At 59.7% G+C, this 170,578-nt stretch carries 117 protein-coding genes (1 of these 117 cut by a window edge); 41 read left to right on the top strand and 76 right to left on the bottom strand.

Features of this window, described 5'->3' with window-relative positions:
- The 3 genes from ACI5FR_RS07050 to ACI5FR_RS07040 form a co-directional block, all read left to right on the top strand.
- The coding region (locus ACI5FR_RS07050) for an iron-containing alcohol dehydrogenase (protein WP_405452211.1) at positions 1-689 on the top strand (689 nt) is incomplete at its 5' end.
- Positions 690-722: 33 nt separating this feature from the next.
- A complete protein-coding gene (locus ACI5FR_RS07045) occupies positions 723-1,952 on the top strand; it encodes an aminopeptidase (RefSeq protein WP_405452208.1) in 1,230 nt (409 codons plus the stop codon).
- Positions 1,953-2,486, top strand: a complete 534-nt coding sequence (locus ACI5FR_RS07040; protein WP_405452205.1) for a hypothetical protein — start codon at positions 1,953-1,955, stop codon at positions 2,484-2,486.
- A gap of 9 nt (positions 2,487-2,495) precedes the next feature.
- Here the strand turns inward: ACI5FR_RS07040 and ACI5FR_RS07035 are convergent, their stop codons facing one another.
- On the bottom strand, positions 2,496-3,494 hold the full coding sequence (locus tag ACI5FR_RS07035; RefSeq protein ID WP_405452202.1) for a P-loop NTPase family protein: 999 nt from the start codon (positions 3,492-3,494) through the stop codon (positions 2,496-2,498).
- A gap of 279 nt (positions 3,495-3,773) precedes the next feature.
- Here ACI5FR_RS07035 and ACI5FR_RS07030 point away from each other — a divergent pair, with 279 nt between their 5' ends.
- The 5 genes from ACI5FR_RS07030 (at position 3,774) to ACI5FR_RS07010 (ending at position 10,107) form a co-directional block, all read left to right on the top strand.
- Complete coding sequence (locus ACI5FR_RS07030; RefSeq protein WP_405452199.1) at positions 3,774-5,357, top strand: extracellular solute-binding protein; 1,584 nt, start codon at positions 3,774-3,776, stop codon at positions 5,355-5,357.
- Positions 5,358-5,465: 108 nt separating this feature from the next.
- Positions 5,466-6,365, top strand: a complete 900-nt coding sequence (locus ACI5FR_RS07025) for an ABC transporter permease (protein ID WP_405452196.1) — start codon at positions 5,466-5,468, stop codon at positions 6,363-6,365.
- Between the two features lie 24 nt (positions 6,366-6,389).
- Positions 6,390-7,253 carry a carbohydrate ABC transporter permease gene (locus ACI5FR_RS07020; RefSeq protein ID WP_405452193.1) on the top strand — a complete coding sequence of 288 codons (864 nt, stop codon included), beginning with the start codon at positions 6,390-6,392 and terminating at the stop codon, positions 7,251-7,253.
- A 73-nt stretch (positions 7,254-7,326) separates the two neighbouring features.
- Positions 7,327-9,132, top strand: a complete 1,806-nt coding sequence (locus ACI5FR_RS07015) for a sensor histidine kinase (RefSeq protein ID WP_405452190.1) — start codon at positions 7,327-7,329, stop codon at positions 9,130-9,132.
- A 36-nt stretch (positions 9,133-9,168) separates the two neighbouring features.
- Complete coding sequence (locus ACI5FR_RS07010) at positions 9,169-10,107, top strand: response regulator transcription factor (RefSeq protein ID WP_405452187.1); 939 nt, start codon at positions 9,169-9,171, stop codon at positions 10,105-10,107.
- Positions 10,108-10,498: 391 nt separating this feature from the next.
- On the opposite strand, the gene ACI5FR_RS07005 is transcribed toward ACI5FR_RS07010, so the two are convergent.
- From ACI5FR_RS07005 to ACI5FR_RS06990, 4 genes are all read right to left on the bottom strand, one after another.
- Entirely contained in the window at positions 10,499-11,329 is an 831-nt protein-coding gene (locus ACI5FR_RS07005) for a sugar phosphate isomerase/epimerase family protein (protein ID WP_405452185.1), read from the bottom strand.
- Between the two features lie 49 nt (positions 11,330-11,378).
- Entirely contained in the window at positions 11,379-12,539 is a 1,161-nt protein-coding gene (locus tag ACI5FR_RS07000) for a dihydrodipicolinate synthase family protein (RefSeq protein WP_405452182.1), read from the bottom strand.
- A gap of 17 nt (positions 12,540-12,556) precedes the next feature.
- Positions 12,557-13,708, bottom strand: coding sequence for a Gfo/Idh/MocA family protein (locus ACI5FR_RS06995; RefSeq protein ID WP_405452179.1), 1,152 nt, complete (start codon positions 13,706-13,708; stop codon positions 12,557-12,559).
- Between the two features lie 112 nt (positions 13,709-13,820).
- Positions 13,821-14,723 (bottom strand): LysR family transcriptional regulator, encoded by a 903-nt coding sequence (locus ACI5FR_RS06990; protein ID WP_405452177.1) that lies wholly within the window; start codon positions 14,721-14,723, stop codon positions 13,821-13,823.
- Between the two features lie 111 nt (positions 14,724-14,834).
- Here ACI5FR_RS06990 and ACI5FR_RS06985 point away from each other — a divergent pair, with 111 nt between their 5' ends.
- The 3 genes from ACI5FR_RS06985 (at position 14,835) to ACI5FR_RS06975 (ending at position 18,283) form a co-directional block, all read left to right on the top strand.
- A complete protein-coding gene (locus tag ACI5FR_RS06985; protein ID WP_405452174.1) occupies positions 14,835-15,437 on the top strand; it encodes an ankyrin repeat domain-containing protein in 603 nt (200 codons plus the stop codon).
- Between the two features lie 108 nt (positions 15,438-15,545).
- Positions 15,546-16,892 (top strand): amidohydrolase, encoded by a 1,347-nt coding sequence (locus ACI5FR_RS06980; RefSeq protein ID WP_405452171.1) that lies wholly within the window; start codon positions 15,546-15,548, stop codon positions 16,890-16,892.
- Positions 16,892-18,283 (top strand): purine/pyrimidine permease, encoded by a 1,392-nt coding sequence (locus tag ACI5FR_RS06975; RefSeq protein WP_405452168.1) that lies wholly within the window; start codon positions 16,892-16,894, stop codon positions 18,281-18,283. Before ACI5FR_RS06980 ends, ACI5FR_RS06975 begins: the two co-directional genes overlap by 1 nt.
- A gap of 26 nt (positions 18,284-18,309) precedes the next feature.
- Here the strand turns inward: ACI5FR_RS06975 and ACI5FR_RS06970 are convergent, their stop codons facing one another.
- The 3 genes from ACI5FR_RS06970 to ACI5FR_RS06960 all read right to left on the bottom strand — a co-directional run bounded on the left by ACI5FR_RS06970 (position 18,310) and on the right by ACI5FR_RS06960 (position 22,332).
- Positions 18,310-20,100, bottom strand: a complete 1,791-nt coding sequence (locus ACI5FR_RS06970; RefSeq protein ID WP_405452165.1) for a glycerol-3-phosphate dehydrogenase/oxidase — start codon at positions 20,098-20,100, stop codon at positions 18,310-18,312.
- A gap of 150 nt (positions 20,101-20,250) precedes the next feature.
- Complete coding sequence (gene glpK, locus ACI5FR_RS06965) at positions 20,251-21,756, bottom strand: glycerol kinase GlpK (RefSeq protein ID WP_405452163.1); 1,506 nt, start codon at positions 21,754-21,756, stop codon at positions 20,251-20,253.
- Between the two features lie 27 nt (positions 21,757-21,783).
- On the bottom strand, positions 21,784-22,332 hold the full coding sequence (locus ACI5FR_RS06960; protein WP_405452161.1) for a glycerol-3-phosphate responsive antiterminator: 549 nt from the start codon (positions 22,330-22,332) through the stop codon (positions 21,784-21,786).
- Positions 22,333-22,590: 258 nt separating this feature from the next.
- On the opposite strand from ACI5FR_RS06960, the gene ACI5FR_RS06955 reads away from it, so the two are divergent.
- On the top strand, positions 22,591-23,214 hold the full coding sequence (locus ACI5FR_RS06955; protein ID WP_405452158.1) for a DUF3298 and DUF4163 domain-containing protein: 624 nt from the start codon (positions 22,591-22,593) through the stop codon (positions 23,212-23,214).
- Positions 23,215-23,288: 74 nt separating this feature from the next.
- Positions 23,289-24,716, top strand: a complete 1,428-nt coding sequence (locus ACI5FR_RS06950) for a PASTA domain-containing protein (protein WP_405452155.1) — start codon at positions 23,289-23,291, stop codon at positions 24,714-24,716.
- Between the two features lie 230 nt (positions 24,717-24,946).
- On the opposite strand, the gene ACI5FR_RS06945 is transcribed toward ACI5FR_RS06950, so the two are convergent.
- From ACI5FR_RS06945 to ACI5FR_RS06880, 14 genes are all read right to left on the bottom strand, one after another.
- Positions 24,947-25,198: an HPr family phosphocarrier protein gene (locus ACI5FR_RS06945; protein WP_405452152.1), complete on the bottom strand. Its 252-nt coding sequence runs from the start codon at positions 25,196-25,198 to the stop codon at positions 24,947-24,949.
- Between the two features lie 639 nt (positions 25,199-25,837).
- Complete coding sequence (locus ACI5FR_RS06940; RefSeq protein ID WP_405452149.1) at positions 25,838-26,716, bottom strand: TetR/AcrR family transcriptional regulator; 879 nt, start codon at positions 26,714-26,716, stop codon at positions 25,838-25,840.
- 36 nt (positions 26,717-26,752) lie between these two features.
- On the bottom strand, positions 26,753-29,983 hold the full coding sequence (locus ACI5FR_RS06935; RefSeq protein WP_405452146.1) for an efflux RND transporter permease subunit: 3,231 nt from the start codon (positions 29,981-29,983) through the stop codon (positions 26,753-26,755).
- A gap of 210 nt (positions 29,984-30,193) precedes the next feature.
- A complete protein-coding gene (locus tag ACI5FR_RS06930; RefSeq protein ID WP_405452240.1) occupies positions 30,194-31,045 on the bottom strand; it encodes a GGDEF domain-containing protein in 852 nt (283 codons plus the stop codon).
- Entirely contained in the window at positions 31,045-33,138 is a 2,094-nt protein-coding gene (locus tag ACI5FR_RS06925; protein ID WP_405452143.1) for a cellulose biosynthesis cyclic di-GMP-binding regulatory protein BcsB, read from the bottom strand. Before ACI5FR_RS06925 ends, ACI5FR_RS06930 begins: the two co-directional genes overlap by 1 nt.
- Positions 33,139-33,153: 15 nt before the next feature.
- On the bottom strand, positions 33,154-34,404 hold the full coding sequence (locus ACI5FR_RS06920; protein WP_405452141.1) for a glycosyltransferase family 2 protein: 1,251 nt from the start codon (positions 34,402-34,404) through the stop codon (positions 33,154-33,156).
- Positions 34,401-35,963: a hypothetical protein gene (locus tag ACI5FR_RS06915; protein WP_405452138.1), complete on the bottom strand. Its 1,563-nt coding sequence runs from the start codon at positions 35,961-35,963 to the stop codon at positions 34,401-34,403. The genes ACI5FR_RS06920 and ACI5FR_RS06915 overlap by 4 nt, the downstream gene beginning before the upstream one ends.
- Positions 35,956-37,515 carry a glycan biosynthesis hexose transferase WsfD gene (wsfD, locus tag ACI5FR_RS06910; RefSeq protein WP_405452135.1) on the bottom strand — a complete coding sequence of 520 codons (1,560 nt, stop codon included), beginning with the start codon at positions 37,513-37,515 and terminating at the stop codon, positions 35,956-35,958. Before wsfD ends, ACI5FR_RS06915 begins: the two co-directional genes overlap by 8 nt.
- Positions 37,516-37,539: 24 nt before the next feature.
- Complete coding sequence (locus tag ACI5FR_RS06905; protein WP_405452132.1) at positions 37,540-38,676, bottom strand: hypothetical protein; 1,137 nt, start codon at positions 38,674-38,676, stop codon at positions 37,540-37,542.
- Positions 38,677-38,790: 114 nt separating this feature from the next.
- The gene (locus ACI5FR_RS06900; RefSeq protein ID WP_405452129.1) at positions 38,791-40,929 is read right to left on the bottom strand and encodes an alkaline phosphatase PhoX; all 2,139 of its coding nucleotides are present in this window, start codon (positions 40,927-40,929) and stop codon (positions 38,791-38,793) included.
- Positions 40,930-41,135: 206 nt separating this feature from the next.
- On the bottom strand, positions 41,136-41,492 hold the full coding sequence (locus tag ACI5FR_RS06895) for a response regulator (protein ID WP_405452126.1): 357 nt from the start codon (positions 41,490-41,492) through the stop codon (positions 41,136-41,138).
- 77 nt (positions 41,493-41,569) lie between these two features.
- The gene (locus ACI5FR_RS06890; RefSeq protein WP_405452123.1) at positions 41,570-43,030 is read right to left on the bottom strand and encodes an ArnT family glycosyltransferase; all 1,461 of its coding nucleotides are present in this window, start codon (positions 43,028-43,030) and stop codon (positions 41,570-41,572) included.
- Positions 43,031-43,044: 14 nt separating this feature from the next.
- Positions 43,045-44,442, bottom strand: coding sequence for an ATP-binding protein (locus tag ACI5FR_RS06885; protein ID WP_405452120.1), 1,398 nt, complete (start codon positions 44,440-44,442; stop codon positions 43,045-43,047).
- Positions 44,439-45,113, bottom strand: a complete 675-nt coding sequence (locus ACI5FR_RS06880; protein WP_405452117.1) for a response regulator transcription factor — start codon at positions 45,111-45,113, stop codon at positions 44,439-44,441. The genes ACI5FR_RS06885 and ACI5FR_RS06880 overlap by 4 nt, the downstream gene beginning before the upstream one ends.
- A gap of 184 nt (positions 45,114-45,297) precedes the next feature.
- Here ACI5FR_RS06880 and ACI5FR_RS06875 point away from each other — a divergent pair, with 184 nt between their 5' ends.
- Entirely contained in the window at positions 45,298-46,461 is a 1,164-nt protein-coding gene (locus ACI5FR_RS06875) for a peptidylprolyl isomerase (protein WP_405452115.1), read from the top strand.
- A gap of 162 nt (positions 46,462-46,623) precedes the next feature.
- Complete coding sequence (locus tag ACI5FR_RS06870) at positions 46,624-47,460, top strand: cupin domain-containing protein (protein ID WP_405452237.1); 837 nt, start codon at positions 46,624-46,626, stop codon at positions 47,458-47,460.
- A gap of 72 nt (positions 47,461-47,532) precedes the next feature.
- On the opposite strand, the gene ACI5FR_RS06865 is transcribed toward ACI5FR_RS06870, so the two are convergent.
- From ACI5FR_RS06865 to qoxA, 13 genes are all read right to left on the bottom strand, one after another.
- A complete protein-coding gene (locus tag ACI5FR_RS06865) occupies positions 47,533-48,084 on the bottom strand; it encodes a chloramphenicol phosphotransferase CPT family protein (protein WP_405452113.1) in 552 nt (183 codons plus the stop codon).
- A gap of 204 nt (positions 48,085-48,288) precedes the next feature.
- Complete coding sequence (locus ACI5FR_RS06860; RefSeq protein WP_405452110.1) at positions 48,289-48,783, bottom strand: hypothetical protein; 495 nt, start codon at positions 48,781-48,783, stop codon at positions 48,289-48,291.
- Between the two features lie 661 nt (positions 48,784-49,444).
- Entirely contained in the window at positions 49,445-50,752 is a 1,308-nt protein-coding gene (locus tag ACI5FR_RS06855; RefSeq protein ID WP_405452107.1) for an FAD-dependent oxidoreductase, read from the bottom strand.
- Positions 50,753-50,870: 118 nt separating this feature from the next.
- Entirely contained in the window at positions 50,871-52,424 is a 1,554-nt protein-coding gene (locus tag ACI5FR_RS06850) for an extracellular solute-binding protein (RefSeq protein ID WP_405452104.1), read from the bottom strand.
- Between the two features lie 101 nt (positions 52,425-52,525).
- Positions 52,526-53,386 carry a carbohydrate ABC transporter permease gene (locus ACI5FR_RS06845; RefSeq protein ID WP_405452101.1) on the bottom strand — a complete coding sequence of 287 codons (861 nt, stop codon included), beginning with the start codon at positions 53,384-53,386 and terminating at the stop codon, positions 52,526-52,528.
- Positions 53,380-54,288, bottom strand: a complete 909-nt coding sequence (locus ACI5FR_RS06840) for an ABC transporter permease (RefSeq protein ID WP_405452098.1) — start codon at positions 54,286-54,288, stop codon at positions 53,380-53,382. The genes ACI5FR_RS06845 and ACI5FR_RS06840 overlap by 7 nt, the downstream gene beginning before the upstream one ends.
- A gap of 72 nt (positions 54,289-54,360) precedes the next feature.
- Entirely contained in the window at positions 54,361-56,307 is a 1,947-nt protein-coding gene (locus ACI5FR_RS06835) for an FAD-dependent oxidoreductase (RefSeq protein WP_405452091.1), read from the bottom strand.
- Positions 56,308-56,438: 131 nt separating this feature from the next.
- Positions 56,439-58,016, bottom strand: coding sequence for a response regulator (locus ACI5FR_RS06830; protein WP_405452088.1), 1,578 nt, complete (start codon positions 58,014-58,016; stop codon positions 56,439-56,441).
- Positions 57,988-59,793, bottom strand: coding sequence for a cache domain-containing sensor histidine kinase (locus tag ACI5FR_RS06825; protein ID WP_405452085.1), 1,806 nt, complete (start codon positions 59,791-59,793; stop codon positions 57,988-57,990). The genes ACI5FR_RS06830 and ACI5FR_RS06825 overlap by 29 nt, the downstream gene beginning before the upstream one ends.
- A 147-nt stretch (positions 59,794-59,940) precedes the next feature.
- Positions 59,941-60,288: a cytochrome o ubiquinol oxidase subunit IV gene (locus ACI5FR_RS06820; protein ID WP_405452083.1), complete on the bottom strand. Its 348-nt coding sequence runs from the start codon at positions 60,286-60,288 to the stop codon at positions 59,941-59,943.
- 1 nt (position 60,289) lies between these two features.
- The gene (cyoC, locus tag ACI5FR_RS06815) at positions 60,290-60,940 is read right to left on the bottom strand and encodes a cytochrome o ubiquinol oxidase subunit III (RefSeq protein WP_405452080.1); all 651 of its coding nucleotides are present in this window, start codon (positions 60,938-60,940) and stop codon (positions 60,290-60,292) included.
- Positions 60,937-62,919: a cbb3-type cytochrome c oxidase subunit I gene (locus tag ACI5FR_RS06810; RefSeq protein ID WP_405452077.1), complete on the bottom strand. Its 1,983-nt coding sequence runs from the start codon at positions 62,917-62,919 to the stop codon at positions 60,937-60,939. The genes cyoC and ACI5FR_RS06810 overlap by 4 nt, the downstream gene beginning before the upstream one ends.
- Before the next feature lie 18 nt (positions 62,920-62,937).
- Complete coding sequence (gene qoxA / locus ACI5FR_RS06805; RefSeq protein WP_405452074.1) at positions 62,938-63,900, bottom strand: cytochrome aa3 quinol oxidase subunit II; 963 nt, start codon at positions 63,898-63,900, stop codon at positions 62,938-62,940.
- A 914-nt stretch (positions 63,901-64,814) separates the two neighbouring features.
- Here qoxA and ACI5FR_RS06800 point away from each other — a divergent pair.
- From ACI5FR_RS06800 to ACI5FR_RS06775, 6 genes are all read left to right on the top strand, one after another.
- Positions 64,815-66,164: an ABC transporter substrate-binding protein gene (locus ACI5FR_RS06800; protein WP_405452071.1), complete on the top strand. Its 1,350-nt coding sequence runs from the start codon at positions 64,815-64,817 to the stop codon at positions 66,162-66,164.
- A gap of 122 nt (positions 66,165-66,286) precedes the next feature.
- A complete protein-coding gene (locus ACI5FR_RS06795; protein WP_405452068.1) occupies positions 66,287-67,147 on the top strand; it encodes a carbohydrate ABC transporter permease in 861 nt (286 codons plus the stop codon).
- A gap of 18 nt (positions 67,148-67,165) precedes the next feature.
- Entirely contained in the window at positions 67,166-67,987 is an 822-nt protein-coding gene (locus ACI5FR_RS06790; protein ID WP_405452065.1) for a carbohydrate ABC transporter permease, read from the top strand.
- 26 nt (positions 67,988-68,013) lie between these two features.
- Positions 68,014-68,727: a FadR/GntR family transcriptional regulator gene (locus tag ACI5FR_RS06785; protein WP_405452062.1), complete on the top strand. Its 714-nt coding sequence runs from the start codon at positions 68,014-68,016 to the stop codon at positions 68,725-68,727.
- Between the two features lie 106 nt (positions 68,728-68,833).
- A complete protein-coding gene (locus ACI5FR_RS06780; RefSeq protein WP_405452059.1) occupies positions 68,834-69,760 on the top strand; it encodes a dihydrodipicolinate synthase family protein in 927 nt (308 codons plus the stop codon).
- A gap of 12 nt (positions 69,761-69,772) precedes the next feature.
- Entirely contained in the window at positions 69,773-70,870 is a 1,098-nt protein-coding gene (locus ACI5FR_RS06775) for a Gfo/Idh/MocA family protein (protein ID WP_405452057.1), read from the top strand.
- 79 nt (positions 70,871-70,949) lie between these two features.
- Here the strand turns inward: ACI5FR_RS06775 and ACI5FR_RS06770 are convergent, their stop codons facing one another.
- Complete coding sequence (locus ACI5FR_RS06770) at positions 70,950-71,171, bottom strand: hypothetical protein (RefSeq protein ID WP_405452055.1); 222 nt, start codon at positions 71,169-71,171, stop codon at positions 70,950-70,952.
- A gap of 224 nt (positions 71,172-71,395) precedes the next feature.
- On the opposite strand from ACI5FR_RS06770, the gene ACI5FR_RS06765 reads away from it, so the two are divergent.
- Positions 71,396-72,004, top strand: a complete 609-nt coding sequence (locus ACI5FR_RS06765) for an SET domain-containing protein (RefSeq protein WP_405452052.1) — start codon at positions 71,396-71,398, stop codon at positions 72,002-72,004.
- On the opposite strand, the gene ACI5FR_RS06760 is transcribed toward ACI5FR_RS06765, so the two are convergent.
- Positions 71,968-74,109, bottom strand: a complete 2,142-nt coding sequence (locus tag ACI5FR_RS06760; RefSeq protein WP_405452049.1) for an ATP-binding cassette domain-containing protein — start codon at positions 74,107-74,109, stop codon at positions 71,968-71,970. The genes ACI5FR_RS06765 and ACI5FR_RS06760 overlap by 37 nt on opposite strands.
- 161 nt (positions 74,110-74,270) lie before the next feature.
- Between ACI5FR_RS06760 and ACI5FR_RS06755 the strand changes: the two genes are divergently transcribed.
- Positions 74,271-75,014, top strand: coding sequence for an MBL fold metallo-hydrolase (locus ACI5FR_RS06755; RefSeq protein WP_405452046.1), 744 nt, complete (start codon positions 74,271-74,273; stop codon positions 75,012-75,014).
- Between the two features lie 74 nt (positions 75,015-75,088).
- On the opposite strand, the gene ACI5FR_RS06750 is transcribed toward ACI5FR_RS06755, so the two are convergent.
- A complete protein-coding gene (locus tag ACI5FR_RS06750) occupies positions 75,089-76,840 on the bottom strand; it encodes a sensor domain-containing diguanylate cyclase (RefSeq protein WP_405452044.1) in 1,752 nt (583 codons plus the stop codon).
- A 240-nt stretch (positions 76,841-77,080) separates the two neighbouring features.
- Between ACI5FR_RS06750 and ACI5FR_RS06745 the strand changes: the two genes are divergently transcribed.
- The 3 genes from ACI5FR_RS06745 to ACI5FR_RS06735 all read left to right on the top strand — a co-directional run bounded on the left by ACI5FR_RS06745 (position 77,081) and on the right by ACI5FR_RS06735 (position 81,291).
- Positions 77,081-78,949 carry an LTA synthase family protein gene (locus ACI5FR_RS06745; protein WP_405452041.1) on the top strand — a complete coding sequence of 623 codons (1,869 nt, stop codon included), beginning with the start codon at positions 77,081-77,083 and terminating at the stop codon, positions 78,947-78,949.
- Between the two features lie 193 nt (positions 78,950-79,142).
- Positions 79,143-80,072 carry a lysylphosphatidylglycerol synthase domain-containing protein gene (locus ACI5FR_RS06740; protein WP_405452038.1) on the top strand — a complete coding sequence of 310 codons (930 nt, stop codon included), beginning with the start codon at positions 79,143-79,145 and terminating at the stop codon, positions 80,070-80,072.
- Positions 80,062-81,291: a glycosyltransferase family 4 protein gene (locus tag ACI5FR_RS06735; RefSeq protein ID WP_405452036.1), complete on the top strand. Its 1,230-nt coding sequence runs from the start codon at positions 80,062-80,064 to the stop codon at positions 81,289-81,291. Before ACI5FR_RS06740 ends, ACI5FR_RS06735 begins: the two co-directional genes overlap by 11 nt.
- Before the next feature lie 37 nt (positions 81,292-81,328).
- Here the strand turns inward: ACI5FR_RS06735 and ACI5FR_RS06730 are convergent, their stop codons facing one another.
- From ACI5FR_RS06730 to ACI5FR_RS06715, 4 genes are all read right to left on the bottom strand, one after another.
- Positions 81,329-82,486: an FAD-dependent monooxygenase gene (locus ACI5FR_RS06730; protein ID WP_405452033.1), complete on the bottom strand. Its 1,158-nt coding sequence runs from the start codon at positions 82,484-82,486 to the stop codon at positions 81,329-81,331.
- A 480-nt stretch (positions 82,487-82,966) separates the two neighbouring features.
- Positions 82,967-84,514, bottom strand: coding sequence for a DHA2 family efflux MFS transporter permease subunit (locus tag ACI5FR_RS06725; RefSeq protein WP_405452030.1), 1,548 nt, complete (start codon positions 84,512-84,514; stop codon positions 82,967-82,969).
- 60 nt (positions 84,515-84,574) lie between these two features.
- Entirely contained in the window at positions 84,575-86,482 is a 1,908-nt protein-coding gene (locus ACI5FR_RS06720; protein ID WP_405452027.1) for an ABC transporter ATP-binding protein, read from the bottom strand.
- The gene (locus ACI5FR_RS06715; RefSeq protein WP_405452024.1) at positions 86,479-88,209 is read right to left on the bottom strand and encodes an ABC transporter ATP-binding protein; all 1,731 of its coding nucleotides are present in this window, start codon (positions 88,207-88,209) and stop codon (positions 86,479-86,481) included. Before ACI5FR_RS06715 ends, ACI5FR_RS06720 begins: the two co-directional genes overlap by 4 nt.
- Before the next feature lie 176 nt (positions 88,210-88,385).
- On the opposite strand from ACI5FR_RS06715, the gene ACI5FR_RS06710 reads away from it, so the two are divergent.
- Positions 88,386-89,747 (top strand): FAD-dependent oxidoreductase, encoded by a 1,362-nt coding sequence (locus ACI5FR_RS06710; protein WP_405452021.1) that lies wholly within the window; start codon positions 88,386-88,388, stop codon positions 89,745-89,747.
- Positions 89,748-89,911: 164 nt separating this feature from the next.
- Here the strand turns inward: ACI5FR_RS06710 and ACI5FR_RS06705 are convergent, their stop codons facing one another.
- From ACI5FR_RS06705 to ACI5FR_RS06645, 13 genes are all read right to left on the bottom strand, one after another.
- The gene (locus ACI5FR_RS06705; protein WP_405452018.1) at positions 89,912-91,516 is read right to left on the bottom strand and encodes a DUF6528 family protein; all 1,605 of its coding nucleotides are present in this window, start codon (positions 91,514-91,516) and stop codon (positions 89,912-89,914) included.
- A gap of 214 nt (positions 91,517-91,730) precedes the next feature.
- A complete protein-coding gene (locus ACI5FR_RS06700; RefSeq protein WP_405452015.1) occupies positions 91,731-93,476 on the bottom strand; it encodes a DUF6528 family protein in 1,746 nt (581 codons plus the stop codon).
- Positions 93,477-93,518: 42 nt separating this feature from the next.
- Positions 93,519-94,556: a DUF6528 family protein gene (locus ACI5FR_RS06695; protein ID WP_405452012.1), complete on the bottom strand. Its 1,038-nt coding sequence runs from the start codon at positions 94,554-94,556 to the stop codon at positions 93,519-93,521.
- 85 nt (positions 94,557-94,641) lie between these two features.
- On the bottom strand, positions 94,642-96,291 hold the full coding sequence (locus tag ACI5FR_RS06690) for a type 2 periplasmic-binding domain-containing protein (RefSeq protein WP_405452010.1): 1,650 nt from the start codon (positions 96,289-96,291) through the stop codon (positions 94,642-94,644).
- Between the two features lie 65 nt (positions 96,292-96,356).
- A complete protein-coding gene (locus ACI5FR_RS06685; RefSeq protein ID WP_405452007.1) occupies positions 96,357-97,241 on the bottom strand; it encodes a carbohydrate ABC transporter permease in 885 nt (294 codons plus the stop codon).
- Positions 97,241-98,170: an ABC transporter permease gene (locus ACI5FR_RS06680; RefSeq protein WP_405452004.1), complete on the bottom strand. Its 930-nt coding sequence runs from the start codon at positions 98,168-98,170 to the stop codon at positions 97,241-97,243. The genes ACI5FR_RS06685 and ACI5FR_RS06680 overlap by 1 nt, the downstream gene beginning before the upstream one ends.
- A 191-nt stretch (positions 98,171-98,361) precedes the next feature.
- Entirely contained in the window at positions 98,362-99,822 is a 1,461-nt protein-coding gene (locus ACI5FR_RS06675) for a response regulator transcription factor (protein WP_405452001.1), read from the bottom strand.
- Complete coding sequence (locus ACI5FR_RS06670) at positions 99,815-101,620, bottom strand: sensor histidine kinase (RefSeq protein WP_405451998.1); 1,806 nt, start codon at positions 101,618-101,620, stop codon at positions 99,815-99,817. Before ACI5FR_RS06670 ends, ACI5FR_RS06675 begins: the two co-directional genes overlap by 8 nt.
- Positions 101,621-101,723: 103 nt before the next feature.
- Positions 101,724-102,698 carry a DUF6528 family protein gene (locus ACI5FR_RS06665; protein WP_405451996.1) on the bottom strand — a complete coding sequence of 325 codons (975 nt, stop codon included), beginning with the start codon at positions 102,696-102,698 and terminating at the stop codon, positions 101,724-101,726.
- A gap of 18 nt (positions 102,699-102,716) precedes the next feature.
- Complete coding sequence (locus tag ACI5FR_RS06660; RefSeq protein WP_405451993.1) at positions 102,717-103,727, bottom strand: DUF6528 family protein; 1,011 nt, start codon at positions 103,725-103,727, stop codon at positions 102,717-102,719.
- Between the two features lie 132 nt (positions 103,728-103,859).
- Positions 103,860-104,552 (bottom strand): class I SAM-dependent methyltransferase, encoded by a 693-nt coding sequence (locus ACI5FR_RS06655; RefSeq protein ID WP_405451991.1) that lies wholly within the window; start codon positions 104,550-104,552, stop codon positions 103,860-103,862.
- A 127-nt stretch (positions 104,553-104,679) separates the two neighbouring features.
- The gene (locus ACI5FR_RS06650; protein WP_405451988.1) at positions 104,680-105,978 is read right to left on the bottom strand and encodes an MFS transporter; all 1,299 of its coding nucleotides are present in this window, start codon (positions 105,976-105,978) and stop codon (positions 104,680-104,682) included.
- A gap of 12 nt (positions 105,979-105,990) precedes the next feature.
- Positions 105,991-108,078 (bottom strand): helix-turn-helix transcriptional regulator, encoded by a 2,088-nt coding sequence (locus ACI5FR_RS06645; protein WP_405451985.1) that lies wholly within the window; start codon positions 108,076-108,078, stop codon positions 105,991-105,993.
- Between the two features lie 124 nt (positions 108,079-108,202).
- On the opposite strand from ACI5FR_RS06645, the gene ilvB reads away from it, so the two are divergent.
- A complete protein-coding gene (gene ilvB, locus ACI5FR_RS06640; protein ID WP_405451983.1) occupies positions 108,203-109,969 on the top strand; it encodes a biosynthetic-type acetolactate synthase large subunit in 1,767 nt (588 codons plus the stop codon).
- On the top strand, positions 109,966-110,466 hold the full coding sequence (ilvN, locus tag ACI5FR_RS06635) for an acetolactate synthase small subunit (protein WP_405451980.1): 501 nt from the start codon (positions 109,966-109,968) through the stop codon (positions 110,464-110,466). The genes ilvB and ilvN overlap by 4 nt, the downstream gene beginning before the upstream one ends.
- Here the strand turns inward: ilvN and pyrH are convergent.
- The 8 genes from pyrH to ACI5FR_RS06595 form a co-directional block, all read right to left on the bottom strand.
- Positions 110,463-111,206 (bottom strand): UMP kinase, encoded by a 744-nt coding sequence (gene pyrH, locus ACI5FR_RS06630; RefSeq protein ID WP_405451977.1) that lies wholly within the window; start codon positions 111,204-111,206, stop codon positions 110,463-110,465. The genes ilvN and pyrH overlap by 4 nt on opposite strands.
- Positions 111,207-111,465: 259 nt before the next feature.
- Positions 111,466-114,585, bottom strand: coding sequence for a glycosyl hydrolase (locus ACI5FR_RS06625; protein ID WP_405451974.1), 3,120 nt, complete (start codon positions 114,583-114,585; stop codon positions 111,466-111,468).
- 14 nt (positions 114,586-114,599) lie between these two features.
- On the bottom strand, positions 114,600-115,478 hold the full coding sequence (locus ACI5FR_RS06620; protein ID WP_405451972.1) for a carbohydrate ABC transporter permease: 879 nt from the start codon (positions 115,476-115,478) through the stop codon (positions 114,600-114,602).
- Complete coding sequence (locus ACI5FR_RS06615) at positions 115,472-116,380, bottom strand: ABC transporter permease (RefSeq protein ID WP_405451969.1); 909 nt, start codon at positions 116,378-116,380, stop codon at positions 115,472-115,474. The genes ACI5FR_RS06620 and ACI5FR_RS06615 overlap by 7 nt, the downstream gene beginning before the upstream one ends.
- Before the next feature lie 78 nt (positions 116,381-116,458).
- Positions 116,459-117,997 carry an extracellular solute-binding protein gene (locus tag ACI5FR_RS06610; protein WP_405451966.1) on the bottom strand — a complete coding sequence of 513 codons (1,539 nt, stop codon included), beginning with the start codon at positions 117,995-117,997 and terminating at the stop codon, positions 116,459-116,461.
- 285 nt (positions 117,998-118,282) lie between these two features.
- Entirely contained in the window at positions 118,283-120,493 is a 2,211-nt protein-coding gene (locus ACI5FR_RS06605; protein ID WP_405451963.1) for a helix-turn-helix domain-containing protein, read from the bottom strand.
- 191 nt (positions 120,494-120,684) lie between these two features.
- On the bottom strand, positions 120,685-126,345 hold the full coding sequence (locus ACI5FR_RS06600; protein ID WP_405451960.1) for a DUF4962 domain-containing protein: 5,661 nt from the start codon (positions 126,343-126,345) through the stop codon (positions 120,685-120,687).
- Between the two features lie 416 nt (positions 126,346-126,761).
- Positions 126,762-130,427, bottom strand: coding sequence for a glycoside hydrolase family 44 protein (locus ACI5FR_RS06595; protein WP_405451957.1), 3,666 nt, complete (start codon positions 130,425-130,427; stop codon positions 126,762-126,764).
- Between the two features lie 218 nt (positions 130,428-130,645).
- On the opposite strand from ACI5FR_RS06595, the gene ACI5FR_RS06590 reads away from it, so the two are divergent.
- Together ACI5FR_RS06590 and ACI5FR_RS06585 are read left to right on the top strand one after the other, a co-directional pair.
- Positions 130,646-131,317: a response regulator gene (locus tag ACI5FR_RS06590; RefSeq protein WP_405451955.1), complete on the top strand. Its 672-nt coding sequence runs from the start codon at positions 130,646-130,648 to the stop codon at positions 131,315-131,317.
- The gene (locus tag ACI5FR_RS06585) at positions 131,307-133,313 is read left to right on the top strand and encodes a sensor histidine kinase (protein WP_405451952.1); all 2,007 of its coding nucleotides are present in this window, start codon (positions 131,307-131,309) and stop codon (positions 133,311-133,313) included. The genes ACI5FR_RS06590 and ACI5FR_RS06585 overlap by 11 nt, the downstream gene beginning before the upstream one ends.
- A gap of 7 nt (positions 133,314-133,320) precedes the next feature.
- Here ACI5FR_RS06585 and ACI5FR_RS06580 read toward each other — a convergent pair whose 3' ends face one another.
- The 6 genes from ACI5FR_RS06580 to ACI5FR_RS06555 all read right to left on the bottom strand — a co-directional run bounded on the left by ACI5FR_RS06580 (position 133,321) and on the right by ACI5FR_RS06555 (position 143,564).
- A complete protein-coding gene (locus ACI5FR_RS06580; protein WP_405451950.1) occupies positions 133,321-135,657 on the bottom strand; it encodes a helix-turn-helix domain-containing protein in 2,337 nt (778 codons plus the stop codon).
- Positions 135,658-135,787: 130 nt separating this feature from the next.
- Positions 135,788-137,470 (bottom strand): ABC transporter substrate-binding protein, encoded by a 1,683-nt coding sequence (locus ACI5FR_RS06575; RefSeq protein WP_405451947.1) that lies wholly within the window; start codon positions 137,468-137,470, stop codon positions 135,788-135,790.
- A 30-nt stretch (positions 137,471-137,500) separates the two neighbouring features.
- Positions 137,501-138,394: a carbohydrate ABC transporter permease gene (locus ACI5FR_RS06570; RefSeq protein ID WP_405451944.1), complete on the bottom strand. Its 894-nt coding sequence runs from the start codon at positions 138,392-138,394 to the stop codon at positions 137,501-137,503.
- Positions 138,395-138,407: 13 nt separating this feature from the next.
- Positions 138,408-139,268 (bottom strand): ABC transporter permease, encoded by an 861-nt coding sequence (locus tag ACI5FR_RS06565; RefSeq protein WP_405451941.1) that lies wholly within the window; start codon positions 139,266-139,268, stop codon positions 138,408-138,410.
- 982 nt (positions 139,269-140,250) lie between these two features.
- A complete protein-coding gene (locus ACI5FR_RS06560) occupies positions 140,251-142,473 on the bottom strand; it encodes a family 78 glycoside hydrolase catalytic domain (RefSeq protein ID WP_405451939.1) in 2,223 nt (740 codons plus the stop codon).
- Between the two features lie 50 nt (positions 142,474-142,523).
- Complete coding sequence (locus tag ACI5FR_RS06555) at positions 142,524-143,564, bottom strand: LacI family DNA-binding transcriptional regulator (protein ID WP_405451936.1); 1,041 nt, start codon at positions 143,562-143,564, stop codon at positions 142,524-142,526.
- Between the two features lie 215 nt (positions 143,565-143,779).
- Here ACI5FR_RS06555 and bioB point away from each other — a divergent pair, with 215 nt between their 5' ends.
- From bioB to ACI5FR_RS06520, 7 genes are all read left to right on the top strand, one after another.
- The gene (gene bioB, locus ACI5FR_RS06550; protein WP_405452234.1) at positions 143,780-144,772 is read left to right on the top strand and encodes a biotin synthase BioB; all 993 of its coding nucleotides are present in this window, start codon (positions 143,780-143,782) and stop codon (positions 144,770-144,772) included.
- 56 nt (positions 144,773-144,828) lie between these two features.
- Entirely contained in the window at positions 144,829-144,984 is a 156-nt protein-coding gene (locus tag ACI5FR_RS06545; protein WP_405451933.1) for a DUF1540 domain-containing protein, read from the top strand.
- A 209-nt stretch (positions 144,985-145,193) separates the two neighbouring features.
- Positions 145,194-147,575, top strand: a complete 2,382-nt coding sequence (locus ACI5FR_RS06540) for an S-layer homology domain-containing protein (RefSeq protein ID WP_405451930.1) — start codon at positions 145,194-145,196, stop codon at positions 147,573-147,575.
- A gap of 427 nt (positions 147,576-148,002) precedes the next feature.
- Positions 148,003-149,313: an ABC transporter substrate-binding protein gene (locus tag ACI5FR_RS06535; protein WP_405451927.1), complete on the top strand. Its 1,311-nt coding sequence runs from the start codon at positions 148,003-148,005 to the stop codon at positions 149,311-149,313.
- A gap of 62 nt (positions 149,314-149,375) precedes the next feature.
- Positions 149,376-150,365, top strand: a complete 990-nt coding sequence (locus ACI5FR_RS06530) for a hydroxyacid dehydrogenase (RefSeq protein ID WP_405451924.1) — start codon at positions 149,376-149,378, stop codon at positions 150,363-150,365.
- Between the two features lie 70 nt (positions 150,366-150,435).
- Positions 150,436-155,121, top strand: a complete 4,686-nt coding sequence (locus ACI5FR_RS06525; RefSeq protein WP_405451921.1) for a hypothetical protein — start codon at positions 150,436-150,438, stop codon at positions 155,119-155,121.
- A 180-nt stretch (positions 155,122-155,301) separates the two neighbouring features.
- On the top strand, positions 155,302-156,711 hold the full coding sequence (locus tag ACI5FR_RS06520; RefSeq protein WP_405451918.1) for an extracellular solute-binding protein: 1,410 nt from the start codon (positions 155,302-155,304) through the stop codon (positions 156,709-156,711).
- Here the strand turns inward: ACI5FR_RS06520 and ACI5FR_RS06515 are convergent.
- Both ACI5FR_RS06515 and ACI5FR_RS06510 read right to left on the bottom strand, forming a co-directional pair.
- Positions 156,708-158,294, bottom strand: coding sequence for a PLP-dependent aminotransferase family protein (locus ACI5FR_RS06515; protein WP_405451916.1), 1,587 nt, complete (start codon positions 158,292-158,294; stop codon positions 156,708-156,710). The genes ACI5FR_RS06520 and ACI5FR_RS06515 overlap by 4 nt on opposite strands.
- Positions 158,295-158,358: 64 nt before the next feature.
- On the bottom strand, positions 158,359-158,658 hold the full coding sequence (locus tag ACI5FR_RS06510; protein WP_405451914.1) for a hypothetical protein: 300 nt from the start codon (positions 158,656-158,658) through the stop codon (positions 158,359-158,361).
- 615 nt (positions 158,659-159,273) lie between these two features.
- On the opposite strand from ACI5FR_RS06510, the gene ACI5FR_RS06505 reads away from it, so the two are divergent.
- The 3 genes from ACI5FR_RS06505 to ACI5FR_RS06495 all read left to right on the top strand — a co-directional run bounded on the left by ACI5FR_RS06505 (position 159,274) and on the right by ACI5FR_RS06495 (position 164,429).
- Positions 159,274-159,834, top strand: a complete 561-nt coding sequence (locus ACI5FR_RS06505) for a hypothetical protein (protein WP_405451911.1) — start codon at positions 159,274-159,276, stop codon at positions 159,832-159,834.
- 115 nt (positions 159,835-159,949) lie between these two features.
- Entirely contained in the window at positions 159,950-162,013 is a 2,064-nt protein-coding gene (locus ACI5FR_RS06500; protein ID WP_405452232.1) for a multicopper oxidase family protein, read from the top strand.
- Between the two features lie 118 nt (positions 162,014-162,131).
- The gene (locus ACI5FR_RS06495) at positions 162,132-164,429 is read left to right on the top strand and encodes an ATP-binding protein (protein ID WP_405451909.1); all 2,298 of its coding nucleotides are present in this window, start codon (positions 162,132-162,134) and stop codon (positions 164,427-164,429) included.
- On the opposite strand, the gene ACI5FR_RS06490 is transcribed toward ACI5FR_RS06495, so the two are convergent.
- The 5 genes from ACI5FR_RS06490 to ACI5FR_RS06470 form a co-directional block, all read right to left on the bottom strand.
- A complete protein-coding gene (locus ACI5FR_RS06490; RefSeq protein ID WP_405451906.1) occupies positions 164,389-165,342 on the bottom strand; it encodes an ABC transporter permease in 954 nt (317 codons plus the stop codon). The genes ACI5FR_RS06495 and ACI5FR_RS06490 overlap by 41 nt on opposite strands.
- 3 nt (positions 165,343-165,345) lie before the next feature.
- Positions 165,346-166,401, bottom strand: coding sequence for an ABC transporter permease (locus ACI5FR_RS06485; RefSeq protein WP_405451903.1), 1,056 nt, complete (start codon positions 166,399-166,401; stop codon positions 165,346-165,348).
- Positions 166,398-167,921: an ABC transporter ATP-binding protein gene (locus ACI5FR_RS06480; protein ID WP_405451901.1), complete on the bottom strand. Its 1,524-nt coding sequence runs from the start codon at positions 167,919-167,921 to the stop codon at positions 166,398-166,400. The genes ACI5FR_RS06485 and ACI5FR_RS06480 overlap by 4 nt, the downstream gene beginning before the upstream one ends.
- Positions 167,922-168,002: 81 nt before the next feature.
- Entirely contained in the window at positions 168,003-169,091 is a 1,089-nt protein-coding gene (locus ACI5FR_RS06475) for a BMP family lipoprotein (RefSeq protein ID WP_405451899.1), read from the bottom strand.
- A gap of 180 nt (positions 169,092-169,271) precedes the next feature.
- On the bottom strand, positions 169,272-170,578 hold the final stretch of the coding sequence (locus ACI5FR_RS06470) for a polysaccharide lyase family 8 super-sandwich domain-containing protein (protein ID WP_405451896.1). The gene runs 1,876 nt beyond the window's last position; 1,307 of the gene's 3,183 nt are visible here — the last part of the coding sequence; its start codon lies off the right edge, out of view; its stop codon occupies positions 169,272-169,274.

Here is a 170,578-nt window from a genome sequence, read left to right as displayed (position 1 = left end):
AGCTCGGCTGGGGATCGCCGCTCGTCGCTCCGAAGTTCTCGATCCTCGATCCCGCCTATACGGTTACGGTCCCGAGAGACCAGACGGTTTATGGGATGGTCGATATTATGTCGCATGTTTTTGAAAGTTATTTTCACGCCCCCTTCACCCCCACCCCGATCCAAGACGGCTGGGCGGAGACGCTGCTGCGTACCGTCATCGACACGGCTCCGAAGCTGCTGGAGCGCCTGGACGACGTATCCGCCCGGGAGACGATCCTGCTGGCGGGGACGCTGGCACTGAACGGCACGATCAGCCCGGGCTTCCGCGGCGATTGGGCGACGCACAACATCGAGCATGCCGTATCGGCCGTGTACGATATTCCGCATGGGGGCGGCCTCGCCATTCTGTTCCCGAACTGGATGAAGCACGTCCTGGAGACGAATGTAGGCCGGTTCAAGCAAATGGCGGTGAACGTCTTCGGCATCGACGCGGCCGGCAAGTCCGATCGCGCCGTGGCGGAGGAAGGCATCGAAGCGCTGCGGGCGTTCTGGAACTCGATCGGCGCACCGGCCCGGCTCGCCGATTATGACATCGATGACAGCCAACTGGAAGTCATGGCCGAGAAGGCGATGAAGTACGGACCGTTCGGCAACTTCCGGCAATTGAACCGCGAGGACGTCCTGGCGATCTATCGATTGTCTCTGTAACTATCTTAGATGTGGAAGAGGAGCTGGAATGCGATGAAATCGTTCGAAGAAAAACAGAAGCAATACGCCGAGCTGCTGGTCCGGATCGGAGTGAATATTCAACCCGGGCAGACGCTGATCGTCAAATCCAGCCTGGACACGGCGGCGTTCGCCCGCCTGCTCGCGAAGACGGCCTACGAGGCCGGAGCTCGAGAAGTCCTCGTCGATTGGGACGATGACGACCTGAGGCGCATCCGGCTGCTGCATGCCCCGGATGAAGCGATGGACGACTTCCCGCAGTGGATCGCCAAGGGCTATGAGCAGATGGCGGAGGAAGGCGCCGCCCTGCTGCAGATCTATGCGCCTAACCCGGATCTGCTGAAGGACGCCGACCCGGTGCGCGTAGGCCGCGTGACCAAAGCGAGAGCGCTCGCGTTCCAGACGTTCAATACGTATACTCGAACCGCGAAGATCAGCTGGCTGATCGCCTCCGTGCCGACGCCCGACTGGGCGGCCAAGCTGTTCCCGGAGCTCGGGACCGAGGCGGCGATCGCCAAGCTGTGGGAGGCAATCTTCCAGATGAACCGGGTGAACGAGGCCGATCCGGTGGAAGCATGGAAACGGCACATCGCCCATCTGAACGAGCGGCGCGTCGCCCTGAACGAGCAAGCTTTCGCGAAGCTGCACCTGAGGGCGCCGGGCACCGACTTGACCGTCGCTCTGCCGGCAGAGCATCAATGGGTGTGCGCCGAGCAGCTGAACGCCAAGGGCGTGACGTTCGTGCCGAACTTGCCGACGGAAGAGCTGTTCTCCATGCCGGCCAAGCTCGGCGTGGAAGGCACGGTCAGCAGCACGAAGCCGCTGAACCATGGAGGCCGCGTCATTGACGGATTCTCGCTGACCTTCCGCGAGGGGCGGATCGTGGACTACAAGGCGGAGACGGGCTATGACACATTACAGCAGCTCATCGAGACGGACGAAGGCTCCCACTATCTGGGCGAGATCGCCCTCGTGCCGGACGAGTCGCCGATCTCGCAGTCGAACATCGTGTTCTTCAACACGCTGTATGACGAGAACGCCTCCTGCCACCTCGCAATCGGCTCGGCGCTTCCTTTCTGCCTGAAGGGCGGCACCGAAATGAGCCAGGAAGAGTTAGCCGAGCGCGGGGCGAACAAGAGCTTGATTCACGTCGACTTCATGATCGGCTCGGCCGAGATGGACATCGACGGCGTGAAGACGGACGGCACGCGGGTGCCCCTTTTCCGTCAAGGGAGCTGGGTGTAGGTGATCGCAGGGTTCATAGTAGGCTGCGAAATCGCCTTCTGGCTGTTCGTCCTGGCGGGCTTGTTCGCCCGCTATATCCTGCGGCGGCGGCAGCTGGGCACCGTCCTGCTGCTCTGCACGCCGCTCGTGGACGTGGCGCTGCTCGTCGCCACAGTGGTAGAGCTTCGCGGCGGCGGCATCGCCAGCTTCGTGCACGGACTGGCCGCCGTCTATATCGGCGTGTCGGTGGCCTTCGGCCACGCGATGATTCGCTGGGCGGACGCTCGGTTCGCCCACCGGTTCGCCGGGGGCCCCGCTCCGGTGAAGCCGCCCAAGGGCGGTCCGGAGCATGCCCGGCGGGAGCGCACGCTGTGGCTGCGCCACCTGGTCGCGTATGGGATCGGGTGCGCGATCCTTTGGGCGATCGTCCTGCTCGTGGGCGACGCTGCGCGGACGGAGAGCCTGCGGGGTACGATGCAGCTGTGGAGCCTCGTGGTGGCGATCGATTTCGTCTGGAGCTTCAGCTATACCTTTTGGCCGAAGAAAGTGAGATGAGGGCGGGAACTACCGTTTCACGTATGCATGATGGACCGCTCCGCCTAATAAGTTCGGCCCGGTCAGATACATACGAACGTCGGAATCCATCTCCTCGAACCGGACTTGGAAGGGGAGCGATTGAACATCGAACACCTTGTCCTCGAAGGGAAGGAGTGTCGACTGCGGCCATGTTTGTGGCAATCCGTCGGCGATTAACAGTCCGTTCACGCAGCGAATTTGGACTAGTGGTTTTGCCGGGTCGGAATCTTCGATAGAATGATAGAAGCCCTCGAGCTGGGACAAGGTTGTAGAATCAAGCCGGGGTGCGGGTTCGGTTAGCGGGTGATTCAGGAAATCCGCTACCAAGCGACCATAAGCTTGCCAGTCGAGCGCAGAATTATCAATCGACAGTTTTTTGAGCTTGAGACTCCGGAAGAATTCATCCGTCATGGCACGGTAATCTTGCCAATATTGCACCATCCCTTCGAACCCGTGCAAAGCACGGGTTTTCCCGTATGCACACTCGGTGGCCGCCCGTATGAAGCGACTCTCCGTCTCTCCGCCCCGTCGGGTAACGATAGTTCTCAGTGCTTTCCCGATATCCTTCTGATAGGTGTAGATGAGGGCGGGCTTACAGGGCTCCAGGATTCGTTCGACTTCCAGCACGTAATCCTTAATCGTATGTACCGGGACATTGTAGGGAAAGAGGCTCCAAGTTAAATAACCGAAGAGACAGCTGTCGATGAGGATCACTTCCGAGGACGCCTGTAGGGCCGAGCTGAACGATCTCCAGCGGTGCAGCGCCTTCTCGATTACGGATAAATAATGGCCTGCCGCCAGCTCATCGACTACTCGGAGCATCGATTCGGGGTCATCGAATATGTACACCGGATGGCCTTGCTCTTCCTCGTACCACCACTTGTGCGGAATCCCCAACCGGTGCAGCTGGCGAGCCAGGAACTGCGCGGTTGTGGACTTGCCGGATCCGGGAATCCCTTCTAAAAGAATCAATTTGGTGTCTAGCATCAGTTTGCACGGCCACCTTTCGTACGTTTAGCACTCTCGACACGAGAGTGCTAAACCATTTATACTCAGATTAGCCCAACCAGCCGGAAAAGTACAGATCCTTTTCCAGCTGTACGTATCACCCAATTTCCCCTAACAAGCACCCGGGCCATTTAAAAAATCTCATACCCTCGCTGGAAAATCACATAGGAAACAGCCTGGGCCGAAGCTATACTGAAACTAAATCGAAGGGCCCTCGATTGAAAGCGCATTCACCGATCACGAGAAAGGGGTATTCGTTTGCACAAGAAACTAACCGCATGGTCCCTGATCGCCACGCTCACCGCTACGGCGGCGCTAGCCGGCTGCGGGAAGACCGAGGACAATAAACCGGCAGACAGCTCGGCACAACCGGCCGCGAACAAGAAAATCAACATCCTGCTCTCCCACTCCGAAGCCGCTTATGCCAAGCAGGCCAAGGCGGACGACCCTTACATCAAGGAACTCAGCCGCCTGTCCGGGTACGACCTGAAGTTCGAGTTCCTCGGCCACGCCGATTACGCCCAGCAGCTGTCGCTGCGCTTCGCGTCCGGCGAGCTGGGCGATCTGATCCGCACCCCGGAGATCAACTCCACTATCCATACGGGGGCCGTCGACCAAGGCGTGTTCCTCGACCTGAAACCGTTGATAGACAAATACGGCCCGAACTTGAAGAAGAAGATTCCCGAGACCGCCTGGAATTCCCCCCGCGTGTCGAAGGACGGCAAAATCTACGGCATCCCCGTCTTGACCGGCGTCCCGGCCGACCGCGTCGTGTTCGTGCGCCAGGATTGGCTGGATAAGCTGAAGCTGCCGGCGCCCAAGACGATCGACGACTACCTGAAATATTTCGAAGGCGTCAAGAAGGAAGACATGAACGGCAACGGCGATCCGAACGACGAATACGGCATCGGCATGTTCGACGGGCTCGGCTGGACCGATATTTTCAGCTCCGCCTTCGGCGTCTCGCCGGGCCTGTACAACCTGCGGAACGGCCAGCTGACGCCGGACATGATCGATCCGAAGATGAAGGACGTCATCTCGTTCTACAAGAAGCTGTACGACAACGGCTACGTGAATCCGAACCTGTTCACCCGCAAGGAAGCCGAGCATAACGCCGCGATCGCGAAAGGCGAGATCGGCTCCTGGGGCGCCGCGGTGTACCAGTACACGGCCGGCTACAACGCGGAGGGCGCGAAGAAGACGTTCCTCAACCAGCCGGGCGCGTCAGTCAGCATGAATGCGGCGCCGAAAGGCGCGGACGGCAAGGGCGGCCTCGGTGCCCAGGGCGACGACATCTACTTCGTCTGGGTCATCCCGAGCAAGACGAAGAACCCGGAGGAAATCATCAAGTTCCTCGACTGGGCGTGGAGCGATCCGGCGGCAGATCAGTTTTTTGCCTACGGCATCAAGGGCACGAACTACACCGAGGAGGGCGGCAAAATCAAATACGACATGGCCGCCAGCGTGAACGCGGACAAGAATACGTTCCAGATGTACCAGCTGTCGCTGAACCTACGCGAGATCGGCTTCGCCTCTCCGCTAGTACTCAAAGCGATGCCGGATGCCGACGTGATGACCAAGGGCTACGACCTCGCCAAGACGAACCTGATCAAGCACGACGGGCTCTACATGCCCCGGCTGAAATCGCTCGACGGCAAGCCGGAGCTGGCCATCGGCTTCGCTACCGGCAACCTGTTCACCGACATGTTCGCCAAGGTCGTAACGGGTACCGAACCGATCGATACCGCCTTCGACAAGTTCGTGTCCGAATGGAAGAAACGCGGCGGCGACGCCGTAATCAAGGAAGCGACGGATTGGTACAATTCGTTCCACAAGAAGTAGGCCATAGCTGGACCGGGGAAGCGGCGCTACCGGCGCCGTTTTTCCATCCATGCATCCATCTCTTCCATCCGACTGACAAGTCTCAACCAACTAGGGAGGCGTGAGCCCTTGCGCAAATCGAGCTACTCCAAAGACGCCCTGCAGGTGCTGCTGATCGCCCTTCCGGGTCTGATCGCCCTGTTCCTGTTCAAATACGTGCCGCTCGCCGGCAATGTGATCGCGTTCAAAAACTACAACCTGTTCCAGGGCATTTGGCAAAGCGACTGGGTTGGCCTGGACCATTTTCGCCGCATGTTCGCGTTTGAGGATTTCTCTAAAATTTTTTGGAACTCCGTCCGTCTCGGCTTTTATTCGATCCTGTTCGGCTTCCCCGCCCCTCTCGTCCTGGCGCTGCTGCTAAACGAGATGCGGGTCGCCTGGTTCAAGCGCTCGGTCCAGACGCTGCTCTACTTGCCTCACTTCCTGTCCTGGGTCATCGTGGGCGGCATCTTCTTCAACCTGCTGGATGTCAAAGGCTTCGCCAACAAGCTGCTCGGAAGCTGGGGTGTCGCACCGATCGACTTCATCGGCAACCCCGATACGTTCCTCGGGACGATTATCACGATCGGGATCTGGAAGGAAGTCGGCTGGGGGATGATCATCTACCTCGCGGCCTTGGCCGGGGTGAACCCGAACCTGTACGAAGCGGCCATGGTGGACGGGGCGAGCCGGTGGAGACAAATGTGGCACATCTCGCTGCCCTCGATCATGCCCGCGATCGTCGTGCTGCTCCTGTTGCGTATCGGCAATTTGCTGGACGCCAACATCGAGCAGATGCTCATCTTCCTGAATCCGCTCGTCCGGGACGTCGGCGAGGTGTTCGACACCTACATTTACCGCGTCGGCCTGCTCGGCAGCCAGTTCAGCTATACGACCGCCATCGGCATTTTCAAATCCGTCATCGGGCTGCTGCTCATAGTCGGCGTCAATACGCTCAGCAAACGGACCACCGGCGAAAGCATCTACTGAATTTACTGAAGAAAGGAGCCTCCCATGCGCCAAACCCGCTTGTTCCCGATCGTGAACGGCACGCTATTGACCGTCGTCTGCTTCCTCATGGTCGCGCCGATGCTGCATCTGCTGGCCGTCTCGCTCAGCGCGCCGCAATACGCCAACGCCCGGATCGTGGGCCTGTGGCCCCGAGGGTTCCAGACCGACGTCTACGCGGAGATCCTCCGCTCGCCCTGGCTGTGGCGCTCGATGGCTGTTAGCGTGTACATCACCGTTCTGGGCACCCTGATCGCGCTGCTGCTGAACTCCTCGCTCGCCTACTCGCTCTCCCGGGCGTTCATGCCGGGCCGGAAGTGGTTCCTGAAGCTGATCCTGCTGACGTTCATCTTCCCGGTCCCGCTCATCCCGAGCTACTTGCTTGTAAAAGAGCTGGGCATGCTCGATACGTTATGGTCGCTGATGGTGCCCGGGGCGATCGGGGCGTTCTATATTTTCATCATCAAAGCGTTCTTCCAGGGCATCTCGAGCGAGCTGTTCGACGCCGCCAAGATCGACGGCAGCAGCGAAGCCGGCATCTACGCCAAGCTGGTGCTCCCGCTGTCGATGCCGGTACTGGCGACGATCGCCCTGTTCCACGCCGTCGGGCAGTGGAATTCGTACTTCTCGGCGATCATTTTTTTGCGGACCAAATCGCTGTACCCGCTCCAAGTGCTGCTGCGCAACATGATCGTCGAGGACGGGTCGAACTCGGGGATCGACAATAATTTTCAACTGAACATGCAGTTCACCCCGGAAATGATGAAGGCGGGCATCGTCCTGTTCGCGACCGTCCCGATCTTGATCGTCTACCCGTTCCTGCAAAAATATTTCGTCCAAGGCGCCATGCTCGGCTCGCTCAAGGAATAGCCCGTTCCCAGCCCGTCCGCAAATGCGGTATGATAAGCGTAAAATCCGGCCCGCCCGGAGCTCGAGTCCGGAGGTGAGTCCGATCTGGAAGATCAACTTGGCGAAGCGAATACCGACCCCCCTGTTCACGATCCGCGCCAAGCTGGCGGGCTTGTTCCTGCTCCTGTTCCTGCTGCCCTTCTCCGTGTCGGCGATGCTCTGGTACGAGAAATCGACGGCCTCGATCGAGGAGAACGCGGTGCAGACGACCGAGCAGCTGCTCATGCAGATGAACCGGAATCTGGATTACTACCTCTCGGATGTGAAAAAAGCGACCGTACCGCTGCTGACGAATCCGATCGTGCAGCAGTTCATTCGGCTGGAGCCGTCGGAAGTCTACAAGCAGTTCATCGTCAGCGAGCAAGTGAAGCTGGAGCTGTATCCGAACTATGTGTACGGGCGGAAGGACGTGTATGGCTTCACGCTGCTGTCCTCCAAAGGCGTCTATCACAGCAATGTCGATATCAGCGACCGGATCCGCTCCTATCTCGATCTGGATGCAGGCGAAGACAACTACCGCTATCTCGGCATCAGCCTGGTGCAATCGACGCCGGTGCTGACCATCTATCGCAAAATCTACGACAACACAACCTACCGGGCCGGCGGCGCTCTCGTGATCGATCTGCTGCTGGACCCGATTCTTGAGACGATCGACAACGTCCGCCTGGGACAAACCGGCGTTATCTCTATCGCCGGGGCCGACGGCGCGTACCTGTACCATCCGGACCGGCAGCTCTGGGGTGCGCCGATCCCGGCTCGCTATAAGGAACGGCTGGGTAGTCAGGGGCAGGTCCACTTCGTGAGCGACGGACCGGACGGGGATCAGCTCGTCATTGCCTTTCGCTCCGAGTTCACGGGGCTGACTCTGATCTCCGAGGTCCCGCTTCGCGAGCTGATGGAGAAGCTGGTGTTCATGCGCAATCTGACGGTCGTGCTCGGCGCCGCGATGCTGCTGTTCGCCGTCATCATGATCGTGGGCTTCTCCCTCTCGATCACGAAGCCGCTGTCGCTGCTCATGCGGCTCATGAAGAAGGTGGAGCTCGGGAATCTGCAGATCCGCGCCCCGGGGCGCAGGGATGAGATCGGCCGGTTGAACGAGGGCTTCAATCGGATGCTGGACGAGATCCAGCGGCTGATCGAGATCGTGCATACGGCCGAGATCCGGGAGAAGGAGATGGCGATCAAGCAGCGGGAGTCGCACCTGCAGTCGCTGCAGCTGCGCATCAATCCCCACTTCCTGTACAACACGTTGGAAGCGATCAATGCGTACGCGATTGTCGCCAAGGTGAAGCCGATCAGCCAGATGACCGTCTGGCTGTCGCAGATTCTGCGGTACAGCATCAGCCACCCCGAGAAGGTCGTGCCGCTCGCCGAAGAGATGAACCAGGCGTTCACATACTTCAACATCCAGAAGGAGCGGTTCCAGGACCTGCGGCTCGAGGTCGAGCTCGACCCGGACTGGCTGGACCGGGTCCGCATCCTGCCGCTCACGATCCAGCCGATCGTGGAGAATGCCTTCATGCACGGGTACGAGAAGCGGAAACGCAAGGCTGAGTATATCGGCCTGTTCGGTCGGGCCGACCCGGAAGGGTACGTGCTGCGGATCGAGGATCGCGGCCTCGGGATGCCGCCCGAGCTGGCCGCGGCCTATAACGAGGCGTTCCGGGAGGTCACGGAGCAGGACATGCTGAAGCCGGACTTCCAGCGCTTCCCCCGGCTCGGCCTGTGGAACGTACACAGCCGGTTGCGGTTGGCGTTCGGCATCCCGTACGGGCTCACGATCGTCCGGTCCGACGAGCGCGGCACCGTCATCGAGATCCGGCTGCCTTACGCAGTGTGAGAGTTGCCGCTTAACGAGGAGAAGGAGGTTGCACGCATGTACAAGGTCATCATCGCGGACGACGAGCATCTGGTGAAGCTCGGGCTGCGCACGCTGCTGCACGACGAGACGACCGACTTCCGGGTCATCGGGGAGGCGGAGGACGGCGCCGAAGCGCTGGCGCTCATCGAGCGGCTGCAGCCGGACCTGCTGCTCACCGACATCCGAATGCCGGTGATGGACGGGCTGGAGCTGCTGCGCGAGGTGCACGGCCGCGAGCTGCGCACCGAGACCGTGCTCGTCTCCGGCTACGGCGAGTTCGCCTATGCGCAGGAGGCGCTCCGGTACGGCGCGGCCGACTACTTGCTGAAGCCGATCCAGGCGGACGCCCTGCTCGCTCTGCTCGGGCGGCTGCGCGAGAAGTGGCGCGCGGAGCGGGGTGGCGATGGGGCGGACACGGCGGCAGGTGGGAGTGAGCGCGGCGGCAGGGCTGGCGGTCGCGATGCCGCGGAAGGCGACGGCGAGACGGAGCGCGGCGGCGATGCGGTGGCCGGCTGGGCGGGTCCGGAGGCGGTCGTCGAGGTGGACGACGCGCGCCTCGTCCGGGCGGTCTCGCCAGCCGCCTCCTTCCTGCGCGCGGAGGCGGAGGCCGGGCATTCCGGCTACAAACCCTTGGTGGCCGAGGCGCTCGCTTATATGGAATCGCGCTTCGACGATCCGCAGTTCTCCCTGAGCGAGGTGGCCGGGCATCTCCACATCTCCCCCGCGTATTTCAGCTTCATGTTCAAGAAGATCGAGGGCGTGCCGTTCATTCAGTACTTGACGCGGATGCGGATGGAACGGGCGAAGGCTATGCTGCAGGACGGAAACAACAAAATCTACGTAGTGGGTCACGCCGTCGGCTACCCGGAATATACGCATTTCACCAAGGCGTTCAAAAAGTACGCGGGCTGCAGTCCAACGGAGTACCGTCAGCAGTTGGAGGAGGGGGGATAGTCGTGTGACCGGCCGGGTTCCGGCCTTGCAGCGATGCGGTCGCGCTCGACGCGCATTTTAAGGCCGGTTTCCGGCCTTGCAGCAGTGCGGGCGCGCTCGACGCGCATTTTAAGGCCGGGTTCCGGCCTTGCAGCGGTGCGGGCGACCTCGCGCCGCGTTCTAAGGCCGGGTTCCGGCCTTGCAGCGGTGCAGGCGCGCTCGACGCGCATTTTAAGGCCGGGTTCCGGCCTTGCAGCAGTGCCGGCGCGCTCGACGCGCAGTCTAAGGCCGGGTTCCGGCCTTGCAGCGCTGCGCGCGACCTCGCGCCGCGTTCTAAGGCCGGGTTCCGGCCTTGCAGCGAAAAGGGACCCGGCCATCTGAACGGCCGGGTCCTTTCTATTCACAACTCCAATTAGCAATGCTCCAAGTAACGCTGCTTCATCGTAGCGACCACTTCGTCCCCCGGCGTATCCCAGATCGCCTGGTTGAAGATCTCCACCTCGATCGGGCCGGTGTACCCGGCCTGCTCGACGGCTTCGCGCATGCGGCGCAGCTCGATCAAGCCGTCGCCCATCATGCCGCGCCCGAGCAGCATATCCGGCATCGGCACGATCCAGTCGGACACATGGAAGCCGAGGATGCGGCCGTCTTCGCCCGCGCGGGCGATCTCGCGGTACAGGTTCGGGTCCCACCAGACGTGGAACACGTCGACCACGACACCGACTTCATGCGCGGCATGCCGCCGCGCCATCGTCGTCGCTTGCTCCAGCGTGACGATGACCGAGCGCTGCCCCGCGTACATCGGATGCAGCGGCTCGATGCCGAGCTTCACGCCGCATTGCTGCGCGTACGGCACGATCTCGGCGATGCCGTCGGCCACCTGAGCGCGCGCGCCGTCGATGTCGCGGTCCGCCGCCGGCCCGCACACGAGCACGAGCACCTCCGCGCCCAGCTCCGCCGCCTCTTCAATCGCGCGGCGATTGTCGTCGATGCGCTCCCGGCGCTCGGCGGCCGTGGCCGCGGGGAAGTACCCCCCGCGGCACAGGCTCGAGACGCGCAGGCCGGCGTCCTGCGCCAAGCGCTTGCTCGCCGCGAGTCCCGCGTCGGCGACCTTGTCGCGCCACATGGCGATCCATGGCACGCCCGCCCGCGCGCAGCCGTCGACCGCTTCCTTCATGTTCCAGCGGTTCGTCGTGATTTGGTTCAAGCTAAGCCGATCTATATTCTGAAACGGTTGTGCCATTGCAAATCCTCTCCTTCCCAAGTACGCCTCCGTTACGCTTCCGTTACGCTTACGCGCCGGCCAGCTTGAGCACGAGGCTCATCCGCTCGGCGGCCAGATCCGGGTTAACGAGCAGGCCCGCCTGATCCGCCATGACGAACAGGTCGGACAGGTGCACGATCGACCGCGCCCCCTCCGCTCCGCCGATCATGCGGAAGTGGTTCTGATGGCCGTTCAAGTACGCCATGAACACGATGCCGGTCTTGTACGCATACGTCGGCTTCTGGAAAATATGGCGCGACAGCGGCACCGTCTTCTCCAGCAGTGCGTCATACCGCTTCACGTCGCCGTTGTCCAGCGCGTGGATGGCGGCCGCCGCAGCCGGCGCGATCGCGTCGAAGATCCCAAGCAGCGCATGGCTGTAGCCCTGTTCGTCGCCCTTGATCAGCTCCGGATAGTTGAAGTCGTCGCCGGTGTACATCTTAACACTCGCCGGCAGCTGACGGCGCATGACGATTTCCTTCTCGGCGTCGAGCAAGGAAATCTTGATGCCGTCGACCTTGGATTCGTTCGCGCGGATGACACGCAGGCAGACGTCCATGGCGGCGTTCAGGTCCTTGTGCCCCCAGTAGCCGGTCAGCTGCGGATCGAACATGTCGCCCAGCCAATGAAGGATAACCGGCTCCTTCACTTGGCTCAAAATCTTGCCGTAGACGCGCTCGTAGTCTTCCGGGCTCTTGGCGCAGGCGGCGAGAGCGCGCGACGCCATCAGGATGATGCGGCCGCCCTGCGCCTCGACGAAGCTGCACTGCTCCTCGTAGGCCGCTTCCACCTGCTCCAGCGTCACGTTCGGGCCGGGCGCCAGGTGGTCGGTGCCGGCGCCGGAAGCGATCCGGCCGCCGACGGCACGCGCTTCCGCCGTGGAGCGGCTGATCAGCTCCTTGGCGCGCTCCCAGTTCAAGCCCATGCCCCGCTGGGCGGTGTCCATCGCTTCCGCGACAGCCAGGCCGAGCGACCACAGGTGGCGGCGGTACGCGAGCGTGCCGTCCCAATCGATCTGCCCGTTGTTCAGCGGATCGGCGTCCGCGAACGGATCGCACACGACGTGTGCGGCCGAATAAGCGATACGGCTCGTGAGCGGAGCCTTGGGCGGCTCGATGACGGCCGCCTGCCCCGGTGTATACGAAAGACGCTTGCCGCCGGATTGCGGCAGCAACAACGTGTTAGCCATGGAATAGCTCCCCCTTTTTACAAGCTCAGCTTAGGTACGTCCAGCCAGCGGCGCTCTTCCCAAGATTGCAGGCCGAGGTCGGCGAGCTGCGTGCCCTTCGCCCCTTCGAGCAAGTCCCAAGGGAACGGAGTATCGATGACGACGTGCTTCAGGAACAGCTCCCATTGGACCTTGAAGCCATTGTCATACACGGTGTTGCCCGGCACTTCATCCCATTGCTCGATGAATTTGAACGGATTCTCGATGTCCGGGTTCCAGACCGGCTTCGGCGTGTGCACGCGGTGTTGGGCTTTGCAATCGCGCAAGCCGGCCACGGCGCTGCCTTCGGTCCCGTCCACATGAATCGTCAGCAGGTCGTCGCGGTTCACGCGGGTCGTCCAAGAGGAGTTCGCTTGCACCACGATGCCGCCTTCCAGCTCGAATGTAGCGTACGCCGCGTCATCCGCTGTAGCCGTATAACGCTCGCCCTTCTCGTCCCAACGCTCCGGAATGTGCGTGACACCGATACAGGAAACGGCCTTCACTTCGCCGAACAAATTGTCCAGGACATAACGCCAATGCGCGAACATGTCGACGATGATGCCGCCCCCGTCTTCCTTGCGATAGTTCCAGGAAGGACGTTGAGCCGGCTGCCAGTCGCCTTCGAACACCCAGTAGCCGAACTCCATCCGGACGGACAAGATGCGGCCGAAGAAGCCGGAATCCACGAGACGCTTCAGCTTGAGCAATCCCGGCAGGAACAGCTTGTCTTGCACGACGCCGTTCTTCACGCCCGCTTCTCTAGCCAGACGAGCCAGCTCCATGGAGGAAGCCAAGTCGGTCGCGGTAGGCTTTTCGCAATAAATGTGTTTGCCTGCGGCGATCGCTTTCTTCACGTCAGCGGCGCGCCGAACGGTCGTTTGCGAGTCGAAGTAGATCACGTTGTACGGATCGGCTAATGCCGCGTCCAGATCGGTGCTGATCCGGGTCAAGCCGTGCTTGTCGGCCAAGTCCTGCAGCTTGCTTTCCTGACGTCCTACGAGGATCGGGTCCGGCATGATTTTGTCCCCGTTCGGCAGCTCTACGCCGCCTTGCTTGCGAATGGCGACGATGGAGCGGATCAAGTGCTGGTTCGTGCCCATCCGGCCGGTAACGCCGTTCATGATAATGCCGATTTGATGAATAGCCATGAGTTCAGGTCTCCCTTTTCTAATTTAGTTGGAATCGCTGTAATGCTTGCGGATATGCCCTCATTGTATCGTTCTCGGCCAAGCGCGTCTTACGAATCCCAGAACCGGATTCTCAATTTCGGAAATGATCCTCGCCCAATTTTTCCCGCATCAGCTCTATGAAGTGCTGGGCCGTCTGGGACAAATAATGCTGCTTGAGCCAAATCAAAGCGGACGACGCTTCGAGTGCCGCGCCTTCGAGTCGGCAGGATCGCACCTCATACCCGCGATGCAGCTTCACCACGCTCTCCGGCACCAACGTAGTCCCGAATCCCGAGGCGACGAGCTCCAGCAGCACATGAATATCCGAGCATTCGCACACAATATGGGGAACAAGCCCACGCCGGGTAAAAGCATCCATAATCATTTGATACAACCCCAGCCCTTCCGTGCTCGGGACGATCAAAGGTTCATTCACGAGCTGTTCGAGCGCTGCTGGAGCTTCCAAGGGCTTCGTGGCGTGTCTAGCCGATGTGACAAAGCAGAACGGCTCCCGGGTCAGAGGCAGGACGTGAAAATCTTGCAAATCCAGCGGCACCCGAATGATCGCCAGCTCCACTTCCCTCTCCCGAACCAGCTTGCACAGTTGAGCGGATTCATTTTGCTGAATGCGGTACGTGATGTTCGGATAGCGCGCCTGAAACAGGCTCAGCAGCTCCGGCAGCCACTCGTTCGACAACGTGTTGACCCCGATGCTCAGCTTTCCCCTGTGTCCGCTGCCCTGCTCCCGCACCTCGATTTGCGACTCTTCCAATAATTTCACGATATTCAACGCATGCTTATAGAAAAGCTCTCCCGCCCCCGTCATCTGCAGCTGCTTGCCTGTTCGCTCCACCAGCTTGACTCCGAGTTCCTGCTCCATAGCCTTGAGCTGCTGGCTGAGCGGGGGTTGTGCCATATGCAAGCGGCGGGCGGCCGCCGTAATTTGTCCCTCTTCCGCAATCGCGATGAAGTACCGCAGCTGTCGGATATCCATTACCGGCCTCCTCTATATGCTTAAAGTATGAAAATGCAATTTAACAAATATTTTTCGTATGCCTCCTCCCATGATACCATATTAATCAGTTGCTAAGGAGGGGATGCACGCATGCGGAAGCAAGAGGACTTGATGAAAGCCGCCGAACGCGGCGAAACGGCGACAGTGCTGCGATTGCTGGAGGAAGGCGCGGACATCAACGGAACGGATGCGCAAGGACGGACACCCGTCATGGCCGCGACGTACCACAATCGGGTCGATACGGTACGGGCGCTCATCGAAGCCGGCGCCGATCTGAATGTGCGCGACCACCGCCAGGACAACCCGCTCTTGTACGCGGGTGCTGCCGGACTGCTGGACATCGTCAGGCTTGTCGTGCAGGCTGGAGCGGATACGAGGCTGACGAATCGCTTCGGCGGGACGGCGCTGATCCCCGCGTGCGAGCGAGGGCATTTGGACGTAGTCGAGGCGCTGCTGACGTTGTCGGACGTCGATGTGAACCATGTGAACCGGCTGGGCTGGACGGCGTTATTGGAAGCGGTGCTGCTGAGCGACGGAGGCCCGGTCCATCAGCGCATCGTGAAGCTGCTGCTCGAACACGGCGCGGATGTGCATATTCCGGACAAGGACGGCGTTACCGCTTTGCAGCATGCGGAGCGGCTGGGGTATACGGAGATGGTCCGGCTAATGGAGCTTAACGAGAGTTCTAGCTAAGGTATAGATAGGATTCAGGAGACAGGGCAAAGTTGGGAGAACTGCTGCGGGACTATGATGCACTCATCGCGTTTATCATTTTTACGGATAGAAAGAAGGTGCTTCTAAATGTTGGCACGACATGGGGACGCGGTATCTGCTGGAGCTGCGGGGTTGAGGGAACTCCCGGCCTACTGGCTGCGCAATGTTCGGCTGGAAGGCAGATTCCGCTACGAGGAAGGCCGGATCTCCGGCACGGAGACGGAGCTGTGCGATCTGCGGATTGAGGACGGCTCGATCCAAGCGATTCAGCCGGCAGGGGTTGGTACTGCGGCTAGAGCTGGCGGGGCTGCTGGTGACGCGGGTGACGCAGGTGACGATGGAGCTGCAGGCAGCGCAATGCCGGCCGATGCGCTTCCGGAGCTGGATGCTAGAGGGCTGCTCATGCTGCCCGCTTTTCGCGAGATGCACATCCATCTCGACAAAACGTACTACAGCGGCGAATGGAAGGCGGTGAAGCCGAGCTCGAGCATCTTCGACCGCATCCGCGAGGAAGAGGAACTGCTGCCGAAGCAGCTGCCTTATGTGGAGTCCCGCGCGAAGGCCTTGCTGTCGCTGATCCTCCGCTTCGGCTCCACCCATGTGCGGACGCACGTCAATGTGGACCCGGTCATTGGGCTCTGCAATCTGGAGGCGACGATGCAGGCTTTGGACGCCTTCGTCGGGCGGATGACGCACGAGGTCGTGGCGTTCCCGCAGCACGGGCTGCTGCGCTCCGGGGTGGAGCGCGAGGTGCGCGAGGCGATGCGGCGCGGGGCAACGCTTGTCGGCGGCGTCGATCCCGGCACGGTCGACGGGGACGTCGAGCGGTCGCTGCAGACGCTGATGGACATCGCGGTCGAGGCCGATGCCGGCATCGACCTGCACCTGCACGACCGTGGCGAGATCGGCCTCGCCACGATGCACCGGCTCGCCGACCTGACGGAGCAGGCCGGCTGGCAAGGGCGCGTGACCGTCAGCCATGCGTTCGCGCTGACGGGCGATCCCGGCGAGGCGGCCGCACTCGCCGACCGAATGGCGGCGTTCGGCATGGCCGTCACCTCGACCGTGCCGATCGGCACGATGCAGATGCCGCTGCCGATGCTGCGCGACCGCGGGGTGGCGGTCGGCCTCGGCAACGACAGCATCACCGACCACTGGTCGCCGTTCGGCACCGGCGACTGCCTGGAGAAGGCGACGCGGCTCGCGGAGCTGTACCGCTTTACGGCGGAGCGGCCGCTCGCCCGAGCGCTCGGGTTCATCACCGGCGGCGTGCTGCCGCTGGATGAGGACGGCCGCCGCGTCTGGCCGGCGGTCGGCGATGCGGCCGACGCCGTGTTCGTCGCGGCGAGCTGCTCGGCCGAGACGGTCGCGCGGCGCCCGAAGCGCGAGGCCGTCTTGGCTCGAGGGCGCCTAGTGGCGGGGACGTTCGGCTGATGCGCCCGGCCTCATCCTCTACACCGAACCCGAACTCGAACCAGAACCCGGATGCGAAGCCGGCCAACCGGAATTCGTCCGGGCTCGTACTGGGGCTCAATACCGTCCAGTGGTTCATCTTCCTGCTGGCGAACTCCGTCGCCATGCCGATCGTCATCGGCAGCGTATTCCACCTGCCGCTTGAAGAAGTAGCGTCGCTCATGCAGCGCACCTTCTTCATCGTCGGCGTCAGTTCGCTGCTGCAGGGAGCGCTCGGCCATCGGTATCCGATCGCCGACGGTCCGGCCGGCTCCTGGGTGAGCGTCTTCGTCATCATGGCCGACATGGCGCTGCAGCGGGGGGAGAATCTGCACGATACGCTGCAGATTATCGAAGGCGGCCTGCTCGTGACAGGCGCGCTGCTATTCCTCCTGGGCGTGAGCGGGCTGTTCTATCGCATGCTGAGCCTTTTCACGCCGCTCGTGACCGGCTCATTCCTGCTGCTCCTCGCCATCCAGCTGAGCGGTGTGTTCCTGAAGGGCATGCTGGGCCTCTCCGGCGAAGCGGTCCGCATGGACACTGGTACAGCCGCCGTCGCCATCGGGGTATTCGCGATCGTCATCGTGCTCTCCGTGAAAGGCAAAGGCTGGCTTCGCAACTACGCCGTCCTGATCGGCATCGGCCTCGGTTGGGCCGCATACGCTGCCTTCGGGCTTGGCAGGAGCGGCGCGACGGATGCCGCCAGTCCGTCCGACTCCACGGCTTCAGCCCCATGGTTCGAGCTGCCCGAGCTGTTCGCCTGGGGCCCGCCGCATTGGAATGCCGGCATCGTCATCACCGGCGCGCTGTTCACGCTGATTCTCGTGTCCAACACGATTGCGGCGATCAGCGCGGTTAGCCAAGTCGCACCGGCGAGCCCCAAGGCGACGCCGAAGAGCATCTACAACCGCGGCAGCATCGCCGGCGGCGTCACGCACTTCCTGACCGCGTCGTTCTCGACGATGGGGCTCGTCCCGCTGCCGGTCTCGGCCGGGTTCATTCAGCTGACCGGCGAGAAGCGGCGGTCGCCGTTCCTCGCCGCTTGCGTGCTGCTGGCCCTGGTGGCGCTGTTCCCGGGACTCGTGCATGTGCTGGCGCTGCTCCCCGGGCCGGTCGCCAACGCGGCGCTGTTCGCTACTTTCGTGCAGATGGTCGGCATCTCGGTGCAGTCTATCCTGCGGGACCCGCTCGACCAGCGCCGGCTGACGATCCTCGGGATCACACTCGTGTTCGGCGCCGGCTTGATGTTCCAACCGTCGACCGCGTTCCAAGCGCTGCCCCCCAGCGTGCAGTACATCTGCGGCAACGGGCTGCTAATCGGCACGATGCTCGCCATCGTGCTCGAGCAATTATGGAAGAAGCGGCCCGCCTAACGGGCCGCTTCTTCCCTATCCATCCTCTAGAAATGATCCCGCTCGGCGGGCACGGTCGCTTCCCGCAACCGGTTCTCCAGCTCCGTCGCATATTCGGCCGTTCGTTCGTCCGACCAGCCGAAGTCCTTCTGCATCCACGCGATAACCGGCTCCTTCCACTGCCGCACCCAGGCGATGTCGAAGAACAGCGCTCCGGTCCGGCGGATGAAGAAGTCGACGGGCTTGACGGTCATCTCTTGATCGACCGAATACGCCAGCTCCGCGCGCAAGTAGGCAGGCAAGTCCGCTGCCGCCGTCTCGGCTCCTCGGCCGACACTCGCCACCGCCGTCTTCACCGCCGGGCTTGCGCCGTCGACGCCCACGCCTGCCGCACCTCCCTGCGCCTCCAGCGCCGGCGCCGCCTCCGCCCCGGCGGCCGCCTCCTCCACGCGGATTAACGCGAACACGGCGTCGACGTTCGAGCCGTACCGGCGTACGATCCGCTCGGCCTCGGCGTCACCGAGCCCCAGGCGGCGCGCTTCGTCGCGCTTCGCGGCGACGAACGCCGCGAGCCGCGCTGAGCCGCCGACGTCGCCGCCGGAGATCGGCAGCCGCTTCGTCCGGCTCGCCGGAATCGCAGCCGCGCCCTCCGCCTGCAGCTGGCCGGCGGCCAGATCGACCACGGCCTCGGCCATCTTGCGGTAGCCGGTCAGCTTGCCCCCGGCGATAGAGATGAGGCCGGACGCCGACACGAGCACCTCGTCCCGCCGAGAAATCTCCGACGGGTCCCGGCCTTCCTGATGGATCAGCGGCCGCAGCCCCGTCCAGCTGGACTCGACGTCCTGCTCGGTCAGCTTCACGTCCGGGAACAAGCTGTTCACCGCATTGATCAGGTACTGCCGGTCATGCACGGTCAGGAGCGGGTTCACCCGGTCCCCGTTGTAGTTCGTATCCGTCGTCCCTACGTACGTCTTGCCGTCACGCGGAATGGCGAACACCATGCGGCGGTCCGGCGTATCGAAGTACACCGCCTGCCCGAGCGGGAACCGCGACTGATCGAACACCAGGTGGACGCCTTTGGTCAGGTGGAGCGTCTTGCCTTTCTTGGATTTGTCTAACTCCCGCAAAGTATCGACCCACGGGCCGGTGGCGTTGACGATCTTTTTCGCCCGAAGCCGATAGACCTCGCCGCTCAGCCGATCGATAACCCGCACGCCGACGATTCGCCCTTCCTCATACAGCAGCTCCTCGACGGCCGTGTAATTCACCGCGCGGGCGCCTAGCTCGATCGCCTTCTTCATCACCTCGATCGTAAGCCGCGCATCGTCGGTCCGGTACTCCACATAATAGCCGCCGCCCTTCAGACCGCTGCGCTGCAGCAAGGGCTCTCGCTTCAGCGTCTCCTCCCGGCCGAGCATCTTCCTCCGCTCGTTCCGCTTCACACCGGCGAGATAATCGTACAGCCGCAGGCCAAGCGATGTGGACCAGCGTCCGAAGGTACCTCCCGTATAGATCGGCAGCAGCATCCATTCCGGCGTCGTCACGTGCGGGCCGTTCTCATAGACGATCGCGCGCTCCTTACCGACTTCCGCCACGAGCTTTATCTCCAGCTGTTTCAGATACCGCAGGCCGCCATGGACGAGCTTCGTCGAACGGCTGGACGTACCCGCCGCGTAGTCTTGCATCTCCACTAGCCCTGTTCGGAGCCCTCGACTGGCGGCATCAAGCGCGATCCCCGCCCCCGTAATGCCTCCGCCGATCACCAGCAGATCCAGCACCTCTTCCGACATGGCCTGAAGCCAGGCCGATCTAATCTTTCCCGAAAATTGTACACTCATTCTGTCTCTCCTCCTCTATTTACGCGAAAATAAGCAAAAAACCACAAGCAAGCGGGCTGCATTCGCCTTAGCAAACGCAGTCGCTGTTGTGGTTTCTCCTCGAACTCCAACCGTTATGAACTTATAAAGGTATCATAGCACAACCATGCTTTATTTGAAAGCGATAGCCGCCCGGACCGCTTTCGCCCAACCCGCGTACAGCTCCTCGCGCGCTTCGGGCGCCATCTGCGGCCGGAAGGTGCCGTCCACCTGCCCGGCCCCAGCCTGCGCGAGCTCCTGCTGGCTCGACCAGTAGCCGACCGCGAGTCCGGCCAAGTACGCGGCGCCTAACGCCGTCGTCTCTTGCGTCACCGGCCGTTCGACCGGAACCCCGAGCATGTCGCTCTGGAACTGCATCAGGAAGCTGTTCGCGACCGCGCCGCCGTCGACGCGCAGCTTTTGCAGCCGGATGCCGGAATCCTCCTCCATCGCATCGAGGACGTCTCGCGTCTGGTAGGCGAGCGACTCCAGCGTGGCGCGGATGAAGTGCGCCTTGGTCGTCCCGCGCGTCACCCCGAATACGGCGCCCCGCACATCGCTGTCCCAGTACGGCGTCCCGAGTCCGACGAAGGCCGGCACGACATACACGCCGTCGGACGACTCCACCTGCAGCGCATATGCTTCGCTGTCGGAAGCCCGCTCCAGCAGCTGCAGCCCGTCCCGCAGCCATTGGATGGCGGACCCCGCGACGAAAATGCTGCCCTCCAGCGCATATTCGACCTTGCCGTTCAGCCCCCAAGCGATCGTCGTCAGCAGCCCGTGCTGGGAGGGGATCGCTTCGGCTCCCGTATTCATCAGCATGAAGCAGCCGGTGCCGTATGTGTTCTTGGCCATGCCGGGCTCGAAGCACAGCTGTCCGAACAAAGCGGCCTGCTGGTCGCCCGCCACGCCTGCGATCGGAACCGGCGCTCCTCCGAAGCACTCGGCGGAAGCAGCCGTGTGGCCGTAGATGTCCGAGGAAGGCCGCACCTCCGGCAGCATCGAGGCCGGGATGTTCAAGATGCCGAGCAGCTCCTCATCCCACTTCAGCTCATGAATGTTGTACAGCAGCGTTCGCGAGGCGTTGGAGTAATCCGTCACGTGCACGGCACCGCCGGTCAGCTTCCAGATGAGCCACGTGTCGATCGTGCCGAACCGCAGATGCCCGGCCTCCGCCAACTCGCGTGCGCCCTCGACGTGATCGAGGAGCCACTTGATTTTCGTCCCGGAGAAGTAGGCGTCAATCAGCAGCCCGGTCCGCTCGCGGAACAGCGGCTCCCGTCCCTCCGCTTTCAGCTCGTCGCAGATCGGAGCGGATTGCCGGGACTGCCAGACGATGGCATTGTACACTGGGGTGCCGGTGCGGCTATCCCACACAACTGTCGTCTCCCGCTGATTCGTAATCCCGATCCCGGCCAAGTCCGAAGGGGAGATGCCGCTCTCCGCCAGCACCCGGCGAATGACGCTCTGCACGGAACGCCAAATCTCCTCGGCGTCATGCTCCACCCAGCCCGGATGAGGGAAATGCTGGGTAAACTCCTGCTGCGCTAGATGCGCCGGCCGGCCCTGCCGATCGAACAGCAACGCCCTGGAGCTCGTCGTCCCCTGATCAATCGCTAATATATACGATGAGTTCACGCTGTACTCCTCCCTTTTCCTACCGACTCATTTCCGCCACAGCTCCCGGTGTGATGTCGTCACCGCCGATGCACCCGCTTTCAAAGCATTCTCCACATCGTCCCTCGTCCGGATGAGCCCTCCCGCGAAGATCGGAATGCCCGTTCGCTCTCTGACCTCGGTGATGAGCTGCGGAATGACGCCCGGCAGCACTTCGATCACATCCGGCTTCGTCCGTTCGAGCAGCGAGTAGCTTTTCTCCAGCGCACCGGAATCGAGCAGGAACAACCGCTGAATGGCAAGCAGCCCGTTCTGCTTCGCCTTGGCGATCACTCCGCTTCGGGTTGAGATCAGCCCGGCGGGCCGTATGCTCTGGCAGACGAATTCCGCGGCATACTCGTCGTTTTTCAGCCCTTCTACCAAGTCGACGTGCAGGAGCAGCTTCTTCCCATGGGTCTTCCCCAGATCCACGAGCGACTTCAACTGACCGATGTGGCTGTCCAGGAGCACGATATACGTGAACGAGGTCGGCAGCAGCTTCTCCAGATCCTTGACTTTCCGTACCGCCGGCAGAATCGTTTGGTTGTGAAATGGCATCCTTGCTTCTCCGTTCCCGCTAAAGTGATGTAGAGCCTTGGGCGAAAATAAAAAAACACATAAAAATTGCTTTGTCCCGAAATATGCAAACAAAACAACCTATGTGAATCTCCCGATCTCCATCACGCGTATCAACTTGACCTCATTGTAAGCCGCTCCGCCTCCAAATGTCAATGCATCTTGCACGGTCCAGTATTAGAGCCGGCACCGGCCGAATAGGCTAGTATATCCGAACCATACGGAAAGGAAGGACCCTCCATGCCTCTCTATCAGTTGCCCGTCGCGGTGCAGACCCGCCTGTTGACCGCCCCGGGGGTTCGCATTGAATACCCGAGCGTGACCGGACTGGCCAGCCAAGCGTCCGAAGATTCGATCAACCGGACGATCTACAAAGCCGTCCACACGCTCCAGCAGCAGCAGCAGAAGGTGCAGACCGGCTCCAACATGCAGATGACCGGGCATTACGAGATCAAGACGAACGAGCGCGGCCTCCTGAGCCTCCTCCTGAGCAACTATGCGTATTCGTATCCGATGGCGCACGGCAACACCTTCGCCCGATCGTTTACTTTTGACGTGAACACCGGGAAGCTCTACTCGCTCGCCGATCTGTTCAAGCCCGGGGCGAATTACGTCGAGACGCTGTCGCGGGACATCGCCGGCCAGCTCCGCCAGCGCAATCTTCCGCTGCTGCACGGCTTTCACGCCATCAAGCCGGATCAAGATTATTACTTGGCCGATAAAGCGTTGGTCCTTTATTTCCAACTCTACGAGATTACACCCTATTATGTCGGGATGCCGATGTTCCCGATCTCGGTCTACGACTTGCTCGCGCTGGCTCCGGACTCCAGCCCGCTGTCCAAGCTGGCCGTCGATGTGGTATAAAACCCCTGGAGGAGAGGTGACCGAAAATCGGAACTCATTTCGAATGCTATTAGGAATGAAGTGAGGTGACCCGCATGAAGCAGCAAGCCCCCCGGTACATTCAGCGGAATAAGCTGATGCCGATTCATAACGATTATCTGAGCTTGGGGGAGGACTTGACGCTTCGGCGACCGGTGCTGATCTATACGATCTCCAGACGGGATGGGCTCCCCATCGACACGTATCGTCGAACGATCGAGCAAGCCGCGCCGGAGCTGACCAATCCTCCTTGCTTGCATTTGTTGGATATGGAAGTCCATATGGACCGTTTGCATATTATTCTGCACTACAAGCCGGGCCAGCCGCTCGGTGCCTATATGAGATCGACCCGCTCTACCCTTGCTCAGAAGCTGAGCCTGGTCCTGCAATTCGGCCGGATGTGGCTCGAGGCGGAGAAGGAGCTCGGGGCTCCTTTGCCGTCCGTGTCCCTCGATCTGCACAACCTTTGGCTTACCGAAGAGGGTCAGCTGTACGCGATCAACTCCTGGGACCGGCCGGATGCGAACCGCAGCCGCAGCGTGGCACAGTCGCTCAGCCGTTTGCTCGTTCAATTGATTGTACGTGTTGAAACGCCGCCGGCTACACTGGACTCGGTGGTGACGGAGCTGCGCTATGCGTTGTCCGCCAACTCGGCCTCCCCCATCCAAGCGGACGACTTGCTTGCTGTGCTGCGGCATGGTTGGGCCGGGCAGCTGACGCTATCGGCGTTCGTCACGAGTCTCCTTACGATCGAAGGAGGAGGCAGCTATGCCGCGGACACACGTGTCCTGCCGCCGCGGTCGGGACGTGCCGTGTCGTCTGACGTGCAACCGGTGAAACGAGAAGGTGTTAACGAAGCGGCTGCCGGGAAGGAAGCGCAAAAACGAGAGCAGGAGCATGAGCAGGAGGAAGTGCTGGAGGAAGTGCTGGAGGACTGGCACGAGGATGGGCAAGTTGATGAGCAAGAGGACATGCAGGAGGACGTTCAGGAGGAAAAACCATGGTTCGTCCGAATCGGCAAAAGAGCCGCCTGGAGCCTTTCCATCGCCGTGGTCAGCCTGCTCGTGTTCACCGGGGTCCTGACGTTGCTCATCCAACTCATCGACCTGACCCCGGAGGGCAAGTCCGCTGCGCCCTCCTCCACCGGGCCCAAGGGGACTTCGACTGCCTCGCCCTCTCCGACGGCATCTGCGTCCGGTTCGGCATCCGGTTCGGCGTCGCCTTCTTCGACCTCGTCGGCGACCCCGACGCCAACGCCCAAGCCTGCCGGCACCCCCATCCCGGACATCGTGTCCGTCCCGAACCTCGTGGGCATGACACGGGAAGCGGCGGAGCAGAAGGCAAAGGATAGCGGGCTGCGGTATGCGTACAACTTGGAACCGAGCGATCAACCGGCGGGGACTGTGTTTAAGCAAGATCTGCCCGCGAATCAGCAAGTGCCCAAGGGGGAGCGCGTTACGTTTTGGGTTAGCAAGGGGCGGTAGCCCCCTAGGCCCGTAGACGTTTTAAAGTAGGCTCGAATCCTGCAAAAGTACAGCATTTCCACACGACATGGCATAGCTCACGTGAAATCATGTATTTTTGCAGGATTTAATCCTTGCATCGTTTATAAGGACTCGGACGAAGCTCGAACCACATGACGTATTATCCATTTGGCTCTACTATCGCAGATGCCTCCAACCCGCATGCCCTACTGCATGGCGGTTCTTTCTGTTCAATTCTCGAATAACACGCACATCGCTTCCATCGCTTCGAGATCATCCGTCCCGATTGTCCGCAGGGACACGGTGGCCCCTTTCGGGATTCTTTGAAACAAAAGCCCGAGTAGGCTTTTGACGTCGATCTGCGTCTCGTTGCCATTCAAGTAAGCGTATACTTGGGACTTGTAGCGACCGGCCTCGGTCGAGATCATCTTCAGCTTTTGGATATCCAGATCGTTTTTCACTACAACGTCGTGTACGCGCATCTGTATCGACTCCTCGTGGTTGTGGGGATCCTTAAGGTCTACAGTACATGAGACGGGAATCCGATTCAATCCTAAAACGTGACTTATTCGAATTTTCGGTCAAATGATCGTCATGGCGCCCGCTTACGTTCTTCCTGCCACTAATGGGTTAAGCACAGAACCTACTACCCGCAGCCTCCCCACCGAGTAAACACGATTTCTGGCTTACTCCCGCCTTCTGTCCGCTCCCCGCCCAGTAACACGATTTTTCCGGCTTACTCCCGCCTTTTTTACGCTTTCCTTCTAGTAACACGTTTTTATCGGCTTCCTTCGTTCCATTGGAGCACACCCCACCCAGTAACATGGATACTTTGTGCCAGAACGCGGCGGGCGGCTATGCTGTAGAGTAGAAATGTTACTTTGGAGGTCGGAAATCGACGGTTGGCCGGGCTGTAAAGTAACTAAGTTACTCTACAGCTCTGAAGTTGGGTGTCGGCGGGACTGTAAAGTAAATAAATTACTTTGCAGCTCAGAAGTTAGCCGGCGACAGGGCTGTAGAGTAGAAAAGTTACCTTGCACGGACCAAGCCACCTTCACACACAAAAAAAGCCCCGCCGTCCACCGCAACATGTACGACGCGGGGACAGCGGGGGCGAACCCTTACAAATACGCTTCAATATTGGCGATCGGCTTTTTCAGCTTCGGCTGCTTCAGGCCCTTGAGCAGAGCCAGCATGCCCTTAACCAGCACGACCTGCGGCTCGGGCTTCTCGAACTCCGCCTCCAGCACCTGGAGGGTGGAGTTCAACTCCTCCAGCTTGCCCGGCTTCAGGTCGAGCGTATCCGCCAAGTCGCGGATGGCCTGGATCTCTTCGGCCACGCCGACCTTCAGCTTGTAGCCGCAAGGCCCGTTCTGCGCCTCGAACTGCCGGATCTCGTCCGCCTTCATGATCGGCTCCGTCTGGCGGCTCACCATCCCGCGCACCACGTCCTCGAGCCGGTCCACCATGAACAAGGCCAGCTTCTCGAAGTCCAGCTTCAGCTGCTCCTTGACCAAATATCCCATGTACCCGCCGATCAAGGCGTTGAAAATCGTAGCCGCGTCGAACGCATAAGGCGCGACCTCCTCCCCGTACAGCTCGACGATGCACTTCTGGTTCTCGATTAGTGAATAGCTGCGCAGGGTGAACATCGTTTGGTGGATCTCGTCGTTGAACTCGAACCTTTCCTGCAGCAGCATTTTCAGAAAATCGCCGTAACGGACGAAATGGGTGTAGTGCAGGACGATTTGCCGGACGAGCTTATCCCGGGGCGAAATGCCAGGGTCCTCCATAATGGCCCGGAAATCCTTGAACATCCGCTCGAAATGCAGCTTGCAAATCGACACGAGCAGGTCTTCCTTGGACTTGAAGTAAAAATACAGCGAGCCTTTCGCGATCCCCAGGGCATCGGCGATATCCTGAATGGATGTCCCCCGATACCCTCGTTCGGCAAAGCATTTCATCGCAGCCTCAATGATCTGACGCTTCTTCTCAACCAATAGTTCTTCACCGCCTTCCCCGTCCGGAGTGTGCGGTCAAGCTTCCTCTACTCGCTTCTTCCGGAAACGGGACAAAAATTCGTATACGATCGGCACGATGATGAGCGTGAGCAGCGTGGAGCTGATCAAACCGCCGATAACGGTCACGCCGAGACCTTTCGAAATGATGCTGCCGCCCGTCTTCTCGAACCCGAGCGCCAGCGGGAGCAAGGCGCCTACGGTAGCGAACGCCGTCATCAGGATCGGGCGAAGCCGGGTGCCCGCCGCCTCCAGCAGCGCTTCTCGCGTGCTGAGCCCTTCCATCTCCTTGTGCCGCACACGGTCGAGCAGCACGATCGCGTTCGTGACGACGATCCCGATCAGCATGAGCGCGCCCATCATAGCCGAAGCGCTAAGCGTCTCGCCGGCGATGTAAAGCCCGAGCAGCCCGCCGATAACCGTGAACGGCAGCGAGAACAGAATCGCGAACGGCGTAAGCGCCCCGCCGAACGTAATGACGAGCAGCAGGTACACGATCGCGACAGCCGCCGCAATGGCGATCCCTAGCTGGGTGAACGTCTCCTGGATTTGCTCCGTGACTCCGCCGAAATCCACATTGACGCCGGCCGGCAGCGACAACGTCTCGATCTTATCCTGGGCGGCGTTCGACGCCTTGCCCACGTCCTTGACCGTGATATTCGCGGTGACGTCCACGTACAGCTTGCCGTTCTTATGCGTAATGGAGTTGGTGGACGTGCCTTTCTCCACCTTCACGACATCCTTCAGCGGCACTTCGAATCCGAGCGGCGACTTGAGCTTCGTGTTCTCGATATCGGTGATGCTGCCGTACTGCCGAGTGTCTATATTAACATACACTTTGTACATCTTGCCGTCCACCTTGACTTCCGTGAGCTCCGGACGCTGGCGCACCGGGCTGAGCGCCATGGCGATCTGGCCGGCGGTGAGGCCCGTCTGGCTCAGCTTTTGCTGATCGGCCACCAGGGTGTACTGCTCGTAAGTCTTGGACAAGCTGGAATCGATCTTCTCGAAGGAGCTGTCTTCCTTCAGCACACCCTGGATTTGATCGACCGCTTTCTTGATGTCGTCGATATTTTCCCCGTAGACGGACATGCTAAGCTTGCTGCCGCCGAGGCCGCCGCCCCCGAAGTCCATAAACGCCCAATTGCCGGCCGGTTGGATCTTCTTCAGGTCTTCGAGCAGGTTGTCCTTCTCCTTCTTAAAATCCTGCAAATCGCTTTGGTACATCACGAAGAACAGAGCCGATTTCGACGGTCCCGGACTCAAAGGGTTTTCTCCACCCACGGAATACTGCAAGTCGGTTACGCCCGGACGATTCAGAATCATCTTCTCCGCTTCCATCGCGGTCTTCTCGGAGTCGGCCAGCAAGCTCCCCGGAGCAGGGTTGTATGTGACCATGGCGAACTTCTGCTCTTCCTCCGGCAGGAAGCTGACACCCACGACGTTTACGAGCCCCAGGCTCGCGACGAGCAGAACGACCGCAATCAGGAAGGTCACGAGCTTGTGCTTCAACGTCCAGTTGAGCAGACGGCGGTAGCCGCGCCCGAGCGCCCCCGGATTGTCTTCGTCATGCGCCTTCGTATGAGGCTTCACCTTGACCCCCCGGCGGAAGAACGAATGCGTCAGCATCGGCACGATCGTGATCGCCACGAGCAGCGACGCCAGCAGGGCGAACACCATCGTCCATGCGAACGGCAGGAACAATTGCCCGATCGGCCCGCTCACGGTGGCGAGCGGCAAGAACACGGCGATCGTCACGAGCGTCGAGGACATGATCGGCAAGAACATCTCGCGCGTCGCGTCGAGGATGAGCGCCTTGCCCTTCAGCTTCTCCGATTTAAGCATCATGCGGCGATAGTTGTTCTCGATGACGACGATCGAGTCGTCCACGACCCGTCCAATGGCTACGGTCATCGCGCCAAGCGTCATCGTGTTGAGCGTGATGTCCATCTGATTCAGGACGACGAGTGCAATGAGCAGCGACAGAGGAATCGAGACGACTGAGATCAGCGTCGTCCGGATGTTCCGCAGGAAGATCAGAATAACGATAATGGCGAACAGCGCGCCGAACAGCGCTTTGTTCAGCATCGTCTTGACCGATTCCTCGATCGGCTGCCCTTGATCGAACATCACGAGCATCTCGACGCCCGGATGGTCGGCCTTGACTTTGTCGGCAACCTCCTTGACCGCGTTCACGACCGACACGGTATTGGCATCGTTCGTCTTGGTCACATTAATGCCGATGGACGGGCTGCCGTTCGTGCGGGAGATCGACTCCTGCTTCGTGACGAGCTTCACATCCGCAACGTCCTTCAGCTTGACTGTCGGTAGACCTGCGGCTGCTCCAGCACCGACCTGGGCTCCGGTTCCTGCCGGTGCTCCAGTTCCCGTCGGCGTGCCAGCGCCGGTTCCCGCACCTGTCGCCGGCAAGCCTGCACCTGCACCACCCGCTCCAGCACCAGCGCCTGCACCGCCTGCCCCCGCTTGCGCCCCGGCGCCCGCACCTGGGATAGCCGGAATCGCCAAATTGTTCAAGTCATCCAGCGTCGTAACGTTGCCGTCCACGACGATCGCCTTCTCCGACTTCTCCATCTCGAACAATCCGAGCGGCACCTTCAAGGCCGAGCCCTGAATAATGCCCTTGACCGTATCCTCGGTCAGGCCGTACTGGGCCAGCTTCTCCTTGTTGAACGTCAGCTGCACTTCCTTCAGCTGCTGCCCGGAGATCGCCACGGTGCCGACCCCTTCGATGCCCTCCAGCGAGGATTTCACCTCGTTCGTCACGAGCGCCGTAATTTCCTCCAGCGACTGATCCTTGCCGGATACACTCAGCGAGACGACCGGGAACGCGTTGAAGTTGATCCGGGAGGCTTGTACCTCCTGCGCGCCCTCCGGACGCTGGAACGTGCGAATCGCTTCCCGCAGCTCGCTCTCGGCCTTATCGAGGTCTTTGCTGTATTGATAGCTTACGATAATGGTCGACACATTCTCCGAGGAGGTCGAGCTAACCTCGTCCACCCCGTTCAAGTTCTTGATGCGCTGCTCCAAGGGGATCGTAACTTTGTCCGCCACTTCCTGCGGCGCGGCCCCTGGGTAGACGGTATTCACCGTCAAGATCGGGATCTCGATGTTCGGGATCGTCTCCTGCTTCATGTTCAGGCCCGCATACAACCCGGCGACCGTCACTATGATCGTGAGGATCCACAGCGCGAACTTGTTGTTTAAAGAAAAATTGATGATTCCTTTCACAACACCACTCCGTTCTCTGTTTAGAAAAACTTGAACTCTGTTCAAACATAGATACATTTTAGTCGAACCGAGTTCAATAATCAAATGGATAAAGCTTGCTTCTAACGATTGCCAATCCGTCGTAGTATGGGGCTCCGCCCTCTTTACTATACGGGTTGCCGTAACGTCAGTCGCAAGATCTTGTTGCAATTTTGTGTCCATCTACCCGTGCTACACATCGTATTCCAGCTGCCGCTTCGCCTGCGCCACGAACTCCAGCGGGTTCGAGACCGTCTCGGGGTCATATTGGAACGCGCCCATTCTCAGCACGATCCCGACCCGGTACTTCTCGGCGAACTCGCTGCGGTTTAAGTCCGCAACCCGCTCCTTCAGCCGCTCCATGACGAGGTTCGCCCCGTCCCGGTCTGTGAACAGCAGGATGCCCCATGTCGGATTGTCCCGGTTCAGAATATACAGCGAATCGTTCGTCCGGATGCTCGTCTGACCGAGCTTGGACAGCTGCGCCACGGCGTCGAGCAGCTGCTGCTCGCCGATCATCCGCTTGATCTCGTCCCAATACTTCACGCCGATCACGAGCAGGGTGAGCGGAATGCCGTAGCGGACCGAGAGGGCCATGAACACCGGCGCGTCATATTGGAACGACAGCGTGTTCTTCAAGCTCGTGCGCTCGTCCATCGTCGCAAGCGTCGTATTGGACTGTCGCAGCCGCTCGTTCTCCTGCTGCAGCTGCTTCGTGCCGTACGTCAAGAGCCACGTCACGAGAGTGAACGCCGGCGTCATCACGAGCCAGAAGTAAGTGTGAACGCCGATGCCGTCTCCCTGCACGATCGTCTGGTACAACGTATACGTCCCGTAGCCGAAGATGAACAGAATGTTCAGAATCAGCCCGGCGGTCACATTCGTGAAGTACGTCACGATCGCGATGAGAAACGCCACGTTCAGGAAAATGACATTCTGCAAGTAACGATTCGGATCGCCGGCCGTAAACACAATGCAGATGAAACAGCTAAGGATGAGGAGCAAATACGCGCCGTCCGAGACGAGACTGCCGCGAAAACGCATCACCGTTCCCCTCCTCTCCGCTTCCGGTATTTTCGGATCAGCAAAAGGAGAGACACAAGCACGAGCAGGACGATCATCATGGCAATCGTCATAAAGCCGACGACGTCCTTGCGTGCGGCAACATCGCGCCATAAGCCCGACGGCTCGGCGGCCGCTTCCTTCTTGAACCGGAAGGCGCGAATCTGGCCGTCCCGGTCCGTGAGCGCGGCATCGCCGACCAACCGCCACAGCATGGCGTCCGTCGCGATTAATTTGGAAGCCATATAGGCGTAATCGCTGCCGCTGCCGGTCACCGCGAGGAGGCCGTGTCCGCCCTCATACGGCGAATCGATCAGCTGGAGGGTCCCGATCCGCTTGCCGTATTCCGATTCGAGGCTGATTTTCTCGTTGGAGACAAACCCGCTTCCGGACGGATCGTATCGAAAATACAGCTTCTCGTTATTCTCGCGAATAATCCGGTTGTTGCGATAAGTACCGATGGCGATAATCTCCTTACCCTCCAGTTCCCCGGCGCTGACCGTGTCGTCGTAGAAACGGACCGTCCCCGTATTCGTCTGCGCATACTGACCGAGCAGATGGAACACATTCGCGAGCGACTGGATCGTGTATGGGTCCCGTTCCTTAGGCAGGACGACCGCTACCTGATTGTAGCTCCCGTCGCGAAGGAACGGATACGGATAGCTGCTCAGGAGCAGCTCGGCCCGCTCCGTCATATTGAGCTGCAGCTTCGAGTGCGGGTCGATGAACGCCCAGGGCATCTGGTCCTGGTTCGCGGCGCAGCTCTGCTCCTTCAGCTCCAGGTCGAACGCTAGCTTCACGGTGAAGCTGCCGCTGACGTTCAACGTCTTCGGGATGAGCATCTCGAGACGGTCCCCGTCGGCCAGCTCCGACGAGAGCCTTTTGCTGCCTATAGGGCTGTCGTTGATCAACACGGTTACCAAGGAACGGTCAAAATCGACGTTCCGGGAATAGCGATACTCGAAGCTGACTTTGCTTGCGTCAGAAAGGGAGCGGTTGCCGGGCAAGGCGACGAAGTACGGTTGCTCCCGGTGATGGATGCCGGTCAGCCGGTCCCCGGTCTCCGTAAGTGTGATAGTCCGGCTGAGGCTGAAGGGCGGCGTCTCGACCTCCGTGCCGGCCTCAATGAACTTGCGGTCCGCGTCGAGCTGACCGAGCAGCGACTGGTTCGCGGCGAATCGCCCCGCGCGGGTCAAGAGGCCCGGATCGCTCGAAGTCAGGACGAGAATCGCGCGACCGTTCGTCTGGACCAGCTGGATCAGCGCCTTGTCCTTGAGCTCCGTCGGATCTACGAGCGCGCGGATATCAGCCGGCAGCCGCTCGTAGAGGGCCACCAGGATGACCGCGCGCTTCGCCCGGGCGTCGTCCATGCCTTCCTCCAGAAGAGGGATCGTCTTGTCCTTCACTTGGCTCGCTTGGGCATAGCCAGATAAGACGTAGGTGGCGGCCTCCAATTCGGAGGCCGCGCTATTCGCGGGCACGACGATCGCGTGCATCTCCTCATCGAACGTATCGAGCCCCTTGAATTGCTCGTTGAACTCCCGGATGCTGCCCTTCATTGATTGCACCGCATACTTCACGCTCACGCGCGACGTTTTGAAAATTTGCAGCCAGTTGTTGCGGTCCGCCGGGACGCAGGCTTGGTTCACATTGGTATCCGGTACAGTTGTCTCCAGTCGCCCTTGAACGGTCAAGACATTGCTGCCCGGCACGAGCAGCGAGACGGGGACGCTCACCGTGATCTGCTCCCGCTCGGCAGGGCTGATGACCGGACGAAAGGAATGGAACGGCGTCCCATTCAAGAGCAAGGTCACCCCGGATCTCTCGCTCTGCGTCAAGGGCGACGCCTTATACTCGAGGCGAACCTCGACGGACTCTACCGTCCAATAGTTCTCGATCCGGAAAAAGTGCTGGGTAGAGGTGATCCCTCCGGACAAGGACGTATCCGTCCAAAAGGTCGCATTCGTCTTGGCAGCGGCCGGATCGAGCGCGGCGGCAGCGGGGAGATGGGGCTGGAGGAGCAGAGCCATCACCAGGATGCCTAAAAGGAAACCCTTTTTTGTATGTTGGCTCATGGTCCTCACCTCCTTTTAGTACCGTTCGGTTTTGTACCACTCGGTCTCCCGCTTGAACGCGAGATCCTTCAGATACGCATAAAGCCCGTTCGCCGCCACCACCAGCCACAGTTGGCAATACGACACGTACATCAGCATAATGACCCAGACGTTCGACAAGCGCATTTCTCCCTTTTCCGTGACCACCGTGATGAACGTGCCCAGGACGAACAGCAGGAACGCTAGCATCCATAGGAACGAGCTGAAGCCGGCCAGGGTCGTCATAACGAAGCCCAGGGCGTTCAACACGAGCAGCAAGTCGGACACAACCAGAGAGGTGACGAGCAGAAAATAGATGGACAGAAAATAAATAATATCGAAGCGAACGGAGCCGGCCGACCGGTCGAAGAGCAGGGGCAAATTTTTGATGATCACATAAATGTTGCCCTTCGCCCAACGGGTACGCTGCTTGAACCAAACCTTTACGGTCTGCGGTTCTTGCTCCCACGTCACCGCTTTAGGCTGGAATTTGATCCGGAAGCCCATCCGATAAATGCGGAAGCTGATCTCCGTGTCCTCCGCGACTGCCCTCACATCCCAGCCCCCGATCCGCTCGACGATCTCGCGCCGCATGATATAGTTGGTGCCCGGGATCGTGCACAGCCGGAACAGCTTCCACCGCCCCGCCTGCGCCATCCACTGGAACGACAGCGTCTCGATGTTGATGAACCGGGTCAAGAGGCCCGCGTCCCGATTGCGGGTGCGGAACTTGCCGATAACCGCTCCGAGGGACGGGTCGTTCGTCAGCTCTGACACGAGGTACAAGAGCGCCTTCTTCTCCGGCGTATTGTCCGCATCATAGATGGCGATCAGCTCGCCGCGCGCTTGCCGGAAGCCGACGTTCAAGGCGTTCGACTTGCCCTTGCCTCCCGTCTCGGCATCCGTATGAAGGAAGATCAGATTGCGGCCCGGGTGCTTCTCCTGCAATGCGCTCAGCAGGTCGCGGCTATTGTCTGACGAATGATCGTTGATGACGACGATCTCATAGCGGTCCCGCGGATATTCCAGCGCCAGCAGGGCTTGGACTGTCTGGACAATCACCTTGCCCTCATTGTGCGCCGGCACCAGGATCGAGACGAAGGGGACTTCCCCTTGGAGCTGAGGGGGAGCCTCGTTCTCAATCTGCATGTAGTACAGGAATCCGGCCACGATTAGCACTACATTCACGAGGAGCAACGACCAGATGCAGATAACCGCGATGAGCATCAGAATGTCGGCGACGGTCATAATTCCATCCCCGAGCCCGTGCCGGTATATTTGCGCTTGTACATCCGGCGGCCTATGACGAACAACCCGGAGAATACGACCAGCGTCAACCCTATCAGGACGATGAAAATGCGGTTCTGCACCGTGAACAGAGCGTCCAAGCTCTTCTTGCCCGTCTGCACATACACATGCTCCGAGCTAATCTCCTGCATAGCACTGTTGACCGCGAGACCTCGTCCGTCGATCTCCAGCTGCCCGTGCTGCGCCAGCACGACGTGGGCGTCCGTCCGTACGGCATGCGGCGCATTTTTGTAGTCCGCGAACGGCGTCCACTCCGACAGCAGTCGATGGAGCGTGTCCTCCAGCCGCTTCTCGTCCTCGAGAAAATCGTACACGATGGCCGTATCCATCGGAGGCGGAGCGGCAGCTCCCGCTGGGGGAATCATCCTCCGGAACTCCTCCGCCTTCAAGGTGTAGACCGTGGATGAGAGTGCGACCGAGGTATTCGTCTTCTCCCGGTACACCGCCCGTTCATTAGGGAACAGGACGATTGAATCGAAAAAGGCAAGCCCCCTCGACATATAGTGGCGATCGTAGGTCCAATACATCTCGGCCCCGATCCCGAGCGGCGCGATTCCGTATTCGGCCATCGCATCCAGGAAGGCGCCCATCTGCGCCTTCAGCGTCGTCACGTCCTGACTGAGGGTGGACGTGACTATCGGCGTGCTCACGACGAGACTTCCGTTGCGGGCTTGCACGTGCTTGAGCGTCTCCATGTACCGCTTCATGGCCGGATAGTCGGCGTTGCTCAAGACGGGACGGACGCTCGCGATGAACGGAATGCCCGCTTCATACAGGCGATCGGCCATCCGATTCACCAGGTCCAGATTGGAGAACGGGTAGATGTCCCGGATCAGCGCATAATACTGGCCGGAGCCCGGCATCGCCAGCCAATCCCGGAGGAGGTAGCCGATCGCCAGCTCGCTCAAGCTGCCGCGCTCGAAATAGGGCACGTAGGCGTACCGTCCGTTCATGACTCCGTAGGGGAACGTCATCTGCCGCAAGTCCGACGTCATCGTGCCGTATCGGGTCCCTTCCGCCTGAGTGATATATGAGATTCCGTTCACCGGCATGGACGTCTCTGTGAAGGAACCGATCTGGAAGCGAACCGCATCCTTCCCGACGCGCGTCTCTTCCAGCGCCAAACCCTCGCTAACCTGATCCGGAAGCCTCGTGCCGATATGCAAGTATCGGCCTTCGTAAGTTTCGAAGTCTTGCTTATAACGCTCCGGCAGCTCCAGGTAATCGTCCGCATTGCGAACGACGATCACATGATTATAGTGCGCTAGAGTGCCCGGCTCATACGTGTCGAAGCTCTCGAGCGTCACCTCGGTCCCGAATGAAGCGAGCACGCGCTGCAGCGCTTCTACGTTCCCTTCCTTCGACGTTCCGATCGCCATACTGTCCGTGAGCAGCAGCACCGGGCGTGCCTCGGCCTGAACGGCGGCGCTCGGATGGGCGAGCGGGATTCCCAGCAGCAGCAAGGTGATTAGGGCCATGGTGCAGATTCGTCTATGCATGCAGCGTTCGTTCTCCCTGTGTCATTCTAGTTGTCGATGGCTTGCCCTGGACTCGTTCTGTGCCGGCCCACCCCAATTGGCGTCCGATCAGGTCGGCCAGGGTAATGAATGTAATCAAGTCGAAGACGATGGTGAAGAGGAACTCGTGTTTGGCCAAATCCGCATCCCCTGCGCCAACAATGGAGACGACGATGCCGGACAAGCCGATGAGCATCATCGTCAAGAGGAGCGGCAGGCGGACGAGCTCCCGCATATCGCGCCGGGACCAGCCTGCGAGGAAGGACCGCGCGTACAGCCCCAGCACCAGCAAGCCCCACAGGACGATGAAGCCGAACGTCCTGGGGGCGAGCGACTCCTTCAGCATGCTGTACCCGGAGAAGAACGTTGTCTGGGCCCCGAACGGTTTCCCCGCCGACAGCTCATAATTGCCCATCGCCGAAGGCCGGATCGTGAATCCATGCTGCGCGGCGAGATCCAGCATCTGCTTCGCTTGGTCGGGATGAGTGAGGTAGTAGGCCAGGATGGACCCGAAGCCGTAGCGGCTGTAGAACTGACTCTCCAGCAGCTCGGAATCGACGTCCACCGTCGTATACGGCGAGTAATAGAGGCTCTGATTCAGAATCGCGAATTGCGGATTAATCCCGAACGATTTGAGGGTCGCTTCCGGATCGGCGGCATGCAACAGGACCCCTCGGGTCATCGCATGGTATTTGTTGATATTCACGAATTGCTGCGGAATCAACACATACGAGCCGATGCTCGCCGCGAGCAGCGTCAGGCTGAGCACCCCGGCCACAACCCGGAACAACCGCTCTTTCCGAATGAAGAGGAGTAGAACGGCCAGCATCGCCACCAGTACGCCTACCGGCGCATTTTGCTGCTTGCTCGTCGTCAAGAGCAAGGCGCTGATGCCGAAGATCCCCAAATTCACGTAATCGTTGAACTTCCGATGATAGAGCAGCAGTCCGGATGCGAACAGGAGCATGACCATAATTAGCACCACGCTCTCACCGTAGAACGAGTTGAAATAAGCGGTATATGCCGTATCGCCGAAGACGAACACGGCCAGGGCAGCAACAAGATAGCCTTTGGTTCGCGGCATTTTCCATGTGACGCTCTTCACAAGCATGAATACGGCTCCCGTATACAGCACCGTATAGAGGGCCGCCTGATACCGAATATCGAATTGGTGCGGATGATACAGCAGCTGATTCAGGACAATCGCGGCTCGAATGAATAAGGACTGTGAGGAGAACACGGCGCTTCCGCTCTCATTGTGATACTGGAATATCCCGTACTCTCTCACGAAATAGCCCAAGTAGCGGCTGTCGTAATCAGGCAAATCATAGAAAAGGCCGTTGCCGTACGCGACCCGAAAAAAATCTCCGTTATCCGCCATTCCGATATAGGGGGGGACGAACAACGCGATGCAAGTGATGAGGAAGACGGCTGCGGCGGCCGCTTCGGCCGGCGCAGGCAATCGCAGCTTCGTCAGCAGGATGTAGAACCAGGTGTGGTGCGATTTGTAGCGGGAAGCACGTGTGTGGCGCATGCTGTTCCTCCTTCTTCCCGTCAATCAGTATTCAAAAGCGAGCAACGCCGTCAAATTGTCGAAGGAGTACGCCTGTCCCGACCGCGCATCGGCGAATCCCCCGTACAGCGGGCTGTTCTTGTCCATGATTTGAAATTCATTCATCCGGCGAATGCTCGACTCGTAGAGATCGGCATCGTGAGCTACGGAGCCGATCATCGCCGCAATCGCGTAGATGGCGGTCGAGCGCACCGTGCTCGCAGGCCGGCCCTCCCTCGTGTACTGCCCATAGAGGGTGCCGGCCGCTACATGCTCCTTCACGTAACGAATGCTCGCCGACTCGTGCTGCCCGACTTCCACTAGCGCAAGGATCGTCAGCAGCGACTCTACCGTCTGGATGGTATCGGAACGGTAGGTCTTCGACTCATAGTCGTACCGGCTCTCGAAGAACGGAAACGTATCGGAAATGTACCCATCCCGGGCGATCCGGAGCATATTCGCGGTCAAAGTGTCCCTCTTCGCCGTGGCGAGGGGGAGCAGCTGCAGCGTCCTCAGATCGATGTAGGCTAATGTTATAAATGAGTTCGTCCGCTTGACCGACTCGTCATAGAAATCATACATATACCCATCCAGGATATTGTTCCGAATGAACCGGTCGCCGTATGCATTCGCCTCCTCCATATAAGGGCCGGAGGGGAAGGCCTCTGCCGCTTCATGGAGCGACCGGATGATCCGCAGATCGTCTACGGCCGCATTCAGCGGATACCGCTTGTTGTGCAGCGGGCTATACCGATAGCTGAGGCCGGAGCCGAGCTCGAAGGTCCGCTTGGCGAGCGTCCACTCGGCGTCATAACGGTCCCTCTGCCCGGACCGGGCATAATAGCGCAGCAGGAGGCCCGCCGATTCGCTCAGCACCTCGTGGCCGGAAGCGGCCTCCCGGGTTTGATCGGTCTCCTGCAAATTCGTATAGACTCCGTACATACCCGTCAACCGGTTGCGAATAAAGGATTCGAGCGCTTCCCGGTGAGGTTCGGTCTGTAAACGCTCCCCATACGAAGCGTGCAAAAGCGAGGCTTGTTCCGGTTCGACCGGCAAGCCAACTTCTATTCGAAGCTTTACTCCCGCCGCGAGAGCGAGCAAGAGCAAGGCCGCACATATCCCGATCCCAACTCGTTTCCTCATCCTCCGCAACTCCTGTCCAAAAAGCTATTATAGCAGAAGCTCCGGAACGATTTCCCGAACCAAATAAACCCTGCGAATCCTATTCGCAGGGTTTATCACTTTATAGCATGAGGATTAGTTGTTCAAGAAGTCGTCGAGGATGTCAGCCTGGAACATCGCTCTTTCATTTTCGATTTCCACTTTGCTGCCCAGGTCAGTCGGTTTGCCGTTAATCAGCGCCGAAGAGTCGCCGATCTTCACATACAACGTTTTGCCGTTCAGTTTGATTGTGATGCTGCGCTCGTTATCGTTCCACTCGACTTTCGCTCCGACCGCTTCGGCAATGTCACGCAGGATCACTTTGCCCTTCTTGATCTCTTTGATATGAGCCAGGGAAGGAAGTCCGCTGAGATACCCGACCGATCCCGCACGCTTGTTATCCCAATATTGGTTGATGAAAGGCTCGACTTGGGCTTTCAAAGCTTCCGGCAAAATCATTTCGTCGCCCGGGTGCTGGAGATTGCTCATGATGTAGCCGAATCCGTTCAAATCATCCACCACTTGCAAGCCGGTAGCCTCCGCGCCGGCCGGTACGGACATGATCCGCGACAATTGCTGTGTATCGACATTGTAAGCCCAGAGGAAGTTGTTCGCGTGCATTCCGCTGTCTTCGCCGATGAACAGTGTTCTCAAGCTTTCGGAGAACGACAGGTTGTCCGGGTTCGCCACCTTGTTCACGGCCGCCGTGTTGCCTTTCTCGTCGGCCTTCGCCAAATCTTCCCCGATGACCAAGCCCTTCATCGCTGCGGGGACATATTCACTGTTAATCGCGCTATTCGCGGAATCCGTCTGTTTGCCCTGAAGCGCAATCTCATAGGTGACACCGGACTTGAGCTTGTTCAATTGAATATGGTCCGTAGGCTCCTCGTCTTTGGCATCCTTCTCCATCGCCTTCTCTACCGAAGACATGGCGACATACATTTTCTTATCCTTTTCGTTGACCGTAACGCCTTCCATCTTGTTAAATTCCGCAGTTGCGCCCAAAATCGCTCCGTAACGGCGGGATTCCAAGAAAGCCGCCGCCTTCTCCATCCCCGGCTTCACTTTCAGCCATTCGATTTTGCCGGACGGGTACGTTTTGACTTTGGTGAATCCCGCGGTGTCTTGATCTGCGGTCTCGAAAATGTCGCTGAATTTGATCGCTTGGTCGATATAGGCTTTCACTTCGCTGTCCGTCGCATGGCCGAGCGGAATCCACTGCAAGTTAGCGGATCCGCCGTCCTTGGCGCTCGTCTGAATCCACTTGGCCGCATAGAGTGTCCCGGCAGACAGATCTTCCGCTTTATCCGCCACATACATGAACATCATCGTATTCGCGCCGTCGTCCCCGAACAGGACCGTTTTGCGGTCCGGAGCCACTTTGCCCAATTCGTGGGAGAATCGGCCCAAGCTGTAGTGTTTGACTACGGTGGTAGTGTTGTCCGCGTTGACCGTTACTTCGGGAATATAGCCGTACGCGTAAGGATTACCCGCCTTCGTGTCATCCTGGAAATAGTTTTGCGTGAAGGAGGCTACATAAGTCTGAGTCGGATCTTTCTCGAACGCTCGTGCGTCCGCTTCGTACTCTTCGCTGCTGAGATGCGTATTCCATGGAGTGAGCGAGCCGTTGCAAGGAATCCACAACCCGCCTACCGCCGAGAAGTCGACTTTCTTCAAATCCGTTACTTTCAGCTCGCCGGTCTTCTTGTTCTGGTCCAGGGTGGTCAGGGAGATCGACGCCGGGATGATCCCATAAGCCGATTTACCCGCATTGTTCGATGTGATGTACTCATAGTGCGTCAAGAGCGAAAGCGCGTTGCCGCCCAATGGGCCGGACTTCATCCCCTTGACGCTCATCAGGCTGTTGGCGTCGGGAGCGTCGGAGACGAACGGAACGGGCTTGTCCGGCACGCTGGTGTCCATAATCGGATTGCCATTCACATCGATGGCCAATCCGGACGGAGTTCCGTTCACCTGGTCGGTGGATTTGAACAGCGTTTTATAAGTGAGCGGATAAGATTGCACGTTTCCGTCCTGGAAGGTTACTTTGAGCGAAGCGGCCGAATAAGCCTTGGCCATGTCTTCGGGTGTGGCAGGGGCTTCCATCCCTACGAATTCCACCGATTTAATTTTCTTGTCGGCTTCTGCATATGCGGACACCGGCAATACGGCAGGGGCTAATACGGCGATCCCCAAGAGCGGCGCTAACCATTTCTTTGCTTTTTTCTTGCTCATGAACATTCAGCCCTCTCTCTAAGAAGTATTTACCCCCTAACTGTACGCCTGTTTTGTTAACGGAAAGCCCGGATCATGTAATGGTTTTGAAAAGATCGGTGAAAGTTGTTGAAAATGCCAAAAAACGCACCCTGGCGGCTGCTGGATTTCTCCATGCAAGCAGGCTGCGTTGATTAGGACAGAGGCCGGTTCGCTCGGCCGACGGATTAATTCGCCATCTTCGACACGGCTTCCTGAATCCGGTCTTTTTGAAACGGCTTGACTACAAAATCTCTCGCTCCGCAGCTGATGGCGTCCAGCACCATATCCCGTTGTCCCATCGCCGAGCACATGATGACCTTGGCCTTCGGATCGAGGCGGCGGATCTCCCGGAGCGCCTCCACCCCATCCATCTCGGGCATCGTAATGTCCATCGTGACGATATCGGGCCGTCGCTTCGTATACTCGTCCACGGCTTCCTTTCCATTCTTGGCCTCCGCTATGACCTCATAGCCCAGCTCTTCGAGAATCGTCCGCATCATAATGCGCATAAATGCTGTGTCGTCCACTACCATGACTCTCATTGGTTCAGCGCCTCGCTCTCTGTTGTGCTACTTCTTTCATTGTAGCAGGCGATCCTGAACAAAATCTGAACAAGCGGTTACGGGGTAGAATTTGTCGGTTTATGGCCCCCCGTTAATCTAGCGCCTAGCCAATACACCCCGTAGCTTTGCAAAATAAACAAGCCGGGCATCATGTCCATCCGGTAGCGGGTCTGGATCTCGATCGCAATATGGATCGCGGCGTAGCCGAGCAGCAGGATCAGGAGCAGGGGGAACAGGGACTCATCCTCCGGATCGCGCCGCCTCGCGAACAGCCGAGCCGCCATCGCGATGAAGCCGAAGCCGGCGGCGAGCAGGTATCCGACGCGCTCGCCCTGGATAGCGAGCCGCTGCAGCCGGGGGCGGTCCTGCTGCCACAGGCTCCACATGAACGCCGAGTCCTCGGCGCCCCACATGACCTCGAGCTTGCGCAGCAGTAGACGGGCAAGGGCGGGCTTGTCCTCGAGCCGCTCCAGGAAGAGGCGGCGCTCCGCCTCGTCGCGCGCCTCGCCGAGCGGATACTGCAGGACGTAGTCCGTATCCGCCTGCGACCAGCCGCCCGTCGTCTCCGGGTTGACCCCCACCATGAACTTCCAATACGGCTCCGGATTGGACAGCGGATACGGCGTCACCCCCGTCGCCTGCAGCGCCCAGCTCGTGCTCTGTAGAAGAGCGAAGTAGACCGCGACAACTCCGACCGCGGCGGCGAGGCGACGCCATACCGGACCGGCGTCGGCCCGTCGGGCCCACAGCCCGTACAGCACGACGAAGGCCAAGTACCCGGCCACGAACACGCTCCCGAGCGGGCGCATCAGGTTCCCGAGCGCGAAGCAGCCGCCGATCAGCGCCCACCGATAGGCGCTCGGCCGGTTATGCTCCACCACGCACAAGTACGCGCCGAGGAAAAAGAAGAATGTCGAGATATGCTGATTCGTCAACACCGAACACATCATGATCTGCGGCACATAGAGGGCGAACGACAAGCCCGCCGCGCGGCCGCACCACTCCCCGAACACCTTGGCCGCAATGGCGTAGACCAACAGGACAATGCCGGTGTTGAAGATTACATTGAACAGCTTGAGCACGAGGAGATGATCCCCGAACAGGCGGAGCACGAAGCCTTCATAAAGCGTGAAGCCCAGCTGATACACCCAACGGGTGAAATAATCGGACGTGCCGAACGAGAAGTCGCCCCGCGCCGCCTGCCGAGCGGCCGTATACATATCGAGAAAGTCCGAGACCGGCTGCGTATCGACGTAGGCGATCCACCATAGCCGCACGCCCGCCGCGAGCACGACGAGCACCGCCACCGCCTGAACCCGCGAGAGATAGCGGTTGACGGCGAAGCCGAGCAGGAGCAGGACCGCCGCCGCAAGCAGCAGCAAACCGGCCGTTGCTCCAGGCGAGCCTGTCCACTGGGCGGTCGTGTTCCTCCAAGCCTGGATCGCCGTCCAGGCGAAGAAGGCCGCCCCTAGCGCGAGCAGGACGCGGGTCACACCGGTTGTGAGCTTGCCTTGCACTTCACGATCGCCTCCTAGTCCTGCACTAGCGGAAGCACGACGGTGAATTGCGCTCCCTGCCCGGGCGTGCTGTCTACGCAGACCGAGCCCTTGTGCATCTGCACGATTTTCTTGACGATGGACAAGCCGAGCCCGCTGCCGCTAGATCCGGACCGGTTCCGCGACTTGTCGGCCTTGTAGAACCGCTCGAAGATGTGTGCCTGATCCTCGTCGGCGATGCCAGGCCCCGTATCCCAGATGCGTACGACCGCCTCGAAGCCGCGCTTCGTCAGCGCGATGCCGATCGTCCCGCCGACGGGCGTGAACTTGATGCTGTTGTTGATCAGATTGATCCACACTTGGCTGAGCAGCTCCTCGTCCGCGATGAGGTCGATCTCCTCCAGGGAGACATCCATCTCGATCGACTTCTCGACCCACTGCGGCTCGCAGGCGAGCACGATGTTGCGAATTTGCTTGTGCAGGCGGAACCGCTTCGCTTCGAACGGATGGTGCTGCGACTCGAGCGACGTCAGCTTGAGCAGGTTGTCGCTCAGCTTCGACAGCCGCCGGCTCTCCGTCTCAATAATGCTCAGGTACCGCTTGCGCTCCTCGAGCTGCAGCTGATCGTTATGCAGCGCGCGCGTGAATCCGCTGATCGACGTGAGCGGAGACTGGATCTCGTGCGAGACGTTGGAGATGAACTCCTGCCGCATCCGCTCCATCTCGTTCAGTCCGATCGCCATGTCGTTCAGGCTCTCGACGATCGGGCCGAACGGGCCGTTTGTATGCGGCTTTGCATCCAGATTCACATTGAAGTCGCCCTTTGCCATCCGTCGCATCGCCTCGACGATCGGCTGGAGCGGACTCATCGACCGCCGATGCCGCCTGACACCCCACATGCCGAAGAGGATCATCATGACGAACGACAGCAGGATCGTAAAAAGCTGCTTGCCGTAGTCGTGGAACAAGCTCGGGGTCACGGTTTGGATGAACAGCGCCTGCCGTTCCCCCGCTACCTCGATCGGCTGCCCGGTCGTAGCGACGCCGGAGCGGAACGGATTGTGCCGCGGCAGCTTACGCACCGTCCCGCCGGCGAGCACCTCCTGCACATCGGCCGCCGACACGGTGTCCGCCTCGAAGCCCGGCTCCGGGCCGAACGCCCGCCGGTTCCCGCTCGCGTCGACAAGCAGGAGGCGGTCATCCCGCAAGCTCGCGAGCTGCCTTACCGTCTCCTCCAGATCCCCGTTACGTTCCGCGGCATACAAGGCCGCGATCGTGCTGCCGCGCGCCAACATTTCCTCCCAATGCTTCGGCTTCGCCCCATAATCGTAGAGGAACGAGATCAATAAGAACGCCAACGACCAGCAGATCGAGAGCGTCGTAATGATCTGCAGGAGCCGCAGCACAAACGGCCACTTCTTCACCATACTCATCCCTGCACCTCTAACCGATACCCGAGCCCGCGAATCGTGCTGATCCGGAAGGAGCAGCGTTCCTCCGGGAACCGCTCGCGCAGCCGGTTAATATGCACGTCGACCGTTCGTTCGTTGCCTTCGAAGTCGTAGCCCCAGATCTGCTCGATCAGCTGTTCCCGGGAGAATGTCTTGCCCGGATAGCTGGCCAGCTTGAACAGCAGCTCGAACTCCTTCAGCGGCAGCGTCATGTTCTTCCCGTCCAGCGACACCTCGTATGTCTTGCGGTTCAGCTCGAGCATCCCCGCCTGGACGGTCTGGGACGTGGCGATCCGGTACCGCTTCAACAGCGCCTTCACCCGGACGACGAGCTCCAACGGCTCGAACGGCTTGACGAGATAATCGTCGGCGCCGAGCTCGAAGCCCCGTATTTTGTTCGAGGTCTCCCCGACCGCCGTTAGCATGAGCACGGGGAAGTCATAATGCTCCCGAAGCTCGCGCGCGAGCTGCCAGCCATCCATATTCGGCATCATTATATCCAGAATGACCAGATCCGGCGCGGCCGACTCGAGCACCTCGAGCGCTTCCACTCCGTCGCCCGCCTCCAGCACCTCGAAGCCTTCCTTGCTCAGGAACACCCGCACGAGCTCGCGAATATGCGGATCGTCATCCACCAACAGCAGCTTCGTCATACGCTTAACGTGTCCATCCTTCCTTGTACCCCTGATGGTGCTATTATCTCATACTGTCCTTCCGGAAGCACCTGCCACACCTTCGATTCTCCTGTCGAATGGTGGAGAACCGGAGCAGGAAATCGGCCCTCGATGCGGAATACATAGGATAGATTTTCCCATATTTCACATTCGGGGAGAGAGGATGAGATTGATGAAGGACAAGCTGAAGGGTTTGGTCGTGGGCCTGGCGCTCGGCACGATGATGACCGGGTCGCTTACATATGCGGCGACTAGCACGGATATCGGGGTGTATTTTCGCGAGCTCAAATTCGTGTTCGACGGCATGGAGAAGGCTCCGCCGGAAGGGCAGCAAGGCTTTATCTACAACGACACGACGTATGTGCCGCTGCGCTTCGTCTCGGAATCGCTGGGCAAGGATGTCAACTTCGACAACGACACGGGGACGATCTGGATCGGCAAAAATTACGGCGGCGAAGCTGCGGCAGCCGTAGCTACATACCAAGGCGGACAAGTGTCCAAGGTCGAGCTCGACACGTTCATCTCCGCCACGGCGTTCTATAACCCGCAAGCGGGCGGCTCCTCCGCCAACCCGGCGTATCGCCAGTCGATGCTGCAGCAGTTGATCGCCTTCAAGCTGCTCGCCGCCCGTGCGAGCGATACGACTCAAGCGTCGGCAACCACCGCCGCGGATTTGGAATATGCCGGCATCGTACAGTACTTCGGCTCCGAGGCGGGGCTTGAGACGAACCTGAAACCGCTCCAATTGACGCTTTCTGAGATCAAGCAGTACATCTCGCAGCGCAACCTGGTTACACAAGTGCTGCTCACCATGGTCGACGACGCTTCGGTGCAAGCCGAGTACGACCGGCAGAAGAAAGCCGATTCGGCCGCCTTCGTCACCGCCACCGTCCGCCACATCCTGATCGGGCTCACCGATCCGAACACCGGCACCGCGCTGCGTACGGACGCGGAAGCATTGGCCCGCGCCAAAGAAGTGAAGGACAAGCTCGCCAAAGGAGGCGACTTCGCCGAGCTCGCCAAGACATACTCCGACGACGCCGGCTCCAAGAACAACGGCGGCCGTTATACGGACGCGGACATCAGCGGCTTCGTCGAGGCGTTCAAGAAAGCGTCCGCCGAGCAGCCGCTTCACCAGGTAGGCGATCCGGTCAAGACCGAGTATGGCTACCATCTGGTCGAGGTCGAGTCGCGGAAGACGAAATCGCTCGATGAGGTGAAGGATCAGCTGAAATCCCAGCTGATCGGGCCGGTCTTCCAAAAGTTCCTGACCCAAGAAGTGCCGGGTCTGATCCTCTCGAATTCGCTCGCCGGGCCGCAAAAGTAATCGGTTGACCCTACGGGTGGACCCCCTCCTACCATCGCGGCTGGAGGGGGTCCTTTTTTGCGTGTTGGGCGGTTCAAATCTAGACTCCTGTCACGGTTTCCCCTCTCCCGCATATCATGAAGGCATATCGATACCTTGATGATTGGAGTGTACCGCTTGACAATGATGAATCCCTATGAATTTTATAAGAGACCGGATCTGCAGTATTTCTTCGATTTGAGCAACAATCGGATTGCTACCCGTAACGCCGACAACTATATCAATCAATTGGGACGGGATAATCTCAATACGCTGGGCAATGTGTCTATGCTCGACATATACCTGAGCCAGGGGCGTGTCGTGGAGCCGCACTATCATCAGAACGCGGCCGAGCTGGTCTACTGCATCTCCGGATCGGCGAGGGTGTCTCTGATCAATCCGTTCACCAATCAAATCTCGAATATTGAGATTAAGCCTGGACAAGTGGCGAATATTCCGCAAGGCTGGTGGCATTGGGAAATCGCTCTGGAGGATAAGACCCACTTGCTCGCCATCTTCGACGCGCCGTATCCCAATTATATATTCGGCTCCGATATTCTGACCAAGACGCCGACTGAAGTGTTCGCTCATACGTATTGCCTGGATCCCGAGCTCTGGAAGAAAACCATTGAACCGCTTCACAACGAAACGATCATCATCGGGCCTACCGATGAATGCGTGATCCAAGCGCACCAGAAGCAAATGCAACAACAGCAACAACAACAGCAGCAACAGCAACAACAACAGGAGCAACAGCAACAACAACAGGAGCAACAGCAACAACAACAGGAGCAACAGCAACAGCAGGAGCAACGACAGGAGCAACAGCGCCAGCTGCAGCAAGAGCAGCTGCTCTACCAGCAGTATCAGCCGTATCCGCAATACCAGCCGTACCAACTGCATGCGGATCCGTATACCTCGGCCCGGCAACCCCAAGCCGCGCCTGCCTATTCCTATTTCCCGCAGCACCATTACCGCTGATTGAATACGCATCCCAGGCCGACGCACAGCCTGGGATGCGTTATGAGCGGCCTATCCAAGACTACCAACGCTTTATCCGATCGTCTTGATATAAGTCATTACGTGTTCGGCACACTGCTGAGGGTCCATCTCGTATGTACTCACCTGATAGTCGTATTCGACACTTTCATGGACGATCTCGTATTGCGATTTTGCCAATCCGATCTTCCGGTCCCCGCGTTCCTTCTCCCGCCTCTCCAGCTCGTGCAGCGGACAATAGACCCCCACCCAGATGACCGGGTATCCTTCCAGTATTCGTTTGCATTCTTCCTGTAGAGCTTTGCTGAACAGCACATGATCCACGATGACCTGGTGCCCCATGGCCGAAAGCGCTTTAATCGTCGTGTGCAGTAAAGTGATCTGCGGCGCGGCAACGATGCCTAGACCGATATTAATCGTTTCAGCCGACGTATTCTCCAAGAACGGAAACATACGCAAGTAGGCTTGCTGGATTTGTTGCCTGAACTCGTCCAGAGACAAGTAGCAATAGGCGTCCCCTGCTTGGGCCATTAAGGCTTTCGCCAGACTTGTTTTCCCCGCACTCGAAGTCCCGTTCAATACAATGATTCTCCCCTTGGTTTGCATCACTCGGTCCCCCGTCTATGCACGATCGTCAGGCTCATTTCTTCATCTCCTGGTCCGATATTCCCCAGCTACCCACCCATGACAGGTCCCCTAATTATAACCCAGATGGAAAATTACGGATACAGGGAAAGCGCTCAGACCCAATAAAAAGACGCTCCCTTAGACAGGAGCGCTATAATAGCGGGAGGCTAGCAAAAAGTCGGATCATACGTCTACATTCGATCGGCCGGCGGTTTGTCGGCCCCGCTCAGGGAGGAGCAACGCGAGCAGCGGGCGGCTGTACGCCACCGAATAGTGGAGCGCCCCGACAAGCAACAACAACCCGCTGAGCGAGCCGAGCACGGACACCGGCACGACCCACCACTCGATTGGTTGGATAAAGAATGGAATCAACGACACCGCCAAAATCGGTGGGGCGTTCCAATGGAACTTGCGGATCATCCACGTGACCAGCAGGGTATTCAGCAGGAAGGCGGGTACTCCTGGATACATCGCGTTCAGCAACGAGCCTAAGCAGGAGGCGATCACGGCGCCGAGTGTTATGCGGGACAAGTCCCTTAGCTCGAACGCGCGGGTGACGAACAAGTACGAGAATGCGCCTAACGTGGGATAGAACACCGTCTTCAAGGACGGGATATGTAAGGAGATCCAATATAGGATCATGAGGTACAAACAAATGGTGACGGTCTTGAAGTTCACGTTTCGAAAAGCCTCCAACGGGTGTCAGGTCTGAGCACAGCTTTTGTTAGTGTACTATGCGGGGACGGAGCGGTCAACGGTCATGTTTGGGAAAGGCGTGACAATAAGGCGCTGGAGTAGTGTGCGGCGGGGGCGATTCAGATGGTTGATTCCTTGTTACTTGGCAAGGGCGCGTTCAGTTGGGGGAAAAAGCCGGAAATTTCGTGTTACTGGGCGGGGCGCGTTCAGTCGGGGGGGAATAAGCAGGATTTTCCGTGTTACTGGGCGGGGTGGCGGTCATTTGGTGGGAATAAGCCGGAAATTCCTTGTTACTTGGCGAGGGCGCGTTCAGATGGCGCGAATAAGCCGGAAATTCCTTGTTACTTGGCGAGGGCGCGTTCAGTTGGAGGGAATTAGATGATAGGTCAGCTTTACTCGACGGGGATGGGAGCTGGACAAGAGGGAAATCCTCCCTCTCCTTATGCGATATATGGCGAATTTCAAAGTAAAAGAGGGAAAACCTCCCTCTCATTTGACCGAAACGGGCCAAATCGGGCCGATTTCGGAGAAAATGAGGGAGGTTTTCCCTTTCGTATGCGGGAAGCCGACTGAATCGGCTCAAAGAGAGGGAGGAATTCCCTCTGTTGTGCGGTGTGGCGGGAGGACTGCCGTTGCTAGCGCGCTACTCGGCCACGCCGGTCGCTTCGCTTGGCTGGCCGAGCACCGCGCCTTGCGCGGTCAGCGCCGCCTGCACGCGGCGGACGTCGAGCTCGCGCGGCAGCACGCCCTCCTGCGCGCACAACGCCGCCGCCGTACCCGCCGCCTGCCCGATCGCCATGGCGATCGGCTGCACGCGGATGGCGGAGTGCGCCTCGTGCGTGGCCGAGATCGGGCGCCCGCCGATCAGCAGGTTCTCGATCTTCCGCGGCACGAGCGTCCGGTACGGAATATCGTACCACTCGCCAGGCGGCAGCGACTGAATAATGGTGCCGGTGCCGGCCGGGTTGTGAATGTCGACGGGATACGCCCCGCGGGCGATGACGTCGTCGAACTTGCAGCAGGCGAGCAGCTCCTCCGCCGTGAGCACATAGTCGCCCATCACCCGGCGTGATTCGCGCACCCCGATCTGCGGCGCCGTCGTCTGCAGGTAGGCGTCCTCGAACGCCGGCACATGCGTCTTCAGGAAGTGAACGAGCTGCTGCACTTGGCGCCGCCCCTCGATCTCGGCCTCCGTGAGCGCCCACGGGTCGGTCGCGTCCTTGAACAGCACGCGGGTCGTATTGAAGTGGATGACGCCCGGCTGATTCGCGTAGAACCACAGCACGTTCTCGCGCGGGCAGTCGATCTCGCCCCGAGCCTTCGCCTCCAAGTACAGATCGGTAATCTCCTGCCGTGTCAGCATCCGGTCCATGTCGACGCCCGCCATCCGGAAGTTCAGCGTCATCGGCTGGCTCAGGCTATCGACCGCCCTGCCCTTCTCGACGACCGCCCCCGCCAGGGCGGCCAGGTCGCCGTCGCCGGTGGCGTCAACGTAGATGCTCGCCCGCATGTCGACCAGGCCGGCTTTATTGGCGAGGCGCACCGCTTCGATGCGCTTGCCGGCCTCATCCATCCTCGCTTCGCCGAGGAAGGAATGGTACAGCAGCTGCACGCCCGCTTCCTGGCACAGCTCCTCGGCCGCCACCTTCAGCGCCTCCGGATCGAAGGCGGTCTTCTGCTTCGGATGCCCGTACATGCCCATTGCCGTCATCCGGTCGATCAGCTCCTGCAGCACCCCGAAGATCAACTGCACGTTGCCTCCGCCCGAGGACCAATAGCTCATCCACGGGTTCACCATCATGGCCGTGCCCGCGCCTCCTAGGAATCCGTACCGTTCCACCAGAAGCGTGCGGGCGCCTTCCCGCGCCGCCGCCACGGCGGCGGCGATCCCGGCAGGACCGCCCCCCGCGACTAGCACATCATACGTAGACTTGGATTGTGATTGGCTCATGCTCATGCTTCTCCACTCCTCTCTTCACCGGGCTAGGAACCCGGGCTAGGAGCCGGGCTGGAAGCCCGAGCCCCTGGCCCAGAGCCCGGCACCCGAGCCCGGCGTCCCATAACCGGTTTTATTTAACGAACCCTTGCTCCTTGATCTGCTTCGCACCAGCATCTACATAAGCTTTATACTTAAACGTCGTCTCCAGCGTCTTGAGGAAGTCCGCGTATTCCGCGATCGGCCGCTTGCCCGAGATGAACTTGATCATCTCTTCCTCCGCATACCGGTCCGCATCGGCCTTGTTGAAGTCCGAAGGCGGAATGACCGAGCTGTCGAAGGAGCGGATACGCGGCGTCTTGATCGCGAATTCCGTCGAAGCCGCCTGATTCGGGAACTTGATGGCGAGGTACTCTTTGTTCGGCCGGCCGGTAATCTGATACACGTTGAAGTAGTTGCCTTCCTTCGCCATCAGATCGGTCGGGACGACCTTGCCGTCCTTCATGTTGTAGTGCTTGCCCTCCAGGCCGTACATGACGAGCGTATTGCCTTCCTTGCCGGACACGTAATTGATCAGCTCGATCACCTTTTGCAGCTTCGCCTTGTCTTTCTCCAGCGCCTTCGGGATGACCCAGTAGCGGGAAGGACGATCGTAGTCGTACGATCCGTCGTACTGGCCGCCCGGCCCTTTGACAGGCACCATCTGTACCCATTGGGCGTTCGGGTTGATCGCTTTGTACTGCGCAACGAACTCATCCTTGTCGATTTCCGTCCAGCCCTTGAAGATAAGGCCCGCCTTGCCTTGGAAAGCCTTCTGCACCTCGAGATTCGCCTTGTTCGTCATAATCTCGGGGTCCACGACGCCGACGTCAATCAGAGACTTGATATACTTGAGCGCTTCCGGCATCGCGGGATCGTAGTAGGCGTTGATCACCTTGCCGTCCTTCTCGTAGAACGAGCCCGGGAGGCCGACGCCATGTGCGCCGAAGATGGTCGCGAACCCGTCCAGCTTCGCCCCGGTTATGCCGTACGTGTCTTTTTTGCCATTGCCGTCGGGATCTTGCTCGGTAAACGCCTTGGCCACCGCCATGAACTCATCGAGATTCGTAGGCGCCTTCAGGTTCAGCTTCGTCAGCCAGTCCTGGCGCACCCACATCGAGCTGAATGGGACGTCGCCGACCCGAGGAACCGCATAGATTTTGCCGTTAATCGTCACCTTTTTCATAATGTCCGGCGTCTGCCCGGTAACGAAGTCCTTGGCCGGCTTCAAATCTTTGTCGAAGTAGGGGGTCAAGTCGAGCAGCAGACCTTTGTCGGAAAATTCCTTCACATCGGCGAAATCGACCGAGAACAGATCCGGGTAATTGCCTCCGGACAGCCGGACCCGGATTTGGTTCTTGTAATCGTCGCCCGAGGCGATGGCCGTCAGCTGCAAGTCGATCCCCAGCTTCTTGTCGAGCGTCTTCTTGATGTCGTCGGCATCCGGCGCCGGCAGCCCGGACGCGGCCATCGCCATCTGGATTTTGACCGGCGCTGCCGGAGCGGACGTCCCGGCCGGGGTCGCCCCCGCATTGCCGCCCGTACCCGGCGTCGAGGAGGAATTGTTCGTGCTCGAGCCGCAGCCGGCCAACAACGTTCCGGTTAATACAGTGGCAAGACCAAGCGGCACCCATTTGCTCTTGTTCATCCCAATACCCCTTCCTTCTGATCGAAGCGTTTGTTTTGTATTGATGCCGGACTCGAAGTCCGGTCGATCAACCCACCAATCAACCAACCTGCAAACTGGGGCTACCCTTTGATCGAACCGAGCAGCATGCCCTTCGTAAAATGCTTTTGCAAAAACGGATACACAACCAGAATCGGTGCGCTGGCGAACACGACGGCGGCCATCTGCATCGTCACCGTCGGCACTTGGTCTTCCGCATTCTCGAGCGGCTGCTGGGACAGCATCAGGATTTCGCGGACGACGACCTGCAGCGGATACAGCGAGCGGTCGGTCATATACATGATGGCGCTGAAGAACGAATTCCAATGCCCGACGGCGTAGAACAGGCCGACCGTGATCATGACCGGCAGCGACAACGGCACCGCCAGCTGGAACAAGATCCGGAACTCCCGCGCCCCGTCGATGCGCGCCGATTCGAACAGTTCTTCGGGCAGCTGCTCGAAAAAGCTTTTCATAATCAGCACGTTGAAGCTGGACACGGCCGTCGGCAGGATGAGCGACCAGAGGCTGTCGATCAGCCCCGTAGCCTTGACGATCAAGTACGTCGGGATAATGCCCCCGCTGAACAGCAGCGTCAGCACGACCATCATCAGGAACATGTTGCGCCCGGGCAGTTGCTTGCGGCTCAGCGGATAGGCGAGCAGCGTCGTCAGCATGAGATTGATCAAGGTCCCGACGACAGTGATATAGATGGTCACGAGCAGTGACCTCGGGATGGCCGAATTGCCCATCAGCTTCTCGTATGCATTGAACGTCAGCTCTTTCGGGAAGAGCACGTACCCCCCATGCTTCAGCACGACCGCGAACGGAGTGAGCGATACGGCGAGCACGTACAGGAGCGGCACGACCGCTGCCAGGCCGACCAGCGTCAGCAGCACATAGACGGCGATCTGGAACCCTCTGTCCCCGATATTCCTCACCATATGCCTTCCCCCCATCGCTTGGACAACGTATTCGAGATGTAGACGAGGATGAGCCCGATAACCGACTTGAACAAGCCGACCGCCGACGCGAGGCTGTAGTTCCACTGCTCGAGCCCCGTCCGGAACACCCACGTGTCGAGAATATCCGCGACGGGATACACTTGCACGTTGTACAAAATGTAGATCTGCTCAAAGCCAGCATCCAGCATATGGCCGAGCCTTAGAATGAGCAGCAGGATAATCACGTGGCGGATGCCGGGCAGCGTAATGTGCCACACCATCTTCAGCCGGCTCGCTCCGTCCACCCGCCCCGCCTCATACAGCGTCGGATCGATGCCCGCGATTGCGGCCAGGTAGATGATCGCGCCCCAGCCGAGGTTCTGCCAAATCTCCGAGCCGACCAGCACGCTGCGGAACCATTCGGTAGAGGTCAGGAACGGGATCGAGTCCCCGCCCGCATCGACGATCCACCGGTTCAGGATCCCGGAGTCCTGGGACAGGAACATGATGAGGATCCCGTAGATGATCACCCAGGACAGAAAATGGGGCATGTAGCTCAGCGTCTGGACCAGCGACTTGAACCAGCGGACCTTCGTCTCATTGAGCAGGATGGCCAGGATGATCGGCGGCACCATGCCGAAGATGAGCTTGTAGATGCTGATCAGGAACGTGTTCGTGAGCAGCTGGGTAAAATACGGCGATTCGTAAAATTGCTGAAAGTATTTGTACCACGGATCGGCCCAGGAGCTGCCTAGAATACCCTCCATCATGTTGAAATCCTTGAAGGCGATTATAACTCCGTACATTGGAACGTACTTGTAGACCAAGTAGTACACCACACCGGGCAGCAGCATGAGGTAAAATTCCTTGAACGCCCAGATGTGCTTCATACGCTTCGGCATCGGCTCACATCCTTTCTCTGGCTGCATTAGCTGCTCTCGCTGCTCTCGCTGCGCGGGCGGCACTCGCCGCGATTAGCGGCCCCCGCGCCTCTCGCGCAGCAGCGCGTACAAGCTCGCGGCGAACTCGCCGCGCGTGACGGCGCGGTCCGCGCTCGCCGCGGGCACGCCGCCCGCGACCGGCGCCGCCGCGCGGTGGCCGCGCGCCGCGGCGAGCCAGCGCTGCGCCAGCACGAGCGGCAGCTCGGGCTGCGCCGCCCACCGCTCGCGCGGCGACGGCTCTTGCCGCGGCAGGCGCGGGCCCATGTCCGCGCCGGCGGGCAAGAGCTGCGCGGACGCGGGCAGCGCCGGCAGCGACCGGCCGCCCTCGAGCGCCCGCGCGAGGGCGACCCAGCGCGAGGCATCGGCGGCCGCGAGCGGCTCGTCCGGGCGGGCCGGGACGCCGGCGGGCAGCAGGCCTTTGGCGCGCAAGTACTGCACCGCCGCCGCCGCGTCGTGGCCCAGCTCCTCCGGCGCAAGCGGCGTCAGGAGCTGGCCGCTCGCGAGCAGCCGGTCCTGCAGCCGGTCGACGGAGACGTCGCGCACGGCGACGCCGGTCTCCAGGCTCAGGTCGGCGGCTACTCCGGCGGCGAACCCGAGCTGCATCCAGCACGGCTCCATCCGGATCGTGCCGAAGCCCATATGCGAGGCGGACACCGCCACCGGGACGAGCAGGCCGTCGACCGCCTGGGGGACGATGACGCCGTACGGGATCTGGTAGACCTCGGTGATCCACCCAAGCCCGAGGAAGCCCTCCAGCGCCTTGTTCCGCCCGGCAGGCTCCCGCTTGCGGGTGGCGTGCGAGTCGATCGGGTAGTGGCCGACCGCGATGCTGTCGAACTTCACCGGCGCGGCCTCGAGACCGGGCGCGAGGCGCGCGTCGTTCTCGGTGAAGACGTATTCGCCCCGGATGCGTCTCGCCTCCCGCACATAGATCTGCGGCGGGAAGTGGCCCGTCTCGCGGAACTCATCCGAGGCGTACCCCCACTCCCGCGCCTCGAGCTTGAACGGCTCCGGCAGCTCCTCGTCGTGCTGCAAGAACCACAGCAGCCCTTGGACGTACGTGCGGTGCCGGTCCACGATCGCCTCCCGCGTCTTCGCGTCCGCGGTCGGGTAGTCCAGGTTCTCCTCAGGATAGTCCGTCGAGCACATGCAGTAATGGTGGTTGTTGCAGTCCGTCTTGCCATTAGGCACAGGCAGCATGTTCATCACCCCGCGGATCGAGGTGACCCGGCCTTCCCGCACGTCCTCAAGCAGGCTGACGTACTTTGTCCGGTCATAGCCCTCAGGCTGATGGAACGGGATGCGATTGTCCGGCACCTTCGTGAGGCACAGCCGGAAGTTATACGCCTGGATCAGGTCGTCGCCCTCCCCGGTACTGCCGGGGAACACTTCCTTCGACGAGTCGAAGTTCATGTACAGCTTGCCGGCGTATTCCTCGTTCCATACGTCCCGCGATTCGCGGCCGAGATCGAAGGGCACGCCCGCCATGGCGGCGAGATCGCCTTCGTACGTGCCGTCAATGAACGTGTCCGCCTCTATTGTGATAGCGCTTTCTTTATTGACGTCGCGAACCGTCAGCCCAACCAGCTTGCCGTTCTCCACACGCACCGCCGTCAGCTCGCAGCCGCTTCTCACTTCGAGCCGTTCGGCTTCCGCGTCCAGCATGTCCTTCAGAATCCCGTACGCAACCGAAGGCTCGAACCAGAGTCCGTTGTTGCACGCCTTCACTTGTTCCGAATCCGGTCCGTAAGTCTGCGTGTAATGCTCCACCACCCGGGCGGCGAATTCACGAAAAATAGAGCCTGCCGAACCCAGCGAGATGATGTCGGTCCGGCCCAACCCCCCGGTCATCATCCCGCCGATATGCGAGGAAGGCTCCAGCAGCAGCGTACGCCGGCCGCACCGGGCGGCTGCGAGAGCAGCCCCGATCCCGCCAGGTGTCGCGCCGTATACAGCAACTTCGCATCGTATCTCTGTCATGCCCGATCCCTCGCTCCCTGTTCGATTTCGCTTGATGTCTTAACGATAGCATGGGGAAAAGTACGGGCAGAAGGAACATTTTTCAGCCGTTCATAGAACAAAATTCATTTCTTTCGATCCACACATTCGCGTTACGTCCGCTCCGCGCTCCTAAATTCGCTCGGCGTCTGTCCCGTCCACCGCTTGAAAATCTTGATGAAATAGTTGGCGTTCGGGAACCCGACCCGTTCTCCGATCTCCGTAGCGGGCAGCTCCGACTGCGCTAGCAGCTGCTTGGCATGGTCCACCCGCACCTGCTGAAGGTAATGGATGAGCGTGACGCCGGTCTTCTTCTTGAACAGCCCGCTGAAGTACGCCTCGTCCATCGCCACCATCGCGGCCACCGCCTTCAGCGTCACGTCCGAGCTGTAATGCCGGTGGATGTAGTCCAGCGCTTTGTCGATCTCCCGGTGCCCGGTCACGAGCTGCGCGGTCGCGCGGTCGCGGTCCGCGTAGCGCTCGGCGCTCGCCAGCAGCCGGTCGCGGAGCTCCGCGTGGCTCACGGCGTGGAGCAGCTCCTCCTCGGCCGTGGCGCTCCGCCCCGCGATCCGGGAGAGCAGCCGGTCGAGACGCACCGCCAGCTCCTTCACCGCTGCCATCGGCAGACAGCGCTCCCGGGCTTCCTTCCAGCCGGCGTCCAGCAGAAGCCGGAACTCGTCCAGGTTGCGCTGCTCGAAGCTGCGGATCCATTCCCGCTCCGTCTTCCACGTCAGCATCTCGGCTGCGGCCGGCCGCGGCCGGCCTTCAGCCGCCGCCCCCGCTCCGCCCCTTTCGCCGGGAGCTACAAGCATGAGCCCGGTGCGGCCCTCATACCAGGCGTGGTCCACGTGGCGCAGCACACGGCTCCAGGCCGCCGTCACCTCCTCGCCTCCCACCACGGCCGAGCACGCGGCGGGCCATGGGCAGGCCCCCTTCTCTACCGGCCAAGGCCGGACCGCTACGGGGTTCCAGACGAAGACGGTCGTCTGCCCGGAGTGCACGAACGTATGCGCGACCGAGCGGCTGCCCGACGTCACGAGGCCGAGCCGGTGGAAGTCGTCCAGCGTGAACGGGTCCGCCCCGTGCAGGAACGACCCGATCCAGACGGTGTCCGCCTTCCCTTCCGGCCGGTACCTCATCTGTTCCGCCGCGGTCCCTGCACCCGCACCTCCACCAGCACCCGTGCCTGCTCCGGCACCCGCTCCGGCACCGGCACCATGACGAGCCCCGCCCGTCTGGTGGATCGTCTGCCAAGCATCGCGGTACAACCGCTGATACGGATCGGCGACCGCCTGCGACCGGACGTTCAGGTTGCGGGCCAGCTCCCGCTTCACCTTGGCCAGCGTGTCGCCAAGCGACTGCTCGTTCATCGACAGCTTGAGCAAGTACGCCGATGCGCCGTAGTCAAGCGCCTGCCGGGCATACTCGAATTCGTTCATACACGTCAGCATGACGAACGACGCCTCGAGCCCCTCCTCCCGCGCCCGCTTCAGCAGCTCGATCCCGTCCATTCCCGGCATGACGATGTCCGACACGACGAGGTCCGGCGGATCGGCGCGCATCATCTCGAGCGCTTCCTGCCCGTCCGCGGCTTCGCGGGCGATCGTGAACCCCATGTCCTCCCAGCGGATCAGCTGCTTGAGCGACCGCCGGACGAACGCTTCATCCTCCACGAGCAATACGTTCCACATCGTCTGTCCCTCCTTCGGAATATGGAGCCGAGATAAGCAGCGGGAACACCAGCTGCACGCGGGTCCCCGTCGGCAGGGGCTCTATCTCAAGCCGTCCCTCTTTCTTGAAAAGGAGCTCCAGCCGCTCCCTGATGTTTTTCAGCCCGATACTCTTGCGCTTGCGGCCCGCGTTCGCCATCGTCTCCGTTTTCCAACCGCTTCCGTTGTCCTCCACCTCGAGGCGGCAGCGGCCCTGATCCGCGTAGGCGCGTATCCAGATAACGCCTTCCCGCTCCTTCAGCGACATGCCATGGAAGATCGCGTTCTCCACGAGCGGCTGGAGGCTCAGCTTCGGCACGAGCGCGTAGTCGATGCTCTCGTCGATCTCCCAGCGGATCTCGAAGCTCTTCTCATACCGGAAAGACAAGATGGACACATACGCCTCCGTAAGCTCCCGCTCCTGACGCAGGTGGATCAGATCCGCCTCCTCGTTCAGGCTCGTCTCGAGCAGCTTGCCCAGCGCCATGCAGATGTTAGCGGTTTCATGATCGCCTTTGCTCATCACATTCCATTTCACCACATTCAGCGTGTTCAGGAGAAAATGCGGATTCATCTGGGACAGCAGCATCTGGAACCGGACCGCCTCCTTCTGCCGTTCTTCCTCCTTCAGCCGGCGCATAAGCGCCTGCAGGTCGTGCACCATCTTGTTGAACGCCTTCGCGAGCGCGAGCACCTCACCCTTATACTTGTTCGTGGGCAGCAGCGTCAAAAAGACGTTGTCCGTAATCTCCGACATTTTCTTCTGGAGCAGCCGGAGCGGCCGGGTAATCTTGGAAAGGATGAAAAAGGTGATGACGACGAACACCAGCGTGAAGAGCAGGAACGTAGTGACCATTTGCTGCTTCATCTGATCGATATTGCCGAAGAACAGCTGGAGCGGGAACCGGCTGACGAGCGTCCATTGCATCGCGGGGAGCGGCATCCGGTTGTACAGGTAGTTGCCTTCGATCCGATGGGAAGGGCTCGACTGGCCGGACTCGGCCAGAACGAAGTCGGTCAGCGCCGATGTGGACGCGACGCCCGTCCCGCCTATGATGTCGTTGTTCTCGCCCAGCAGATAGAAATCCTGGGTGATGGGGAAGCTTCTCGCCATCGAAGAGAGCCAGGCCTGGAAGTCGATGCTGATGCGCAGCAGCCCGATGTCGCGGCCCTGCCCGTCACGCAGCAGCGAATACAGGGTTACGAGACGCGGGTTCTTGCTGTCTTCGGGCCGCAGATCGGATTCCTGGTCGGACACCCAGAGCAGCGAGACTTTCCCATTCTTCAGTTCGTCGAGCCCCTGTTGGTTCAGGGAGGCTTCATAAGACAGCGAGCGTGCCGGAGCCGGCGTATACGAGGCGTATTGCACGTCCCGCCGATCGGTTAGGGAATAATACACATAAGGGGAGGTGAGCGACTTGCTCTGGATATCGACCCACAAGGCGTCCATCATGCGCCGGTTCTCGTCGGCCGCCTGCTCCGTAGCCGGGGCGTTGGCCAAGAGCGCCGTGATCGCCGGGTCTTTCTCGAGCCGGATCGCGATGCGGAAGATCGCGCTGCGCAGCTCCTCGAACGTGAACTTGAGCTGGTTCAACTGTTCGGTGTTTTGCACGATGATTTGCTGTTCGATGGAGCTTTCGATTTTTCCGATGTTGTGGTACTGGAGGAACGAATAAGGCAATAGAATGACCAGGATAAACGCTAGAAACAGACGATTCTTAAGTGAAGTGGGAGCGAACATGCCGAGAACCTTCCTCATCGCACACCTCCGCGTCGTGGTTTGAACACAACTGTACCTGAATCCCGGCCAAAAGGGAAGACTGCAGAATCACCCAGACGCGCGAAAGCGGCCGTTCTCCGGTTCGCGGAAACCGAAGAACGACCGCTGCTAGGGTCCACTCATGCTCTATTGCACGGTAGCATTAAACGACATGATCCAAATGGACGCCGCGACGACCGTGAAGGCGATGACGAGTCCGAGAATCAGAGCCATTACGTTATATCTTGGCGCTTCGCCCGACCGAATATGCATGAAGAAGAACAATTGGACGATGAACTGCAGCACCGCGAAAATCAGGATGACGAAGATAAGCTCCCCTCCGGCGAGCGTCTCGTTCACCACCAGATAGAGCGGAATCAGCGTAAGCACGATGGAAAGCACGAAGCCGATCGTATACGATTTGAACGAGCCGTGCTCCTCATGCTCCTCATGGCCATGCTCCGGGTGAGGTCCGTGCGTATGCTCTTGAGCCATCTTACATCACCCCCATCAGATAGACGATCGTGAACAGGAAGATCCAGATCACGTCGAGGAAGTGCCAGTACAGCGTAACGTTGAACAGCTTGCGCTCGGTCACCGGCGTGAGTCCCCGCGAGCCGACCTGAATCATTATCGCGGTCATCCAGATGATGCCGAGCGAGACGTGCAGCCCGTGCGTCCCCACTAGCGTGAAGAAGGCGGTCCAGTAAGCGCTGGTCGAGATCGTGACCCCTTCGTGGACGAGTGTCATGAATTCTTTCACTTCCAGTCCGAGGAACGCGAGGCCGAGCACGGCCGTCACGACGAGCCAGCCGATGAGCTGAGTGACTTTCTTCTTGTGCTGGGCGAGCACCGCGAGACCGCTCGTATACGAGCTCGTCAGCAGGATGAACGTCTCTGCGACGAAGAGCGGGATCTCGAACAGCTCCTTGCCCTCGGGCCCGCCGGCAGTATGAAGGCGAAGCACCGCGAATGTAGCGAATATGGTAGCGAACAGGACGCAGTCCGTGACGAGGAAGATCCAGAAGCCCAGCTTCTTGATCGATTCCTGCGCCCGAAGATGATGGTCGTGACCGCCATGGCCGTGAGCGTCCGCGTGCGGAGGCACATGTCCTGCGGCGGCTGCGTTTGCCTGTGAATGTGTCATGAGATCACCCTCCCCATCGCCGCTTCGGTGCTTTTAATTTCCTCTACCGGGATATAATAATCGGTATCGTACTGGAACGAGCGCACTAGCATCGTGACGCCTACGCCGACGAGTCCGGCCACGGCCATCCACACCCAGCCGAACGTGAACCCGAATCCGGCGACGAACCAGAAGCCCGACATGATGATCGGAACGCCGGAGTTCTTCGGCATGTGGATTGGCTCGAGCGGCCCGGACGGCGGCTGGTAGGTCGGGTCTTGCTCCCGGCGGCGCTTCGTCTCCCACCAGTCGTCCATGCCGCCCACGTGAGGCTCGACGGCGAAGTTATAATGCGGCGCCGGCGAAGGCATCGACCATTCGAGCGTACGGCCGTTCCATGGATCGCCCGTTGTATCCTTTAACTTGTCGCGATGCTTCATGCTGTAGGCGATCTGCCATGCCTGGAACAGGAACCCGATCCCCATCAGGAATGCGCCGACGGTCGAGATGAAGTTGGCCGGAGCCCAGCCGGTATCCCAACCGTAGGTGTAGACGCGGCGGGTCATGCCCATGAAGCCCAGCGCGTATTGCGGCATGAAGCAGACGTAGAACCCGATGTTCCAGAGCCAGAACGCCCATTTCCCCAGCTTCTCATTGAGGCTGAAGCCGAACATCTTGGGCCACCAGTAGTAAATCCCGGCCAAGTAGCCGAATACGACGCCCCCGATCAGCACCTGGTGGAAGTGCGCGATCAGGAAGTAGCTGTTGTGGTACTGGTAGTCCGCCGGGGCGACCGCCAGCATGACGCCGGTCGCGCCCCCCACGACGAAGCAGGGGATGAAAGCGAGCGTCCACAGCATCGGCTGCTTGAGCGAGATGCGGCCCCGGAACATCGTGAACAGCCAGTTGAAAATTTTCACCCCGGTCGGAATCCCGATCATCATCGTCGTGATGGCGAAGAACGCATTCACGTCCGCCCCCGCGCCCATTGTGAAGAAGTGATGCACCCAGGTGAAGAACGACAGCACGCTGATCAGCATGATCGAGAATACCATCGATTTGTAGCCGAACACTTTTTTACGCGAGAACGTGGCGACAATTTCCGAGAAAATCCCGAACGCCGGGATAACGACGATGTATACTTCCGGGTGACCCCACATCCAGATGAGGTTCACGTACATCATCGGGTTGCCGCCCAGATCCATCGTGAAGAAGTGGCCGCCGGCGAACCGGTCGACGAAGAGCAGCGCCAGCGTCACGGTCAGGATCGGGAAGGCGAAAATAATCATGATGCAGCTGGACAGGACGGACCAGGAGAACAGCGGCATCTGCATCAGTTTCATGCCCGGGGCCCGCATCTTCAGGATCGTGATCAGGAAGTTGATGCCCGTCGCCAAGCTCCCGATCCCGGAGATCTGAATGCCCCAGATGTAGAAGTTCTGCCCGACTCCCGGGCTATGCGAATTCTCGGAGAGCGGCGGATACGACAGCCAGCCGGCGTCCGGCGAGCCTCCGATGACGAACGACAGGTTGAACAGCATCGCGCCGGCGAAGAACAGCCAGAAGCTGAGCGCGTTCAGGAACGGGTACGCGACATCGCGCGCCCCGAGCTGGAGCGGCACGATGATGTTGAACAGCCCGAACATCATCGGCATCGCCATGAACAGGATCATGATCGTGCCGTGCGTGGTGAAGACGGCGTTGTAATGCTCCGAGTGCAGGAACTGCACGTCGGGCAGCGCGAGCTGCAGCCGCATCAGGAGCGCGTCCACGCCTCCGCGGAACAGCATGAGCAGCGACGCGATCAAGTACATGATCCCGATACGTTTATGATCGACGGTCGTCAGCCATTCCCGCCACAGCCAGCCCCACTTCTTGAAGTAGGTCAGCACGAACACGATGGCCACCATCGTAAGGCCGATGCTGACGTCCGCTCCATAGATCAGGGGATCGCCGGTGACGAAGAAGGTCGACGCGAATTGTTTAATTGAGTCTAGCATACGTGGTCCCTCCTCTTCCTACTTGTGCCCGGAGATGGTGGACGGCTTGTTCCACTCGGCGCCGTTCTTGCCTTCGGTCTCCGTCGTGTGGCCGTGCTCCGTGCCGCCGTTTTTGTTCACGATCGCTTCGAACAAGCCTTCCGGGAAGGACGAGTACGTCGCTTGGTCCGATCGGCTGGGCTTGGCGAGCTCATCATAGCCCGCTTGGGTCAGCGCCGGGGCGTTCAGCTTCACTTCCTGCACCCACTGCTCGAATTCCTTCTGCGGCTTGGCGATCACCTTGAACTGCATATGGGCGAATTCCTTGCCTGTGAAGTTCGCGCCTTTGCCGTCATACTCGCCGGGCTCATCGGCTTGGAGCCACATCTGCATCGCCATGCCGGGCATCGAATATTCTTGGCCGGCCAGCTGCGGCACCCAGAACGAGTTCATCGGCGCGTCCGATGTCAGTTCGAAGATAATCGGGACCCCGGCCGGTATCTCTGCATAGTTGACGGTCGCGATCTTCTGATCCGGATACGTGAACAGCCATTTCCAGTCCAGAGACGTCACTTGGATCTTCACCGGTGTCGCATCATGTACCGGCACCTTCTCGAGCGCGTAAGTGTCCCGCACCGTGAAGTACCCCAGGATGCCGATGATCACGATCGGGATCCCCCACCAGATCGTCTCGAGCGTCTTGCTGTCGTGCCATTCCGGCTCGTACGGCGCCTTGTTGCCCGGCTTGTCCCGGTACCGGTAGACGATGAAGATCATCAGGGCGATTACCGGGATCACGACAATCGCGCACAGGACGATCGAGAGAATGATCAAGCGGTATTGCGTCTCGGCGACCGGCCCCTTCGGGTCGAATACGATGTATTTGCTGCCGTCGCACCCTGCCAGGAGCAGCGTGATCGAGGCGGCGGCGATAAGCAGCCCAATGCGGGCTCTAAGCTTCGTCCAGTTTGGTTTCATCCCGTTCTTCCCGTTCTGTTTCATCCGTATTCCACTCCTCTCACCCGTAGCATACTCCTTCGAAATGCCGATTTCTCCCCCGTTTCGCAATGTTCGCCATTTCGTTTCAATCTCGTCATAAGTTGGTCATCAGTTAGTCAACGTTTGAACACGATTTTGTAAAAATTTTTCAGTTAAGGAAATGAAAATGTCTACGCGCCAATAGAAAGGCGTCCGGAGAAGATCCTTACAGAGGTCGTTGGAAGAGTTGGGATGCAGGGGCGGCGGGGGAGTTGAGTTCTGCTGTAATTCGATTTTGCCTACTTACACTAGTCAGCTTTTTACGAAACTATGCTGCAAGTAGATTTTGTCTAATTGCAGAGTTGTTTTTGTGCAACTGAACCTGCAAACCCTCCTCGAATTCGGCAAAATGAAACTAAAGCTTGAATTTGCGAAAAATCCAACCCTGCAATTCGACGATTTCGAACTAGAGCAAAAGTAGGGAACCGTGCCGAGATGCGGCAGAAAATTACTCCACTTCGCAGCCATACTCTCCAAGCACTCCCAGCCTTTGGCCTGCTGTCCACTCGCACCCGGGCAAATCAATTTCTGATTGACAGCGGTTCCAAGAACCGATATTCTAAAATTGATCATATGGTCTAACCATATTCTCTATTTTGCGGAGGCTAGTGGGCAAAAGCGCAGCACCCACCAATTAGGCTGAGAGCACGGCTCACCGACTTTGGCGAAAAACAAGCTCCCCGAGCTTAGTCCCTGCCGCAAGGCTTTCCGGCTTTAGCAGAGAATAAGGGCTATCCACACCTCTTAGTGGTCAGACCATAATACTGATTCGCCAAAGGAGGAGTTCCTTTCATCTCATCGCGCTGCAAGCACCACTCCGGCAACAGAAGCAGGAAAAAGAGACTGTCACGCTTAAGTACTTATTGGGAGGTCCGACTATGAAAAAAACAGTTTGGATAATGGCAGCAATTCTGATGTTTGCCGGGCTGCTGGCAGCCTGCTCAAGCGACAACAAGGGAGACACCAAGGGAACAGGCGCATCCGCCAGCCCGACGCCGCCGGCATTGATCGGTCTGCCACAGGGCAATTTCGAATTGACCTGGTGGGTCGACACTCGCGAAGACGTCCAAAAGATCTACGAAGACTACAAGACCGAATTCGAGAAGCTGCACAGCAACGTCAAGATCAACATCGTCAAGACGCCGGACGACAAAGTCCAAGAGCGCATCAGCGTAGCCGCCAATACCGCGCAGCTGCCCGACGTGCAGCAAGGCTCCATTCTCTGGCCCCTTACGTACGCGAAAAAGAATTTGCTCGTCCCGCTTGACGATATTATCGACAAGGACGATTTTGAAGAAGGCGCTTTGAAATCGCTTGCAGTCGACAACAAAATGTACATTTTCCCCAACAACTCGACCGCTACCGGATTGCTGGTCAATCGTGACCTCTTTAAGGCGAAGAACGCGAACGACCTCCTGCCGGCGAATGGCGCGACATGGTCTTACGATCAATTCCTGAAGGCCGCGAAGGCGGTCAACGACCCGGCGAAGCAAATCTACGGCTTCGGCACGTATGCCGGCGACATCGGCGGCGACCAAGGCCATCATATGTTCCTCTGGGGCTTCGGGGCGAAGACCTGGTCCGACGACAACACCAAAGCGATCCTCAACTCGCCGCAAGCCGTCGAAGGCCTCGAATTCCTGCTGAAGACGATCGACGAAGGCGTAGTGCCTCCGGGAGCGGCAGGCCTCAAAGCCGGCGCCGTCATCAACGAAATGTTCCTGCAAGGCAAAATCGGCATGACATTCGGCAGCATCGGCAACCTGGGCGCGTTCGACAAGGCATTCAACGAAGGCTCCGCTAAGAAGTTCGAGTACGATCTGATCCCTTATCCGTCCAAGGACGGCAAGACGTCCTCCTCCGTTCTGTTCGGTCACGGCACCTGGGTGTGGAACACGAAGAACGAGAACAAGATGAAGTGGGCCAAGGAATTCGCCAAATTCATCAACAACAAGGACAACATGACCAAAATGTCCAAAGCCACATCCGTCATCATCACCCGCAAATCGCTGGCCAAATCGTACGAGCCGAACTCGATGCAAGGAAAGACGATCCAACTGACCAAATATGCCGGCAACATCGGCGCGGCGATCCCGGGCTACACGGAAACGCGGAACGCCTTCTTCCCCGAGCTGCAAGCCGTGTTCCTGAAAAAGAAAACGCCGAAGCAGGCGCTGGACGACTGGGTGGCGAAGGCCAATGAGATTGTAACGGCTGCGTCCAAGTAAAGGTCCATCCTTCGAACTCGTCGATCACCGGTTCCCCGCCGCCCCATGGAGGACGTCCGTACGGAGGCGGGGGATCTCCCTAAATCACACCATAGATTGGGGTCGTTAGAATGCCTACCGGATTGAGAAAGGAATTGTGGGGCCTCTTCTTTATCGCCCCGTTCCTGCTGGTTTTCCTGCTGTTCGAGATTTATCCGTTCCTCGATGCCCTCTACTTGAGCTTGTTCGATTACGGCATCGGCACGAAGCGTTTCATCGGGCTGGACAACTACGCGCACTTGATGCAGGACCGCGTGTTCCTGCGCTCCCTATTGAACACATTCGGGTTCGTGATCGGCGTCGTGCCGCTATCCGTGCTGTTCGCGATCTTCGTAGCGAATACCGTCATTCATAAGTCCGCGGCGGTAGCTTCGTTCTTCCGGGCGAGCTTCTACCTGCCGATCGTCACGTCCCAGGTCGTCATGTCGATCGCCTGGCTGTGGATTTACAACCCGGTCACAGGGGTAGCGAACTATGGCCTGTCCCTCTTCGGAGCCGGACCGGTCTTGTGGCTGTCGGACTCGAGTACCGCCTTGCCGGCGCTCATCGTCGTGGTGATCACTTGGATCGTCGGTCAGCCGGTCATCCTGTATTTGGCCGCGCTCGGCAATATCCCGCCGACTTACTTCGAGGCGGCCTCCATCGACGGGGCTTCCCCCTGGCGGCAGTTCTGGAGCATTACCCTGCCCTTGCTGAAGCCCACCACGCTGTATGTCATCGTGACGTCGACGATCGGGGCGTTCCAGACGTTCGTGGCGGTGCAGATGCTGACGGGCGGCGGGCCGAATTATGCCACGACGACGATCATGTACCTGCTGTACGATACGGCTTTCAAGTACGGCAAGCTCGGGCTCGCCTCCGCCATGGGCGTCATTCTGGCGATCGTGATCTCGATCTTTTCCGTCATTCAATTCAAATTTTTCAAAACCGACGTCGAGTACTGAGAGGAGGAACGACCGATCATGGCAGCTAAGCTTTGGAAATGGAGTGCCGATGTTCTGCTGTACGCCTTGGCCGCGTTCTTCCTGTTCCCTCTGTACTGGATGATAACCGGTTCGTTCAAAGATCAATCCACCACGATTAAAATTCCGCCGGAATTTATCCCGCTCAGTCCGAAGCTCGTCAATTATACGCGGCTGCTGAAGGACGGGGACATTTTCCACTGGCTGTACAACAGCATCTTCGTAGGCGTCGTGGCGACCGCGGCCTCCTGCCTGATCGCCACGATGGCGGGCTATGCGCTGACGAAGCATCGATTCAAGGGCCGGGATCTGCTCTTCGGCGCGGTCATCACCACGATGCTGATCCCGAGGCAGCTCGGGCTCGTGCCGATGTTCACGATGATGCGGGAACTCAACCTGGTCAATACGCTCTGGAGCGTCATCCTGCCGATTCTCGCGCTCCCGTTCGGCGTGTTCCTGATGAAGCAGTTCAGCCAGACAATCCCGACCGAGCTGATCGAGGCCGGCAAAATCGACGGCTGCAGCGAAATCGGGCTGTTCACCCGGATTTTCCTGCCGGTCGTCAAGCCGGGGGTTGGAGCGCTCGCGATCTTCGTGTTCTCGTTTTCCTGGAACGACTATTTGTGGCAGCTCGTCATGCTGAGCGACAACGCCAAGATGACGGTCAACGTGGGCATCTCCACGCTGGTCAGCGAATTCGTGGCGAACTACGGCGCCCAGATGGCGGCCGCGACGCTGGGCTTTATCCCGATTTTCATCGTGTTCCTGTCGTTCCAGCAATATTTTGTCAAAGGCATCACCGTCGGCAGCGTGAAGGGCTAACTATACAGATAGGGAGAACGCATACGGTGGACATTCCGGAAAAAGTAAATCTGTCGCATATCGTCGGAGAGCGCATCAAGAGCTATATCCTCGAACACAACATGGTCGCGGGCGACCGGCTGCCGACCGAGAAGCAGCTCATCGAGTCGCTTGGCGTGAGCCGCACCGTCGTCCGGGAAGCGCTCAAGCTGCTGGAGCTGCTCGGGATCATCCGCATCCGCGCGGGCGACGGGATCTACGTGGACTCGGTGTCGCTCAAGCCGCTGCTCGAGCACGTCAGCTTCCGCTGGAGGCAGAACAAGCAAAAGATGAAAGAGCTGCTCGCCACCCGGCGCATCCTCGAGCTAGGCGCGGTGGAGATGGCGGTGCAGCGTTACGATCTCGAGGCGATCTCCGAGATGGAAGGGTGGACCGAGGCGATGGCGGACACGATCCGGAAGGGCAAGCCGCCTTACGAGGAAGACCTGCAGTTCCACCGCGTGCTGTTCCAGGCGACGGGGAACGTGACGTACTACGAGCTGAGCGAGGTGCTAACCGACTTCTTCGCGACCGTGCGAGAGCTCCACTTCGGAAGTCCGGAGGACTCCCTCATCTCGCTCGTCGAGCATCGGAACATCGTGCTGGGCATCCGGGAGCGGAATATGGAGATGGCAAAGCGCGAGATGGAGCTGCATCTGCTGCCGCTGCACAGATTCCTCGACGAAGAGGCCGAGGCGGAAGCCGGCCCTTGTAAGGAGTAGGCTGGAGGCGCCAGGCATGGAGTTGAACTAGTTTGAACTAGCTTGACTGCTTCGAATTTGGTTGGTCCAACCATAATAGAGATAAACATGAGGAGGAGAGCAAACAATGACAAACGAGAAGAAGTTTCACGGGGTAATCGTCGCGTTCAATTCATGCTACAACGACGAGGGAGAGGTCGACCCGCAAAGGGCGAAGGCATACACCCGCTTCCTGCTCGACCGGGGCGTGAACGGCCTCTACGTCGGCGGAAGCACCGGGGAAGGCATGCTGCAGTCGGCCGACGAGCGCAAACGCGTGCTGGAAGCCGTCCTGGAGGAGAACGCCGGCCAAGGGACGGTTATCGCCCACATCGGCGCGATCACGACCAAGGAGAGCGTCGAGCTGGCGCGCCACGCGGAATTGGCGGGTGCGGACGCCATCTCCTCCGTCCCTCCTTACTACTATCGCGTAAGCGAGCAAGGGGCGGCGAAGCATTGGAACGCCATTCTGGCGGCCACCAGCTTGCCGTTCATCATCTATCACATCCCGGCGACGACGGGGTTCGCCCTCACGCCATCGCTGCTGCGCCAGATGGTGCAGAACGACCAGGTGATCGGGGTGAAGATCACGTCCCCGAGCCCTTACGAGCTCCAGCAGTTCAAGGCGATCGGCGGCGAGCGGTTCCACATGTTCAACGGGCCGGATGAGCAGTACTTGGCCGGCCGCGTCATGGGGGCGAGCGCCGGGATCGGCGGCACGTACGGCGCCATGCCCGAGCTGTTCGTCCAGCTCGAGCGCAGCTATGTCGCCGGCGACCTCGCCCAGGCGCAGAAGGTGCAGTTCCAGATCAACGACATTATCGCCGATCTGCTGGCCTTGCCCGTCTACTCGGCGATGAAGGAGCTGCTGAAGCGGCGCGGCGTGCATTGCGGCTCGGTCCGTGCGCCGCTGGAGGAAGTGAACGACAGCCACAAGCCGCAATTGGACGCTCTCTATCGCAAGCTGATGGGTTATATCGCCGAGTATGCCCCCGACACGGCCGCGCAAGCCTAAGGAGACGATACAATGAAAAAGCCTCTTCAGATAGGCTTGGTCGGTAGCGGATACTTCGGCGGACAGCTGGCTCGCGCCCTGCATGCCCTGGAGGACACGACGGTCACCGCCGTGCACGGCGGCAGCCGGGCCGCCGCCCTGGCCGAAGAGCTGGGCTGTGCGTTGGAAGAGCGTCTGGAGGCGCTTATGGAGCGGAGCGACGTCGACGCGGTCGTCGTTGCCAGCCCGAACCACGCGCATGAAGCCCCCGTGCTGCTGGCGGCGCGGCATGGCAAGCACGTCTTCTGCGAGAAGCCGGTCGCCCTGTCGCTGGACGACTGCGAGCGGATGCTCGCCGCCTGCCGGGAAGCCGGTGTGCTCTTCATGGCTGGGCACATCATGCACTTCATGAACGGCGTCGGCCAGGCGAAGCAATGGATCGAAGACGGAGCGATCGGCCGGCCGATCGTCTGCAGCTCGGAGCGAACCGGCTGGGAGGACCAGCAGCCTTCGGTCAGCTGGAAGAAGAACAATGCTACGTCCGGCGGCCACTTGTTCCACCATATCCACGAGCTCGATCTGATGCAAGCGGTCATGGGGCCGGCGAGGAGCGTCAGCATGGCCGGCGGGAATCTCGCACACCACGGCGAGGGATATGGCGACGAGGAGGACGTGCTGCTGCTCACGCTCGAGTTCGAACGCGGCGGGCTCGGCACGATGCAGCTAGGCTCCGGCTTCCGCCTGGGCGAGCACTTCGTCAAGATCAACGGCACCGAAGGCGCCATCCTGATCGACCTCAAGCGCTCGACCGTCGAGCTGAGGCGCGGCGGGCGCGTGGAGGGCCATCTCCTCCACGACACGCCGGAGCAGGACGAAGCGCGGGCCGCCTGGTACCGGCAAGCCGATCGCGGCATCGCCTACGGGCGGAACGCGACGGAGATGCCGGACTGGCTCACTGCGCTCATCCGCAAGGAAATGACCGCCTTCCGCGACGCCGTCCTGGGCCGGCCGATCCCGGCGCCGATGCAGGCGCTGTTCGACGGGTCGGCCGCCCGCTCGTCGATCGCCACGGCGGAAGCGTCCATGCGGGCGCTGCGCGAGCAGCGATGGGTCGAGGTCGCCGGCGGCTAACCCGCGCTTGGCCGCATACCAAAACCGCCCCGCACCTGGAAGAACTCCAGGATGCGGGGCGGTTACTTGTGTAAAACCTCTATTGAGGCGTACGGTCCGTTCGAACGAGCATCAAATGGAACACGGTGCTCAGCAAGTAAATGTTGCCGGCCGCGATCAAAAAGCCAATCCCCACCATAAGCGCCAAGTTCTCTGAACTGAAATCGGTTACATTGAGCAGCACCAGCAGCAAGCCGACAATCGCAGCCATCCAGGAGAAACGGTGCAGCACCTTAATCGCGGTATGGTCTCGGTTGTTCATGGGTCGTAACCCCCTTCATCCCTATTCGTCTGTTTCCGATTCTCTCATTATACCACGTCCGTTCGCAAAATGTTCAAATTTTATTCAACAAACCGACAAAATTTCTCGAGGCTCGCCCAAAAAGGAATATTCCGGAAACCGTCGAACTACTATTTCATCACAACACGATCCAGGCAGAACCACAAAGATCCAGGCAATCAAATCGGAAACAGGGAGTGTTTCGCATGATGCACCCGCATACGGAGCTTCGCTACATTGACGAAGCGATCGGGTTCGGCGTATTCGCCACGCAATTCATACCAAAGGGCACCATCACATGGGCATTGGACGACCTGGATCAAATTCTGGAGCCCGACCAAGTGGATGCCTTGGACGATGATCGCCAGAAGCTCGTGCGCAAATACTCGTACCGCAACCAGCACGGCAAGTACGTCCTATGCTGGGACACCGGCAAATATGTCAACCACAGCTTCCACGCCAACTGCATCGGCACCGCCTACGAGATCGAGATCGCCGTCCGCGATATTCACCCCGGCGAACAATTAACCGACGACTACGGCACGCTGAACATTGACGAGCCGTTCGATTGCTTGCCTGAGCCGGGCACCGACCGCCGCCGGGTGATGCCCGACGACCTGATCCGGCTCGCGGACCATTGGGACGCCCAGGCGCTGGACGCGTTCCGCACCTACAACGACGTCGCGCAGCCGCTCGCGCACTTGATCCGGCCCGAATTCCGGGAGAAGGTGCGCCTCGCCGCCGATCACCAGGTGCTGGTGGATTCCATCCGCCACATTTACTTCAACCGAACCTCCAGCTTCTCGACGAGATGAGGCGCCTTCTGCAGCAGCGACTGGAAGAAGTCCCGCTGCAGGGCGATGAGCACGACCGGTGTCAGCGTACGGATGCTCGCGGTACGGGGAATGTTGCGCAGGAGCGCCATCTCCCCGAAGAAATCGCCGTCGACGAACACCGCGACCCGGTTGTGCTCCCCCGCCTCGTCCCGCTTCAGCACCTCGACCTTCCCCCGTACGATCACGTAGAATTTGTCTCCCGGATCGCCCTCGTGCATGATGTACCGCTCCCGATTGTGCGACTCCGTGGCGAAATACGGCGCGATCTCCTCCAGGAACGTATCGTCGAGCTCCGAGAAGATCGGGAACAGCTTCAGCCGGCTCGCCTGCACCTCGGCATGGTAGCCGTCCTCACTCAGCTGGAAGCCGCTTTGCTTGCTCCAGGACTGCTGATACAGCCCGCCCTGCTGCGCCAGCAGCTCCTCGTGCGTGCCGGCCTCGGCGATCTCGCCCCCGCGCAGCACGTAGATGCGGTCCGCCGACACCGCCGAAGCGAGCCGGTGCGTGACCGAGATCACCGTGCGCGACGCGGTGATCCGCTTCAAAGTGGCGTTGATCGCCGCCTCCGTACCTGGGTCGAGCGCGGACGTAGCCTCGTCGAGCACGAGAATCGCCGGATCGCGGAGGATGGCCCGGGCGATCGCCACGCGCTGGCGCTGCCCGCCGGACAGCCGCCCGCCCCGCTCGCCCACATCCGTCTCGTACCCGCCCGGCAGCGTCAGGATGAAGTCGTGGATCTCCGCGGCGCGGGCCGCGGCCTCGACTTCCGCATCGCTCGCGCCGGCCTTCCCGAGACGGATGTTCTCGCGGATCGATCCGCGGAACAAGAAGCTCTCCTGGAACACGATCCCGATCTGCGCCCGCAGCGAGAGGCGGGCGACGTCGCGGATGTCGACGCCGTCGATCTCCACCGCCCCCTCCTGCGGGTCGTAAAACCGCAGCAGCAGGTTGATGATCGTGCTCTTGCCCGACCCGCTCGCTCCGACCACGGCGACGTAGGCGCCCTTCGGGATCGTCAGTGTGACGCGGTTCAAGCTGACTTGATCCGGCCCGTAGCGGAAGGTGACGTCCCGGAACGCGATCTCGCGCTCGAGCGGGTCGAGCGCCGGCGCGTTCGGACGATCGGCCACGCTCGGCTCCTCCCGGAGCAGCTCCTCCACGCGCGCCATGCCGGCCGTCGCCTGCAGCAGCTGCGGCGCGAGCCACGTGATGGCCGCGACCAAGTAGCTGAGCGCGATCAGAATCGCGCTGAACGCGAGCAGCGAGCCGATGGACAGCCGGCCGAAGTAAGCGAGCAGCGAGCCGGTGCAGATCGTCATCAGATTCAGCAGCATCGTGCCCATGTTCGTCGTCCGGTCGATGAGGAAATTATAGAAGTTGGACCGGGTCGAGGTCAGGCGGTACTGGTGCAGCAATTGGCCGAATCGCCCGATGAAGTGGCTCTGCAGCCCGAACGCCTGAACGACCGGCTGCGCCCCCACATTCTCCTGCACCGCCGTCGCGAGGCTGGACTGGTCCTCCTTCAGCCGATAGCTGGCATCGAAGGCTCGGCTGCCGAACAGCCTCGGCCCGACGAGACACAAAGGCAGGCCGATGACGGCGAGCAGCGCGAGCTGCCACTGTAGCGCGAACAGCACCGCCACGTTCAGCACCAGGCCTAGAATAGACAGCACGGCATACGGGATCAGCATAATAAAGCTGTCGATGGCGATCAGATCGATATTGAACCGGGAGACGATATCGCCTCCGTTCACCCGGTGGTAATAGTCCGCCGAGAGCCGCTGCAGCTTCTCGAACATACGGGCGTATAGATTCGTCACAATCTCGGTCCCCAGCCGGGCGAACATCCGATCGCGAAATATGCCGATCACGGCGGACGTGAGCGCTGCGGTAACGAGAAGGGTCAAGATGAGGAGCAGCAGGTGGTATCGCTGTGGAACGACCGCCAGGTCGATAATGAATTTGAAGCTGAGCGGCATGAACGTCTCATAGGCGAGCTCCACCAACAGAGCCAGGAACAGCACGGCGGTGCGTCCCTTGTACCGGCCGAACGCCGCCGCAAGAAAGCGAAAGAAAGCGAGCATACTTCCTCCTATAGGCATAAGTGAAGCTAATTTACGACTCAACCTACTAAATTATACCATGTGCTATAATGAAAGAGCTTAGAAGTTCGATCGAATATTCCAAAGGAGGTGCAGCCTGCTCTTGAGACAGGTCGGAGGCCGCCCCGAGAACAGGTACACGTATGCGAATCGCTGAAGGACTGGAAGCTCTGGACATCCCGATGAACGTGAACAATCCGGCCAACCTGATCTACCCTGCCCTGCTGTGGGACGAGAAGCATGCCATTCTGGTCGATACCGGACTGCCCGGAACCGCGCCCCGAATCCGCGAAGCCATGGAAAGCGCCGGTGTACCGCTGCAGAAGCTGACGCATGTGATTCTGACCCACCAGGACGTCGATCACATCGGAGGCTTGATGGGGCTTTTGGAGCTGCTCGACCACCCGATCGAGGTGCTGGCGCATGAAATAGAGCGTCCCTACATCGAGGGGGAGAAGCCGCTCATCAAATGGAAGCCGGAACGGCTCGACGCCATGTTCGAAGCGCTGCCGGAGCCGCAGCGCGAAGAGGCGAAAGCCCGGTTCTCGGCCGCGCTGAAGGCGAAGGTGGACCGCACGGTCGTCGATGGTGAGGTGCTCCCTTACTGCGGCGGCATCCAGATCGTGTACACGCCCGGCCATACCCCAGGGCATATGAGCTTGTACATCCGGAGCAGCAAGACGCTGCTCGCCGGCGACGCGATGGTCGCCCCGGGCGGTCAGCTCCAAGGCCCGAACCCGACGGTCACGCCGGACATGGACACTGCGATGAAGTCCATCGGCAAGCTCGCCTCGCTCGACATCGAGGCGATCCTCTGCTATCACGGCGGTCTCGTCCGCGGCGGGATCCGGGAGCGTCTGGCGAAGCTGACCGTGTCCACCCACTAACGCGAGAGCAAAAAAAGAACCTCTACTCCTCGCACACAACAGGAGTAGAGGTTCTTTTCGATATCATGCCCGCTTCAGGCCTCGAGCGGCCACGCCTCCCGGCTGACGCACACTCGATTGCGCCCGCTGCGCTTGGCCTCGTACAGCGCCTGGTCCGCCCGCCGCAGCAGGTGCTCGAACGGCTCCCGCTCCGTCTCGTTCCACTGCGCGAGACCGAGACTCGCCGTGCAGCCGAGCGTCTGGTCCTTCACCTTGAACCGATGCTCGCGGATGGATTTCAGCACGTACTCCGCCGCGCTCCGGGCCTGCTCGGCGTTCGTATGCGTCAGCAGCACCATGAATTCCTCGCCTCCGAATCGGCCGATAATATCGGTAGGGCGGAAGCAGTGCTCCAGGATGGAGGCGAATTTCTTCAGCACCAGGTCTCCGGCATCGTGGCCGAGCGTGTCGTTCACCTGCTTGAAGTGATCGAGATCCAGCATCAGCAGGGTGATCGGCATGCTCTCCGGCTTCTTCGCGGCCTCCTCGAACGCCCGAATGACATAGCGCCGGTTATACAGGCCGGTCAAATCGTCGCTGTCCGCCAGCCGGCGGGATTCCTTCATCTGGGCCACCGCGAACTCTTTTTCCTTACGCATCACTTGGATCTGGTAGGCGAGTCCCCAGGACAGCACGACCGCCTCGAAGGTCGATCCGATCTGCGACGCGTATGTCGTCCACCACAGCATCGGGACGTAACCCGCGTCGGACAGCGTGCTCAGAATGGCGCCGATCAGGAACACGCCCCAGCCGATCATGAAATACCGCGCCGGCCGGAACTTCGCCTTCAGACCGAGCACCCCGGCTGCGATGAGCACGACCTGAATGATCGGCACCGAGTACGTCACGAGCAGCAGCCCCGCCTTGTAGCTCACGAACAACACCGCTATATTAACGGCTTCCAAGAGGATGAATCCTCGAAACACCTTGTACAGGCGGGGGTGACGGCACTGCACGTCAAGGAACTGGCTGGTGAACAGCAAAGCGGCCAGATGGCTCACGCACATGAAGAACACAATCGCCCGATTGTTCCACCAGACCGCTTCCGGCCAGAAGTATTGGAACGCGATCCCGTTCAGCGAGGAGTAGAGCAGCAAATTGGACAAGTTGATGACCACATATGTAAAGAAGACGCGCGAGCGGAACGAGAAAGCCATAATGCTGTTGTAGATCACCATGATGAGCAGAATGCCGTAATAGCCCCCAAGCAGCAAATAGTTCAATTGTTCGTGCTGCGCGAATTCTACCGGATGGATCAGCTTGATCGGCAGCGCCATAGCGCCTTCCGTCTCCACGCGCACATACAAGGTCGCCGCGTACCCCGGGTCCAGCATCAGCTCGAACGAAATGTTGCGGTTCTTCACGTCCCGATTCGAGAACGGAATACTGTCCCCGGACCACATGTGGCTAATATCCCCGCTCTCGCTGACAATATACAGCTCCACCCGATCGAGAGGCGGATAATCGAGCTGCAGGAGCCATCCGCGTTCCTCCGATGCATTGCTGACCGAGAACCTCAGCCAATGGACGGGCGCCGCATACCCGTAGTTAGGGACCTCATCGCGATTCCGTACGAACTTGACATCCCACTCGGGCTTTCGAATGTCCTCGAACTTCAGCTGGCCGCCAGGGTCGGTCAATACCTCCATTTCCGCGTAAGGACTATAAATTTTGGTCGCTTCCCGCAGAACCACCGTCTCGGGCTCCGCTTCCGCCTTCCCCGGATTTCCCCATAATCCCGTCAAGAGACTTATTCCAGCCAGTATACACGCGATGATTGCCCTCATCTCTCTCAACTCCGCCCACAATCTCTTTCCTGCTCTCGATTTTTTCGTAAGCTTGTCTACTATTTATCGTATCTGAATAAGCTGTGGAATAGGAAGAATGACACATTTTCCGAAAAAAAATTATGCCATTTCCTGTCCAGGCCTGCCATAGCCCTCCTTTGACAGAAGCTCGTCCAGCGCTCATAATAAAGAGAATGTAAAGGTTCACTAACTAAATAACTTAGTAAAGTAGGCGTTCAAATGAAAGCATGGTTGTCATCCGACCGGCTGCTGCATTTCCGTCCTTTTCTTTTTTTCTCGGTCATGCTGCTGCTCAAAAGCTACGTGGCTTGGATCATTCTGTTCGACGAAGGTCTAACCTGGCAGACGATGCTGAAAGAGCTGCCCTTCATCTGGATGTTGTTCTGCTTGATCGAATGGTTTGCCTCCAAACGTAAGCTCGCGGTGTATTTGTGGGTGAATTTGCTCATCACGCTCTTATTCTTCTCTCTTATTATGTATTACAAGTACTATGGGGTCATCCCGACCTATCATACGCTAAGGCAAGTCAACCAAGTAACGGCTGTGAAAAAGAGCGTGTTCAAGCTGGTCGATCCTTACTACTTGCCCGTGTTCATGGACATTCTGGTGTTCGGGTTCCTCATGTTCCGCCGTAAGCAGCAGAAGCTGTGGAAGCGAATCAGTACCGCCCGGATCAGCAAGGGCGTTGTCGCCTTGGTGTTCGCGGTTTCGCTCATGATCTGCCTATCCGACGTACTGCCGAACCGAGCGAGCTTAAACGAGCATGTGAAGGCCGAGCAGATGGGCATCCTCAACTATGAGGTGTACACGCTGCTATCGAAAGATAAGGTAGATCTGGCCGACCCGACGGAGCTCACGCAGGAGCATATCGACGAGCTGAAGGAGCTGACTCCGGTCGACCAGCCCGCTTATTGGGGCGCGGCCAAGGGACGCAATCTGATTATCATTCAGCTGGAATCGTTCCAGAACTTCCTGATCAACTACAAGCTCGACGGCCGGGAGGTCACCCCGAACCTGAATCGGCTCGCCTCCGGGAACTACTACTTCCCGAACTTCTATCAGCAGGTCGGGCAAGGCAATACGTCGGACGCGGAGTTCATCACGAATACGTCGTATTACATTCCGCCTCGCGGTCCGGCTTCCCAGGAATACGTCGGCAAGGTGCTGCCGAGCCTCCCACGGCTCATGCAAGCGGCCGGCTACTCGACCTCCACGTTCCACACGAACGTCGTCGAGTTCTGGAACCGCGGTGAGCTGTACGCCGCACTCGGGTTCGAGAAGTATTACGATCAGGCGTTCTTCGGCTCGGACGATCCGATCGCCTTCGGGTCGTCGGACGAAATTCTGTACAAGAAGACGGCGGCCGAGCTGAAGAAGAAGCAGCAGAGCGGCCAGCCGTTCTACGCGCACATCATCTCGCAGTCGGCGCATCACCCGTTCGACTTGCCGGAAGAGAAAGACCGCATTACGCTACCGGAGCGGTTCGAGCGAACGATGGTCGGCGACTATCTCCGTTCGCAGGCGTATGCGGACTACGCTCTCGGTCAATTCATCGACGAGCTGAAGAAGAGCGGGCTGTGGGACACGAGCCTCGTCGTGTTGTACGGCGATCACCGCGGCATTCCGATGAATCAGCTGACGCACGGCGAGAAAAAGCTGATGGCGGAGATCTTTGGCGTTGAATACGGCTATAAGGACATGATCAACATTCCGCTCATCATCGCCGGCGGCGGCTTGACTACCCCTCAGACGTTCCCAGCGCTCGGCGGACAGGTCGATACGCTGCCTACAGTGGCGAATCTGATGGGCATCTCGCTCGATCAGTACGTGCACTTCGGGCAGGACTTGCTGAATCAGTCCAGCAATTTGCTGCCGCAGCGCTATTACTTGCCGTCCGGCTCCTTCATGAGCGACGATGCGCTGTTCCTCTCGGGCAGCGGCTTCGCGGACGGGAAGGAATACCCGCTCGTCAGCAGCCAATCGGGCCGCATGGCGACGGAGGAAGAGTTCTCGCGGGCGCTCAAGCTGCTGAACCTCTCCGACAGCTACGTGCTGCAGCTTCCGGACCGCGAGGACGCCGACAAGTAGATTAGCCCTATAAAAGGATTTGCTCCACCTGGTTAGCAGGTGGAGTTTTTTGTATTGGGGCGTTAAGGGCTCACCGGATAGGGAATCGTATTTATGTAGAAATTGTAAAAGAATGGTTCAACTTCCGGGGGGAAGCTATAATGATACTAATAAGGAGCGGCAGGTGAGAGGGTTGTCCTGGAGAAAAGCACTCATGGTCACGTTGCGCTTCGGACTTGTTGCGCTGATGCTCTATTTCGCGTACCGCACCATTCCGATGAACCCGCGGGAGATCGTTTACTACCTGCTGCATACGGGCGTTTTCTTTTATGTCTCCTTATCGCTGTTCACGTTATTCCTGGCGGTCCAAGCGTCGATCTGGCTGCAGATTCTGAACGATCCGGTCCGTCAGCTGTCTCTGCGCAAGGGGCTCCTCATCTACACCAGCTCGCAGTTCGCCAAGTACATCCCGGGCGGCATCTGGAATTTGGCGGGACGGGTCGTCATGGCCAGTCGGGAAGGTGTTCCGGTGAACGCTCAAATCGCGGCGATTGTGTACGAAAATGTGCTGCTTGTCGTAGCGGCTGCCGTCTACGCGCTCATCCTGTTGGTCGACTTGCATGCGATTCCTGTCTACGTTTGCTTCTTGTTCGCCGCGCTCCTCGCGCTCACGTACTTGTATTTCCCCAAGGTGTCGGAATGGACCGAGGCGATCTGCGGCCGCTTGCTGAGCAAATTCAAACCCGGAGCGCTCTCGAAGCGGTTAGCCGGTCCCCTTGCGCCCTTATCCCGCAACCGATTTTTCCGCTATCTAGGCTACTATTTGGCCAGTCATCTGATTATGGGGATCTCGTTCTGGCTGCTCCTTCGCAGCTTTCATATTCTCGATGTCAGCGTGCTGTACGCGTCCGGGACTTTCGCGGCGTCCTGGCTGCTTGGGCTGCTCAGTCCGTTGCCTGGCGGTATCGGCGTGCGGGAAGGCTTCCTCGTTTATTTTCTCTCGTTCCGGATGGATACGTCGACGGCTCTGCAGATCTCGATCATTGCCCGGATCTGGAATATCCTGAGCGAGGTGCTTTTGTATGTCGCGGTGCAAACGGTGCAATTCACAAGAAAGAAGAGGATGAATCCTTATGAAACGTAAAAACGTCGTGTTAGTAGCCGGCGTATTCCCTCCCGGGATCGGCGGCATGCAAAAGTATTACTACAACCTAAGCAAGCACACGAAGCATCATATAACCGTCCTGGCCCCCCGATACGGCGATGAGGAAGCGTTCGACGCCGCGCAGCCGTTCCGGATTGTCCGAGGCCCTTTCCTGAAGAACGAGAGCGTCCACCTGTCCAGTTGGCCTACGCTGTTCCGGTATGTGAAGCGAACGGTCCGAGAAGCCGGGGCGGACGTGACGATCTACGGCTATATTCTGATCGGACTGATCGGCCTTCTGTTGAATCTGATGTCCGGCCATCGCTACATCATCTCCACCCACGGGATGGATATGCTGCAATTTCGCAAAATCTGGGGGCTGAACAAGCTTGTCTCTCTAATCCTGCGGCGTGCAGAGGGCGTGCTCACGAATAGTGAATTCACGAAAAAGCTCGTGGTGGGTTATGGAGTCGATCCGAACCGAATCGAGCTGGTGTATCCCGGGGTCGAAGACGTCTACCAGATGCAGCCTCGGGACGAAGCGTTCATCCGCCGACATCAGTTCGAGGGCCGCTACGTTCTGCTCACGGTCGGCCGCCTCGTGAAGCGCAAAGGGCATGACAAGGTCATCGAAGCGATGCCGGAAGTGCTGAAGGCGATCCCGAACGCCGTATACTTGATCGTAGGCGACGGCCCCGAGCGGCCGCGGCTGGAACAGCTCGCCCGGGATTGCGGGGTCGCGGACCAGGTCCGGTTCGCCGGGTATGCGTCCGACTCCGAGACGCTGAACGCTTATTACAACACATGCGACCAGTTCATCATGGTGTCGCGGGAGCTGAAGCGGGGCGATGCGGAAGGGTTCGGCATCGTCTATCTGGAAGCGGCGATGACCGGCATTCCCGTCATTGCCGGCCGGTCCGGCGGCGCCGGCGAAGCCGTGCTCGACGGGGAGACGGGCTTGCTCGTCGACCCGGAGTCGCCCGCGGACATCGCAGATGCGGTCGTACGGCTCCAACACGACGCCGAGCTGCGCAACGCACTCGTGCGATGCGGAGCCGAGCGGGCACGCGCGCAGTTCCGGTACGAGCGGCTCGCCGAGCGCTTCGACATCGCGATTCGCCGGCTCTGCGCGCCGCAGACGGCGTCCCGCCGGGCTTCCGCCGCCGCGGGCGGCAAGGTCGCGGCTAGCACCGGCGACGGCAAGGGCGCGGCCCAATAAGACGCGGACCGCTGTGCGCTCAACCTCGAGGGCGTCGTCAGAAGGGCACATCCCGCAAAAATTGCAATTGGCGGCCGGCCAAGCGGGCCGGCATCGCACGAAGCAACCGATTCCTCAAGCTGCACATCAGCTGGGATTCCAGCTGTGCCATGCGCCCAAGCCTTCTCGATAATGCCACTACTCGGCGCGTACGAGCAAGACGCAGCTGCTCGAATCTGCGGAACGCCTCCTGAACCGTCGGCTGCCCGTCTGCGAGACACCGGGCCAGCACGACGGCGTCCTCCATGGCCTGAGCGGCCCCTTGCGCCAAGTTCGGGGTGGTGGCGTGCGCCGCATCGCCTACTAGGACGACAGCGCCGTAGGCGAACCTGGAGAGGGGCTTCAAGTCGTAAATATCGTTATGCAGCACGACGGAATTCTCGGTACGTTCAAGCAACTCTCCTACAGGGGCCGGATAACCCGCGAACCGCAGGCCAAGGTCGCGGGTATCGAAATACATGTAGGCGGGATTGGATGGCATGGAATTGAGGACGGCAAACCAGTATACCCGGTTGCCGGGCAAAGGAGCGTAGCCGAACCGCCCTCGGCTGCCCCAGATCGCCATGAAGACGGGGTCGATCCCTCCCTGCGGCCCCTCTACGACCGCTCTCCAGCAAGTATAGCCGGCATAGCGGGGAACCGCATTCGGTTGTACGCGCAGACGGATGCCGGAATGGATGCCGTCCGCCGCGATGAGTCCGTCCGCCTCCGCGGTCGATCCGTCCTCGAAACGGACCGCGACTCCTCCGTGATCCAGCTCGGCGAACCCCAGGCACTTTTTATTCGTCTTTATCGCTTCGGGCGGGAGTGCATCGGCGAGCAGATGCAGCAGCTCCGTCCGATGAATGATGACATTATCCGGGTCGAGCCCACCGTCCGCCGGAGCGGAATCGGTTCGTGTAATTAAGTGTCCCTTATCATCTATGAAGGTTGCGCTTGATAGAATCAAACTCCGCTCAAGCAGCTTTTCCTCCAGTCCGAGTACCCTCATCGCTTTAAGCGCATTCGAACCTACACCTAGCCCAGCCCCCGCCTCCTTCAGCTCCGGGGCAGCCTCGTATACTTCCGCCTCGAATCCCTGTTGGCGCAGCGCGATCGCTGTGGTCAGACCTGCGATGCCGCCTCCAATTATGAGGAATCTTTTCCGTTGATCCATACCTCGCCTCCTTGTTGCAGCCATTATAGTTACACCTAGTCGGGAATGTCAATTGGGTCGCTACAACGAAACCGCGTCTCTCTCGGAACGGCTCCCCGCCTGGCTGCACACCACAGTCGGTTTCGCACTCCAATCCGTAAAAGAGACTTTCGATGGAATCCAAGTGCTATTTTCGAGCTTAAGAAGCCTGATCGTAGATACGAATGACGTGTAGTTCGATTTTGCCAAACTGGAGTCGGTGCCTAAGGGAAGTCCACTCTATGCAGTTCGATTTTGCCTAACTAAATGGCGACATTGCAGAGTCCGTGTTCTAAACGTGCGCTCCAATTCGGCGAAATCGAACTAGAGCTCTTCCAAATGAAATCTAGCCTTCTTTAAGTTGATGAAATCGAACTAGAGCGCGTTTGTATCGGTTCGAAATAACAAAGGGCAGTTCCCGGATTGAGTGCTCAACCCGGGAACTGCCCTTTGTTATAATGCTTATCCGTGCATCAGCACCGCGTCTTCACCCTGGCCCGGCTTCGCGCCTTGAGCGGCGGTGCCGGCTTTTTTGCCGCGCCGCAGCACGAGGCCGAGCAGCGCGCCGACGATGGCGATGTAGATCATCACGTGGAACGTGTCGTCGAACCCGCCCACCATCGCCTGCATGAGCGCTGCTTTCGCGTCCGGCGCCTGCTGGCCCGCCGTACCCGCCCCGGCAGCTCCCCCGGCGGCCTGCATCTCGGTCAGCTTCGTCGTAGTCTTCGACGTCAGGATCGTGACCAGCGTCGCGACGGCGAGAGAATTAATGACCATCTGCATCGCGTTGGTCAGCGACGTCACGCGGCTCACGAGCTCGCGCGGCGCCTTGCTGATGAGATGCGAATTCATCGGCATCATCATCATGCCCATCCCCGCGCCGCACATGATGAGCGGCAGGATCAGATCGCGGCTCTCCGTCGTCATGTCGACGTGCGAATATTGGTACAACGCGCCGGATACGAGCCCGAGGCCGGCGACGACGAGCCAGCGCACGCCGATCTTGTCGAACAGCATGCCCGCGATCGGCATCATGAGCCCGGAGGCGAGCGCCTGCGGCAGCAAGGTCAGCCCGGTGTCGAACGGAGCGAACCCGCGCGCCTGCTGCAGGAACTGCGGCATGAGGAACAGCGCGCCGTACAGCCCGAACTGGGCGATCCACTGGACGAGGATGCCGACCGAGAAGTCGCCCGAACGGAACACGCGCAGCTCGAGCAGCGGCGTCTTCGCGCGCAGCTCGGCGATCACGAACAGGAGGAGGGCGATGCCGCCGACGATGAGGCCGGTCAGCGTCTTTGCCGACGTCCAGCCGTGCGCGCCTTCGCTGACGCCGTAGGACAACGCCGCGAACGCCAGCGGGCCGAGTATGATGCCCGGTACATCGATCGCGGAGCCCTTGCTCCGTTCACCGCTCGGCAGACGGCGCAGACCGATCAGCAGGCAGATGAGCCCCACCGGGATGTTGATGAGGAAGATCCAGCGCCAAGAGTGATACTCCACGAGCCACCCGGAGAGCACCGGGCCGATCGCCGGCGCGAACAGAATCGGCACGCCCATCATGCCCATGATCGCCCCGACCTTACTGGGCGGGCTGAGCTTGTAGACGTACGCCATGGCGACCGGAAGCACGCAGCCTCCGCCTAATCCCTGGATGACGCGAAAGACGATCAGCCACTCCGCGCTGTTCGGCGTCGCGCACAGAATCGAGCCGAGCGTGAACAGACAGACGGAGATGAGGAAAATATTCTTCGCCCCGAACCGGTCGGACAGCCAGCCCGACAGCGGAATGACCGCCGCCTGGGCCAGCATGTAGCCGGTGACCGCCCACTGGAGCGTGGACAGAGGGGAATCGAAATCGTGAACGAGGCTCGACAGGGCCACGTTCATAGCGGTCGCGTCCAGAATGACCATGAACACGCCCGCGATGATGGCGAGCAAGGGGATGATAATGCTGCTGATACGAAACTCCGAGTTGGGTGTTGCCTGGCCGCTCACGGCGGATGGACTCATACAGTTGGCTCCTTTTCTCTCATTTCTTCTATCGGCTCTACTCCTATCGGCTATGCTCGATCAGCCGGCTACGGGACTAACGCCCTTTCCCGTGAACTGGCTGTTGTACAGATCGGCGTAGAACCCTCCCAAATTCAGCAGCTCCTGATGAGTCCCCTTCTCGATGACGCTGCCTTTGTTCATAACCAAGATCAGATCCGCATCGCGAATCGTAGACAATCGGTGGGCGATCACGAAGCTCGTGCGGCCCTCCATCAAACGGTTCATAGCCCGTTGAATGATAATTTCCGTACGCGTATCGACGCTGCTCGTCGCTTCGTCGAGGATGAGAATGGCCGGATCTGCCAGAATGGCGCGCGCGATCGTCAAGAGCTGCTTTTGCCCCTGCGAGATATTCGACGCTTCCTCGTTCAGAATCGTGTCGTAGCCGTCCGGCAGCGTGCGGATGAAGTGATCGGCATGCGCGGCCACCGCCGCCTCGACGATCTCCTCCTCGGTCGCCCCTGCACGCCCGTAGCCGATGTTGTCGCGAATCGTGCCGTTGAACAGCCACGTATCCTGCAGCACCATGCCGAACATGCCGTACAGGCTGTGCCGCTTCAGATCCGTGATGTTCACGCCGTCGACGGTGATGGCTCCGCCATTCAGCTCATAGAACCGCATGAGCAGGTTGATGAGCGTCGTCTTACCCGCGCCGGTCGGCCCAACGATCGCTACCGTCTGTCCGGAGCGGACATCGATGTTCATATCCTCGATCAGCATAGCGTCCGCTTTATACCCGAACTGCACGCCGCGGAACTCCACGTCGCCGTGCGGATGCGGCAGTCCCTTGGCACCCACGGCTTCCGGCACTTGCTCCGGCTCATCCAGCAGCTCGAACACCCGCTCCGCGGAGGCGATCGTCGATTGAATGACATTCGCAATGTTGGCCGTCTGTGCGATCGGCATCGAGAACTGGCGTGCGTACTGGATGAACGCCTGGATATCTCCGATCTGGATCGACTGCCGCGTGACGAGCACGCCCCCGACGACGCAGATCGCCACGTACCCGATGTTGTTCACGAACGAGATGAGCGGCATCATAATGCCGGAGATGAACTGCGCCTTGCGGCCCGACTCGTACAGCCGGTCGTTGATCTGATCGAACTTGGCGATCGACTTCGCTTCATGGCCGAACGCCTTCACGATCCGGTGCCCGGTATACATTTCCTCGACGTGCCCATTCAGCTCGCCGAGCTCCTTTTGCTGCCCCATGAAATGCTTCTGCGAGCGCTTGGCGATCCGGCTCACAACTACGAAGCTGAGCGGGATCGTCAGGATCAGAATGCCGGTCAACAGCGGACTGATGGTCAGCATCATCACGATTACGCCGAGAATGGTCACTACGGAGGTGATCAGCTGCGTCAAGCTCTGCTGGAGCGTGCCGCTGATGTTGTCGACGTCGTTCACCGCACGGCTCATGATCTCCCCGTGCGTGCGGGAATCGAAGTACGAGATCGGCAGCCGAGCCAGCTTCAGATTCACATCCCGGCGGAGCGTATACACAGTCTTCTGGGCGACGCCGGCCATCAAGTATTGCATGGCATAGCTAAACAGGGAACTCAAGGCATATAAACCGGCCAAGAGGAGCACAATTTGAAGAATATAGTCAAAATCGATCTCCGCTCCCGGGATATGATTCACTTTGCCCATAATGCCTTCGAACAACTTGGTCGTCGCCTTCCCCATGAGCTTCGGACTGACGATGCTGAAGACGGTGCTCAAGATCGCGGTCGCCAGCACCGTAATCAGCCGGCCCCGATAGGGCTTCAAATACCCGAGCAGCCGGCGGAAGGTGCCTTTGAAGTTTTTCGCCTTCTGCGGAGGCATACCGAAGCCCATCCCCGGAGGCCCGCCGCCGGGGCCTCGGAAGCCGCCGGGACCGCCCGTGCCCGGGCTGCCGCCCGGCGCTCTGCGCGTCTCACTCATGCGATCTCCTCCTCTGACAATTGGGAATACACGATCTCCTGGTACACCTGGCACGTATCCATCAGCTCGCGGTGTTTGCCGATGCCGGCAATCTTGCCGTCTTCCAGTACGATAATCCGGTCGGCGTCCATCACGGTGCTCACCCGCTGCGCGACGATCAGCACGGTGGCATCGGCGGTCTCCCCTTTCAGTGCCGCCCGCAGGCGCGCATCGGTCTTGAAGTCCAGCGCCGAGAAGCTGTCGTCGAAGATATAGATCTCCGGCCGGCGCACGAGCGCACGGGCGATCGAGAGTCGCTGCTTCTGCCCGCCCGATACGTTCTTCCCGCCCTGGGCGAGCACGGATTCATACCCTTTTTCCATCTCGGAGATAAAATCGGCCGCCTGCGCTACCTTGGCCGCATGCTGTACTTCCTCGTCCGTCGCCGTCTCCTTGCCGAAGCGGATGTTCTCCGCAACCGTGCCGGTGAAGAGCACCGCCTTTTGCGGTACGAACCCGATCTTGCTCCGCAGCTCTTCCTGGCTCAGCTCTCGAACGTCGACATCGTCGACGTACAGCTTGCCGCCGCTCAGGTCGTAGAAGCGCGGGATCAGGCTGACTAGCGTAGACTTGCCGGAGCCGGTACCGCCGATAATCGCCGTCACTTCTCCAGGTCCGGCCTCGAAGGAAACCCCATCGACCGCAGGTGCTTCCGCTCCCGGATAGCTGAAGGAGACGTTCTCGAAGCGGATATAGCCCTTCCTCGCAGGCGAAGGCTGGCGCGTGCGCTCGGCGTCCTTGATCTCCGGCACCATGTCCAGCACTTCGTTGATCCGCACAGCGGATGCCGAGGCGCGCGGGACCATGACGAACATCATGGACACCATGATGAGCGAGAACATAATCTGCATCGCGTATTGGATGAATGCCATCAGATCGCCGACCTGCATCCCGCCGCCCTCGATGCGCAAGCCGCCGAACCAGATGATCGCGATCGAGGAGAAGTTCAGGATGAGCATCATCGCCGGCATCATCGCCGCCATGATCTGATTGGCGCGAATCGCCGTATTGGTCACGTCGCCGTTCGCCTCCGCGAACCGGTCTTGTTCATACTCGACGCGGTTAAACGAACGGATGACGCGAATGCCGGTGAGCGATTCGCGCAGCACCAGGTTCAGCTTATCGAGCTTCGTCTGCATAACGCGGAAGAGCGGAATGCCCTTGCGCGCGATCAGGAAGATCGTCCCGACCAGAATCGGGATGATCGCGATAATGACAAGCGACAGCTGGGCGTCCTTCGACACCGCCATAATAATGCCCCCGATGCACATCATGGGAGCCATGACCATCATCCGCAGGATCATGACCAGCACCTGCTGCACCTGCGTGACGTCATTCGTCGTACGGGTGATGAGCGAGGCGGTGCCGATCTTGTCGAACTCCTGCAGTGAGAAATGTTCGACTTGGCTGAACAGCTTGCCGCGTACGATTTTGCCTAATCCCGAAGAGATCCGCGCCGACAGCGAGCTCGCCCAGATCGATACCACTACCCCGCCTGCCGCCACGAGCAGCATGAAGCCGCCGACCTTCCAGATGTAGCCGGTGTCGCCCTTCACAATGCCGGTATCGACGATATCCGCCATGAGCGTAGGCAGATACAGCTCGGACAGCGACTGCAGCAGCACGAGGAACAAGACACCGGCAATGATCATCCGAAAAGGCCTTAAAAAACGAAACAATTTAATCAAAGGGAAGTCACTCCTTTCGCAAACCTTTTCCCACGTAGACCACCTTACACTACTTTTTTAAACTGAATATTAACAACCTCGCCTCCGGTATTCATTTACACTAAAGTTAAACTTCAGGACGGGCCGCATTCGCCCTATAATGAAAGGTGACATAGAAATACGGGGAGGCGTTTCGATTGGTACAACTGGCACCAGCATCATTATCGGCGGACGTGGTCGTCGTCGGAGGCGGTCCCGCCGGCATCAATGCGGCGATCGCCGCCGGGCGGGGAGGAGCGAAGACCGTGCTCGTCGAGCGGTACGGATTCCTCGGCGGGATGTCGACCGCGGCCCTCGTCTACCCTTGGATGACGTTCCATACGGCCGACGGCAAACAGGTCATCAAGGGGATCGCGCAGGAGATCATTGACCGATTGATGGCGATGAACGCCTCGCCCGGGCACATGCGCGATACGGTGGGCTTTACCTCGACCATCACACCTTACCACCCGGAAGTGTATAAGGTGCTCGTGTCCAAAATGCTGAAGGAGGCGGGCGTCCAGCTGCTGCTGCACAGCTTCGTCGATTCCGTCACGATGAATGGTGCCGGTGACACTATCGAGTCCGTACAGTTGACATCGAAGTCCGGGCGGATCGAGCTGAGGGGCCGGGTGTTCATCGACACGAGCGGGGACGCGGACATCGCCTACTTGTCCGGCGCGACGTGTCTGAAGGGGCGCGAGGGGGACCATCGTACCCAGCCGATGACAATGAAGTTCCGCATGCGCGGCGTCGACCTGGCTGCGGTGAAGCAGTACATGATCGACCATCCCGACGAATTCTACCGCAAGACGCCGCACGCCGAGCTGCCCGATCTGCCGCTCTCCGGCATCTGCGGCTTCTATAAGCATTGGAAGGAAGCGAACCTGCCGATCAACCGCGACCAGGTGCTGTTCTTCACCGGCCCGAACGAAGACGAGGTGTTGGTGAACACGACGCGCGTCCAGGGGCTCGACGGCACGCGCGTGGAGGACTTGACCGAAGCCGAGGAGCTCGGGCGGGAGCAGGTGCTGCTCGTCGCCGACTTCATGACGCGGAACTTGCCCGGCTTCGAGAAGGCGTCGATCTCGCAGGTCGGCGCGCAGATCGGCATCCGCGAGTCGCGCCGCATCGACGGGCAGTATGCGCTGACCGGCGAGGACGTCATCGCCGGCCGCCGCTTCGCGGACGCGATCGCGCGCAGCGGCTACCCGATCGACATCCACGATCCGTCCGGCAAGGGCGTGACGTCCGCCGACGTGCAGGGGGATGGCGCCTACGACATCCCTTACCGCTGTCTGCTGCCGAAGCAGGTCGGCAACCTGCTCGCGGCGGGCCGCTGCATCTCGACGACGCACGAGGCGCTCGCGACGACGCGGCTCACGCCGAGCTGCATGGCGACCGGCCAAGCGGCCGGCAGCGCCGCGGCGATCGCCGTGCGTCAGGGCATCGGCCCGCAGGCGGTCGACGTCTCTGAGCTGCAGACCACGCTGCGGCGGGATGGCGTCGTGCTGGATTGAGGGGGAAGCTGGGGCGCTTGTGGCCGCGTTAGATTGGTATAAGTGGGTGGCGGAGCTAAAAAATCGTTTTGTTAAGTAAACAAAAAGGAGCCTGATACGCATGTTCGGCTCCTTTTTTATATAAGGGTTTTTACCCGTGCAGTCGGCTTCGTCGTGATCCCATTTTAGTTCATGGCGCCACCCGCCTCGTTCAGGACATATTCCAGCTTCACCGGATCGGAAGCATTCCCGCTTGTATCCCAGGCAGTCAGAATGATCTCATACTTCCCGAGTTTTAAAGCATCCGTGGTGATCGATGCTGTCCCGGAAACTTCCGCCTGATACGCTACGACTTCCTTGTCGTCCTGGTGCCCATTTCGTTGAACAACCGCCTGGATACCGGCGTAATCCCGGTCGCCCGGAGGTTGGAAAGTGATGATTAACCGGTTTTTCACGGTTTCCGATACTTTTACGTTCGTCGGTTTTCCGGGTGCGATGAGATCTTTTCCTGTTCGGATATCGACTGGGCTGCTTCTTGAAGTGTTGCCTGCCTTATCCGCTGCTTCAATCTCGAACCGGTAAGAGGTGTTGCCGATCAGGTTGGAAACCGCAAAGGAAGGCCGCTCCTGGGCGCCGTCCACGGTACCGATTACTTCCCCATCCCGCACAATGTGGTACTCCTGGACTCCGACGTTATCGGCTGCGGGAAGCCATGCCAAATTCATGGAAGAATCGGTGATAGAATCTGCCTGTACTCCGGCTCCCTCTGGCCAATAAGGAGCTTCTGTATCCGTAAACTGATATTCGGGGTTCAAAATACGCGCTTTGTAGAAAGCCGCTCCCGTTCTTTTGCGGGTCATGTTCGGAAAGAAGAAATCCACCGTATCGGTACACCAGGAGTTCAACGTACAGGTGCCTACCGGATTTTTGGCGATATCCGCGACCGTTTCAATCACTTGACCGGATAATTGGTTTCCGACAGCCTTGATACCAACGCGGCTCGTTTGGCTGGCTTCCGGATAAGTCAGATCCAGGGTGTTGGTGGATTTGACGTATTGATACAATTTCCCGCCAGATGCCACCCAAAGACGGTTGTTGTCTCCATATACAGGTTGCACATCATGGGCGTTAAGGCTCTTGACATCGAGTCTGCGGTATTCCGTCAGCGTCGGCTGATCCGCCGTCCCGCCTATTTTGAGACCGGCGACGCCACTGGAACCCGCCGTCCAGAGAATCTCATTATCAGGATCCCAGAGAGCGGCATGGGCTCCCGGCTGGTTATACTGCGCATACGTTGAAGAGGCCGGTCCTTGGGACGAAGTATAGACCCGCACCCAGCCGCCGGTACTTGCCGCGATGGCGACGTTCCCGTTGGGAAGCAACTCGATGGCATGCGGATTGCCGCCGACGTTCAAGGCCCACTTCTTGCTGTCGCCGGCCGGGTAAGGGACGATTGCCGCCAAACCGCGCGAATCCGTCATCAGCATCCACTGACCGCCCCACGCGATGCCTTTTCGCAGCCTAACTTCCGTCGGAAGCCCCCAAGCGCCGGTCAGATCGCCAAAGCCGTTCGACGCGCTAGGAGACCAGGACCACTTGATCGCACTATCGCTGTTCCAATCACTCACCGCCGGATCGAGCACCAAAACTTTCTGGGACGCTTGATCGCTTACGCCAATGTAATAATCCGAAGCAGCGGCGTGGGCGTGCCGGACAGGCTGGTTGGGCAATACGCCGGTAAGCATAAACGTTGATAAGAGTAAGAGCAAGACAACTTTTCTTACTACCATTCCATTTCCTCCCTTCAGAATATGTACTTTTGAAAAAACAACTACATATTACCTCACTCCGGTTAGCAGTTTAACCCATATCATGGGTCAGTCATATGAACGTTTGTAAGCAATTCTATGTCTTTTTCTAATTTAAAAAGCCGCTGCCAGCAGAGATCCGACGATCTGGGCTGGAGCGGCTTTGACGTAGTGCGATTAAAGAATGACTTTCGCTTTATAATCGACCCTGACCTTCGTACTGCTGCAGCAGCCGCTGCCAGCAGGCCATCAGCGGCGCGATCTGGCGCGCCTCGAACAAGAACGGGCCCGGATACCCGGCGTCGGCCAGCGCATCCATAACCGCCGGCCAGTCGATCACCCCGTCGCCTGGCAGCCAGTGCCGCTCATCCAGTCCGTCGTTATCGGACATGTGCACGGTTATGATCCGCGCGCCCAGCCGGCGGATGAACGCCTCGGGCCGCTCGCGCACGAGATGGTTCACGTCGCAGCAGATGCCGAGCCGCTCGTCCGCCGCGACGAGCGCCGCCATCTCGTCCGCGCTGTGCCCGAGGCACGTGCGCGGCAGGCACTCGACGGCGACGCGAATGCCGGCGCGCTCCGCATCGTCCGCGAGACGCGGCAGGCTCTCGCGGCAGGCGGCGAGCCGGGCGGCGCGCTCCGCGTCCTCGATCGGCTCCCAGCTCGGATGGAGCACGACGGTGCGGATCGCCCAGCGCTCTGCCAGCTGCAGCAAGTGGCGGTGCCGCTGCAGCGCCGCCTCCCGCCCGTCCGGGTCGAGCTGCGAGACGTCCCACTCGGTGCCGTACGGGAGGTGCATCGTCCACACCTCCAGGCCGAGCGCCCGCGCATGCTGGACGACGGACTCGCACAGCCGCTCGCAGGCGGGGTCGAGCATGTCGAACGTGCTCTGCCGCCACGCCAGCTCGATGCAGGCGATGCCCGCCGCGTGCGCCAGCTCCAGCTCGCGGTGCATGTCCTTCTGCGCGTCCAGCGGGAACGAGGTGCCGACCCGCCACGCGGCCGGCTCCACCCGCCCCTCGCGCGCAGCACCCATGTAGGCCCGCCGCAGCAGGCGGGCCTTGTAGAAGCCCGCGCCCTCGCGAGAGCGGGTCGCGCGCGGCTCGTACATGTCGACGGTGTCCGTCGTCCATTCGTACGGCCCGCCGGGCTTCGGCACGGTCACGACGACTTGGCCGGACGGCTGGCTGCCGACCGTCTTGACGCCGACGCGGCTGATAGCCGCGGCCCCGGCATAGAAGGTGTCGAAGGCACCCGTCGACACCTCGAATTGGTACACCTGCGTGCCGGAGCTCACCCACAGCCGATCGGGGTCACCCTCGACCGGCTGGAGGTCGTGGCCGTGCGAGGTCGGCAGCGCGACGGCACGCGCCACCTCCAGCGAGGGCGCAGCGGCCGTGCCGGCCACCCGGAGGGCGACGAGCTCTTCGTCGCCGACCGCCCACAGCAGGGAGCGGTCCGCATCCCACACGAGTTCATGCGCTCCGGACATCGCGTACTCGGCGTAAGCGGCGCACGACTCCCCTTGCGAGGAGGCGTACACTCGCACCCAACCGCCCGTGCTGGCGGCGACCGCCAAGTTGCCGTCCGGCAGCAGCTCCGCGGAGTGGGGGTTGCCCCCGACGTGCAGGCCCCACTTCTTGGCGTCCCCAGCCGGATAAGGGGTAATAGCCGCGAGCCCCCGGGAGTCGGTGACGATCAGCCACTCGCCGCCCCACACCCGATTGCGGCGAACCTTGGCATCCGTAGGGAGACCCCACGACGACAGCAGCTCCCCGAACCCGTTCGCCGCCGTAGGCGCCCACGACCAGACGACTGCCCGCTCCTCGTTCCAATCCTCCACCGCCGGATCCATCACCAGTATGCGATGGGTCGCCTGATCGGTTGCGGCAATGAGATACTCGCCCGCCACAGTCCCGCGCAGACCCACGGTTTCCGTCAAGTTTCCATTCCTCTCCATGCATGCTCCCTCTCCCTCTGTGAACTATTGATAATTCGGATTCAGAATCCGCGCCTTGTACAGCGCTTCTCCGCTCAAAGTCTGTCCTATACGGCTCCAAGCTCCCGCACCCGGCTGACCGCCTTCCGGCCGGAAACGGTCCACCGTTTCGGTGCACCAATTGTTGGCCTTGCACCCGCCGGGCGGCTTCTTGGCCATATCCGGCACCGTCTCGACCACCTCGCCGGAAGGCTGGTTGCCGATGCTCTTCACGCCGACCCGGCTGATCGCCTCGCGGCCGGGGTAAGCGGAATCGAAGCTTTTCGTGGACTTCACGTATTGGTACACCTGGGAGCCCGATGCGACCCAGAGCCGATCCGGATTACCGTAGACGGGCTCCACCGCATGCGCATGCTTGGTCGGCAGCGCGATCCGCTCCGCCTCCTCCAGGGCCGGCGCCGCGTCGGAGCCGGCGACCCGCAGCGAGACCAGGGCGTCGTCGCCCGCCGCCCAGAGCACCTGCCGCTGCGGGTCCCACAGCACCGCATGCGCGCCCGGCATCGCGTACTGAGCGTACTTGTCTGCCGAGCTCCCTTGCGAGGAGGCGTACACCCGCACCCAGCCGCCCGTGCTGGCTGCGATCGCGATGTTGCCGTTCGGCAGCAGCTCCGCCGAATGGGGATTGTCGCCTACCGCCAAGCCCCACTTCTTCGCATCCCCTTGGGGATACGGAATAATGCCGGCCAGGCCGCTCGAGTCGGTGAAGACCATCCACTGGCCTCCCCAGACCTCATTCGTTCGCACCTTCGCATCGGTGGGCAACCCCCACATCCTGTTCAAGCCGTCGAAGCCATTGTCCGCCGTCGGCTGCCACGACCACTTCAGCGCTTTCGGCTCGCTCCAATCTGTGGCGGCCGGATCGAACACCAGAATTCGGTCCGCGCTCTGGCTCGTGACAGCGATCGGGTACTCCTTGGGAGCGTTCGACGGTCCGAACGAGCCGCACCCGGCCACCATCCATGCCAGCCCCGACACTCCCGCCGCCAGCCGCAGCAATTGCTTCCAACCTCTTCCACGCCGCATCCTGACTCTCCTTCCTTCCCCTGAACTTTTCCTAAAAATAAAAACCCTCTCCCGCACCCAACCGCGGAAGAGGGTTCTGCACACCTTACTTATCGAGCCCTTGCTGCTGTACGGCCTCGTTCACTTCCTTGATCGCCGTCTGCAGCCCTTTGTTGTCGTACCCCTTCACGATGCTGTCCCACAGCGCGACCGGGTCGTCCTTGGCGAGCATGACCTTGATCACATCTTCCACCGCGTTGATCGCGCTCAGCTTGGCTTTGGCCGGCGTATACAGCTGCTCGACCTTGAAGTTCGTCGGCACCGGCTTCAGCTTCTCGAGGTTGTACTTGTAAGCGTCGTTCGACAGCTTCCACAGCTTCTCCCCATAATTGATCTTGTTGATCTCATTGTCTTCCATCTCGAGCTGCTGGCCCCAGGCCGCGAGCGAACCGAACAGACCGCCGTAGGAAGGATACAGGGAGCCGAGCGACTTGTACCGGCCGTCATTTCCCTTGGGACGCGTGACGACGTAGGCGCCGTTCTCCTTCTTGTAATCGACGCCCTCGAAGCCATACCGCTTGAACGTCAAGAACTCTTCGGACAGCAAATAATCGTAAATTTGCAAGATCCGGTCCATCTTCTCGTCCGACACCTTCGAGCTGAAATAGCTCTCCGACCAGAACGTCACAGCCGTATACCGGTAGCGGTTGCCGTCGGGGCTGGCCCAAGTGGCCGGGATCACTTGGATCACTTCATCCAGCGGCTTGTCCTTGTTGTACTTGTCCCAGGAGTTCCTCAGGTTGTTGAGCGCGTTCGCCGTCCCTTGCACGGAGAGGGCGCCCACCTTGCCCTGGCCGAATTTGTCGAACCCGTCGTTCGGCTTCATGATGGCAAAATCGGGATCGATCGCGCCCTCGGCGTACATCTGGCGAAGCTGCTTCACGGCTTCCTTCATTTTGGGCGAAGCATAGTAGGGAATGTACTTCCCGTCCTCCTTCACCCAGGAGCTGTTGATCAGATTCGGGAACGTCCCGCCCGCGATCGGCAGCAGCATGCTGGTATTCGTACGGAACGTGAGCCCGACGGTGTCGTTCTTGCCGTTGCCGTCAGGATCCTTCTGGGCGAACGCCTTGAACAGATTGAGGTACTCCTCATACGTCGTCGGTGCCTTCAGCCCCAGCTTCTCCATCCAGTCCTTGCGCACGACGATCGCTCGCTCGATAGCCCACTGGTCCGTGTTTAAGTACGTTTGCCGCGGAATCATGTACGTCTTGCCGTCCACGGTCAAGCTTTTCGTATCGTCGAGATTCAGCACCTTCTTCACGTTCGGGTACCGGCTCAGATCCGAGGGCAGGGGACGGATGATGCCTTGCTTAATCCAGGAATAATACGTTTCGGTGTTGATGATGTCGTCGCTGAACACATCCGGCAATTCGCCCGACGCCGCCCACAGCTGGTATTTCTCTACGTAGTCGGCGTAGCTGATCACTTTGTCCACGATGTTGACGTTGAACTTCTCTTGGATGAACTTCAGGAACTGATCCGAGTTTCGGTCCGGGAACGCCGACCCGATGTTGAAGAACGACATCGAGATGTCGAGCTTCTTCGAATTGTTCGGCACGTTCGCCCCGGACGCCGGCGGCGTAGCCTCCCCTTTCTTCGTTTCCTTGCCGTCTCCGCTGCTGCAGCCTGCCGCGACCGTGACGGATACGGCGAGCGACAGCAGGGCGGCCGCATAACGCTTGGTCTTCCCCATGGTGGTCCTCCCTTTGTCTCACTCATGTAATTTATTTTAAGACTTGTCGGTCCTAAAACCAATGCTCATTCCTTGACGGCCCCCAAGGTGACGCCCGCGGCAAAATACTTCTGCAGCACCGGATACACCAGCATAATGGGGACCATCGTGACGATAATGCTCGCCATCTTCAGCCCGTCCGGATAAATCTGGCTGAGCTGCGATACCATCGCCGCCCCCATGTCGTCCCGGCGCATCTTCGTCACATCCTGCAGCATGTTGCGCAGGAACAGCTGCATCGGGTACTTCTTCGTATCGTTGATGAACAGCATGGCCAAGTACCATTCGTTCCATCGCGCCACCGCGTAGAACAGCGTGATCGCCGCCATCGTCGGCTTCGAGATCGGGATGATGATGCGGAACAGGATGAACATGTCGTTTGCCCCGTCGATCTTGGCCGACTCCTCGAGCTCCGGCGGAATGGAGCGAAAATGGTTGATCATGAGGATCAGGAAAAACGTATTGACGGCAACAGGCAAGATCATGACGCTGTAATGGTTGATCAGGTGCAGGCTGCGCATCATCAGGTAGTACGGAACGAGGCCGCCGCCGAACAGCATCGTGAACACGATTCCCGTCATCATGACGTTCCGGCCCGGCATCGTTTTTTTGGACAAGGCGTACGCCCCGCACGTGGTCACGAGCATGTTCAAGAACGTGCCGACCCCCGTGACGATCAAGGAGTTCATCAGCGCTTTGCCTACATAGCTGCCATTCAGAAGCATGGTGTAGGAGGCGGTGCTGAAGCTCGTCGGGAACAAGTAAAACCGCTGCTTGGCCACCGAGGCCGGGTCGGCGAACGAAATGATCAGCACGTTGTAGAACGGCAGGATCGTGATAACGGCGAGCAAAAGGAGCACCAGGTTAATCGCGATGTCCGACAGGGTAAGCTTGCGTCGAGTAGCGAGCATCAGTAGAGCCCCTCCTGTCCGAGGCGCTTCGCCGTGCGATTCGCTACATATAGCAGCGCGAAGTTAATGACCGACTTGAAGAGCCCCACCGCCGTAGAAGTCCCATAGCTGGATCCGACCGCGAATGTCCGTCTGTAGATGTACGTGTCCAGAATGTCCGCTTTCTCATAGACGGCGGGGTTGTACAGGTTGAAAATCTGATCGAACCCTCCGCCGCCGGAGCTCATCGTGCGCCCGATCTGCAGGATGAGCAGGATGACCACGGTGCTCTTCAGCGCCGGCCATGTGATGTGCAGCATTTGCTGGTAGCGGTTCGCGCCGTCGATGCTGGCGGCTTCGTACAATGCCGGGTTAATTCCGGCGATGGCGGCCAGGTAGATGATCGTGCCCCAGCCCATGTCCTTCCAGAGGCTGCTGGTGTAGATCAAGCCGCGGAAGTAGGTCGGATCGACGAGCAGACTCACTTTGTGCATACCCAAGAGGTCGAGCAGCTGGTTCAGCACCCCGAAGGCGCCTAGGAAGTTGACCATGATGCCGCTCACGATGACCCACGACAGGAAGTGCGGGAATGTGTAGACGACTTGATAAAACTTTTTCATCCCCTTGCGGCGCACTTCATTGATCAGCAGCGCAACGACGATCGGCACCGGGAATTCGAAGATCAGCCGGCCGAACGAGATGATGATCGTGTTGCGGAAGGCGATCCAGAAATCGTGCAGCCGGAAAATTTCCTCGAAATTGGCGAACCCGACCCACTCGCTCCTCCAGATGCCTTTGGCAAAGTTGAATTCCTTGAATGCCAGAATAATACCGTACATGGGACCGTAGTCGAAAATGATGTAGTAGGCGAGCAGCGGGAGCACGAGGATGTATAAATATTTGTGCTCGTTCATCCGCTGCAGCAGTCCCTTGCTCTTGCGCGTGTTCACCGAGTGTCCCCCTTCTGGATAAAGCGCTTACGAAGCGAATGTCCTCAGTATACGCATTTCGCGGGGCGGCCCATATGAACGTTTCTAAGCTTTCGTATGTACTTTTCATCGCATTTGTTTGGCAGAAAAAAAGAAAACCGTCCAGCTCTGGACGGTTCTGAACGTGAGGCGGGGCTGCTGCCAATCCGACATCAGCTCTCGCTCGCTCGATACTCGGTCGGGGTCATGCCCCGGTGCTTCTTGAACAGCTTGGCGAAATAAAAGTAATCGCTGTAGCCGGCCCGCTCGGCAATCTCGCTGACCGGAGCCGACGTGCCCCGCAGCAGTTGGCAAGCATAGTCCATGCGGAGATCCACCATGTACTTGGTGAAATTGACATGGAGCTCCTTCTTAAAGAGCAGGCTCAAGTAATTCGGGTGCATGTAGAACTTCTTGGCGATCTCGTTCACCGAGATCGGCTCCCGATAATGAGCGTTTACATAGTGCACAATTTGCTGGAGCACTTCCGGCCCGCGCGACTCCGGTCCCGTGTCGGCGGCCGGAACGAAGCTGTCCGCCGCGATCGCCAGCAAGCCCTCGAACATGCGCGTCACGCAGCCATACACACGGACCAGCTCATCGTAGTCGAAGCAGTAAGGCTCGGCCGAGTCGGCCCCTCCGGATTGTTCGCCGCCGGGCAAGTATGCGAGAACCCGGTTGTAGAGCCGGTATGCATGGCGGATATCGTAACGGCCGGATGCGAAGTGTGGCTCCAGCCTGGCGAAGGCTTGCCGGAGCTGCGCGACATCCCGGTTCCGGATCCCTTCCTCCAAAGGCCGCCATGTCTCGGCATCCAGTTCATCCGACTGCGGGGCACCAACGGACAGTCCCACGATCACCCCCGAGGTGAAGAATCGGTAGGAGGCGATATTCGCGGCTTCGATCAGCGGCCGCAGACGGCCTGCCCGCGGGTCGACCGGGCTGATGCCGATCCCTCTGACGGATTCCGGCAACGCACCGGAAGCCGCCCTGGCTTTGGCCGTCTCGAGCGCCTCGCCGTGCAGCACATAAGCCGTCTTCCCGCTCCCGATTCGGAGCTTAAGACGGCTGGTTCCGGCGGTCACGAGATCAGCTGCCTCGGCATCCGCCGCATGCACGACGACCACACCGAGGCTCATGCCCGGCTTCCAGCCGAAGAGCCCCTGCTCGAGCAGCTGCTCGAGCTCCGCCTCCTGCGCCGTCTCTCTGCTCTGCTCCTGGATGCAGAGCAGGAGCTCGTGCTCCACTAGGAGCTGCGAACGATGGATGCCCGCCTTCACCTTCTCCAGCAGCTCGACGATCTCCGGCTCCGAGAACGGCTTCAGGCAGTAGCCGACCGCTCCGTATTGCATCGCCTGCCGGGCGTACTCGAATTCATCGTACCCGCTTGCCACGATGCATTGGACCGGCAGTCCCGCTTCGTAGATCCGTCTGATCAGCTGAAGCCCATTCATGCCCGGCATCCGCACGTCCACGAAGACCAGCTCCGGCCGAAGCTCCTGGATCCGCTCCCACGCTTCCAGCCCGTTCGAGGCTTCGCCCGCGATGGCGAACCCGTGCGCCCCCCAATCCACCGTCCCCTTCAAGCTCTCCAGAATCCATTGCTCGTCGTCGACCAACACGATGCTATACATGGTTGTCCCCCTTGGCCGGGATTCGAATCGTCACGCTCGTCCCTCGATCGGGAGCGCTCTCGATGGCGACGAGGCCGTAGTCCAGGCCGTATGTGTATTTGATCCGGTTGTTCACATTCAGCATGCCGATATGCCGGCCGGGCGCCGGCGCGGGGACGTTCGCCGAGAGCGGTGCTCCCGGCTCCGCCAGGCTGCTCCTAATCGCTTCCAGCGTCTCCGGTTCCATGCCCGCTCCGTCATCCTCGACCCACAGGAGCAGATCGCGCTCGTCCTCGACCCGACAGCCTACGGTTAGCGTGCACTTGTGCAGACTCGGCTCGATTCCATGGAATACGGCGTTCTCGACCAGCGGCTGGAGGATCATCTTCAGCATCCGATACGACTTGCACTCCGGCGCCCACTCGTAACGGACCTCGAACCGCTCCGCGAAGCGAATTTGCTGGATGCTGATGTAGGCCTGCACGATGGAGAGTTCCTCCTCCACGCTCACTTCCTCCTCGCCCTTGACGCTGTACCGGAATATGCGGCTCAGCGCGTCCGTCATCCGGCGAATCTCCGGCACCCCTTTGACGTATGCGATGCCCTTGATCGTCTCCAGCGTGTTATAGAGGAAGTGAGGGTTGATCTGGCTCTTCATGTATTGCAATTCCGCCTGCTTCCTGAGCAGCTGCAGCTCGTAGATATGAGTCTTCGAATCGACGAGCTCCCCGGTCAAATCATCGATCTCGTCGAGCAGCGAATTGAACTGGCGCGCCATGATGCTCATCTCTGCGTATCCTTCCAAGGCGACGCGCTTGTGCAAGTGGTGCAGCCCTTTTGCCCGCAGATCATAAACGAACGTCATGAACGACCGGAGCGGCTGCAAAATGTTGCGGCTGATGGCGATATAGAAGGCATACATGACGACGATCAGGAGCAGGAACATGCCGAACAGGAGCCGTTGCACTTCCTCCAGCCCCCGGAAAAGCTCCTTCACCGGATACACGCTTACGATCTCGCCCTCGATCTCGTCCAGCGGCTCGGTGTGCATCACGTACTGTTCCCCGTTCTGGCTGAACGATAGCGACTCCTGGGAGAGCCGGGATTTTTTGCCGACGTTATACGGCAGCCATTTGCCGATTTCGGCGGACTCGCTGCCGGACAAGATCGCTTGGTTTCGGTCCAGGACATAGAAGCTCCCTGCCTTGTTCTTGGACAGCGACTCGGTTCTGGGGACAATCGCGCTCGAGTCGAGCACCATGACGGCATACCCGATTTTGCGCTCCCCGCCTGTGTCCTTGCGGTTGTCGTATACCGGGACGCCTACATAGACGACGTACTCTTTATAATAGGGGGAATATTGAATGCCGCTGTAGTAGGCGCTTGTGCGCTCCGGAATTTCCTCGAAAGGGATGTAGCTGCGGCAGCCTACACAGCCGTATGTGCTCGTGCTGCCTTCCTCGCCGACCAGGACGATGCCGAGGATGCCCATCTTCATCGATTTCAGATTGACAAGCAGCTTCTCCAGCCTGTTGAACAGCTCATATTGCTTCAGCCGATCTTCCTCCACCAAATATTCCTGGATCGTCTCGTTGTAGGCAATATTCGGCAGAATGCGGTTGATGGAATCGGCATTGGAGACCACATTCTGTTTGATGGTCGCGATCATCTCCGTCGTATAGTCGCTATTGCGCTTGTAGGTGATGTTCTGGATTTGACGGTATCCCCATAGCCCTGTGACGGAGAGCAGGATGAGAATGATGATGCCGATCGTGAGCAGCTGCAGCCGGATGGAGTACTTCCGCAATAAAGCGAACATTCGCTTCCCCCTAGGGTGGCTCCCGGAATGGCGTTCCAAGGAGCCCTTCTGATGGTTTCATTGTAGGGGCTCGCGACGCGGTTTGTCCAAGCCAAAAAAGTGCCTATTGGTAATCTGGGTTCCAGAATCGAGCCTTGTAGAACTGAGAACCGGTCTTGGTCCGAGTCGCGCCGGGCAGGAAGAAGTCCGCCGTATCCGTACACCAGGTCGTGGCACAGCCGGCCTTCGGCACGGTTTCGACGACCTGCCCGCCCGGGTCATTGCTTACGCTCTTCACACCCACCCGGCTGATGCTGCTCGCTCCGGCGAACGTGGACGACCACGAGTTGGTCGACTTCACGTATTGATACACCGCCGATCCGGTGCTGACCCACAATCGGTCGGGATCCCCGATGACCGGCTGGAGATCGTGACCGTTTAGCGTCGGCAGGGCGATCTTGAGCTTCTCGGTGAGCGTAGGCGCGCTGGCCGTTCCGCCTATCGTCAGGGCGACCAGGTAGTTCTTGCCCAGCGCCCAGAGCTGATTGCCGGCCGGGTCCCACAACACGCTGTGCGCCGCCTCAAGCGCATACTGGACATTCGTCGTCGACGTCGGCCCCTGCGACGAGGTATACACCCGCACCCACCCGCCCGTGCTGGCCGCGATCGCGATATTGCCGTTCGGCAGCAGCTCGGCGGAATGCAGATTCGGTCCGGTCCCAAGGTTGATGGACCATTTCTTATCGTTCTTGGCCGGGTAGGGGACGATCGCAGCAAGACCGTAAGAGTCCGTCACCACCATCCAGTACCCGCCGAAGAGGCAATTGTACCGCAGCTTCGCATCGGAAGGCCGCCCCCAGCCCGGTGTCGGGCTGGCGAAGCCGTTGGAGGCGCTGGGCGCCCACGACCACTTGACCGCACCCGCCGCATTCCAATCGGCCGCCGTTCGGTCGAACACGAGGATGCTCCCGCTGCCGGACTGGTCGGTCGTCACAATATCGTACGATGTTGTCGCGGTAGCCGCGCCGGATGCGGGCAGGCTAATCGCGATCAGGAGAAGAATAAGGGCAAGGACTGAGGCTATCAAACGTTTGATCATGATCGATGGTCTCCTCCTCTATTGGTACTCGGGATTTAGGATACGCGCCTTATAGAAGGCGGCTCCCGTCTTGGTCCGGGTCGCGTCGGTCAGGAAGAAATCGACCGTGTCCGTACACCATGTGTTCAGCGTGCACCCGCCGCCCGGCACCGTCTGTATCACTTGCCCAGATATCTGATTGCCCACGCTGCGGACGCCGGCGCGGTTGATGCTGCTTGCCCCGGGGTACGAGGCCGACCAGGTCTTCGTCGTCTTCTCATATTGATAAACATTGGTGTTCGTACTGATCCATAGCCGGTCCGTATTGCCATACACAGGCTGCAGCTCATGGCCGCCCGTGTTCGGGAGCGCCACCTTGTACGACTCCGTAAGCACGGGCGCGGCCGGCGATCCCTGCACCAGCAAGGCGACCAAATACGTATCGCCCACCGCCCAGAGCACATTGTATTGCGGGTCCCACAAGACGCCGCGTGTTCCGCTCAACACATAATCATCAAAGGTGGAAGCGGAAGCGCCCTGCGAAGAGGCGTACACTCGCACCCACCCTCCGGCTGAGGTTGAAGCGATGGCGACGTTGCCGTTCGGCAGCAGCTCGCCGGACTGCAGGTTCGCACTTAAGTTCAAGTACCACTTCTTCGTCCCCGCCGGGTACGAGATAATCGCCGCCAAGCCATTGGAATCGGTGACGACCGCCCACTGTCCGCCGCCGAACGCGCAGTTGTTCCGCAGCTTCATCTCGGTCGGCAGCCCCCAACCGGGTGTCGGATTCGAGAACCCGTTCACCGCGCTGGGCGCCCAGCTCCACTTGAGGGCGCTCGCCAGATTCCAGTCGGCGGCGCTCGGGTCGAACACCATCAGCTGCTGTGAGGCTTGATCGCCGGCCCCGATGTCGCAGTCGCCTGCAGCTGCCGAGACGGTTGCGGGCCGGTATGACCCGCTCGCCGCGATCAGGACCGCCAGTGCGGCCAGCACGGCTAGCAGTGCATATTGCCGGCGCGACCAGGAATATACGTTCCAAAGTTGAATCATTAATACCCTCCTTTCGCATTAAAGCGTTTTCATCTAATTCGACTCCCACTATACCCCCCGGTTTTCGGCATGTGTATGGATGATTCAAATAGATGGTATGTCGAATTCTAATGATATAGCTGGAAGGGGCGGCTACCCTTTCTCTGCGTAAAATACGGCGAACTCGTGATACTTATACACACAGTCCGCCTCGGCAAAGCCGGCCTCTCTCAGCCAGCGCAGCTGGTCGGGGACGGAGGCGTTGCGGTCCAGCTTGCGCCGCTCGATCGCCGATGCGATCGCCGCCTCGGGCAAGTCCGTGCGGCGGATCGCGGCCTCCCATTGCCGCTTGTGCATCGCCTCGAAGTAAGGGGTGCTGCCGCTCGCCTGATCGGCATTAATGAAACGGCCGCCCGGCTTGAGCAAGCCGAAGACTCGGTAGAACAAGCGCGCCTTGTCCGCATCCTCGAGGTGATGGATCGAGAGCGACGAGACGATGAGATCGAACGGCTCCGGGAACGGATGCTCGATGTAATCGCCTAAGATGTAGGTGATTCGGGGCGCGGCCGCGGTGCCCTCGAACCGGGCGCGGGCTTGCTCCAGCATGCCGGTGCTAAGATCGATGAGCGCCATATGCGCCTGCGGGTACTTCTGCAGCAGGAATGCGGACAGCAGACCCGTGCCGGCGCCGAGGTCCAGGATTCGCGGGGTCGCGACGGAGTCGGCCACTTGGGCGTGCAGGACCGCCATGCCGTAAAAGTCGTCGAAGCACGGGATTAGCGCTCGCCTTTGCTGGTCATATTGTTGCGCTACGGCGTCGAATTGATGCTTCACGTGTTGGTTCATCGTTATGTCCCTCCTCGGGGCTGGTTTGGAACTATTGTAAGGGTATCTTAAAGAGTTGTGAAATATATAAAGGCAATCCCCTTGATAGGGATTGCCTATGAGTGCTGAGTTGGTTACAGGGGGCTCTCTACTTCGCCCCTCTCCGCGACCAGATCACGACCGGGATCAACAGCAGTGATAGAACCGCGCCGGAGAGAGACAGCACGGCGTAGCTGGAGTTGGCGGCCACGACTCCGGACAACGCCCCACCCGATGCGCCGGACAATGCCACCAGGACGTCTACCGTTCCTTGGGTCCGGGCACGAACGGACGCCGGGGTAGCATCTATGAGCAGTGCGGTTCCGCTAATAAGGCCGAAATTCCAGCCCAATCCGAGCAGCGCGAGGGTGAGAATCAACAGCGGCAGAGAATCGCCGGGAATCGATGCGGCCAGAATCCCTGTGAGGAGCAAGGTAACTCCGGATGCATAGGCCATCGCGGAGCGTCCGATTTTATCTACGAGCGTACCGGTCAGCAAGGACGGGAGGAACATCGCGCACACATGAATGCTGATGACCAGGCCGACCTCACCCAGGCCGTGCCCGTGATGCTTCATGTGGACGGGCGTCATCGTCATGATCGCGACCATCACCAGCTGGGTCAACACCATGACCGTCACCCCGACCGCGAGTCCACGGCTGTTGACGGTTGAAGCTTGGGCGCTGGAGGCGGCAGCCGCGTTCATGCCGTCCTTCTGCGCCTCCGAGACCGCTTTGGCTACGAGCAAGGGGTCCGGACGGAGGAAGACGAACAGAACCAAGCCCGCTACGAGGAAAGCCGTGCCCGCCAGAAGGAACGGCCCCGCCAGTGCGGGGATCCCGAGCGACGTGGCGAGCCGGCCCATCGCATTCACAAGATTGGGCCCGCTGACCGCGCCGAATGTGGTGAAGACCAAGGCAATGCTGACGGCTCTTGCGCGCTGATTGGGCAGGGCCAAGTCGGTGCCGGCATAGCGGGCCTGCAGATTCGTAGACGTGCCCGCTCCATAGATCAACAGCGATACGAACAGCAAGGGCAAGCTGTTGGCGACCGCGGCCAGCACGATGCCTAGTGCGCCGAGCCCTCCTGCCCAAAATCCGGCGGTCAGTCCGATCCGGCGTCCCGAGCGCTGAGAGAGTCGCCCTACCAGAAAAGCGGACAACGCCGACCCAAGCGTGATCAGCGCAGAGGGGATTCCTGCCATGCTGTCCGTGCCCAACATGTCCTGGGCCAGCAGCGCGCCGACGGTTACGCCTGCCGCGAGCCCCGCCCCGCCGAACAATTGGGTGACCGCCACGATGATCAATGTACGTCGATGGAGTTCGCGCTGCTTCTCGGAAGAATATGTGTAGGACCGTATTCCGTCGCTTCGAGCTTGAACGGCTGTCTGAATTGGGTTAGCCGGCATGGTGAAGCCTCCTTAATGAATGATGAGTTGCGCAGCGAGCGCCCGGGCGAGCTCGGTCCGATTGCGCAGGCCGAACTTGTGGAGCAGCGCGTGTACATGCTTCTTCACCGCGGCCTCGCTGACGAAGAGCGCCCGGGCGATCTCCGGATTCGTCCGCCCTTGGACGAGCAGAGCCGCGACATCCCGCTCGCGCTCGGTCAGCTCCGGCCGTGCCTTCTCGAGCGCCGCATCCCGCGCTGGCAGCTCCCGCTCAGGGTCCGGGAACAGCGTCATTCCGCCGGCTGCAGCGTCGAGCAGCTTGTTCAAGAAGGCCGGAAGCGCCGACCGGCGGGTGTCGAGCACATAAGTCGGCGTGGGTGTGACCCCGTCGTACGCCGTGTGCCAGACTCCCGGCAACGGCTCGAAGCCAAGCCCTTCATGCCCGGCAGCGTAATAGGGCAGCGGCGGCGGCGAGGAGACGATCAGCGCGCCGGCCAGTATACGATCGAGCATGCTCTGGATAATGTCGGTGCGCAGCTCCTCCTTCTCCAAGTCCTCCACGTCGATCGTGAGGAGGAACCAGCCCGGGCTATGCGCCTTCGGCACCTGCAGCGCCGATCGCTGCGATGCGCTCAGGCTGGCGATGTAGGCGGCGGCGAGGGGCATCTCCGCCAAGTGCGCCAGCGTCCCGGCGTGCAGCGGCATCATGACGGACAACCCCACGATGCCCCCGTCGGGAGCCCGCATCAGCTGGACGGCGTCGGGATCGGCCGCGAGCAGGGCGGGGAAGTCCAAGTGAGCGATGCGGTACAAGGTCGCCTCGGCGGTCAATGTATAGCGGAACACCCCGCCGGACTCGGGGTCCGAGCAGATGACGCGCTTCGCCGTCGCCTGACGCCTCCTCCGCTCGAGATAGGCCTCCGCTTCCGCCAGATGTCCCGGCTGCATCGTTTCCCAGTAATTGCTCGAGCTGCGCGAATGGCGGAAGTGCGCCCGCATGATCGGGTTGCCCGCGTGCGCGAGCAGCTCGGCCAGCTCTCCGGCGAACGGGCGGTTCTCCTCGACCAGACGCCGCACCCGGGCCAGGTAGTACTGCACCGCTCTCGCGGCAGCCCTCTCGAAGCGGTCCGGCATCCGCTCCCGGAACTGGCGCCGCAGCGATTCGCGCAGCAGCTCATGGAGCTGCCAGCCCGCTTCCGTGCGACGCACGTAAGACTGTTGAAGGAGCCGCTCGAACAGGAAGCCGGGCACCTCCTGCCCGGTGAGCGCCGAGAGCAGCTCCTGGTTGAACGTGCGGGGCAGCGAAGCGACGAGGAGCAAGCGGCGCAGCTCCTCCTCCGGCGCTTCCCGGATCCACTCGGCGAGCAGCGCCTCGAACGCGCCGTCCTTCCATGCGGCCGGGTGGCCCGGAAGGCGGCCGCCGCGCTCCTGGATCGTCTCCGCCACGAGGTACGCCGAGAGCGGATGGCCCATCGTGGCCGACCACACATAATCAAGTGCGGCCTCCTGCGTCACGCCAAGGCCGGCCATGTACGCCTGCAGCTCCTCGTAGCTGAACTCCGTGAGCGGCAGGTCGACAATCGCCCGGCGCCAAGCCGTCGTCAGCCGCCATGGCCCCCGAAGCGGCGTCCGCCCGGCGATGACGACGAGAACCTTCGGCGACAGCCGGGGCAGGAACTGCTCCCGCAGCCATTGGTCCAGTGCCCCGATCTCCTCGTAATGGTCGAGCAGGAGGATGACCGGGCGCTCCTCCGCCTGGCCGTTCACCGCCGCGAGGCAACACTCTTGATCTGACACTGCCCTTGTCAGAAGGGCCGCCGGATCCATCGCCGCTCCGATGTCCCGGCACAGCCGATCGGCTTCATTCCGGTAGAGGCGGATGTCGAGCAAGACGCAAGGCAGCTGCCAAGCTTCCGCGAGGAAGCGGTATTGCTCCAGCAGAACGGTTTTGCCCATGCCCCCGGTGCCGTGCACGTTCAGTAGACGGCGAGGGGCGGCGGCGTTGAAGCCGCCGACCAGCAGCTGCTCAAAGCAGCGCAGCTCGAACGATCGGCCGACGAAGGGCGCCCGGCTCCAGGACGCCTCCGCCCCCGGCCCGTCCGACGGGTTCTTTGCCGACATGAGCCTCCCACCTCTCCGCATTTTTTATCCGTAAGTATACTATTAAAGTCACCCATTGGGTAGTACGCTCCCTGACCCGACCATGCTATCGTTACCGTATCCCGCTATAAAGGAGCGATACCCAATGAACACCAAGACACCCACGGCTCTCCGCACATGGAACCGGGATGCCCTGCTCGCCCCGGACCGGATTAACGGCTCCGAGATTTTGCTCCGGACCCTGCTGCTCGAGGGTGTCGAGTGCGTCTTCGGTTACCCGGGCGGGGCGGTCCTGTACATCTATGACGCGATGCATGGCAACCCCGACTTCCGCCACTTGCTGACCCGCCACGAGCAAGGGGCGATTCATGCAGCGGACGGCTACGCCCGCTCGACAGGCAAGCCCGGCGTCTGCCTCGCCACATCCGGCCCGGGCGCCGCCAATCTGGTGACCGGCATCGCGACCGCACACATGGATTCCGTGCCGCTCGTCATTATCACCGGCAATGTAGCTACGTCGCTGCTCGGCACCGATGCGTTCCAGGAGGCGGATATCGTCGGCATCACCCAGCCGATCACGAAGCATGGCCTCATGGTCCGCCATGTGGACGATCTGGCGCGTACGATCCGTGAAGCGTTCCACTTGGCCGGTACGGGACGCAAAGGTCCTGTCCTGGTGGACATCCCGAAGGACGTGTCCGCCGATACGACCGTGTTCCGCTATCCGGACACCGTGCACATTCGAGGCTACGAGCCTGACCCGGCCGTTAACCCGGAGCTCGTGGACCTGCTCCTGGCCGCGATCCGCGAGGCGAAGCGCCCGCTCCTGCTCGCCGGGGGCGGCGTCGTGCAGGCCGAAGCGTCCGCCGAGCTGCTGCAGCTCGTCCAGCGGACGCAGCTGCCCGTCACTACGACGCTGCTCGGCCTCGGCGGCTTCTCGGCACTGCATCCGCTATGGCTCGGCATGCCGGGCATGCATGGCACATACGCCGCTAACCAGGCGCTGCAGCAATGCGACCTGCTCGTGGCCGTCGGCGCCCGCTTCGACGACCGCGTCACGATGCGGCTGGACGACTTCGCGCCGCATGCGCGCATCGCCCATCTCGACATCGACGCCGCCGAGATCGGCAAGCTCGTCCCCGCATCCATCCCGATCCGGGGCGATGCGAAGCGAGTGCTCGCGATGGTGTGCGACCGCCTCGCCGCTCAGCCGGCCGCGCCGGAATTCCCGGCCGAGCGGGCGGCCTGGCTCCGGAACCTTGCGGAGATGAAGGAACGCCACCCGCTCCGGTACCGCGACGACACCAGCGCGCTGCAGCCGCAGTACGTCATCGAGATGCTCGACCGCACTACGGAGGGCAACGCTATCGTGACGACCGACGTCGGGCAGCACCAGATGTGGGTCGCGCAATTTTACCGCTTCCGGCATCCCCGCTCGCTCCTCACCTCCGGAGGCTTGGGTACGATGGGCTTCGGATTCCCCTCCGCGATCGGCGCGCAGATCGGTCATCCGGACCGGCTTGTCATCTCGGTCAACGGCGACGGAGGCATGCAGATGTGCGCCCAGGAGCTGGCGATCTGCGCGCTGCACAACATTCCGGTGAAGATCGTGGTCATCAACAATCAGACGCTGGGGATGATCAAGCAATGGCAGGAAGTGATCCATCAGGGCAGGTACAGCCATATCGACCTGTCGGGCAGTCCCGATTTCGTCAAGCTGGCTGAAGCGTACGGAGTACTGGGGCTGAGGGCCGATAATAGGGAGGATGCCGAGCGCGTCTGGCAGACGGCGCTCAGGACGCCTGGCCCGGTCCTGATCGACTTCCTCGTGTCGAAGGACGAGCTCGTCCTCCCGATGGTGCCCCATGGGCGGTCGCTCGACGATATGATTCTGGAGGTGCCGGAGGCATGAGTACACCCTACAGGACCACGCCCACCCAAACATTGTCCGTCCTCGTGCAGGACCGGCCGGGTGTGCTGCAGCGCGTCGCCGGCCTGTTCAGCCGGCGGGGCTACAACATGGACAGCTTGTCTGTCGGGGCTTGCGAGGAGGAAGGCTTGACCCGGATGACGATCGTCCTCTCGTGCGAGACGGCCGCGGTCACGCAGGTCGCGCAGCAGCTGCGCAAGCTGATGGACGTCCTGGACGTCCGCCACCTAAGCCGGCAGCCGATGGTCGTCCGCGAGCTGCTGCTGATCAAGCTGCAGGCCCCGCCGGAGAGCCGCCCCGAGCTGCTCAGCCTCGTGGAGACGTTCCGCTGCTCCGTCATCGACGTAGGCCAAGCGTCCATCGTCATCCAGGTGGTCGGCGACGTCGACAAGAACAACGCCCTGCTCCGGCTGCTGGAGCCGTACGAGCTGCTGGAGCTTACCCGCACGGGCGCGACCGCGATGAGCCGCGGCACTTAGTCCTGGTACGCGAGCACCGCGTCAGGGCCGATCGCCGTGCCGTTGTCCCGGCCGATGCAGATGTCCCGCATCGATCCCGGCCGGTCGAAGTTGAACACATGGATCGGCAGGCTATAGTCGCGGGCTAGGATAAACGCCGATTGATCCATGACCCTCAGGTCCTGCTGGATCACATCGTTGTAATGCAGCGACTTATACTGCCGTGCAGTCGGGTCGAGCCGGGGGTCGGCGCTCAGGACGCCGTCGACGCCTTGCTTGGCTACGAGCAGCGCCTCGCACCGCACCTCGATCGCCCGCTGGACGGAAGGGTAGTCGGTCGTCACGTACGGCTGCCCGTTTCCTCCGGCGAAGATGACGATATACCCTTTTTCGAGATGATGAACCGCCCTCAGCCGAATGTAAGGTTCAGCTACCGAAGCGATCGGGAGCGCCGTCATGACGCGCACCTCCCGCTCCGTCTTCGCCTTCAGCACGCCCCGCAGCATGAGGCTGTTGACGACCGTCGCGAGCGTCCCGATGTTGTCCGCTTCCGCCCGCTCGATGCCCCAGCTCTCCGCCATGTTCCCGCGGAAAATGTTGCCCCCTCCGATGACGATCGACACTTCCACGCCCAGCTCGATCACGGACAAGACTTCGTTTGCAATATGCTCCAACCGTTCCGGCTCGAAGCCGAATTCGCTTTTCCCCGCCACGGCGCCTCCGCTCAGCTTGATCAACACCCGATTGTACCGATTAGCCATCTCATCGCCTCCTCCGAAATTGTGCGCACAAAAAAACACTAAAGCCGCAATGGCCTTAGTGTTCGAACGGGATGGATGGAAAAAGAAACAACCGCTCTCGCGAGGACGAGCGTCCCTGCGAAGGATTCGGAATCCTGTGCTCCGTCCGGATTGCCCTCATGCTTCCACCCCTCCCGGTTTCTAGAAATTTGCCTAGCCTTATTCTATGCTACGAACGGAAAAGTTGCAACGTCCCGGACGAAGAACGGTGCGCTTCCGTTCATGTTGTCTGCGGAGCCGTCCGGAAAATATGCAATGGCCCCATCAAGCCATAGGGTTGCAGCCTATACTCAGGCGTATAATCCGGTCCGGTCGGACGAAACGACCACCAGTCCACCCACGCCGGATTCGGCCGGGCTTCGTGAAGCGGTCCGAACAAGTTGCGCGGACTGCCGACGACCTCAATGTCGATCCGGTTGGCCCCCGGGACGAGCCAATCGGTGATGTCCACCGTCCCCGCGGCACGCCATGGGATCGCCTTCCCATGTCTACCGTTCACGGTGAGGTGCAAGGTGACCGCTTCATACGGCCCCAGCTCCAGCATGATTCGGCTGCCGTCTTGCGCATCCCACTCCGCCTCGAGTTCAAAATGATAAATCATGCTGCCGCAATAATGTGGATAGCCTTGTCGGCACCAATCTCCGAAATGCAGCGTCTCCGGTTCCCGGACGAGGCTGCGGCCGGGGTCGACGGCGAAGTCGCCGATTAGGAACGCGTCCTCGAGCTCCATGTCCTGCCGGTACTCACCGTGGACCTCCAGCACGTTCTCCCCTTCCAGCAGAGCCTGAAGCCGGACCGTCGACATGCTGCGGTCCATATACCAGCCCTGCGGCTTCTCGCTGAGCGGCTCTCCGTTCAATGCGAAGCGGAAGCGCTCCGCCTGCTCGAAGACGAAGAACGTATCCGTCACAGGAATATCCTTCACGTCAAACACGAAACGGAACGCAGCCAAGGCACCGTCATTCGCATGCGGCTCGTGGATCCACAAATACCGCTGCAAATTGCCGTTGAAGTATACTTGCCGCATCCCCAGCCTCTCGCGAATGTGCTTCTGGGCCTCCCAGACACTCATTGCCTCCGACCAAGCTTCGTCGGCTAGCCGGTATTGGCACACGTCCATCACAAGCGCGTTCGGAGCCGTTCGCGAGAACGAAGCGACCTGCCCAAGGTCCGTCAGCCGCTGCCGTTCGACCGTCAACGGCCGTGTCACCCCAGCATGCGCTTGCCCCTTAGACGGCGTAATCACATACAGCCGGGAATCCGCAGGACCGAACCATTCCCGGAACACAGCGTACCCTTCCTCGGTTCTCGCCGTTATCACCGTCTTTTCGCCGGTAAGCGCGCACCACTCCTCGATCCGCCCGCTTCCCGCGATGCGAACGTCGACGTCATACGCAGCCTCCCGATCGTTGTTAACGACGAACACCACCGTGCAATCCGGCAGCTCGCGGCGCATGTACAGCAGCCGGCTAGCCTCGCGTCCTCCGCTATCCGTCAAGCTGACCGAACGGGGGACGGTAGCGCCCAGTTCAGCAGCCAGCATGTGCCGGGACGCTAGCCGCTTGAACCGCGGATGCCCGACCAGCGCCTGCAGCTCATCTGCCGGCTCGCCGTCCATCCAGACAGGCACGCTCCCGAACGCCAGAACGCCTCCCCCGGCATTCATGTAGGCGAGCAGCAGCGCGAACGTCGACCGGAGCAGGTTACGCAGGTCCGGCAAAACGACGACCCGATAACCCGCTTCACCGACCGCCAACCGCGTTCCATCCACACGGCCGATTTCTTGGAGAATCAGCTCGTCGCCCAGATCGAAATCGTAGTGCTCCCCCAGCAGCTCGCGCACGAACTCGTTGAACGCCTCGTTATAGGCCCGAAGCTCCTCCGTATTTCCGCCTTCGTTGCGCCAATCCGCCGCCTGGACGTCTTTCCCGAGCATCGCCCAAACCGATGTAGACGGGTGAATCACCAGCACGTCTCTGACGACGCGCCCTTCGCTCAACACCGCTCCGAGCCGGGCGTAATAGTGCTCCATCACATGATTGTGCGTCCACCAATTGGCATTGTAATTGAACGAAGGCGGATAATCGCGCTTGCGGCAGCCGCGAAGCGTATAGAGCGCGAGGTGATGCGTCAATACGTTGACACCCAACACGAACTGCCAGTCGCCGATCCACTTGCGGCTCTCGAACGTCAGCGCCCACCCCGTCACGCCGTACGTCTCGGTGATGACCCGCCGCTGGCCGTATTGGTTCGCGACGCTCGACACTTGCTTGATCGTCAAGCTCTCGTCCGTCTGCTCGCACAGCGTGTCGATGCCGGGAATGTCCAGATAGCGGTAATGAGGCATCAACGCTCCGCCGTTCCGTACCGCCCCGATCAGATTGCCTTCATCGCAAAAATGCCCGGCGAAGGCAACCCCGTTCGCCCGGCACCAGTCGCCGATTTGCTTCGAATAAGCTTCACAGAACATCTCGGTGACCGTCTTCCAATAGTCGTGCCGGATCTTGGACGAGGCCGCTCCCCGGTAAAAGAAGTACGGCAGCGTATCCCAAAGTTCATACCCGTTTTTGTCCATGAACGTTTGCGGCAGCAGATCCGACCACGCGATCCAGGTCATCTCCAGCGCGTCCAACCGCTCGCGGAACCCGGAGATGCTGGGCTCGTCCGTGAAAATACCGGGCACCGTATGCCCGAACTCCTCCCCGACCGCTTCCTTGTAGCGCTCGTACGTCGTTTCGAGGAAGAGCCGCCCCGCTTCGGGATTCATCGCGTCCGGATACGTATCGCCATGGCACCACTCGTTCGGAGCCGCGATATGACGACGCATCACCAAATAGACGTCCTGCCCACAAAGCATCGGACGCTCGGTCCTTAAGACATCATCCAGCCTCTCGCAGTCCAGCAAATCATCCCTATCAATCGTCGCCCGGTAAACCGCTAGGATAGAGTCGTCCCGCTCGAATCGGTGGCAGACGGTCAGCGACAATGCTTTGGCTCGCACCGCATCCCCGCCGATCCGTGGCACCATGCCGCCGCCCATCCCGGACGAATAGCGGTCCTCGTCGTACAGCCAGGCGTACAGGCCTTCCGCCTTCGCTTTGGCGACCGTATCCCGGATGCGCGCCATGAAGGCCTCGCCCATGTATGGCGTCTCCAGCCCTTCCCGCACATGCATCATGAAGCCGCCCATCCCCTGCTCCTTGAAGCCCTCGACTTGGGCGTCCAATTCCCCCTGATCCAGCGTGCCGTTCCAGGACCAGAACGGGAGGGAGCGATACTCCGCGGGAGGCTTCGCGAATCGCTCTTTCAACCCGGCATATCCGACAGGCTCGTTGTTCATCGAGTCCCCTGCCCTCATCCTTTCACCGATCCGATCATCGAGCCTTGCACAAAATGCTTCTGAATAAACGGATAGATCAGCAAAATGGGAAGCGTGCCGACGAGAATAACCGCATACTTGAGTGACTCCAGCACGACAGGCCTGCCCCCGACGGCGGTGCTGACCGTCATGTCCCCGATCTGCCCGATCATAACGATATTGCGGATCGTCACCTGGAGCGGCAGCAAATTCGCGTCCCGAATGTAGATCAGCGCCGAGTAGAAGTTGCTCCAGATCGCCACTGCATAGAAGAGCGAGATAGTCAGGATCACGGGCTTGGATAACGGCATAACGATACGCAGCAGGATCCCCAAATTCGTCAGACCATCGATTTTGCCCGATTCCTCCAGCTCCCGCGGGATGCCTTGGAAGAAGGTACGCATGATGATCATATACCAGGAGGAGACAAGTCCAGGCAACACCATCGCCCACCTCGTATCGAGCAAGCCGTAGCTGCGGACTACGAGATAAGTCGGAATCATACCGCCCGAGAACAGCATCGTGAAGACGATGAGCAGCATAAACGTTTTGCCGAAGACGAGATTTTTGCGCGACAGCGCGTACGCCCCCATCGTAGTGAAGATCAGCGACAGCGTCGTTCCGAGCACGACATAGATGAGTGTATTTTTATAGCCGATCAGGATACGTTTATCCTGCAGCACGGCTTTGTAGGCATCGAAGTGGACCCCTTTGGGCCAAAGTACGATTTCATTCCGGACGACAGACTCCGGAGTGCTTATAGAAACAGCTGCCATATGGAGGAATGGGAATAACATGGAGCAGACGAAAAGGCCCATTAGCAGCACGTTGACGATATCAAAAAGACGCGGACGAGTATTCAAGTTCCCTACCATAAGCTCGTATCCCCTAATCTGCGGCTGATCTGATTGCTGGCGTACACGAGCAGGAAACCTATGACGCCCATGAATAAATCGATCGCGGTCGCGTAGCTGAACCCTCCCTGCAAAATCCCGGTGCGGTACACATAAGTGGAAATAATGTCAGACGTGTCGTAGGTGGCGGCATTGGACAGCAGAAATACTTTTTCGAAGCCGATTTCCAAGACGTGCCCGATCTGCAGAATGAACATAATGACGATGGCCGGGGCGATCCCGGGCAGCGTCACATGCCACGTTTGCTTCCACCTGCCGGCACCGTCCATTTTGGCCGCTTCATACAGCTGCGGATCGATCGCCGTCATGGCCGCGAGGTATAAGATGGAGCCCCAGCCGACCTGCTGCCAAATTTCCGAGCTCACGTAGATCGTCCGGAACCATTCCGGCTTCTGCAGGAACGCAACCGCCGGGAACCCGAGCCACCCGATCGCCCGGTTGATCAATCCCGTACTCGGCGACAGGAACATGACCATCATGCTCGAGACGACCACAGTGGACAGGAAATAGGGCGCATAGCTGACCGTTTGGACGAACCGCTTATACACTTTGCTTCGGAGCTCGTTCAGCAGAAGTGCGAGCAGGATCGGAGCCGGAAACCCGAACAGCAGCTTGTAGCCCCCGAGAAGGACCGTGTTTTTGATAATCACTAGGGCGTCGCGGTTCTCGAAAAATTGTCGGTAATATTTCAAGCCGACCCAAGGGCTGCCCGAGATGCCCTTGAACAGGTTGTAGTCCATGAACGAAATGACAATGCCGAACATAGGCACATATTTGAACAAAATGTAATACAACAACACTGGCGCAAACAGCAACACATAGGTCCGGTCACGCTTCAGCTGAGTGAGGATGGATGGCTTCAAGTCGCGTGCCCCTTTCGACAAAGAATCGATAGGGCCGAATATGCATACGCCGTATTCAGCCCTACCTGGTTAACGCTCTTACTTGCTGTTTTTCTTCAGACGGTCCAGTCCGACCTGATACGTATCGATCAGCTTTTGCACGCCCAATTTGTTCATATCGCTGAGGAAGGTGTCCCATTGCGACATGGGAGTGTCGCCCATAATAAACTTGGTGACCGACGTTTCGTAAAATTTATTGACTTGGTCCTCGGTTGCCGCGATCGCAGCTTTCTCATCGCCGGTTAGAGGCGGCAAGGCATTGATCACCGGGAAGTGGTATTTGGAGGCTTCCGCAAAGGAATACTGTTCGTTCTCGTTGCTGAGCGACAAGGAGGCGTTAAAATCCGCCAGCCCATAGGCGCCCGTCGTCAAGATCCCCAGCTCCTTGCGCAGGTCGTTCGGTTCTTTAAACGTCGGCATAAATTTCCGTTTGCCATTCTCGACCTTATACGTCTCCCCTTCTTTCCCCCAGCTGAGCAGGTCCTTGCCTTCCTTGGAATAGATGAAGTCGAGATAACGCAGCGCCGCGTCGAGATTTTTCGTCTTGGACGAGACTGCGAAGCCGTACTCCTCCAGGTCCGCTTTCGGGATATAGGCCTTGCTGCCGTAGCCCAGCGGAGGAGCCATAAACTTCAGGTGGGCGCCGCCGGTAAGCTGCGTATTCATGATTTCGATTTGGCCGATGAATTGAAGCGTCATGAACGACTTGTTCGTCGTCACGAATTGCGTCCACGCCTTGTAGTCCATAGACAGCCAGTCGGGCGGGATCAGACGTTCCTTGTAAAATTTGTTCAAATACTCGACCATCTTCTTGAAGCCCGGATCGGTTACGCCGAATTTGATTTTGCCCGTAGCCTTATCCTCGAAGAACATCGGATAGACACCGAATTGAGGACCGAAATACTTCAGCGTGTTGATTCCATGCCGGAACAGGAACGGGTAGCTGTCCGGGTACAGCTCTTTCAGCTTCTTGGCCGTTTCATATACTTCATCCCATGTTTTCGGCTCCGGAAGATTATGCTTCTTGAAGATGTCATCCCGATAAAACCAGACGAGCTGATTGCCCGCGCCCGCTCCATCGTTCAGCAGATTGTAGATCTCCCCGCCAGGCTGTGTTATACGCTGGGCGTAGTCCGGCCTGGAAGCGATGAACGCTTTCACATTCGGCATCTTGTCCAGATGTTTGGACAAATCCAGGAACGCGCCCTGCGGCCCATATTTTTGAGCGTCCGGTGGGAACACGGAGAACAGGTCGGGCATGTCGCCCGAGGCGATGGCGAGCGCCAGCGATTCCGGCCCCGTCTGCGTCTCCTGCTTGATCGTGATATTCGTCTTCTCCTTCACCCATTTCCAGACGGCCCAATCGCTCTTGACGGGCCACGCTTGAGATTGATCCGTTAAGAGGCGCAACGTCGCCGCTTCGGGTCCTTTAACCGGGCTCGGAGTGCCCGATGCACTCGGTGAAGGCGAGCTGCTCGTCTCAGCCCCCGTGCCGCTTTTGCCGGAGCAGCCGGCGATCATCGCAGATAGGAGAATCAATGCAATTGCACTGTATTTCTTCGTTTTGTTTCTGTTCAAGCGGATCAACACCGTCCCTTTTCGTTTTCCCTTTAAATTTTCCATGCGCATGAATTCGCTTACAAGCCAACTTGTTATCCGGATAACGCTAGCATAAGGGGGAGATGGGCGGACGGGATATAGACGAAACCGCACAACTTGCAATTCCTTTCAGATCATATGAAAAAAAGACTAGGTTTCGCAAAAGCTCTAATCCTCCCCACAAAGTGACGTGTTCCTCCGACGAGTATGCCAAGTCCTTTGCGGGGACCCCGGGGGTTAAAAAAAGTTCCATGACGGAACTTTTCAAGAGGAGGTGGAGCTTCGTTTGCGGTATTCGCTTGGGGTCATGCCCGTGTATTTTTTGAACATCCGGTTGAAGGAAGTAATGTTCTGGTACCCGACCGCCTTGGCGGCATCGTGAATCTTGATCCGGCTGTCGGCGAGCAGCGCCGTCGCCTTCTCGATTCGGGTTTCATTGATATAGTCGACGATGTTCTTGCCCGTTTTGGCTTTGAAGTAGGAAGACAAGTAGCCACTGCTGATCTTCAGCTTATCCGCCAGCACATCCATATAGATTTCTTCCGACAAATGGTCTTGGATATACTCCATGACGAAAGCCGCAATCGGGAGCTTCTCTTCCTTCTTCTCCTTCACCGCCTCCGCCACCCGCGTCACCCACTCGAGCAGCAGCTGCTCCAGCGCCTGGGTCGAGCTGCACCGCTCCATCCGCTCCCCGGCCCGATCCAGAATCGATTCGAGCCGTTCCGGTTCGACCATAGTCGAGGCGGCCGCATGCCGGATTTTGCCGATCAGCGATTCCGCGAATCCGAGCTGGGCCGACGCGGTCGCCTCTTTCCATTTCCCGAACAACCGTCCGAGGAGCGCCGTCAGCTGCGGCCCGTTGCCTTCCCTCAGCTGGACCTCGAACTCCTTGTCCTGGTCCGGCGAGAAGTGGGCGGCGGCCGGGTTCGCGGCGCGCTCGCGCACAATCTGCGTTTCGCCGATCAGCCGGCGCTCGCCGATCAACTGCTGAGCCTCTTCGAAGGCGCCGGTCAGCTGATCCGACGACGAATGGACGCTGGTCATCGCGATCGTCATGATCCCGTACTCCTTGTCGTGGTCGAACACTTCCTTCATCTGGCCGAACAGCTCGGCCAACTCGGCGGTCCGCTCTGTGAAGACGAGGCTCAAAATTTGATTACGCTCGATCTGAAATGTCAGCGAGTCCGGGAAGGCCGGCTTCATCTTGCTGTCGATATACGTCTTTAAGTAATATAGCCACTTCTGGAAGGATACTTGCGTGTTCGCGTCCATCGAGTGCCGCTGAATATGATACAGCACGAAGACGAACGGCTTTTCCGCGAATTCCAGGCTCGCCGTATCCGCCTCCTGGTTCCAGATCGCTTTCAGCCGGTTCAGGAAGCTGACCTGCCTGCGCAGCATCCGGTTCCCACGGATCTCGTCGCTGATAATATTGAACTCGCTGATGCTCGATCGATATGGCGTGCCCTCGTTCATGGAGCGGATCGACTCGATCACTTTTTTCAGCGGGTTGTTGATCCGGACGGCGAATACAATCGCGATCATGACGCTGAGCGTAATGGCGGCGATCATAATGATCACCAGCGTAATGTTCAACCGGGTTTGATACGCGATCCGTTCCACTGGCACCCGGTACATGTACCGAAACCCTGTCGTTTGCCCGGTTTGGATGAAATGATATTTCCCGTCCCGCACGAACTCGCTTCCGCCCTCGGTTCTCTGCAGATCGCCCTCGGTGAATAGCGGTTCCTGCTCTCCGCTCCGGAACAGCGCCTTCCCCTGGTTGTCATAGAGGATGAAATCGTCATAGACGCTTTGGTGGAACGCTTTGTACATTTTGATCGCATCCAGGAAAACGATCATGTAGAAATCCTGATTCCCATCGTTCTTGAACACGATCGGAATGAACTCGCCCAATCGCTGCGGACGATCCGGGAATAGGGACGAGCTGATGGCGGTGGACGGGAACACCCGGAACAGATACGGCTCCGAGAACTGCTGCTTCCAGAAGTCTAGCGAGTATTCGGCGTTTTTATAGAAAACGTTGAACATCGACTCGGCATTCGTGCTAGTCCCCTTTTCCAGCACCAGATCGTCGCGCTTCGAGTACAGAACGATATTATCGATAAACAAATACGGATTGGCCACAAACGTCCCGATTTCGCGGATGATCAACGGAAAATTCGTGTAATTCGGGTTGTTCTGAATCCGCTGCACTTCTTCGTTGAAAAAAAACAGCACCATCTGCCTTTTCACCAGATCCAAGTGCTTTTCATACCCGTTCATCGTATTTTCCAGCATCAGCGTATTGTACTTGACGATCTCCTTCCGCACATTCCCCTTGGACACGGAGATGGAGTAAATCGTCAGCGAGGCGAGCAGCAGAATGATGCAGAGAAAGCCTGCGATGAGCCGGATGAACAGGGAATTGGATCTGCGTCTGAAGAACAGGACCGATTGAAGACGTTTCATACAACCCCCACATTTTTATATGAAGTATTCGCTGTATTTGGGTAATTCAATCTTAACAAGCGATAGGAAGGGTGTAAACCGCAGGCGCGCGGTCGGGAGGGGAAGAGAATAGAAAAGTACCAGCTTTCGAAAAAGAGCCCAAAGCCGCTGCCCGGGAGAGGGACAGCGACTTCGGCTAGATGTAGACTACTCTAGTTGTACAGCGCCAAGTAATCGAACAGGAATTTGCTCGTGTACCGGTTCGTGCTGAACCGGAAGCCGTCGATCGCCGAGGCGGCCGAATTGTTGTAGAACGGAACTCCGGTCACCTTGTAGACGCCGGTCGTAGGATTGAGCGTGCCGGTATCTACCGCTCCGGTGTAGCCTTTGAACGCATCCGCCTGCATCGTGATGTCGTATGTCTTCGCGGTCGTATCGAGATCGAACCGGAGGGTGATCCACTGGTCTCGCGGCAGCGTGAATCCGGTCGACTTCGGAATTTTGAACGACGTATTGGTGGTGCCTACCATCTTCCAATAGCCGAAGGTGCCGTCCGAGAAGCCGGTGAACCGCACGACATCCGTCCCGGCGCCGAGCAGCTTGAGCTCGAAGTTGCCGACGTCGTTGTTCAGCCGGTTGAACATAAGCTTCGTCTCGAACGAGACGTTCCCGCTAAGGGCGGCGTTCGTCCTCCCCACGATGGGTCGTTCTGTATAATCGTTGTCCGACGTGAAGGAATTGTCCGTCAGCAGCAGCGCTTGCCCGCCGGAATCCGGCGACGGTACGATCGAGACCGACGACCCGCCGTTCGTCGTTACCGTCCAGCTGCCTCCGGTCGTCACCGTTCCCGGCGCCCAGTCGTCGAACGCTTCATAATACTTGCCGGTGCTGCCTGCGGCGGGCAGCGTCACGGTCGTACTCGGACCGTCGGCCGATTCGTTGCCCTGCGCATCCGACGCTTGAATCCGGAACGTATAATTTCCCCCCGGCTGCAGACCGGACGCGTCATATCCGTACACACTGCCGTTCACCGTCCCGGCCTTCACAAAGGACGTCTGCGTGCTGTCTTTCCGATAGATCGAGTATGTCGCCACATTGCTCAAGTTGTCGGTCGCCTGATCCCATTCCAGCCTTACCGCGCTCGGGAATAGCTCGACGGGACGGACTGCGGCGGTTAATCCCCATGTAGGTGGTGTCGTGTCGACCGTCGCGTCGTACATCGTTAAGTAGTCGAACAGGAATTTGCTCGTGAACCGGTTCGTGCTGAACTTGAGTGCATCGATCGCCGACCCGGTTGGTTCGTGGAAAAACGGAATTCCGGTGATCCGGTACACCCCGGCTTTCTTATCCAGCGTCCCGGCTTCGAGCGTTCCGGAGTAGCTTTTCAAGGCGTCCGCCTGCATCGTAATGGAGTACGTCTTCAGGGCGGTATCCAACTCGAACCGAAGCGTGATCCACTGGTCGCGAGGCAGCGTATAGCCGCTTAGTCTTGGGATGCGGAATGCCGTCTCGGTACCATCCACCACCTTCCAGTAGCCGAACGTTCCGTCCGAGAAGCCGGTGAAACGGATGACATCCGTCCCGGAGCCGCGCAGCTTGAGCTCGAAGTTGCCGACGTCATGGCTCAGCCGGTTGAACATGAATTTGGTCTCGAAGGCGACTTTCCCGCTGATCGGCGCGTTCGCTCTCGTCACGATCGGCGTCTCCGTATAGTCGCTGTCCGACGGAGAGTAATTATCGTTCACCAGCAGCACCTTACCGGTGGGGTCCGGCGATGCCGCGATCGCGACGGATGTTCCGCTATTCGCCGTCACCGTCCAATTGCCGCCGGTCGTTACCGCCCCCGCCGCCCAGTCGTCGAACGTCTCATAATACTCGCCGCCGATGCCCGTACTCGGCATCGTGATGGTCATACTCGGGCCATCCGCCGATTCGTTCCCCTGCGCGTCCGTCGCCTGAACCCGGAACGTATAGGCGCCTCCTGGCTGCAGGCCGGTCATGTCGAAGGCTGTCGAGCTCCCGGAGACCGTCCCCGCTTTCACAAAGGAAGTCTGGGTTGCGTCTTTCTTAAAGATCGAGTACGACGCTACGGTGCCGGAATTGTCGGCGGCCGGATCCCATGTCAGCCTGGCCGTTGTCGGGAACAGATGAACTGCGCGGATCGAGGCGGCTGCTCCCCATGCCGGAGCCTTCGTATCGATCGCCGAGAAGTTCAGCGCTGCGCTGTCCAGGGAACGATTATCGCTCGTATCCACGGCGACAACCGTGACCGAGTATGGCTTGCCGGCAGTCAATCCCGTGATCGTCGCCGTGGATGTACCGCTTGGGACGACCGATTTCTGCACACCATTCGCATAGAGCACATACTCCTTCACCCCGACATTGTCGGTCGACGGCGTCCAGCTGACGGTGGCGGTCGAGTCCGCTTGGGAGACGAGCGTGAGATTGGCGGGGACGGTCGGCCGTACCTCGTCCGCCTTCACTTCGATGAGTCCGATCCAGTCGAGGTTCATGGCCCCGCCGGCGTGCCACAACGTAATATCGACCGGACCGGCGGCGAGCGGCTGCCCCGTCTGGACCCGCAGTCCGTTCCAATTCGCGGGCGTCGTCCCCCAATCGGGAGTTGTCGGCGCCTCCAGATAGTACGCTTGATTGCCGATCATGGCTAATCGGCCTGTGAGCGTTCCAGCCGGGAGATCCCATCCCGCCGCGTATTTCAGTACGAGGTCGTAATTGCCGGCCTTCGGCACATTCATCGTCCACTTCGCCCACTGGCCTGGCTGATCCCAGCTTCCCAAGCCGACTCCGCCGGACAGGAACGGGCGGTTCGAATATTTGGAGAAGCTCTTGCCGCCGAAGGCATTAAGCGCCTCCGCTTCCTGCCAGACCATGTACAGGTTGGACCGCTGCACATCCGGATTCGACCAAAGCACCGTGTTCGAAGGGTTGCCCGCTCCTATCCTCTTCAGCTTCAGCAAGCCGGGTGCTCCTTGCAAAATAACCGCCGCGTTCGCTTCGAGATACACGCTATGCGGCCGTCCATGCTGTTCGAACAGCAGGCCGGACGGAGCCTCCTCCACCTCGTACAAGCCGGCCTCGTTGGTGAGGTTCCCCCAAGCGACCGACGCCCCGGCCGTATCGCTATGCGCGTGCAGCGTCACCGATCCCGATACGCCACCGATGTTGATCGGCAGCGTCACATCGGGGAGCGGCTCTGGCATCGGCCCATTGTTCAGCTTGAAGGCCCGTTGCCCTTTCTCCACATTCAGGGTCAACTTGCTGCCGGCCATATCCCACTGCACACCGCGCTGGGCCATCCGCTGCTCGACCGATTCGCCGCGCGGAATGTTCGTGCCGCTGACGGCGTCGCGCAGACGTTTGGTGCCCGGAGCATTCAATGTAACCTGCGTATCAGACGGACCCGATACGGACAATCGGTCCAGGCCATAGACGATTGTAGCAGGCTGGTCGCTCTCAATGAGCGCTACGCCGTTTTTGACAACCTTCGTTCCGTCGACGAGCAGCACGGAATCGTTCTTCAACGCCACGGCGGTCCCGTTAAAGCGAACGGTGCCGGCATCGATTTCCCCGCCCGTCGTCATCCGGACGTATACGACCGTCCCGTCCGTAAATGTCAGCAACATGTAATTTCCATGGTTTTCCGAAACGACGCTCTGCGGCGTGGAATCCCGCTTGTAGGCTTCCAGGGTCGAAACGAAGGTCGTGGCGGTCGTTCTCGGCGCGATGAACGCCGCATGCTTCTGCTGCTCGGCGGCATACGCACCGCCCGGCTTGACTTCGGTTCCATCGATGCCCAGGAACTGGTCCTCGTATTCAGTGCGCAGGTTTTGCGGCGCGTGGAACCGGACCTTGAGGCCCGCCCCGCCCTTCAGGATCGTGGCGCCGGCTTGATCTGCATCGAGCACGAGCTCATCCTCGGCATGCAGCCGCCACTCGAATTCGTTGCCCTCCGGATTCGCGCCTTGCAATTGATCGATGACGACGAACATATTCGGCCTTACATAGATGACACTGCGGCCCGCTTCGGTCAAGGCTGTCCCATAAGCCGCGGACGCGTCGCCGCTCACGGCGTCGAAGTCCGGATGCGTGACGAAGCCGACTACGCGGCCGTCGGCGTCGATGTTGCCGACCGGCTGCCCTTGCTTCCCGTCGTATGTGATCGCATTGGAGGCGAACGTCGACTTGGCGTAATTTTTGTCATGGACAGAATCGTATTCGTCGTAAAACCCGCTCTCGATGGCAAGCGGTTCGCCGAACGCATTGAGGACGAAGCTGTTCTGATCGGCGTGGCTGTGGTTGTAGCTGCCATAGGGGCTGGATTTGAAATAGAACGAGACACTGTCGGGGTCGTAGAGCTTCGAATGCATCGCCACGAGCCCGATGTCCTGAAACCACTTCGAATCCGGCAAGTCGACCGGCGGTTGCACCGCGAGATCGTCGTCCCCATAGAAGTAATTGCTCAAATCCGGGTACATGCCGGAGCCAACCGCCTGAGCCGCCCATTGCAGCCGAGGATCGCCGTACATTTGGGCGAGTCGGGTATAAGCGGTCACGCTCGGGCCGGCCGGAGAGTCTTCGCTGCCGTCCCCGAATATGCCCTTCGGGCTTCCCTTCGGGAACGCATAGAGCGGATAGGAGCCTTCGTTCCGGGAATAGGCTTTGTCATACAAGTTGAAGCCGCTCGCCGCCAGAAGGACATCCATAAATTCCTTGCCGAACATGGACGACCATTGCCAGTACCCGGTTCCTTGCGCCCACCCCCCGTTCTCTCCTCCCCACGGAGGCATGATGTTGATGTAGGCGGGAACGACGCTGCGGAACCACTGCTCGGCCGCCGGAATATCGTTCAGCATCGCCGTGGCGATAATGCCGATGTAGCCGAAAGCGGTCCAGCCGTGCGAATCGAACGGATTGCTCGCAATCGGGTGGGTCACGACGAGGTTGTTCATCATCGTTTCCGTCCGGGTTTGAATCATAGTCTGAACCTGCTGCTTCTCTGTCGGCGACAGCAGATCATAGAGCCAGTCGTAGGCCATCGCGGATTTGTACGTAATGTAGCGGTGCACTTGATCGTTGGCGGCGTAGCTCGTGGCCCCGTTCGTATTCCACGAGGCGATGCTCAGCAGCCGGGCTTTCGCATCGTTCCCGATGTCTGTCGATCCAGTCAGGAGATAGATGAACGCCGCATCCGTCATCAGGTTCACTACACCGTCGGAATAAGACCGCAGGTTCGACTGCCCCGCAGTCGGCTCCGCCGGGTACTTCGGAGGGTTCAAATTCGCCGTGACCGACGCTAGCTTCGCGTCATAGACGGACTTCCCTGACGTCTGGGCCAAGCTGCGGAAATCATCCAGCGTATCGGCCTTCGTCCAGATGCGCGGATGCTGGCTGCCGACTTGGCTCATGAGCTGCTCGACGGAAGGCACGGCGAACGGGACATTCTGCTCCTCGATGCGGAAGCGGCGAATGTCGCTCCACTCCGACCAGCCGTCGGCCGGCTTATGAAACCTCACCCGCCAATACCAAGTGCCCGCCTCGAACACATGCGGGAAATTGTAGTAATTCACCGTCAATGTCGGATTGCTATAGACGACATTCGCTACGGTGGCGCTGCGGCTTACCTGCAGCTCGTAGTTATCCGCTCCGGGCACGGCCGGCCAGCGGAAGTCGGGCGGGTTCTGCGTCGTCACGAGCCCCTCCGCCGGCCCGAACGGCATATTGAACCCGGACAACACCGAGGCGGGCCATGCCGCAGCCGCCTCTGCTCTGGAGGGGTTCGATAGTGGGCCTACCTGGAACACACTTGAAACCAACATAAACACGAGACCCAGTGTTACTCCTCTTGCCTTCATCCAACTCCTCACGTTTAACTCATCCTCTCCATGCGAAGATTGACCCTTGTTCGTCGATTCCTGATGATTGTGAATCCGCTTACAAATATGCGCCCCCTTTCGCTTTCGTTATCCCCATCGTAGCCCCGCGGCCTTCGGATCGTATATGAACGGAAGCGGTGATCGTTGAACTTTTTTGCAATCAGCCTAAAAAAAGACCAGCTTCTGCAAAAGAGATTAAATTCAGCCGACGTCCTTGAAGGTTCTTCCTTAGAGGGAACATTTCACTTATTTCTTGCAACATGGAGGGAGGTTTAAGCCGAAAAATTCGGGTTACTGGGCAGGGAGGCGGCCCGAGCGAGGACCCACCCCAGCTAACACCACAAAAAAGCTGCCGGGAGCGAATGTCCCGACAGCTTTCTTGATCCAGTATGGTGTTACGGAATCACAATCAACGCGGCCGAACGCGCGTTCAACTGCACCGTGAAGCCCCCGGACGTCGTGGCGAGCGTGCCCGACAGGGCGAGGCGGTTGTTCGCGTCGAAACGGTACACCTGCGCTTGGTTCGTCGCATGGAAGGTGCCGGCCACATCGATCGAACGGAGCGCGGTGTCCTTGTTGAACAGCAGCACGTACGTCTTGCCGTCCGTCCCGGCGATCGTGTAGGCGCCGACCGCATCGGTGATCTTGCTCGTGGTCGGCACGCTGGAGCCGCGGATTTGACCGCCTTGGCCGTCATAGTTCAAGAACAGCTTGAACGCATCCTCGAGAGGCGTATTCGCCGGCAGTGTGCCGAAGCGAGTGGCGAGGTCGACGCCTTCGCGCCCGAAGATCGCCAGCGCCTCGGCTTGGGCGAGACCGGCCGTAATCCCGTTGCCGTTGCCGAAGTTGTATTCCGTGATCGCGAGCTTCGTATCCGGTTTCGTCTTCGCGATAATCTCTTTCATCCGCGGGATGAGCCGGATCGGCTCCTGAATCCAGGATTCGTCCACGAAGTTCGGATCGTAGAGAGCCTTGAGCGCCTGGAAGCGGCGCTTCGCCGCGGCCGGCCCTTCATCGAAGCCCGGTACGCTGTTCTCCTGCGAATAATAGTGAATATCCAGGTAGTCGATCAGGCTGACCCCGGTGGATTGCTTATAGGCCGAGGCTTTCTGGAGATACCACTCCAGGAACGGCGTGCCGCCGTGCGCTTGGCGATCCGGACCGTCCCAGCAATTGTCGGCGGACGAGTAGAAGTACGCGCACCAGCCCCAAGAGGTCGGGCCGAAGATTTGAGCTTGGCTGTCCTTCGCCTTGATCGCGGAAGCGTATTTCTCTGTGAAGCCCCACAGCTCATCGTAGGTCGGGGCTTGCGGATGCACGTCGCGATGAGTCACGTGCCAGATCTCCGGCTCGTTGTCGAGGGCGTAGTAGTGCACCAGGTTGCCGGTCCGGCCGGCGATATGATCGATCCAGCGGGTCGCGAAGTCGACGCCGACCGGGATGGACGTATCGCGCGGATCGTTGTTCGTAATTTCCTTGCCCGTGCTCTTTAAGACGCCGTTGCCCGCATCCGGATACTCGAGCGGCGAACTTTGCTGCGTGCCGTATTTCTGTTGCGAGAAGCCCCATGTGACTTCCCGCGACTTCGGCGTCCAGCCGATGGTGGGAATCGTGAGAAGCACTTTGCCTTGCTTGGCGTGCACCATATCGATGAACCGATCGGACATCGTGCCGGCAGGGTCGGTCTCATACGGGAAGTTCATGAAATACCAGTCGGAGGCGCGGTTCGCCACGTCCAGCTCCCAATTGTAGCGGGTCGTGTTGTTGCCGCCCCAGCGCTGTACCGGGAAGTTCAACGTCGATTCAGTAGGATGCGCGTCGTCGAAGTTAATGCCGTAGATCTCCGGATTGATCGCGCGGCGCTCGGCCGTCATATCGACCGTGACCTGTAGCTTCGGAAGCTCCGGCTCAGGCAATTGGCCGGCATTCAGATTTCGCAGCAGACTTACATCGTCGATATATACCGCGGCCTGATTGTCCTCCGTACCCGCCTGGAAAACGAGCCCGTCGACATCTTCATTCCGCAAGCCCATATCCGCGAAATTAATGACGAAGTGCGTCCATACCCCCGCCGGAATCGATCCGCCCGGCGCATGCTCGTTCAGGTCGACCGACCCTTGGTAGGAGTCGCCGTTGTACGCATGAAGCATCATCTTCTGTCCCCCGGTCGTTCCTCCGTGCAGCCAGAAGTCCACCCCGTAGTAGCCTGAGACGCTGCGCTTCCGGTCCGCGGCGAACCAGACGCCGTCCCAGCCGTCCGGCTCGAACTTCACGGCATACGAGCCGCCGTGCGTTTGCTCCGTATTGGCGAGGTCTTTGTCATGCCAGCTCTGATTGCGGAAGCCGTTCTGCAAAGCATCGTCGTAGACGTTCTCGGGAGCCACTTGCGTCACTTGTACGTAAGCGACTGCGGTCAGAGACTTGTGGGTGGCTGTGATCCGGGCGATCCCCGGAGCTACTGCTACCAGAGCGCCCTTGTCGACCCGCACGATATCCGGACGGTCCGATTGCCACTCCGCCTTAGCCGTGACTACCTCCGTATTCCCGGTCTCAAGCCAGGACTCGGCTTCCAGCCGATGCGTCTCCCCGGGAAGCAGGACGAGCTGGGACCGATCCATCCGTACTTCCAGCACGGTCGGCGGCGCGATATATTTCTTAATAAGGGCGATGTCGTCCAGATACAGGGCCGCTTGGCTGCCGCTCGTCGTCCCGGCGATCCGGATCCCGTCGAAGATCTGGCCCGGCAAGTTCAAGCCTGGCAGCAGGATCTCTGCTTTTGTCCAGACACCTGCCGGGATCGCTCCACCCAGGACGTCGGTGAGAGGAATCTCTTGGACCGCTTGGCCGCCTGCCGTGAGCACCACCTTCACCTCTTGGCCGCCGGCGCTGCCTCCGTTCACCCAGAGCTGCAGCTTCTCGAATTCCTTCGTGGAAATGATCCGGTCGCTATAGAAGTACAAGGACCGATCCTCCTGCGGCGCGAACCGGATCGACTGGGTCCCGGTGTGCACAGTCCCCTCTTCATTCACCGAATGCTCGGCCCAGCTATAGTCCGTGAAGCCGGTCTGGATGCTGTCGTCGTACACATACAGGCCGTCGATCGTCTCGATCGGAGCCGCCGGTCCGGTGCGCTTCACCTGTACCGGGAGCTGCGCTTCCCGGGTTCCATAGACGGCCCGAATGACCGTCGAACCTGCTTTAACGCCCGTGACGACCCCGCCGGCTGCAGTGGCGATCGCCGCGTCCGCCGAGGACCAGACCGCTTGAGCGGTTACATCCTGCAGCGTCCCGTTGCTGAGGCGCGCGGTGACTGTCGCGGCTTGGCTATCCCCCGCGTTCAAGATCAGCTGCTCCTGCCCGAACAACAGCTCGGTCACAGATGGAGGCTGTCCGGGACTGGATGTTGGGGTTGGGGTCGGGCTTGGACTTGATGTCGGACTTAGTGTCGGAGTCGGGGTCGGCGTTGGCGTTGGCGTTGGGCTTGGCCCAGGCCCCGTACTGCCCGTGACGAAAGCCACGTCATCGATGTACACGTCCTCCTGATCGCCGTCTCCCCATAACCAAATGCCGTCGAGCAGCCCCTGTATGCCGAGCTCTCTCAGATTCACCTGGACTTCGGCCCATTTCCCGGCCGGGATACCGCCAGGAAGCAGCGATTCCACCTCCCGCTCCGCAACCGGCTGTCCCCCTAGCGAGAATACAAGCTTGAGCTTCTGTCCTCCTGTCGATCCGCCATGGATCCAGAATCGGAAAGCCGTATAGTCGTCCGCATTCATGATGCGATCTTTGTAGAAATACAAAGCCTTCCCGCCATCCGGATTGAGCCGCACCGAACGGCTTCCCGTATGGGCCTGCGCCGTGGACGCTTCATCCATCTCCGCCCAGCCGTAGTTCACGAACTCGCTCGACAGCGCTTCGTCATACACGACGAGCGGCCCGGCCGCCGCCGAGAACGCAGGCGTTCCTCCGCCCAGCCCCGCCGGCACGAGCATCGTCCACGCCAGCAGCGTCGCGGCGGCCCGGCACAGCTTCGCCTTGCCCTTGCTCCTATTATTGATCATAACTTTCTCTCCTCCCGCTTTTCATGAGCAGGACCGACACGGCCGCACTCTCGACTATCATACTTCCAGATCCTGTAACCCTCCTAGTGACACGGTGTCATCACTTTTGTCATGCCCGTCATGACTGTTCGATGCACTATGCCATTGCTCCGACAAATGTGTTACCCTGAGATCAAATCCAATCCCTAACAATTCACCGAAAAAGAGGGTTGCGCGCTATGATCCGCATCTTGATCGCCGATGACCAAACGCTGCTCCGGGACGGGCTGCAAACGATATTGAATCTGGAAGACGATATGGAAGTCGTCAAAGTGGTGGGGAACGGGCAGGAAGCCTGCGAAGCGACGAAGGAGCTCCAGCCGAACATCGTGCTGATGGACATCAAGATGCCCGTCATGGACGGGATCGAAGCGATGAAGCGGATCAAGCGGGAGTCACCCGGGACGATCGTGCTCATCCTCACTACGTTCGCGGAAGACAAGTTCATCGTCGATTCGATCTCCGGGGGAGCCGACGGCTTCCTGCTCAAGGACATGCCCGGAGACCGCATCGTCCAGGTCGTACGGGAAGCGGCTCAGGGGCACGTCATGCTTCCCGTCGCGATCGCCGCCAAGCTGGCCGCTCGGCTCTCCGCGTTCTCCGGCACCGGCAGCGACACCTTCAACGAAGCTGCGCTGAAGCAGCGAGGGCTGACATTCACGGAGCGGGAGCGCAAAATCATCCTGCTCATGCTCGAGGGCCAGAGCAACAAGCAGATCGCCGGCACCTTGTTTATGAGCGAAGGCACCGTGCGCAACTACATCAGCGTCATTTATAACAAAATCGGCACCAACGACCGGCCGAAAGCCGTCGCCTTGCTGAAGGAGCTGGTGCTGCAGGATGCGGAGTAAAGGCATTCGAGGCGTCCTTCCCTTTCTCGGCCTCGTCCTCTTGGTCGCTCTGATCGTATATGGGTGTATCGCGCTGTCCTACTCCTCCTACTACGGAACGAGACCGCTGCAAGCCGAAGAATCGGAGTTCGCCCACTACTACCCGAACCGTTGGCAAATTCACCTGGGGGACAAGGCGGACGGGACGGCCGACTGGCAGCCCTTCGATGAGAATGCGCAGAAGCAGCTCTCCCGCTATGAAGGCACGCTGTGGCTCCGCCGCACCCTTCCCCCTCTCGCCTCACGCGACCCTTATTTCTTCCTCGCCGGGTTCCAGCGGTTCGAGGTGTTCGTGGATGGCCGGCCGGCCTATAGCTTCAATCTGGACGGGAAGCAGGAACGCCTGCAAGCCTTCTCCCCTCTTTATCCGATTCGGCTTCAGCCCGAGAATGCAGGGAAGGTCCTGGAGATTCGTGCGATCTGGAACGAATCGTATTTGCCTATCGGGTGGAGTACGATCGGGGGCCGCTACCATCTGCTGCTGAATGTCCTGGGGACGGAATGGCCGCTCGTCCTCTATTCCGTCCTGCTCACAGGCACAGGCCTGATCGCGGTCGCTTTGTTCCTGAGAAGACGGAAGGAGTCGCTCTATCTCTGGTTCGCTCTGCTCTCCTTATCGGCCGGTTTCGGGCTGTTGGGGAAAATGACGCTGCTGCAGTGGCTTTTCGAAGTGAACGCCTTTTATTACTGGAAGGACCTTCTGCTCGCCGTCGCCATCTATGCGTTTATCGGGTTTTACGGAGCGGCGCTTCGTCTCAGCGGGGGTTGGATCTACCGGACGATGAACGGCATTATGCTGCTGTATACGCTGTTGGCGGCGGCGGCCGGATGGCGGGACCCCGTGTTGTTCTGGCGGCTCCTGGTGGACTGGCTCCCTTATTGCTGCATCCCGGTGCTGATCGTCGTTAGCGTCTCGCTCGCTCGGCAATACCGGAAGCACCCCCGGTCGGAGACGGTATGGCTCATGCGAGGCTACGGCGTGCTGCTGCTGACCGGGTTGATCTACATCCTACTTAATTTCTCCCCTGTGCTGGTGGAAAGCGTCATGCGCCTGAGCCCTCATATGTCGCTCGTCATCTATCATGAGCTGCCGGCGGGCTTGCTGCTGTTCATGCTGTGCCTGGCGATGGTGATCGTGCACCGGTTCATGGAGGTGTACCGGCAGGTGGAACGCCATACGGCCCTGCTCGCTGCCAAAAATGAAGAGCTGGAGCGATTCCAGAGCTCGCTCGAGAATCAGGTGCGCCTGCGTACGCAGGAATTGGAGGAAGCGAACCGGTCGCTCGCCGCCACGATGCGGGAGAAGGCGGAGACGCTGGCGGAAGTGTCGGTGCTCGAGGAGCGCAACCGGATCGCGCATGAGATTCATGATGTCGTGGGTCATACGCTCACCGCGGCCATCGTGCAGCTGGAAGCGTCCAAGAAGCTGGCCGGGCGCGACCTGGCGAAGGCGGCGGAGAAGCTCGATACGATTAACGGGCTGGTGCGCAAAGGGCTGGACGACATTCGCCGATCCGTCCGGCTGCTGAAGGATGAGGGGGAGCCGATCGAGCTGCATGCCGCCTTGAACGATCTGATTCGCGAGACGGAGGCGACGATGGGGGTACGGATCGAGACCGACATCGAGCCGATTGAAGATTTGGGCTCGCTGACGCAGCGGGTGCTGTATCACGCCCTGCAGGAGGGGCTCACGAACGGCATCCGGCACGGCAACAGCCGCCGGTTCGCCTTCTCGCTGCGGCGGGAGGGGCCGTGGATCCGGTTCGTGCTCGACAACGATGGGGCCCCGTTCGGCGATGCCAAGCTCGGATTCGGGCTGACGGCCATGATGGAGCGCGTGCAGCTGCTTGGCGGGGCCGTGGAGATCGGGCCTACGGCAGGAGCCGGGGTTGAGGGCGGCCCGGGATACGGGTGCAGACTGGCCATCCGGCTGCCGTATACGGCGTCTTTGGAGTAAATAAGCTTCAGCTTCCGTCACGGTGCGCGGCAAGAGCGGCGGCCGAGCGGACGGCGGTCGCATTTGTGCCATATACGCGCTTGAACGCCCGGCCGAACGTGTTCGAGGAGCCGTAGCCGACCAACGCCGCAATTTCCTTCACCGGGATATCGGTTTCGTTCAGCAGCTCCATCGCACGCTCCATGCGCTTGCGCTCCAGATAGGCGGTGAACGTCTCGCCCGTCTGCTCTTTGAAGAATTGCGAGAGGTACACCTCCGACACCTGGAGGCTGCGGGCGATCTGCAGCAGAGTCAGCGACTCGAGGCTGAACGAAGCTTGGATCGACTCCAACACGCGCTGAAGCAGCTCGCTGTTATGGCTTTTTTTTCGCCCGGCGACGGCGGAGCAGAGCCGGAGGAATTCGTCCCGCAGCTGCCGGAATTCAGAATGGCAATCCTCGTAGGATTCCAGCTGCTTCAACCGCATTTTGAGCTGCTCTTGCACGTCCGGCTCCTGACGGGGGAGCTCGCCGCCCACCTTCACCAGACATCCCCACAGTTGATAGATGAACAAACGCAGCATCTCGAACGACAGCCGACGGTCGTTGAAGTTCGCCGTCTCCAGCTCCAGGAACAGCCGCTCGATCTGGTCGGTCTCCCCGACCCGTGTCAGCGTACCCAGCCGCGTCTCCACCTCGACCGGGAAGTAGAACGGCGTGACCGGCGAAGGGAGATCCTCATAGGTCAGCACCGCGCCCTTGAAGCCGGGCTTCGCGTACACGAGCGCTTGCTTGGCCTCGTCATAAGAGCGGGCGATGTCCATCCGCTTGTCATAGAAGGTGCCTCTCGCGAACGCCAGCTCGCCGTTCACCTCATGGCGAATCGACTGCGCCAGGGCCGTCAGCTTGGCGTCATACACGGCCTTGCAGCCGGCCGCCGTCTCCTGGTCGCCCAGCAGCAGCAGGAGGAGCCGATCCTCCTTGGTCTCCAGCACATAGAGGCGGCCTTCCAAGGCGAGCTCCAGCTTCTCGCGCACATGCAGCCGCTTGAGCGCCAGCTCGTCGAGAATGTCTTTGCTGATCCGATCGTAATACCCGAGGAACTGCACGATGGCCACCGCATAATAGGGCGCCCTGATCGTCAACCCGGCATGGGACAGGTTGGCCTCCAGCTCGTCCTCGTTCACGAACCCGTTGCGCAGCAGCCGCTCTAGAAGGGCCGCCTGGAGCAACGGCAGCTGCTCGCCCACCTTGTCGCGCAGCTGCTTGTTGCTGTGTATCATGTGCGACACCGCCGTCTTCAGGAACGGATACATCCCTTTGGCCTTGGGCAGCTCCTCACCGAAATGCTCCGTCAGTGCGCCGATCAGCCCGCCCATAGGCTTACTGCCGCGGTAGGCCAGCAGGAGCGAGATCAGGCCGCCGAGCAGCAAGGAAAGGGCGAAGAAGAACATCGTCACGTCCCGGATATAGTTCACCTTCTCCAAAATCACGTTCGCCGGTTGAACCGCTACATATGTCCAGTCGTTGTAGCTTGACTTCGTGAATGTGACGAGCATGTCGCGCCCGTCGATCGTCTTCCGGAAAATCCCGCTTGGACTGTCGGCCGGCAGGTCGACATGCGGCAGATCGACTCCAGAGACTCCGGACCGGGACAGGTGGGTGATCCGCTTGCCCCGTTCGTCCGCGATGTACGCCCACCCGCTGTCGGAGACGTCCAGGCCGCTCACCAGCTCCTTCAATTCCTTCTCCCGGATCAGAATGATCGCCGCGCCCGGCGAGTAATTCGGATACCCTAAGGAGCGTATAACGGTGACCAGGCCCTGTCGTTCTCCATCATGCGTAATGCTGCGCGCCGGCAAATATTTCTGGTAGTAGAACGGTTCCAGCGCCTCTGCCCGCCATAGCTCAAAGGGCACTCCATCAAGAAGCATATGCCGCTGGTAAAATTCGCTCAGGCCATAAATCGTATGATTGCTGAGCGCCACTTCGCTTCCTTTGTACAAAATATAGTAGTCGAACACAAAGCTGTTGATCGGCTTGAAATCGGCCAGCTTCTTAATCAAGTCCAGCACCTGGCCCATGCTCTGGCTGCTGATGGGATTGTTGACATATTGAAACTGAAGGACTTTCGGATCGCTGACCAGTTTTTGTGCGAAATTGTCAATCTCGGCAAGTCGGGTGTCGAGCGTCATTCTGGAATGCTCGAGGATCGACAAGTTGCTCTGCGTCGCATCCTCCTCGACCAAATGCAAGGTACGCTGATAAATCAGGAAACCGGAGAGGAGAGGAATGAGCAGAATCAGCAAATAAGGCAAGGCAAATCGGTACAGGAGCTTGTTGCGGATTCTTGCGCTGAAATTCATCCCGATCCCTCCAATCGCCGTGAATCTCGATCTGCGAGAAGGGAGACTCCTCAGGTCTCCCTCCTCGATCAGCCTTGTCTTCTCATCGTAGCTTAGAAGCAGCTCCGCTACAACCTTTTGGAAGCCATTATCATTTTTTCATAGCGTCATAGGCATCCTGATGGATCTGCACGTATTTCTTCAAATTCATCTTCTCCAGCGTCTTCAGATAGCTGTCCCACTCTTTCGTAATATCGACATCCCCGATCACGAACCGCGCAAACATTTCCATGACGTAGTCATTGATGGTCTTGGTCAGATCGGCCAGCTCGCTCGCTTGCTGCTCGTTGAAGAAGAGCGGCGGCACAATCGTCTCGAGAGGCTGCTTGAACGGCTCCATCGCACGTTTCGTCTCTCGGTACAGCAGCACCTGGTCGAGGTTGTTCTCCATGTCCGCGAGCTCGCCGCCCCAAAATTCCGAGCTGCGAAACGAGATGCCCCGCTGCTGCCAAGTGATGTTCTGCACGGCGGCATTCATATTCTGGATGCGCTCCCAGAGCGCAGGCTTGCCATTCATGCCGAGCTTGCCGCTTTCCTTCCCTCCGAGCCATTTCCAATGGACGCCTTCCTGCCCAAAGACGCTGCGCAGCGTGGCATCCTGCTCATACAAGCCGTCGGCCCAGCGCATGGAAATTTCGGGATGTTTGTTCGCGTTCGTAATGATGAAGTTCGCCCATTGTCCGTTTGGCACCGGATACGGGTTCCAGGCCGCATTGCGAAGACCGTTCGGGCCCTTCAGTGGCTCCATCGCGACATAATCGGCCCACCGGGTATCCTTGCCGTGAACGTCGGTCATGAATACGCCCGCCCCGGAAGCCTCCACGGAGCCTACGACGATCTCATTGTTTTTGATCGTCAGCGATTTCAGCTGATTGGCGTCCATCGTGAAGCTCTCCGGCGCAATGAGCCCTTCCTTGTAAAGCTTGTGAATGTATTCAATCCCCATCTTCCACTCCGGCTTGTTGAAGGCGGTGTCGATTTTCCCGTTCTTCAGCTCAAGCTTATCGGTGATATACTTATTCGAATACGTGAAGGCATTCATCAGGAAGTTCTCCAAGCCCCCGCCGGTCGCGCGCGGCGTCGTCGCCAGCGGAATCTCGTCGGCCTTGCCGTTGCCGTTCGGGTCCTTCGTCTTGAACGCTTTCAGCACCTCGTAATATTCGTCCGTCGTAGTCGGCATCTTCAGCCCCAGCTTATCCAGCCAAGGCTTGTAAATCCAGGATCTGAAGTTCATCGAGCAGTGATAGCAGTCGTTCACTTGAGGCAGGCCAAATATCTGCCCCCCCGGCAACGTACTCGCTGCCTTGATTTGAGGCATTTCGCCGAACATCTTTTTCGTATTTGGTCCATACTTCTCGATCAGCGGCGCGAGATCCATGAAGATTCCCTGCTCGCCGTAGATCATCTCCTGGGCCGGCGTCACGGTGAAGCCGAAGATGATATCGGGCAGCTCGCCGCTCGCCAGCACGAGGTTCAGCTTTTGCTCGGCGTTCTCTTGCGGTGCAACCTCCCAATCCACATGGATATTGGTCCGCTCCTCGTACCATTTCGTAAATTCGTTCGTGTTGTAATCTTCGACCCGCGAATGGCCGACAATGAGCCCTTTGAGCGTGATCTTCTCCTTGACGATCGGATACGTGCCGGGAGCCGTCTGATTTTCGCTGTTGGCAGACTCGTCGGATGGTGCATTCGGGTCCTCGTTTTTGGAACAGGCGGCGAGCGTCATGGTCCCCGCCATAATCAGACTTAAGAGGAGAATGGACAACTTTTTCATACTAGCACCCCTTTTATATTTCAAAATGGATTATCCTTTCAAAGAACCGATCATAACCCCTTTGACGAAAAATTGCTGCACAAACGGATACAAAATAAGTACGGGCAAGGAAGACACGACGATCAGAGCGTATTTCAACAGCCCATGGAGCTTGACCAGCTCTTCGGCGTCCTTCCCCGAAAACGCGGAGGTGTCCACCTCATTTTGGATTAATATTTCTCGAAGAACAATCTGGAGCGGATACAGCTGTTGATCCCTCAAATAAAGCAGCGCTTGAAAATATTGATTCCAATGCCCCACCGCGTAAAAAAGGGAAAGCACGGCGATAATCGGGCCGGAGAGCGGCAGGACAATGCTCCGGACGAAGCGGAAATCGTTGCAGCCGTCCAGCTGGGACGCTTCCAGCAGCTCGTGAGGAATCTGGCTTTGAAAAAAAGTGCGCGCGATGATCATGTTCCAGACCGCCATGGCTCCGGGCAGCAGCAGCGCCCAACGGGTGTCGAGCAGGCCCAAGTCTTTGACGAGCAAATAGGTCGGGATCATCCCTCCGCTGAATAGCATCGTAAACACGAACAGCAGCATGAGCACATTGCGCGGCGCGAAGTCTTTCCTGGACATCGGGTAGGCCGCCAGGACCGTCATGCACACATTGATCAGCGTTCCGACCCCCATGTAGAACAACGAATTCAGAAAGCCGCTTAGGACCCGTTTGTGCGCGAATACCGAGCGGTACCCGTCCAGATTGAGGCCGACCGGCCAGAGCCACATTTGGCCGGATGCGACCGCGTCGGGATCGCTGAAGGAAGCGCTTACGACATAGAGAAGCGGATAGAGCACCAGCACGAACAACAGGGTGAGCAGCCCATACGCCGTGATCGTATAGACCCGGTCCTGGAAAGACTGATGTACGAAACGAACCTTCAACGCCAATCCTCCTTTACCATAACCCCGATTGTCCCGCCAGCTTGGCTAGCTTGTTGACGACGATCATCAGCACCAGACCGATCACCGCCTTGAAGAAGCCAATCGCCGAGGCATACGAATAGTTGAGTACTTGCGAGGTTAAGCCGACTTTGTATACATACGTGTCGATCACTTCCGAGGCACGCAGGTTCAACGAGTTCTGCAGCAGCAGCACTTTCTCGAACCCCGTGTCGAGTATATGGCCCATATTCAGGATGAGCAAGGTGACGGCAATCGGCATAATGCCCGGCACATCAATATAGCGCATCCGCTGCAGCTTGTTCGCCCCGTCCATAACCGCCGCCTCGTGCAAGGCGGGATCGATCGCGGTCAGCGCCGCCAGATAGATGATGCAGGAGAAGCCCATGTTTTGCCAAATATCGGACCATACGTAAATGTGCTTGAAATAATCGGGAATCGCGATGAAATTAATCTGCTCCAGCCCCAGCAAATCGCGGGCGACATTAATGAAGCCGGTTCTCGGCGACAGAAACTGCATGACGATGCCGACCATTACGACGGTCGAGATGAAATGGGGGGCGTACGTGACCATCTGCACCGTTTTTTTGAACCACTTGATTCTAATGTCGTTCAGCACCAAGGCCAGGAGGATCGGGAACGGGAACCCGACGAACAGGTTGTACAAGCTCAGCAGGATCGTATTTTTCATCACCCGGTTGAAATCGTACGAATGGAAAAATCGAAGGAAATGCTTGAATCCCACCCAATCGCTCCCATGGATCCCTTTGGTGACGACATAGTTCTTGAAAGCGATCTGCGCCCCGTACATGGGAACATACTTGAAAAGGATGAGGTAAATCAACGGCAGCAGCATGAGCACGTACAATCTCCACCCTTTCCGGGCTCCGATCAGGAATGACCGCAGGCTCGCCGCCGACCGCATCGGAACAGTAGTACGGGCCAGCTTCCTCTCCTCCCTTCAGAAATCGAACTCTCCGGATTACCCCCATCTTAGGCGCCTTAAGGAAAGGATGTAAATATGAAATAACATGCATCATCCGCTCTACATAAGAAAATGGAAGCCACGCCGCATCGCTCGCGATGTGCCGATCGCAAAAGATGTGCCAAAGACCGGAATGCCCCCAGGCACGGGCGGATTGAAGTTATAAGAAAAACCTCTGGAGCAAAATCACTCCAGAGGTCCTTGGCGTAGGCGTTCAGTTAGGCGCGTGGGGCGGTTCCGACCGCTGTTGAAATTGGTTCGTTCGATGTTACTGTCAGCGAGTAGAACAAGATTTCAAGGGAGGCGGACGCTGACACTTCTCCACTCCCTCTGCCTGCCTTCTTTGCCCTTGTTTTGCTTTTTAGCGTTACGTTCTCCGTACGTTCATTGCCCGCTTTCGGCATGAGGGGGAATTTCTCCCCCTTTTCGATGGATAGGCCGCCGGATCGGCTCCATGTAGAGGAATTTCTCCCTCTTTTTCAATCGAAATCCGTCCAATCGGGGCTTTCGCTCGGAAGAGGGGGAGGTTTTCCCCTTGATGCCGACGGAAGTCGTAATATCGGCCCAATGAGAGGGAGTTTTTCCCTCTCACGTAAGCGCAAGTGAATACGGGCTGCCCCTCATGCCGCTCAGGGGCAGCGGGGCAGCGGGGCAGCGGGTCATCGGATTCCGTCACTCTAAGTAGGTAGGTGCCCAAGGCCCGTATTGCGGCGGAAAATAACTACACATTTGCAGTTATCGGTGCGAGATTCCAATCTTCCCGGCTCATTTTCCGATTTATCCAGCTCTCCTAGTCGCCTTACAAGTGAAGGAACATCCCGTAGGCGGTTCCACCCCAAAAAAGGGAACGCGTTCAGCGTCCCGCCCTTTCCACTTCCACTAGCCCGCCTCGCACTTGGACATGCAGCTGTCCTCGCGCCGTCGGAATCGTGAGCACCATGTCCGGTACATTCGGCGCTACGGCAGCATGGACCGTCATCTGCTCCCAGCCAGGCTCCGCCGGCTGCAGACCCAGGATGTCCTCGATCAGGATGCGGATCGGGGCGCTGGCCCAAGGGTGGCACAGGCTCGTGTTCCACTTCAGCTCCTTCGACCAGCTCTCGAAGCAGGTCGTCCCCCCTTCCCGCAGCATCTGCGTCCAATAGCCGTGGACCGTGAACGGTCCGGACGGACCAGGCAGCTCATGCGGCTCCTCGGTCACGAGCAGCGAATAAGCGAAAGCGTGCTCGCCGGCCCGCGCCATCGCCTTCAAGTAAAAATAGGCAAAATAGACGCCGCAGGCGAGCCGCTTGCCCTTCAAGAAGGACACGACCGATTCACGCCCGCCATCCGGCACCAGATCGAATAGAAGCGGCAGCGTGTTGCCATGCAGCGATGCGTGGCCGGAATGCTCCGCATCCCCGAACAGCCCAAGCGCCGGCCGCCAGAACGCGGCTTGGAAAGCGGTACGGACCGTGTCCCGGAGCCCAAGGGATGGTTGGCCCAACAGCTCGCGAATCGTATCGACGTCGCACAAGGCGCCATAATAGAACGCATTGACCACATTGTGGCACCCCGGGCCGATCGGCTTCGACAGCTCGAAGTCATAGCCGTCACGCTGGTTCGCCGGCCAGTCGACCAGATTCCACTGCTCCGTCACTTGCTCCAGCAGGCCGTCGGCCCTGCGGTAGCGGGCGAAGTAGTCGACGATCCCCTCTGCGACCGGAGCCATCTCCCGCAGGAAGTCAAGATCGCCGCTGTGCCGATAGTAGTCGAGCAGTTGTCGCGGATACAGCAAGGAGTAATCCGCGATCTCCTGCATGTAATGGCCGGGCGCGACGGCCATCATCCCTGGACAGATCGCCGTGCTCGCGGCAAAGTCCTCCAGCGCCTTGCGCACCATGCGCAGATCGCCGGTCAGCAGGAGATGGGAGAAGGCGGTGACGGTATTGTCGCCCAAGTACTGGCCCTTCTCCCGCGAAGGGCAGTCGGTATAATGCTCCTGTGTGCCATAGATGACGCCGTTCTTGCACAGCTCGATCACCCTGTTCAGCGTCTCGTCCGTGGAGGCGAAGCGCATCGCGTCTTCCGGGTACGGATAGTGCTGCACAATGGCCGCGAAGCTCTCCGGCTGCAGCGACTCCTCCGGTCCCGATACTTCCACATAACGGAATGCCTTGTATTCGAACGGCTCCAGCTCGTCGTCTCCACCGGACAGCGTCCATGTCTCCCGGTACACACAGTTGCAGCGCATCTCGTCGCGTACATCGAGGCTGCCCGCCTGCAGTTCTTCGCCGCAGCGAATCTCGAGCTGCTCTCCGGCGCGGCCGCGGGCCCGCATCGTGAAGGCGCCCGTCACCTCTTGGCCGAAATCGATCCAGTACCGGTTCGGGCCGCGTCTCACCACCTGCGCCGGAGCCCGGCGATAGACCGAGAGCGGAGGCGTCGGCTGCAGGACGAGACTGTGGTCGTCGTCCGGGCGCACGCCGGCGTATCCCCAGCCGGCGTCGTCATAGTCGGCCTCGCGCCAGCCGACCCGCTGCCGCCTCGCGTCGATGTGCTCTACGAACTGCGTCTCGTAGCCGAACGTGGTCGCATTGGGTCCAGCGTATTCCTCCGCCTCCGCGATGCGCCAGGTCCCATCCGTAGCGGCTAGGATGCGGCCATCCGCCGCCTTGAGCTCCGCCCACAAGCCTTGGCGGTAATCTCCGCTCGTATACGCCCGATTGACGAGCCCTTGATAATACACATGGACGGCGAGGACATTGACGCCCGACTTCAGATAGCCGGTCAGCTCCAATCGGTTGAAGTAGTGCCGGAAGTGGTACCCCTGAGCAGGGCCCTGGCCCACGAACGTTCCGTTCACATACAGCTTGTAATAATCGTCTGCCGTAATGTCCAGGAGGACCCCGTCCTTCAGCTCTTCGGCTGTCAGCGTGACCTTGTGACGGACAAGCATATGATGATTGCGCAGGTTCGGATCGTGAAGCTCGGGTCCTTTGGGGTCCAGCTCTCGGCCGAACCGATTGATCGGGGTCTTCCCCGCAAACCTCGGATCGCAGATCCAGCTTGCTCTCCGCTCTGGCATGACGGTCATTGTTCCTTCGCCTCCTGTTTCGTTACATAGCAATAAGTGCAAACGTGCATCTACTCCCGCACATCCGCCACCGAGCTCCGCTCCAGCAGCTCCGGCTGCAGGACGAGCAGCTGATCTGGCCGACCCCGGCCTTCCAGCTGCTCGATCAGCATGCTGCAGGCAAGCCGCCCCATCTCGTGGGTTGGCTGATACACGGTCGTGAGCGGCGGGGTGATCATCTGTCCGAAGTCGATGCCGTCGAAGCCGACGACCGACATCTCGTCCGGCACCCGAATCCCTCGCTCCGTCAACGCATGAATGACGCCGAAGGCCGTCATGTCGTTGCAGGCGAAGATCGCCGTCGGCGTCTCCCCCGATGGCTCGCTTTCCAGCAGCCGGGCGGTCAGCGCCTTGCCGTTCTCGAATTCGTACGAGCCGGAATAGCTCGTCCCAGGACCGTCCTCCACAACTTGCGGAGACAGGCCCGCTTCCCCCATCGCCTCCATGTAGCCGGCGTGAATGCTGCGGCGGCTTGGCCGGTCGAGCGGAGCCGTCACGTAAGCGATACGCCGGTGCCCACGCCCGATCAAGTACCGGGTCGCGAGCCGGCCGCCTTGCCGGTACTCGAAGTCGACCTGCCCGAGCCGCTCGCCCTCGAGCCGCTGGTCGACGGCGACCACATGCAGGCCTCGCTCGATGTACGGGCGGAGCAGCTCCTTCTCCCCGGAGATCGAGGAGATGACGAGCCCCCGCACCTGCTTCTCGAAGATCGCCTGGATGTATTTGCGCTCGAGCGCCGGATCCTGGAACGAATTGCACAGCAGCACCTGGTACTCGTGCTTGCGCGCCAGCTCCTCCACGCCCAGGATGATGGACGAGTAGAATTGATTCGTGATCGTCGGCACGATGATGCCAATCGTGCGGTTCGTGCGCGTCTTCAGCTGCTTGCCGAGCTGGTTCGGGATGTAGTTCGCTTCCTTCGCGATACGCAGGATTTTGTCGCGCAGGGCCGCGCTCACCGGGTAGCTGCTGTTGCTCAGCACCCGGGAGACGGTCGCGGAGGACACATTCGCCAGTCGGGCGATATCGTGAATCGTGATGGGCTTGTCCATAGGTACCTCGCCAATCCCGGTTCCGGTTCAGGAACCGAGTGATGCTTTTATTATACATGCCCCTCCAAGGGAATTGCGATAATGTCTTTACGGAAGCGTCACCGTCTGTTACACTTAGCTCGATTAATCGTTAACCTAAACTAGTAATTATGGTTAACAATTAAGTCGTGCATACAAGAGAATTCAACCTATGGCTGGTGATGAACATTCATTCCATGATGGAGAACGATCTGCATTGGAAGTCCTATGCCCAAAAAGCGCTGAAGGGCGAACGTCTGACGGTGGAAGAAGGGCTGTCCTTGCTGGAAGCCGACAACGACCAGGTCCTTTCACTGCTACAAGCCGCTTTCCAGGTAAGACAGCATTTTTACGGCAAAAAAGTGAAGCTGAATATGATCATCAACGCCAAAAGCGGACTGTGCCCCGAAGACTGCGGCTACTGCTCGCAATCCATTGTTTCGGCTGCGCCGATCGACAAGTATGCCCTGCTGGACAAAGATACGCTGTTAGCCGGGGCGCGCGAAGCGATTGCCCGCAAGGCAGGCACTTATTGCATCGTAGCTGCCGGGAAGGGCCCGACGGCCAAGGAGCTGGATCAAGTGGTGGAGGCGGTTAGAGAAATTCGCGGGACGATGCCGCTAAAGATCTGCGCCTGCCTGGGCATTCTGAAGGACGATCAAGCCGAACGTCTCGCCGAAGCAGGCGTTCACCGCTATAACCACAACTTGAATACAAGCAAAACCCATTACCCGTCCATCACCACGACCCATACATACGAGCAACGGGTAGAAACGGTGAAAAGGGTGAAAAAAAGCGGCATGTCCCCTTGTTCCGGAGTCATTATCGGCATGGGCGAGACAGACCGGGAGATCGTAGAAATGGCTTACGCGCTCCGGGAGCTCGATGCGGATTCGATTCCGATCAATTTCCTCCATGCGGTCCCAGGTACGCCGCTCGAACATGCAGGGCGCACGCCGGCTATGAAAGCGTTAAAGGTATTGGCTCTGTTCCGTTTCCTCTGTCCGTCCAAAGAAATCCGCGTGGCAGGAGGGCGCGAGGTCAACCTCCGTTCTCTGCAGCCCTTAGCGTTGTACGCGGCCAACTCGATCTTCGTGGGCGATTATTTAACGACGGCTGGCCAAGACGTGTCGGCCGACCATCAAATGATAGAAGACCTGGGCTTTGAAATTGAGGTCCATGCGTTATAAACGGTTAAGAAAAACCTGATTCGACCATCCTACTTAAGAAGGAGGTGAATCAGGTTATGGCCAAAGACGTATTGTGCGAGGTCAACAGCTGCAAGTATTGGGCCCCGGGCAACAACTGCAGCGCTTCTTCCATCTATGTCGTCAACAATCGCGGCAGAGATGCCCGCCATTCGGAAGAAACGGATTGCAAGACGTTTGAACCGAAGGTGTAAGAGTCTGAATTCCCGGAAGAAGCGGCTGCGCCACAGCCGCTTCTTGCTTTGTACGCCTAGTGTATCCAGCATTGAGAATGTTTATCACTCATACTTGAAATTTTTTGTAGCTTTTCCCCTTCTCCCGATGCTACGTCCTGCAACATTCCCCCTCCCCTCTGCGTCTGAACATTTGGTAAAGATTACATTCGACGTAGGAGGAGCCCATTATGCCATTCGCCAAAAAGACGGCCGTCTTCGCCCTCTCCACCGCCTTGCTGTTGTCCGCCGTCCCGTCCGCTTTCGCGGAGGACGCCCCTGCAAGCGCCGAAAGCTCCATGCCGGTACTGCCCACCAGTCTTCCAGCCGGTGATCTTCCCGTCAAGGGCGGCGGATCTTCGGATTCGACAGCTGCCGTGAATGCCAAGATCGGCAAAGATCGCGCGATCGAGCTGGCGCGCAGCGCCGTGTCGATTCCCGAAGCGTACACGCTCTCCGGGATCAGCTTCAACAGCATCTCGTACCAGAACGGCCGCGGCGCCTGGAACGTGCAATTCGAGAAGCGCGAGCAGAATCGGACGCTCGGCAGCATCAGCGCTACGATCGACGCCGATACGGGCAAACTACTGAACTATTACGGCTACGAGAACGATTCCGACCGAACGCCGACCTACCCGCCTAAGGTCGATTTCGCCGCCGCGAAGTCGATGGCCGAGGCGCTGTTGCACAAGATGAACCCCGAGGACGAAGCGAACGTCCGCTACAACGAGGAGTTCGAGAAGCAATTCAAGCAGCCGCTGAACGGCTCGGTCCGCTATCAAATTCGCTTCGACCGAACCGTGAACGGGATTCCGTTCCCGATGAACTACATTACGTTCACGATTGACGGAGAGGGACGATTCGCGGAATACGAGTATAAAATGAACGATGATGTCACATTCGGGGATCCACAAGGGACTTTGACGGCGGAAGAGGCTCTGAAGCAATATCGCGCGGTGAACCAGCCTAGCCTGCTCTACGTGCTCACCCATCCGAACCGTGACCAGAACACAGCCAAACCTTATCTTAGCTACGCGATGTCGTTCGGCATGCTGGACGCGAAGAACGGGAAGCTGCTCGATCCGGCGGGCCGGGAGCTGACGGCGGCGCCGTCGACCCGGCCAATCACGGATAAGCCGCTCGCCGACAAGCCGGCCGGCAATCAAAACTTGACACAAGAGCAAGCGGCGGCGAAGGTGACCGCCATCCTGCCTCTGCCCGCCGGCGCTGAGCTGCAGAATGCTTCCTATAACGAGAATGTCGACACCAAACTCGCGGGGAACAGCGGCTCCTCGTGGAATTTGACATGGAGAGTGCCGGCCGACAAGGATAAGGAAGCCTCGTACGTCCGGGCTAGCGTGAACAGCCAGACGGGCGAGCTGCTGAATTACAACAAGGACATGCCGTACTATTCCGAGAAGGACGCCGCCGCCGCTCCGATTGCAGTGGACTCGCTCGAGAAGGCGCAGGAAGCCGCCATCGCTTTCGTGAAGAAGGTGCTGCCGCACTACACAAGCGAATTGACGGTCGATACTAACAACCTGAACCCGTTCCCGGTCGATCAGCTGAAGCGGATGCGCACGATCAGCATTCCGTTCAAGCATCTGGTGAACGGGGTTCCGACGGATTTCGAATCGTTGTATGTCGGAGTGAATGTCTTCACAGGTGGAGTGGAGAGCTACTGGAGCAGCCTGTCCAGCCTAGCTATGCCAACTGAGTTGGGGCAGACGATCGACGGGGATAAGGCGGAAGACATCCTCCTCACCCAGTACACGCTCGAGAAGCGCTATACGCTGCCGAACGGGCTGCCGGGCTATGATCCGTACGGCAAGATGATGCCGATGCCTGTTCCTGCCGGTTCTACAGCCACCAAGGAACCTGCGAAGATCGTCTATGTGCCGGTGCCCAAAAACCCTTCGGAGTATGTCTTCCTCGACGCCCAGACCGGCGACTGGAGAAGCCACGAGACGGGAGCGGTTACGAGTCCGGATAAAGTCGTAGCGACGGACCTGGCGAACCATTGGGCGGCGAGGGAGCTGCAGCTCATGATCGATTACAAGGCGATCGACACGAAAGACGGCAAGGTGAACCCGGACCAGACGATCAAGCGCGGCGAGATGATCAAAATGCTCATTACCGCGATGAATGGCGGCTACTACACCGCCAGCTATTCCGCATCGCGTAAAGCTTCGTTCGCGGACGTCGCGAACGGCTCGGAGTACTTCGCGTATGTAGAGTCCGCGGTAGACGCCAATCTGATCGACCGCAGCTCCACGACGTTCAACCCCGAAGGCAGCATGACGCGCGAAGAGATGGCCGAACTGCTCGTACGAGCGCTTGGCTACAGCAAGCTGGCCGATACGCCGGGGCTGTTCAACCTGAACGTAGCGGACGCGGCTTCGATCCAGCACAAAGGGCAAGTCGCCATTATCGTCAGCCTTGGCATCATGAGCGCTACCGACGGCAACTTCCTGCCGGCTGCGGAAGTTACCCGGGCGCAGGCGGCAACCGCGTTCTTCCGCTACCTGGAGAAGCGCGCCGCGCTTCAGGATACTCCGATTCGCAACTATTGAGCGAACTCCATTCACATCCAACACCCCATTCCGCTGCCTCGAGCGGATTGGGGTGTTTGTTATTGGTGCGAAACGGGATTCTCGCGTTTTCTGGTTCCTATTTATTATTATAAGGAACCTGAAAATCCCGGACCACCTATGACATTTCTGTCCCCATTTTCCCCTATCATTCGACAAAAACCCTTGGTTTAAACCACTCCATCAGTAATTACCTCTCCATCATTAATATTTTCGCCCTTCAGAGAAAAGAACCAGTTGACAAAAATTAAAGCGTTTTCTAAAATGAGCTTGAATAAATGAAGAACCAGTAAAGAACCAGAAACAAACAAGAAAGGAGGCTCGGCTCGCTGAATCAAACACCTCATTACGCCCCACACCCCTTTGTTGCCCCACCGAAAAACGAATGAATTTGCGGAGGATGGTTGCGATGAAAACCAAATTCGGACTGATTACGATGACCGTACTGGTTTCAATCCTGGTTTCGGCCTGCGGAGGTCAAGCTACACCGGCGGAGCCCACACCGACAGCCGAAAACAAACCGAAAGAACCTTACACGATGACCATATTCGGGGGCGGCGTAACCCCTGCGGAGTTCGATGAACGGTTCCGGGAAGTGCTGAAGCAGAAGTTCCCTCACATCACAGTGGAATACATACAGAATGCCAAAGGGACGACGATGGCCGAGCTGGTCGCCGCCGGCAACGTTCCCGATCTGATCCGCACCGATGTCCCTACCCTCTACTCCGGCTACCTGGATTTTGACTTAGGCGTGGATTTGAAACCCTACATCGAGAAGTACAAATACGATTTGAGCCGGTTCAACCCGGTATTCATGAACGAGATTGTCGATGCCGGAAGGAGCGGAGCGATTTACGGCCTGCCGGTGCCGCCCTATTTTCCCCAAGCGCTCTACTACAACAAGGACATCTTCGATAAATTCGGCGTTCCCTACCCGAAAGACGGCATGACGTGGGACCAAGTGTACGAGCTCGCCCAAAAACTGACCCGGGTCGACGGCGGCACTGTCTACCGCGGCTTCAGCTCCAATCCGGTCAACATGCTGCGCGACAACGCCTACTCCCTCCCCATTCTGGACCCGAACGCCGATCAGTTGGCCGATAGTGAGAAATGGAAATCCCTGTTCACCAACTTCAAACGCTTTTATGACATCTCGAACAATAAGATTGAGAAAACCGCCACGCTGGAGGGCGCGGCCTTCGGCAAAGGCAATGTCGCCATGATGGCCAACCAGCACAGCGTCTACCTGACGATCCCTCCTGAAGTGAATTGGGACCTGGTCTCCTACCCGATTATGGAAGGGGCGCCGAAGCTGATGCCGCAGCGCGGTCCGGCCTATTGGTCCATCTCCAAGTCCAGCAAGCACAAGGACGACGCGTTCGACATGATCCGGGCGATGCTCGCCGACGAAGTGCAGATGGAGGACTCCAAGCGGGGCATCCCGACGACGCTCAACCGGAAGGACATCAAGGATGCTTTGGGCAAAAGCCACCCGATCTACAGCACCAAAAACATGAACGCCATCAATCACTACGATCCGGTTCCTTATACCCCGAAGCGCAAAGCCGGGTTGCCGGACGTGGCCGGCGCGACCCAGCAATCGTTGCTAAGCCAAGCCTTCATCGATGTCGCCTCCGGCACGACGACGGATATCAATACCGCCTTGCGCCAATTGGATGAGAAACTGAAGGCCGAGCTGATGAAGCAGCAAAACAAGTAATCGAAGTCGAACGAATATCGCACCGGTAACCGGATAGAGACGAGAGGGAGAGAAGTATGGGAATGACTATCGCAGTATTGCCGGAGCCCCGGGTTCAGGCGCGCCTCTTCGGCGAGCGCCATTGGCGGCAGTTGGAGCAGATCGGGACCGTTGTTCGCAACGAGCAGGACGGCCCCCCGCAGCCCGCCGCGCTTAGAGCGCTCGTGGAAGGGGCGGACTTCGCCATCACGTCCTGGGGCTGCCCCCCGCTTACGCAAGACGTGCTGGGTCCGGCGCCTGCCCTGCAGGCGGTCATTCACGCGGCCGGCACGGTGAAGGGCCTCGTTACGCCGGCCCTCTGGGAGCGCGGGATTCGCGTCTCCAGCGGATACGGGCAGCTCGGCATCGGCGTCGCCGAGACGGCGCTCGGGCTTACGATCGCTTCGTTGAAAAACATGTGGGCGCTCACCCAATCGACCCGAAGCGGAGCGTGGAGTCCAGGCAAGGAGAAGGTGCGGGAATTGTACGAAGTGACCGTAGGGGTCGTCGGGGCAGGCAAAGCCGGCAGTCATTACATCCGGCTGCTGCGCAACTTTCAGCTCGACATCCTCCTTTACGACCCGTTCGTCTCCTCTGAACGGGCCGCCGCTATGGGAGCGGTCAAAACGGAGCTGGACGATCTCCTGAGCAAGAGCGACGTCGTGTCCATCCACGCCCCTTCCCTGCCGGAGACTCACAAGATGATGAACCGGGAGCGGCTCGCCCTGATGAAGGACGACGCCATCCTCATCAATACTGCGCGCGGATCGATCGTGGACGAGCAAGCGCTCGTCGAGGAACTGCGCAAAGGCCGGCTGTTCGCCTGCCTGGACGTGACAGATCCGGAGCCTCCGGCGGCCGATCACCCTTTGCGCGGGTTGCCGAACTGCATCTTGACACCGCATATTGCCGGAGCCGTCAATAACGGCGTGAAGCGCCTCGGACAATTCGCCATCGACGAGGTGAAGCGCCTCCTGGCAGGCGAAGCGTTGGAAGGCGAAGTCCGGGCGGAACAATTAAGTACGCTCGCTTAAACGTTGCACATTCCGATGTTCCGATGTCACCATTTAATGTTCTTATTTCGATGTCAGGAGGGATGAATTTATGCGGAAAGGGATAAGCGTGCTGCTCGCGATCGCCATCGCCTTCGGCGGCCTCATGGCCGGCCCTTCAGCCACACGAGCCGACAGCCAGCAGACGGGCGAACGATTCTACGATTTCGAGAGCTTCAACCTAGGGCCGCTGAACGGCCAGAACGGCTGGACTAACGCCAACCCCGAGGTTACGGTAACGAATGAAGTGTACGCCCCAGGCGGCACGAAGGCGATCAAGATTGCGGATAACGACAAAACGAAGGCCTATGGCGCCCGGGTCGCTTTCCCCGCCATCACGCGCGGGAGCGTGGAATGGTGGGCCCAGCCCCAGACGGCCGACCGGCTCGTAATGCTGCTCGAGAGCACCGGGCCTCAAGGTACGAAGCCGGTGGAGTGGATCGGATTCCTGGCTAACCGGACGATCGAGTATTACGACGGCGCGACCCGAATCCAATCTACCGAAACGTATGAGCCGGGACGCTGGTATCGGTTCCGCGTCGATTTCGATGCCGCGGCCGGCAAGAAGACGATCACGGTGTTCGACGGAGACGACTTGCTGCTGCTCCGCAAGGATACCGCGATCCGGGATACGTCGGCCACATCGGTGAATTTGTTCCGGCTGGCTACGATCTCGACCGGGCTCGGGACGTTCTACTTAGACAACGTCCGTATTCGCGACGCGTCGCTTGCGGCCCCGGCCAGCTTGACGAGCCTCAGCCTGTATCCGGACTCGATGAATGTGATCGTCGGACAATCGAAGCCGGTCCATGTCCTGGGCCACTATTCGAATGGGGATGTGATCGTATTGGATGAGCAGCAGACCGTGTTCGCGTCCGCTGATCCCGGGGTGGCGACGGCCGTATATGGCCAAATCCAGGGCGTCTCTCCCGGCTCCACGGTCGTGAGTGCCGTCTATGGCGGGGTTCAGGCCACCGCCGAAGTCAATGTGCTGGACCCGAACGACATTCCTCCCTATAAGGAATTTGCCTTACGGCCGCTGAATCGGTCGACCGACCTGCACGGGTTGCACATCGTGACGCCGGCCGGAGCGGAATGGGCCGCCCTCGGTGAACGCGTCGCCACGGCGCTCAATACCCGTTGGAACGTGCAGGCAAGCGTCGGGCTCCCGGACCGGGAGCGCTTCCGCAACGGATGGTCGGGCAATTCGCTTGTGATCGGCTCGTTCGGCAACAATGAACAGCTCGCCCGACTGTACGGGCAGAGGATGTCGTACGCCGACGGGATCTACCCTGGAGCAGGCGGATATGAGCTGCACACTGTCATTGATCCGTTCGGCCTGGGCGGCAACACGATCGTCTTGGGCGCGAGCGACTTGGCAGGCGCCACCGCGGGGATCGACAAGCTGTTGGCACGAATTGGGGAGCAGACCGATCCGGTACTGCCTTGGCTCGCCGATGTCCAGCTGTCCGAGGAAGCCGCCTCTCACCTGCAGTTCGGAGGCAAGCCGACCGAAGCCGACATACAGGCTGCGTTCGCGGAGGCCGACAGAAGGCTCTCGAAGCTGACGCCGTCGGTCGGGGTCGAAGCCGATGCGAGCTCCCTCCTCTCCGTCATCAGCTATATCAAAGTGTTCGGCGAGAACTATCAGTTGACCCGCCATCCCGGCTTTGGCGAGATTTACCGCAAGCTGCTGCACGGCTATGCGAATTTCCTGAACCGTTATCCCGTCGAGGCCAAGGGCCAGCTGAACAACCGGGTGAACATGTGGACCGACGGCGACGCGATGATCCAGAACTGGACGGTACTCGAGGCGTCTCCGCTGTTCTCCACGCTGGAGCGCAAGCAGATTACGTCCGCCCTCTACTTGACCTACGAGGCCAATGCGAAGGACGGCTACCTCACCGGTGCGGCTGCGACCGGGCCGCGATGGAATCATCAGATCTTCCCTGCGTTGTCGATCATCACGGGCAGTCAATTTTTCGGCAACTACTATGGGCTGCCTGAGGCCCCGGGATGGAGACAGCTCGGCGAGCGGATCTTCACGGGCAACACGTCGTATATCAGTCTAGACGAAGGCTCCGATTACTTGATGCACGTGCCGATGACGAATATCGACTACGCGATGGCGACGGGGAACCTGGACTTCATGCTCCGCTCCTTGCGCCCGAGCGCCGACCTGAACGCCCTCATGATCGACAATCTGGGCGTGATGACCGGCGGCGGGGACACATACCCATACGGGTACAGCAGCGCCTACTCTTGGGGGCATTCGCAGGTGATGAACGCGGCTACTTGGCTGTATGACGACCCGGTGTACCGCTTCCTCCTCGAACGCACGAGGACCGGACCGTTCCCGGACCAGAACATGCCGGATCTGGACTATCCGATTCACCGATACATGGCCGCGGCCCAGCCGAGCGGATCGGCGGAGATCCCCGCAGGGGCCTATCCGCAGGTGCAGGCGTTCCCTGTAGAGCAAGGTGTGTACGATGACCTGAAGGAGGGCGAACAGACGCCACTCGATGTAGCGCTTGAGGATACGTTTCACAAAATGACGTTCCGCCAAGGCTTCGGGTTGAACGACAGCTACCTGGTCGTGGACGGCTTCTCCGCCGGTGCGCACGGCCATCAGGACGGCAATGCCATCCTCAGCTACACGGCGGACGGACGGCTGTTCCTGACGGATCGCGATTATATCGAGAATACGCCGGAGCACCATTCCGGACTCGTCGTGGTGAAGGACGGCCAGCAGCCGAAGAAGCCTCCGCTCGCCGAGCTGCAATGGGTCGCCGACGCCGGGGGCACGAGCCTCAGCCGCAGCACCGTGCCGAACTACAACGGAACGGATTGGCAGCGCTCGATTATCAGCCCGAACGGGGACTTTTATCTGATCTATGACGAGGTGGCTTTCAAGGAAGCCGGTGACTACGTACTGAAAAATCAATGGCAGACACTGGGCGCCCCTATGCTGCAGGATGATCGTTTTGAAGCCGAACAGCAGGGCGTTACGATGTCGATCGACAGCCTCGATCCCTCCGAATTGCTCACACAGGACCGGTACGGCCATTTCCGCAAATATTTCAAGTCGGAGAATCCTTATCCGTACGCCGATCAGGAAACCGTGCTGAGCCAAGTGTTCGAGGAGCAAGGCTACCAGGCCGGAGACCGAGTCGGATATATCAATGTGCTGTCCAGCCGCAAGGAGGACGACCCCGCCATCCAGGCGAAACGGCTGAACGAATCTACGGTGGAAATCCACCAGAAGAATGGGCATTGGCTCGCCGTGCAATCCGCGCTGGACACCGAACAACTCGCCTCCAACGGGCAGTTCCACCTGATCGGGAATGATCAGCTGCTGGCGGCGTCCGCGACTGAGATCCGTATCGGCGCCCAGACGCTGCACTTTCCGGAGCCGGTCCTGTTCCAGATGAACGCCGCTACCGGAGAGTGGGCGACCTACTCGCTGCGCAAAGACCTCGTCCGCTACGACGCCCAGGGCGAACCGATCCGGGAAGGCGCCCTGCAGACCGGCACGGTGACTTGGTCGAAACCGATGCAGCAGAAGCTGGAGAAAGCGTTGAAGGACCGGGAGCATCCGGGTACTTGGTCCAAACCTCGCCGGGACCGCGAGGAAGGCACGGAAGACTGGCAGCAGGTGCATCAGTTCTCCGAGCAAGTGACCAGCACCGCTTGGGGCGATCTGAACGGGGATGGTCAGGAAGACTTGGTGCTCGGCGGCATAGGCGGCAAAGTTCAGGCCGTGAACGAGGCCGGAACCGCCCTCTGGTCGTTCACAGCCGCGGGCCGCGTGAACGAAGTGACCGTGCAGCCGCTGAACGGGCAGCTTGTCGTGTTCATCGCCACGGAGAATTGGTTCGTGCATGCTCTGAACGCCCAAGGCCAGGAGCTGTGGCGCTATGAATTCCCGAGTGACGGGGCTCATCGGGAGCGCAAAGGCAATCTGCTCGGCATCACAAATGTCCGCGTCGCCCATGTGAACGGTGCCGATCAGCCGCCTTGGGTGATGGTCGGTTCGCAATTCCGCTACATCTATGGATTGGATGCGGAAGGCCGTTTGCAATACGAAGATCTGCTCTACTACTACGGTATTGAAGACATGGTCTTCGCCGACTTCGACGCCGACGGCAAGGATGAGGGCGTATACGCTCTGGAGTATGCGTATTATGCGTACTGGAATGAGAAGCAGGTCACCCGTGGCGGTACGGGCGGCGGACCCGGCTGGAAGGTCGCCGATGTGCTGCCCGACAGCACCGGCAGCGGCACTGGTACGAACCAGCCTGCCTTCGTCCTCGGGACGAAGCAGAACGAGGTGAGGCTAGCGTCTTATAAGGGCCGGCTGACGGAGGTGTGGCAGCGCAACGTCGGGGGTGAAGTGAACGACATTCGCCACGGCGACTTCAATGCGGACGGCGTACCCGAGCTGCTGGCCGGAACCGACGGCTTCCAGGTGTACGTCCTGAACCCAGACGGCTCCGTCCGCTTCCGGAAGGCGCTGGAGGATCGCGTCCTTCATGTGGACGGCTGGAATCGCGACGGGCAGGCTTCCTATTGGGCCGCCGCCGATCACGGGCTTCTCGTCCGGCTCTCCGAGCAGGGGACCATCGAGCAGACCGCCCGCTTCCAGCACGATATCGCCGCGCTTCAGGCGGGCGAATCGCATACGAGGCCCTGGATTGTCCTGACGAACGGCGAAGTATACCGTTACCGCCAGTAGAGAGATACCGAGAGCTCAACCGCTCTTATCCTCCGCTTGATCCCTGCTCCGCCCTGCCTGAACCGGAACCGCCGGATCTCAGGCAGGGCAAGCGATCAAGCCTTTTTGTCGTCTTGATCCCATACGCAATCTTCTGTATGCTAAGGGCAGCACTTATCCTATGAATGATGGACGGTCAACATGGAAGAGAGACCTAGCCGCAAGCAGTTTCAGTCCCGGCTGGACAGCATGGTGGAAGCCGTGCGCAGCGCGATCCTGAAGGGAACGCTTCGAGAAGGGGAATTTTTGCCTTCGGAGAAGGCTTATGCCAAGCAATACCGGTTAAGCAACCGGTCGGTTCGCCAAGGCCTGGAGGGGCTTGTGGAAGCCGGCCTGATCGAGAAAATCCCTCGGGTCGGCAACCGGGTCGCCGCCCGGTCCGGGGGACATGCCTCCGTAACGCTGAAGTTCGCCTGCCACCGCTCCCTTCTGCAGGAAGCCGCCATGACGGCGCTGATCGCCGAGTTTCAGAAGCGGCATCCCGGCATCCGCGTGGAATTCGTCGCCATCAACTCCAGCATCAACCGCTTTAGCGTGATGAAAGCGATGATCGACGCCGGGCAAGTGGACGTGTTCACGATGAATTACAACGGCTTCGATGATTTCAAACAGAACCGCGGCTTCGAGGACCTGGAGACGTTCGAGCCCCATCCTCAGATTTACTCCGCGCTTACCGATGCCTTGACCTATGATGGGGAGCTGAAGGCTCAGCCGTTCATTTTCACTCCGCTTATTTTGTGCTATAACAAGGATCACTTCCGGGAGCGGGGCGTGCTGGAGCCGGATAGCGGCTGGCGCTGGAACGACCTGTTCGAGCAAGCGTCCCAGCTGGCCGTTGAGAACGAACGGCTCGGCTTCTACTTCCACTTCCCCTCCAGCAACCGGTGGCCGGTCTTCCTGCTGCAGAGCGGCATGCGGTTCGAGCGCGACGAGAAGGGCCGCTTCTCCATCCGCCGCGAGCACTTGATGGACAGCCTCAAGGCTTGCCGGGAGTTGATCCATATGCAGAACCGCTTCCCACTGTTCCTGTCCGAGACGGATGCCGATGCCGAGGAGCTGTTCTTTAGCGGCAAAGTTTCGATGATTATGACGACGTACCTGGCGCTGAATCATCACGTGCGCCCGGACGGCTTTGAATACGATGTCGCGCCGTTGCCTTATTTGAACGATCCCAAGACGTTGCTTATGATGGTGGGCCTGGCTGTGAACGCACACTCGCCCGCCCGGGAAAGCGCCAAGCTGTTCGCGGATTTCCTGGTGTCCTATCCCGCCCAACTGCTCGTGCGCCAAAAGACGCTGAGCATCCCGAGCCTGAAGCCGGCGGCCGAATGGACGGGCAAGGAGAGCATGTACCGCCCCTCCCGGTTCCATATGTACCGCGATATTATCCCAACCTTCCGAACATTCGGCACAATGAATATGTCGATCAAGGAGCTGGACATGTTCTACCGGGAAGCGAAGCTGTATTGGTCCGGGCTGGAGACGGAGGAAGCGGCCTCCGTGCGGCTGGAGCGTTTTCTGGAGCAAGCGGGGGCACCGGACCCGAGCTAATCGGACGGATCGGCGGCGAGCTCCGAAGTCAGTGCCCGATGAAGCACGCGCAGCTTGCCGAGCAGCTGGACGATCGGGTCCCGGCCGACCGACATGCGCAGCGCATTCCGCGTCCCCGATCCGTCGGTGACGGTATTGAAACGGAACGTGTCGAAGCCGAAGCTGCCGCCCGCCGTGAGATGCAGCTCCTCCGGCGCTTCGGAGATTAGCCGGTCGATCCACGCCTGATAGGCCGCTTCCGTCATCCCTTCCCGCAGCTGGATATAGAACACGGCACCGATCCAGGGCATGCCACCCATTTGATAGGCGTGCGACGGGTGAACGGACGTGTCGGCTCGCCAGACGAAGCCCTGGTCCTGCATGTGGCGCAGGAACGATTGGACGAGCCAGGCGTTGCGGTTTAAGCGCCCCAAGCGGGCTTGGAGCCGATCCGCGTCCGGCACCGGCAGCTGCCGCACCATGGCGGGATCGGCGCCGGCGTTTAGCAGCCCGAGCAGCGCCACCCACGCATCGGCAGCGGCCGGCTCCTTGAGAGCCTTGCCGGTTGCCACTATGTACCCGGCGCTCATCAGGTCGAGCCCGTACTCGTAATATTTGATCCCGCTCTCAACGCTGATCAGCACGATGTGCGGCGGCAACCGGTCGCCGTAGCGCTCGAACAGCGGATTCGCGATCCCGGTCAGCGTCCGGTCCACGATCACATAGAGCGGCTCGGTCTGGGGGTGCCGCTCGAGCTGGGCCATCAGCCGGTCCAAGTCGACGGGCGGCTCGACCGGCCACGTGAGACCGGGCTCTACGAGCAGACAGCCGATCGCCTTGCCCTGTTCGACCAGAGCGTGGATCTGATCGGCATCCACCAGCTGCGGCCGCGACGTCGACTCTTGCAGCAGCAGTTGGGCCAGGTCGACACCTTCTCCGTAGAAGCCGCGCTGTACATAGGTAGGCAGCCAGCCCCCCGTATGCTTCCTGTAGGCGGACAAGGCGAGCGCCAGCGCACTCATGCCCGACGAGGTAACGAACCGGACTGACCTTGACTCGCAATCCGCCGACATTGGGTAGAAGGCGCGCGCCATGTCGGCCTCGTACGATTTTACATAGTCGCTGCCATAGCTGCGCATGTACGTCCCATGCTCGCGCTGGATGTAGCCGGCCTCCACGGTCGGATCTGAGGCGGGGCGCGCCCCGGGCTGCTCAGCCGGTGCCTGCCAGCCGCTTCCCTCCAGCACCGCACCGAGCTGCTTGTACACCGTGCGGATTCTGTATTTCACGGCCAAGTAATCCCGGATCTCGCAGGCCTCCGGCTCTCGCATATATCGGTTCACCTGCTGTCGCAGCCGGTCGAGCTCCTGCCGGAACGCGGCAGCCAGTTCCCGTTCGAACGGTTCGGACGGGAACGCTTCCCGGTACAGCTGCAGGCGGCGATCCAGGATCGACAGGAACCATGTGAGCTCCTGCAGATCCTCCTGCCGCTCCCGGAGCTCGAGCTCCTGCCAGCCGGGCGGCGCGATCGGGCCGTGCTGATCGGGGCTCAGCCACGTGGCCCAATCCACCTCGTGCTGCTTGTCCGAGTTTGTTGGTGCCATGCCGCCCCCTCCTCTCCGATGCTTCGATGCTTCGGTGCTTTGATGCTCCCATTTTCGGATGAATTCAGATGCCGAAGCGCTGAATTTGATCCCACTGCTGCTCTGCATACAGCACTTCCCGCTGCTTCTCGCCAATCAAGTCGTAATGCGGATACACGTCCCGCCGGTGGATGTACTTCGGATTGAGCCCGTAGCGCCTGCACCAGGCTTCCAGCTTCTTCAGATCGGAGCAGCCGGCCTTCGTCACCGTCCGAATCCCCGGGAACCTCGGTTCGAGCCAATAATGCGTCAAGTAAGCTATCTCTCCGCGAGCCACCGCTTGCTTCCAGGCTTCCATCTCGTGCCGTTTGATCCCAAATGCCATCCGGATTTAGCTCCTTACCCCCGAGAGAATCGTCTACCGTACCTTGTCGCAAACCGTGAATCCATCCATCTAGCCTTCTACTCTTTCCAGTGTACCCCATTTGCCGGCGAATCCCTAGCAGCCCCTCTCTGGTAGATAACCGATTACCAGGAGCGTCAAACCATAAAAGATGACTCAGCGTTTGGGTGCACCACCGGATAATTCGTGCAATTAGTTGGGATCCGGACAGAAATAGCACTTTTCAAGCGGCACTCGAGGCGGTCGGCGGAACTGTAGAGTAGATTTTCTACTTTTGGAGTGGCACTCGGCGCTACTGTAGACTAGGAAAGATACTTTTGAGTACGTGTTCGGTCACTCGGGGCTGCTGTTAGAGTAGAAAAGTTACTCTGGAGCGTTGAATAGGGCCGTTGGCGCTACTGTAGAGTAAAAAAGTTACTTTGGAGCACGGGTTCGAGCCGTTGGCGCTACTGTAGAGTAAAAAAGTTACTTTGGAGCACGGGTTCGGTCGTTTAGTGTACGCCTCCAAGCAAGCGCACGTCCACTTAAGTCAGCTTCCTTATGGTAAAATAACGATTATGATTTCGAGTGCCTTTAGCGAAACGGAGTGAATCCAGAATGACTTTGACTATCGCCCCCCTCGAACCCCTGCAAGCCGTAACCTCCCGCTTGCACGCGGCCGGGATCGGGTATGCGTTGGGCGGCAGCGGCTTGTTGTATGCGCTTGGATTGACGGATAAGGTCCGCGACTGGGACCTGACGACCTCGGCGCCCGTACAAGCGGTTCAGGCCGCCTTACTCGACCTGCCTGTACAGACGATCGTGAGCGGCGATTATCCGTTCGCCAGCGACTACAAGCTGCTCGTGCACGAGACCGACCCGCAGGTGGAGCTAATCGGCGGCTTCGCGATCCACAGTCCCGCCGGCCTCTGCCGAATTCCACCGCTCCTTGGGGGTGCCGTATGGAACGGCATCACGCTAGGCAGCCCGGAGGTCTGGTATGTAGCGTATGCCCTGATGGGACGCCGGCCCAGGGCCGAGCTGCTGCTGCATTACATGCAGGGCGGACCCGTTCCACATGGACGCCCGGAGACGCTGAACCGCCTGCTCCAAGAGCCGCTGCCGGCCGATATTCGCCGCGAGCTGCTCACTCTGCCCCGCGTCCCGTCTCCCCATTAATTTCCCCAACCAAAGTCTAGGTTTCGTTACCGTCCCGCGGCGGTGTTCCCGTCCTCCCGATCGCTTTACACTGATTACAAACAACGTTAGTCGGGAGGATTTTGTCGTGTATGAAATGTGGTTTGGAATCAAGATGGGTTCCGCTTTTCTACTGCTGATTCTAGGGTGGATTGCCGGAAAGAAGGCTTCCGGGCTGCTCTACGCAGGTTCCCTGGAGCGTCTGCAGCGCAAGCTGCGCAAGCAATTGTCGTGGGCGGGAATCGTGACGATCGCCGCGGCCGGCGTGATTACCGGTGTCGTCGGCCTCATGAATAATTTCGAATTCGCCATTTGGAAGCTGGCTGTGCTCGTTCAAGCTCCCTTCGTCATCGTGCCGCTGGCGGCGGTGCTGCTCGTCTCCGTGCCGAAGCTGATCCGCCTGAGGCACCTTGTTCGCGGCACATCCGGTCCAATCGAGGACCGGCATGTGCGGCACGGCATTACGGCGCCGGGACTCATCGTGCCGTTCCAGGCGATCGCCTTCGGCGGGACCGCCGTGGTGTACTTCACCTTCGTCGTCCCGGCCAACTGGCTGGAGATCGCCATTCCGGCGGCGATCTACATCGCCATCTGCGCCGCTCTCTGGCTGGCGCACAGCAGCCGGCGCCGCCTCGTGACCGCGCCCGAGGCGGGCATCGTGAACCGCCGCGCCATCCGCGCGCTGCGGGACATCGGCTTCTTGGCCGCCGCCGTCGGCGTAGCGGCCGTACTGATCATCGCCGGGCAGCGCGGCAGCGTGCTCCCGGGCAAGCTCGACATGATGGCCGGCCCGATGGACTTCGGCGGCGGGGCCTCCATCGCCCATGACCATGCCGCAGGGCATGCCACGGCGGCCGGCTCCATATCGCTCGCCAAGCTGACGGGGCCGGCGACCGGCACGCCGGATCGGAAGTTCACCTTGACCGCCCAGCAAGGCCAGGTGACGTTCTCCTCCGGGAAGCAGGTCGACGTCTGGACATACAACGGGGAAGCGCCCGGTCCCGAGCTCCGCATGAAGGAAGGCGAGCTCGTGGAGGTCACGCTCGAGAACAAGGACATCGACATGGGCGTAACGCTCCACTGGCACGGGCTCGACGTGCCGAACGCCGAGGACGGCGTAGCCGGCGTCACCCAGGACGCGGTCATGCCGGGCGAGCGCCACGTCTATCGGTTCCGCGCCGAGCAGGTCGGCACATTTTGGTACCACTCGCACCAAGACTCGAAGGAAGCGGTCCAACGCGGGCTGTTCGGCCCTCTGATCGTCGAGCCTCGCGACTCCATCGGCGCAGTGAAGGACATCACCGTCATGTCCCACGTATGGGACGGAGCCGGGTTCGCCATCGGCGACAACGTCGGGGTGCAGAAGCAGAAGATCGCCCCCGGCACCAAAGTACGGCTGCGCCTCATCAATACGGATGACTGGGTGATCCAGAAGTACACGCTCACCGGCGCTCCGTTCCAGGTTACCGCGATTGACGGCGCCGATCTGCATGAGCCCGGCACGCTGGAGAACGAGTATGTCGAGCTGCCCACCGGCGGGCGGGCCGACCTCACGTTCGAGATGCCGAATCATACCGTCTTCTTGGCGGTCGGCAACGGCTTGAACCTCGGGATTCTCATGAGTCCGGACGGGTCCGGGGAAGTCCCGGTCCAGCCGAAGACCACGAAGTTCGACCCGGTTCACTACGGCACCTCTACAGCGACGCCGTTCGATGCGTCCAGCAAGTTTGACCGCAGTTTTGAAGTCATTCTAGACAACAAGTTAGGCTTTTATAACGGCAGCTTCGAAATGCTTTATACGATCAACGGCCATGTATTCCCGGATACGCCGATGTTCATGGTGAAGGAAGGCGACCTCGTGAAGGTCAAGATCGTCAACCGCGGGATGGTCGATCACCCGATGCATCTGCACGGCCACCATGTTCTGGTGCTGTCGCATAACGGCGAGCCGGTGACAGGCAGCCCGTGGTGGTCGGACACGCTGGGCGTGAACCCGGGCGAGACGTACGAGATCGCCTTCCTCGCCAACAATCCGGGCATCTGGATGGATCATTGCCACAACCTGACGCATGCGAAGGCCGGCATGACGATGCATCTGGGCTATATCGGGGTCACGACGCCGTACGCGGTTGGTAGCGAGACGCACAATCATCCGGAGTGAGTCACAAAGCTCGCGTAATTTCGACAAGTTTCGCCAAGGTGGTATTTGCCAAACAGGATTTTCCCGTGTCATGTCTAATTGATATAGTGACGATTCGACAGCATGGGAGGCCCTCTTCGTGTCCATCAAAGCGAAACTGTCCCTATTCATCACCATCTTCGTAGCCATCACGCTTGTGTTGAACATATGGATCAACTATCTCTCCTCCAAAGACGCCCTCCAGGCAAGCGCCGAGCAGCAAATGAACTCCATTGCGGGTCATATCGGCGTTACCCTGGAGGCGTCTCAGGATGCCCGGCAATATCTCGAGGATACGATCGGCGAGAAGCTGCGAATCGCCGCCGTAGCCGCGCAGGATCAGCTCTCCCCCGACTACAATCAGATCACCAACGAAGAGTTAGTAGCGCTGACCAAGAAGCTGGGGATCGATTACATTACGTTGTGGAAGCAGACGGCGGACGACATCGTCGTGGCCCGTGCCTCGGACCAGCAAGAGCTGAACATGAGCTCCAAGTCGTGGGATTATTGGTTCCAAGCGTTCCAGCAGCTGTTCCAGTACAAGGAGGTCTCGCTCGCAGAAGGCCAGAAGCTCCCGCATTATTGGGCTGGCCCGATCAACTTCGCCACCTCCGATCCTACTTTGATCAAAAAATGGGGATATTACTACGACGGCACGACCAACTATATGATCAACACCGCCATGAATGCGCAAGTGTTCCTCGATTACGAGAAGGCGATCGGAACCGAGGATTTAGTCGGCAAGCTCCTGAAGGACAACCCGAACATTCTGGAGATTACGGGTTTCGACCCGAAATTTTTCGGAAAGGCGCCTATCATTAAGATGAAAAAAGGGGTTCCCGTTCACAACTTGGACGTGCGGGACATTATCTTCGGCCAGTACACCTACAAGGACTCGCCGAACGACCAGGAGCAAATTCAGCTAGCCCTTCAATCCGGTACCGCCGTGACCGGGAATTCCTTCACGAACGATAAGCGTATCCTGAAGAGCTTCATCCCCGTCCTCGGGGCCAAGCCTTACGTGGTCTCGGTAACATTCGACCGGGAAACGATCCGCGAGACGCTTCGGCATCAACTGCTCGTACAATCGGCCATCTCGCTCGGTCTCATCCTCTTCATGTGGGGGGCGAGCTACTACATCGCCGGCTTCATGCTGCGGCCGCTGAATTTGATCGTGTCGAAGGTGAATTCGATGGCGGACGGCCGCTTCGGGATCAAAATTCCGATTCGCAGCCGGGATGAGCTCGGCCAATTGGCCACGCAGATCAATACGATGGCGAGCAACCTGCAGAGCTACCTCGCCCGGCTGAATGAATCGGCGGAAGAGCTGCGGGATACGAAGGAATACTTGGAGTCGTTCGTGAACCAGACGTCCGACGCGATTCACGTCTCGGATCTGGACGGCCTCGCGATCCAAGTGAACCAGGCGTTCGAGTCGCTGTATGGGTGGAGCCGGGAAGAGGCGCTAGGCCAGCGGGTGCCGGTGGTGCCGGCGGAATGGCACAACGAGTTTTTCTCGAAGCTCAGCCTGGTGTTGGAGGGGCAAGCCGTCTCCACATTCGAGATGGTGCTGCTCACAAAAGACGGGAAGCCGCTCGACATCAGCGTCACGATCTCCCCGATCCGCAACGGGCAAGGCGAGGTCGTCGCCATCGCCTCCATCTCCCGCGATATTACCGAGCGCAAGCAGACCGAGGAGATGCTGCGCCGCTCCGAGAAGCTCTCACTCGTTGGGCAGCTAGCGGCCGGTGTCGCGCATGAGATCCGCAACCCGCTCACCACGCTGCGCGGCTTCGTGCAATTGCAAATGAAAAAGGGGGTTTCCACCCCCCATCAGCTAGAAGTTATGTTGTCGGAGCTCGATCGGATCAACTTCATCGTCAGCGAGTTCCTCGTCCTGGCGAAGCCGCAGGTAAGCCGCTTCGTCCCAGTGCACCTGCGGGACATTATTCAGGATATCGTGCTGCTGCTCGATCCTCAGGCCCACATGAGCGATGTCCGGATCGAGACCCGGTTCGCGTCCGATCTGCCGCTCCTCACGTGCGAGCCGAACCAGCTGAAGCAAGTGTTCGTGAACATTATGAAGAACGGCATCGAGGCGATGCCGGAGGGCGGGACGCTCACGGTAGAGCTCGCGCCGCAGGCGTCCGACCGGCTCGTCATCCGCATCACGGATCAAGGTACCGGCATCCCCGAGGAGGAGCTGCCTCATCTCGGAGAGCCGTTCTTCACGAAGAAGGAGACGGGCCATGGATTAGGGCTGATGGTCAGCCAACAGATCATTGCCAATCACAAGGGCTGTCTGCTCATCCGTAGCGAGGTCGGTGTCGGGACATGTGTCGAGATTCAGCTCCCTCTTACCGCTTCCCCGAGTCAAACGGCTCACCCGCCGCTTTAGGCGCGTTCGACGACTTGGAGAACAGGACGAGCGCGAGCAGCGTCGCGACGTATGGGAACACCTTCAGCACGACCGGCGGGAATGCCGACAGCGACGGGATGACCTGCGAGACGGTCGCGATGGTGCTGGCGAAGCCGAAGAACAGCGTCGCCGCCAGCACCCCGAGCGGCTTCCACTGGCCGAAGATGAGCGAAGCGAGCGCCAGGAAGCCGAGTCCGGCGACGCTGCCCGTGAACTCTCCGGCATACGTCACGATGATGATCGCGCCGCCCAGTCCGGAGAACGCGCCGGAGATGAGCACGGCAATGTAGCGCATCCGCTTCACCGGAACCCCGGCCGCCTCTGCCGCGTGGGGATGCTCTCCGCACGCCCGAAGCCTCAGGCCGAACGGCCGCTTGTAGAGGACGAAGACGCTGATCGCCACGATGAACAGAACAAGCCACGTCGTAGGATACGTCTTTGTGAACAGCAACGGCCCGAGCACCGGGATCTCGGTCAGAAACTTCACGTCGAACGGGACGAAGCCGCTCTCCAGCCGGATGTTTCCGCTGCCGGTAATGTTGCGGGAGAGGAAGACCGTCAGCGCTCCGGCCACTAGGTTAATCGCCGTACCGCTGATGATCTGGTTCGCGTTCAGGCTGATGCTGGCGAACGCGTGCAGCAGCGAGAATAGGGCGCCGAGCACGAGGGCGGCGAGGAGGCCGACCCAAAGCGTGAACGGGTTATCCGGCCAAGCTTCATGCAGCTTGAAGATGACAAAAGCCCCGGAGAACGCCCCCACGACCATTAATCCTTCCAGCCCGATGTTCACGACGCCGCTGCGCTCGCTGAACAACGCCCCCAGCGCCGTGATTAGAATCGGAATCGTATACGCAATGGCGTAGGGGAATATTTGTTGCAATGTCGTCCACATGCGCTACTCCCCCTTCCTTCCGGACTGCGCCCGGCGCCGAATTAGCGCGCGGGTGAAGCGCTCGATGAGAATGCTGGCGGCGGCGAAATAAATGATAATGGCGATAATCGTATCGGCGATTTCCGGCGGGATGTCGGTCATCGCGTTCATGAATCCGCGACCGGAGTACAGCAGCCCGAAGAAGATCGCGGCTGCGAGCACGCCGACCGGCGTATTGGCCCCGAGCAGGGCGACGGCAATCCCGTCGAAGCCTTGGGTCGGCAGGATGCCGATCTGGATGTTCACCGCATTGCCGGCATACTGCGTCACGCCGGCCAGGCCCGCGATGCCGCCGGAGACGAGCATCGAGACGATGATGTTGCGGCTCACTGCAATCCCGGCGTATTCCGCCGCATGGCGGTTAAAGCCGACGGCCTTCAGCTCGTAACCCAGCGTTGTCCGGTTGATAATGAACGCGACGAGGATGACGACGATGACGGCCAGGAACAACCCCAGGTTGATGTAAGAACCGCCGAACAGATCGGTCAGGAACGGCACCTTGAGCGTCGCCGAGTCCGCCAAGTTCCGCGACTCCGTCTCGAGGAACTCGCCTTTGAAATAAGCCGGAACGGCGTAGTAGATCGTCCAGTAAGCGATCCAGTTCATCATGATGGTCGAGACGACCTCATGCACGTTGAATCGGGCCTTGAGCACGCCTGGGATAAGCGCCCAGAGCGCTCCGCCGAGCAGCCCGGCCAGCACCATGGCGATCAGCAGGATCGCCCGGGGCAGATCCCAGCTCAGGCCGACGGCCGTCGCGCAGAAGCCGCCGAACAGCATTTGGCCCGCCGCGCCGATGTTGAACAGGCCGGTACGGAAGGCGAACGCGACGGACAGCCCGGTCAGGATGAGCGGGGTGGCCGTGGCGAGCGTATTCCCGATGCGCTCGGCGTTCTTCAGCCCGCCTTGGAACAAGTACAAGTACCCGGTGAACGGGTTGTGTCCCGTGACCGCCATGAGCACCGCACCGCCGATGAGCCCGAGGAGGACGGCCATCAAAGAGACAATGCCGGTCTTCATGCACCCTCCTCCTTCCCGATGCCCGCCATCATCCGGCCGAGCTCTTGCTCATTCGTTGCGGACGCCTCGACCACTCCGACCAATTCCCCGTTGTTGATCACGGCGATCCGGTCCGACAGCTTGAGGATTTCGTCCAGCTCCAGCGAGACGAGCAGGACGGCCTTGCCCTTGTCCCGGTGCTCGATCAGCCGCTTGTGGATGTATTCGATCGCGCCGACGTCCAGACCGCGAGTCGGCTGCACCGCCAGGAGCAGCGTCGGGTTCAGCTCGATCTCCCGGCCGATGATGGCCTTCTGCTGATTGCCCCCGGACAGCATCCGGGCGGCCGAGACGGCCCCTTGTCCGGACCGGACGTCGAAGCTCGCGATAATCCGGTCGGCATACTCGCGCACGATGCGCTTGTTCAGCAGCCCATACTTCGAGAAGGGCCTCCGGTTGTACACCTCGAGGATCATGTTCTCTTCGAGCGTATAGTCCAGCACGAGCCCGCGCTTCTGCCGGTCCTCCGGAATATGCCCGATCCCTCGTTCCATGCGTGCCCGTGTCGACAAGCCGGTGACGTCCTCGCCTTGGAACCGGATCTGCCCGGACTCCACCTTCCGCAGCCCGGTGATCCCCTCCACGAGCTCCGACTGCCCGTTGCCGTCTACGCCGGCGATCCCGACGATCTCTCCGGCCCGCACCTCCAGCGAGAATTGCTTGAGTGCCCATGTCTTCCGGTTGTTTCGGATCGATACGCCGTCCAGCTTCAGGACTGTCTCCCCCAGCTGCACCGCCTGCTTGTCCACCTGGAAGGAGACGTGCCGGCCGACCATCATCTCCGCCATCGTCTGCTCGCTCGTCTCCGCTACGTTCACCGTCCCGATCGTCTTGCCGCGCCGGAGCACCGTGCATCGGTCGGCGACCGCCTTGATCTCCTTCAGCTTGTGCGTGATCAGGATGATCGATTTGCCCTCGGCGATCAGATTGCGCATAATCGTCTGCAGCTCTTCGATCTCCTGCGGCGTGAGCACCGCGGTCGGCTCGTCGAAGATGAGCACTTCCGCATCGCGGTAGAGCATCTTCAGAATCTCGACCCGCTGCTGCATGCCGACGGAGATGTCCTCGATCAACGCGAGCGGATCGACATTCAGCCCGTACTTCTGCGACAGCTCCTCGATGCGCCGGCTCGCGGTACGAGTGTCCAGCATCAAGTTCTTGCGCGGCTCGAGCCCCAGGATGATGTTCTCCGTCACCGTGAACGTCTCCACGAGCTTGAAGTGCTGATGCACCATCCCGATGCCGAGCCGCCCTGCGACGTTCGGACTCGCGACCTTCACCTCGCGGCCGTTCACCTTGATCACGCCCTGATCCGGCTGGACCATCCCGAACAGGATGCTCATAAGCGTCGACTTGCCGGCCCCGTTCTCCCCGAGCAGCGCGTGAATCTCGCCCCGCCGCAGGCCGAGTGTGATGTCGTCATTGGCGACGATGCCGGGAAACTCCTTGCGGATGTGCTGCATTTCGATGATGTAATCCATGATGGTCGCCCTCCCCTTACTGGACCCCGCTTGTTAAAAAAAGAGACGGAGCGCGTCCGTCTCATTCGGTTATTTATTCGACTACTTGATCAGGCTGCCCTTCTCGGCGGCTACCTTGATCTCTCCGGCTTTCAGCTTCTTCGCGATATCTTGCACCTTCTTCACGGTGTCGTCGCTCAAGTTCGGGTTCTTCTCCGGAATGCCTACTCCGTCGTTCTTCGAATCGAACGTCAGCGTCTTGCCGCCCGGGAACTTGCCGTCCTTCTCCGCCTTCACCATGTCGTAGGCCGCTTGGTCGATCTTCTTCATCGCCGAAGTCAGGATGACCGACTTGTCGTCCTTGTACACGCCGTCCTTGTATTGGTCGACGTCGACGCCCACGATCCAGGCCTTCTTGCCCGCTTGGACCCGAGTCTTCGCTTCATTGATCGCGCCTACGCCTACGCCGCCGGCTGCGGCGAAGATCACGTTCACGCCGCGGTCGAACATCTGAGCCGCCAGCTGACCGCCGGCCGCTACGTTGTCGAACGAGCCCTGGTAGATGACATTCTCCGGCTTAATCGTCAGCTTCGTGCTCAAGTTCTTGTTCGCGTAGTCTACGCCTTGCTGGAAGCCCCAGTTGAACTTCTGCACGGCCGGAATCTCCATGCCGCCGATGAAGCCCGCTTGGCCTTCCTTGATCTGCAGCGCGGTCGCTACCCCGGCCAGGAAGCCGGATTCATGCTCCGCGAAGAAGATCGACACCGTGTTCTCCTTCACGACGGCCTTCCCGTCGCCGGCATTCGGCGCGCCGTCGATGAGGACGAATTTGGCGTCCTTGTACTTGTCCTGCGATTTGAAAATCGCCGTCTCGAATTTGAATCCGGGCGTGACGATGAATTTATATCCGGCATCGTACAGATTGCCGATTTCCTTCATATAGTCCGCTTCTGTCGTCCCCGTCGGCTTCAGGTACTTGTTGTCCAGCTTCAGTTCCTTTGCGGCTTTCTGAACGCCTTCCCACGTCCCTTGGTTGAACGATTTGTCATCGATCGTCCCGGCGTCCGTCACCATGCCGACCTTGAACTTCGCGGAACCGCTTCCATTCGTCGAGCCGTCCGAGCTTCCGCATCCTGCCAGCATGCTCAGCACCAAAGCCGATACGGTTAAAGCCACAATCCCTTTTTTCACTAGAACAAGCACCCCCTGAGTTAATAAACCCGCAACTAATCTGTATGTAACAGTTCACTCCTAATCATATGCGGAAAATCTACTATTTTCAATACCAACTGGGTCAGAAGACATAACATTTCCGCTAGATTCATAGGACCGCAAAAAGCCCTGGACGCGAGTCCAGGGCCTATACAACGATTAATCCACCTTTTCAAGAGTATTTTGGAGCTTGACCGTAAACGTACGACCCTGCGAACCTGCCGTGTTGATCTCTAAGATTAGCGAATTTTCCGTTTGCTGTACGTGTACGGATGGGTCGCTGCTTAACAAGGTCAAGCCCGGTTGGCCCAGCTCCACGGTAATCGAGTTTTGGGATTGGGTGGGGTCGGATACGGCGAGCGTCCACACACCGCGCTGCTTCTCCAGTACGACGGAGGCAGGATTGTGCGAAGCGATCTCTTCAACGCTCCCCGGATTCCAGAAATTAGCCGCCGTTATGTGCAGCCTCTTCTCTTTTACCGCTTGAACATCGGCCGTATTTTTTAGAATGATCGTATCCTGATGCTGGCTATAATACTCGGTTTCGGCCGCGTTTTTGTTCGGAAGAAGGATATACGAATAGGTTGCGCCCTGCGGCCCAATTCCGTGGTTAAAGGCCAAGCTAAGGAAGTTGTTGGTGATCGCGTCCGTAGAACCGGCGGGGTTGATCTCATTCCAAGACCCGGTGCGGGATTCGCGCAGGCCGTATAGATCGGCCCCCTTCGGAAACACATACCCGATATCCGATCCGGGTACGTTGCCTTCCAGGCTGGCCCAGCGGACCTTGCTCATCGTTTCCGACCACCCTGGCTGGCTGGATTTGATCTGGCCGTCCACGATCAACCGGTTGTCCCCGCTATCCCGCAGCTTGCGGTTCTCCACGATGGTCTCCACCTTCCGGTCGTCCGTGCTGGTAATGCCCGCTCCCAGAGCGACGATTTCGTCATCGAACATAAACCATGATTTTTTCCCTTCCAGACTGCTTCCCGTTGTTTCGGCCAGCGAGAAGTTCATGCCGACCGCTCCATAGGTCCCATTCAGGGACGCTCCGCCTACCCAGTTGTTCGGGTTGCGGTAAAATTGCCAGTTCTTCAGATCACCGTGGGAACCGTCCGTTGTCGTACCGGACAGCCGGAAGCTGTCGACCGTCGGCCAGTAGCCGCCGCTATATTGGGTCAGGTCATTCGTATAAAGGGAAGTGGCGCCTATCCCCGTATACCAGCCTTTGGCGTTCTCGTTGTTGCCATATTCAAAAGCGGATATGCGGTCGGAGAACATCGCGATGCCGAATCCAAAACCGGGACGCAGATGGACCGCCCGATCCATACTCGCGAATACATGATTGTAGATGAGTTCGCCGCGAGGAGCGATGGAAGCATCGGCCAACAATGCCTCAATGAGACGGATGTCATATAAAGTAAGTCCTTGTTTGTAATCGGCAAAGGTGGTGTCCGACAGGATCCATT

The sequence above is a fragment of the Paenibacillus sp. HJGM_3 genome (assembly GCF_045062745.1).
Taxonomy (GTDB): Bacteria; Bacillota; Bacilli; order Paenibacillales; family NBRC-103111; genus Paenibacillus_AA.
The sequence above is the reverse complement of the archived record's forward strand: the minus strand, read 5'-3'. Positions and strand labels throughout refer to the sequence as shown.

Excerpts from the sequence above, each read along its gene's own strand:
- ACI5FR_RS07045 (WP_405452208.1), top strand. The coding sequence starts at position 723 with ATGAAATCGTTCGAAGAAAAACAGAAGCAATACGCCGAGCTGCTGGTC.
- ACI5FR_RS07035 (WP_405452202.1), bottom strand. The coding sequence starts at position 3,494 with ATGCTAGACACCAAATTGATTCTTTTAGAAGGGATTCCCGGATCCGGC.
- ACI5FR_RS07020 (WP_405452193.1), top strand. The coding sequence starts at position 6,390 with ATGCGCCAAACCCGCTTGTTCCCGATCGTGAACGGCACGCTATTGACC.
- ACI5FR_RS07010 (WP_405452187.1), top strand. The coding sequence starts at position 9,169 with ATGTACAAGGTCATCATCGCGGACGACGAGCATCTGGTGAAGCTCGGG.
- ACI5FR_RS07005 (WP_405452185.1), bottom strand. The coding sequence starts at position 11,329 with ATGGCACAACCGTTTCAGAATATAGATCGGCTTAGCTTGAACCAAATC.
- ACI5FR_RS07000 (WP_405452182.1), bottom strand. The coding sequence starts at position 12,539 with ATGGCTAACACGTTGTTGCTGCCGCAATCCGGCGGCAAGCGTCTTTCG.
- ACI5FR_RS06995 (WP_405452179.1), bottom strand. The coding sequence starts at position 13,708 with ATGGCTATTCATCAAATCGGCATTATCATGAACGGCGTTACCGGCCGG.
- ACI5FR_RS06990 (WP_405452177.1), bottom strand. The coding sequence starts at position 14,723 with ATGGATATCCGACAGCTGCGGTACTTCATCGCGATTGCGGAAGAGGGA.
- ACI5FR_RS06985 (WP_405452174.1), top strand. The coding sequence starts at position 14,835 with ATGCGGAAGCAAGAGGACTTGATGAAAGCCGCCGAACGCGGCGAAACG.
- ACI5FR_RS06980 (WP_405452171.1), top strand. The coding sequence starts at position 15,546 with ATGTTGGCACGACATGGGGACGCGGTATCTGCTGGAGCTGCGGGGTTG.
- ACI5FR_RS06975 (WP_405452168.1), top strand. The coding sequence starts at position 16,892 with ATGCGCCCGGCCTCATCCTCTACACCGAACCCGAACTCGAACCAGAAC.
- ACI5FR_RS06970 (WP_405452165.1), bottom strand. The coding sequence starts at position 20,100 with ATGAGTGTACAATTTTCGGGAAAGATTAGATCGGCCTGGCTTCAGGCC.
- ACI5FR_RS06960 (WP_405452161.1), bottom strand. The coding sequence starts at position 22,332 with ATGCCATTTCACAACCAAACGATTCTGCCGGCGGTACGGAAAGTCAAG.
- ACI5FR_RS06955 (WP_405452158.1), top strand. The coding sequence starts at position 22,591 with ATGCCTCTCTATCAGTTGCCCGTCGCGGTGCAGACCCGCCTGTTGACC.
- ACI5FR_RS06950 (WP_405452155.1), top strand. The coding sequence starts at position 23,289 with ATGAAGCAGCAAGCCCCCCGGTACATTCAGCGGAATAAGCTGATGCCG.
- ACI5FR_RS06945 (WP_405452152.1), bottom strand. The coding sequence starts at position 25,198 with ATGCGCGTACACGACGTTGTAGTGAAAAACGATCTGGATATCCAAAAG.
- ACI5FR_RS06930 (WP_405452240.1), bottom strand. The coding sequence starts at position 31,045 with ATGCGTTTTCGCGGCAGTCTCGTCTCGGACGGCGCGTATTTGCTCCTC.
- ACI5FR_RS06925 (WP_405452143.1), bottom strand. The coding sequence starts at position 33,138 with ATGAGCCAACATACAAAAAAGGGTTTCCTTTTAGGCATCCTGGTGATG.
- ACI5FR_RS06920 (WP_405452141.1), bottom strand. The coding sequence starts at position 34,404 with ATGACCGTCGCCGACATTCTGATGCTCATCGCGGTTATCTGCATCTGG.
- ACI5FR_RS06915 (WP_405452138.1), bottom strand. The coding sequence starts at position 35,963 with ATGCATAGACGAATCTGCACCATGGCCCTAATCACCTTGCTGCTGCTG.
- wsfD (WP_405452135.1), bottom strand. The coding sequence starts at position 37,515 with ATGCGCCACACACGTGCTTCCCGCTACAAATCGCACCACACCTGGTTC.
- ACI5FR_RS06905 (WP_405452132.1), bottom strand. The coding sequence starts at position 38,676 with ATGAGGAAACGAGTTGGGATCGGGATATGTGCGGCCTTGCTCTTGCTC.
- ACI5FR_RS06900 (WP_405452129.1), bottom strand. The coding sequence starts at position 40,929 with ATGAGCAAGAAAAAAGCAAAGAAATGGTTAGCGCCGCTCTTGGGGATC.
- ACI5FR_RS06895 (WP_405452126.1), bottom strand. The coding sequence starts at position 41,492 with ATGAGAGTCATGGTAGTGGACGACACAGCATTTATGCGCATTATGATG.
- ACI5FR_RS06885 (WP_405452120.1), bottom strand. The coding sequence starts at position 44,442 with ATGAGTATGGTGAAGAAGTGGCCGTTTGTGCTGCGGCTCCTGCAGATC.
- ACI5FR_RS06880 (WP_405452117.1), bottom strand. The coding sequence starts at position 45,113 with ATGACGAAGCTGCTGTTGGTGGATGACGATCCGCATATTCGCGAGCTC.
- ACI5FR_RS06875 (WP_405452115.1), top strand. The coding sequence starts at position 45,298 with ATGAGATTGATGAAGGACAAGCTGAAGGGTTTGGTCGTGGGCCTGGCG.
- ACI5FR_RS06870 (WP_405452237.1), top strand. The coding sequence starts at position 46,624 with ATGATGAATCCCTATGAATTTTATAAGAGACCGGATCTGCAGTATTTC.
- ACI5FR_RS06865 (WP_405452113.1), bottom strand. The coding sequence starts at position 48,084 with ATGCAAACCAAGGGGAGAATCATTGTATTGAACGGGACTTCGAGTGCG.
- ACI5FR_RS06855 (WP_405452107.1), bottom strand. The coding sequence starts at position 50,752 with ATGAGCCAATCACAATCCAAGTCTACGTATGATGTGCTAGTCGCGGGG.
- ACI5FR_RS06850 (WP_405452104.1), bottom strand. The coding sequence starts at position 52,424 with ATGAACAAGAGCAAATGGGTGCCGCTTGGTCTTGCCACTGTATTAACC.
- ACI5FR_RS06845 (WP_405452101.1), bottom strand. The coding sequence starts at position 53,386 with ATGGTGAGGAATATCGGGGACAGAGGGTTCCAGATCGCCGTCTATGTG.
- ACI5FR_RS06840 (WP_405452098.1), bottom strand. The coding sequence starts at position 54,288 with ATGCCGAAGCGTATGAAGCACATCTGGGCGTTCAAGGAATTTTACCTC.
- ACI5FR_RS06835 (WP_405452091.1), bottom strand. The coding sequence starts at position 56,307 with ATGACAGAGATACGATGCGAAGTTGCTGTATACGGCGCGACACCTGGC.
- ACI5FR_RS06830 (WP_405452088.1), bottom strand. The coding sequence starts at position 58,016 with ATGTGGAACGTATTGCTCGTGGAGGATGAAGCGTTCGTCCGGCGGTCG.
- ACI5FR_RS06825 (WP_405452085.1), bottom strand. The coding sequence starts at position 59,793 with ATGAGGAAGGTTCTCGGCATGTTCGCTCCCACTTCACTTAAGAATCGT.
- ACI5FR_RS06820 (WP_405452083.1), bottom strand. The coding sequence starts at position 60,288 with ATGGCTCAAGAGCATACGCACGGACCTCACCCGGAGCATGGCCATGAG.
- cyoC (WP_405452080.1), bottom strand. The coding sequence starts at position 60,940 with ATGACACATTCACAGGCAAACGCAGCCGCCGCAGGACATGTGCCTCCG.
- ACI5FR_RS06810 (WP_405452077.1), bottom strand. The coding sequence starts at position 62,919 with ATGCTAGACTCAATTAAACAATTCGCGTCGACCTTCTTCGTCACCGGC.
- qoxA (WP_405452074.1), bottom strand. The coding sequence starts at position 63,900 with ATGAAACAGAACGGGAAGAACGGGATGAAACCAAACTGGACGAAGCTT.
- ACI5FR_RS06800 (WP_405452071.1), top strand. The coding sequence starts at position 64,815 with ATGAAAAAAACAGTTTGGATAATGGCAGCAATTCTGATGTTTGCCGGG.
- ACI5FR_RS06790 (WP_405452065.1), top strand. The coding sequence starts at position 67,166 with ATGGCAGCTAAGCTTTGGAAATGGAGTGCCGATGTTCTGCTGTACGCC.
- ACI5FR_RS06780 (WP_405452059.1), top strand. The coding sequence starts at position 68,834 with ATGACAAACGAGAAGAAGTTTCACGGGGTAATCGTCGCGTTCAATTCA.
- ACI5FR_RS06775 (WP_405452057.1), top strand. The coding sequence starts at position 69,773 with ATGAAAAAGCCTCTTCAGATAGGCTTGGTCGGTAGCGGATACTTCGGC.
- ACI5FR_RS06770 (WP_405452055.1), bottom strand. The coding sequence starts at position 71,171 with ATGAACAACCGAGACCATACCGCGATTAAGGTGCTGCACCGTTTCTCC.
- ACI5FR_RS06765 (WP_405452052.1), top strand. The coding sequence starts at position 71,396 with ATGATGCACCCGCATACGGAGCTTCGCTACATTGACGAAGCGATCGGG.
- ACI5FR_RS06760 (WP_405452049.1), bottom strand. The coding sequence starts at position 74,109 with ATGCTCGCTTTCTTTCGCTTTCTTGCGGCGGCGTTCGGCCGGTACAAG.
- ACI5FR_RS06755 (WP_405452046.1), top strand. The coding sequence starts at position 74,271 with ATGCGAATCGCTGAAGGACTGGAAGCTCTGGACATCCCGATGAACGTG.
- ACI5FR_RS06750 (WP_405452044.1), bottom strand. The coding sequence starts at position 76,840 with ATGAGGGCAATCATCGCGTGTATACTGGCTGGAATAAGTCTCTTGACG.
- ACI5FR_RS06745 (WP_405452041.1), top strand. The coding sequence starts at position 77,081 with ATGAAAGCATGGTTGTCATCCGACCGGCTGCTGCATTTCCGTCCTTTT.
- ACI5FR_RS06740 (WP_405452038.1), top strand. The coding sequence starts at position 79,143 with ATGGTCACGTTGCGCTTCGGACTTGTTGCGCTGATGCTCTATTTCGCG.
- ACI5FR_RS06735 (WP_405452036.1), top strand. The coding sequence starts at position 80,062 with ATGAAACGTAAAAACGTCGTGTTAGTAGCCGGCGTATTCCCTCCCGGG.
- ACI5FR_RS06730 (WP_405452033.1), bottom strand. The coding sequence starts at position 82,486 with ATGGATCAACGGAAAAGATTCCTCATAATTGGAGGCGGCATCGCAGGT.
- ACI5FR_RS06725 (WP_405452030.1), bottom strand. The coding sequence starts at position 84,514 with ATGAGTCCATCCGCCGTGAGCGGCCAGGCAACACCCAACTCGGAGTTT.
- ACI5FR_RS06720 (WP_405452027.1), bottom strand. The coding sequence starts at position 86,482 with ATGAGTGAGACGCGCAGAGCGCCGGGCGGCAGCCCGGGCACGGGCGGT.
- ACI5FR_RS06705 (WP_405452018.1), bottom strand. The coding sequence starts at position 91,516 with ATGGTAGTAAGAAAAGTTGTCTTGCTCTTACTCTTATCAACGTTTATG.
- ACI5FR_RS06695 (WP_405452012.1), bottom strand. The coding sequence starts at position 94,556 with ATGCGGCGTGGAAGAGGTTGGAAGCAATTGCTGCGGCTGGCGGCGGGA.
- ACI5FR_RS06690 (WP_405452010.1), bottom strand. The coding sequence starts at position 96,291 with ATGGGGAAGACCAAGCGTTATGCGGCCGCCCTGCTGTCGCTCGCCGTA.
- ACI5FR_RS06685 (WP_405452007.1), bottom strand. The coding sequence starts at position 97,241 with ATGCTCGCTACTCGACGCAAGCTTACCCTGTCGGACATCGCGATTAAC.
- ACI5FR_RS06675 (WP_405452001.1), bottom strand. The coding sequence starts at position 99,822 with ATGTATAGCATCGTGTTGGTCGACGACGAGCAATGGATTCTGGAGAGC.
- ACI5FR_RS06670 (WP_405451998.1), bottom strand. The coding sequence starts at position 101,620 with ATGTTCGCTTTATTGCGGAAGTACTCCATCCGGCTGCAGCTGCTCACG.
- ACI5FR_RS06665 (WP_405451996.1), bottom strand. The coding sequence starts at position 102,698 with ATGATCAAACGTTTGATAGCCTCAGTCCTTGCCCTTATTCTTCTCCTG.
- ACI5FR_RS06660 (WP_405451993.1), bottom strand. The coding sequence starts at position 103,727 with ATGATTCAACTTTGGAACGTATATTCCTGGTCGCGCCGGCAATATGCA.
- ACI5FR_RS06655 (WP_405451991.1), bottom strand. The coding sequence starts at position 104,552 with ATGAACCAACACGTGAAGCATCAATTCGACGCCGTAGCGCAACAATAT.
- ACI5FR_RS06650 (WP_405451988.1), bottom strand. The coding sequence starts at position 105,978 with ATGCCGGCTAACCCAATTCAGACAGCCGTTCAAGCTCGAAGCGACGGA.
- ACI5FR_RS06645 (WP_405451985.1), bottom strand. The coding sequence starts at position 108,078 with ATGTCGGCAAAGAACCCGTCGGACGGGCCGGGGGCGGAGGCGTCCTGG.
- ilvB (WP_405451983.1), top strand. The coding sequence starts at position 108,203 with ATGAACACCAAGACACCCACGGCTCTCCGCACATGGAACCGGGATGCC.
- ilvN (WP_405451980.1), top strand. The coding sequence starts at position 109,966 with ATGAGTACACCCTACAGGACCACGCCCACCCAAACATTGTCCGTCCTC.
- pyrH (WP_405451977.1), bottom strand. The coding sequence starts at position 111,206 with ATGGCTAATCGGTACAATCGGGTGTTGATCAAGCTGAGCGGAGGCGCC.
- ACI5FR_RS06625 (WP_405451974.1), bottom strand. The coding sequence starts at position 114,585 with ATGAACAACGAGCCTGTCGGATATGCCGGGTTGAAAGAGCGATTCGCG.
- ACI5FR_RS06620 (WP_405451972.1), bottom strand. The coding sequence starts at position 115,478 with ATGGTAGGGAACTTGAATACTCGTCCGCGTCTTTTTGATATCGTCAAC.
- ACI5FR_RS06605 (WP_405451963.1), bottom strand. The coding sequence starts at position 120,493 with ATGAAACGTCTTCAATCGGTCCTGTTCTTCAGACGCAGATCCAATTCC.
- ACI5FR_RS06600 (WP_405451960.1), bottom strand. The coding sequence starts at position 126,345 with ATGAAGGCAAGAGGAGTAACACTGGGTCTCGTGTTTATGTTGGTTTCA.
- ACI5FR_RS06595 (WP_405451957.1), bottom strand. The coding sequence starts at position 130,427 with ATGATCAATAATAGGAGCAAGGGCAAGGCGAAGCTGTGCCGGGCCGCC.
- ACI5FR_RS06590 (WP_405451955.1), top strand. The coding sequence starts at position 130,646 with ATGATCCGCATCTTGATCGCCGATGACCAAACGCTGCTCCGGGACGGG.
- ACI5FR_RS06585 (WP_405451952.1), top strand. The coding sequence starts at position 131,307 with ATGCGGAGTAAAGGCATTCGAGGCGTCCTTCCCTTTCTCGGCCTCGTC.
- ACI5FR_RS06580 (WP_405451950.1), bottom strand. The coding sequence starts at position 135,657 with ATGAATTTCAGCGCAAGAATCCGCAACAAGCTCCTGTACCGATTTGCC.
- ACI5FR_RS06575 (WP_405451947.1), bottom strand. The coding sequence starts at position 137,470 with ATGAAAAAGTTGTCCATTCTCCTCTTAAGTCTGATTATGGCGGGGACC.
- ACI5FR_RS06565 (WP_405451941.1), bottom strand. The coding sequence starts at position 139,268 with ATGCTGCTGCCGTTGATTTACCTCATCCTTTTCAAGTATGTTCCCATG.
- ACI5FR_RS06560 (WP_405451939.1), bottom strand. The coding sequence starts at position 142,473 with ATGACCGTCATGCCAGAGCGGAGAGCAAGCTGGATCTGCGATCCGAGG.
- ACI5FR_RS06555 (WP_405451936.1), bottom strand. The coding sequence starts at position 143,564 with ATGGACAAGCCCATCACGATTCACGATATCGCCCGACTGGCGAATGTG.
- bioB (WP_405452234.1), top strand. The coding sequence starts at position 143,780 with ATGATGGAGAACGATCTGCATTGGAAGTCCTATGCCCAAAAAGCGCTG.
- ACI5FR_RS06545 (WP_405451933.1), top strand. The coding sequence starts at position 144,829 with ATGGCCAAAGACGTATTGTGCGAGGTCAACAGCTGCAAGTATTGGGCC.
- ACI5FR_RS06540 (WP_405451930.1), top strand. The coding sequence starts at position 145,194 with ATGCCATTCGCCAAAAAGACGGCCGTCTTCGCCCTCTCCACCGCCTTG.
- ACI5FR_RS06535 (WP_405451927.1), top strand. The coding sequence starts at position 148,003 with ATGAAAACCAAATTCGGACTGATTACGATGACCGTACTGGTTTCAATC.
- ACI5FR_RS06530 (WP_405451924.1), top strand. The coding sequence starts at position 149,376 with ATGACTATCGCAGTATTGCCGGAGCCCCGGGTTCAGGCGCGCCTCTTC.
- ACI5FR_RS06525 (WP_405451921.1), top strand. The coding sequence starts at position 150,436 with ATGCGGAAAGGGATAAGCGTGCTGCTCGCGATCGCCATCGCCTTCGGC.
- ACI5FR_RS06520 (WP_405451918.1), top strand. The coding sequence starts at position 155,302 with ATGGAAGAGAGACCTAGCCGCAAGCAGTTTCAGTCCCGGCTGGACAGC.
- ACI5FR_RS06515 (WP_405451916.1), bottom strand. The coding sequence starts at position 158,294 with ATGGCACCAACAAACTCGGACAAGCAGCACGAGGTGGATTGGGCCACG.
- ACI5FR_RS06510 (WP_405451914.1), bottom strand. The coding sequence starts at position 158,658 with ATGGCATTTGGGATCAAACGGCACGAGATGGAAGCCTGGAAGCAAGCG.
- ACI5FR_RS06505 (WP_405451911.1), top strand. The coding sequence starts at position 159,274 with ATGACTTTGACTATCGCCCCCCTCGAACCCCTGCAAGCCGTAACCTCC.
- ACI5FR_RS06500 (WP_405452232.1), top strand. The coding sequence starts at position 159,950 with ATGTGGTTTGGAATCAAGATGGGTTCCGCTTTTCTACTGCTGATTCTA.
- ACI5FR_RS06490 (WP_405451906.1), bottom strand. The coding sequence starts at position 165,342 with ATGTGGACGACATTGCAACAAATATTCCCCTACGCCATTGCGTATACG.
- ACI5FR_RS06485 (WP_405451903.1), bottom strand. The coding sequence starts at position 166,401 with ATGAAGACCGGCATTGTCTCTTTGATGGCCGTCCTCCTCGGGCTCATC.
- ACI5FR_RS06480 (WP_405451901.1), bottom strand. The coding sequence starts at position 167,921 with ATGGATTACATCATCGAAATGCAGCACATCCGCAAGGAGTTTCCCGGC.